Annotated in this window: 199 protein-coding genes, 1 tRNA gene, 2 pseudogenes and 2 riboswitches (1 of these 204 cut by a window edge); of the genes and pseudogenes, 129 read left to right on the top strand and 73 right to left on the bottom strand. The window is 72.4% G+C overall.

What is annotated here, in order from left to right; genetic code table 11:
- Positions 1–88: 88 nt before the first annotated feature.
- Complete coding sequence (locus ACZ60B_RS07590) at positions 89–877, bottom strand: adenosylcobinamide-GDP ribazoletransferase (RefSeq protein WP_469385094.1); 789 nt, start codon at positions 875–877, stop codon at positions 89–91.
- A 60-nt stretch (positions 878–937) separates the two neighbouring features.
- Between ACZ60B_RS07590 and ACZ60B_RS07595 the strand changes: the two genes are divergently transcribed.
- Complete coding sequence (locus ACZ60B_RS07595) at positions 938–1,708, top strand: hypothetical protein (protein ID WP_469385096.1); 771 nt, start codon at positions 938–940, stop codon at positions 1,706–1,708.
- Between the two features lie 60 nt (positions 1,709–1,768).
- Here the strand turns inward: ACZ60B_RS07595 and ACZ60B_RS07600 are convergent, their stop codons facing one another.
- The 3 genes from ACZ60B_RS07600 to cobT form a co-directional block, all read right to left on the bottom strand.
- Entirely contained in the window at positions 1,769–2,479 is a 711-nt protein-coding gene (locus ACZ60B_RS07600; RefSeq protein ID WP_469385098.1) for a hypothetical protein, read from the bottom strand.
- 24 nt (positions 2,480–2,503) lie between these two features.
- A complete protein-coding gene (locus ACZ60B_RS07605; protein WP_469385100.1) occupies positions 2,504–4,270 on the bottom strand; it encodes a phosphatidylglycerol lysyltransferase domain-containing protein in 1,767 nt (588 codons plus the stop codon).
- A gap of 319 nt (positions 4,271–4,589) precedes the next feature.
- The gene (gene cobT, locus ACZ60B_RS07610) at positions 4,590–5,747 is read right to left on the bottom strand and encodes a nicotinate-nucleotide--dimethylbenzimidazole phosphoribosyltransferase (protein WP_469385102.1); all 1,158 of its coding nucleotides are present in this window, start codon (positions 5,745–5,747) and stop codon (positions 4,590–4,592) included.
- 169 nt (positions 5,748–5,916) lie between these two features.
- Between cobT and ACZ60B_RS07615 the strand changes: the two genes are divergently transcribed.
- Positions 5,917–7,017: a class I SAM-dependent methyltransferase gene (locus ACZ60B_RS07615; protein WP_469385104.1), complete on the top strand. Its 1,101-nt coding sequence runs from the start codon at positions 5,917–5,919 to the stop codon at positions 7,015–7,017.
- Between the two features lie 151 nt (positions 7,018–7,168).
- On the opposite strand, the gene ACZ60B_RS07620 is transcribed toward ACZ60B_RS07615, so the two are convergent.
- Entirely contained in the window at positions 7,169–8,377 is a 1,209-nt protein-coding gene (locus ACZ60B_RS07620; protein ID WP_469385106.1) for a bifunctional adenosylcobinamide kinase/adenosylcobinamide-phosphate guanylyltransferase, read from the bottom strand.
- Between the two features lie 245 nt (positions 8,378–8,622).
- Here ACZ60B_RS07620 and ACZ60B_RS07625 point away from each other — a divergent pair, with 245 nt between their 5' ends.
- On the top strand, positions 8,623–8,835 hold the full coding sequence (locus tag ACZ60B_RS07625; RefSeq protein ID WP_152886531.1) for a hypothetical protein: 213 nt from the start codon (positions 8,623–8,625) through the stop codon (positions 8,833–8,835).
- 82 nt (positions 8,836–8,917) lie between these two features.
- On the opposite strand, the gene ACZ60B_RS07630 is transcribed toward ACZ60B_RS07625, so the two are convergent.
- On the bottom strand, positions 8,918–9,619 hold the full coding sequence (locus ACZ60B_RS07630) for a class I SAM-dependent methyltransferase (RefSeq protein WP_469385108.1): 702 nt from the start codon (positions 9,617–9,619) through the stop codon (positions 8,918–8,920).
- An 83-nt stretch (positions 9,620–9,702) separates the two neighbouring features.
- Positions 9,703–10,329 (bottom strand): DUF3043 domain-containing protein, encoded by a 627-nt coding sequence (locus ACZ60B_RS07635; RefSeq protein ID WP_469385110.1) that lies wholly within the window; start codon positions 10,327–10,329, stop codon positions 9,703–9,705.
- A gap of 278 nt (positions 10,330–10,607) precedes the next feature.
- On the opposite strand from ACZ60B_RS07635, the gene ACZ60B_RS07640 reads away from it, so the two are divergent.
- From ACZ60B_RS07640 to ACZ60B_RS07665, 6 genes are all read left to right on the top strand, one after another.
- Entirely contained in the window at positions 10,608–11,402 is a 795-nt protein-coding gene (locus ACZ60B_RS07640; protein ID WP_469385111.1) for a PspA/IM30 family protein, read from the top strand.
- Positions 11,403–11,442: 40 nt separating this feature from the next.
- On the top strand, positions 11,443–11,721 hold the full coding sequence (gene pspAA / locus ACZ60B_RS07645) for a PspA-associated protein PspAA (protein WP_469385323.1): 279 nt from the start codon (positions 11,443–11,445) through the stop codon (positions 11,719–11,721).
- A gap of 318 nt (positions 11,722–12,039) precedes the next feature.
- Positions 12,040–13,272, top strand: coding sequence for a sensor histidine kinase (locus tag ACZ60B_RS07650; RefSeq protein ID WP_469385112.1), 1,233 nt, complete (start codon positions 12,040–12,042; stop codon positions 13,270–13,272).
- Complete coding sequence (locus tag ACZ60B_RS07655) at positions 13,269–13,952, top strand: response regulator transcription factor (RefSeq protein ID WP_469385113.1); 684 nt, start codon at positions 13,269–13,271, stop codon at positions 13,950–13,952. Before ACZ60B_RS07650 ends, ACZ60B_RS07655 begins: the two co-directional genes overlap by 4 nt.
- 165 nt (positions 13,953–14,117) lie before the next feature.
- Positions 14,118–17,222, top strand: coding sequence for an efflux RND transporter permease subunit (locus tag ACZ60B_RS07660; protein WP_469385114.1), 3,105 nt, complete (start codon positions 14,118–14,120; stop codon positions 17,220–17,222).
- Positions 17,223–17,309: 87 nt separating this feature from the next.
- Positions 17,310–19,565, top strand: a complete 2,256-nt coding sequence (locus ACZ60B_RS07665; protein WP_469385115.1) for a serine/threonine-protein kinase — start codon at positions 17,310–17,312, stop codon at positions 19,563–19,565.
- Between the two features lie 22 nt (positions 19,566–19,587).
- On the opposite strand, the gene nadA is transcribed toward ACZ60B_RS07665, so the two are convergent.
- A complete protein-coding gene (gene nadA / locus ACZ60B_RS07670) occupies positions 19,588–20,772 on the bottom strand; it encodes a quinolinate synthase NadA (protein ID WP_469385116.1) in 1,185 nt (394 codons plus the stop codon).
- A 306-nt stretch (positions 20,773–21,078) separates the two neighbouring features.
- On the opposite strand from nadA, the gene erpA reads away from it, so the two are divergent.
- Positions 21,079–21,435 (top strand): iron-sulfur cluster insertion protein ErpA, encoded by a 357-nt coding sequence (erpA, locus tag ACZ60B_RS07675; RefSeq protein ID WP_152886524.1) that lies wholly within the window; start codon positions 21,079–21,081, stop codon positions 21,433–21,435.
- A gap of 90 nt (positions 21,436–21,525) precedes the next feature.
- On the opposite strand, the gene ACZ60B_RS07680 is transcribed toward erpA, so the two are convergent.
- Complete coding sequence (locus tag ACZ60B_RS07680) at positions 21,526–23,493, bottom strand: hypothetical protein (protein WP_469385117.1); 1,968 nt, start codon at positions 23,491–23,493, stop codon at positions 21,526–21,528.
- 168 nt (positions 23,494–23,661) lie between these two features.
- Positions 23,662–23,871, bottom strand: a complete 210-nt coding sequence (locus tag ACZ60B_RS07685; protein ID WP_469385118.1) for a hypothetical protein — start codon at positions 23,869–23,871, stop codon at positions 23,662–23,664.
- 131 nt (positions 23,872–24,002) lie between these two features.
- Here ACZ60B_RS07685 and ACZ60B_RS07690 point away from each other — a divergent pair, with 131 nt between their 5' ends.
- A complete protein-coding gene (locus ACZ60B_RS07690; protein WP_469385119.1) occupies positions 24,003–24,977 on the top strand; it encodes a carbohydrate kinase family protein in 975 nt (324 codons plus the stop codon).
- A gap of 71 nt (positions 24,978–25,048) precedes the next feature.
- On the opposite strand, the gene ACZ60B_RS07695 is transcribed toward ACZ60B_RS07690, so the two are convergent.
- Positions 25,049–26,440: an aminotransferase class V-fold PLP-dependent enzyme gene (locus ACZ60B_RS07695; protein ID WP_469385120.1), complete on the bottom strand. Its 1,392-nt coding sequence runs from the start codon at positions 26,438–26,440 to the stop codon at positions 25,049–25,051.
- Positions 26,441–26,758: 318 nt separating this feature from the next.
- On the opposite strand from ACZ60B_RS07695, the gene ctaC reads away from it, so the two are divergent.
- The 4 genes from ctaC (at position 26,759) to ACZ60B_RS07715 (ending at position 31,270) form a co-directional block, all read left to right on the top strand.
- Complete coding sequence (ctaC, locus tag ACZ60B_RS07700) at positions 26,759–27,724, top strand: aa3-type cytochrome oxidase subunit II (protein WP_469385121.1); 966 nt, start codon at positions 26,759–26,761, stop codon at positions 27,722–27,724.
- A complete protein-coding gene (gene ctaD, locus ACZ60B_RS07705) occupies positions 27,721–29,454 on the top strand; it encodes an aa3-type cytochrome oxidase subunit I (protein WP_469385122.1) in 1,734 nt (577 codons plus the stop codon). Before ctaC ends, ctaD begins: the two co-directional genes overlap by 4 nt.
- Positions 29,451–29,849 carry a cytochrome c oxidase subunit 4 gene (locus tag ACZ60B_RS07710; protein ID WP_351599995.1) on the top strand — a complete coding sequence of 133 codons (399 nt, stop codon included), beginning with the start codon at positions 29,451–29,453 and terminating at the stop codon, positions 29,847–29,849. Before ctaD ends, ACZ60B_RS07710 begins: the two co-directional genes overlap by 4 nt.
- 149 nt (positions 29,850–29,998) lie before the next feature.
- Complete coding sequence (locus ACZ60B_RS07715; protein WP_469385123.1) at positions 29,999–31,270, top strand: L,D-transpeptidase; 1,272 nt, start codon at positions 29,999–30,001, stop codon at positions 31,268–31,270.
- A 129-nt stretch (positions 31,271–31,399) separates the two neighbouring features.
- On the opposite strand, the gene ACZ60B_RS07720 is transcribed toward ACZ60B_RS07715, so the two are convergent.
- Positions 31,400–31,801, bottom strand: coding sequence for a response regulator (locus ACZ60B_RS07720; protein ID WP_469385124.1), 402 nt, complete (start codon positions 31,799–31,801; stop codon positions 31,400–31,402).
- A 178-nt stretch (positions 31,802–31,979) separates the two neighbouring features.
- On the opposite strand from ACZ60B_RS07720, the gene ctaE reads away from it, so the two are divergent.
- From ctaE to ACZ60B_RS07750, 6 genes are all read left to right on the top strand, one after another.
- Positions 31,980–32,600 carry an aa3-type cytochrome oxidase subunit III gene (gene ctaE, locus ACZ60B_RS07725; RefSeq protein WP_152886520.1) on the top strand — a complete coding sequence of 207 codons (621 nt, stop codon included), beginning with the start codon at positions 31,980–31,982 and terminating at the stop codon, positions 32,598–32,600.
- Between the two features lie 65 nt (positions 32,601–32,665).
- Entirely contained in the window at positions 32,666–33,478 is an 813-nt protein-coding gene (gene qcrC / locus ACZ60B_RS07730) for a cytochrome bc1 complex diheme cytochrome c subunit (protein ID WP_351600003.1), read from the top strand.
- Positions 33,475–34,533, top strand: a complete 1,059-nt coding sequence (gene qcrA / locus ACZ60B_RS07735) for a cytochrome bc1 complex Rieske iron-sulfur subunit (protein ID WP_469385125.1) — start codon at positions 33,475–33,477, stop codon at positions 34,531–34,533. Before qcrC ends, qcrA begins: the two co-directional genes overlap by 4 nt.
- On the top strand, positions 34,530–36,167 hold the full coding sequence (gene qcrB, locus ACZ60B_RS07740; RefSeq protein ID WP_469385126.1) for a cytochrome bc1 complex cytochrome b subunit: 1,638 nt from the start codon (positions 34,530–34,532) through the stop codon (positions 36,165–36,167). Before qcrA ends, qcrB (ACZ60B_RS07740) begins: the two co-directional genes overlap by 4 nt.
- Before the next feature lie 122 nt (positions 36,168–36,289).
- Positions 36,290–37,354 carry an anthranilate phosphoribosyltransferase gene (gene trpD, locus ACZ60B_RS07745; protein WP_469385127.1) on the top strand — a complete coding sequence of 355 codons (1,065 nt, stop codon included), beginning with the start codon at positions 36,290–36,292 and terminating at the stop codon, positions 37,352–37,354.
- Between the two features lie 134 nt (positions 37,355–37,488).
- Positions 37,489–37,605: riboswitch (SAM riboswitch) on the top strand.
- 180 nt (positions 37,606–37,785) lie between these two features.
- On the top strand, positions 37,786–39,147 hold the full coding sequence (locus tag ACZ60B_RS07750; RefSeq protein ID WP_469385128.1) for an aminotransferase class V-fold PLP-dependent enzyme: 1,362 nt from the start codon (positions 37,786–37,788) through the stop codon (positions 39,145–39,147).
- A gap of 132 nt (positions 39,148–39,279) precedes the next feature.
- On the opposite strand, the gene ACZ60B_RS07755 is transcribed toward ACZ60B_RS07750, so the two are convergent.
- Together ACZ60B_RS07755 and ACZ60B_RS07760 are read right to left on the bottom strand one after the other, a co-directional pair.
- The gene (locus tag ACZ60B_RS07755) at positions 39,280–39,561 is read right to left on the bottom strand and encodes an Lrp/AsnC family transcriptional regulator (protein ID WP_469385129.1); all 282 of its coding nucleotides are present in this window, start codon (positions 39,559–39,561) and stop codon (positions 39,280–39,282) included.
- Positions 39,562–39,644: 83 nt separating this feature from the next.
- Positions 39,645–40,373 (bottom strand): rhomboid family intramembrane serine protease, encoded by a 729-nt coding sequence (locus ACZ60B_RS07760; RefSeq protein ID WP_469385130.1) that lies wholly within the window; start codon positions 40,371–40,373, stop codon positions 39,645–39,647.
- Positions 40,374–40,536: 163 nt separating this feature from the next.
- On the opposite strand from ACZ60B_RS07760, the gene ACZ60B_RS07765 reads away from it, so the two are divergent.
- From ACZ60B_RS07765 to ACZ60B_RS07785, 5 genes are all read left to right on the top strand, one after another.
- On the top strand, positions 40,537–40,776 hold the full coding sequence (locus tag ACZ60B_RS07765; RefSeq protein ID WP_351600017.1) for a hypothetical protein: 240 nt from the start codon (positions 40,537–40,539) through the stop codon (positions 40,774–40,776).
- Positions 40,777–40,812: 36 nt separating this feature from the next.
- Positions 40,813–42,156 (top strand): NYN domain-containing protein, encoded by a 1,344-nt coding sequence (locus ACZ60B_RS07770; protein ID WP_469385131.1) that lies wholly within the window; start codon positions 40,813–40,815, stop codon positions 42,154–42,156.
- 210 nt (positions 42,157–42,366) lie between these two features.
- Positions 42,367–43,401 (top strand): C40 family peptidase, encoded by a 1,035-nt coding sequence (locus tag ACZ60B_RS07775; protein WP_469385132.1) that lies wholly within the window; start codon positions 42,367–42,369, stop codon positions 43,399–43,401.
- A 270-nt stretch (positions 43,402–43,671) separates the two neighbouring features.
- On the top strand, positions 43,672–44,694 hold the full coding sequence (locus ACZ60B_RS07780; protein ID WP_469385133.1) for a C40 family peptidase: 1,023 nt from the start codon (positions 43,672–43,674) through the stop codon (positions 44,692–44,694).
- A gap of 29 nt (positions 44,695–44,723) precedes the next feature.
- Positions 44,724–45,914 (top strand): hypothetical protein, encoded by a 1,191-nt coding sequence (locus tag ACZ60B_RS07785; RefSeq protein ID WP_469385134.1) that lies wholly within the window; start codon positions 44,724–44,726, stop codon positions 45,912–45,914.
- Here the strand turns inward: ACZ60B_RS07785 and ACZ60B_RS07790 are convergent.
- Positions 45,871–46,437 carry a PadR family transcriptional regulator gene (locus ACZ60B_RS07790; protein WP_469385135.1) on the bottom strand — a complete coding sequence of 189 codons (567 nt, stop codon included), beginning with the start codon at positions 46,435–46,437 and terminating at the stop codon, positions 45,871–45,873. The genes ACZ60B_RS07785 and ACZ60B_RS07790 overlap by 44 nt on opposite strands.
- A gap of 175 nt (positions 46,438–46,612) precedes the next feature.
- Here ACZ60B_RS07790 and ACZ60B_RS07795 point away from each other — a divergent pair, with 175 nt between their 5' ends.
- Positions 46,613–47,938, top strand: a complete 1,326-nt coding sequence (locus ACZ60B_RS07795; protein ID WP_469385136.1) for an MATE family efflux transporter — start codon at positions 46,613–46,615, stop codon at positions 47,936–47,938.
- Here ACZ60B_RS07795 and ACZ60B_RS07800 read toward each other — a convergent pair.
- Complete coding sequence (locus ACZ60B_RS07800; RefSeq protein ID WP_469385137.1) at positions 47,899–49,173, bottom strand: glycosyltransferase 87 family protein; 1,275 nt, start codon at positions 49,171–49,173, stop codon at positions 47,899–47,901. The genes ACZ60B_RS07795 and ACZ60B_RS07800 overlap by 40 nt on opposite strands.
- An 80-nt stretch (positions 49,174–49,253) precedes the next feature.
- On the opposite strand from ACZ60B_RS07800, the gene ACZ60B_RS07805 reads away from it, so the two are divergent.
- Both ACZ60B_RS07805 and ACZ60B_RS07810 read left to right on the top strand, forming a co-directional pair.
- The gene (locus ACZ60B_RS07805) at positions 49,254–50,396 is read left to right on the top strand and encodes a glycosyltransferase family 4 protein (RefSeq protein ID WP_469385138.1); all 1,143 of its coding nucleotides are present in this window, start codon (positions 49,254–49,256) and stop codon (positions 50,394–50,396) included.
- A gap of 153 nt (positions 50,397–50,549) precedes the next feature.
- On the top strand, positions 50,550–52,169 hold the full coding sequence (locus ACZ60B_RS07810) for a GMC oxidoreductase (protein ID WP_469385324.1): 1,620 nt from the start codon (positions 50,550–50,552) through the stop codon (positions 52,167–52,169).
- A gap of 13 nt (positions 52,170–52,182) precedes the next feature.
- Here ACZ60B_RS07810 and ACZ60B_RS07815 read toward each other — a convergent pair whose 3' ends face one another.
- Positions 52,183–53,979, bottom strand: a complete 1,797-nt coding sequence (locus ACZ60B_RS07815) for an AMP-dependent synthetase/ligase (protein WP_469385139.1) — start codon at positions 53,977–53,979, stop codon at positions 52,183–52,185.
- Positions 53,980–54,293: 314 nt separating this feature from the next.
- On the opposite strand from ACZ60B_RS07815, the gene ACZ60B_RS07820 reads away from it, so the two are divergent.
- From ACZ60B_RS07820 to ACZ60B_RS07845, 6 genes are all read left to right on the top strand, one after another.
- Positions 54,294–55,091, top strand: a complete 798-nt coding sequence (locus ACZ60B_RS07820) for a metallophosphoesterase family protein (protein WP_469385140.1) — start codon at positions 54,294–54,296, stop codon at positions 55,089–55,091.
- Between the two features lie 121 nt (positions 55,092–55,212).
- Positions 55,213–55,656: an SRPBCC family protein gene (locus ACZ60B_RS07825; protein WP_469385141.1), complete on the top strand. Its 444-nt coding sequence runs from the start codon at positions 55,213–55,215 to the stop codon at positions 55,654–55,656.
- A 43-nt stretch (positions 55,657–55,699) separates the two neighbouring features.
- A complete protein-coding gene (locus ACZ60B_RS07830; protein WP_469385142.1) occupies positions 55,700–56,869 on the top strand; it encodes an ArsA family ATPase in 1,170 nt (389 codons plus the stop codon).
- A gap of 57 nt (positions 56,870–56,926) precedes the next feature.
- Positions 56,927–57,403 (top strand): DUF5304 domain-containing protein, encoded by a 477-nt coding sequence (locus ACZ60B_RS07835; RefSeq protein WP_469385143.1) that lies wholly within the window; start codon positions 56,927–56,929, stop codon positions 57,401–57,403.
- A gap of 55 nt (positions 57,404–57,458) precedes the next feature.
- Positions 57,459–58,412: an ROK family glucokinase gene (locus ACZ60B_RS07840; protein WP_152886501.1), complete on the top strand. Its 954-nt coding sequence runs from the start codon at positions 57,459–57,461 to the stop codon at positions 58,410–58,412.
- 168 nt (positions 58,413–58,580) lie between these two features.
- On the top strand, positions 58,581–59,339 hold the full coding sequence (locus tag ACZ60B_RS07845) for an endonuclease/exonuclease/phosphatase family protein (protein ID WP_469385144.1): 759 nt from the start codon (positions 58,581–58,583) through the stop codon (positions 59,337–59,339).
- A gap of 15 nt (positions 59,340–59,354) precedes the next feature.
- Here ACZ60B_RS07845 and ACZ60B_RS07850 read toward each other — a convergent pair whose 3' ends face one another.
- Both ACZ60B_RS07850 and ACZ60B_RS07855 read right to left on the bottom strand, forming a co-directional pair.
- Complete coding sequence (locus ACZ60B_RS07850; RefSeq protein WP_469385145.1) at positions 59,355–60,008, bottom strand: hypothetical protein; 654 nt, start codon at positions 60,006–60,008, stop codon at positions 59,355–59,357.
- Positions 60,001–60,780: an alpha/beta hydrolase gene (locus ACZ60B_RS07855; protein ID WP_469385146.1), complete on the bottom strand. Its 780-nt coding sequence runs from the start codon at positions 60,778–60,780 to the stop codon at positions 60,001–60,003. Before ACZ60B_RS07855 ends, ACZ60B_RS07850 begins: the two co-directional genes overlap by 8 nt.
- 160 nt (positions 60,781–60,940) lie before the next feature.
- Here ACZ60B_RS07855 and ACZ60B_RS07860 point away from each other — a divergent pair, with 160 nt between their 5' ends.
- From ACZ60B_RS07860 to ACZ60B_RS07880, 5 genes are all read left to right on the top strand, one after another.
- Complete coding sequence (locus tag ACZ60B_RS07860; protein ID WP_469385147.1) at positions 60,941–61,693, top strand: lysophospholipid acyltransferase family protein; 753 nt, start codon at positions 60,941–60,943, stop codon at positions 61,691–61,693.
- Between the two features lie 47 nt (positions 61,694–61,740).
- On the top strand, positions 61,741–63,021 hold the full coding sequence (gene macS / locus ACZ60B_RS07865) for a MacS family sensor histidine kinase (RefSeq protein ID WP_469385148.1): 1,281 nt from the start codon (positions 61,741–61,743) through the stop codon (positions 63,019–63,021).
- A complete protein-coding gene (locus ACZ60B_RS07870) occupies positions 63,014–63,691 on the top strand; it encodes a response regulator (RefSeq protein ID WP_469385149.1) in 678 nt (225 codons plus the stop codon). The genes macS and ACZ60B_RS07870 overlap by 8 nt, the downstream gene beginning before the upstream one ends.
- Before the next feature lie 180 nt (positions 63,692–63,871).
- Positions 63,872–64,900, top strand: a complete 1,029-nt coding sequence (locus ACZ60B_RS07875; RefSeq protein ID WP_469385150.1) for a 6-phosphofructokinase — start codon at positions 63,872–63,874, stop codon at positions 64,898–64,900.
- 82 nt (positions 64,901–64,982) lie between these two features.
- Entirely contained in the window at positions 64,983–65,978 is a 996-nt protein-coding gene (locus ACZ60B_RS07880) for a 2-hydroxyacid dehydrogenase (RefSeq protein ID WP_469385325.1), read from the top strand.
- Here ACZ60B_RS07880 and ACZ60B_RS07885 read toward each other — a convergent pair.
- Positions 65,930–67,843, bottom strand: a complete 1,914-nt coding sequence (locus ACZ60B_RS07885) for an anthranilate synthase family protein (RefSeq protein WP_469385151.1) — start codon at positions 67,841–67,843, stop codon at positions 65,930–65,932. The two genes, ACZ60B_RS07880 and ACZ60B_RS07885, sit on opposite strands and share 49 nt — an antisense overlap.
- A 98-nt stretch (positions 67,844–67,941) precedes the next feature.
- Positions 67,942–67,998 (bottom strand): trp operon leader peptide, encoded by a 57-nt coding sequence (locus ACZ60B_RS07890; protein ID WP_152890175.1) that lies wholly within the window; start codon positions 67,996–67,998, stop codon positions 67,942–67,944.
- A gap of 111 nt (positions 67,999–68,109) precedes the next feature.
- Here ACZ60B_RS07890 and ACZ60B_RS07895 point away from each other — a divergent pair, with 111 nt between their 5' ends.
- Positions 68,110–69,465 carry a class II 3-deoxy-7-phosphoheptulonate synthase gene (locus ACZ60B_RS07895; protein ID WP_469385152.1) on the top strand — a complete coding sequence of 452 codons (1,356 nt, stop codon included), beginning with the start codon at positions 68,110–68,112 and terminating at the stop codon, positions 69,463–69,465.
- A gap of 149 nt (positions 69,466–69,614) precedes the next feature.
- Positions 69,615–69,839, top strand: a complete 225-nt coding sequence (locus ACZ60B_RS07900; protein ID WP_469385153.1) for a (2Fe-2S)-binding protein — start codon at positions 69,615–69,617, stop codon at positions 69,837–69,839.
- A 27-nt stretch (positions 69,840–69,866) separates the two neighbouring features.
- Here the strand turns inward: ACZ60B_RS07900 and bfr are convergent, their stop codons facing one another.
- Positions 69,867–70,346, bottom strand: coding sequence for a bacterioferritin (gene bfr, locus ACZ60B_RS07905; RefSeq protein ID WP_327314471.1), 480 nt, complete (start codon positions 70,344–70,346; stop codon positions 69,867–69,869).
- A 174-nt stretch (positions 70,347–70,520) separates the two neighbouring features.
- Between bfr and ACZ60B_RS07910 the strand changes: the two genes are divergently transcribed.
- Entirely contained in the window at positions 70,521–71,153 is a 633-nt protein-coding gene (locus ACZ60B_RS07910; RefSeq protein WP_469385154.1) for a sulfite oxidase-like oxidoreductase, read from the top strand.
- A 43-nt stretch (positions 71,154–71,196) separates the two neighbouring features.
- On the opposite strand, the gene ACZ60B_RS07915 is transcribed toward ACZ60B_RS07910, so the two are convergent.
- Entirely contained in the window at positions 71,197–72,075 is an 879-nt protein-coding gene (locus ACZ60B_RS07915; RefSeq protein ID WP_469385155.1) for a deoxyribonuclease IV, read from the bottom strand.
- Between the two features lie 172 nt (positions 72,076–72,247).
- Between ACZ60B_RS07915 and pknB the strand changes: the two genes are divergently transcribed.
- Positions 72,248–74,176: a Stk1 family PASTA domain-containing Ser/Thr kinase gene (gene pknB / locus ACZ60B_RS07920; RefSeq protein ID WP_469385156.1), complete on the top strand. Its 1,929-nt coding sequence runs from the start codon at positions 72,248–72,250 to the stop codon at positions 74,174–74,176.
- Between the two features lie 318 nt (positions 74,177–74,494).
- Here the strand turns inward: pknB and ACZ60B_RS07925 are convergent, their stop codons facing one another.
- From ACZ60B_RS07925 to thiO, 3 genes are all read right to left on the bottom strand, one after another.
- On the bottom strand, positions 74,495–75,289 hold the full coding sequence (locus tag ACZ60B_RS07925; protein WP_469385157.1) for a thiazole synthase: 795 nt from the start codon (positions 75,287–75,289) through the stop codon (positions 74,495–74,497).
- A 3-nt stretch (positions 75,290–75,292) separates the two neighbouring features.
- The gene (gene thiS, locus ACZ60B_RS07930) at positions 75,293–75,523 is read right to left on the bottom strand and encodes a sulfur carrier protein ThiS (RefSeq protein ID WP_469385158.1); all 231 of its coding nucleotides are present in this window, start codon (positions 75,521–75,523) and stop codon (positions 75,293–75,295) included.
- Positions 75,520–76,686: a glycine oxidase ThiO gene (gene thiO / locus ACZ60B_RS07935; protein WP_469385159.1), complete on the bottom strand. Its 1,167-nt coding sequence runs from the start codon at positions 76,684–76,686 to the stop codon at positions 75,520–75,522. Before thiO ends, thiS begins: the two co-directional genes overlap by 4 nt.
- Positions 76,684–76,795: riboswitch (TPP riboswitch) on the bottom strand. Its footprint overlaps the gene before it by 3 nt.
- A 52-nt stretch (positions 76,796–76,847) precedes the next feature.
- Between thiO and ACZ60B_RS07940 the strand changes: the two genes are divergently transcribed.
- The 6 genes from ACZ60B_RS07940 to ACZ60B_RS07965 all read left to right on the top strand — a co-directional run bounded on the left by ACZ60B_RS07940 (position 76,848) and on the right by ACZ60B_RS07965 (position 81,804).
- Positions 76,848–77,189, top strand: coding sequence for an avidin-fold protein (locus ACZ60B_RS07940; protein ID WP_469385160.1), 342 nt, complete (start codon positions 76,848–76,850; stop codon positions 77,187–77,189).
- A 61-nt stretch (positions 77,190–77,250) separates the two neighbouring features.
- The gene (locus ACZ60B_RS07945) at positions 77,251–78,528 is read left to right on the top strand and encodes an NAD(P)/FAD-dependent oxidoreductase (protein WP_469385161.1); all 1,278 of its coding nucleotides are present in this window, start codon (positions 77,251–77,253) and stop codon (positions 78,526–78,528) included.
- Between the two features lie 56 nt (positions 78,529–78,584).
- On the top strand, positions 78,585–78,950 hold the full coding sequence (locus tag ACZ60B_RS07950) for an Rv2175c family DNA-binding protein (RefSeq protein WP_005478255.1): 366 nt from the start codon (positions 78,585–78,587) through the stop codon (positions 78,948–78,950).
- Positions 78,951–79,061: 111 nt separating this feature from the next.
- Positions 79,062–79,718, top strand: coding sequence for a thiamine phosphate synthase (gene thiE, locus ACZ60B_RS07955; RefSeq protein WP_469385162.1), 657 nt, complete (start codon positions 79,062–79,064; stop codon positions 79,716–79,718).
- A gap of 125 nt (positions 79,719–79,843) precedes the next feature.
- Positions 79,844–80,767, top strand: a complete 924-nt coding sequence (gene metF, locus ACZ60B_RS07960; RefSeq protein WP_469385163.1) for a methylenetetrahydrofolate reductase [NAD(P)H] — start codon at positions 79,844–79,846, stop codon at positions 80,765–80,767.
- Between the two features lie 56 nt (positions 80,768–80,823).
- Complete coding sequence (locus ACZ60B_RS07965) at positions 80,824–81,804, top strand: SCO2102 family sporulation regulator (RefSeq protein WP_469385164.1); 981 nt, start codon at positions 80,824–80,826, stop codon at positions 81,802–81,804.
- 52 nt (positions 81,805–81,856) lie between these two features.
- Here ACZ60B_RS07965 and ACZ60B_RS07970 read toward each other — a convergent pair whose 3' ends face one another.
- From ACZ60B_RS07970 to ACZ60B_RS07985, 4 genes are all read right to left on the bottom strand, one after another.
- Positions 81,857–83,368 (bottom strand): phytoene desaturase family protein, encoded by a 1,512-nt coding sequence (locus ACZ60B_RS07970; protein WP_469385165.1) that lies wholly within the window; start codon positions 83,366–83,368, stop codon positions 81,857–81,859.
- 509 nt (positions 83,369–83,877) lie between these two features.
- Positions 83,878–84,525: a TetR/AcrR family transcriptional regulator gene (locus tag ACZ60B_RS07975; RefSeq protein WP_469385166.1), complete on the bottom strand. Its 648-nt coding sequence runs from the start codon at positions 84,523–84,525 to the stop codon at positions 83,878–83,880.
- Between the two features lie 47 nt (positions 84,526–84,572).
- Complete coding sequence (locus ACZ60B_RS07980; protein WP_469385167.1) at positions 84,573–86,657, bottom strand: YhgE/Pip family protein; 2,085 nt, start codon at positions 86,655–86,657, stop codon at positions 84,573–84,575.
- The gene (locus ACZ60B_RS07985) at positions 86,629–87,615 is read right to left on the bottom strand and encodes an ATP-binding cassette domain-containing protein (RefSeq protein ID WP_469385168.1); all 987 of its coding nucleotides are present in this window, start codon (positions 87,613–87,615) and stop codon (positions 86,629–86,631) included. The genes ACZ60B_RS07980 and ACZ60B_RS07985 overlap by 29 nt, the downstream gene beginning before the upstream one ends.
- 164 nt (positions 87,616–87,779) lie before the next feature.
- Here ACZ60B_RS07985 and ACZ60B_RS07990 point away from each other — a divergent pair, with 164 nt between their 5' ends.
- From ACZ60B_RS07990 to ACZ60B_RS08000, 3 genes are all read left to right on the top strand, one after another.
- The gene (locus tag ACZ60B_RS07990) at positions 87,780–88,412 is read left to right on the top strand and encodes an SAV_6107 family HEPN domain-containing protein (protein ID WP_469385169.1); all 633 of its coding nucleotides are present in this window, start codon (positions 87,780–87,782) and stop codon (positions 88,410–88,412) included.
- A 239-nt stretch (positions 88,413–88,651) separates the two neighbouring features.
- Complete coding sequence (locus tag ACZ60B_RS07995; RefSeq protein WP_469385170.1) at positions 88,652–89,422, top strand: methyltransferase; 771 nt, start codon at positions 88,652–88,654, stop codon at positions 89,420–89,422.
- A gap of 267 nt (positions 89,423–89,689) precedes the next feature.
- Positions 89,690–90,082: a DUF3040 domain-containing protein gene (locus ACZ60B_RS08000; protein ID WP_450661287.1), complete on the top strand. Its 393-nt coding sequence runs from the start codon at positions 89,690–89,692 to the stop codon at positions 90,080–90,082.
- A gap of 215 nt (positions 90,083–90,297) precedes the next feature.
- Here ACZ60B_RS08000 and ACZ60B_RS08005 read toward each other — a convergent pair whose 3' ends face one another.
- The 4 genes from ACZ60B_RS08005 to ACZ60B_RS08020 all read right to left on the bottom strand — a co-directional run bounded on the left by ACZ60B_RS08005 (position 90,298) and on the right by ACZ60B_RS08020 (position 95,962).
- Complete coding sequence (locus ACZ60B_RS08005) at positions 90,298–92,808, bottom strand: transglutaminase TgpA family protein (protein WP_469385171.1); 2,511 nt, start codon at positions 92,806–92,808, stop codon at positions 90,298–90,300.
- Positions 92,805–94,187, bottom strand: a complete 1,383-nt coding sequence (locus tag ACZ60B_RS08010; protein WP_469385172.1) for a DUF58 domain-containing protein — start codon at positions 94,185–94,187, stop codon at positions 92,805–92,807. The genes ACZ60B_RS08005 and ACZ60B_RS08010 overlap by 4 nt, the downstream gene beginning before the upstream one ends.
- Positions 94,187–95,224, bottom strand: a complete 1,038-nt coding sequence (locus ACZ60B_RS08015) for an AAA family ATPase (RefSeq protein WP_469385173.1) — start codon at positions 95,222–95,224, stop codon at positions 94,187–94,189. The genes ACZ60B_RS08010 and ACZ60B_RS08015 overlap by 1 nt, the downstream gene beginning before the upstream one ends.
- Before the next feature lie 192 nt (positions 95,225–95,416).
- Positions 95,417–95,962 (bottom strand): beta-class carbonic anhydrase, encoded by a 546-nt coding sequence (locus tag ACZ60B_RS08020; protein ID WP_375972787.1) that lies wholly within the window; start codon positions 95,960–95,962, stop codon positions 95,417–95,419.
- A gap of 387 nt (positions 95,963–96,349) precedes the next feature.
- On the opposite strand from ACZ60B_RS08020, the gene rsmH reads away from it, so the two are divergent.
- From rsmH to ACZ60B_RS08100, 16 genes are all read left to right on the top strand, one after another.
- Positions 96,350–97,306 carry a 16S rRNA (cytosine(1402)-N(4))-methyltransferase RsmH gene (gene rsmH / locus ACZ60B_RS08025; protein ID WP_469385174.1) on the top strand — a complete coding sequence of 319 codons (957 nt, stop codon included), beginning with the start codon at positions 96,350–96,352 and terminating at the stop codon, positions 97,304–97,306.
- A 71-nt stretch (positions 97,307–97,377) separates the two neighbouring features.
- Positions 97,378–97,932 carry a cell division protein FtsL gene (ftsL, locus tag ACZ60B_RS08030; protein WP_469385175.1) on the top strand — a complete coding sequence of 185 codons (555 nt, stop codon included), beginning with the start codon at positions 97,378–97,380 and terminating at the stop codon, positions 97,930–97,932.
- A gap of 5 nt (positions 97,933–97,937) precedes the next feature.
- On the top strand, positions 97,938–99,899 hold the full coding sequence (locus tag ACZ60B_RS08035; RefSeq protein WP_469385176.1) for a peptidoglycan D,D-transpeptidase FtsI family protein: 1,962 nt from the start codon (positions 97,938–97,940) through the stop codon (positions 99,897–99,899).
- A 69-nt stretch (positions 99,900–99,968) separates the two neighbouring features.
- Positions 99,969–101,624: a UDP-N-acetylmuramoyl-L-alanyl-D-glutamate--2,6-diaminopimelate ligase gene (locus tag ACZ60B_RS08040; RefSeq protein WP_469385177.1), complete on the top strand. Its 1,656-nt coding sequence runs from the start codon at positions 99,969–99,971 to the stop codon at positions 101,622–101,624.
- 4 nt (positions 101,625–101,628) lie between these two features.
- Positions 101,629–103,059, top strand: coding sequence for a UDP-N-acetylmuramoyl-tripeptide--D-alanyl-D-alanine ligase (locus ACZ60B_RS08045; protein WP_469385178.1), 1,431 nt, complete (start codon positions 101,629–101,631; stop codon positions 103,057–103,059).
- Positions 103,059–104,129: a phospho-N-acetylmuramoyl-pentapeptide-transferase gene (mraY, locus tag ACZ60B_RS08050; RefSeq protein ID WP_202919825.1), complete on the top strand. Its 1,071-nt coding sequence runs from the start codon at positions 103,059–103,061 to the stop codon at positions 104,127–104,129. Before ACZ60B_RS08045 ends, mraY begins: the two co-directional genes overlap by 1 nt.
- Positions 104,111–105,529 carry a UDP-N-acetylmuramoyl-L-alanine--D-glutamate ligase gene (gene murD / locus ACZ60B_RS08055; protein WP_469385179.1) on the top strand — a complete coding sequence of 473 codons (1,419 nt, stop codon included), beginning with the start codon at positions 104,111–104,113 and terminating at the stop codon, positions 105,527–105,529. The genes mraY and murD overlap by 19 nt, the downstream gene beginning before the upstream one ends.
- Before the next feature lie 72 nt (positions 105,530–105,601).
- Positions 105,602–106,963, top strand: a complete 1,362-nt coding sequence (gene ftsW, locus ACZ60B_RS08060) for a putative lipid II flippase FtsW (protein WP_469385180.1) — start codon at positions 105,602–105,604, stop codon at positions 106,961–106,963.
- A gap of 6 nt (positions 106,964–106,969) precedes the next feature.
- Positions 106,970–108,058 (top strand): undecaprenyldiphospho-muramoylpentapeptide beta-N-acetylglucosaminyltransferase, encoded by a 1,089-nt coding sequence (murG, locus tag ACZ60B_RS08065; protein ID WP_469385181.1) that lies wholly within the window; start codon positions 106,970–106,972, stop codon positions 108,056–108,058.
- 26 nt (positions 108,059–108,084) lie between these two features.
- Positions 108,085–108,879 carry a cell division protein FtsQ/DivIB gene (locus ACZ60B_RS08070; protein WP_469385182.1) on the top strand — a complete coding sequence of 265 codons (795 nt, stop codon included), beginning with the start codon at positions 108,085–108,087 and terminating at the stop codon, positions 108,877–108,879.
- Between the two features lie 277 nt (positions 108,880–109,156).
- Positions 109,157–110,353, top strand: a complete 1,197-nt coding sequence (gene ftsZ, locus ACZ60B_RS08075; RefSeq protein WP_162469577.1) for a cell division protein FtsZ — start codon at positions 109,157–109,159, stop codon at positions 110,351–110,353.
- Complete coding sequence (gene pgeF, locus ACZ60B_RS08080; protein WP_469385183.1) at positions 110,350–111,087, top strand: peptidoglycan editing factor PgeF; 738 nt, start codon at positions 110,350–110,352, stop codon at positions 111,085–111,087. The genes ftsZ and pgeF overlap by 4 nt, the downstream gene beginning before the upstream one ends.
- A 6-nt stretch (positions 111,088–111,093) precedes the next feature.
- Positions 111,094–111,813 carry a YggS family pyridoxal phosphate-dependent enzyme gene (locus ACZ60B_RS08085; protein WP_469385184.1) on the top strand — a complete coding sequence of 240 codons (720 nt, stop codon included), beginning with the start codon at positions 111,094–111,096 and terminating at the stop codon, positions 111,811–111,813.
- Between the two features lie 128 nt (positions 111,814–111,941).
- Positions 111,942–112,583 carry a cell division protein SepF gene (locus tag ACZ60B_RS08090; protein WP_469385185.1) on the top strand — a complete coding sequence of 214 codons (642 nt, stop codon included), beginning with the start codon at positions 111,942–111,944 and terminating at the stop codon, positions 112,581–112,583.
- 50 nt (positions 112,584–112,633) lie between these two features.
- Positions 112,634–112,924, top strand: coding sequence for a YggT family protein (locus tag ACZ60B_RS08095; protein ID WP_351616792.1), 291 nt, complete (start codon positions 112,634–112,636; stop codon positions 112,922–112,924).
- Positions 112,925–112,976: 52 nt separating this feature from the next.
- The gene (locus ACZ60B_RS08100) at positions 112,977–114,305 is read left to right on the top strand and encodes a DivIVA domain-containing protein (protein ID WP_469385186.1); all 1,329 of its coding nucleotides are present in this window, start codon (positions 112,977–112,979) and stop codon (positions 114,303–114,305) included.
- A gap of 472 nt (positions 114,306–114,777) precedes the next feature.
- Here ACZ60B_RS08100 and ileS read toward each other — a convergent pair whose 3' ends face one another.
- Complete coding sequence (gene ileS, locus ACZ60B_RS08105) at positions 114,778–117,942, bottom strand: isoleucine--tRNA ligase (RefSeq protein ID WP_469385187.1); 3,165 nt, start codon at positions 117,940–117,942, stop codon at positions 114,778–114,780.
- A gap of 600 nt (positions 117,943–118,542) precedes the next feature.
- Between ileS and ACZ60B_RS08110 the strand changes: the two genes are divergently transcribed.
- From ACZ60B_RS08110 to ACZ60B_RS08130, 5 genes are all read left to right on the top strand, one after another.
- A complete protein-coding gene (locus tag ACZ60B_RS08110) occupies positions 118,543–119,658 on the top strand; it encodes a TraR/DksA family transcriptional regulator (protein WP_469385188.1) in 1,116 nt (371 codons plus the stop codon).
- Between the two features lie 100 nt (positions 119,659–119,758).
- Positions 119,759–120,454 (top strand): signal peptidase II, encoded by a 696-nt coding sequence (lspA, locus tag ACZ60B_RS08115; RefSeq protein ID WP_469385189.1) that lies wholly within the window; start codon positions 119,759–119,761, stop codon positions 120,452–120,454.
- A gap of 43 nt (positions 120,455–120,497) precedes the next feature.
- Complete coding sequence (locus ACZ60B_RS08120) at positions 120,498–121,442, top strand: RluA family pseudouridine synthase (RefSeq protein WP_450663569.1); 945 nt, start codon at positions 120,498–120,500, stop codon at positions 121,440–121,442.
- Positions 121,439–121,915, top strand: coding sequence for a GNAT family N-acetyltransferase (locus ACZ60B_RS08125; protein WP_469385190.1), 477 nt, complete (start codon positions 121,439–121,441; stop codon positions 121,913–121,915). The genes ACZ60B_RS08120 and ACZ60B_RS08125 overlap by 4 nt, the downstream gene beginning before the upstream one ends.
- An 85-nt stretch (positions 121,916–122,000) precedes the next feature.
- Complete coding sequence (locus tag ACZ60B_RS08130) at positions 122,001–123,587, top strand: Na+/H+ antiporter (RefSeq protein ID WP_469385191.1); 1,587 nt, start codon at positions 122,001–122,003, stop codon at positions 123,585–123,587.
- A 140-nt stretch (positions 123,588–123,727) separates the two neighbouring features.
- On the opposite strand, the gene ACZ60B_RS08135 is transcribed toward ACZ60B_RS08130, so the two are convergent.
- Positions 123,728–124,933 (bottom strand): mechanosensitive ion channel family protein, encoded by a 1,206-nt coding sequence (locus ACZ60B_RS08135; protein ID WP_469385192.1) that lies wholly within the window; start codon positions 124,931–124,933, stop codon positions 123,728–123,730.
- Between the two features lie 105 nt (positions 124,934–125,038).
- On the opposite strand from ACZ60B_RS08135, the gene ACZ60B_RS08140 reads away from it, so the two are divergent.
- Positions 125,039–125,608, top strand: a complete 570-nt coding sequence (locus ACZ60B_RS08140) for a dienelactone hydrolase family protein (protein WP_450663565.1) — start codon at positions 125,039–125,041, stop codon at positions 125,606–125,608.
- A gap of 15 nt (positions 125,609–125,623) precedes the next feature.
- On the opposite strand, the gene ACZ60B_RS08145 is transcribed toward ACZ60B_RS08140, so the two are convergent.
- The 4 genes from ACZ60B_RS08145 to ACZ60B_RS08160 all read right to left on the bottom strand — a co-directional run bounded on the left by ACZ60B_RS08145 (position 125,624) and on the right by ACZ60B_RS08160 (position 130,393).
- Positions 125,624–127,285 (bottom strand): alkaline phosphatase D family protein, encoded by a 1,662-nt coding sequence (locus tag ACZ60B_RS08145; RefSeq protein ID WP_469385193.1) that lies wholly within the window; start codon positions 127,283–127,285, stop codon positions 125,624–125,626.
- Between the two features lie 112 nt (positions 127,286–127,397).
- On the bottom strand, positions 127,398–128,246 hold the full coding sequence (locus tag ACZ60B_RS08150; RefSeq protein WP_469385194.1) for a thioredoxin domain-containing protein: 849 nt from the start codon (positions 128,244–128,246) through the stop codon (positions 127,398–127,400).
- A 63-nt stretch (positions 128,247–128,309) separates the two neighbouring features.
- Complete coding sequence (locus tag ACZ60B_RS08155) at positions 128,310–128,999, bottom strand: hypothetical protein (protein WP_469385195.1); 690 nt, start codon at positions 128,997–128,999, stop codon at positions 128,310–128,312.
- A 68-nt stretch (positions 129,000–129,067) separates the two neighbouring features.
- Entirely contained in the window at positions 129,068–130,393 is a 1,326-nt protein-coding gene (locus ACZ60B_RS08160; protein ID WP_469385196.1) for a DUF2252 domain-containing protein, read from the bottom strand.
- 247 nt (positions 130,394–130,640) lie between these two features.
- Between ACZ60B_RS08160 and dnaE the strand changes: the two genes are divergently transcribed.
- On the top strand, positions 130,641–134,180 hold the full coding sequence (gene dnaE / locus ACZ60B_RS08165) for a DNA polymerase III subunit alpha (protein ID WP_469385197.1): 3,540 nt from the start codon (positions 130,641–130,643) through the stop codon (positions 134,178–134,180).
- A 133-nt stretch (positions 134,181–134,313) separates the two neighbouring features.
- Here dnaE and ACZ60B_RS08170 read toward each other — a convergent pair whose 3' ends face one another.
- The gene (locus ACZ60B_RS08170; protein ID WP_392619490.1) at positions 134,314–134,481 is read right to left on the bottom strand and encodes a hypothetical protein; all 168 of its coding nucleotides are present in this window, start codon (positions 134,479–134,481) and stop codon (positions 134,314–134,316) included.
- Positions 134,482–134,718: 237 nt separating this feature from the next.
- Here ACZ60B_RS08170 and ACZ60B_RS08175 point away from each other — a divergent pair, with 237 nt between their 5' ends.
- From ACZ60B_RS08175 to ACZ60B_RS08190, 4 genes are all read left to right on the top strand, one after another.
- Positions 134,719–135,939 carry an NYN domain-containing protein gene (locus tag ACZ60B_RS08175; protein WP_469385198.1) on the top strand — a complete coding sequence of 407 codons (1,221 nt, stop codon included), beginning with the start codon at positions 134,719–134,721 and terminating at the stop codon, positions 135,937–135,939.
- 108 nt (positions 135,940–136,047) lie between these two features.
- Positions 136,048–137,022: an ABC transporter ATP-binding protein gene (locus tag ACZ60B_RS08180; RefSeq protein WP_469385199.1), complete on the top strand. Its 975-nt coding sequence runs from the start codon at positions 136,048–136,050 to the stop codon at positions 137,020–137,022.
- 74 nt (positions 137,023–137,096) lie between these two features.
- On the top strand, positions 137,097–137,921 hold the full coding sequence (locus ACZ60B_RS08185; RefSeq protein WP_469385200.1) for an ABC transporter permease: 825 nt from the start codon (positions 137,097–137,099) through the stop codon (positions 137,919–137,921).
- 34 nt (positions 137,922–137,955) lie between these two features.
- Complete coding sequence (locus tag ACZ60B_RS08190) at positions 137,956–138,636, top strand: AAA family ATPase (protein ID WP_469385201.1); 681 nt, start codon at positions 137,956–137,958, stop codon at positions 138,634–138,636.
- Between the two features lie 218 nt (positions 138,637–138,854).
- Here the strand turns inward: ACZ60B_RS08190 and ybaK are convergent, their stop codons facing one another.
- The 4 genes from ybaK to ACZ60B_RS08210 all read right to left on the bottom strand — a co-directional run bounded on the left by ybaK (position 138,855) and on the right by ACZ60B_RS08210 (position 142,968).
- Positions 138,855–139,355: a Cys-tRNA(Pro) deacylase gene (gene ybaK / locus ACZ60B_RS08195; protein ID WP_469385202.1), complete on the bottom strand. Its 501-nt coding sequence runs from the start codon at positions 139,353–139,355 to the stop codon at positions 138,855–138,857.
- A gap of 31 nt (positions 139,356–139,386) precedes the next feature.
- Positions 139,387–140,127, bottom strand: coding sequence for an LON peptidase substrate-binding domain-containing protein (locus ACZ60B_RS08200; protein WP_469385203.1), 741 nt, complete (start codon positions 140,125–140,127; stop codon positions 139,387–139,389).
- Between the two features lie 11 nt (positions 140,128–140,138).
- A complete protein-coding gene (locus tag ACZ60B_RS08205; RefSeq protein ID WP_469385204.1) occupies positions 140,139–141,170 on the bottom strand; it encodes a hypothetical protein in 1,032 nt (343 codons plus the stop codon).
- A gap of 220 nt (positions 141,171–141,390) precedes the next feature.
- Entirely contained in the window at positions 141,391–142,968 is a 1,578-nt protein-coding gene (locus ACZ60B_RS08210; protein WP_469385205.1) for an oxidoreductase, read from the bottom strand.
- Between the two features lie 201 nt (positions 142,969–143,169).
- Between ACZ60B_RS08210 and hisD the strand changes: the two genes are divergently transcribed.
- The 18 genes from hisD (at position 143,170) to ACZ60B_RS08300 (ending at position 162,507) form a co-directional block, all read left to right on the top strand.
- Complete coding sequence (gene hisD / locus ACZ60B_RS08215) at positions 143,170–144,492, top strand: histidinol dehydrogenase (protein WP_469385206.1); 1,323 nt, start codon at positions 143,170–143,172, stop codon at positions 144,490–144,492.
- Complete coding sequence (locus ACZ60B_RS08220; RefSeq protein ID WP_469385207.1) at positions 144,489–145,598, top strand: histidinol-phosphate transaminase; 1,110 nt, start codon at positions 144,489–144,491, stop codon at positions 145,596–145,598. Before hisD ends, ACZ60B_RS08220 begins: the two co-directional genes overlap by 4 nt.
- The gene (gene hisB / locus ACZ60B_RS08225) at positions 145,595–146,188 is read left to right on the top strand and encodes an imidazoleglycerol-phosphate dehydratase HisB (RefSeq protein WP_152893722.1); all 594 of its coding nucleotides are present in this window, start codon (positions 145,595–145,597) and stop codon (positions 146,186–146,188) included. The genes ACZ60B_RS08220 and hisB overlap by 4 nt, the downstream gene beginning before the upstream one ends.
- A 3-nt stretch (positions 146,189–146,191) precedes the next feature.
- On the top strand, positions 146,192–146,356 hold the full coding sequence (locus tag ACZ60B_RS08230) for a hypothetical protein (RefSeq protein ID WP_450663548.1): 165 nt from the start codon (positions 146,192–146,194) through the stop codon (positions 146,354–146,356).
- A complete protein-coding gene (gene hisH / locus ACZ60B_RS08235; protein ID WP_469385208.1) occupies positions 146,347–146,994 on the top strand; it encodes an imidazole glycerol phosphate synthase subunit HisH in 648 nt (215 codons plus the stop codon). Before ACZ60B_RS08230 ends, hisH begins: the two co-directional genes overlap by 10 nt.
- Positions 146,994–147,719 (top strand): bifunctional 1-(5-phosphoribosyl)-5-((5-phosphoribosylamino)methylideneamino)imidazole-4-carboxamide isomerase/phosphoribosylanthranilate isomerase PriA, encoded by a 726-nt coding sequence (priA, locus tag ACZ60B_RS08240; protein ID WP_469385209.1) that lies wholly within the window; start codon positions 146,994–146,996, stop codon positions 147,717–147,719. Before hisH ends, priA begins: the two co-directional genes overlap by 1 nt.
- Before the next feature lie 16 nt (positions 147,720–147,735).
- The gene (locus ACZ60B_RS08245; RefSeq protein ID WP_469385210.1) at positions 147,736–148,140 is read left to right on the top strand and encodes a RidA family protein; all 405 of its coding nucleotides are present in this window, start codon (positions 147,736–147,738) and stop codon (positions 148,138–148,140) included.
- Positions 148,137–148,892 carry an imidazole glycerol phosphate synthase subunit HisF gene (gene hisF, locus ACZ60B_RS08250; RefSeq protein ID WP_469385211.1) on the top strand — a complete coding sequence of 252 codons (756 nt, stop codon included), beginning with the start codon at positions 148,137–148,139 and terminating at the stop codon, positions 148,890–148,892. The genes ACZ60B_RS08245 and hisF overlap by 4 nt, the downstream gene beginning before the upstream one ends.
- 198 nt (positions 148,893–149,090) lie before the next feature.
- Positions 149,091–150,482: an MFS transporter gene (locus ACZ60B_RS08255; protein WP_469385212.1), complete on the top strand. Its 1,392-nt coding sequence runs from the start codon at positions 149,091–149,093 to the stop codon at positions 150,480–150,482.
- A 178-nt stretch (positions 150,483–150,660) separates the two neighbouring features.
- Positions 150,661–153,828, top strand: coding sequence for a LuxR C-terminal-related transcriptional regulator (locus ACZ60B_RS08260; protein ID WP_469385213.1), 3,168 nt, complete (start codon positions 150,661–150,663; stop codon positions 153,826–153,828).
- Between the two features lie 249 nt (positions 153,829–154,077).
- A complete protein-coding gene (locus ACZ60B_RS08265; RefSeq protein ID WP_469385214.1) occupies positions 154,078–155,334 on the top strand; it encodes a PucR family transcriptional regulator in 1,257 nt (418 codons plus the stop codon).
- A gap of 171 nt (positions 155,335–155,505) precedes the next feature.
- Positions 155,506–155,706, top strand: a complete 201-nt coding sequence (locus tag ACZ60B_RS08270) for a hypothetical protein (protein WP_469385215.1) — start codon at positions 155,506–155,508, stop codon at positions 155,704–155,706.
- Entirely contained in the window at positions 155,703–157,343 is a 1,641-nt protein-coding gene (locus ACZ60B_RS08275; RefSeq protein WP_469385216.1) for a sodium/solute symporter, read from the top strand. Before ACZ60B_RS08270 ends, ACZ60B_RS08275 begins: the two co-directional genes overlap by 4 nt.
- A 93-nt stretch (positions 157,344–157,436) precedes the next feature.
- Positions 157,437–158,417: an ABC transporter ATP-binding protein gene (locus ACZ60B_RS08280; protein ID WP_469385217.1), complete on the top strand. Its 981-nt coding sequence runs from the start codon at positions 157,437–157,439 to the stop codon at positions 158,415–158,417.
- Positions 158,414–159,208 (top strand): ABC transporter ATP-binding protein, encoded by a 795-nt coding sequence (locus ACZ60B_RS08285; protein WP_469385218.1) that lies wholly within the window; start codon positions 158,414–158,416, stop codon positions 159,206–159,208. Before ACZ60B_RS08280 ends, ACZ60B_RS08285 begins: the two co-directional genes overlap by 4 nt.
- On the top strand, positions 159,205–160,095 hold the full coding sequence (locus ACZ60B_RS08290) for a branched-chain amino acid ABC transporter permease (protein ID WP_469385219.1): 891 nt from the start codon (positions 159,205–159,207) through the stop codon (positions 160,093–160,095). Before ACZ60B_RS08285 ends, ACZ60B_RS08290 begins: the two co-directional genes overlap by 4 nt.
- The gene (locus ACZ60B_RS08295; protein WP_469385220.1) at positions 160,088–161,248 is read left to right on the top strand and encodes a branched-chain amino acid ABC transporter permease; all 1,161 of its coding nucleotides are present in this window, start codon (positions 160,088–160,090) and stop codon (positions 161,246–161,248) included. The genes ACZ60B_RS08290 and ACZ60B_RS08295 overlap by 8 nt, the downstream gene beginning before the upstream one ends.
- Entirely contained in the window at positions 161,245–162,507 is a 1,263-nt protein-coding gene (locus tag ACZ60B_RS08300; RefSeq protein ID WP_469385221.1) for an ABC transporter substrate-binding protein, read from the top strand. Before ACZ60B_RS08295 ends, ACZ60B_RS08300 begins: the two co-directional genes overlap by 4 nt.
- Before the next feature lie 73 nt (positions 162,508–162,580).
- Here the strand turns inward: ACZ60B_RS08300 and ACZ60B_RS08305 are convergent, their stop codons facing one another.
- Entirely contained in the window at positions 162,581–163,216 is a 636-nt protein-coding gene (locus tag ACZ60B_RS08305; protein WP_469385222.1) for a TIGR03085 family metal-binding protein, read from the bottom strand.
- 83 nt (positions 163,217–163,299) lie between these two features.
- Here ACZ60B_RS08305 and hisI point away from each other — a divergent pair, with 83 nt between their 5' ends.
- The 11 genes from hisI to lgt all read left to right on the top strand — a co-directional run bounded on the left by hisI (position 163,300) and on the right by lgt (position 172,347).
- A complete protein-coding gene (gene hisI / locus ACZ60B_RS08310) occupies positions 163,300–163,692 on the top strand; it encodes a phosphoribosyl-AMP cyclohydrolase (RefSeq protein WP_469385223.1) in 393 nt (130 codons plus the stop codon).
- Positions 163,693–163,703: 11 nt separating this feature from the next.
- Positions 163,704–165,194 (top strand): anthranilate synthase component I, encoded by a 1,491-nt coding sequence (locus ACZ60B_RS08315; protein ID WP_469385224.1) that lies wholly within the window; start codon positions 163,704–163,706, stop codon positions 165,192–165,194.
- Positions 165,195–165,245: 51 nt separating this feature from the next.
- Entirely contained in the window at positions 165,246–165,902 is a 657-nt protein-coding gene (locus ACZ60B_RS08320; RefSeq protein ID WP_469385225.1) for a TIGR02234 family membrane protein, read from the top strand.
- A 188-nt stretch (positions 165,903–166,090) separates the two neighbouring features.
- Positions 166,091–166,342: an HGxxPAAW family protein gene (locus ACZ60B_RS08325; protein ID WP_469385226.1), complete on the top strand. Its 252-nt coding sequence runs from the start codon at positions 166,091–166,093 to the stop codon at positions 166,340–166,342.
- A gap of 97 nt (positions 166,343–166,439) precedes the next feature.
- Complete coding sequence (locus ACZ60B_RS08330) at positions 166,440–166,886, top strand: DUF2752 domain-containing protein (RefSeq protein WP_469385227.1); 447 nt, start codon at positions 166,440–166,442, stop codon at positions 166,884–166,886.
- 177 nt (positions 166,887–167,063) lie between these two features.
- Positions 167,064–167,873, top strand: coding sequence for an indole-3-glycerol phosphate synthase TrpC (gene trpC / locus ACZ60B_RS08335; RefSeq protein WP_162469813.1), 810 nt, complete (start codon positions 167,064–167,066; stop codon positions 167,871–167,873).
- A 22-nt stretch (positions 167,874–167,895) separates the two neighbouring features.
- Complete coding sequence (trpM, locus tag ACZ60B_RS08340; protein ID WP_469385228.1) at positions 167,896–168,126, top strand: tryptophan biosynthesis modulator TrpM; 231 nt, start codon at positions 167,896–167,898, stop codon at positions 168,124–168,126.
- A gap of 80 nt (positions 168,127–168,206) precedes the next feature.
- Positions 168,207–169,490, top strand: coding sequence for a tryptophan synthase subunit beta (gene trpB, locus ACZ60B_RS08345; protein WP_469385229.1), 1,284 nt, complete (start codon positions 168,207–168,209; stop codon positions 169,488–169,490).
- Positions 169,487–170,323: a tryptophan synthase subunit alpha gene (trpA, locus tag ACZ60B_RS08350; RefSeq protein WP_469385230.1), complete on the top strand. Its 837-nt coding sequence runs from the start codon at positions 169,487–169,489 to the stop codon at positions 170,321–170,323. Before trpB ends, trpA begins: the two co-directional genes overlap by 4 nt.
- Positions 170,324–170,411: 88 nt before the next feature.
- Positions 170,412–171,188 (top strand): DsbA family protein, encoded by a 777-nt coding sequence (locus tag ACZ60B_RS08355; protein ID WP_469385231.1) that lies wholly within the window; start codon positions 170,412–170,414, stop codon positions 171,186–171,188.
- Between the two features lie 82 nt (positions 171,189–171,270).
- Positions 171,271–172,347, top strand: a complete 1,077-nt coding sequence (gene lgt, locus ACZ60B_RS08360) for a prolipoprotein diacylglyceryl transferase (RefSeq protein WP_469385232.1) — start codon at positions 171,271–171,273, stop codon at positions 172,345–172,347.
- Between the two features lie 83 nt (positions 172,348–172,430).
- Here lgt and ACZ60B_RS08365 read toward each other — a convergent pair whose 3' ends face one another.
- From ACZ60B_RS08365 to ACZ60B_RS08395, 7 genes and pseudogenes are all read right to left on the bottom strand, one after another.
- Entirely contained in the window at positions 172,431–173,261 is an 831-nt protein-coding gene (locus tag ACZ60B_RS08365) for an HpcH/HpaI aldolase/citrate lyase family protein (RefSeq protein WP_469385233.1), read from the bottom strand.
- Positions 173,258–174,583 carry a CaiB/BaiF CoA transferase family protein gene (locus ACZ60B_RS08370; protein WP_469385234.1) on the bottom strand — a complete coding sequence of 442 codons (1,326 nt, stop codon included), beginning with the start codon at positions 174,581–174,583 and terminating at the stop codon, positions 173,258–173,260. Before ACZ60B_RS08370 ends, ACZ60B_RS08365 begins: the two co-directional genes overlap by 4 nt.
- Entirely contained in the window at positions 174,580–175,473 is an 894-nt protein-coding gene (gene rbsK / locus ACZ60B_RS08375; protein WP_469385235.1) for a ribokinase, read from the bottom strand. Before rbsK ends, ACZ60B_RS08370 begins: the two co-directional genes overlap by 4 nt.
- Positions 175,470–176,867 carry an ADP-ribosylglycohydrolase family protein gene (locus ACZ60B_RS08380; RefSeq protein WP_469385236.1) on the bottom strand — a complete coding sequence of 466 codons (1,398 nt, stop codon included), beginning with the start codon at positions 176,865–176,867 and terminating at the stop codon, positions 175,470–175,472. The genes rbsK and ACZ60B_RS08380 overlap by 4 nt, the downstream gene beginning before the upstream one ends.
- Positions 176,855–178,030, bottom strand: a complete 1,176-nt coding sequence (locus ACZ60B_RS08385; protein WP_469385237.1) for an ADP-ribosylglycohydrolase family protein — start codon at positions 178,028–178,030, stop codon at positions 176,855–176,857. Before ACZ60B_RS08385 ends, ACZ60B_RS08380 begins: the two co-directional genes overlap by 13 nt.
- Positions 178,031–178,038: 8 nt before the next feature.
- Entirely contained in the window at positions 178,039–179,271 is a 1,233-nt protein-coding gene (locus ACZ60B_RS08390; protein ID WP_469385238.1) for an ADP-ribosylglycohydrolase family protein, read from the bottom strand.
- Positions 179,272–179,810: 539 nt separating this feature from the next.
- Positions 179,811–180,818: pseudogene (locus tag ACZ60B_RS08395) on the bottom strand (ADP-ribosylglycohydrolase family protein); the annotation flags it as partial.
- A gap of 271 nt (positions 180,819–181,089) precedes the next feature.
- On the opposite strand from ACZ60B_RS08395, the gene ACZ60B_RS08400 reads away from it, so the two are divergent.
- From ACZ60B_RS08400 to ACZ60B_RS08410, 3 genes are all read left to right on the top strand, one after another.
- Complete coding sequence (locus tag ACZ60B_RS08400) at positions 181,090–181,821, top strand: VIT1/CCC1 transporter family protein (RefSeq protein ID WP_469385239.1); 732 nt, start codon at positions 181,090–181,092, stop codon at positions 181,819–181,821.
- Between the two features lie 374 nt (positions 181,822–182,195).
- The gene (gltB, locus tag ACZ60B_RS08405) at positions 182,196–186,791 is read left to right on the top strand and encodes a glutamate synthase large subunit (RefSeq protein WP_469385240.1); all 4,596 of its coding nucleotides are present in this window, start codon (positions 182,196–182,198) and stop codon (positions 186,789–186,791) included.
- The gene (locus ACZ60B_RS08410) at positions 186,784–188,247 is read left to right on the top strand and encodes a glutamate synthase subunit beta (protein WP_469385241.1); all 1,464 of its coding nucleotides are present in this window, start codon (positions 186,784–186,786) and stop codon (positions 188,245–188,247) included. Before gltB ends, ACZ60B_RS08410 begins: the two co-directional genes overlap by 8 nt.
- Before the next feature lie 111 nt (positions 188,248–188,358).
- On the opposite strand, the gene ACZ60B_RS08415 is transcribed toward ACZ60B_RS08410, so the two are convergent.
- Positions 188,359–189,273 (bottom strand): rhomboid family intramembrane serine protease, encoded by a 915-nt coding sequence (locus ACZ60B_RS08415; RefSeq protein ID WP_469385242.1) that lies wholly within the window; start codon positions 189,271–189,273, stop codon positions 188,359–188,361.
- A 145-nt stretch (positions 189,274–189,418) separates the two neighbouring features.
- Between ACZ60B_RS08415 and ACZ60B_RS08420 the strand changes: the two genes are divergently transcribed.
- Both ACZ60B_RS08420 and qcrB (ACZ60B_RS08425) read left to right on the top strand, forming a co-directional pair.
- Positions 189,419–190,138 (top strand): vWA domain-containing protein, encoded by a 720-nt coding sequence (locus ACZ60B_RS08420; RefSeq protein WP_469385243.1) that lies wholly within the window; start codon positions 189,419–189,421, stop codon positions 190,136–190,138.
- Between the two features lie 139 nt (positions 190,139–190,277).
- On the top strand, positions 190,278–191,936 hold the full coding sequence (gene qcrB, locus ACZ60B_RS08425) for a cytochrome bc1 complex cytochrome b subunit (protein WP_469385244.1): 1,659 nt from the start codon (positions 190,278–190,280) through the stop codon (positions 191,934–191,936).
- Here qcrB (ACZ60B_RS08425) and ACZ60B_RS08430 read toward each other — a convergent pair.
- Both ACZ60B_RS08430 and ACZ60B_RS08435 read right to left on the bottom strand, forming a co-directional pair.
- Positions 191,911–192,882 (bottom strand): acyl-CoA dehydrogenase family protein, encoded by a 972-nt coding sequence (locus tag ACZ60B_RS08430; RefSeq protein ID WP_469385245.1) that lies wholly within the window; start codon positions 192,880–192,882, stop codon positions 191,911–191,913. The genes qcrB (ACZ60B_RS08425) and ACZ60B_RS08430 overlap by 26 nt on opposite strands.
- The gene (locus ACZ60B_RS08435) at positions 192,882–194,021 is read right to left on the bottom strand and encodes an acyl-CoA dehydrogenase family protein (RefSeq protein ID WP_469385246.1); all 1,140 of its coding nucleotides are present in this window, start codon (positions 194,019–194,021) and stop codon (positions 192,882–192,884) included. Before ACZ60B_RS08435 ends, ACZ60B_RS08430 begins: the two co-directional genes overlap by 1 nt.
- A 60-nt stretch (positions 194,022–194,081) precedes the next feature.
- Between ACZ60B_RS08435 and ACZ60B_RS08440 the strand changes: the two genes are divergently transcribed.
- The 3 genes from ACZ60B_RS08440 to ACZ60B_RS08450 all read left to right on the top strand — a co-directional run bounded on the left by ACZ60B_RS08440 (position 194,082) and on the right by ACZ60B_RS08450 (position 196,794).
- Positions 194,082–194,903 carry an SDR family oxidoreductase gene (locus tag ACZ60B_RS08440; RefSeq protein WP_469385247.1) on the top strand — a complete coding sequence of 274 codons (822 nt, stop codon included), beginning with the start codon at positions 194,082–194,084 and terminating at the stop codon, positions 194,901–194,903.
- A 22-nt stretch (positions 194,904–194,925) separates the two neighbouring features.
- On the top strand, positions 194,926–195,537 hold the full coding sequence (locus ACZ60B_RS08445) for a TetR/AcrR family transcriptional regulator (protein WP_469385248.1): 612 nt from the start codon (positions 194,926–194,928) through the stop codon (positions 195,535–195,537).
- Positions 195,538–195,636: 99 nt separating this feature from the next.
- On the top strand, positions 195,637–196,794 hold the full coding sequence (locus ACZ60B_RS08450) for an acetyl-CoA C-acetyltransferase (RefSeq protein WP_469385249.1): 1,158 nt from the start codon (positions 195,637–195,639) through the stop codon (positions 196,792–196,794).
- Between the two features lie 70 nt (positions 196,795–196,864).
- Here the strand turns inward: ACZ60B_RS08450 and ACZ60B_RS08455 are convergent, their stop codons facing one another.
- The 4 genes from ACZ60B_RS08455 to ACZ60B_RS08470 are packed head-to-tail and all read right to left on the bottom strand — an operon-like array spanning position 196,865 to position 200,304.
- Positions 196,865–197,914: an NAD(P)H-dependent flavin oxidoreductase gene (locus tag ACZ60B_RS08455; RefSeq protein WP_469385250.1), complete on the bottom strand. Its 1,050-nt coding sequence runs from the start codon at positions 197,912–197,914 to the stop codon at positions 196,865–196,867.
- A complete protein-coding gene (locus ACZ60B_RS08460; RefSeq protein ID WP_469385251.1) occupies positions 197,914–198,681 on the bottom strand; it encodes a CoA-transferase subunit beta in 768 nt (255 codons plus the stop codon). The genes ACZ60B_RS08455 and ACZ60B_RS08460 overlap by 1 nt, the downstream gene beginning before the upstream one ends.
- On the bottom strand, positions 198,678–199,559 hold the full coding sequence (locus ACZ60B_RS08465) for a CoA transferase subunit A (RefSeq protein ID WP_469385252.1): 882 nt from the start codon (positions 199,557–199,559) through the stop codon (positions 198,678–198,680). Before ACZ60B_RS08465 ends, ACZ60B_RS08460 begins: the two co-directional genes overlap by 4 nt.
- Entirely contained in the window at positions 199,552–200,304 is a 753-nt protein-coding gene (locus ACZ60B_RS08470) for an enoyl-CoA hydratase family protein (protein ID WP_469385253.1), read from the bottom strand. Before ACZ60B_RS08470 ends, ACZ60B_RS08465 begins: the two co-directional genes overlap by 8 nt.
- A gap of 179 nt (positions 200,305–200,483) precedes the next feature.
- Between ACZ60B_RS08470 and ACZ60B_RS08475 the strand changes: the two genes are divergently transcribed.
- Positions 200,484–201,239 carry an SDR family oxidoreductase gene (locus tag ACZ60B_RS08475; protein ID WP_469385326.1) on the top strand — a complete coding sequence of 252 codons (756 nt, stop codon included), beginning with the start codon at positions 200,484–200,486 and terminating at the stop codon, positions 201,237–201,239.
- Positions 201,236–202,144, top strand: a complete 909-nt coding sequence (locus tag ACZ60B_RS08480; RefSeq protein WP_469385254.1) for an SDR family oxidoreductase — start codon at positions 201,236–201,238, stop codon at positions 202,142–202,144. The genes ACZ60B_RS08475 and ACZ60B_RS08480 overlap by 4 nt, the downstream gene beginning before the upstream one ends.
- A gap of 124 nt (positions 202,145–202,268) precedes the next feature.
- Here ACZ60B_RS08480 and ACZ60B_RS08485 read toward each other — a convergent pair whose 3' ends face one another.
- Positions 202,269–203,162, bottom strand: a complete 894-nt coding sequence (locus tag ACZ60B_RS08485) for a hypothetical protein (protein WP_469385255.1) — start codon at positions 203,160–203,162, stop codon at positions 202,269–202,271.
- A gap of 144 nt (positions 203,163–203,306) precedes the next feature.
- Between ACZ60B_RS08485 and ACZ60B_RS08490 the strand changes: the two are divergent.
- The 5 genes and pseudogenes from ACZ60B_RS08490 to ACZ60B_RS08510 form a co-directional block, all read left to right on the top strand.
- Positions 203,307–203,639 (top strand): annotated as a pseudogene (locus ACZ60B_RS08490) (chorismate mutase); the annotation flags it as partial.
- A gap of 219 nt (positions 203,640–203,858) precedes the next feature.
- The gene (locus ACZ60B_RS08495; RefSeq protein ID WP_469385256.1) at positions 203,859–204,404 is read left to right on the top strand and encodes a response regulator; all 546 of its coding nucleotides are present in this window, start codon (positions 203,859–203,861) and stop codon (positions 204,402–204,404) included.
- Between the two features lie 56 nt (positions 204,405–204,460).
- Positions 204,461–206,956 (top strand): aminopeptidase N, encoded by a 2,496-nt coding sequence (gene pepN, locus ACZ60B_RS08500; RefSeq protein ID WP_469385257.1) that lies wholly within the window; start codon positions 204,461–204,463, stop codon positions 206,954–206,956.
- Positions 206,957–207,178: 222 nt separating this feature from the next.
- On the top strand, positions 207,179–208,537 hold the full coding sequence (locus ACZ60B_RS08505) for a pyridoxal phosphate-dependent decarboxylase family protein (RefSeq protein ID WP_469385258.1): 1,359 nt from the start codon (positions 207,179–207,181) through the stop codon (positions 208,535–208,537).
- Positions 208,534–209,949, top strand: coding sequence for a lysine N(6)-hydroxylase/L-ornithine N(5)-oxygenase family protein (locus ACZ60B_RS08510; RefSeq protein ID WP_469385259.1), 1,416 nt, complete (start codon positions 208,534–208,536; stop codon positions 209,947–209,949). Before ACZ60B_RS08505 ends, ACZ60B_RS08510 begins: the two co-directional genes overlap by 4 nt.
- Positions 209,950–210,060: 111 nt before the next feature.
- Here the strand turns inward: ACZ60B_RS08510 and ACZ60B_RS08515 are convergent, their stop codons facing one another.
- On the bottom strand, positions 210,061–211,899 hold the full coding sequence (locus ACZ60B_RS08515) for a bifunctional metallophosphatase/5'-nucleotidase (RefSeq protein WP_469385260.1): 1,839 nt from the start codon (positions 211,897–211,899) through the stop codon (positions 210,061–210,063).
- A 165-nt stretch (positions 211,900–212,064) separates the two neighbouring features.
- Here ACZ60B_RS08515 and ACZ60B_RS08520 point away from each other — a divergent pair, with 165 nt between their 5' ends.
- The gene (locus ACZ60B_RS08520) at positions 212,065–212,805 is read left to right on the top strand and encodes an SIMPL domain-containing protein (protein WP_469385261.1); all 741 of its coding nucleotides are present in this window, start codon (positions 212,065–212,067) and stop codon (positions 212,803–212,805) included.
- 129 nt (positions 212,806–212,934) lie between these two features.
- Positions 212,935–214,371: a pyruvate kinase gene (gene pyk / locus ACZ60B_RS08525; protein WP_469385262.1), complete on the top strand. Its 1,437-nt coding sequence runs from the start codon at positions 212,935–212,937 to the stop codon at positions 214,369–214,371.
- A gap of 10 nt (positions 214,372–214,381) precedes the next feature.
- Here pyk and ACZ60B_RS08530 read toward each other — a convergent pair whose 3' ends face one another.
- Both ACZ60B_RS08530 and ACZ60B_RS08535 read right to left on the bottom strand, forming a co-directional pair.
- The gene (locus ACZ60B_RS08530) at positions 214,382–215,170 is read right to left on the bottom strand and encodes a helix-turn-helix domain-containing protein (RefSeq protein ID WP_469385263.1); all 789 of its coding nucleotides are present in this window, start codon (positions 215,168–215,170) and stop codon (positions 214,382–214,384) included.
- Positions 215,171–215,276: 106 nt separating this feature from the next.
- Positions 215,277–215,351: transfer RNA gene (locus ACZ60B_RS08535), tRNA-Leu, on the bottom strand.
- 98 nt (positions 215,352–215,449) lie between these two features.
- On the opposite strand from ACZ60B_RS08535, the gene ACZ60B_RS08540 reads away from it, so the two are divergent.
- Positions 215,450–216,106 (top strand): ANTAR domain-containing response regulator, encoded by a 657-nt coding sequence (locus ACZ60B_RS08540; RefSeq protein WP_469385264.1) that lies wholly within the window; start codon positions 215,450–215,452, stop codon positions 216,104–216,106.
- Between the two features lie 85 nt (positions 216,107–216,191).
- Here ACZ60B_RS08540 and ACZ60B_RS08545 read toward each other — a convergent pair whose 3' ends face one another.
- The 8 genes from ACZ60B_RS08545 to ACZ60B_RS08580 form a co-directional block, all read right to left on the bottom strand.
- Positions 216,192–216,908: an ABC transporter ATP-binding protein gene (locus ACZ60B_RS08545; protein WP_351603047.1), complete on the bottom strand. Its 717-nt coding sequence runs from the start codon at positions 216,906–216,908 to the stop codon at positions 216,192–216,194.
- Positions 216,905–217,948 (bottom strand): ABC transporter ATP-binding protein, encoded by a 1,044-nt coding sequence (locus ACZ60B_RS08550; RefSeq protein ID WP_469385265.1) that lies wholly within the window; start codon positions 217,946–217,948, stop codon positions 216,905–216,907. Before ACZ60B_RS08550 ends, ACZ60B_RS08545 begins: the two co-directional genes overlap by 4 nt.
- Before the next feature lie 5 nt (positions 217,949–217,953).
- Positions 217,954–219,774 (bottom strand): branched-chain amino acid ABC transporter permease, encoded by a 1,821-nt coding sequence (locus ACZ60B_RS08555; RefSeq protein ID WP_469385266.1) that lies wholly within the window; start codon positions 219,772–219,774, stop codon positions 217,954–217,956.
- A gap of 5 nt (positions 219,775–219,779) precedes the next feature.
- Positions 219,780–220,712: a branched-chain amino acid ABC transporter permease gene (locus tag ACZ60B_RS08560; protein ID WP_469385267.1), complete on the bottom strand. Its 933-nt coding sequence runs from the start codon at positions 220,710–220,712 to the stop codon at positions 219,780–219,782.
- A 109-nt stretch (positions 220,713–220,821) separates the two neighbouring features.
- The gene (locus tag ACZ60B_RS08565) at positions 220,822–222,048 is read right to left on the bottom strand and encodes a branched-chain amino acid ABC transporter substrate-binding protein (RefSeq protein ID WP_469385268.1); all 1,227 of its coding nucleotides are present in this window, start codon (positions 222,046–222,048) and stop codon (positions 220,822–220,824) included.
- Between the two features lie 963 nt (positions 222,049–223,011).
- Positions 223,012–223,521, bottom strand: coding sequence for a hypothetical protein (locus ACZ60B_RS08570; protein ID WP_469385269.1), 510 nt, complete (start codon positions 223,519–223,521; stop codon positions 223,012–223,014).
- 137 nt (positions 223,522–223,658) lie between these two features.
- Positions 223,659–224,147, bottom strand: a complete 489-nt coding sequence (locus ACZ60B_RS08575; protein WP_469385270.1) for a hotdog fold thioesterase — start codon at positions 224,145–224,147, stop codon at positions 223,659–223,661.
- Positions 224,148–224,248: 101 nt separating this feature from the next.
- Positions 224,249–226,528: an FdhF/YdeP family oxidoreductase gene (locus ACZ60B_RS08580; RefSeq protein ID WP_469385271.1), complete on the bottom strand. Its 2,280-nt coding sequence runs from the start codon at positions 226,526–226,528 to the stop codon at positions 224,249–224,251.
- Positions 226,529–227,228: 700 nt separating this feature from the next.
- Here ACZ60B_RS08580 and polA point away from each other — a divergent pair.
- Both polA and ACZ60B_RS08590 read left to right on the top strand, forming a co-directional pair.
- Positions 227,229–229,955 carry a DNA polymerase I gene (gene polA / locus ACZ60B_RS08585; RefSeq protein ID WP_469385272.1) on the top strand — a complete coding sequence of 909 codons (2,727 nt, stop codon included), beginning with the start codon at positions 227,229–227,231 and terminating at the stop codon, positions 229,953–229,955.
- A gap of 218 nt (positions 229,956–230,173) precedes the next feature.
- Positions 230,174–230,581, top strand: coding sequence for a hypothetical protein (locus ACZ60B_RS08590; protein ID WP_469385273.1), 408 nt, complete (start codon positions 230,174–230,176; stop codon positions 230,579–230,581).
- On the opposite strand, the gene ACZ60B_RS08595 is transcribed toward ACZ60B_RS08590, so the two are convergent.
- Positions 230,541–230,686 carry the 3' end of a DUF4184 family protein gene (locus ACZ60B_RS08595; protein ID WP_469385274.1) on the bottom strand. Its footprint extends 802 nt past the window's final position, so 146 of the gene's 948 nt are visible here — the last part of the coding sequence; its start codon lies beyond the right edge, outside the window — the gene reads right to left on this strand; its stop codon occupies positions 230,541–230,543. The genes ACZ60B_RS08590 and ACZ60B_RS08595 overlap by 41 nt on opposite strands.

Below are 230,686 nucleotides of genomic sequence, written 5' to 3' on the forward strand. Positions count from 1 at the left end.
GTCCGACAGCGTCAACTCGGCCTTCGGCCGCCCCATCCGTGCCATAGGGCAAGCCTACACATCTGAATGGAATTCCCGACTCGGAACACTAGCGGCCGAGGGACAGCAGTACGAGCGCGGCCGTCGCGGCCGTCTCGGCCAGGGCGCCGAACACGTCGCCGGTGACCCCGCCGAAGCGGCGGGTGCAGTGGCGCAGCAGGAGTTCGGCGACGGCGAGCGCGGCGAGCACCGACAGGGCCGTGCGGACGACGTCGTACGTCCCCAGGAGCGCGCCGGCGGCAGCGGCGGCGAGCACCGTGACGCCCACCGCCCCGGCCGCGGCCCGCGCCGGGACCACCCCGGCGACCGCGGCCCCGAGGCCCTCGGGCCGGGCGGCCGGCACCCCGTCGCGGGCGGCCAGGGTCAGGGCCAGCCGTGCGACGGTCGCCGAGACGACGGCGGCGAGCGCCCCGCGGACCCAGGAAGCGCCGTACAACTGGGAGAGAGCGGCCGTCTGGGCGAGCAGCCCGAGGACGAGCGTGATCACCCCGAACGGGCCGATGTCCGACTGCTTCATGATCCGCAACGCGTCCTCGGCGGGCTTGTTGCTGCCCAGCCCGTCGGCGGTGTCGGCCAGTCCGTCGAGGTGCAGCCCACGGGTGAGCGCGGCCGGTACGGCGACGGCGGCGACGGCGGCGAGCGGCGGGCCGGCCCCCAGGAACAGCAGGAGCGCGCCGAGCGCGGCGGCGCCGGCGCCGACCGTCAGTCCGGCCAGCGGAGCGCACAGCATTCCGGCGCGCGCGGCCTGCCGGTCCCACCGGGTCACCCGCACCGGAAGCACGGTCAGGGTGCCGAAGGCGAAGCGGAGGCCGTCCGGCCAGGCGGGGGTCTGGGGCATCGGCGCAGATTACCCGGCGGGCGGGACGGCTCCCACGGCCGCCGTCGATAAAGTGCGCATATGGGACATTGGTTGTATCGGAACATCGCCGAGCCGGGCAAACTGCCCCTGCTCCTCGCCCTCATGTCCTTCGTCGTCACCTTCGCGGTCACCCGGGTCATCACCCGCATGATCCGGGCGGGCAGGGGCCCCTTCGGCAACGTCAGGGCCGGCGGCCTGCACATCCATCACGTGGTCCCCGGCATCGTGCTCACCGTCGCCGGTGGTTTCGGGGCGGTCGCCAGCGGGCGGCAGGGCTTTCCCGCGGGGTTGTCCGCGGTCGTCTTCGGGGTCGGCGCGGGCCTGGTCCTGGACGAGTTCGCGCTGATCCTGCACCTCGACGACGTCTACTGGAGCGAGGAGGGGCGCAAGAGCGTGGAGGCCGTGGTGCTCACCGCCGCCCTGGTCGGGCTGCTGCTGTCCGGCTTCGCCCCGTTCGGTGTCAACGACCTCTCCCAGGACGAGATCGCGGACCGCGGCACCGTCATCGCGACCGTCGCCGTCAACTTCCTCTTCTCCCTGGTCGCGCTGACCAAGGGCAAGGCGCGGACCGCGGTCTTCGGCGTCGTCGTGCCCGTCGTCGCCCTGGTCGGCGCGATCCGGCTGGCCCGCCCCGGATCCCTCTGGGCGAAGCGCTGCTACCGCCACCGCCCGCGCGCCCGCGCCCGGTCCCGGCTGCGGGCCTACCGCCACGACCGCCGGTGGGCCGGACCCCGCCGCGCCCTGGAGGACTGGATCGGCGGCAAGCCCGACCCGACACCGGCCCGACTGCCTGGCCCCGACGGCCGGTAGGACCTGCGGGGCCGCTCCGGACCGGACCGTTCCGTTCCGGTCCGGGAACGGTCGGGCGGGTCAGGGCGGGTCGGACGACAGGTCCACCGGGGTGCCGAACCGCCTTGCCGGTCCCCGGTACGGCATCCGGTGCCGCAGCGTCGTGGCACCGCACAGCGCCACCGTCGCCGCGAGCGCCGCCAGATGTTCCTTGCCGGCCAGGTTCTCCTTCAGCAGCACCTCGACGACCATCGCCAGGGCCACCGCGCCCGCGGTCGCGTACGCGCCGTAGCGCCAGCCCAGGCAGATCGCCAGCCCCACCACGGCCGCCGACGGCCCGGTGTCCACGACCTGGGCGTCCGAGGCGGGCAGCCCCAGCGGCCGGCCGGGGCCGAGCGCGATGCCCAGCCGGGCGTAGAGCGTCCCGGCCAGCGTGGCGGTGTACGCGACGAGCAGGGTCCGCCACCGGCCCAGACAGATCTCCGCGATCCCGAACACGAACAGGATCTGGGCGAGCGCGCCCCACACCGGCAGGTCCAGCGCCGGTACGAACAGCGACAGGGGCGTACGCAGCAGGGCGGCCCACAGCGGATCCTCGGCGCGCACCGCGCCGACGCCCTGCACGAACCCGTAGCCCCACGACTGGTTCTGCACGACCTGTATCACCGCCGTCAGACACACCGCCCCCAGGCTCATGGGGGCCGCCCGCCAGCGCCGCTTCGGCAGCGGCTCGCGCACCGTGACGTACAGCAGACCCCATTCGGCGCGGGCCCAGCGGGCGATCCTGTTCATCCGGCGTCCCTCATCCCCGTGGTCTCATCTGTGCGTGTCCAGGTGCCTGCGGTGCAGCCACTTGGGCAGCCCCGGCGCCTCCAGGAACCCCTCCGCCCGTGCCGCCGCGACACCGATGCGCAGCAGGTCCCCGCTCTTCTCGAAGAGCAGGAACCGCGGTTCCCAGATGGGCCGGTACTTGGCGTTGGCCCGGTACAGCGACTCGATCTGCCACCAGCGCGAGAAGAAGCTGAGCAGCGAACGCCACAGCCGCAGCACCGGTCCGGCGCCGAGACGCGCACCACGTTCGAAGACCGAACGGAACATCGCGAAGTTGAGCGAGACCTGAGTGATCCCGATCTCGTGCGCCCGCCGGAGCAGTTCGATGACCATGAACTCCATCAGCCCGTTGTCGGAGCCGCGGTCACGCCGCATCAGGTCGAGGGACAGCCCCTGCGGCCCCCACGGGACGAAGGACAGCAGCGCCCGCAACCGGCCGTCCCCGTCGAGGCATTCGAGCATCACGCAGCGCCCGTCCTCCGGGTCGGCGAGCCGCCCCAGCGCCATGCTGAACCCGCGCTCGGTCGCCCCGTCGCGCCAGTCGTCGGCCCGCGCGACGAGATCCGCCATCTCCTGCGCGGAGATGTCCTCGTGCCGCCGGATCCGGACCGTGCAGCCCGACCTGCGCACCCGGTTGCAGGCCTGCCGCACGGTCCGCATGGCCCGCCCCTCCAGGGTGAACTCGGCGACCTCCACGATCGCCTCGTCGCCGAGTTCGAGCGCGTCCAGGCCGTGCCGCGCGTACACCGTGCCGGCCTCCTCGCCCGCCCCCATCACGGCCGGGATCCAGCCGTGCGCACGCGCCTCCGCGAGCCACGGCTCGATCGCCCCCGGCCAGGCCTCCGGGTCCCCGATCGGGTCCCCGGAGGCCAGCGACACCCCGCCGACGACCCGGTAGGCGACCGCCGCCTTGCCCGTCGGCGACCAGACGACGCTCTTCTCGCGGCGCAGCGCGAAGTACCCCAGCGAGTCCCGCTCGCCCTGCTGTTCGAGCAGGACGCGCAGTCGTTTCTCGTCGTCCTCGGTGAGCGGGTCGACGGCGCGCCGGGAGCGGAAGGCGGCGTAGAAAACGGCCAGCACCAGCGCCGTGCTCAGGACGTTGACGGCGACGTCGGCCCAGTTCGGCGTCGAGATGCCCGGGTAGCGGGACTCGTCGGCCGCCACCGAGACCAGCCGCAGCGTCCCGTACCGCCAGCGCTCGGTGAACGTCGAGAGGCCGGCGTCCGCGGCCTGATTGGTGACCGTCACCAGCAGCGCGGCCAGCAGCGAGGACAGCAGCAGGCCGCCGGCCGCGACCACCGCGGCGAGCCGGGGGTTGGCGCGGTCGCCCTTGGCGTAGAACTCGCGCCGCCCGACAAGCAGGGCGCCGACGAAGACCGCGGTGAGGCCGACCGAGATCCAGTTCTGCGTGTACTGCCGGACCTCCGGGAACGCCATCGCGAGGGCGAACAGCACCAGGAACGGGCCGCTCAGTCCGAGGTTCAGGATCCACGCGGCCCGCTTGCGGCGGCGCATGGTGACGGCCAGGAACGCGGTGAACACACCCGACGCGAACCCGGCCGTCAGCAGGTACGGCGTGAAGAGGTTCTCCTGGTTGTGCCGGCGCACGTCCTGCCCCAGGGAGACCCACACCGCGCTGAGGAAGTTGACGAAGGCGATCGCCCGCAGATACCAGACGGCGACGCTCGCGGCCCGCCGCGAGGCTCCGGTGCTACGGCGGTCCCGGACAGGCGCGATACGGACATCTCCCATGAAGGGTGATCATATGGGGGAGCCTCCCGCGAACCGCTCTTTCGTCACCGCCCTGTCTGACGGCCGCGCGTCTCGGCCGACGGCCGTGCGCCGTGCGCCGTGCGCGACGGTCGTGCGCCGTGCCCGACGGCCGTGCGCCGTGCCCGACGGCCGTGCGGCCAGTCGCACGGCCGCGCGTCTCGGCTCACGGGCCGTCAGCCCGCAGGCTCGTCAGCCCGTCAGCCCGCCGGACGGCCGGGTGGCCGGGCGGTCGGGTGGCCGCCCGCCATCCGCCACCTTCCACCCGTCGGCCCGCCGACCGGTCCCAGCCGGGTGCCGTTCAGACCCCGTCGGGCCCTTCCGGCGCCTCGGGCCCCTCCGGCTTCTCCTGCTCGTCCGCCTGCTCGCCCTGTTCGGTCTGCCCGGCGTCCGACTCCTCCGTCTTCTCGGCCTCCGGTCGCTCCGGGAGTTCCGCGGCCAGGGCCGCCGCGGCCTGCACCAGGGGCAGGGCCAGCAGTGCGCCCGCTCCCTCGCCGACGGTCATCCCCTGCTCCAGCAGCGGCTCCAGGGCCATCCGGTCCAGCGCCTTGGCCTGCCCCGGTTCGCCGCTGCCGTGCCCGGCCAGCCACCAGTCCGGCGCCCGGAACGCGATCCGCTGGCCGACCAGCGCGCACGCCGCCGTCACGACCCCGTCCAGGACCACGGGAAGCTTGCGCACCGCGCTCTGCAGCAGGAAACCGGTCATCGCGGCGAGGTCGGCACCGCCCACCGTCGCCAGCAGCCGCAACTGGTCGCCGAGCACCGGCCGGGCCCGGCGCAGCGCGTCCCGGATCGCCGCGCACTTGCGCATCCACGCCAGGTCGTCGATCGCGAGCCCGCCCCGCCCGGTCACCACGGACGCGTCGGTCCCGCACAGCGCGGCGACCAGCACCCCCGCCGCCGTGGTCCCGCCCACGCTCACATCGCCGAGCACCACCAGATCCGTACCGGAGTCGGCCTCCTCGTCGGCCACCGCGACCCCGGCGAGGAACGCGGCCTCCGCCTCCTCGAGCGTCAGCGCGTCCTCGACGTCGATGGACCCGCTGCCGCGTCGCACCCGATGCCGTACGACGTCCGCGGGCAGTTCGTCCGGCTCGCAGTCCAGCGCCATGTCCACGACCCGCACCGGTACGCCCAGCCGCCGGGCCAGCACGGAGACGGGCCGGTCGCCCTCCAGCACCGCGCGCACCAGCTCCGCGGCGCTGCCCGCGGGCCGGGCCGAGACACCGCGCCCGGCGATGCCGTGATCGCCGGCGAAGAGGATCACGCGGGGCCGTTCGACCGGCCGCACCGGCACCGCCGACTGCGCCGCGGCCAGCCACTCACCCAGGTCGTCGAGGCGCCCCAGCGATCCGGGCGGCACGATCTGACGCTCCCGGCGCGCCTCGGCGTCGCGGCGCACCCCGCCGTCGGGACGCTCGATCAGATCGGTGAAGTCGTCGAGATTAAGCGAGCTCATTCGCCGAACAGTACCGGCACCGATCGAACGTGACGGCGCCACATCGCCACCCCGCGCGCACGGCGTCGTTGCACCCAAGATCGGGATCCCATACGTTCCACTTTGCGGCGAAATGGTCGGACCTCGACCCTGCCCTGCCGTCGCCCTCTCGCCCCACCGGGAGCCGCCCATGTCCTCGAAGCCCGTCCCGCCCCCCGCCGCCCTCGCCGCTCCCCACGCCGAACGGCGCCGCGCCCGCTACGCCGCCGAACTCGCCCGGGGCACCGCCCACTTCCACGAACCGCGCCGCACGGACTGCCCCTGGTGCGGCTCGGTCCGGCTGCGCACCCGGCTGCGCGCCCCCGACCTGGTCCAGGGCAAGCCGGGCACCTTCGTCGTCGACGAGTGCCGGGACTGCGCGCACGCCTTCCAGAACCCCCGCCTGACCGCCGAGGGCATCGCCTTCTACCAGCGGGACCTGCACGAGACGCACCCCGACGAGCTCGCCGTCCGTACGACGGGCGCCCTCGGCGCGCGCGCCCGCCGCGGACGGCTGCACGCCACCGCCCGCGCGATGCTGCCGTTCCCCGAGCCGGAGAGCTGGCTGGACGTGGGCACGGGACACGCCCACTTCCCGGAGAGCGCCAAGCAGGTGTTCGCCTACACCTCCTTTGACGGCCTCGACCCCACCCCCCGGGTGGCCCGCGCCCGCGCGGCCGGGCGGGTCGAGGAGGCCCACGTGGGCCTGCTGACCACCCCGGAGATCGCCGCCCGGCTGCGCGCCCGCTACGACGTGGTGAGCATGCTCCGACACCTGGAACACACGACCGACCCCCGCGCGGAACTCCACGCAGCCCTCGCGGTGCTCCGGCCCGGCGGCCATCTGCTGCTCGAACTCCGCGATCCGGGCAGCGCGTTCGCGACCCTGCTCGGCAAGTGGTGGCTGCCGTACGGCCAGCCCCGCCACCTCCAGCTGATCCCGCTGCCCAACCTGTGCGCGGAACTGGAGTCCCGGGGCTGCACGATCGTCACCGTCGACCGGCGGGCAGGACATGTCCCGTACGACCTGGCCGGCGCCCTGTCCCTGGCCGTCACCCGCGCCCTCCCCGCGCCGGACGCCCCCTGGCGGGCGGCCCCGCCCGGCGCGCTGCGGCGGCGGCTGCGCACCGCACTGCTCGGCGCGAGCACACCGCTCGTCGCGGCGGCCGCGACGCTGGACCACGTCCTGGCCCCGCTGCTGCGCCGCACCCGCTTCTCCAACACCTACCGCGTCATCGCCCGCCGCGACTGACCTCCCCGGCCGGCCGGAACCTGGCCCCGCACCCGCCGGAACCGAGTTCCGCAGTCGGCCGGAACCGCTCCCCACGCCCGGCCCGAACCGCTTCCGCGGCTGCCGGGGGCCGGGGGCCGCGCGGACCGGTGTTCTGCCGGCGAGCCGGAGTTCAGCCGCGCAGCGTCAGCACCTGGCCCGCCACCACCAGCAGCACCTGCTCGCACTCCCCGGCGAACGCGGCGTTGAGACGGCCGAGTTCGTCCCGGTAGCGCCGGCCCGAGGCGGTGGCCGGCACGATCCCCGACCCCACCTCGTTCGACACGGCGACGACGGTACGCCGGGCGGCGCGCACCGCCGCGGTCAGCTCCCGCACCCGCTTGCGCAGCGCCTTCTCGCCCCCGTCCGCCCACACCGCGTCGTCCCACGCGCCGACGGAGTCCATCGCGTCGGTGAGCCACAGCGACAGACAGTCGATCAGCAGCGGCGGCCCGTCCTCCGCCAGCAGCGGCACCAGGTCGCACGTCTCCACCGTCCGCCAGGACCCCGGGCGCCGCTCCCGGTGCGCCGCGACCCGCCCGGCCCACTCCTGGTCGCCGCGGCGCGTACCCCCCGTGGCGACGTAGAGCACGTCGGGGAACGACTCCAGCCGGCGTTCGGCCTCCACCGACTTGCCCGAGCGGGCACCGCCGAGCACCAGCGTGCGCCGGGGTACGTCGGGCACGTCCTCGTACACCCCCACCGCCAGCGTCGTCCCGTCCGGCACCGCCCGCGCCCCGGCCGCCGCGAGCCGCCGCCGCAGTTCGGGTCCCGGCGGCACGTCGTGATCGAGGTGGACGGCGACGACGTCCGTCGTCGGCCCCGCCGCCCCCGCCGCCCGGAGCCTCGCGAGCGCGTCCGGCCGCCCCACGACATCGGCGAGCACCATGTCGTACGGCGCCGCCGCGTCGTTGCCCTCCGCCAGTCCGGCCGGCGCGCACCCCGGCGGCAGGTACAGCAGCCGCTGGCCGTCCGGTCCGGTCACCGCGTACCCCGTGCCCGGCGCGTCCATCGCCACCGCCCGCACCCGATGCCCCGTCAGCAGCGCCAACTCCCGTCCGTCCGGGACCCGGCCGGGCTGCGGCAGCCCGGCCGGCACCTCCAGCGCGGGCCCGTCGTGCGGATGCGACAGCAGCACCTGACGTACGCCGGCCAGCGAACGCCCGGCCCGCGCCGCGGCGAAGGCGGCGCCGGGCGTCAGGTCCAGCAGCAGGGTGCCGTCCACGAGCAGCGATGTGGCCGCCCGCGCGTCCGCGGCCAGCGCACACGCGCAGGCCGCGCAAGGACAGTCGGGGCGGGGGAGGCCCTCGGGGGCACCGGTGCCGAGCAGAGTCAGATCCACACCGACGATTTTCGCCTGTCCCGGCCGGTCCCGCGTGATCAGGACCTCCGCGGAGCCCGTGTCCCGCTCCCCGGGCCCGTCCGGCGGACCCTGCCGCGGACGCGCGGCCGGTCCGGACGACCGGGCCGGCCGATCTTCCTCCGCAGCCTGCTCACGGCCGACCCGGCCCAGCGCATAGGCTGCGAGCAGGGGCCGGACGGTGATCCGGCTTCCGCTCCACATGTGCTCACATCTGGGAGGCGTACATGGCGACATGGCTGTGGCGGTTCGAGAAGGCCGACGGGACGGAAGTCCAGCCCGCGGTGCAGCCCGAGGAGTTCACGACGCAGGGGGACGCCGAGTCCTGGATCGGAGAGGTCTGGAAGGACCTGCTCGCAGGGGGCGCCGACCAGGTGCGGCTGTTCGAGGACTCCACCGAGATCTACGGGCCGATGAGCCTGCACGCCGAGGAGTCCTGAGCTCCGGGCGAGGGCCGTCGCCCCGGCCCTCGCCCCTCACCGCGCGACCGGCGCCCGCGACAGCGAAGCGACCGGGGCGGGTTCAGCCGCGCACGCCGCACAGGTGCAGCAGTGCCGCCGTGGCCCGGTAGGGGTCCGTCCGGCCGGCCCGTTCCTCGGCCGCCAGCAGGGTGTCGAGGTCGTCGGGCGGCTGCGCGCCGTCCACCGCGGTGTCCGTGAAGACCCGCACCCCGTACCAGGTGTGCAGCGGGGCCCCGATGCCGGCCAGCGTGGCGGTCAGGGCGGCGAGCCGGTCCGCGCGCACGTCGAGGCCGAGCCGGTTGCGGTAGGCCGTGCTGTCGAAGGCGTCCAGCGCCTGGGCCCAGTCCCCGGACAGCCCCGGCCGCATCGCCAGCGCGTCCGCGTTGCGCACCAGCAGCGAGAGCAGGCCGCCCGGCGCGAGCATCCGCGCGAGCCCCGCCACCAGCGGGTCGGGCTCCTCGACGTACATGAGGACGCCGTGGCACAGCACGACGTCGAAGCTGCCCGGCAGGAAGTGCACCCCGGTGTCCCGGCCGTCGCCCTCGACGATCCGCATCCGGTCGCGGATCCCCTCCGGCTCCGACGCCAGTGCCTCCCGCGCCGTCGCGGCCATCGTCGCGTCCCGTTCGAGGCCGGTCACCTGGTGACCGGCCCGGGCCAGCCGCAGCGCCTGCGTGCCCTGGCCCATCCCGACGTCCAGCACCCGCAGCCGCTGCCCGACGGCGAACCGCCCGGCTATCTGCTCGTCGAGCTGGCGAGCCACCAGCTCCTGTCGTACGACATTCCGCAACCCGCCCAGCTTGCTCAGCCAGGCATCGGCCGCGCCCCCGGTGAACGACGTCGTACTCAGGGCCGCTCTCCGCGCTTGACCTGCGGCTTGGGCAGCCGGAGCCGGCGCATCTGGAGCGAGCGCATCAGCCCGTAGGCGACCGCGCCCTTGCGTCGATGGTCGGGGAAGCGCTCGTTGAGCTGCTTGCGCAGCCGGAAGCCGGACACGGCGGAGTCCAGCACGATCAGCACGATCACGACCATCCACAGCAGCAGCGCGATGCTCTGCACCGACGGCACCCGCACCACGCTCAGCACGAGGATGACCACGGCCATCGGCAGGAAGAACTCGGCGATGTTGAAGCGCGAGTCGACGAAGTCGCGGGCGTACTTGCGGACCGGTCCCTTGTCGCGGACCGGTAGGTACCGCTCGTCCCCACTGGCCAGCGCCTGGCGCTGTCGGTCCATGGCCTGGCGCCGCTCCTCGCGCTGACGCTTGGCGGCGTCCTTGCGCGACAGCGAGGTGTTGGCGACGCTGCGGCGCTGGGACTGGGCCTCACTGCGCTTGGGCGTGGGCCGGCCCTTCGGGGCCTGCGGGTGGCGGGTCTGCTTGGAGTCGGTCACCGGCGCCTTGTCGGCGGGGGCCTTCTCTTCCTTGGCACGGCTACGGAACACAAAACCCAAGGGTACGGGGTGCGGCGGCATGGACCCCAGCCCGGCCGGGAACGATCCGGCAACACCGGGCGTCTGTACGGGGCAGGGAGGACGTCGCGGACGGTTCACCGGGCGCACACCCGGAGGGCCACCGCGGGCAATCCCCGGGGAACACCTACTCCTCACGCCGGAGCGGGCGGGCCCGCAGTCGTCCTTGGGGATGAGCGCATCCGTCCCCGAACAGTGCGGTAATGGATGCAGGGCCCGTACTGTGGGTTCTGTTGCAGTGGCTGGAGCCGGAGTCCGTCAGAAGGGGGCGCGCGAAGCCCATGAGCGGTGTCATGAAGCGTATGGGGATGATCTTCCGCGCGAAGGCGAACAAGGCCCTTGACCGGGCCGAGGACCCGCGCGAGACCCTCGACTACTCGTACCAGAAGCAGCTGGAGCTGCTTCAGAAGGTGCGCCGGGGCGTCGCCGACGTGGCGACCTCGCGCAAGCGCCTGGAACTCCAGCTCAACCAGCTCCAGCAGCAGTCCTCCAAGCTGGAGGACCAGGGCCGCAAGGCGCTCGCGCTGGGCCGTGAGGACCTGGCCCGCGAGGCGCTCTCCCGCCGTGCCGCGCTCCAGCAGCAGGTGACGGACCTGGAGACGCAGCACGCGACGCTCCAGGGCGAGGAGGAGAAGCTCACGCTGGCCGCGCAGCGGCTCCAGGCCAAGGTCGACGCCTTCCGCACCAAGAAGGAGACGATCAAGGCGACCTACACGGCGGCCCAGGCCCAGACCCGGATCGGCGAGGCCTTCTCCGGCATCTCGGAGGAGATGGGCGACGTCGGCCTGGCCATCCAGCGGGCCGAGGACAAGACGGCCCAGCTCCAGGCCCGCGCCGGCGCCCTCGACGAACTCCTCGCCTCGGGCGCGCTGGACGACCCCACCGGCATGGCCAAGGACGACCTCCAGGCCGAGCTGGACCGGATCTCCGGCGGTACGGACGTGGAGCTGGAGCTCCAGCGCATGAAGGCGGAACTGGCCGGGGGCACCTCCTCGGGCCAGCAGGCCATCGAGGGCGGCACCGGCCAGTCGCAGTCCCAGCAGCCGCAGGACACCCCGCGCTTCGACAAGCAGTGATCACCGGACCGTGACCGAGGCCCACGCCGAGGAGGGCGACATGATCGTACGGATCATGGGGGAGGGACAGGTGAGGCTGGCCGACGGCCACCTCACCGAGCTCGACAAGCTCGACGACGAACTTCTGGCCGAGGTGGAGAAGGGTGACGGCCCCGGCTTCCGCCGCACGCTCCAGGCGCTGCTCGACAAGGTCCACGAGCTGGGCGAACCGCTCCCGGACGACGCCCTGGAGCCTTCCCAGCTCATCCTCCCCGCCGCGGACGCGACCCTGGAGGAGGTCCGGGCCCTGCTCGGCGACGAGGGCCTGATCCCGGGCTGACCCACCCGCCCGCCCCCGGGCCGGCCGCCGGCCGCCGCCCGGGGTGCCCCGCCGCGTACGCGGTGACGCGCGTCCGTACTCTGACGCGTGTCCCTACGTCGTGATGCCTGTCCCGTCGCCGCGACGGGTGTCCGTACGCCGTGACGCGCGTCCGTGCGCCGTGACACCCGGCCGGGTCCGGGAGGGCCCACGGTGTGCGCCCGTGACGCGGCGCCGTGCGCCGTGCCGCGTCCCCCACGCGCCCACGACCGGACCTGTTCCGGCACCGGCGACTGCCCGTACTGTTTCCACCGTGAGCCCCCTGGAACCGTCCCGACCGTGAGCACCCTCGAACGCGCCCGATGCCGACTCCAGGCCCATCCCCTGGCGCTGGACGCGGCGCTCGCCGCGGGGGCGCTGGTGTGCATGGTGGCCGGTTCCTTCGTGCGGCCGCACGGGGAACGCGGCGTCAGCTGGATCCTGCGCGCGCCGGACCTCTTCAGTCTCCTGCTGATCGTCCTCGGCGCCCTGGCCCTGGTCTTCCGCCGCAGCGCCCCGATGGCCGTCCTCGCGGTCACCGGCGGCCTCGCCCTCGTCGAGAGCGTCACCGGCGACCCTCGCGCCCCGGTCGCGATGTGCGCCGTGATAGCCCTCTTCACCGTCGCCGCCACCACCGACCGTCCCACCACCTGGCGGGTGGGACTGCTCACCATGACCGTCCTGACCGGCGCGTCCATGCTCGCCGGCCCACTGCCCTGGTACGCCCAGGAGAACCTCGCGATCTTCGCCTGGACCGGCATCGGCGCCACCGCCGGGGACGCCGTGCGCAGCCGCCGCGCCGTGGTCCAGGCCATCCGCGACCGCGCCGACCGCGCCGAACGCACCCGTGAGGAGGAGGCCCGCCGCCGGGTCGCCGAGGAGCGCCTGCGCATCGCCCGCGACCTGCACGACGTCGTCGCCCACCACATCGCCCTGGTCAACGTGCAGGCCGGAGTCGCCGCCCACGTCATGGACAAGCGCCCCGACCAGGCCAAGGAAGCCCTCGCCCACGTCCGCGAGGCCAGCCGCTCGGCGCTCAACGAACTGCGGGCCACCGTCGGGCTGCTGCGCCAGTCCGGCGACCCCGAGGCCCCCACCGAGCCGGCCCCCGGCCTCGACCGCCTGGACGAGCTCGCCGGGACCTTCCGCAACGCCGGTCTCCAGGTCGAGGTGGCCCGCGCCGACCAGGACACCGCCCTGCCGGCCGCCGTCGACCTCGCCGCCTACCGCGTCATCCAGGAGGCCCTCACCAACGTGCAGAAGCACGCGGGCTCCGCCGCGAAGGCCGAGGTCAGCGTCGTACGCGTGGGACCCCATATCGAGGTCACCGTGCTCGACGACGGCCGCCCGGCCCAGGACGGCGTCCCGGGGGCCGGCGGCGGCCACGGGCTGCTCGGCATGCGCGAGCGCGTCACCGCGCTGCGCGGCACCCTCACCACCGGCCCCCGCTACGGGGGCGGCTTCCGCGTCCATGCGATCCTGCCGGTCAAGACCCGCACCGTCGCCGCGGGGGAGCGGGGGGAGCCCGTATGACCATCCGCGTGCTGCTCGCCGACGACCAGGCGCTGCTGCGCAGTGCCTTCCGCGTCCTCGTCGACTCCGAGCCCGACATGGAGGTGGTGGGGGAGGCCGCCGACGGCGCCGAGGCGGTCCGGCTGGCCGGGGAGCAGCGCGCCGACGTCGTCCTCATGGACATCCGGATGCCCGGCACCGACGGTCTCACCGCCACCCGGCTGATCAGCGCCGACCCGGCCCTGGCCCGGGTCCGCGTGGTCATCCTCACCACCTTCGAGGTCGACGACTACGTCGTCCAGTCGCTGCGCGCGGGCGCCTCCGGCTTCCTCGGCAAGGGCAGCGAACCGGAGGAACTCCTCGCCGCCATCCGGATCGCCGCCGCGGGGGAGGCCCTGCTGTCCCCGGCCGCCACCAAGGGACTGATCGCCCGCTTCCTCGCCCAGGGCGACGCCTCCGAGGGCGCGGCGGACCCGGCCCGCTCCGAGCGCCTGGCCACCCTCACCGTGCGTGAGCGCGAGGTCCTCGTCCAGGTCGCGGGCGGCCACTCCAACGACGAGATCGCCGAGCGGCTGGAGGTCAGCCCGCTGACGGTGAAGACGCACGTCAACCGGTCCATGTCCAAGCTGGGCGCCCGCGACCGGGCCCAGCTCGTGGTGATCGCCTACGAGTCGGGCCTGGTACGCCCGAGGGTGGAGTGACCCCGCCCCGGCCGTACTGCGCCGGGAGTACACGTCCGACGAGGAAATGGACCTGGAGCCTACGGATCACGGTCCGGTGGTGGACCAGGGTGTAGTTGTGGGCGCTCACCTGTCCGTGTGTACGCTCCGTGACTTCTGCCGCTCCCAGAAGAGAGACCCCGATCCATGTCCTGGCTGTCCAGGTTCAGCCTCGCGCAAAGGGCCCTGATAGGCCTGATGTCCATCATCGCGATCGCGTTCGGCGCGATCGCGATCCCGCAGCTCAAGCAGCAGCTCCTGCCCACCATCGAACTGCCCATGGTGTCGGTGCTCGCGCCGTACCAGGGCGCGTCGCCGGACGTCGTCGAGAAGCAGGTCGTCGAGCCGATCGAGAACTCCCTCGACGGGGTCGACGGCATCACCGGCGTCACCTCGACGGCCAGCGAGGGCAACGCCGTGATCATGGCGTCCTTCGACTACGGCAACGACACCAAGCAGCTCGTCGCCGACGTCCAGCTCGCCGTCAACCGGGCCCGCGCCCAGCTGCCCGACTCCGTGGACCCGCAGGTCATCGCCGGTTCGACGGACGACATGCCGACCGTCGTCCTCGCCGTCACCTCGGGGATGGACCAGCAGGCGCTGGCCGACCGGATCGACCGGTCGGTGGTGCCGGTCCTGAAGAACGTCGACGGCGTCGGCCGGGTCATGGTCAACGGCGTACGCGACCTCCAGATCACCGTCACCCCCGACGACGCGAAGCTGAAGAAGGCGGGCCTGAACACGGCCGCCCTGGCCCAGGCCCTCCAGGCGGGCGGCGCGACCATGCCGGCCGGCTCCTTCGACGAGGACGGCAAGAGCCGTACCGTCCGGGTCGGCGGCGGCTACACCTCGGTGGCCCAGATCCAGGACCTGAGGGTGACCGGGCAGCCCGGCGGCAAGCCGGTGCGCCTCGGTGACGTGGCCGAGGTGCGCCAGCAGGAGGCCCCGGCCGACTCCATCACCCGCACGAACGGCAGGCCGAGCCTCGCCGTGATGGTCACCATGGACCACGACGGCAGCGCGGTCGCGATCTCCGAGGCCGTCGAGGACAAGCTGCCGGACCTGCGCAAGGACCTCGGCTCCGGCACGACGATCACGGTCGTCAGCGACCAGGGTCCCGCCGTGTCGAAGGCCATCGAGGGCCTGACCACCGAGGGCGGCCTCGGCCTGCTCTTCGCGGTCCTGGTGATCCTGGTCTTCCTGGCGTCGGTCCGCTCGACGCTGGTGACGGCGGTCTCCATCCCGCTGTCCGTGGTCCTGGCGCTGATCGTGCTGTGGACGCGCGACCTCTCCCTGAACATGCTGACGCTGGGCGCGCTGACCATCGCGATCGGCCGGGTCGTGGACGACTCGATCGTCGTCCTGGAGAACATCAAGCGCCACCTCGGCTACGGCGAGGAGCGCCAGGCCGCGATCCTCGGCGCGGTCCGCGAGGTGGCCGGCGCGGTCACCTCCTCCACCCTGACCACGGTCGCCGTCTTCCTGCCGATCGGCCTGGTCGGCGGCATGGTGGGCGCGCTGTTCGGCTCGTTCAGCATCACGGTGACCGCGGCCCTGCTGGCCTCCCTCCTGGTCTCCCTCACCGTCGTCCCGGTGCTGTCGTACTGGTTCCTGCGCGCCCCCAAGGGCACCCCGGCCGACGCGGCCCAGGCCCGTCGCGAGGCCGAGGAGAAGGAGGCGGCCAGCCGCCTCCAGCGCTTCTACGTGCCGGTCCTGCGCTTCGCGACCCGCCGCAGGCTGACCAGCGTCTCCATCGCGGTGGTGGTCCTGATCGGGACCTTCGCCATGGCGCCGCTGCTGAAGACCAACTTCTTCGACCAGGGCGAGCAGGAAGTCCTCACCGTCAAGCAGGAGCTGGCGCCGGGCACGAGCCTGGCGGCCACCGACGAGCAGGCGCAGAAGGTCGAGAAGCTGCTCGCCGGGGTGAAGGGAGTCAAGGACTACCAGGTCACCATCGGCTCGTCCGGCTTCATGGCGGCCTTCGGCGGCGGCACCGACACCAACCAGGCCTCGTACCAGGTCATGCTGGAGGACTCGGCGTCGGCCGACGACGTGCAGGACCGCATCGAGAAGGGTCTGGCCGGGCTGAAGGGCGCCGGTACGACCACGGTCGCCGCCGGTGACGGCTTCGGCAGCCAGGACCTCAGCGTGGTCGTCAAGGCGGCCGACGCGGACGTGCTGCGCAAGGCGGCCGACGAGGTCCGCGACGCGGTGGCCGGTCTCGACGACGTCACGGACGTCACCAGCGACCTGTCCCAGAGCGTGCCGCGCATCTCGGTCAAGGCGAACGACAAGGCCGCCGCCGCGGGCTTCGACGACCAGACGCTGGGTCTGGCGGTCGCCCAGGCGGTGCGCGGTACGACGGCCGCGAAGGCGATCGTCGACGACACCGAGCGCGACGTCGTCATCAAGTCGGCGGAGCCGGCCGAGACGCTGGCGCAGCTGCGCGGCCTGCGGCTGGGCGCGGTGAAGCTGGGCGACATCGCCACGGTGGAGCTGGCCGACGGCCCGGTGTCGATGACCCGCATCGACGGCCGCCGCGCGGCGACCGTCACCGCGCGGCCGACCGGCGACAACACCGGCGCGGTGAGCGCCGACCTCACCGCGAAGCTGAACTCCCTGAAGCTCCCGGCGGGCGCGACGGCGGAGATCGGCGGTGTCTCGCAGGACCAGGACGACGCGTTCAAGAACCTCGCCCTGGCGATGCTCGCGGCCATCGCGATCGTCTTCATGCTGCTGGTGGCGACGTTCCGCTCGCTGGCGCAGCCGCTGATCCTGCTGGTCTCCATCCCCTTCGCGGCGACCGGCGCGATCGGTCTGCTGCTGGTCACCGGCACCCCGATGGGCGTTCCCGCGATGATCGGCATGCTGATGCTGATCGGCATCGTGGTGACGAACGCGATCGTGCTGATCGACCTGATCAACCAGTACCGCGCCCAGGGCCACGGCGTGGTCGAGGCGGTCGTCGAGGGCGGCCGGCACCGGCTGCGGCCGATCCTGATGACGGCCCTGGCGACGATCTTCGCGCTGCTGCCGATGGCGCTGGGCGTCACCGGCGAGGGCGGTTTCATCGCCCAGCCGCTGGCGGTCGTGGTGATCGGCGGTCTGATCACGTCCACGCTGCTGACGCTGCTGCTGGTGCCGACGCTGTACGCGATGCTGGAGCTGCGCAAGGAGCGCCGCGCCGCCAAGCGCGCGGCGAAGCGGCAGGCGGCGGAGCCCGAGAAGGCCCTGGAGCCCGCCGGGGTCTGACCGCTCGCCGCTCCGATGTCCCTTCCCCCGCACGGGTTTCATATCCTGTGAACTCGAACTGCTTTGCGGGGGAAGGGAATCGGGGCGTTGCGGCTGTACAGGGACGATCCGAGGACGCTCGGCGGATACCGGATCGTCGACCGCCTCGGGTCCGGGGGCATGGGCGTCGTCTATCTGGGCCGGTCCCGGTCGGGGCGTGAGGTCGCGGTCAAGGTGGTCCACGCCCAGTACGCGCAGGACGACGTCTTCCGGGTCCGCTTCCGTCAGGAGATCGAGGCCGTCCGCAGGGTGAGCGGCGCCTTCACCGCCCCGGTCGTGGGCGCCGACCCGGAGGCCTCCCGGCCCTGGATGGCCACCCAGTTCGTGCCCGGCCCGGCGCTCTCCGCGCTGATCCGCGACACCGGCCCGCTGAAGGGGGCGCAACTGCGCCTGCTGGCACTGGGGTTGGTGGAGGCCCTGCGGGACATCCACCGGGCCGGGGTGGTCCACCGCGACCTGAAGCCCGCCAACGTCCTGATGGCCGAGGACGGCCCGCGGGTCATCGACTTCGGCATCTCCCGCGCGGCCGACAACCAGACCCTCACCGAGACCGGTCATGTGATCGGCACCCCGCCGTTCATGTCGCCGGAGCAGCTCACGGACGCCCGCTCGGCCGGGCCCGCCTCCGATGTCTTCTCCCTCGGCGCGCTGCTGGTGTTCGCCGCGACCGGCAGCGGCCCCTTCGACGCCGACAGCCCCTATCTGACGGCGTACCGCGTCATGCACGAGGAGCCGTCGGTGGACGCGGTCGCCGAGCCGCTGCGTTCGGTGCTGACCCGCTGCCTGGCCAAGAAGGCCGGCGACCGGCCCGGACTGGAGGAACTGGGACGGGAGTTCGCCGAGGCGCTGCCCGAGCAGGCGGCCGGCGACCCGGAGACGGTGACCCTGCGTCCGCCGCTCCCCGGCCCGGCACCCGACGAACCCGCCCGGCCCACCGCCGCACCTCCTCAGGACCGCCGTTCCCGGCTGCGCCGGTGGCCCGTCCTGGCGGGAGCCGCGGGGGTCCTGGCCGTGGCGGTCACCGGTTACGTCCTGTTCGAGCCGTTCCAGCGGCCGGACGGGAGCACGGCGTCGACGGGGAGCACCCCGTCGCACGGCGCCGCCACCGGGACCTCCTCCCGCTGGGCCCCGCTGCCCGCCGGCTGGAAGCCGTGGCGGACCTCGGTCCACGGGGCCGCGCTCTCCGGCGTGACCCGGCCGATGGACGAGGAGGAGGGCTACGCCGGCAAGACCCTGTCCTGCGCGATGGGTGAGGACGCCCTGTACTGCGGGGGCTCCGGTGTCTTCCCCGTCCGGATCGACGGGGCGACGGGCCGGCTCGCCTGGCGTGCGGACTCCGTGCCCCCGGGGGTGGCACGGGAGAACTACGACAGCACGGTCCTCGGGGAGCGCGACGGTGTGCTGCTGGTCCGCCAGTCGGTCGTGAGCAGCACGGGCGCCGACCGGGCGGCCAAGGTCATGGCCCTCGACTCCGGCACCGGCGCACTGCTCTGGTCACGTCCGATGGACGACGACACCGTGCAGCCCGCCCTCGTCGGCGATCTGCTGCTGGTGCCGGACGGCAGGCGCGTGACGGCCCGCGATCCGCGGCGGGGCACCGCGCGCTGGACCATGGACCTGCCCGCCGGGCCGTCCTACTACTGCGGGTTCCACGGGATCGGCGGCCGTCCGTACGCCGACTGCTCCGACTCGGACCCGTCGCCGCGCACCGTGTTCTACGCCCTGGACCCGGCCGACGGCACGACCCGGAAGGTGGGCGTGCCGGACGGCGACCTCGCGTACGTCGGCGACGTCGACGGGGATCTGGTCTTCCTGGAGTCCGGCGGCGGACAGGACGAATCGGCGGCCGCGGACCCGGCGTACACCGAGGTCCTGCTGGTCGACCCGGAGACCGGGACCGTGCGCAGGAAGAGCCTGCCGGGCGGCGCGCGCGGAGAGGCCGCGCTGGTGGGCGGCGTGCTCTGCTTCGCCTCCTCCAGCGGCCGGGTCACCGCGCACGAGCCCGGGACGGGCAAGCGGCTGTGGGCGACCACGACCACGCTCCAGCAGCCCGGCACGCCCGTCGCCGACGAGCGGGGCCGTACCCTCTACGCGGCCAGCGCCTCCGGGCGGGTGGCCGCGCTGGACACGGCGAGCGGCCACCTGCTGTGGGAGTCCCCGGCGCGGGCCGATCAGGTCATCCGGACGAGCTTCCACCCGGCGCGGGTGTATCCCGACGGGGGCTCCCTGGTGGTGCTCAGTCCCGACGGGACCGTCTTCGCGCTGGACCCGGTCCACCCCGCTCAGGAGCCGCAGGCGGGGTGATCCGGGTCCACGGGCGGGCCGGCTACGGCAGCGCCAGCATCCGCTCCAGCGCCAGCTTCGCGAACGCCTCGGTCTCCTTGTCGACCTCGATGCGGTTGACGAGGTTGCCCTCGGCCAGCGACTCCAGGGTCCACACCAGATGGGGGAGGTCGATGCGGTTCATGGTCGAGCAGAAGCAGACCGTCTTGTCGAGGAAGACGATCTCCTTGCCCTCGGGCGCGAAACGATTCGCCAGTCGGCGGACCAGGTTCAGCTCCGTGCCGATGGCCCACTTGGAGCCGGCCGGGGCGGCCTCCAGGGCCTTGATGATGTACTCCGTCGAGCCGACGTAGTCCGCCGCGGCCACGACCTCGTGCTTGCACTCGGGGTGCACCAGGACGTTCACGCCCGGGATGCGCTCGCGCACGTCGTTCACCGAGTCCAGCGAGAAACGGCCGTGGACCGAGCAGTGGCCGCGCCACAGGATCATCCTCGCGTCGCGCAGCTGCTCGGCGGTCAGGCCGCCGCCCGGCTTGTGCGGGTTGTAGACCACGCAGTCGTCGAGGGACATGCCCAGGTCCCGCACCGCGGTGTTGCGGCCGAGGTGCTGGTCGGGCAGGAAGAGGACCTTCTCGCCCTGCTCGAACGCCCAGTCCAGCGCCTTCTTCGCGTTGGACGAGGTGCAGATGGTGCCCCCGTGCTTGCCCGTGAACGCCTTGATGTCGGCGGACGAGTTCATGTACGAGACGGGCACGACCTGCTCGGCTATGCCGGCCTCGGTCAGCACGTCCCAGCACTCCGCGACCTGCTCGGCGGTGGCCATGTCGGCCATCGAGCAGCCGGCGGCGAGGTCCGGGAGGACGACCTTCTGGTCGTCGCCGGTCAGGATGTCCGCGGACTCCGCCATGAAGTGCACACCGCAGAACACGATGTACTCGGCCTCCGGGCGCGCGGCCGCGTCCCGGGCCAGCTTGAAGGAGTCACCCGTGACGTCCGCGAACTGGATGACCTCGTCGCGCTGGTAGTGGTGGCCGAGCACGAAGACCTTGTCGCCGAGCTTCTCCTTGGCCGCGCGGGCGCGCTCGACCAGGTCCGGGTCGGACGGCGAGGGGAGGTCGCCCGGGCACTCGACGCCACGCTCGCTCTTCGGGTCGGCCTCGCGGCCGAGCAGCAGGAGGGCGAGGGGCGTCGGCTGTACGTCGAGCTCCGGGGTCTGGGCGGTGGTCACGACACGCACCCTTTCTGTTCTGCGGCTCGTCGGTCCGTGCATCGGGCCGACGCTAGTTTTCGTCTAAATGACGCTATCTATCATAACTGCTTCACGTCACTTTGACGACGGCCATAGTGTCGGTGTGACATGAATCCCGATGGGCCGTTTTCCGCTCCCCCCGTCATGTGCGAGCATGAAGAAGGATCCGAAGGACGAACGAACCGGCGGATCCGAAAAGACACGCGCCCGGCCCGGAATGAATCCGCGGCCCCGTCGGTTGCAACCGTCGGCAAGCAGTCTCCGTACAACCCGGGAGAGATGTAGATGTCCGTATCGGACGAGACCAGCACCGTCACCGACGGCATCATCCTGACCGACGCCGCCGCGTCCAAGGTCAAGGCCCTGCTCGACCAGGAAGGCCGCGAGGACCTCGCCCTGCGTGTCGCCGTTCAGCCCGGCGGCTGCTCCGGCCTGCGCTACCAGCTCTTCTTCGACGAGCGTTCGCTCGACGGTGACGTCGTCAAGGACTTCGACGGCGTCAAGGTCGTCACCGACCGCATGAGCGCCCCGTACCTGGGCGGCGCCTCGATCGACTTCGTGGACACGATCGAGAAGCAGGGCTTCACGATCGACAACCCGAACGCGACCGGCTCCTGCGCCTGCGGCGACTCCTTCAGCTGAGCCGCCCGGGACGCCCTCGGGCGGACCCGGACGACACGAAAGGCGGCGGCCCCCTACGACGGGGCCGCCGCCTTTCGCCGTCGCGGCGTCCTACTGCGGCTGCGCCGACGCCTTCGGCAGCCGCGCCCCCGCCTTCACGTACGGGATCTCCTTGCCGTCCGAGCCGACGACCTTCCGGTCGCCCAGCGGCTCGTCCAGCCGCACGCTCTGCTGGAAGGTCATGGCGATCTTGATGCAGACCTTGTCCGGCCACGGCTTCTCGGTCACCGTCACCGTCACCCGGTCCGCGCTCTCGGCCGCCTTCGCCTTGTAGTCGGCGCACACCCCGCCGGTGTAGCGCACGGTGAGCTCCGTGCCGTCGGCGCTGTAGCCCTCCACCCGCACGTCGTGCGACTCCGGCGTCGCGCTCGGGTCGGCCGACACGGACGGGGTCAGATAGTCCGGCTCCACCGCCGGATAGGTCACCGTGAAGGCGTTCCGCGCGTCCTGCCCGCGGGTCGTGAACAGCCAGGACGGCACCAGCGCCAGCCGCTCGTCCGCCCGGTGCACCGCCAGCCCGAACACCGCGTCCTCGACCGTGACCGTGGTGCGCGCGCCGGCGTCCGGGACGGTCGACGACCCGCACGGCTCCTCCAGCCGGTCCTTCAGCGGTACGGGGCTCGCGCAGCCGCCGATGCCCATCCGGTGGTCCGTGCCGGGTGCCTTGTTCAGCAGGTCCAGCGCCTCCCGCGCGCTCAGCGCGGGGTACACGTCCCCCTTCAGCGGCGTCGTCAGCTGCCCGTTGCCGCCGATCAGCTCGCCCTGCGCGTCGACGGTCAGTCCGGTGGTCAGGCCGTACGTGGGCAGCCCGCCGACCACCGGGTCGGCGTTCACCGTCCGGTGGGCGCCCATGACCTGACTCGCGTCCACCTTGGCGTCGTCCTGGCCCAGGGCCTTCAGCACCGGCGCCGCCGCCTTCTTCGCCGCCGCCTCGCTCACCGGGTCGGCGACCGGGCCGGCAGGGTCCCGTATGCACAGGGTCCGGTTCCTGCAGTCGTCGGTGCCGGGCGCGTAACGGCTGAAGGTCCAGGTGCCCGGCGCCGCCTTGTCCACCCGGAGGACGGGGCCCGCGCCGTCCTTGTCCGTGCCGACCTTCCAGACCGTGCCCTGGGCCACGGGTGTCCCGTCGATCCCCAACGCCCCGGCCAGACGGGCCACCTCGTCCCGGGTGACCTCGCCCGTGGCCCAGTACACCGGCGCCGAGCCGGGGCCGTCGGGCAGCGTTCCGGCGGCCCGGTACGTCACTCCGTACGGATTCGGCTCACCCGGCGCGATGCCGTTCGTGGCGCCGCCGGCGCCGGACGTACCCGCGGTGGAGTAGCCGTCGAGGGCCAGCGGCGCGGGGGAGCCGGCACCCGAACGGCCGCCGGAGCCGCCGGACGCGCTCGCGGCGAGGTACGCGCCACCGCCCCCGACGAGCAGCACGGCGGCCGCGACCGAGGCGACGACCACGGGCGAGCGCCGCCGGGAGGCCGGGCGCTCCTCGTGACTCCCGGCGTCGTCCTCGGCCCCGGACCGAACCTCGGGGACGCTCCCGGCGGCAGCGCTCTCGACGGAGGCGGTTTCGGCGGAGGTGGCCTTGACGGGGGTGTCCTCGGCGGGGACGGCCGTGACGGAGGCGGCTTCGGCGGAGGTGGCCTTGACGGGGGCGCCCTCGGTGGAGGCTGCCTCTACAGGGCTGTCCTCGGCGGGGGCCGTCCCGCCCGCGCCGTCCTCGGCGGGGGCCGCCTCGGCTGCGGTGCCGTCCTCGGCAGGGGGCGCCTCGGCCGTGGCGCCGACCTCGGTACGGTCCTCCTCGGCACCGGGCTCGACGTCCTCGGCGTCGGCGCGGGCCCCGGCATCCGCCCCGGCCCCAGCCTCGGCCACCGTCTCCGCTTCGGTCTCAGTACCAGTCCCGGCCTCGGCCTCGGCCCCGGTGTCGGCCCCGGTCCCGGCCCGGACCTCTTCCTCCTCACCGGCGGTCTCGGCGGCGCCCGGCTCGCGTGCGGCGTCGTCGTTGTCGGGTCGCTCGGTGTTCACCGCATCGCTCCTTCGGCTGCTGCCCTCATGGCCGACCCTGACCCGGCCCTGTCAAAATGGGCGGTGGAGGGGTCGTATCCCACATCCCCTTTCCGGGGGACGCCGATGGGACGCAGCGGGGGAGCGCACGGTTCCCTGGAACGCGCCGACGCGGAATCCGGGCGCCGCTCAGTCCCCGTAGTCCGACATGGCGTCCAGCAGCCGCGCCGACGCCGACGGCACGGTCACGCCGTGGATGAGCGACGGGGACACCGGGTGGGGGGTGAACCGGTCGGGGGCCGCCCAGTGCGGCACCATCCGGGCACAGTCACCGCGCAGCGACGCAAGACCGCCCTCCAGGTCCGCCGGGGCAGGGGCACAGCGCTTGAGGTTCGTCATAGTGGCACCGTATGCACGGCTCGGGCCGCGAAGAAAGATCTACTATCGGGTAGTTTCGTATGCTTCAAGGTGGGCCCGTCGACCGGGTAGCGTGAACTGTCAATGCCCCTCCCCCCAGGAGAGTCCACGCCGTGCGCATCGCAGTCACCGGCTCCATCGCCACCGACCACCTCATGACCTTCCCCGGCCGCTTCGCCGACCAGCTCGTCGCGGACCAGCTGCACACGGTCTCGCTCTCCTTCCTGGTCGACAACCTCGACGTACGCCGTGGCGGCGTCGGCGCGAACATCGCCTTCGGCATGGGGCAGCTCGGCACGGAGCCGATCCTGGTCGGCGCCGCGGGCTCGGACTTCGACGACTACCGGGCCTGGCTCGACCGGCACGGCGTCGACACCGACTCGGTGCGCATCTCCGAGACGCTGCACACCGCCCGCTTCGTGTGCACCACCGACGCCGACCACAACCAGATCGGCTCCTTCTACACCGGCGCGATGAGCGAGGCCCGCCTCATCGAGCTGAAGACCGTCGCCGACCGCGTGGGCGGTCTCGACCTGGTCCTGATCGGCGCCGACGACCCGGAGGCGATGCTCCGGCACACCGAGGAGTGCCGCACCCGGTCCATCGCGTTCGCCGCCGACTTCTCCCAGCAGATCGCCCGGATGAACGGCGACGAGATCCGGACCCTGCTGGAGGGCGCCACGTACCTCTTCTCCAACGAGTACGAGAAGGGGCTCATCGAGTCCAAGACCGGCTGGAGCGACGAGGAGATCCTCGCCAGGGTCGGCCACCGCGTCACCACCCTCGGCTCGCGCGGCGTGCGCGTCGAGCGGGCCGGCCAGGACCCGATCGAGGTCGGCTGCCCCGACGAGGAGCGCAAGGCCGACCCCACCGGCGTCGGCGACGCCTTCCGGGCCGGCTTCCTCTCCGGTCTGGCCTGGGGCGTCGGCATGGAGCGCGCCGCCCAGGTCGGCTGCATGCTCGCCACGCTGGTCATCGAGACGGTCGGCACCCAGGAGTACCAGCTGCGCCGCGGCCACTTCATGGAGCGCTTCACCAAGGCCTACGGCGAGGAGGCCGCCACCGAGGTCCGCGAGCACCTCTCCTAGGACCCGCCCCGGTCCCCGACCGGCCGCTCCTCCGCGGCCGGTCCCGGGATCCCTTCCGGGACCCGTCCCGGTCAGGACACCCGGCGGACCACATACGCCGAGCCGCGGTCCGCCGGCTCCTCACCGACGTACTCCTGCCCCCGCATCTCGCACCACGCCGGGATGTCGAGCCGGGCCGCCTCGTCGTCGGAGAGCACCCGGACCGTGCCGCCCACCGGCACGTCGCCGAAGACCTTCGCCAGCTCGATCACGGGGATCGGGCACCGCCTGCCCAGCGCGTCGACCACCAGCGCGTCGACCTCCGGCGCCGCCGCCTTCACGACCGCCGGCGCGGCGGGTGCGCCGAGCTTCTCGCGCATCGCCGCCACCGTGCCCGGCAGCACCGACAGGAACCGCTCGACCTCCTCGGCCGGCGTGCCGTACGGCAGCGACACCCGGATGTTGCCCTCGCTCAGCACCCCCATCGCCCTGAGCACATGGCTCGGCGTCAGCGTGCTGCTCGTGCAGGACGATCCGGACGACACGGAGAAACCCTCCCGGTCCAACGCGTGCAGCAGGCTCTCCCCGTCGACATAGAGACACGAGAACGTGACGATCCCGGGCAGCCGCCGCACCGGATCGCCGACCACCTCCACATCCGGGACGGCCGACACCACCCGCGTCCGGATCCGGTCCGTCAGCTCCCGCAGCCGTGCCGCCTCCTGCTCCGCCTCGGCGCGCACCGCCCGCAGCGAGGCGGCCGCCGCCACGATCGCCGGGATGTTCTCGAAGCCGGCCGCCCGCCCCGACTCGCGCTCGTCGACCGGGCCTTGGGCGGCGAACCGCACCCCCTTGCGGACCGCCAGCAGCCCGACCCCGGACGGACCGCCCCACTTGTGCGCACTGCCCGTCAGCACCGACCAGCCGCCCGGCACCCGGCCCCAGGCCAGCGACTGCGCGCCGTCCACCAGCAGCGGGACCCCCGCCTCCCGGCACAGCTCGGCCACCGCCGCCACCGGCTGCTCGGTGCCCACCTCGTGGTTGGCCGACTGGAGGCAGGCCAGCGCGGTGTCCGGCCGCAGGGCCTCCTCGTACGAAAGGGCGGTCGCCTCGCCGGTCCGCAGCACCGGCACCCGGGTCACCGAGCCGCCCGCCGCCTCGTGCGCCTCGGCCGAATGGAGTACCGAAGAATGTTCGACCTCCGACACGATCAGGTGGTTTCCCACGCGGCGTCGGCCCGTCAGCACCCCCGCGATCCCCGCGTGCACCGCCCGGGTGCCGGAGGAGGTGAACGTCAGCTCGTCCGGCCGGCAGCCGACTGCGTCGGCCGCCGCCTCCCGCGCCGCGTCCAGCAGCAGCCGCGCCCGCCGCCCCTCCCGGTACAGCCGCGCGGGATCGGCCCACCCCTCGTCGAGGGAGGCCGCCAGGGCCTGGCGGGCAACGGGATGCAGGGGAGCGGCCGATGCGGCGTCGAAGTAGGACACACCGCAACGCTAAGCGCCCCGGCCGCGCGCACCGACACCACCCGCGCGACCGGGTCACACCGCCGGCCGTCGCGCCCGGGACCCACTCGACCTGCGCAACCCCCCGAACCCCCGTCAGAAAACAGCCGCAGCAGGACAACCCACCCCCTTCGGGGGGACCGGCGGCGCGTTGGCCACCCTCCCCGCGCGACCCCAAAACGCGTCCAGTAGGGTTTGGTCCGCATAAACATCCAAACCCCTGCCCGACGCAGGGCGGCGACCGACCAGCGAGAAGGCCGCAGCCGAACAGCGCGGGCGAGACTCTCGGGAAGGCGCTACGTGAGTCCCAACGGCTCCGACCGCTCGCCGCGGCGCCCGATGCGGCGGAAGCTGCTGCAGGCAATGACTGCGGGCCTGGTCCTGGCGACAGCCACTGGTTGCTCGTACAACTGGGAAGACTTCCCCCGCCTTGGTATGCCCACCCCGGTCACAGACGAGGCTCCGCGGATCCTCTCCCTCTGGCAGGGCTCGTGGGCGGCCGCGCTCGCCACCGGCGTGCTGGTCTGGGGCCTCATCCTGTGGGCCACCATGTTCCACCGGCGCACCCGGACCAAGGTCGAGGTTCCTCCGCAGACCCGGTACAACATGCCGATCGAGGCCCTGTACACAGTGGTCCCGATCATCATCGTCTCGGTGCTGTTCTACTTCACCGCCCGTGACGAGTCGAAGCTCCTCAGCCTCGAGAAGAAGCCCGACGTCACGGTGAACGTCGTCGGCTTCCAGTGGAGCTGGGGCTTCAACTACATCGAGAGCGTCGACGGTTCCACCGGTGACGCGAAGACCGACAAGAACCTGGCCGCCATCCCGGACCGGTTCAAGGCGGAGTTCCCGGCGAACGCCGGCGGCGTCTACGACGTCGGCACGCCCGGCACGCGCAACCCGCAGACGGGCAACCCCGGTCCGACGCTGTGGCTGCCGAAGGGCGAGACCGTCCGCTTCGTCCTCACCTCGCGTGACGTCATCCACTCCTTCTGGGTGGTGCCGTTCCTGATGAAGATGGACGTCATCCCCGGCCACACGAACTCCTTCCAGGTGACGCCCAACCAAGAGGGCACCTTCATGGGCAAGTGTGCCGAGCTCTGCGGCGTCGACCACTCCCGGATGCTGTTCAACGTGAAGGTCGTCTCCCCCGAGCGTTACCAGCAGCACCTCAAGGACCTCGCCAAGAAGGGGCAGACCGGTTACGTTCCCGCCGGCATCGCGCAGACGAGCCACGAGAAGAACCGGGAGACGAACAACCTGTGAGCATCGTCAACGAACCTCAGGGCGCCGCGGCGGCCGGAGCCTCGTACTACGAGGACGAACTGCCCGTACGGCGCAAGCAGCCCGGAAACGTCGTGATCAAGTGGCTCACCACCACTGACCACAAGACGATCGGAACGCTCTACCTCGCCACGTCCTTCGCGTTCTTCTGCATCGGTGGCGTCATGGCGCTGCTCATGCGTGCGGAGCTGGCCCGGCCTGGTCTGCAGATCATGTCGAACGAGCAGTTCAACCAGGCGTTCACGATGCACGGCACGATCATGCTGCTGATGTTCGCGACGCCGCTGTTCGCCGGCTTCACGAACTGGATCATGCCGCTCCAGATCGGTGCACCGGACGTCGCGTTCCCGCGGCTGAACATGTTCGCCTACTGGCTCTACCTGTTCGGCTCGCTGATCGCGGTGGGCGGCTTCCTCACCCCGCAGGGTGCGGCCGACTTCGGCTGGTTCGCCTACTCCCCGCTGTCGGACGCGGTCCGCAGCCCGGGCATCGGCGCCGACATGTGGATCATGGGTCTGGCCTTCTCCGGCTTCGGCACCATCCTCGGCGCGGTCAACTTCATCACCACGATCATCTGCATGCGTGCGCCCGGCATGACCATGTTCCGCATGCCGATCTTCGTGTGGAACGTGCTGCTGACGGCCGTTCTGGTCCTGCTGGCCTTCCCGGTGCTGGCCGCGGCCCTGTTCGCGCTGGAGGCCGACCGTAAATTCGGCGCCCACGTCTTCGACGCGGCCAACGGCGGAGCCTTGCTCTGGCAACACCTCTTCTGGTTCTTCGGCCATCCAGAGGTGTACATCATCGCGCTGCCGTTCTTCGGCATCATCAGTGAGATCATCCCGGTGTTCTCGCGCAAGCCGATGTTCGGCTACATGGGCCTGATCGCCGCGACCATCTCGATCGCCGGTCTGTCCGTGACGGTGTGGGCCCACCACATGTACGTCACCGGTGGAGTGCTGCTGCCGTTCTTCTCCTTCATGACGTTCCTCATCGCCGTTCCGACCGGCGTGAAGTTCTTCAACTGGATCGGCACGATGTGGAAGGGGTCGCTGAGTTTCGAGACCCCGATGCTGTGGGCGGTCGGCTTCCTGATCACCTTCACCTTCGGTGGTCTGACCGGTGTCATCCTGGCCTCGCCGCCGATGGACTTCCACGTCTCGGACTCGTACTTCGTGGTGGCGCACTTCCACTACGTCGTGTTCGGCACGGTCGTCTTCGCGATGTTCGCCGGCTTCCACTTCTGGTGGCCGAAGTTCACCGGCAAGATGCTCGACGAGCGCCTCGGCAAGATCACCTTCTGGACGCTGTTCGTCGGCTTCCACGGCACCTTCCTGGTCCAGCACTGGCTGGGCGCCGAGGGCATGCCCCGTCGTTACGCCGACTACCTGGCGGCCGACGGCTTCACCGCCCTGAACACGGTCTCCACGATCAGCTCGTTCGTCCTCGGTCTGTCGATCCTTCCGTTCTTCTACAACGTGTGGAAGACCGCCAAGTACGGCAAGCCGGTCGGCGTGGACGACCCGTGGGGCTACGGCCGCTCGCTGGAGTGGGCGACGTCCTGCCCGCCGCCGCGCCACAACTTCCTCACCCTGCCGCGGATCCGCAGCGAATCCCCGGCGTTCGACCTGCACCACCCTGAGATCGCCGCTCTGGAGCTGGAGCACGCCGCCCACGGTGGCGCCATCACGGACGGCAAGGAGGCCGGCAAGTGAAGATCCAGGGCAAGATGTTCATGTGGCTGAGCGTCTTCGTCCTCGCCATTGCGATCGTCTATGGCGTGTGGTCGAAGGAGCCGGCCGGTACCACGGCGCTCTTCCTGGCCTTCGGCCTGTGCATCATGATCGGCTTCTACCTGGGCTTCACCGCCCGGCGGGTCGACGCGGGTGCGCAGGACAACAAGGAGGCGGACGTCGCGGACGACGCCGGCGAGCTGGGCTTCTTCAGCCCGCACAGCTGGCAGCCGCTGTCCCTGGCCGTCGGTGGCGCCCTGGCCTTCCTGGGCGTCGCGATGGGCTGGTGGCTGCTGTACTTCTCGGCCCCGCTGATCCTGCTGGGCCTGTGGGGCTGGGTCTTCGAGTACTACCGCGGTGAGAACCGCACCCAGTGACACGCGCCGACCCCAGGTCGGCCGCCGCACCACCCGGGAGCCCGGATCCCCCGCCAGGGGGACCCGGGCTCCTGTGTTTGCCGCAGGTCCGGTCGCTCTTAAGGGCTACTCAACGCGCCGGTGCCGACGAAGCTTCCTAGCGTGATGGCATGAGCCACTCACCCCGCCCCCGCACCACCGTCGGCTGCGCGCTGCTGGTGATCGCCCTCTGCGCGGGCGTCACCGCCTGCGGCGCGGACGGAGACCCGCTCTCCGCCCGGCCCTACGACGCGGACCCGGAGATCGCCTTCAACGCCCCGACGGACACCGGGAAGAAGGCCGACCCGGCCAAGCCCCTGGAGGTCACCGCCGAGGACTCCGACGGGCGCCTCACGGACGTCACGGCCGTCGACGCGTCGGGCCGCTACGTGGCGGGCGAGCTGGCCGCGGACGGCAGCCGCTGGCACAGCACCGCGCCGCTCGCCGCCGACACCCGCTACACGGTGCGGGTGAGCACCGAGGACGACGACGGGGCGCCCGGCCGCAAGGTCCTCACCTTCGACACCGGCCGGCCCGCCACCAAGGCCGGACAGAACGTCGACGTCCTCTTCACCCCCAGGTCGGGCCTGTACGGCGTCGGCCAGCCGGTCGTCGCCCAACTCAGCGTGCCCGTCAAGGACAAGGGTCAACGGGCCGTCGTGGAGCGGGCCCTGAAGGTGGACACCACGCCCGCGGTGGAGGGCTCCTGGTTCTGGGTGAACGACAAGGAGCTGCACTACCGCCCCAAGGACTACTGGCCCGCCCACGCGACCGTCCAGGTGCACAGCAACCTGGCGGGCATGCGCATCAACGACCGGCTGTGGGGAGGCAAGGCGGCCGCGCCCCTGAAGCTCACCACGGGCGACCGCGTCGTCGCCGTCACGGACTCGGCGGCGCACCAGCTGACGGTCTACAAGAACGACCGGCCGATCAACCGGATCCCCGTCACCACCGGCAGGCCCGGCTTCGAGACCCGCAACGGCGTCAAGGTCATCCTGGAGAAGCAGCGCCAAGTACGCATGCGCGGCACCACGATCGGCATCGAGGAGGGCACCTCGGACTCCTACGACCTGCCCGTTTACTATGCTTCGCGGATCACCTGGAGCGGCGAGTACGTGCACGCCGCCCCCTGGTCGGTGGGCTCCCAGGGCTCGGAGAACGTCAGTCACGGCTGCGTCGGCATGAGCACCAGCAACGCGGAGTGGTTCTTCAACACCGTCCGCGAGGGTGACGTCGTCCAGGTCGTCAACTCCAACGGCCACGAGATGGAGCCGTTCGGCAACGGCTTCGGCGACTGGAACGTGACCTGGGACAAGTGGCGCAGCGGCAGCGCACTCCAGGGCGGCACCCCTCAGAGCTCCCGGCCCGAGGACACGGCGAGGCTGCGCCCGACGCCGGTGTGACCCCGCCGGGGGCGACCGGGGCCGGCCGTCACCCGGCCGGGTGAACGAGGGGGCGTGAGGGGCCGTCAGGGACCGGCCGTCACCGGCCGACCGGATCTCGCCCCTGCGGGAACCCCGCGCCCCGTCCGGCTAGGCGCTCAGCAGCCGCTTCCGGCGCAGCAGAGCGGCCAGCGACCCCGCGAACTCCACCGGATCCACCGGGAGCGTCACAGCGGCGTCGGCGCGGCTCCAGGTGGCCAGCCAGGCGTCCTGCGGCCGCGCGATGAGCAGCAGCACCGGCGGGCACTCGAAGACCTCGTCCTTGATCTGCCGGCACAGGCCCATGCCGCCCATCGGCACGGCCTCACCGTCGAACACGCAGACGTCGATGCCGCCCCGGTCCATCTCGGCCAGTACCGCTGCCGGGGTGGCGCACTCCAGGAACTCGACCGCGGGCACGTCCGGGGCGGGCCGGCGTCCGGCCGCGAGCCGCACCTGTTCGCGGGTGTTGGAATCGTCGCTGTAGACCAGCACCGTGGCGGTCGGCTGCATGTTTCCTCCGAGACGTCAGCGTCGTACGGACAGAACCGGTGCGGCGGATGCTACTCCCTTGAACAGGCTGTCAACACCTGTTGGAACACCGCTTCGATGGGCCATACGGGCACTGCACACGCTGGGAACACTCCGAACGGCACCCCCCGGAGTGAGGGCGGGATAAGGGACCGACATAATGTCGGTCGTGGCGACAGCAACGACAGTAGAAACCGGGCACGCGCACCCGTCGGTCAACCGGCCGAACCTCGTCAGCGTAGGAACCATCATCTGGTTGAGTTCCGAGCTGATGTTCTTCGCGGCCCTCTTCGCGATGTACTTCACCCTGCGATCGGTGACGGGTCCCGACCACTGGAAGGAAATGGCGTCCGCCCTGAACTTCCCGTTCTCGGCGACGAACACCACGATCCTGGTGCTCTCCTCCCTCACCTGCCAGCTCGGTGTCTTCGCCGCCGAGCGAGGTGACGTGAAGAAGCTCCGGGGCTGGTTCATCATCACCTTCATCATGGGTGCGATCTTCATCGGCGGTCAGATCTACGAGTACACCGAGCTGGTGAAGAAGGACGGGCTCTCGCTCTCCTCGGACCCGTACGGCTCGGTGTTCTACCTGACCACCGGCTTCCACGGCATGCACGTGACGGGCGGCCTGATCGCTTTCCTGTTCGTCCTCGGCAGGACGTACGCGGCCAAGAGGTTCACCCATGAACAGGCGACCGCGGCCATCGTCGTGTCCTACTACTGGCACTTCGTCGATGTCGTCTGGATCGGCCTCTTCGCCACGATCTACATGATCAAGTAGCCGGGCCCGATCCCGCGCACCTTCCAGAAGCATCGACGCAGAAGATCCTGACACCGGGGTAATCCGTGAAAAAGCTCTCCGCACGACGACGCCATCCGCTGGCGGCGGTCGTCGTCCTACTCCTCGCGCTGGCGGCCACTGGGGGGCTGTACGCCGCGTTCGCGCCCGCGAGCAAGGCGCAGGCCGATGAAACCTCCCAGTCCCTCGCCATCGACGAGGGCAAGAAGCTCTACGCCGTCGGCTGCGCCAGCTGCCACGGCACCGGCGGTCAGGGCACCTCCGACGGTCCGAGCCTGGTCGGCGTGGGCGCCGCGGCCGTCGACTTCCAGGTCGGCACCGGCCGTATGCCCGCGGCGACCTCCCAGGGCCCGCAGGTGGTGAAGAAGAAGAACATCTACAGCCAGGCCCAGATCGACCAGCTCGCGACCTACATCGCGTCGCTGGGCGCCGGCCCGAACGTCCCCACCTCGGCCCAGTACGGCCCCGAGGGCGCGGACATCGCCAAGGGCGGCGAGCTCTTCCGCACCAACTGCGCGCAGTGCCACAACTTCACCGGCAAGGGCGGTGCCCTCACGGAGGGCAAGTTCGCGCCGGACCTGGAGGGTGTGGACCCGAAGCACATCTACGAGGCCATGCAGACCGGCCCGCAGAACATGCCTTCGTTCCCCGACACCACCCTGTCGGAGCAGAACAAGAAGGACATCATCGCGTACCTGAACGCGGTCAACAGCGATGAGACGGTGAACCCCGGCGGTCTCGAACTGGGCGGCCTCGGGCCGGTCAGCGAGGGTCTGTTCGCGTGGATCTTCGGTCTCGGCGCCCTGGTCGCGGTCGCCGTCTGGGTCGCCGCTCGGACCGCAAAGGCCAAGAAGTCATGAGTAGCCAAGACATTCCAGAAGAGAACCTGCCCGCTGAGCAGGCCCACGCGCACGGCGCCGTGGACGTCGCGGACGAGCAGAACCCGTTCGCCGACCCGGGGCTGCCGCCCCACGAGCACCGGATCCAGGACATCGACGAGCGGGCCGCGAAGCGGTCCGAGCGTGCGGTCGCCTTCCTGTTCACGCTGTCGATGCTGGCCACCGTCGGCTTCATCGCGTCGTACGTGACGATCCCGCCGGACAAGTCGATCTTCGTGTTCCCGATCGGTCACATCAGCGCGCTGAACTTCGCGCTGGGTCTGACCCTGGGCGCGGCGCTGTTCTGCATCGGCGCGGGCGCGGTCCACTGGGCCCGCACCCTGATGTCCGACGTGGAGGTCGCCGACGAGCGTCACCCGATCGAGGCGTCCCCCGAGGTCCGCGCGAAGGTCTTCGCGGACTTCAAGGAAGGCGCCACGGAGTCCGCGCTCGGCCGTCGCAAGCTGATCCGCAACACGATGTTCGGTGCGCTGGCGCTGTTCCCGCTCTCCGGCGTCGTCCTCCTGCGCGACCTCGGTCCGCTGCCCGAGGACAAGATGCGCCACACCATGTGGTCCAAGGGCAAGCTCCTCGTCAACATGAACACGAACCAGCCGCTGCGCGCTTCGGACGTGGCCGTCGGTTCGCTCACCTTCGTCAAGCCCGAGGGCCTGGAGGAGACGGACGAGGAGTTCCAGAACGAGATCGCCAAGGCGGCCGTGATGATCGTCCGGCTCCAGCCGGACGACATCAAGGACAAGCAAGAGCTCGAGTGGTCGCACGACGGCATCGTCGCGTACTCGAAGATCTGCACCCACGTCGGTTGCCCGATCTCCCTGTACGAGCAGCAGACGCACCACGTGCTGTGCCCCTGCCACCAGTCCACCTTCGACCTGTCCGACGGCGCCCGGGTGATCTTCGGTCCCGCCGGTCACGCCCTGCCGCAGCTGCGCATCGGCGTGAACCCCGAGGGCTACCTCGAGGCGCTCGGCGACTTCGCAGAGCCCGTCGGTCCTGCATTCTGGGAGCGCGGATGAGCACTACGACCACCACCGAGTCCCGCTCGCGCGGGAAGGCGCCGGCCGGCGAGCGGATCGCCGACTGGGCCGACGGCCGGCTGGGGATCTACTCCCTGGCCAAGGCCAACATGCGCAAGATCTTCCCCGACCACTGGTCGTTCATGCTGGGTGAGGTCTGCCTCTACAGCTTCCTGATCATCATCCTCACGGGTGTGTATCTGACGCTGTTCTTCCACCCCTCGATGAACGAGGTGGTGTACCACGGCAGCTACGTCCCGCTCCAGGGACAGCTGATGTCCGAGGCGTTCAGCTCGACCCTGCACATCTCCTTCGAGGTGCGCGGTGGTCTGCTCATCCGGCAGATCCACCACTGGGCGGCGCTGATCTTCCTCGCCGGCATGTTCGTGCACATGATGCGCGTGTTCTTCACCGGCGCGTTCCGCAAGCCGCGTGAGATCAACTGGCTGTTCGGCTTCCTGCTGTTCGTCCTGGGCATGTTCACCGGCTTCACCGGTTACTCGCTCCCGGACGACCTGCTCTCCGGCACCGGTGTCCGCTTCACCGAGGGCGCGATCCTGTCCATGCCGATCGTCGGCACGTACATCTCGTTCTTCCTCTTCGGCGGGGAGTTCCCGGGCCACGACTTCGTGGCGCGGTTCTACTCGATCCACATCCTGTTGCTGCCGGGCATCATGCTCGGCCTGGTCGTGGGCCACCTGATCCTGGTCTTCTACCACAAGCACACGCAGTTCGCGGGCCCCGGCAAGAGCAACAAGAACGTCGTCGGCATGCCGCTGCTGCCGGTCTACATGGCCAAGGCCGGAGGCTTCTTCTTCCTGGTCTTCGGTGCCATCGCGGCCATCGCGGCGATCGCGCAGATCAACCCGATCTGGGCCATCGGCCCCTACCGTCCGGACCAGGTGTCGACCGGCGCCCAGCCCGACTGGTACATGGGCTTCGCCGAGGGTCTGATCCGCTACATGCCGGGCTGGGAGATCAACATCTGGGGCCACACGCTGGTCCTGGGCGTGTTCATCCCGCTGGTCCTCTTCGGTGTCGTGCTCGCCGCGCTCGCGCTGTACCCGTTCATCGAGTCCTGGATCACCGGCGACAAGCGCGAGCACCACATCCTGGACCGCCCGCGCAACGCGCCGACCCGTACGGCCCTGGGCACCGCCTGGGTCACGATGTACATGATCACGCTGGTCGGCGGTGGCAACGACCTGTGGGCCACCCACTTCCACCTGTCGATCAACTCGATCACCTGGTTCGTCCGGATCTTCTTCTTCGTCGGACCGGTCATCGCGTTCATCGTCACCAAGCGGATCTGCCTCGGCCTCCAGCGCCGGGACCGGGACAAGGTGCTGCACGGTCGCGAGACCGGCACCATCAAGCGCCTGCCGCACGGTGAGTTCATCGAGATCCACGAGCCGCTCAGCCAGGAGCAGCTGCACACCCTCACCGCGCACGAGCAGTACCAGCCGCTCGAACTCGGCCCGACGGTCGACGAGAACGGTGTCGAGCGCAAGCTGAAGGGCTCGCAGAAGCTGCGCGCCAAGATCAGCAAGGCGTACTTCGACGAGGACAGCCAGATCGAGAAGCCGACTGTCGACGAGTACAAGGAGATCACGAGCGGCCACGGCCACCACTGATCGCTGCGCTCGCCACGCGCACACAAGGACCCCGTCCGGTCTTCGGACGGGGTCCTTCGCCGTGTCCGGCGCTGGATAGGCTGTAGTCGAGTCTGTACGTGTCTACGAACCAGGAGCGGCTGATGAGCGCTGTGACCCCCGCTGGAGGCGACACCGCGGCGGGCCGTTCCTGGCCCGCGGTACTGAACGGTCTGCTGGAGGGCCGCGACCAGAGCGCCGCGAGCACCGCCTGGGCGATGGACCGGATCATGCGCGGCGAGGCCACCGACGCGCAGATCGCCGGGTTCGCGGTGGCACTGCGGGCCAAGGGCGAGACCGTCCAGGAGATCACGGGTCTGGTCGAGGCGATGTACGCGCACGCCAATGTGATCCAGGTGCCGGGCGACACCGTCGACATCGTGGGCACCGGCGGCGACGGCGCGAAGACGGTGAACATCTCCACGATGTCCTCGATCGTCATCGCGGGCACCGGCGCCAAGGTCGTCAAGCACGGCAACCGGGCCGCCTCGTCGGCGTCGGGCGCCTCGGACGTCCTGGAGAAGCTCGGGGTCAACCTCGAACTGACCCCGAAGCGGGTGGCGGAGGTCGCCGAGGAGGCCGGGATCACCTTCTGCTTCGCGGTGAAGTTCCACCCGGCCCTGCGCCATGTGGCGGCCGCCCGTGGCCAGTTGGGCATCCGGACGGTGTTCAACTTCCTGGGCCCGCTGACCAATCCGGCGAAGGTGCGCGCGCAGGCGGTCGGCGTCGCCGACGCCCGGGTGGCGCCGATCATCGCGGGTGTCTTCGCCGAGCGCGGCAACTCCTCGCTGGTGTTCCGCGGCGACGACGGCCTGGACGAGCTGACCACGACCGCCACCTCGCGGGTGTGGGTCGTACGGGGGGGCCGGGTGACGGAGGAGGCCTTCGACCCGAGGGACGTCGGCATCGAACCGGTGCCGGTGGAGGCGCTGCGCGGTGCCGACGCCTCGTACAACGCGGATGTGGCGCGGCGGCTGCTGAACGGCGAGGGCGGCCCGGTGCGGGACGCCGTGCTGCTGAACTCCGCGGCGGCGCTGGTGGCGCTGCGGCCGGGCTCCGGGACGCTGGCCGAGCAGCTGCGCGCCGGCATGGACCGGGCGGCGGAGTCGATCGACTCCGGCGCGGCCCGGCGGACGCTGGAGCGCTGGGTGGCCGTCAGCAACGCCTGATCCTCCCTCCCCGGCCGCGTGCGGCGCGGCCGGGCGAGGCGGCGCGGGGCCCGGCCCGGGGAGCGGGGCGAGGCGCGGTCCAGGATGCGGACCGCGCCTTGCGCTTCACAGGCCGTGTGGCAGGATGACGAACAGGTCATGAGTGACAGTCATGAGGCCCCGGCCGACTGTCCGGCAACCCTCCGTCCGTGGCGGGGTGCCCCGGGTGAGGACCAGGTCGTAGGCAGCGAGGTCTACGGCAAGCGCGGACCCCTCGACGGCTCCTGAACGAGCCCAGCACCAGGGGTCCTGGTCATCGAGGGAGCCACCCGTGAGCAAGCGAATGCGCTAGGGCGTAGAGCCCCGCCTCCGCACACCCCATTCTCCTTTCTCCGCGCTCGAGCCCGTGTGCTCGCGTGGTGATTCCGCCTTGCCGCTCACGGGAGTTCCCCATGTCCGTCTCCACCGCTGCCTCCGCCCAGACCGTTTGTGCCCCGCTGGCCGTTCTGGGCCGTGATGTCACCGTTCCGCTCGTCACGGGCGGCGAAGTCACCTATGCCGCGCTCGACTACGCGGCCAGCGCCCCCGCCCTCCAGCGCGTCTGGGACGACGTGGCGGCGTACGCCCCGTACTACGGCAGCGTCCACCGCGGCGCCGGCTACCTCTCGCAGCTGTCCACGGACCTCTTCGAGAACGCCCGCCGGACGGTCGCGGAGTTCCTCGACTGCCGCACCGGCGACCAGGTGGTCTTCACCCGGTCCACCACCGACTCCCTCAACCTGCTGGCGGCCGCGCTCCCGGCCGGCTGCGAGGTCTTCGTGTTCGAGACCGAGCACCACGCCTCGCTGCTGCCCTGGCAGGACGCCCGGGTCACCTACCTCGACGCCCCGCGCACCCCGCAACAGGCCGTCGAGACCCTGGAACGCGCCCTGGCCGACCGCGACCCGTACGGCCCGGCCCTGGTCTGCGTCACCGGTGCCTCGAACGTCACGGGCGAGCTGTGGCCGGTCCGCGAGCTGGCGGCGGCGGCCCACGCGCACGGCGCCCGGATCGTCCTGGACGCCGCCCAGCTGGCCCCGCACCACCCGGTCTCGGTCCGCGACCTCGACGTCGACTGGGTCGCCTTCTCCGGCCACAAGCTGTACGCGCCGTTCGGCTCCGGGGTCCTGGCCGGCCGCGCCGACTGGCTGCGCGAGGCCGAGCCGTACCTGGCCGGCGGCGGCGCGAGCCGACGGGTCACCCGGCGCGCGGACGGGGGAGTGGACGTGGAGTGGCACGACAGCGCCGCCCGTCACGAGGCCGGCTCGCCGAACGTGATCGGCGCCTACTCCATCGCCTCCGCCTGCAAGGCCCTCACCGAGGCGGGCTTCGACACGCTCGTCGCCCGTGAGCTGCACCTGATCGACACCGTCCGGGCGGGCCTCGCCGAGGTGCCCGAGGTGCGGGTCCTCTCCCTCTTCGGCGACGACGCCCCGCGGGTCGGGGTGATCTCCTTCGTGGTGGAGGGCTGGAACAGCTCCCACTTCGCGGCCGCCCTCTCCGCCGAGTACGGGATCGGCGTCCGCGACGGCCTCTTCTGCGCCCACCCGCTGGTGCGCACCCTGCTGGGCAGCGACCCGGGCAGCCAGGGCGAGTGCGGCGCGCCCGAGGCGGCGCCGGGCGAGAAGTCCCTCAACGCCATCCGGGTGAGCTTCGGCGCGGGCACGCCGGACGAGCACGTGGAGCGCTTCGTGACCGCGGTGCGGGAACTGGTCAGGGACGGCGCGAAGTGGCGCTACCGGACCGAGGACGGCCGCTGCGTGCCCGCGGTCTGACCGGGCCCGTTGCGCGGCGCCGTCGTGGCCGGTCGCGCGGTCCCCGCGCCCCTGAGGCCGCCTGCGGGCAGGCGCGATCGAGGGGCGCGGGGAACCGCGCGCCCGGCCCTCACCGGTCCGCGGGGGAGGGGCTCAGCTGTCGAGACCGATCGCGAACGCCGCCTCCAGGTCGTGCTGGGAGTAGGTGCGGAACGCGACGTGCGTGTCCGTGCCCTCGACGCCGGGGATCTTGCTGATCCGGCCCGGGATGACCTCCGCCAGGTCCTCGTGGCGGACCACCCGCACCATCGCGATCAGGTCGTAGGTGCCCGTGACGGAGAAGACCTCGCTGACGGAGTCCAGCGCGGCGATCGATTCCGCGATCTCGGGGATCCGGTCCACGCTGGTCTTGATAAGGACGATCGCGGTGATCACGGTTGGTTCTCTCTCTCGGCCGGGGCCCTCACTCTATGACGTGATCCCGGACCCACCAAGGCCGCGGCGGCCGGTCGGGCCGGTCAGCCGCCGTCGCCCGTGGCGGGCCTGACCTGCCGGGCCGGGCCGCGGCTGCGGCCGAACCGCAGCCACGCGTATGCGAAGCCCGCGCCGAAGCCCACCAGGTGGGCGAGGTAGGCCACGCCGGGGCCCTGGGTGGCCCGGCCCGCCGCCACCCACTGCAGGGCCGCCCAGAAGGGCAGCACGACCCATGCCGGGAAGCGCAGCGGCAGGAAGAACAGGAACGGCAGGAGGCTGGTCACCCGCGCCCGGGGGAACAGGTACAGGAACGCGCCGAGGACCGCGGAGATCGCCCCGGAGGCGCCGACCAGCGACTGTTCGGAGCCGGCGTTGGCGGCCGCGTAGCCGAGCAGCGCCAGGTAGCCGCAGCCGACGTAGAAGAGGGTGAACTCCACTCGGCCCATCCGTTCCTCGGTCATCGCCCCGAAGACGTAGAGGAAGAGCATGTTGCCGAGGAGGTGGACCCAGCTGCCGTGGACGAACAGGGCGCTGGCCGGGGTCAGGACCTGCCCCGTGGCGTCCCGGAACAGTTCGGCGGGGACCACGCCCCAGTGGCGGAAGTAGGCCCGCTGGGCGGCCGACAGCGCGGCGCCGGTGCCGTACCCGGGATTGAAGCCGGAGGCCGGGCCGATCAGGAAGACCAGACAGCACAGGGCGATCAGCCCGTACGTCACGGGCGCCGACGGCTTCCGGATCGTGCCGCCCGTGGTTCCGTTCCAGTCGCTGATCATGAACACAGAGCATGACGTACGGGGACGCATCGGCACAGACCGCCTCGCCGCCGTGGATGGGTGGGCGGCGAGTACCCGCCAGGCCGTAGGGTTACGAGCCACATGTTCCGGGGAGAGCCCGGTGCATCACGGACAATGGACAGAAGGAAGGCGAACAGCCCTGATGACGGTTCCCCTGCCGACCGCCTCGACGCGGTGGCGCTGCACCCTCTGCGGCAACCTCACGCGTTTCGACGTGACCCGTTCGTCGAAGGTGGTGGAGTACGTCCATCTCGACCTCGCCGGTCAGCCCAGCGTGGAGGAGCGCGAGGTGGTCAGTGAGACGATCGAGTCGGTGCGTTGCCGCTGGTGCAACGCCGTCGACCAGGTGGAACTCGTGGACAGGCCGGGCGCCGGCTCCTGACGGGAGCGGCCCCGCACGGATATTGGGGTGTGACGGATGGTGGAGACCGCAGGCGGGGGGCCGGGCGACGGCGCCGCCGAGGTGCTCGACCGTCCGCTGCCCGACGGGGTGCGGCGCCGGGTCGTGCAGATCGTCTCGGACGGCTTCGGCGGGCTGGTCCTGGCCGAACTGCCCGCTCAGTTGCGGCAGTACGCCCGGTTCGCCCCGAATCGTCGGGCCAAGTTCGCGGGCAACGCCATGGCCGCGGCGCTGGAGACCGACGCGCTCTTCCGGCAGCGCATCGGCGAGAAGCTCAGGGAGGCGCAGCCCGAACTGGCCGGTGCCCTCGAGTCCGGTTCGCCGCCCCCGGCCGCGGACCCCTTGGACGTGGCCGCGGCGGCCTATGTGCTGCGGCCGGCCGGCTGGGTGAAGCTGGTGGCCGCGGCCGGCGAGGAGGCGCTGCGCGCGGACGCCGAGCGGGCCGACGAGGAGAGCCGGGCCGAGCTGGAACGGCTGCGCGAGGAGCTCGACCGGGCCCGTGAGCAGGGCCGGACCGAGACCGAGCGGCTGCGGGCCGAGCTGGACGCCTCGAAGCGGGAGGCGGAGTCGCTGCACCGCAAGCTGCGTTCGGCCCTCAGCGACGTCAAGCGCGGCGAGGCGGCGCTGCGCAAGGTGCACGGCGAGACCGAGACCGCGCGGGCCGAGGCGCAGGCGCAGGTGTCCGCCGCCGAGAGCGAGTCCCGGCGGCTGAAGGCGCGCCTGGGCGAGGCGGAGGCGGCCCTGGAGGCCACCCGCAAGGCGGCCCGCGAGGGGCGCAGCGTCGAGGACATGCGGGTGCGGCTGCTGCTGGACACCGTGCTCGACGCGGCCCAGGGGCTGCGCCGGGAGCTGGCGCTGCCGCCGGTGTCGGTGCGGCCCGCGGAGACCGTGGACGCGGTCGAGCCCGGCCGGATGACCCCGAAGGACATCGCCAACCGCGCGCTGTCCGAGAACGACCCGGCGATCCTCGACCAGTTGCTCGCGCTGCCGCAGGCGCACCTGGTCGTCGACGGCTACAACGTCACCAAGACCGGCTATCCCCAGATGCCGCTGGAGAAGCAGCGGCTGCGGCTGCTCGGGCAGCTCTCGCAGCTCGCCGCGCAGACCGGCGCCGAGGTCACCTGTGTCTTCGACGGCGCCGAACTGGTCGCGCCGGTGCTGCTCGCGCCGCCCCGCGGGGTGCGAGTGCTGTTCTCCAAGCCGGGTGTCACCGCCGACGAGCTGATCCGTCAGCTGGTGCGGGCCGAGCCTCCGGGCCGGCCGGTCATCGTCGCCTCGACCGACCGCGAGGTGGCCGACGGGGTGGCCCGGGCGGGGGCGCGGCCGGTGGCTTCGGCGGTCCTTCTCAAGCGCCTGTCCTGAACGTCAAGTTCCGGAAGTAATGCCCGAATTGACGGAGTCGTCACGCAACGTAGCGTCAGTCGGGCATCACTGCACGTGAGTTGCCGGCAAAGAATGCGGTGCGTAACCGGGATTTTTCGCCGGAGGATTTGAACTGATCACAAGAACATCACTAAGGTCAGGCTTCGAATCTCCGTACGGCTTCTCACCCAGAAGAAGGAGCTCGTCTCCGTGGCGTCCCACCGTCGACCGAAGCAGCCGAGTCGTGCACGCGTGACCGTGCTGACCACCGCAGCCGCAGCCGCCGTGGTGCTGAGCGCCCAGGGCGCCAACGCCGCGCCGAGCGAGAAGCCGACCAAGGACGAGGTCAAGTCCAAGGTCGACAAGCTCTACGACGAGGCGGAGCAGGCCACCGAGAAGTACAACGGGGCCAAGGAGAAGCAGGAGAAGCTCCAGAAGGAGATCTCCACCATCCAGGACAACGTCGCGCGCGGCCAGGCCGACCTGAACGAACTGCGCGACAGCATGGGCCTGGCGGCCGCGGCCCAGTACCGCACCGGGTCCATCGACTCCTCGCTCCAGCTCTTCCTCTCGGCCGACCCGGACGACTACCTCGACAAGGCGTCCACGCTCGACCAGTTGAGCGGCCAGCAGGTCGAGGCGCTGAAGAAGATCCAGGACAAGCAGCGCGAGCTCGCCCAGGAGCGCGCCGAGGCCTCCGACAAGCTCAAGGACCTGGCCTCCACCCGTACGGAGCTGGGCAAGAAGAAGAAGGAAGTCCAGGCCAAGCTGGCCGAGGCGCAGAAGCTCCTCAACACGCTGACGGCCAAGGAGAAGGCGGCCCTCGCCGCGGCCGACGCCCGCGCCAGCCGCTCCGCCAGCAGCCGCGTGGACCTGGGCAACGGCACCAGCGCCACCGGCCGCGCCGCCGCCGCGTTCTCCGCCGCGCAGAGCAGGATCGGCTCGCCCTACGTCTACGGCGCCACCGGCCCGTCCTCCTTCGACTGCTCGGGCCTGACCTCCTGGGCCTACGCCCAGGCCGGCGTCTCCATCCCGCGCACCTCGCAGGCCCAGGCCAACGCCGGAACGCGCATCTACTCGCAGAGCGACCTCCAGGTCGGCGACCTCGTCATCTTCTACGGCGACCAGCACCACGTCGGTCTGTACGCGGGCAACGGCCAGGTGCTGCACGCCCCCCGCACCGGCACCGTCGTGCGCTACGAGTCGATAGGCAACATGCCCTTCCAGTTCGGCGTCCGCATCTGACCCGAAGCCCCGAGCCCCTTCGGGGGCGGTCGGCGCGGTGCCGACCGGGACCGCCCGATCGGGCGAATTGCGACACCGCCAAGTGAACCCACGCCCCGCCGGTGACCTGCGTCAGCGGCGGGGCGTCACGTTGTGTGCCCGCCGACGTCTTTGGCCGCCGCCCCGCGACGGGGTTACTGTCTGGCGCGTTTCCCCACACCGCCGTGGCACGTCCGCCCCCCGGGTCGGGGGAGCGGTCCTCGTCCGCCAGCGGAAGGAGTGCGGTTTCCCGTGGGGTCCCATCGTCGCCTTGCACCGTCCGGGTTCGACCGGGGTGCCTGCGCAGCCCTCAGTGTCCTGTCGGCCGCCACGGCCGCCACGGCGGCCATCGGCGCCGTACCGGCGACGGCCGCACCGCGCGACGGCACCCGGGCCGAGGTGGACCGCCTCTACGAGGAGGCCGAGCGGGCGACCGAGGCCTTCGACAGGGCCGACGAGCGCGCCGACCACCTGCGCACCCAGGTGGGCCACGCCCGGGACCGGATCGCCCGGCAGCAGGACCGGGTCAACTCCCTGCGCCGGACGCTCGGTTCGCTGGCCGGGGCGCAGTACCGTTCCGGCGGTCTCGACCCGTCCCTGGCCCTGCTGCTCTCCGACGACCCGGACGACTACCTCGACCGGGCCTCCGTACTGGACCGCATCACCACCCGTCAGGCCGGCGAGCTGACCGAACTGCGCTCGGCCCTGCGCGAGCTCGCCCAGGAGCGCGCGGACGCGACCTCGAAGCTGGGCGAGCTGGAAGACAGCCGCCGGGCGGTGGCCACGCACAAGCGGACCGTCGAGAAGAAGCTCGCCCGGGCGCGGCGGCTTCTCAACTCCCTGCCCCTCCAGGAGCGTCTGGCCTTCGGCCGGGCCTCCCACTTTGACCGGGCGGACCCGGCCGGCCCCGGCCGGGCCGAGCCGGCCACCGGCCGCGCGGCGTTCGCCGTTGCCGCCGCCCGCTCCGCGCTGGGCCGCCCCTATGTCTGGGGCGCCAACGGACCCGGCGGCTTCGACTGCTCGGGCCTGATGCAGTGGGCGTACGCGCGGGCGGGGGTGCAGCTCCCGCGCACCTCGCAGGCCCAGCGGTTCGCCGGGCGGCAGATCCCGCTCTCCCAGGCCCGGCCCGGGGACCTGGTCGTCTACCGGTCCGACGCCAGCCACGTCGGGATGTACGTGGGCAACGGCCAGGTGATCCACGCCCCCTATCCGGGCGCCCCGGTGCGCTACGACCCGGTGGGCATGATGCCGGTCTCGTCGGTCACCCGGGTCTGACGTCCCCGGAGCCCCGTACGATCGGTGGAATGGCTGGTCGAAGGCGGGCGATGGGATCCGCGGCCGCGGGGCTGTGTCTGCTGCTCGTCTCCCTGACGGGGTGCGGCGGGCGACCCGCGGCCGACGGCGTGCGTGCCGACGCGCAGCGGCTGCTGGACGCGCGGGCGGCCGCGGTCCTGCACCACGACGAGTCCGCCTACCGCGCCACCGGCACCCGGGCCGGATTCGCCGCCGTGCGGGCGGTGCCGCTGGCGGCCTGGTCCTACCGGGTCACCGCCGTGCGCCGCAGCGGGAACACGGCCGTCGTGGACGCCCGGCTCGGCTATCGCGTCCGCGGGTACGACGCGGCGCCGGTCACCACCTCCCGCGTCGTCGGGCTGGCCCGCGACGCCCGGGGGCGGTGGCGGGTGACCTCGGACCGTCCCGCGCAGCGGACCGCGCAGCAGCTGTGGGACCAGGGCGCGGTGAGCGTGGTGCGCGGCGCCCACAGCCTGGTGCTGGGCGCCGGGCAGTCCGAGGGCACGCTGCGCTCCTTCGCCGGGCTCGCCGACCGCGCGGTGCCGGCCGCGTCGCGGGCGTGGGGCGCCGACTGGAGCGGGCACGTCGTGGTGCTCGTACCGAAGTCGCTGGAGGGCATGGCGGGGCTGCTCGCCTCGCCCGCCTCGTCCTACCGCGGGATCGCGGCGGTCACCACGGGCGAGACCGGCGGGTCGGGCCGGGCGCCCGCGGACCGCATCATCGTCAACCCCGAGGCGTACGGGATGCTGGGCTCGCTGGGCCGGCAGGTGGTGCTCACCCACGAGACCACCCATGTCGCCACCCGGGCCCACACCGGCGCCGCCACCCCGCTGTGGCTGTCCGAGGGGTACGCCGACTGGGTCGGCTACCGCGGCACCGGGCGCAGCGCGGCCCGGATCGCGCCGGAGCTGGCCCGCGCGGTGGCCGACGGACAGGTCCCGACGGCGCTGCCCACCGACAAGGACTTCGGCTTCACCGGGGACGCGGACGCGCTGGCGCGGGCGTACGAGGGCGGCTGGCTGGCCTGCCGGATGATCGCCGACCGCTGGGGCGAGGCCCGGCTCGGCGCGTTCTACCGGGCCGTGGGCGCGCACCGGCAGCGGGCGGGAGCGGTCGAGGACGCGATGGCGAAGGTGCTCGGGACGACCCCGCAGCGGTTCACCGAGCTGTGGCGGGAGGCTCTGCGGACGCGTCTGGGCTGAGCCCGTCGAGGTGGGCGACGGCCTCGGCGAGCCACCCGCGCTCCGCCTCGCCCGTGGCCCGCGCCACCCGCAGGATGCCCTGCCGGAACAGGTCGTCCGTCTGTTCCGCCCGCACCGGCTGCCCGTCGCGGTAGAAGAAGCTCGCGGGCGTGTTCAGGAAGTCCAGCCGCCTGCGCAGCACCGCGGCCTGTTCCGCGGGGTCGGGCAGGTGCCGCAGGAACGCCAGGACCGTGTTGAAGCGCACCTGGTCGGTGATCTCCGCCTGCCGGGGGTGCCGCAGCCGCTCCAGCAGGTCCTCGCGGCCGTGCTCGGTGAGGGACAGCATCCGGCGCGGGGCCGCGCCCGTGCCCTCGGCCGTGTGCTGGTCGAGCTTGCCCGCGCTCACCAGGCGGGTGATCGCGGGGTAGAGCGCGCCGTCGCTGACCGGGCGGACGTGGCCGCTGAGGGCGGTGATGCGCTCCTTCAGCTCATAGCCGTGCAGGGGCTCCTCGGCCAGGAATCCGAGGATCGACAGCTCCAGCATCAGGTGCGGTCCCTTCTCCGGTCTCGTCGTGCGGGTCCCGTTCCGCCGGTCCCGTCGTGCGGGTCCCGTCTTGCGGGCACCGGACCGTCATGGTACCTCTTATCGAGTTACCTCGTTTCGAGGTAACTCGATAAGAGGTACCGGCAGGTGACTCGACATCAGGGGGAAGCACGTCGTGAACGAACACCGCGGACAGCTCGTCCGGCTCGCCCGGCCCGTCTACCTCTCCCTGCTGGCCTCCGTCGCCGCCGGGATCATCAACACCGTCTGGGTCTCCCGGCTCGGCGGCCCGGCCGTGGCCGCCGTCGCCGTGGCCACCAACACCGAGAACGTGCTCCTCGGCGTGGCGCTGGTCTTCGGCTCCGGTACGACCGTGCTGGTCGCGCACGCCAGGGGAGCCCGCGACCCGGCCGCGCTGCGGGCCGCCGTACGCGGTGGCTGGGCCCTGTGCGCGTTGGTCACGCCCACCGTCCTGACCTGCTGTTTCCTGCTGCGTGAACCGCTGGCCCGGCTGGTCCTGGGGGGCGCCGACAGCGCCGCGGCGCCGCTCGCCGTGGCCTACTTCGCCATCTCGCTGCCGGGCATGGCCGTCTTCTTCGCCCAGAACCTCGTCGACGGCATCCTCAAGGGCGCCGGCGACACCAGGACCCCGATGCGCCTGGCCCTGCTCGCCAACGGCCTGATCCTGCTCTGCGACCCGCTGCTCATCCACCTCTACGGGGTCCGGGGCGCCGCCGCCTGCACCGTGCTGTGCCGGGCCGCGGCCCTCGCGGCGGGAGTGCGGGCGCTGCGCCGCGACGCGCTGCTGCGGAGCGCGGCACGGGTGCGTCCCGCGGAGCCGACCGCCGCCGCGCTGCGCCGCACCCTGGCCACCGGACTGCCGATGTCGGCGGACTTCACCGTGCGCCAAGGGGGTGCGCTGGTGCTGGTCGCGATCGTGGCCCGGCTCGGCGTGACCGCCGTGGCCGCGTACGCGATCGCCTACAAGGTCATGTACGTAGCGACCATGGCCTTCTACGCGGTACGCCAGGCCGCCTCGATCCACACCGCGCACACCCGCGGCGCGGGCCGGGACGCCCGGCGGGCCATCGGCCGGCAGGCCGTGCTGGTCTCCGGGGCGGTGGCCCTGGCCGCGGCCGTCCTGCTGGGCCTGGCCGCCCCCTGGGTCATGGCCGCCTTCGGCGCCGGGCCCGAGGTCGCCCGTGCCGGTGTGCTGTTCCTGCGCCGCGTGGGGCCCTATCTGCTGCTGATGGGCTGCTTCATCGCGCTCGGCGGGGTCTTCGAGGGCAGCGGGGGAGCACCGGCCCTGCTGCGGGTGACCGTGCTCGGCACGGCGGTCCAACTGCCGCTCGCGCTCGCCCTGTCAGGCCTCGGACTGCCCGGCATCTGCCTGGCGCTGGCGCTGTCCATGGCCGTGCAGTGCGCGGCGCTGGCGGTGACGGCCGCCCGCGCGGCCCGCCGTCAGGAGGAGACCGGGGTCCCGTTGGCGCGGGCCGCCTGAGCCGGGAAGGACGCCCCGCCCCCGCGGGGCACCGTCGAGCGCCACAGCCGCACGGCCGCGACGACCGTCGCGGCCGCCAGCAGCCCGTTGCGCACGAACAGCAGGGTGACGCCCAGCCGGTCGCTCGACACGACGTGGTCGAACCAGAGGGGGAACTCCAGCACCGTCACGGGCGTCGCCGCCAGGACCAGGGCGGCCGGCGGCCGCATCCTGGTGTCGCGGTGGCACAGGCAGACCGCCGCGACGCCGACCAGCCACACCAGGTACTGCGGGCTGATCACCCGGCTGGTGACCACGAACAGCAGCACCGCCACCAGCGCCGCGTCGGGGAGCGTGTGCGGCCGGAAGCGGGTGGCCATCAGGCGCCACAGCAGCAGCCAGCCGAAGGCCGCCCCGGTCAGGGCCAGCGCCGCGGTGCTGACGACGTCCACGTACGGGCCGAGGAATTCCACCGAGCCGTAGTTCAGCAGCACCCGGCCGCTCCAGCCGAAGTGCCGGGCCACATGGAAGACCAGCGAGCCCAGCGACTCCACCTCGGTCCCGCGGTCGCGCTGGAAGGTCAGGAACGCGAACGCCCCGGGCATGGCCAGGGCGGCCACCAGCGCCACCCCGGCCGCCGTCACCGCCGCCGCCACCCACGCCCGGCACCGCACGGCACCGACCAGCAGCAGCGCCGGCCACACCTTCACCAGCGCCCCGAAGCCCGCCAGCGCGCCCATCACCCGGGGATGCCGGGTCCCCGCGAGCAGCGAGGCCACCGCCACCGCGGTCACCATCACGTCGTAACGGGCGTACAGCGTCGGCCCGAGCAGCGCAGCGCCCGCCACCCACGCCCAGGCGCCGAGCGGCGAGCGGCCGGTGCGCGGCCCGGCGTACCGCAGCAGCAGCAGGACCAGCAGGTCGGCCAGGACGGCGAGGACGAAGAAGGCGGTCGGGTAGGGCAGGAACGGCAGCAGCCCGGGGGAGAGGACCGCCAGCGCGGCGGCGGGCGGGTACTGCCAGGTGACGTCGTGGAGCGGGAACGTGCCGTGCCGCAGCACCTCGTACCAGCCCTGGTAGATCACGGACACGTCGCTGGTGACGTCCGGTCCGGGGAAGACGAACACCTTGAGCACGAACAGCAGCAGCGGCAGCCTGGTCACCGCCCAGGCGACCGGTAGCCACACCGGGGACCGACCCGCGTCAGTGTCCACCCGATCCCCTGTCCCGTGCGTGCGCCGTGCCGACAGCCACATGATGACCCGCCGTGCTGTGCGAGGGCCATGAAGCACGGCCGCGACCGGCCGCCCGGACCTGTTGGGTAAGGTCGGCGGCGATGGACAAGACCCTCATCGTGACGAACGACTTCCCGCCCCGCCCCGGTGGCATCCAGGCGTTCCTGCACAACATGGCGCTGCGGCTCGACCCCGAACGGCTGGTCGTCTACGCCTCCACCTGGAAGCACGGCCGGGAGGGCGCCGAGGCGACGGCCGCCTTCGACGCCGAGCAGCCCTTCACGGTCGTACGGGACCGTACGACGATGCTGCTGCCGACGCCGGGGGCGACCCGGCGGGCGGTCGGACTGCTGCGCGAGCACGGCTGCACCTCGGTGTGGTTCGGCGCGGCGGCGCCGCTCGGGCTGATGGCCCCGGCACTGCGCAGGGCCGGAGCCGAGCGGCTGGTGGCCACCACCCACGGTCACGAGGCCGGCTGGGCCCAGCTGCCCGCCGCGCGGCAGCTGCTGCGCCGGATCGGGGAGTCCACGGACACCGTCACCTACCTCGGCGAGTACACCCGCTCCCGGATAGCGCCCGCGCTCACCCCGCGTGCGGCCGGGCGGATGGTCCAGCTGCCGCCGGGCGTCGACGAGAAGACCTTCCACCCCGGATCGGGCGGCGACGCGGTACGGGCCCGGCTCGGGCTCACCGACCGCCCGGTCGTGGTGTGCGTGTCCCGGCTGGTGCCGCGCAAGGGACAGGACACGCTGATCCTGGCCATGCCCCGGATCCTGGCGGCCGAGCCGGAAGCGGTGCTGCTCGTCGTCGGGGGCGGCCCGTACGAGAAGGACCTGCGCAGGCTCGCCCACGAGACCGGGGTGGCCGCCTCGGTGCGTTTCACCGGGGCCGTGCCCTGGGGCGAACTGCCCGCCCACTTCGGCGCCGGGGACGTCTTCGCGATGCCGTGCCGGACCCGTCGGGGCGGGCTCGACGTCGAGGGGCTCGGCATCGTCTACCTGGAGGCGTCCGCGACCGGGCTGCCCGTGGTGGCCGGCGACTCCGGCGGGGCGCCCGACGCCGTGCTCGACGGCGAGACCGGCTGGGTGGTGCGCGGCGGTGTCGCCGAGGAGGCCGCCGAACGGATCGTGGCGCTCCTCGGGGACGCGGAGCTGCGCCGCCGGATGGGCGAGCGGGGCCGGCGGTGGGTCGAGGAGAAGTGGCGCTGGGACCTGCTGGCGGAGAAGCTGCGCGCGCTGCTGTAGCCGAGAAGCTGCTGCACCGCGGCGGAGAACCTGCGCGCACCGCGGCGGAGAACCTGCGCGCACCGCGGCGGAGAACCTGCGGTGCCTCCTCGGGTGGGAGCACTAGGCGGAGGGAAATAATCCGCCGATGCTGCGCTCATGACAGCAGAACTGATGCAGCGTCAGCTGACGAGACGTCACATCCTGGGCTTGATCGCCCTCCAGACCGCCGCCGCGGCCGGTCTCACCCGGATCGGGCTCCGCTCGGCGCAGGCCGCCGAGGAGGCCGCCCCCGTCGACAACGCGCCCGCCATCGTGGTCGGTTCCGGGTACGGCGGCGCCGTGGCCGCGCTCCGGCTCGGACAGGCCGGGATACGCACCCTCATGATCGAGATGGGGCAGCTCTGGAACACGGCCGGCTCCGACGGCAAGGTCTTCTGTTCCACCGCCGCCCCGGACAGGCGGTCCATGTGGTTCAGGACCCGGACCGAGGCGCCGCTCGCCACCTTCCTCTGGCTGGACCTCGTCAACAAGGACATCACCGCCTATCCCGGCGTCCTGGACCGGGTGCACTACGACAACATGTCCGTGTACGTCGGGCGCGGAGTCGGCGGCGGTTCACTGGTCAACGGGGGGATGGCGGTCACGCCCCTCCAGTCGTACTTCGCCGAGCAGTTCCCGACCGTGGACGCGAGCGCGATGTACAGCACCTACTACCCGCGCGCCCGCGCCATGCTCGGCGTCAACACCGTCGACCCCGCCTGGTTCGAGTCGACCGAGTGGTACCGGTTCACCCGGACCTCCAGGAAGGCCGCCGCCAACGCCGGACTCAGGACCACCTTCGTGCCCAACGTCTACGACTTCGGGTACATGCAGCGGGAGGCCGCCGGCACCGCCACGAAGTCCGCGCTCGCCCAGGAGGTCATCTACGGCAACAACCAGGGCAAGAGGAGCCTCGACAAGACCTACCTCGCCGCCGCGCTCGGCACCGGCAACCTCACCATCCACACCATGGAGAAGGTCAGGGCGATCACGCGGGCGGCCGACGGGTCGTACGTGCTGGGCGTGGACCGGATCGACACGACCGGGGCCGTGGTCGAGAGCAAGCAGTACGGCTGCGCCCGTCTCTTCCTCGGCGGCGGCAGTCTGGGGACCACGGAGTTGCTCGTCCGGGCCAGGGACACCGGCGCGCTGCCCGCGCTCGACTCCAGTGTGGGCGCGGGCTGGAGCACCAACGGCAACACCATGCTCGGGCGCGCCAACCACATCTGGGACACCACCGGCGCCAACCAGTCGACCATGCCGGTGATGGGCATCGACGACTGGGCCAACACCGACAACCCGGTCTTCGCGGAGATCGCCCCGCTGCCCATCGGGTTCGAGACCTGGGTGAGCCTGTACCTGGCGATCACCAAGAACCCGCAACGGGCGTCCTTCACCTACGACTCGGCGAGCGACGCGGTGAAGCTCGGCTGGACCGCGGCCCAGAGCGCGGTCTCGGTCGCCATGGCGAAGAAACTGTTCGACCGGATCAACGCGGCCAACGCGACGATCTACCGGTACGACCTGTTCGGGTCGGGCGGCAAGGTGTTCGCCGACGACTTCTGCTACCACCCGCTCGGCGGCTGCGTGCTGGGCAGGGCCACCGACGACTACGGCCGGGTGAAGGGGTATCCGGGGCTGTACGTCACGGACGGCTCACTGGTCCCCGGGAACATCGGCGTGAACCCGTTCGTGACCATCACCGCGCTCGCCGAGCGGACGATGGAACGGGTCCTCGCCGAGGACGTGTGAGCCAAGGGCCTCACTACTTCGCGTAGATGGCCTCGATCTCGTCCGCGTAGTCCTTCGCCACCACGTTGCGCTTGAGCTTCAGCGACGGCGTCAGGTGGCCCGACTCCTCCGAGAACTGGGAGGACAGAATGCGGAACTTCCGCACCGATTCCGCCTTCGACACCGCGGCGTTGCCGTCGTCGACCGCCGTCTGGATCGCCGCGAGCAGATCCGGGTCGTCGCGCAGCGACGTCGCGGTGGAACCCGCCGGCTTGCCGTGGTCGGCCGCCCAGCGGTCCAGGAACTCGTTGTCGAGGGTGACCAGCGCACCGACGAACGGCCGTCCGTCGCCCACCACCATGCACTCCGCGACCAGCGCGTGCGCGCGGATGCGGTCCTCGATCACGGCCGGGGCGACGTTCTTGCCGCCCGCGGTGACGATGATCTCCTTCTTGCGGCCGGTGATCCTGAGGTAGCCGTCCTCGTCGAGGGTGCCGACGTCGCCGGTGTGGAACCAGCCGTCGGCCAGCGCCTCCGCGGTCGCGGCCTCGTTGTTCCAGTAGCCCTTGAACAGGTGCTCGCCGTGCAGCAGCACCTCGCCGTCGTCGGCGATGCGCACCACCGAGCCGGGCAGCGGCTGGCCGACCGTGCCGATCTTCTGCCGGTCCCAGGGGTTGAACGCGGTGGCGGCACAGGACTCGGTCAGGCCGTAGCCCTCCAGGACCGTGAAGCCGATGCCGCGGAAGAAGTGGCCGAGGCGCTCGCCCAGCGGGGCGCCGCCGGAGATCGCGTACTCGCCGCGGCCGCCGAGGACCGCGCGCAGCTTGCTGTAGACGAGCTTGTCGAACGCCTTGTGCTTGATCCGCAGGCCGAGCGACGGGCCCGACGGGGTGTCCTGCGCCTTGCTGTAGGCGATGGCGGTGTCCGCGGCCTTGTCGAAGATCTTGCCCTTGCCGTCCGCCTGGGCCTTGGCGCGCGCCGAGTTGTAGACCTTCTCGAAGACCCGCGGGACGCCGAGGATCAGCGTCGGGCGGAAGGCGGCCAGCTCGTCGGTGAGGTTCTTGATGTCCGGGACGCAGCCCAGCTTGATCGGCGCCATCATCGGCGCGATCTGCACGAGCCGGCCGAAGACGTGCGCCAGCGGCAGGAAGAGCAGCACCGAGCACTCGCCCGTGCGGAACAGCGGGCGCAGCCGCTCCACGATGTTCCCGCACTCGGCGAAGAAGCTGCGGTGGGTCAGCACGCAGCCCTTGGGCCGGCCGGTGGTGCCGGAGGTGTAGACGATGGTGGCCGGGTCGTCGGCGCCGGCGATCGAGCTGCGCTCCTCGACGGCCGAGTCCGGGAGGTCCCGCCCGGCCCGCTCCAGCTCGGCGACGCCGCCGGCCTCGATCTGCCAGACGTGCTGCAGCGCGGGCAGCGTCGCCCGCACCGACTCGACCGCCTCCGCGTGGGCGGGGAGCTCCACCACGCAGGCGGTGGCGCCCGAGTCGGAGAGGATCCACTGCACCTGCTCCGGCGAGCTGGTCTCGTACACCGGCACGGTGACCGCGCCGGCGCTCCAGATCGCGAAGTCCAGCAGCGTCCACTCGTAGCGGGTGCGGGACATCAGGGCGACCCGGTCGCCCGGCCGGACGCCGGAGGCGATCAGGCCCTTGGCCGCGGCGCGCACCTCGGCCTGGAAGGCGGTGGCCGTCACGTCCTGCCAGGCACCGCCCACCTTGCGGGCGATGACGGCGACGTCGGGGTGCTGCGCGGCGTTTCGCCGGACGATGTCGGTGAGATTGCCGTCCGCAGGGACCTCGTACAAAGCCGGAAGGCTGAACTCGCGCAAGACTGCTGCTCCTCATAGGGCGCCGGCGCCACGACGTTGTGCGATGCGACGGTGCGGTCCACGGCTCGGGCAGGTACCCAGGGGTCACCCGCGAGCTCGGAACCCGCTGGTTGAATTTCTGAGTACGACTGGACTGCCCGGACGTTACCCGCCGGTATGCCTTCTTCGACAGGGGGGTCCGGCGAGATGTTCGCTGCGTCACACAGATTGCTTTTGCTTGACGCACAGTAGTCCACGCATGAACTGGCGAGCCAGTAAGGGCAGGTCCGACCGCCACTGTTCACGTATGCCCCGCACGCCTACTCTTGATCGTCATGGCACCCACACCAGCCGGCAGCCGCAGGACACGTGTCCATGTGGTCAGCGACGTGCACGGCAACGCCCGTGACCTGGCCAGGGCCGGCGACGGCGCCGACGCGCTGATCTGCCTGGGCGACCTGGTGCTGTTCCTGGACTACGCCGACCACTCGCGCGGGATCTTCCCCGACCTGTTCGGCGTCGAGAACGCCGACCGGCTCGTCGAGCTGCGCACCGCCCGGCGCTTCACGGAGGCGCGCGAGCTCGGGGCCCGGCTGTGGGCGGGCGTCGGCGCCGACCGGGCGACCGTGATCGAGGCGGCGGTGCGCAAGCAGTACGCCGAGATGTTCGCCGCGTTCCCCACGCCGACGTACGCGACCTACGGCAATGTCGACCTGCCGCCCCTGTGGCGGGAGTACGCCGGACCGGGCACCACGGTCCTCGACGGCGAGCGGGTGGAGATCGGCGGCCGGGTCTTCGGCTTCGTGGGCGGCGGACTGCGCACCCCCATGCGGACCCCCTACGAGATCGGCGACGAGGAGTACGCCGCGAAGATCGAGGCCGTGGGCGAGGTCGACGTGCTGTGCACCCACATCCCGCCGGAGGTGCCCGAGCTGGTCTACGACACGGTCGCGCGCCGCTTCGAGCGCGGCAGTCGCGCCCTGCTGGACGCGATCCGGCGCACGCGCCCCCGGTACGCGCTGTTCGGGCACGTCCACCAGCCGCTGGTGCGCCGGATGCGGATCGGGGCGACGGAGTGCGTGAACGTCGGGCACTTCGCCGGGTCCGGACGGCCCTGGGCCCTGGAGTGGTGAGCGGTCGCAGGTGGGGTGACGGCGGCCCCGTCCGTGCGCGGTAGCCTTCACGCTGCACACACTTGCGCAGCAGGGCGCGGCACGACGCCCTTACCGGCCCGCATCTGGAGGAGCCACGGCGATGGCGGAACACACCAGTTCGAGCATCACGATCGAGGCGGCACCGGCCGACGTGATGGGGGTGATCGCCGACTTCGCCCGGTACCCGGACTGGACCGGCGAGGTGAAGGAGGCGGAGGTCCTCAAGACCGACGACCAGGGCCGCGCCGAGCAGGTCCGACTCGTCATGGACGCCGGAGCGATCAAGGACGACCAGACCCTGGCGTACACCTGGACCGGCGCCCACGAGGTCTCCTGGACCCTGGTCAAGTCGCAGATGCTGCGCTCCCTCGACGGCTCCTACGTCCTGAAGCCGGCCGTCGGCGGCGCGACCGAGGTGACCTACCTGCTCACCGTCGACGTCAAGATCCCGATGCTCGGCATGATCAAGCGCAAGGCGGAGAAGGTCATCATCGACCGGGCGCTGGCGGGGCTGAAGAAGCGCGTCGAGTCGGGCGAGAAGTAGCGGGAGACGGGACGGGCGGCGCGCGGCGGTAGCGTTCACCCCCATGCGCACCATCCTGATCACGGGTCCGGGCGGCAGCGGTCGGACGACCGTCGCCGCCGCCACCGCCCTGCGCGCCGCGCGCGCCGGCACCCGGACCCTGCTGCTGGGTGCCGACCGCACCGACACCCTCGGCGCCGCCCTGGGCACGGCGACCGGCACGGCCCCGAAGCAGGTCGCCCCCCGCCTCACCGCCTGGCGCCCCGACGCGGTCACCCGCTTCCACGAGGACCTCGTCTCCTTCCAGGACCGCGCCTCCTCCCTCCTGGACCTGCTCGGCGCCTCCCGGCTGGAACCCGAGGAGCTCACCCCGCTGCCCGGCGCCGAGGAGCTCGGCCTGCTGCGCGCGCTGCGCGACGCCGCGCTCTCGGACGCGCACGACCTGCTCGTGGTCGACCTGCCCCCCGTCCCGCAGGCGCTCGCCCTGCTCGCCCTGCCCGAGGAGCTGCGCCGCTACCTGCGCCGGCTGCTCCCGCCGGAGCGGCAGGCCGCCCGCGCCCTGCGCCCGGTCCTCGGCCGGCTCGCCGGCGTCCCGATGCCCACCGACGCGCTCTACGAGACCACCGCCCGGTGGGACGTGGAACTCGCCGCGGTGGAGGCGGTCCTCGCCGACCGGGGCACCGCCGTACGCCTGGTCGCCGAGCCGGGACCGGCCGGCGCGGACGCCGTGCGCGGCGCCGCACTGGGCCTCGCCCTGCGCGGCCTGCCCGTCGAGTGCCTCGTCGCCAACCGGGTCCTGCCCGACACCGTCGAGGACCCCTGGACGGCCGGCCTGGCCGCCCAGCAGCGCAAGGCGCTCGCCGACTGGCGGGAGTCGTACACCGTCCACCCCGTCACCCATCTGGGCCGCGACCCCCAGGGCGCCGACGACCTCGAAGGCCTCGCCGCGCCCGACGTCAATACGGCACCCGCCCCGGTCGAGTGGCCGGTCACCGACCGGCTCGCCGAGGACGGGGTGCTGGTCTGGCACATCCCGCTGCCCGGCGCGATACGCGAGTCCCTCGACCTCGTCCGGCGCGGCGACGAACTCGTCGTCACCGCCGGGCAGTTCCGCCGGATCGTCGCCCTGCCCTCGGCGCTGCGCCGCTGCACCGTCGACGGCGCCGCCCTGCGCGACGGCGAGCTGCGCGTCCGGTTCGCCCCCGACCCCGATCTGTGGCCGCGGGCCAGGTGAGCCACGTACCGCCGTTCGGGTAACGTCGTAGAGGCGAACCGTAGTCAGGAGTCCGTCATGAGCGAAGCCGAGAACCCGGGGCCCCGGGCGACCGACGACGACGCCTGGGCCAAGGCCTGTGCCGAGGACCTCGAAGCCGAGCGGGCCCGCCGCCGCACCGACTCCGGCCGGCCTCCCGGCTCCGCCGCCGAGGAGCTGCGCAAGCTCGTCGACGCCGTCGCCGACAAGCTGTCCACCGTGCGGTCACCGCTGCTCGGGGCGGTCGCCGGACCGGCGGCGCAGCAGGTGGTGCGCCAGGTCGTGCAGCAGGCGAAGGCCGCCGTGGAGCCCGTACTGGAGCGCAATCCGGACGTCTTCGACCATCTCGCCGCGGCCGGGGAGGAACTGCTCGCCGCCTACCGCTCCGCCGTCCAGGGCCAGGAAACTCGCTGGACGGCCCGCGCCGACGACCTCCGCGGCGGCCCGAAGGACGACGGCGAGCGCCGCGACCGGGGTGACGACGCCGGTCCGGGTGAGCGCATCGACTTGGACTGACGGTCCCCTCGGGTACGGTTGGCCTTAGCGGGGCTCGACCGAAACTGAGGGATTCATGGGACTCACCATCGGCGTCGACATCGGCGGCACGAAGATCGCGGCCGGCGTGGTCGACGAGGAAGGCAACATCCTCTCGACCTTCAAGGTGCCGACCCCCACCACGTCCGAGGCCATCGTGGACGCCATCGCCTCGGCGGTGGAGGGCGCGCGTGCCGGGCACGACATCGTCGGCGTGGGTATCGGGGCGGCCGGTTACGTCAACCGGCAGCGTTCCACCGTGTACTTCGCGCCCAACATCGACTGGCGTCAGGAACCGCTGAAGGACGAGGTCGAGGCCCGCGTGGGCCTCCCCGTGGTGGTCGAGAACGACGCCAACGCGGCGGCCTGGGGCGAGTACAAGTTCGGCGCCGGCAAGGGCCACCGCAACGTCATCTGCATCACCCTCGGCACCGGCCTCGGCGGCGGCATCATCATCGGCAACAAGCTGCGCCGCGGCCACTTCGGCGTGGCCGCCGAGTTCGGCCACATCCGGATGGTGCCGGACGGTCTGCTGTGCGGCTGCGGCTCGCAGGGCTGCTGGGAGCAGTACGCCTCCGGCCGCGCCCTCGTCAGGTACGCCAAGCAGCGCGCCAACGCCACCCCCGAGCACGCCGAGGTGCTGCTCGCCCTGGGTGACGGCACCCCCGACGGCATCGAGGGCAAGCACATCTCCATGGCCGCCCGGCAGGGCGACCCGGTCGCCGTCGACTCCTACCGCGAGCTGGCCCGCTGGGCCGGTGCCGGCCTCGCCGACCTGGCCTCGCTCTTCGACCCCTCGGCGTTCATCGTCGGCGGCGGCCTCTCGGACGAGGGCGAGCTGGTCCTCGACCCGATCCGCAAGTCGTACAAGCGCTGGCTGGTCGGCGGCAACTGGCGTCCGGTCGCCGATGTGATCGCGGCCCAGCTCGGCAACAAGGCCGGCCTGGTCGGCGCGGCCGACCTGGCCCGGGAGCCCGACCCCATCATGTGACGGCCCCACCCGCGACACGCTGACGCCCCGCACCCCGACCCGGGGCGCGGGGCGTCAGCGTGTCCCGGGGTGGGTCCGCGCGGGCCGGTGACGGTCGGTGCGGGACGGGTGACCGGGAACCGTCGGCAACGGCGTTCGCCGGGGACGGCCACGGCGTATCTTGCGTGCATGGCGACGTCGCTCCCGCTGCTTCCGGCCTCCCGTACCGAGCCCGACGGTTCGGCCGTCATCCGCGTCCTCTCCTACAACATCCGCTCGATGCGCGACGACACCGCCGCGCTCGCCCGGGTGATCGGCGCCTGCGCCCCCGACCTGGTCCTGATCCAGGAGGCGCCGCGGTTCTTCCGCTGGCGCAAGAAACTGGCCCGGCTGGCCGCCGCGTCCGGACAGGTGATCCTCTCCGGCGGCGCCACGGCCGCGGGGCCCGCGCTCCTCGCCTCGCTGCGCGCCACCGTGGAGAGCACCGAGGACGTGCTGCTGCCGCTGACCCCCGGGCTGCACCGACGCGGCTTCGCGACGGCCGTGGTCCGGTTCGGCTCGGCCCGGCTCGGCGTGCTGAGCTGCCATCTCAGCCTTCAGCGCGAGGAGCGCCAGGCGCAGGGCGGGATGCTCCTCGACCGGCTCGCCGCGCTGGGCGTGCAGCACGCGGTCGCCGGCGGCGACCTCAACGAACACCCCACCGGCCGCACCTTCCGGCGGCTCGCCGAGGGGCTCCAGGACTGCCGGGCCACCGCGCCCTGGGGCGGCGAGTACACCTCCACCTCCACCGACCCCCACCAGCGCATCGACGCGCTCTTCGCCACCGCGGGCGTGGAGGTGCTGGGCTGCGGGGTGCCGCTCGGCCAGCCCGGAGTGACGGAGACCGACCTGAGGGCGGCCACGGACCACCTTCCGGTGCTGGCCGCCCTCAGGGTTCCCGCGTCGTAGTTCCGCGACCGGGGTTCAGACCACCGCGCCCCGGCCCGGATCGCCGTCGTCCTCGTCGTCCGTCCTCATCCGCACCACGAGCGTGGCGAAGCCGCCCAGGAAGCCGCCGACGCCGAGCGTCGTCAGCCACCAGGTCATGTCCCAGCCGAGCACGACCGCGACCAGGAGCAGTATCGGGCCGCCGACCACCCCCAGCCACGCGAACCGGGAGGTGGTGTCCGCGTCGGGCAGCGGCGGCGGCTCGGGCGGCACGAAGTGGCCCTCGTCGTCCTCGCCGAAGTCGTCCTCGGACGCCTCGGGCGCGGTGTAGTCGCGCGGCCCGAGACCGGGCGCGAAGGAGACCGAGCTGCCCAGCGGTCTGACCGGCTGCTTCTCCTCCGGCTTGTCGTCGTTCGGCTCGGCCTCCAGCAGCGCCAGGTCCTCGACCGTCTTGAACGGCTTCGCGCCCGGCGGGTCCGGCGGCTCCTCGCCGTAGCCCGCGACGATCGCCGCCCACGCGGCGTCCTCGTCGAAGGACACCCCGGCGTCCTGCGGCTCGTGCTCCCGGTGACCGTCGCGCTCCCGGTGACCGTCACGTTCCCCGTGGTCGTCGCGCTGTCCGCGGGCGTCGGGCGCCCCGCGGTTCTCCCGCTCCTCGCGGTCCTCGCGCTCCGAGTCGTGCTCAGCCACCTGCGGCCGTCCCTTCCTTGCCGACACTGGGTGCGAGCCGGCCGATGAAGGCGTAGCTCTCCTCGAAGACCCGGTTCGCGTCGTGGTCCAACGTCGCCACGTGGTAGCTCTGTTCCAGCATGACCTCCGTTACGTCCGTCGACGACACCCGACTCAGGACGCGGGCGGAGTCGGCCGGCGGCACGACGTGGTCCTGCGGGCTGCGCAGGAGCAGCAGCGGCTGGGTGACCTGCGGCAGTTCGCGGTCGACGAGCCGGAAGAAGTTCCGCAGGGAGTGCGCCGCGTCCAGCGGCACCCGGTCGTAGCCGACCTCCACCACGCCCTCCCTGGCGATGTCGCTCACGATGCCCCGGGTCGTACGCACGAGGTGGCGGGCGACCGGGAGGGTGTACGCGGACAGCCCGTGGACCTTGTTCGCAGGGTTGACGACGATGACGCCGTCGACCGCGTCCCCGTGCCTGGCGGCGAGCCGCAGGGCCAGCGCGCCGCCCATGGACAGGCCGGCCACGAACACCCGGGCACAGCGGTCGCGCAGGGCGCGCAGCTCGCGGTCGACCTCCGCGTACCAGTCCTGCCAGCCGGTGATCCAGAGGTCCTCCCAGCGGGTGCCGTGCCCCGGCAGCAGCGGCAGCGACACGGTCAGCGACCGGTGGGCGAGGAACTGGGCCCAGGGGCGCAGCGACTGCGGGGAGCCGGTGAAACCATGGCAGAGGAGGACACCCACCTCCCCGCCCTCGTGGCGGTACGGCTCGGCTCCAGGAAGGACCGGCACCTTCGGTCTCCTGTTCATATCAGGGGCGAGAACACTTCCGAGTGTGGTTCACCGTACGCGACCGCACTGACACCGACCAGGGCCGTCGGGCCCATTGGCGGCACTCCGGGTTAAGGTCTGACCGACACATACAGGAGGCACTCGGTTGTTGTACGGCGCGATGAAGCTTTCCATCGGCGGGCCGCTGAAGATGATCTTCAGGCCCTGGGTGGAGGGCCTGGAGAACGTACCGGCCGAGGGCCCGGCGATCCTTGCGAGCAATCACCTGTCCTTCTCGGACTCGTTCTTCCTGCCCGCGGTCCTCGACCGCAAGGTCACCTTCATCGCGAAGGCCGAGTACTTCACCACGCCGGGGGTGAAGGGACGGCTGACGGCCGCCTTCTTCAAGGGCGTCGGCCAGCTCCCGGTGGACCGCTCCGGAGCGCGGGGCGCGGGCGAGGCCGCGATCAAGAGCGGCATAGAGGTGCTCAGGCGCGGTGAGCTGTTCGGCATCTACCCGGAGGGCACGCGGTCGCCCGACGGCCGTCTCTACCGGGGCAAGCCCGGCGGCCTCGCGCGCGTGGCGCTCGCCACCGGAGCGCCCGTGATCCCGGTCGCCATGATCGACACGGAGAAGGTCCAGCCGCCGGGGCAGGTCGTGCCGCAGATGGTGCGGCCCGGCATCCGGATCGGCAAGCCGCTGGACTTCAGCCGCTACCACGGCATGGAGCACGACCGTTTCGTGCTCCGCGCGGTGACCGACGAGGTCATGTACGAGATCATGCGGCTGTCCGGCCAGGAGTACGTGGACATCTACGCGACCGCGGCCAAGCGGCAGATCGCGGACGCCGCGAAGGCGGAGAAGGAAGCGGGGAAGGCCGCGCTCGCGCAGGCGGCCGGGGGACAGCGCGAGAAGGACGAGTCGCAGACGTAGAGCGCCCGGGGCACGACGGTCCGGGGCGGGGCGGGGGGCGTGGGGGATTGGCCAGGCGCGTCAGAGTCATGAGCATGTCCGTGGAGCTGCCGCTGTGGCGCGCGCTCACCGGTTACCGGGTGCTGACCATGCTGTACGCGGTCGGCCTGTTCGCCACCGCCTACGACGGCTTCGCCCGTCCCTGGGTGGCGGTCTGCTACTTCCTCGTGCTGGCCGGGTGGACCCTGGCCACCCTGCCGAAGGTGGCGAACGCGGCGAGCTGCACGAGGGGGTTCCTCGCCGCGGACCTCACCGTCGCGCTCACCGGCATCCTCCTCACCCCGGTCGCCGACTCCCATCAGCGCATCCTCGACGGGGGCCCGACCCTGCCGTCGATATGGACCGCGGGGTCCGTGCTGGCCTTCGCCATCAAGGGCGGCTGGCGCTGGGCGGCCGGCGCCTCCAGCCTGGTGGCCGTGGCGAACCTCGTGGAGCGCGGCGCCCCGACCCGCGACACCGTCCACAACGTGGTCCTGGTCTGGGTCGCCTCCATCGCCATCGGCTACGTCGTCGAGGTCGCCCGCGCCTCGGAGCGGACCCTCGCCCGTGCCCTGGAGATCGAGGCGACGACCCGGGAGCGGGAGCGGCTCGCCCGGGACATCCACGACGGCGTGCTCCAGGTGCTGGCGATGGTCCAGCGGCGCGGCGCGGTCCTCGGCGGCGAGGCGGCCGAGCTCGGCCGGATGGCGGGCGAGCAGGAGGTGGCGCTGCGCAACCTGGTCTCCGGCGGCCTGGTCCCGGTGTCCCGGGAGTCGCGGGACGCCGCCGACGGGGCGGTCGTCGTCGTGGTCGACGAGCCGGAGGACGACGGTCCGGTGGATCTGCGTACGCTGCTCGTCCCCCATGCCGCCGCCCGGGTCAGCCTGGCCGAGCCCGGCGCCCCGGTGCTGCTGGCGCCGGCCGCCGCGCGGGAGCTGGCCGCGGCCGTCGGGGCGGCCCTGGACAATGTGCGCCGGCATGCGGGAGCGGACGCCCGGGCCTGGATCCTGGTCGAGGACGAGCCGGACTCGGTCGTGGTGACCGTGCGCGACGACGGGCCCGGCATCCCCGAGGGACGGCTCGCGCAGGCCGAGGGCGAGGGGCGGCTGGGGGTGGCCCTGTCGATCCGGGGGCGGCTGCGCGACCTGGGAGGCAGCGCCGAACTGTGCTCGACCCCGGGACAGGGCACGGAGGTCGAGCTGACGGTGCCGAAGGACGCGGTGCGGCCCGTGGGGCAGGGCGCGGCGGGGCGAGCAGGGAAGCGGGACGGGTACGGACGTGGGGGAAGGCGGAGCGGCGGCGATGAGTGAGCAGCGGGAACCGATCAGGGTCATGGTCGTCGACGACCACCCCATGTGGCGCGACGCGGTCGCCCGCGATCTGGCCGAGTCGGGCTTCGACGTGGTCGCCACGGCCGGCGACGGGGAGCAGGCGGTGCGCCGGGCGAAGGCGGCCGGGCCCGACGTCCTGGTCCTCGACCTGAACCTGCCGGCCAAGCCCGGCGTCCAGGTGTGCAAGGAGGTCGTCGCCGCCGACCCGTCCCTGCGGGTGCTGGTGCTGTCGGCGAGCGGTGAGCACGCCGACGTCCTGGAGGCGGTGAAGTCCGGCGCGACCGGCTATCTGCTGAAGTCGGCGTCGACGCAGGAGCTGCTGGACGCCGTGCGCCGGACGGCCGTGGGCGACCCGGTCTTCACCCCCGGTCTCGCCGGTCTGGTCCTCGGCGAGTACCGCCGCCTGGCCGCCGAGCCGGCGCCCGCGGCCGAGGCCGGCGCGGTGGACGCGCCCCGGCTCACCGACCGCGAGACCGAGGTGCTGCGGCTGGTCGCCAAGGGTCTGAGCTACAAGCAGATCGCCGAACGTCTGGTCATCTCCCACCGCACGGTGCAGAACCACGTCCAGAACACCCTGGGCAAACTCCAGCTGCACAACCGGGTGGAACTGGTCCGGTACGCGATAGAGCGCGGACTCGACGAGGAGTGAGCCGACCGGCGGGCCCCGCCGGTCACCGCCCGGTGCCGCAGGACAACCCGATGAGCAGACCCGGTACGTAAACCGACGGCCTCGCAATTCACCGGAAATGCCCTTCCCGCCCATGCCTAAGTGACCTGGGTCACTATTACCGTGACCCTCACCAGGCAACCGTGGCGAAGGGACATTTCCATGCGGGTCGGAGTACTGACCGGAGGCGGCGACTGCCCCGGACTCAACGCCGTCATCCGGGGCATCGTCCGCAAGGGCGTGCAGGAGTACGGCTATGCCTTCGTCGGCTTCAAGGACGGCTGGCGAGGGCCGCTCGAAGGGGACACCGTCCGCCTCGACATCCCGGCGGTGCGCGGCATCCTGCCCCGGGGCGGCACCATCCTCGGCTCCTCGCGGACCAACCCCCTGAACGAGGACGACGGCATCCGCCGGATCAAGGACAACCTCGCCAAGCACGAGGTCGAAGCCCTGATCACGATCGGCGGCGAGGACACCCTCGGCGTCGCGGCCCGGCTGTCCGACGACTACGGCGTGCCCTGCGTCGGCGTGCCGAAGACCATCGACAACGACCTCTCCGCCACCGACTACACCTTCGGCTTCGACACCGCCGTGGGCATCGCGACCGAGGCGATCGACCGCCTGCACACCACCGCCGAGTCGCACATGCGCGTCCTCGTCTGCGAGGTCATGGGCCGCCACGCGGGCTGGATCGCCGTCCACTCGGGTCTGGCCGGCGGCGCCAACGTCATCCTCATCCCCGAACAGCGCTTCGACGTCGACCAGGTGTGCGCCTGGATCACCTCCCGCTTCAAGGCGTCGTACGCGCCGATCGTCGTCGTCGCGGAGGGCGCCATGCCCAAGGACGGCGAGATGGTCCTGAAGGACGAGTCGCTGGACTCCTTCGGGCACGTCCGGCTGTCCGGCGTCGGCGAGTGGCTGGCCAAGGAGATCGAGAGGCGCACCGGCAAGGAGGCCCGTACCACCGTGCTCGGGCACATCCAGCGCGGCGGCACCCCCAGCGCCTTCGACCGCTGGCTCGCCACCCGCTTCGGACTGCACGCCATCGACGCCGTCCACGAGGGCGACTTCGGCAAGATGGTCGCCCTGCGCGGCACCGACATCGTCCGCGTCCCGATCGCGGAGGCCACCGCCAGGCTGAAGACGGTGGACCCGAAGCTGTACCAGGAGGTCGGGGTCTTCTTCGGCTGAACCCGCGCCACCGGCCGCAGCGGGTCGTGGGCCGTAGGATCGGCCCATGGCCCAGCGGCTCGGGAACGGAACGGGAGCGGTCGTGGAGATCCTCGCCTTCGGTGTCCAGGCGGACGAGAAGCCCCTGCTGGAGAAGGCGTTCGCCGGTCACCACGAGATCCGCTGCCTGGACGTCTTCCTCAACGAGGACACCGCTCCCATCGCGGTGGGCCACGAGGTCGTCTGCACCAGCGTCAACTGCGACCTCGGCTCCGGCGTGCTGGAGATCCTCGCGGCCGGCGGGACCCGGATGGTCGCCCAGCGCTCCACCGGCTTCAACAACATCGACCTCCAGGTCGCCGAGCGGCTCGGCCTGAGGGTCGCCCGGGTGTCGTCCTACTCGCCCTACTCGGTGGCCGAGTTCGCCTGGACCCTCGCCATGGCGGTCAACCGCCGGGTCGTCCGCGCGGCCACCCGCACCCGGGACTTCGACTTCCGCCTCGACGGTCTGATGGGCCGTGACATGCACGGCCGTACCGCGGGGATCGTCGGCACCGGCAAGATCGGGGAGGCGTTCGCCAGGATCGCCCACGGCTTCGGCATGCGGCTGCTCGGCTGGGACGTCGCCGAGAACCCGGCCTGCCTGGAGCTCGGCATGACCTATGTGCCCAAGGACCGCCTCCTCGCCGAGTCCGACCTGGTCAGCCTGCACGTCCCGCTGCTGCCGGGGACCCAGGACCTGATCGACGCCGCCGCCCTGAAACTGATGAAGGACGACGTGATCCTGGTCAACTCCAGCCGCGGCGGTCTGGTCGACACCGCGGCCCTCGTCGCCGAACTGCGCGAGGGCCGCTTCACCGGCGTCGGCCTCGACGTCTACGAGGCGGAGGCGGGCCTGTTCTTCCTCGACAGGTCCATGGAGGCCATCGAGGACGACACCCTGGCCCGCCTGGTCACCTTCCCGAACGTCCTGGTCACCTCCCACCAGGCGTACTACACCGTGGACGCGGTGGGCCAGATCGTCGAGGCCACCGTGCAGAACGTCCTCGACTACACGGCCGGCCTGCGCTCCGCGAACGTACTGGTGCCGCGCAGCTGACCGACCAGCTCCCGTACGACGGCGGCGCCGTTCAGCGTCAGCACCGACTCCGGGTGGAACTGGATCCCGGCGAACGCGTCGCCGTGCGCGCCGCCCGGCCCGCGCAGCGCGTGCACCTCCCCGCCCGCACCGCGGCTGACCTCGATGCCGCGCCCGGCCAGCTCCGCGAACGCCGTCTCGTCGCAGCGCGCCACGAAGCTGTTGTAGAAGCCGACGGTCTCGGTCCGCCCGAACAGGTCGATCTCCGTCTGCGCCCCCTGGTACGGCACCTCCTTGCGGACGATCGGCAGCCCCAGCTCGGCCGCGATCAGCTCGTGCCCGAGGCAGACGCCGAGGACGCCGTGCCGGTGCTCCCCGAGCACCCGGGCGGTCAGGTCGCGCAGCAGCCGCATCCTGGGGTCGGCGAGGTCCGAGGGATCGCCGGGGCCGGGACCGAGGACGACCGGCCCCTCGTGCGCGAGCACCGCCTCCCGCAGTCCCGGCTCGTCATGGCGCCGCACGGTCACGTCCAGCCCGCCGGAGCGCAGCACGTGCGCGAGCATCGCGGTGAAGGTGTCCTCCGCGTCGACGACCAGGGCGTGCCCGTCGAGCTGCGCGGTCCGCTCCTGCATCCGCAGCCAGAACGGCGCCAGGGACGCCCGCCGCCCGTCCAGCGCGGCCCGCACCCGCGGGTCGTCCGCCAGCCGGGGCAGCGCCCGCCGCGCGCCGGACCGCGGCGGACGCACCCCGAGCGCCGCCAGCACCCCCGCCGCCTTGGCGTGCGTCTCCGCGACCTCGCCCGCCGGATCCGACCCGCGCACCAGCGTGGCGCCCACCGGCACCCGCAGCCGGCCGGCCGCGTCGACGTCGGCGGTGCGGATGAGGATGGGGGAGTCGAGGGTCTGGGCGCCGCCCGCGTCCCGGCCGAGCAGCGCCAGCGCGCCCGCGTAGTAGCCGCGCCCGGCACCGTCCGGCCCGACCGGCTCGTACCGCTCGATGACCCGGCAGGCGTTCTGCACGGGCGAGCCGGTGACGGTGGCCGCGAACATGGTCTCCTTCAGCACCTCGCGCACGTCCAGCGAGGAACGGCCGCGCAGCTCGTACTCGGTGTGCGCGAGGTGGGCCATCTCCTTCAGCCGCGGACCGACGACGACCCCGCCCATGTCGCCGACGGTGCACATCATCTTGAGCTCCTCGTCGACGACCATCGACAGCTCCTCGATCTCCTTGCCGTCGGCCAGGAAACCGAGCAGGTGCTCAGGCGTCGGCCCCGCGTCGGGATAGCGGTACGTCCCGCTGATCGGGTTCATCACGACCGTGCCGCCGGACATCCGCACGTGCACCTCGGGGCTGGCGCCCACCAGGGTGCGCTCCCCGGTGTGCACGACGAACGTCCAGTAGGCGCCCCGCTCGCCCGCCAGCAGCCGGCGGAACAGCGCGAGCGCGTCGGCGCGCCCGAAGCCGGGGATCTCGCCCGTGTAGGTCCGCCGGATCACGAAGTTCGCGCCCTCGCCCCGCCCGATCTCCTCGCGCAGCACCCGCCCGACGATGTCGGCGTACTCCTCGTCGCCGACGTCGAAGCCGCCGCCCTCCACCCGCACCTCGTGGTCCGGAAGCTGGTCCAGGGCGTCGGCGAGCGGGACGGCGTACGTCTCCTCGGGGGTGAGGAACACCAGCGGGGTGCCGTCGTCCCGCACGTCGAACCCGCGTTCGCGGATCTGGCGGAAGGGGACCAGCGCGAGCCCCTCGTCGGGCAGGTCGGCGAGCCGGTCGTAGGCGGTCACCGGACCGAGGAGCACCTCCACGACCGTGTCGTCGTGGCCGGGGGCGCGGCGGCGCAGCAGGGCGAACGGGCGGGGGTCGTCGAGCAGGTCGAGCAACTGCATGGGTCCGTGTCCTTCTCGTGGAGAGGGACGGCCCGCGCCTCGGAAAACACCGAAGGCCGCCCCTCGGGCGGCCTTCGCGAAGTCGTGCGTACGCGCAGTCAGTGGGCCGCCGGATGAGCGGTCCACCACCAGTTCTGGGTCGAAAGCGCGTACATGCGACGCACCCTACCCCAACCCTGCCCCGGCGGTGCACATGTGAGTGAGACGCCGTCTCACCTGTCGAGCCGGGCGAAAAGGACTCGACGCGACCCCGTAGTGTTGAGTGCGTGACCGTGAACGCTGATTCCCGAAGTGTCGCCGCTCAGGCGACTTGGCGAGACCTGCCCGCGGCGCAGCAGCCCGAGTACCCGGATGCCGAGGCTCTGCGCGATGTGATCGCCGAGCTCGAGTCGTATCCGCCCCTGGTGTTCGCCGGCGAGTGCGACCAACTGCGTGCCCGGATGGCCGCCGTCGCCCGCGGTGACGCGTTCCTGCTCCAGGGCGGTGACTGCGCCGAGTCCTTCGACGCGGTGTCCGCCGAGCACATCAGGGCCAAGCTCAAGACGCTCCTCCAGATGGGCGCCGTGCTCACGTACGCCGCGTCCGTGCCCGTGGTCAAGGTGGGCCGGATCGCCGGCCAGTACTCCAAGCCGCGCTCCAAGGGCACCGAGACCCGCGACGGGGTGACCCTGCCCACCTACCGGGGCGACTCCGTCAACGGCTTCGACTTCACCGAGGCGGCCCGGGTCCCGGACCCCGCGCGGCTGAAGCGCATGTACAACGCCTCCGCCTCCACGCTCAACCTGGTGCGCGCCTTCGCCACCGGTGGTTACGCCGACCTGCGCCAGGTGCACGCCTGGAACCAGGACTTCGTGAAGTCGTCCCCGTCCGGGCAGCGCTACGAGCAGCTCGCGCGCGAGATCGACAACGCGCTGAACTTCATGCGGGCCTGCGGCACGGACCCGGAGGAGTTCAAGACCGTCGAGTTCTACTCCTCGCACGAGGCGCTGCTGCTCGACTACGAGTCCGCCCTGACCCGGGTCGACTCGCGCACCGGTCAGCTCTACGACGTCTCGGCGCACATGGTGTGGATCGGCGAGCGCACCAGGCAGCTGGACCACGCGCACGTCGAGTTCGCCTCGAAGATCCGCAACCCGATCGGCATCAAGCTCGGCCCGACGACCACGGCCGAGGAGGCGCTGCGGTACATCGACCGCCTGGACCCCGACCGTGAGCCGGGCCGTCTCACCTTCATCGTGCGGATGGGCGCGGACAAGGTCCGCGACAAGCTGCCCGAGCTGGTCGAGAAGGTCACCGCCTCCGGCGCCACCGTGGCCTGGGTGACCGACCCGATGCACGGCAACACCTTCGAGGCTGCCTCCGGCCACAAGACCCGCCGCTTCGACGACGTGCTCGACGAGGTCAAGGGCTTCTTCGAGGTCCACAAGGGCCTGGGCACGCACCCGGGCGGCATCCACGTGGAGCTCACCGGCGACGACGTCACGGAGTGCGTGGGCGGCGGCGACGAGATCTTCGTCGACGACCTGCACCAGCGCTACGAGACGGCCTGCGACCCGCGTCTGAACCGCAGCCAGTCGCTCGACCTGGCGTTCCTGGTCGCGGAGATGTACCGGGACCAGTGACCGGGGCTGTGTCGGCAGTGGGGCGCGGATCACATGCGATCCGCGCCCCCTCGCACTTTTGCGGGTTCCGCGCGACGGGTAAGGTTAGGTAAGCCTCACCGATCTTCGGGACGGCAAGACTGATCGATCCCGTCGGGAGGTGAATCCGCGTGTACGTGTGCAGCTGCTTCGGGGTGACCGAGGCGCAGGTCAAGAAGCACGCGGCGGACGGCGCGTGCACTCCGCGCCAGATCGCCTCGGCCTGCAAGGCGGGCACCGACTGCGGTTCCTGCGTACGGCGGATCCAGGCGATCCTCGGCCGGGGGGCGTGTCCGCGCCGCGAGATGGCCGACCAGGGCGAGCCGGTCCTGTCCGCCCTGGACGAGGCCGCCTAGAGCCGGACGGGCCTCGGTGCCGCGGCCCTAGCTCTCCGGCTGCTCGATCAGCTGCGCGAGGTAGAGCGCCTCGCCGAGCTTCTCCAGCAGCTCCAGCTGGGTGTCGAGGTAGTCGATGTGGTGCTCCTCGTCCTCCAGGATCGACTCGAAGATGTTCGCCGACGTGATGTCGCCCTTCTCGCGCATCACCTTGATGCCGCGCTTGAGGCGGTCGATCGCCTCCACCTCGATCTGCCGGTCGGCCTCGAACATCTCCTTGACGGTCTGTCCCACCCGCACGTGGAACAGACGCTGGTAGTTCGGCAGCCCGTCGAGGAACAGGATCCGGTCGGTGAGCACCTCGGCGTGCTTCATCTCGTCGAACGACTCGTGCCGCGTGTACTTCGCGAGCTTCGTCCAGCCGAAGTTCTCCTGCATCTTGGCGTGCAGGAAGTACTGGTTGATCGCGGTGAGCTCACCGGTGAGCTGCTCGTTCAGGAACTCGATGACCTCGGGGTCGCCCTGCATCGCGTCAGGCTCCTTCCACGTGGGGAACTGCGGTGGTTGCGGCCGCATGATTGCACCGCCGTAGAAGATCGTCCAGTAAGTGCGTACTTAGTAAGTAAGTGCATGCTCAGTACGGTTTGGGTGACTTTGTTCCCTTGGTCATGGGCACTGCCCGGGGTCTGTCAGGATGGAGGCATGGGTCATCCGGTGGAGCGCGAATCAGGCGAAGCGGCACGGTCCGAGCTTCCGCCGGGACAGCGAATCCAGCGCGGCTGGCCCGTCACGCACTACGGACCGGTACCCAAGTTCCGACCCGAGCGCTGGGAGTTCAGGGTCTTCGGGGCCACCGCCGACGGTGACAAGAGCTGCTGGAACCACGAGGAGCTGACGGCCCTGCCGTACACCACCGTGGTGGCCGATCTGCACTGTGTGACGAAGTTCAGCATGCTCGGCGCCGAGTGGGGCGGGATCCCGGCCCGCGCCGTCCTGGAGCTCGCCCCGCCCGCCCCGGCCGTCACCCATGTGATGGTGTGGGCGGAGTACGGCTTCAGCTCCAACCTCAGGCTGGCGGACTTCGCCGCCGAGCGCACCATCTTCGCCACCCACAAGGACGGCGAGCTGCTCACGGCGGAACACGGCTTCCCGCTCCGCCTGGTCGTCCCGCACCTGTACGCCTGGAAGGGCCCCAAATGGGTCCGCGGCGTGGAGTACATGACCGCCGACCGCCGCGGCTTCTGGGAGGAGCGGGGCTACCACAACATCGGCGACCCCTGGCGGGAGCAGCGCTACTCGTACCAGGAGAAGCCCGGGGACGGCCCCGAGCTCTGAGCCCCGAGCCCCGGGCCGGCAGTCGCGGGTCAGCGGCCCCGGGTCAGCAGTCGCGGAGCTTCTTCAGCCGCTCCACGTCGGCCGCGTGCCCTTCCTTGCCGCCCGGCGTCTCGATGATCAGCGGGACGCCCGCCGTCGCGGGGTGGGTCATCAGCGCCCGGAACGGGTCCTCGCCTATGTGACCGGCGCCGATGTTCTCGTGCCGGTCCTTGTGGGCGCCCGCCACGTCCTTGGAGTCGTTGGCGTGGATCAGCCTCAGCCGGCCCTCGCCGACCGTGTCCACCAGCAGGTCCAGGGTCTGATGCATCCCGTCCGGACCGGTCAGGTCGTGGCCGGCCGCGAAGATGTGGCAGGTGTCCAGGCACACGCCCAGCCTCGGATGGGCGTCCAGCGCCTCGAAGTACGGCCCGAAGTCCCAGGTCCGGGAGCACAGCGAGGAACCCTGGCCCGCGGTCGACTCCAGCAGGAGGTACGGGTCGTCGTCGTGGGTGAGCTCCTCCAGCAGCGGCAGCAGCCGCTCCCGCACCTGCCGCAGGGCCACGGACCGCTCCCGGCCGCCGGTCGCGCTCCCGGTGTGCACGACCACGCCGAGCGCGCCGATCTCCCGCCCGCGCCGCAACGAGTGCCGCAGGGACTCCACGGACCGCTCCACGGTCGCCTCGGTGTGCGAGCCGAAGTTGATCAGGTACGGGGCGTGCACGTACGCGGGGACCGACCCGTCCGCGCAGGACGCGCGGAACGCCTCGTCCTGCCGCGGGTCGCCGGGCGGGGTGGCCCAGCCGCGCGGGTTGGCGACGAAGACCTGCACGGCCTCAGCCCCCAGGTCGCGGGCGTACGTCATCCCCACCGAATTCAGGCCGCCGGCGACGGGGACGTGACCGCCGACGGGGTTGCGGGAGGGGCCGGACTGCTCGTGTCTCACCTGTTCAGGGTGTCATGGCGCCCGGCGCGTCCCGGCACCGGCCGCCGGGACGCCCGGGAACGGGAGCGGCCTCCGGCTACGCGAGCGTGGGAAGCGTCACAGGTCAGCTGCAGTATCACCCGATACCGGCTTCAGCGGGAGGTCCGTCCGCCCTGGCTCGTACACTCAGCCCGTGGATACGACCCTTCAGGACCCCCTCGTCGGGCAGGTGCTCGACGGCCGGTATCGCGTCGACGCGCGGATCGCCGTCGGCGGGATGGCCACGGTCTACCGGGCCGTGGACACCCGCCTGGACCGCGTTCTCGCGCTCAAGGTGATGCACCCGACGCTCGCGGTGGACGGCTCCTTCGTCGAACGGTTCATCCGGGAGGCGAAGTCCGTGGCACGGCTCGCGCACCCCAACGTCGTCCAGGTCTTCGACCAGGGCAACGACGGGTCGTACGTGTACCTCGCCATGGAGTACGTGGCCGGCTGCACCCTGCGTGACGTGCTGCGCGAGCGCGGGGCGCTGCAACCGCGGGCCGCCCTGGACATCCTGGAACCGGTGCTGGCCGCGCTGGGCGCCGCCCACCGGGCCGGGTTCGTGCACCGGGACATGAAGCCCGAGAACGTCCTCATAGGGGACGACGGACGGGTCAAGGTCGCCGACTTCGGGCTGGTACGGGCCGTGGACACGGTCACCAACACCACGGGGACGGTGCTGGGCACCGTCTCTTATCTCGCGCCCGAGCAGATAGAGAACGGCACCGCCGATCCGCGTGTGGACGTGTACGCGTGCGGTGTCGTCCTGTACGAGATGCTGACCGGCGACCGGCCGCACGAGGGCGACTCCCCCGCCGTGGTGCTCTACAAGCACCTCCACGACGACGTGCCGCCGCCCTCGGCCGTCGTGCCGGGGCTGCCGTACCCGCTGGACGAACTGGTCGCGACGGCCACCGCGCGCACCCCGGACGTCCGGCCCCACGACGCCGTGGAACTGCTGGCGCAGGTGCGCCTGACGCGGGAGGCGCTGAGCGAGGACCAGCTGGACGCGATGCCGCCGCAGGCGGTGGCGCCGTCGCACGACAACGCCGAGGACCGTACGAGCGTCATCCCGCGGGCACTGACCATGCCGCGGCCGCTGCCCGTCAACGAGGACGACGAGCCCCGGGCGGGGGTCCGGCGCACCAGCAGGCTCCAGAGCCCGCCGCCGCTCCCGCCGCGGCGGGAGGCGACCGGGTCCCGGCGGCTCGCCCTGGTCGTCGCGGCCGTCCTGGTGGTGTTCGGAGTCGGCACCGGAGTCTGGTACATCAACTCCGGCCAGTTCACCAAGGTCCCGCCGCTGCTGGCGAAGACCGAGGCCCAGGCCAGGGACCGGCTCCAGGCGGCCGGGCTGAAGGTCGGCACGGTCAAGCAGGCCTACAGCGACACCGTCGAGCGCGGCACGGTCATCGGCACGGACCCCGCGCCGGGCGAGCGCATCCGCGACCACGACGCCGTCACGATCACGCTGTCCAAGGGCCCGGAGACGGTGAAGGTGCCGGACCTCGCGGGATACCGGCTGGACAAGGCGCGGGCGGTGCTGAAGGACAGCGGGCTGGAGCCGGGCCTGGTCTCCCGCGAGTTCAGCGACGACGTGCCCCGGGGCTTCGTGATCGCCACCGACCCGCAGCCGGGCGCGACGCGGCACTCCGGCGCGGCGGTCGCCCTCACGGTCAGCAAGGGCAGCCCGGTGGACGTGCCGGACGTGACCGGCCAGGACCTGGCGGACGCCAAGGCCACGCTCACGCAGGCGGGCCTGAAGGTGGAGGTCGGCACCGCCCGGGTCAACTCGGAGTACGACGCCGGGCAGGTCGCGGCGCAGACCCCGGCCGCCGACGGCCAGGCAGCCGAGGGCGACACGGTGACGCTGACGCTGTCCAGGGGCCCGGAGATGGTCGCGGTCCCGGACGTGGTCGGCGCCGGTGTCGACGACGCCAGGAGCCGGCTGGAGGCCGCCGGTTTCCAGGTCGAGGAGGACCGGGGCCTGCTCGGTCTGTTCGGCGACACGGTCAAGAAGCAGTCGGTGAAGGCCGGCGACAAGGCGCCCAAGGGATCGACGGTCACGATCACCATCCGGTGACCGCGGCCGCCGGACCGGCGTGCGGGGCCGCCGGTCCGATGCCCTCGGGGCGCCGGCGCGCAGGAGGCGGGGGGCGACCCTCGCCCGCCGCGGCGCCGGGGGCGTCTCGGGAAAGCCCCGTCCGCCGCGGCACCTCGGGCGGGTCCCGCATGTCCCGCCCGCCGCGGCGGCTCCCGGGCGGACGCGGAAGTCCGCTCGGCGCGCCACCCGGGGCGTGCCCCGGCAGTCCGCCTGCCGCGTGGCCCTGGGCGTGCCTCGTACGTCCGTCCGGCGCGCGTGCCAGACGCCGCCGGGCAGACGGGACTTTCGAAACACGCCCTAGAAGGCCGGACGCTCGGGATCGAGCGCGGCCAGTCCGGCCACCGGTGACGACGCCTGGGCGAAGTGCCGCCGGGGGATCCGGCCGGCCAGCCGGGCCAGCCGCCCCGCCTCCACCCCGTACCGCATGGCGGCGGCCATCCGCACCGGCTCCTGCGCCCGGGTCACCGCCGAGGCGAGCATCACCCCGGCGCACCCCAGCTCCATCGCCAGCGCCACGTCCGACGCCGTACCGGCGCCCGCGTCGAGGATCACCGGCACCTGCGCCTGCTCGACGATCAGCTGGAAGTTGTGCGGGTTGCGGATCCCGAGCCCCGACCCGATCGGCGACCCCAGCGGCATGACCGCGGCGCACCCCACGTCCTGGAGCCTGCGCGCCAGCACCGGATCGTCGTTCGTGTACGGCAGCACCGTGAACCCGTCGTCCACCAGCGTCTCCGCCGCGTCCAGCAGCTCGACCGGGTCGGGCAGCAGGGTCCGCTCGTCGGCGACGACCTCCAGCTTGACCAGGTCGGTGCCGAGCGCCTCCCGGGCCAGCCGCGCGGTCAGCACGGCCTCGCCCGCGGTGAAGCAGCCGGCCGTGTTCGGCAGCACCCGGATGCCGAGCCGCTCCAGCACCGACAGCACGGACCCGTGCACCGAGGCGTCCACCCGGCGCATCGCGACCGTCGTCAGCTCGGTGCCGGAGGCGACCAGCGCGCGTTCCAGCACGTCGAGGCTGGGCGCGCCGCCCGTACCCATGATCAGCCGGGACGAGTAGGACGTACCGCCGAGGACGAGGGGATCGTCGGCCATGGGTCAGCCTCCCTGGACGGCGGTGAGGACCTCGACGCGGTCGCCCTCGGACAGGGCCGTGGCGGGCCACTGCCCGCGCGGGACGACGGTCTCGTTGACCGCGGCGGCCACGCCGGACGGCGCCGCGGTGAGCGTGCGAACCAGGACGTCGAGGGCCGTGCCGGCCGCGATCAGCCGGGGCTCGCCGTTGACGGAGACGCTGACGGCGGGGGCGGGAGTGGCCGGGACGCTCATACGGGCTGCTCCGTGAGTGCGGCGGCGGCGAACCGCCGGGGGGTGAAGGGACGGGCTTCGTCCGGCAGCGAACCGGTGGCCAGCGTGTGCGCGAGCACGTCGCCGGTGACCGGGGTGAGCAGCACACCGTTGCGGTGGTGCCCGGTGGCCAGCAGCAGGCCGTCCAGTCCGGTCGGGCCGAGCAGCGGCGCGTTGTCCGGGGAGGCGGGGCGCAGCCCGGCCCGGGTCTCGGTGAGGGGCAGCTCGGTCAGGCCCGGCACCAGCTCGTGCGCGTCGCGCAGCAGCTCGTACACGCCCCCGGCGGTCACCGTGGTGTCCCAGCCCAGTTCCTCGCTCGTCGCGCCGACGACCAGCTCGCCGTTCTCCCGCGGCACCAGGTAGACGTGCCCGCCGCGCACCACGGCCCGTACGGTCCGGTTCAGGAAGGGCGCGTACCGCGGCGGCACGGCCAGCCGGATCACCTGCCCCTTCACGGGCCGCACCGGCGGCCGCAGGTCCGGCGGGAGCCCCGCGAGCCGCCCGCTGAGGCTGCCCGCCGCGAGCACCACCTGCTCCGCGGCCGACGTCGTGCCCTCGCGGGTGACGATCCCCGTCGCCCGCCCCCGGGCGACCTCCAGCCGTTCGGCCCACTCCCGGTGGAACACCACCCCCGACCGCTCGCACGCGGCCACCAGGGCGGCCGCGAGGCGTCGTGGATCGACCTGGTGGTCGCCGTCGACCCGCAGCCCGCCGCGCACGCTCGGCGCGAGCATCGGTTCCAGCCGTCGGCACTCCCGCCCGGACAGCCACTCGGACTCCAGCCCCGACTGCCGCTGGAAGGCGTGCAGTTCGCGCAGTTCGGCCCGGTCGTCGGCGTCCAGCGCCACGGCGAGCGTGCCGCAGCGGCGGTAGCCGAGGTCGTGGCCGGTGCAGTCGGTGAGCTCCGCCGCGAAGTCCGGCCAGCGGCGGGCCGAGGCGAGGTTCAGGCCGAGCAGGGTCTGCTCGCCGAAGTGCAGTTCCGTGACGGCGGCCAGCATCCCGGCCGCCACCTGCGCGGCCCCGCCGCCGGGCTCGGGATCCACCACGGCCGTGGCGAACCCGCGTTGCGCGGCCCGCCAGGCCGTCACGAGTCCGATGATCCCGCCCCCCACGACGAGGACGTCTGACGTACGCGTAGGCGACATGGGCGTCCAGCCCCTCCCTTCGCCGGCATGACCCGGATCAGGTTCGTACGGTCGGAGGCCGCCAGCCTCCCTCTCAGCCCGGTGCGTCCGGGCTCCCGCGAGTGCTTTACGTTGACCACCCTAGCCCGATGCCGTAAGTCTCAGTAAGGGAGCCTTCGCCCATGGCCCGTTCGCTCGACGGTCTCGTCCTCGCCCCGGTGGCCGACCAGGCCGCAGGTCAGGTCGGCACCCGCACCCGGTTCACGTACCACGAGGAGGACGGCGCGATCTGGGCCGAGTACGCGGGTGGCGATGTCGTGCGCGGGCGGCTGGTGGGTACCCGGTCGGGTGACCGGCTGGACTTCCGGTACGTGCAGCTGGTCCAGGACGGCACCACGGCGAGCGGCCGCTGTGTGTCGACGGTCGTCGAACTCCCCGACGGCCGGGTGCGGCTGGAGGAGACCTGGGAGTGGGAGTCGCGGCCGGGCAGCGGCACCAGCGTGGTCGAGGAACCGGCCGGGTAGCCGGAGCCGGTGAGGGAGCCGACCTCCGAACGTCGGACGGCCGGTTGTCTATGGTGATCGAGTGAGCGAGCAGACGCAGCAACGAGTGACCTCGGGACAGCGGCGCGTGGTCGTCGTCGGCGCGGGCATGGCCGGGGTGCAGACCGCGGTCGCCCTCCGGGAGCAGGATTTCACCGGCCCGGTGACCGTGCTCGGCGCCGAGCCCCACCAGCCCTACGACCGGCCCCCGCTGTCCAAGGCCGTGCTGCTCGGCAAGGCCGAGGACTCCGCCTTCGACGTCGACTTCGAGGCGCTCGGCATCGAACTGCGCCTGGGCTGCGAGGTGTTGGGCGTCCGCCCGGACGACCGGGAGGTGGACACCGCAGGCGGTACCTCCGAGGCTCCCGGCTCCGGCGTGGGGCCGGTCGCGGTGCCCTACGACGTTTTGGTCCTCGCCACCGGCGCCGAGCCGATCCGGCTGCCCGGCACGGAGGGGGTGCCCGGCGTGCACCTGCTGCGCACCCTCGACGACACCGCGCGGCTGCGGCCGGTACTGGCCCGGCAGCACGACATCGTGGTCGTCGGCGCGGGCTGGATCGGCGCGGAGTTCGCGACGGCCGCCCGGGAGGCGGGCTGCGCGGTGACGGTCGTCGAGGCGGCGGACCGCCCGCTGGCCGGCGCGCTGCCCGCCGAGGTGGCCGCCCCGATGACCGGCTGGTACGCCGACAGCGGCGCCGAACTGCGCACCCACGCGCGCGTGACACACGTCGAGCCCGGCGAGGTGGTGCTCGACGACGGCACCCGGCTGCCCGCGGGCGCGGTCGTGGTCGGTATCGGGGCCCGCCCCGCCACGGACCTGCTGGCCGGCTCCGGCATCGCCCTCGGCCCGCACGGCGAGATCCTGGCCGACGCCTGCCTGCGCACCTCCGTCCCCGACGTCTACGCGGTCGGCGACTGCGCCTCCTTCCCCTCGGGCAGGTACGGCGAGCGCCTGCTGGTCCACCACTGGGACAACGCCCTCCAGGGGCCGCGCACGGTCGCGGCGAACATCGTCGGCGAGGCCACCGACGAGCCCCCGGTGTTCTACGACCCGGTGCCCTACTTCTGGTCCGAGCAGTTCGGGCGCTTCGTGCAGTACGCGGGCCACCACACCGGCGCCGACGCGACCGTGTGGCGCGGCGACCCGTCCGGTCCCGCGTGGACCGTGTGCTGGCTGCGCGAGAACCGCCTGGTCGCGCTGCTCGCCGTGGGGCGCCCCCGGGACCTGGCCCAGGGCCGGCGGCTGATCGAGGCCGGGGCGGCGATGGACCCCGTGCTGCTGGAGGACCCCGCGCGACCGCTGAAGGCGGCGACGGCGTAGCCCGCCGGGGGCAGCCCGGCTGTGCACGGCCGGTCCGGGATGGCAGTCTTGAAGGCGTGACCGAGATTGACGCAAAGATTGATGCTCTCGTCCCCGCCTGGCTCACCCTTCCCGACATCGCCGAGATGCTCGACGTCGAGGTGACCCGGGTGCGGCAGTTGGTCAAGGAGGGCCAGCTCATCGCCGTACGCCGGGGCGAGAACCGGGCGCTGCACGTCCCCGCCGCCTTCATCGACGAGGACAAGGTCGTCAAGGGCCTGACCGGGACCCTGACGCTGCTGCGGGACGACGGCTTCTCCGACGAGGAGATGCTGGAGTGGCTGTTCACTCCCGACCCGAGCCTGCCCGGCACCCCCGCGCAGGCCCTGAGCGAGAATCGCGGCACGGAGGTGAAGCGCCGCGCCCAGGCGCTCGCCGTCTGACCTGCTGATCCGAACAACCGTCCGACGTACGGCCGCGGCCCACGGCAGTGGCGCACCGCGGCCGTACGTCATCGCACACCGCCCCGCCAGGGGCTCCGGGGGGACCCACGCATGCCCGACACCGCCGCCACCGCACGCGCCGCGCTCGCCGACGCCCGGCTCTACCTCTGCACGGACGCCCGGAAGGAGCAGGGCGACCTCGCGGAGTTCCTGGACGCGGTCCTGGCCGGCGGGGTCGACATCGTGCAGCTGCGCGACAAGGGCATGGAGGCGGCCGAGGAGCTGGACCATCTGGCGGTCCTCGTCGAGGCCTGCGCCCGGCACGGCAAGCTGCTCGCGGTCAACGACCGCGCGGACGTGGCGCACGCCGCCGGGGCCCGGGTGCTCCACCTCGGCCAGGGCGACCTCCCGGTCCCCGCCGCCCGCGCGATCCTCGGCGACGACGTCCTCGTGGGCCGCTCCACGCACTCCGCGGCCGAGGCGGAGGCCGCCGCCGTCCAGGACGGCGTGGACTACTTCTGCACCGGCCCCTGCTGGCCGACGCCCACCAAGCCCGGACGCCACGCGCCCGGCCTCGACCTGGTGCGCCACACCGCGGCCCTCGCCACCGGCCGTCCCTGGTTCGCGATCGGCGGCATCGACCTCGGCAACCTCGACGAGGTGCTCGACGCGGGCGCCCGCCGGGTCGTCGTCGTACGGGCGATCACCGGGGCGGACGATCCGGGCGCGGCGGCGGCGGAGTTCGCCGAGCGGCTGCGGAACGCGTGACGTCCCGGGCGTCGCCAGGTGTCGCAGGGCGACGCCCTGTCCAAGGGGTGGACAACAAGTCGACAATTCGGGCAAATTTCCCGCATTCGGTTGGGTGTCCGCCGCCCCCTGGCTAACCTGCGGGTATGGCCCTTGGAACCGCGTCCACCCGGACCGACCGCGCGCGTACCGTGCGCGACATGCTCGCCACCGGCAAGACGGTCCACTCCTTCGAGTTCTGGGCCCCGAAGACGGAGAAGGGCGAGCGCAACCTGTGGAACGCGCTGCGCCGGGTCGAGGCGGTCGCCCCGGACTTCGTCTCCGTGACGTACGGCGCGGGCGGCTCCACCCGTTCCGGCACCGTGCGGGCGACCGAGCAGATCGCCTCGGACACCACCCTCACCCCGGTCGCCCACCTCACCGCGGTCGACCACTCCGTCGCCGAGCTGCGCAACATCATCGGGCAGTACGCCGACGCCGGGATCCGCAACATGCTCGCGGTGCGCGGCGACCCGCCCGGCGACCCCATGGCCGACTGGGTGCCGCACCCGCAGGGTCTGACCTACGCCGCCGAACTCGTCCAACTCATCAAGGAGTCCGGCGACTTCTGCGTGGGCGTGGCCGCCTTTCCGGAGATGCACCCGCGCTCCGCGGACTGGGAGTCCGACGTCGCGCACTTCGTCGACAAGTGCCGGGCCGGCGCCGACTACGCCATCACGCAGATGTTCTTCGAACCGGAGTCGTACCTGCGGCTGCGCGACCGGGTGGAGGCGGCCGGCTGCGAGACCCCGGTGATCCCCGAGGTCATGCCGGTCACCAGCGTCAAGATGCTGGAACGACTGCCACAATTGAGCAACGCCGCGATCCCGGAAGGCCTGAAAGAGCGGATCCTCACAGCGAAAGAGGATCCGGCCGCTGTACGCTCCATTGGCATCGAGTACGCCACGGAGTTCTGCGCGCGGCTGCAGGCCGAGGGAGTGCCCGGACTGCACTTCATCACGCTCAACAACTCCACGGCTACGCTGGAGATCTACGAGAATCTGGGCCTGCACCAACCGCCGCAGGCCTAGACCGGCCGTACCCAGATACGACACACTGCGTAGCGGCCACTGGGAGAGGGGCGTACATGGGCTGGACGGTCCTCTACATCGCGTTCGGCATCGTCGCACTGTGGCTGCTCGGCGAGGTGCTGCTGCAGTACAAGGCGCGGTTGCGCTGGCGACTGCTCGCCTTCGGCGGCTTCCTCGGCGTCGTGCTCGGCGTGCTCATCCCGTCCGTGATCGTCATCGGACTGGGTGCCGCCGCCTTCGCGGTCGGCCAGACCTACGTCACCCTGTCGTTCCGGCGCGGCTTCGCGGCCGGCTGGGCGGTCAAGCGCCCGGACGAGGACGACGAGGGCATCGGTGGCGTCGCGGGCTTCGCGCGCCGTCGCGGCAGGGCGGAGGACGACTCGGACCTGGAGGTCTCCGGCCAGGAGGCCCGCACGGACGGTTACGACGACGGCGACCACGCCGACGACAAGGCGGCGTACGCGGCGGAGAAGGCGGCCTACCTCCAGGACGACGGCTACGAGCGCGACGACGTGTTCACCGCGGACCGCTCCGGCGAGCCCGCGGCCGCCGAGTCCACCGCGGTGTACGAGCCGCAGCCGATGCCCGACGACACCGGCTCCTACGGCGTCTACGGCAACAACTCCTACGCCGCCGAGGGCCAGCCCCAGGACCAGTACGCGACGGCCGCCCAGGGCGCCGACCAGTCGTACTCCTACGACGGCTACTCCGGCTACCAGCAGTACGGCTACGACACCACCGGCCAGCAGCAGTACGCGGCCTACTCCGACCCGTACATCGGCACCCAGACCTACGGCGGCGGCACCTCGTACGACACCTCCGGTTACGGGAACCAGTACGGCCAGCAGAACTACGGCCAGGACCAGTACGCCGGCGGCTACGGCGGCGAGACCCCGGCCGGCGGGGTGTGGGTGCCGCAGCAGCGCAGCACCGACGGCCAGTACGGCGGCGAACACGGCCAGGAGCAGCAGCAGTACCCGTACCAGGGCGACGGACAGCAGCAGGGCAACGGTTACGACGAGCAGTACCGTTTCTGACGGTCCGGGTTCCGCCGGTCCGGAGGCCGTCGTGCCCCCGGGGCCGGGGCCCTCACTGCGAGCCCCGGAAGTCCGGCCCCTCCACGATCAGTCCGGCGACCAGCGCGCCCGACATCCCGGCGTGCGGGAGACCGCCGCCGGGATGCGACCGGCCGCCCACCCGGTACAGCCCCGGCAGCGCGGTCACGTTGGACGGCCGCAGGAAGCGGCCGGCACCGGCGGCGAGCGCGGGGGCGGCGAGCGCGCCGGACGCTGAGTCCGTCCCCTCGTCCCCGGCGCCCGGGGCCCGGACCTCGCGCCACAGCAGTCGCTCGCGCAGCCCGGGTACGGCCTGCTCGGCGGCCTCGACGAGCAGGTCCGCGAACCGCTCCTCGGCACCCTTCGCACCGGGCGGCGACACGGCCGACAGCACCACGGACTCGTGCTCCGCGTCGGGGCGCAGGGCGGGGTCGTCCGGCCGCAGCACCGTCACGGTGGGCCGCACCGGCTCGTCCGTGGCGCGGTGGAGGCGGTCCAGCTCGGCCGTGCGGTCGGGGGTGTGCACCACCGTCCGGTGGACGGCACCGGGCCCGGGGCGTCCGCGCAGCGCCAGGAACACCGTGAACCGGCCGGGAGCGGTCCCTGCCCCGGATCCGGACCCGGCCGCGGGCCGCAGGTCCTCGGGTCCGTACAGCTCGTGCCCGGTCATGGCGCTCAGCCGCTCGGGCGCCACCCCCGCCACCACATGGTCCGCCTCCGCCACCGACCCGTCGGCCAGCTCCACCCCCGCGGCCCGCCCGTCCTTGTCCAGGATCCGGCTGACCTCGGCCTCGAACACGAACTCGACCCGGCGGGCCAGGCACCGTTCGTACACCGCGCGCGCCAGCTCGCGCAGGCCGCCGCGGACGTACCAGACGCCGAAGGCGTGCTCCATGTACGGCAGCACGGCCGCGCTCGCCGGGGTGTCCCGCGGGTCCAGGCCGTGGGCGAGGGCGTGGCTCTCCAGGAGCGCGGTGAGCCGGGGGTCGCGCAGTTCCCACGCGCCGACCTCGGCGAGCGTGCCGGCCCGCCGGGTGCGCAGCAGCCGCTTGTGCGGGACCGCCGGGTAGGGCTCACGCTCGGCCAGCACCCGCCAGTCGGCCCACAGGGGCTCCTCCAGCAGCGGCCGGCGGGTGCGGTCCCAGGCCTCGCGGGCCCGCACCAGGAAGTCGCCCCAGCGCTGCCCGGCACCCGCCCCGAGGGCCTGGTCCAGGGCGGAGACGACGCCCGCGCGGGAGGCGTTGGGCAGCGCGACCTCCGACCCGTCCGCGAAGACGTGCCGCGCGGACGGGTCGACCTGGACCAGTTCGACGCACTCCTCCAGCGGCTGTCTGCCGGTCTTGACGAACAGGTCCCGGTAGACCGCGGGCACCGGCAGCAGACCGGGACCGGTGTCGAAGCCGAAGCCGTCCCGCTCGAAGCGGCGCACCGCACCGCCGTACGTCCGCGTCCGCTCGTACACCGCCACCCGGTGGCCCGCGACGGCCAGCCGGGCAGCGGCCGCCATCGCGCCCATCCCGGCGCCGATCACCGCAATCCGTGCCATGACCGCGACTTTATCGACCGCCACCGACAGTCCGGGCCGCGGCCGGTCGGTCCGGCGCCACCGGTGGCCACCTGAGGGAGTACGGACACGTCCGCGCTCGGCACCACGCGGCGACGGCGCGGCCTGGGCCTGGGTGCGCAGGACTGAGTACCCGTACCTAGCGGGGGAGATGAGTACGCGCGCGGATGGGGCGCGACCTGCGGGAACGAGAGAGTGGAGGCACGGGAAGGGGCACGGGTCCGGCACCGCCGACACGGGGCGGCGGAACGGTCCGGCCCTCGACCGCTCCTTCCGCCGACCCGGTCGGCGGGAGCGAGGCACGGGGGATCCCGGGGGAACGACCGAACGGGGAACCGACGGGGGAGCACGGCAAGCACGGGGAACCACGGGGGTACGGCGAAGTGCCGGTCCGGAACGGCCGCGGGGGGACGCGACCGGGAGGGACCGGCACTTTCGTGTGCGGCGCGCGGCCGCGTGGGACGGGCGCGACGCCGGAGCGCTGGAGCGGTCTAGTGACCCCGGCAGCCTTGGTGGTCGCCGCTGACCCGGCCCTGGAGCAGCCGGGACAGCGCCGCGTGCACGTCGTCCAGCGACCGCTCCGGCTGGAACGCCTGCCAGTCCAGGGCGGCCACCAGCACCATGCCGACCAGCGCGGCCGCGGTCAGCTGCACGTCGACCTCGTCGCTGAACTCACCGTTCTCGATGCCGTCGCGCAGCACCCCCTCGACGACCGCCACCGCCTGCTGCCGCACCACCATGAGCGTCGACTGCCAGGCCCGGTTGGTCCGCCACAGCTCCGCCACGTACAGCTGGGTGAAGGCCGGGTAGCGGTCGATGAAGACGAGCCCGGCGCGGATCATCGCGTCCAGGGCGTCGACCTTCGTGCCGCCCTCGCGCTCGGTGTGCGCGGCGGCGTCCCGCAGGGACGCGGTCAGCAGTCCCACGCCGTGCCGCAGCAACTCCTCGAAGAGGACCGACTTGCTCGCGAAGTTGTAGTAGACCGTGCCTTTGGCGACCCCGGCACGCTCGGCGATCTCGTCCACCGTCGTGGCGGAGAAGCCCTGCTCGGCGATGAGCGTGACGGCGGCCTCGTAGAGCTTCTGCCGGGTGGCCTCGCGGCGCGTGCTGCCGCCCGACGTGGCGCTGCTGCTTTCCATGGCGTCGATTCTCACAGCAACCGTGTCCCGGTCCGGCCCCCGGGGGATCACAGGGTGAGCTCCGGGTGCAGCCGGTCGAGCGTCCACATCTGGCGGCGGCGCGCCGACAGCGCGGTCAGCGCGAGGGCGCCCGCGGTGAACGCGACGAGCACGGCACACGCCTGCCACACCGGGCCCAGACCGCCGCCCGTGATGAGCCGCCTGAGCGCCGCGACGACGTAACTCATCGGCAGGTACGGGTGGATCGCGTCGAAGAAGCGGGGACTGGTCTGTACGGGGTACGTGCCGCCCGCCGACGTCAGCTGGAGCATCAGCAGGGCCAGCACGAGGATCCGGCCCGCCGCTCCGAAGCGCGCGTTGAGCCACTGCACGAGCGCCGCGAAGCACGCCGCCACCAGGAACAGGAAGCCGACGGTCCCGGCCGCCCGGGTCATCTCCAGCCCGATCGCCCAGTGCAGCACGGCCATCAGGGCCGTCGTCTGGAGCACCCCGACCGCGACCACGGGCAGCCAGCCGGCCAGCGCGATCCGCCAGGCCGGGGCGCCCGCCGCGAGCGCGCGCCGGTTCATCGGCGGGATCAGCATGTACGCCACCATCGCGCCGACCCACAGGGACAGCGGGATGAAGTACGGGGCGAACCCGGTGCCGTAGTTGGGCGCCTTGTGCAGGTTCTGCGAGGCCAGCTTGACCGGGTCGGCCATGACGCCGGTGCGCCGGTCGCGGTCCTGCTCGTCGTAGTCGGGGATCCGCGCGGCGCCGTCGTGCAGCCCGCCGACCAGGGTGCCGGAGCCGTCGACGAGCTTGTACATGCCGCCGGTCAGGTCGTCGGCGCCCGAGCTGAGCCGGCCGACGCCCGTGTCCAGGTCGCCCGCGCCGGTCCGGGCCGTGCCGAGTCCGGTGTGCAGCCGCTTCGCCCCGGCGGCCACCCGGGCGGCGCCGGCGTTCAGCTTGTCGATCTTGGAGACGGCGTCGTCGAGGTCCTCGGAGAGGTGCGGCGCGCGGTCGGCGAGCGCCCGGGCCTGCTTCTGGAGCAGAGCGAGGTGCGCGTCGAGCTTCTTCAGGTCGCCGTCCTGGTCGGCGATCAGGGTGTTGAGGTCGTCGGCGATCGACGCCACGTCGGCGGCGGCCTCCTGGGCCTTCTTCAGATCGGCGCAGGCGGTGTCGGGCAGCACCGGGGCGGCGCAGCGCCGCTCGTAGACGTCGTGCAGGGTGTCCGAGGCGGCGTGGGCGCCGTCGGCGGCGGCCGGGGCCGTCTTCACCAGGATGCCGAGGTTGCGGCGGATCGCGCCGGCCGAGTCGGCGACCAGCCGGGCGGTGTCCCCGATGGTCTTCTCGTTGTCCGCGACGAACGGGCCCACCGTGTCCGCGATGCCGCCGACCCGGTCGGCGAGCGCCTGGGTGCCCTCGGCAACCTGCCGCGAGCCGTCCGCGAGGTCGCCCGCGCCCGAGTCGAGCTTCTTCAGGCCCCGGGCCAGCTCGGTGCTGCCGGTGCGGGCGTCCGCCAGCCCGTCGGCGAGGTCCTTCGAGCCCTGCTCGGCCTTGCCGATGCCGTGCTTGAGCCGGTCGGCGCCGTCGGCCGCCTTCACCGTCTGCCCGTGGATGTCGGAGAACGAGACGAAGATCCGGTCCAGGAAGGACCGCGACGCCTTCGTCGACGCCGCCGTGCGCACCTCGCCGAACACCGTCCGCGAGATCTGTCCGACGATGTAGTTGTTCGCGTCGTTCGTGCGCACCTGGAGCGCGCCCGTCTCGGGGGAGTCGCCCGAACTGGACGCGATCCGGCGGCTGAGGTCGGCGGGCATGGTCAGCGACAGGTAGTACGTGCCGTCCTCCACGCCCGCGCGCGCCTCGGCCGCGCTCACCTCGTGCCATTCGAACGTCTCGCTGTCGCGCAGCCCCTCGGTGAGGTCGTGGCCCGCGTCGATCCGCTTCCCGCCGACCCGCGCCCCCTGGTCCTCGTTCACCAGGGCCACGGGGATGCGGTCGAGCCGGCTGTACGGGTCCCAGAAAGACCACAGGTAGAGCGCGCCGTACAGCAGCGGCAGCAGCAGAAGCGCGACCAGGGCGGCCCGGGGGAGCCGGCCCCGGCCGAAGCGGCGGAGCTCAAGAGCGGCGAGCCTCGGCGAGCGCATCGGCCGCCTCCTTCTTCGCGTCGGGGTCGGTTTCGGGGTCGGCTTCGGGATCTGTGCCGGGGTCTGTGCCCAGGGTGGTGCCGGGGCCGGTTTCGGGATCCGTGCCAGGGGTGGGGCCGGTGTCGGCGTCGGCATCCGTGGCGGGGGCGGGGTCCGTACCCGCACCCGGCTTCGCGCCGGGGCCGGGGCCGGATTCCGGTTCGGGTCCGGTCTCCGTGCCGGGGCCGGATTCCGCGGCGGGTCCGGTCTCCGCGGTGGAGGCCGGGCGGGCGGAGACGGCCGTCGTGCCCTCGGGGGCCTCGCTGCACACCGCGACGACCGTGGTCCCGGCGTCGGCGAGGGACCTCAACAGCGCCCACACGTCGGCCCGTTCGGCCGCGGAGAGCTTGAGGTCGACGTCGTCGACGCCCAGCAGGCGGGGCCGCCCGATCAGCGCCAGCGCGACGGACAGACGCAGCGCCTCCAGCCGCTCCAGGTCGCGCACGGCGGTGCGCGAGCCCTTGGGCAGGGTCGCCGGGTCCAGGCCCGCGGCGGCCAGCGCGGTGTCGACGCGCAGCCGCTCCTCGGCCGCCCGTTCCGCCCCGGGGCGCAGCAGCCCGCGCAGGGAGTCCCCGAACCGCCGCTGGAGCAGGGCCCGTTCGTGCAGATGCTCGCCGACGGTCAGGGCGGGGTCGAGGTCGGTGACACCGGCCACGTTGGCCAGTGCCCCGACCCGGCGCACGGCCGCCGACTGCTTCGGCAGCCGGGCCCCGCCCACGGTCGCCGTGCCCCGGGTGGCTCCCATCCGTCCGGTGAGCGCGAGCAGCAGGCAGGTGCGGCCCGACCCGGACGGTCCCTCGATCGCGATCAGCGCGCCCGGCTCCGTCTCGATCGAGACCCCGCGGAACGCCCACCCGCGAGGCCCCTCGAGCCCGAAGTCCCGGGCCGTGACGGCGGCGCCGTCCCCGGCTCCCCCCATGCCCATCCCGTCCATCCCCTATTTTTGAACTGACTGGTCAGTGCAAAAACTAGCCCGAACCTTCGATCGAAGCAAAGGCCCAGGTCAGAACGGATTGTCAGTGGCATACCGCACGATGAGCACATACGGCCACAGCGCCGTCACCAGACGACAGGAGGTTCGTCATGGCCAGCTCGAACGCAGCAGCCGCCCACCGGCGCCGCGCCACCGGCCCTGCCCCCTCACTGACCGGCCCGGCGAGCGACGTGCACCCCGTGCTGCGCCGGACCACCGCCCCGCCCGCCGCCCTCGACCTGCTCGCCCAGGCCCGTGCCGGACTCGACGAGGCCGCCGTCCTGGAAACACCGAACGAGCGCTATGCGACGGCCCACCTCGCCGCCCTGCGCACCGCCGCCGCCGTGCTCGCCGCGCGCGGCCGCCCGGAGTCCAACCCCCGGCGCCGGCCCAGGATCCGCAGCGCCTGGGAAGTGCTCCCCGAGATCGTGCCCGAACTCACCGAGTGGAGCGCGCTGTTCGCCTCCGGGGCCGCGCGGCGTGCCCGGGCCGAGGCGGGCATCCAGGGTGCCGCCAGCCGCCGGGACGCCGACGACCTGATACGCGACGTGGCGATGTTCGTCCGCATCGTCGAACGGCTGCTGGTGCTCCAGCCGGTGCTTCCGCAGGCCCGCCAGGACGCGGGCGGTGCGGCCGGTGCGGGGGACGCGTACGGCGCGAGCGCTGTGGATGGCCCCGGCGGTACGGGCGACCCGCGGCGCCCGGACGGCACCCGGCGCGCGGACCTGCCGGACGCCGGATGACCGGCGCCGTACCGGTGTGACGGGCCCGTGGTCCGGGCGCCGGACCTCCGGCGCGACGCGCTGCCGGCCGGGCCCGTGCGGGGGCCGACCGGCAGGCGGACGGATGACCGGGGGAGGGGCCCGAGGCAATAGGGTGGGCAACGCCTGAAGCCGTCCCGCCGCCCGTACACCGGACCGGGAGGGCGCCCCCGTTCGCTCCGCCGTACCAGAGGCGGTGCCGTGCCGAGGAGTCGACTGCCGTGCCGGACCCGATGCGCCCCCGTGCCTCCCTCCGTACCGCCGTGGTCTGGGAGGTTCTCCAGGACGCCCTCGACCGCAGGGTCAAGGCCACCGGGCGGGAGTCGCTGGACGTCCTCGACAGCGGAGGCGGCAGCGGCAACTTCGCCGTTCCCGTCGCCCGGCTCGGCCACCGGGTCACCGTCGTCGACCCCAGCCCCAACGCGCTGTTCGCGCTGGAGCGCCGTGCCGCCGAGGCCGGGGTCGCCGACCGGGTGCAGGGCGTCCAGGGCGACGTCCACGGCCTGTTCGACGTGGTCGAGCGCGGCGGGTACGACGCCGTGCTCTGCCACGGCGTCCTGGAGTACGTGGAGGACCCCGCCGAGGGCGTGCGCAACGTGGTCGCCGCGCTGCGGACCGAGGGCGTCCTCAGCCTGCTCGCGGCCGGGCTCGGCGGCGCCGTGCTCGCGCGGGCCCTCGCCGGTCACTTCACGGAGGCCCGCCAGGCCCTGGGCGACCCGAACGGCCGCTGGGGAGCGGGCGACCCGGTGCCGCACCGCTTCACCGCGGAGCAGCTCACCGGGCTGGTCGAGGGCGCCGGTCTCAGGGTCGGCGCCGTGCACGGCGTACGGATCTTCGCCGACCTCGTCCCCGGCGTGCTCGTCGACACCGAGCCCGGAGCCCTGGAGGCGCTGCTGAAGCTGGAGGAGGCCGCGGCCGAACTTCCGGCCTTCCACTCCGTGGCCACCCAGCTTCATGTGCTCGGTGAGACGCAGGAGGCCGCCGGGGCCTGAGCGGTGCGCCGCTGATCAGGGGCTTGGCCGCAGATGGAGTACGCCACAGGCCCCCCGTTCGGGCGCTGTCCGCCGTATGATCGAGGCAGACCACCCGGCATGACGGGGCGGCCGCCGGGGAATGGAAGCCTCAGCGAGCCCGAACGTTCATGCCGGATTCTGGTTGGCCAATTGGTGTAGAGGGGCGGGTTTCACGGGGGCGATTCCCTGCCTATCCTGAAGGGACCCCCCGGGTCGCCCCGGCGACTGCACGATGAGGAGGACTCCGTGCCGCTCTCGGAGCACGAGCAGCGCATGCTCGAGCAGATGGAGCGAGCGCTGTACGCCGAAGATCCCAAGTTCGCGTCGGCGCTTGAGGGAAGCGGGCTGCGTACGTACACCCGGCGGCGGGTCTACCAGGCGGTCGCGGGCTTCCTCGTAGGTATTGCGCTCCTCATGGCCGGAATGGTCGCCAAGCAGGTCTGGCTCAGTGTGGTGGGCTTCCTCGTCATGCTGGGGTGCGCGGTGCTCGCCGTGACCGGCTGGCGCAAGGCCCCCAAGCCCGGCGAACAGCCTGCCGGGGCCGGGCAGCAGCCCCGCCGTCAGGCGCGGGCCAAGCGGTCCATGATGGACCGCATCGAACAGCGCTGGCAGCGGCGCCGTGACGAGCAGGGCCACTGAGGCCTACGACAGTTCCCCGAGCATCATCGAGGGGGTGACCACCACACGGTGGTCACCCCCTCGGTCATGTCCCGCCCGCGTAGCTCCGGGCCGCCGTTCCTGTCGCCCCCCGTGCCCGCCGGGCCGCCGCCTGGCCGCCCCTGCCGCCCGGCCGCCGTCCTCGTGACCTGGGGAGGCCCGGCGCGGGCCGGCCGTCGTGCGGCCGGCCCACCCGGTCAGCCGCTCTGCTCCCCGGAGGGCCGGCGACGGCGCACCGCGTCCGTCCACCGCACGACCCAGCCCTCCCGCAGCTCCGCCCAGCGGTTGCGGAGGTCCCACACCACCCGCACGGCGGACCGGGGCGCGAGGAGCGCCCGCAGCCGGGCGGTCCGGCTCGCCCGCGACCGCAGCGCCGTCCGCAGCACCCGCACGTCCTCGGCCAGCCCGGGCTCGGCCCGCGGCTGCGGTGCGAACAGCACCTGCTCCACGGCCGACGCCACCCGGTGCACCGACCGGCCCGCGGGCTCCTCCAGATGCCCCAGCCGCACGATCCGGGCGGCCGCCCGGCGCGGTGTGAGCGCGTCGTCCGGCGCGATGCCGTAGTCCCAGGCCGTGTCGGTGAGCTCCCGCCAGGCGGCCAGGACCTGCCCGGTGGCGACAGCGCCGGCCTGCCGGGACACCGTCCCGTCCGGCGACAGCACCGTCATGTCCAGCTCGTCCGTGAACCGCGCACCGGTCCGCTCCCGGCCGCCGGACAGGGCCGCGCCCGCCGCGGACGGGGCGTGCCGGGCCGACCCCAGCCGCACCGACCGGCGTCTGAGCCGCCACAGCATGGGCAGCAGCGGCAGGGCCACCGCGGCCAGCCCCAGCAGGATCCAGCCGACGGACTCGTACCAGGAACCGCTGCCGCCGCCCTGCTGCGCCGAGTCCGCGGGCAGCGCTCCCGCACAGCCCTCCAGCTTCTTGTCCTGCGCCGAGCAGCTCGTGCCCACCACGGGCGCGTCGGACGCCGCCGAGCCCGCCGAACGGCTCGCCTGCGGCTCGTCGGGAACGCTGCTCCCGGACGACTCCGGCTGGGTGTACGACGGCGCCGAGCCCCGGGTGGGCGTCGGCTCGAAGCGGGTCCAGCCCACGCCCTGGAAGTACAGCTCGGGCCAGGCGTGCGCGTCCTTCAGCCCCACCGACACCGAGCCGTCCGGCTGGAGGGTGCCCGGCGCGAAGCCCACCGCGACCCGGGCCGGAATCCCCAGCGTGCGGGCCATCGCGGCCATCGCGAAGGAGAAGTGGACGCAGAAGCCCTCCTTGTCCTCCAGGAAGCGGGCTATCGCGTTGGGGCCGGTACCGACCTTGACCTCGGTGTTGTACTGGAAGCCGCCGTCTACGGCGAAGTAGTCCTGGAGCTTGACCGCCTTCGCGTAGTCGGTCACCGCGCCGTCGGTGATCGTGCGGGCGGTGCTCGCCACCACCGACGGCAGCGAGTCCGGCACCTTCGTGTACTCGTCGCGCAGACCCTCGGGCGCCAGCGGTGCCGCGGCGAGCTGGTCGGCCGTCGGCAGCACCTCCAGGCTCTTCACCTCGTAGGTCACGCCACGGGTGGTCTGGCCGCGGTTGCCGACGAGCGTCATGCCCTCGGGCTCGTAGCGCCAGTCGCCCTTGACGGCCACGGCGCTCGGCGGGTACGGCATCGGCAGCCAGTCCTGGGCGTACCAGTCGGCGGCCGAGATACGGGTCGTGATCTGCGCCCGTATGACGTCGGCGCCCAGCCCGACCGGCGTGGGCAGCTCGTCCGGCACGGCGACGATGTGCCGCTTCGCGGGCTTCCAGGTGGTGCCGTCGAACTCGTCCAGGGACACGATCCGCAGATACATGTCGGAGAGGGTCGGGGTGTTGGTGCGCAGCACCAGCACCGTGTGGTCCTCCTGCACGTTCAGGCTGTCCTTCAGCGACACCAGCGGGTTCACCGCCGAGACCCCGTTGCCGTTCCCGGTGCCGGTGCCCACCCCGGTCCTGGCGCCGTCCAGCAGGCCGCCCTGTATCGCGGGCAGCGGCAGCAGCGGTACCGCCAGGGCGATGCCGAGCGAGACGGCGCCGATCCGCCGGCCGGTGCGCACCGGCGCCGACGGGCCGGACTCGCCGCCCGGGGTGCGCGGTGACCCGCCGAAGACCCGGCCCCACTGGGACAGACGCTCCCGGCTCTCGGACAGCAGCAGCACCAGATAGCCGGCCGCCGCGAGCAGGAAGAAGAACCAGTCGGCGGCGCCGTCCGAGATGCCCGCGGCCACCGAGTACAGCGCCAGCAGCGGCAGACCGGCCGGGGCCGCGCTGCGGAAGGTCACCGCGATGGTGTCCACCAGCAGCCCGATCACCAGCACCCCGCCGACGAGCATCAGCCGGATGCCGTCGGACAGCGGAGCCGGGATCGCGTACCGCCCCACGTCCTCGATGCCCGCCCGGAACAGCGCGCCGAAGGTGCGGAAGGTGTCCGGGCCGGGCAGCAGTCCGCCCAGGGAGTGCTGCCGGGCGAAGAGCAGGGTCAGCAGCACCAGCGAGACCAGGAACTGGGCCAGCACGGTCAGCGTCCGGGGCAGCGGTATCCGGCGGGCGGCCGCGCCCACGCCCGACTGGATCGCCAGCAGGACGGCGGCCTCCAGCATCCAGCCGACCGAGTCGACCAGGGGCAGCAGGGCGCTCGCCGCGAGCAGCGTGGCCGCCCATGCCCACAGTGTCAGTCGGGCCCGCCCGCTCATGAACCGCTCTCCCCACCGGTCGTCGCGCCCGTCGCGCCCGTGGCGGCGAGATCGGCGCTGTCCCGGTCCGCCTGACGCCACAGGTCGTCCAGCAGGACGCCCCGCGGCACGCTCAGGGCCGTCCAGCCCGCCTCGCGCAGTGTCCGCAGCCGCTCCTGCCGCCCGTCCGCCGGGCCGGGCACGTCAGGCGTCCCGGGTCCCCAGGTGTCGCCGTCCACCAGGAAGGCGAGCGCGCCGCCGCTGCGTCGGCGCATCTTGGCGGCCACCGCCGCCTGCTCCTCGTCGAGGTCGCCGAAGAACGCCACCAGCAGGCCCTCGTTCCCGCCGCGCAGCAGGTCGTACGCCCGGGACAGGTCCGTGCCGTCCGAGTGGTCGATCACCGCGAGCGTGTCCATCATCAGCCCGGCCGCGTCCGCCGACTCATGGCTGGCGCCCGCGAAGCCGTCCGCGCCCTCGCCCGGCACCGCGCTGCCGTCGTCCGTGACCAGCCGCACGGAGAAACCCCGCTCCAGCATGTGGACCAGGACGGACGCGGCGCCCGCGACGGCCCACTCGAAGGCCGAGTCGGGACCGGCGCCGTGGAAGGCGAGGCCCCGGGTGTCGAGGAGCACCGTGCAGCGGGCGCGCTGCGGCTGCTCCTCGCGGCGCACCATCAGCTCGCCGTAGCGCGCGGTCGAGCGCCAGTGCACGCGGCGCAGGTCGTCGCCGTGCCGGTAGCCGCGGGGGATCACGTCGTCCTCGCCGGCCAGTGCCAGTGACCGCTGGCGTCCGTCGCCGTACCCCTTCGCCTCACCGGTCAGCCGGACCGGCGGCAGCGGCGTCACGCGCGGGATGACGGTCAGGGTGTCGTGCGCCGAGAAGGACCGGGTGAGCTCGCACATCCCGAACGGGTCGGTCAGCCGCAGTTGCAGGGGGCCCAGCGGATAGCGGCCGCGCAGGTCGGAGCGGACCCGGTAGGACACCTCGCGGCGGCCGCCCGCCTCCACCCGGTCCAGGACGAAGCGGGGACGCGGGCCGAGCACGTACGGCACCCGGTCCTGGAGCATGAGCAGACCGGTGGGCAGTCTGGAGACGTTGTCCATCCGCAGATGGACCCGGGCCTCGCTGCTCGCGGGCACCCGCGAGGGCGCGAGCCGGCGGCTGCCGGCCACCCGGTAGCGCGTACGGTGCAGCACGGCCGTGCAGACCAGCGGCAGCACCGCGAGGAGCAGGCCGACCCGCAACAGGTCGGCCTGTCCCAGCACATAGGCGCAGACGGCGGCCGCGACCCCGGCGGCCAGGAACGAGCGGCCGCGGGTGGTCAGCCCCGCCAGGGCCGCGCGGACCCCGCCGAGCTGCCCCCGGTCGCCGTCCGCGTGGCCCGTCCCCCCGGAGGCCATCACAGCCTCCGCGGCGGCCGCTGCGGGTAGCCCGGAGCGCCCTGCGCCAGGCCGTAGCCGCTCTGCTGCTGGGGTGCGGACGGCACCGGGGTGTGCTGGAGGATCTCCTCGACGACCTGTTCCGACGTACGCCGGTTGATCTGGGCCTGCGCGGTGGGCAGCAGCCGGTGGGCCAGGACCGGGACGGCGAGCGCCTGTACGTCGTCCGGCAGGGCGTAGTCCCGGCCGGCGAGGGCCGCGGACGCCTTCGCCGCGCGCAGCAGATGCAGCGTCGCGCGCGGGGAGGCACCGAGTCTGAGGTCGGGGTGGGTGCGCGTGGCCGAGACCAGTTCCACCGCGTATCTGCGGACCGCCTCGGCGACGTGGACGCCCCGGACGGCCTCCACCAGCTTCACGATGTCGTGCGCGTGCGCCACCGGCTGGAGGTCGTCCAGCGGGCTCACCCCGCCGTGGACGTCGAGCATCCGCAACTCGGCCTCCGAGCTGGGGTAGCCCATGGACACGCGGGCCATGAAGCGGTCGCGCTGGGCCTCGGGCAGCGGGTAGGTGCCCTCCATCTCGACCGGGTTCTGCGTGGCCACCACCATGAAGGGGCTGGGCAGTTCGTACGTCTGCCCGTCGATGGTGACCTGGCGCTCCTCCATCGACTCCAGCAGCGCGGACTGGGTCTTGGGCGAGGCCCGGTTGATCTCGTCGCCGATCACGATCTGCGCGAAGATCGCCCCCGGTTTGAACTCGAAGTCCCGCTGCTGCTGGTCCCAGATGGACACGCCGGTGATGTCCGACGGCAGCAGGTCGGGAGTGAACTGGATTCGCCGCACAGAACAGTCGACGGACCGCGCCAGAGCCTTCGCCAGCATCGTCTTGCCGACGCCGGGGACATCCTCGATCAGAAGATGCCCCTCGGCGAGCAGCACGGTCAGCGAAAGCCGTACGACCTCGGGCTTGCCCTCGATCACCCCTTCCACCGAACTGCGGACACGCTCCACAGTGGCGGTCAGATCAGTGAGGCTCGCTCGATCGTCATAGGTCGTCACCCGGCCCTCCTCGGCCCGTACCTTCCGGGCCGGCGCACCGTGACGCGGACCGGCCCACCCCGAAAACGGACACCGCGCGGAAGGGTTCCACGCGACATCACCCCTGCATTCTTGCCGCCGTTACCGTTTCGTGTCACTCGCCTGTGGACAACTGGCCGCGATATGTCGGGGCTTACGGGGGTTGATACGGGGCTAGGCCGGGTCCGTCTCACGCAGCAGGCCGGTCTTCACGTCGAAGACGAAGCCGCGCACGTCGTCGGTGTGCAGCAGGAACGGCGAGGTGCGCACGCGCTGCATCGACTGGCGCACGTCCTGTTCGACGTCCCGGAACGCCTCCACCGCCCAGGCGGGGCGCTGGCCGACCTCCATCTCCAGATCGTGGCGGAACTCCTCGGTGAGGGTCTCCAGACCGCAGCCGGTGTGGTGGATGAGCACGACGCTGCGGGTGCCCAGCGCGCGCTGACTGATGGTGAGGGAGCGGATCACGTCGTCGGTGACCACACCGCCGGCGTTGCGGATGGTGTGACAGTCGCCCAGGTTCAGGCCGAGCGCCGCGTGCAGGTCGAGACGGGCGTCCATGCAGGCCACGACGGCGACGCGCAGGACCGGGCGGGCGTCCATGCCGGGGTCGGTGAACGCGGCGGCGTACTGGCCGTTCGCCTCGACCAGGCGGTCGGTCACGGTACCGCCGGATATGGCCGGCCCGGAGCCGGTGGGAACCGATGCAGAAGGCGTCATGGTTATGACCGTACTGGTCACAGCAGGTCCCGTCGCGGTGCGAGAGGGGGAAATGAGGTTCATTGCGTCCTCTTGTGAGCTAACCCACACAGGTGGTGCCTGTGCCTCCGCCGGGGTGATTTTCCCCGGTTCGCCGCTTCGTACGCACACCGGCACGCGACGCGCAGGCCGGTTGATTGACCGGACCACCCGGTGGACTAAAGTGACGCGAAGCGGGAGGCGAGAGCCTCCCTGCTGCACTGGATACCCCCGAAGACCCCGGCGCGCTGTCCGGAGATCTCCCCACGTGCGCGGTGCGTACGTACGGCTCGGCCTCCTCCCGCTCCCGGCTGGGGGGAGGGTGGGGACCCGGCGGTGCGTGGGCCGCGCCGGACCTGAGAGGGCCCCTTGAGCCAGAGTCGACACGTCCCGGTGATGCTCCAGCGGTGCCTGGACCTGTTGGCCCCCGCGCTCGGGCGCCCGGGAGCGGTGGTCGTCGACTGCACCCTCGGCCTCGGCGGACACAGCGAGGCCCTGCTGACGCAGTTCCCCGAGGCCCGGCTCGTCGCCCTCGACCGCGACAAGGAGGCCCTGCGCCTGTCCGGCGAGCGCCTCGCCCCCTTCGGCGAACGCGCCGCCCTCGTGCACGCGGTCTACGACGAACTCCCCGAAGTCCTCGACCGGCTCGGCATCCCGCGCGTCCAGGGCGTCCTGTTCGACCTCGGGGTCTCCTCCATGCAACTCGACGAGGCCGACCGCGGCTTCGCCTACGCCCAGGACGCCCCGCTCGACATGCGGATGGACCAGACGACCGGCATGAGCGCCGCCGAGGTCCTCAACACCTACCCGGCCGGTGAACTCGTCCGGATCCTGCGGGCCTACGGCGAGGAGAAGCAGGCCAAGCGGATCGTGAGCGCGATCGTGCGCGAGCGCGAGAAGGAGCCGTTCGGCAACAGCGCACGGCTGGTGGAGCTGATCCGGGACGCGCTGCCGCAGGCCGCCAAGCGCACCGGCGGCAACCCGGCCAAGCGCACCTTCCAGGCCCTGCGGATCGAGGTCAACGGCGAACTGTCCGTCCTGGAACGGGCGATCCCGGCGGCCGTGAAGTCGCTCGACGTCGGCGGCCGGATCGCCGTCCTGTCGTACCACTCGCTGGAGGACCGCCTGGTCAAGCAGGTGTTCGCGGCTGGTGCCGCGACCACCGCGCCGCCCGGGCTGCCGGTCGTGCCCGAGCGCTACCAGCCCCGGCTCAAGCTGCTGACGCGCGGCGCCGAACTTCCCACCGAGGCGGAGGTCGCCGAGAACCGTCGGGCCGCCCCGGCCCGTCTGCGCGGGGCCGAGCGCATCCGGGAGGACGTCGAGTGACGCCGGCGCAGAGGCGGCCCGGCCGGCCCGGCCGCGGACCCGGGTCCGCGATCCCACGGGGCGGAGGGCGTGTGGGCAGAAAGCCCGAGCTGAAGGGGCGGGCCGCCCGGCTCGCGCGGCTGTTTCCGGCGGGCCGGGCCCGGGCTGCCCGGACCCCGTTCGTCCTGCTCGTCGTCCTCCTGCTCGGCGGCGGCCTCATCGGTCTGCTCGTGCTGAACTCGGCGCTCAGCGAAGGCTCGTTCAGACTGGACGACCTCAAGACCGACACCAAGAACCTCACCGACGAGGAACAGGCGCTCCAGCGGGACGTGGACTCCTACTCCGCCCCCGACGCCCTCCAGCGCCGCGCCCGCGAACTCGGCATGGTCCCCGGCGGCGACCCGGCCTTCCTGAACCGGGACGGCACCGTGAAGGGCGTCCCGTCGGCCGCGCCGCGGCAGTCCTCCGCCCAGCTCCCCCTCGCGCTGCGCCCCCCGGAGGCGGCCGCCTCCGCGTCCGTCCCCTCGTCCGCGCCGGCCACGGCCACCGCGTCCCTCGCCTCGCCCGCCCCGGCCACGACCACCCCCTCCGGCGCGCCGACCGGCCCGAGCGCGACCCCCGCCCCGACCACATCCCCCGGCAGGTGACGGAAGTGTCCGACAGGGAACCGCCACGCCGCCGCGTGCCCGGCCCGGCCCGGCCCGTCCGGCCGGCCGCGGCCCGGCGGAGGCCCGGCCCCGGGGCCCGGCCGGCCCGCCGGCCCGCCGCTGCCCGGCCCGCCCAGCCGCAGGTGCTGCGGCTGGGCAGCCCCCGGCCACGGCTGCGCATGATCAGCCTCGCGCTGACCCTGGTGCTGATCGCGTTCGTCGTACGACTGCTCCAGGTGCAGGCCGTCGACGCCGACGCGTACGCCGCCAAGGCCGAGCAGAACCGCTACGTCGTGCACACCCTCGCCGCCGAGCGCGGCGGGATCACCGACCGCAACGGCGTGGCCCTGGCCACCAGCGTGGACGCGTACGACATCACCGCCGACCCCACGATGTTCACCCGCAAGCAGCTGAAGATCGGCGACGGGCCGGAGCAGGCGGCGGCGCTGCTCGCCCCGATCCTCGGGCTGGAACAGGCCGATCTCGTCAAGAAGCTCAGGCCCAAGGACACCAAGCTCCAGTACGTCAGGCTCGCCGGCCGGCAGACCCCGCAGGTCTGGACGCAGATCAAGGACCTGAAGGCGGCGCTCGCCAAGAAGGCGCAGACGGACGGCACCACGGTCAACGTGCTGGCCGGGGTCTTCGCCGATCCCACCACCAGGCGCGTCTACCCCAACGGCGACCTCGCCGCCGGGATACTGGGCTGGGTCAACGCCGACGGCAAGGGCGGCGGCGGCATCGAGCAGCAGCTGAACAAGGCGCTGACCGGCAAGGACGGCAAGATTCGCTACGCCCAGTCCGGCGGCCGTCAGGTGCCGACCGCGGGCTCCACCGAGACGCCCGCCGTGCCCGGCGGCGACATCGAGCTCACCATCGACCGCGACATCCAGTGGGCCGCGCAGAACGCCATCACCGAGCAGGTGAAGAAGTCCAAGGCGGACCGCGGCTACGTGATCGTGCAGGACACCCGGACCGGCGAGATCCTGGCCATGGCCGACTCGCCCGGCTTCGACCCCAACGACCTGTCCGAGGCCGACCCCGCGGCCCTCGGCAACGCGGCCGTCCAGGACGCCTACGAGCCCGGCTCCACCGCCAAGGTCATGTCGATGGCCGCCGTGCTGGAGGAGGACGCGGCCACCCCCCTGACCCATGTCACCGTGCCCAACCGGCTGCACCGCGGCGACCGGCTCTTCAAGGACGACATGGACCACGAGACCTGGTACCTCACGCTCAACGGCGTGCTCGCCAGATCCAGCAACATCGGCACGATCCTCGCCACCGGCCAGCTCGGCAAGTCGCAGTCCGAGGCCAACCGGGTCCTCTACTCCTATCTGCGCAAGTTCGGCATCGGCGCCTACACCGGACTCGACTTCCCCGGCGAGACCAAGGGCATCCTCGCCGCGCCGGACGACTGGTCGACATCGCAGCAGTACACGATTCCTTTCGGCCAGGGCGTGTCCGTCAACGCCATGCAGGCGGCCTCCGTCTACTCCACGATCGCCAACGGCGGCGTCCGGGTCGAGCCCACGCTGGTGCGCGGCACGAAGGGGGCGGACGGACGCTTCGCCCCCGCCGCCCAGCCGAAGAAGACCCGGGTCATCAGCGCCAAGACCGCCAAGAGCCTCGCCCAGATGCTGGAGTCGGTCGTGGACGACGAGCACGGCACCGGCGCCAAGGCGCGTATCCCGGGCTACCGTGTCGCGGGCAAGACCGGTACGGCCAACCGCGTGGATCCGGCCACCGGCAAGTACAAGGGATACACGTCGTCGTTCGCCGGATTCGCCCCCGCGGACAAGCCGCGCGTCACCGTCTACTGCGCGATCCAGAACGCCACCGAGGGCAACTACTTCGGCGGTCAGATCTGCGGCCCCATCTACAAGCAGGTGATGGAGTTCGCCCTGAAGACCCTTCAGGTCCCGCCCACCGGGGCGAAGGCCGCCAGCCTCCCCGTCGACTTCACACCCTGACCCGGCCGGCACCCTGACCGGCCCGGAAACCCGTACCGCCCAGCACCGAACCAGCCAGGAAACCAGCCCGTGACCATGATCACTCCCCAGCCGGGGAACCAGGGCGCGCCAGGCCCCTCGCTTCGCTCGCAAGCGGGTGCGCCCGGTACGCTCACCGCCGTGCCACACGCTGATCAGTCCCAAATCACCCAGAAGGGCGTTCCCGTGACATATCCGGGCCCGCCCCGGCCGGTCCAGGTCTCCGCAACACCCCTCGCGGAGCTCGCCGATCAGCTGGGCGCCACCGCTCCGAACGACGCCGCCGCGGTCACGGGCATCACCCATGACTCGCGCGCCGTCCGCCCCGGCGACCTCTACGCCGCCCTGCCCGGCGCCCGCGCCCACGGCGCCGACTTCGTCGTCCAGGCGGCCGGTCTCGGCGCGGTCGCCGTCCTGACCGATCCCGCCGGCGCCGAACGGGCCGCCGCCACCGGCCTGCCGGTGCTGGTCGCCGACGACCCGCGCGGCCGGATGGGCGAACTGGCCGCCACGATCTACGGCCGTCCCGGCCGGGACCTGCTCCAGATCGGCATCACCGGAACCTCCGGCAAGACCACCACGGCCTACTTGGTCGAGGGCGGTCTGAAGGCGGACCGCGCCACCGGGCTGATCGGCACCGTCGAGATGCGCATCGGCGACGAGCGCATCAAGTCCGAGCGCACCACCCCCGAGGCCACCGACCTCCAGGCCCTGTTCGCGGTCATGCGCGAACGCGGCGTCGAGGCGGTCGCCATGGAGGTCTCCAGCCACGCCCTGGTGCTCGGCCGCGTCGACGGCTGTGTCTTCGACATCGCCGTCTTCAACAACCTCAGCCCGGAGCACATGGAGTTCCACTCCGACATGGAGGACTACTTCCAGGCCAAGGCGCAGTTGTTCACCCCGCGGCGCAGCAGGCTGGGCGTGGTCAACTTCGACGACGCCTACGGGCGCAGGCTGGCGCGGGAGGCGACCGTCCCGGTCGTCACCTTCTCCGCCGAGGGCGACCCGGACGCGGACTGGCGCGCGGAGGACGTCCACGTCGGACCCATGGACTCGACGTTCACCGTGACCGGCCCCGAGGGGCAGCGGATCGCCGCCCGGTCCCCGCTGCCGGGTCCCTTCAACGTCGCCAACACCCTGGCCGCGATCGTCGCCCTCGCCGTCGCCGGGCTCGACCCGCAGACCGCGGCCGACGGCGTCGCGGCGGTGCCGGGGGTGCCGGGCCGCCTGGAGCGGGTGGACGCCGGACAGTCGTACCTCGCGGTCGTCGACTACGCCCACAAGACCGACGCCGTCGAATCGGTGCTGCGCGCCCTGCGCAAGGTCACCAAGGGCCGGCTGCACATCGTGCTCGGCTGCGGCGGCGACCGGGACACCACCAAACGGCGGCCGATGGGCGCCGCGGCCGCCCGGCTCGCCGACACGGCCGTACTGACCTCGGACAACCCCCGCTCCGAGGATCCCCTGGCGATCCTGGCGAGCATGCTCGAGGGCGCGGCCTCCGTGCCCGCGCACGAGAGAGGCGAGGTGCTCCTGTTCGAGGACCGGGCCGCCGCGATCGCCGCCGCCGTCTCCCGGGCCCGGCCCGGGGACACCCTGCTGGTCGCGGGCAAGGGCCATGAGCAGGGCCAGGACATCGCCGGAGTGGTCCGTCCCTTCGACGACCGCCAGGTGCTCCGCGAAGCTATCCAGAAGACCCAGGGATGAACTTGTGATCGCCCTCTCCCTCGCCGAGATCGCAGCAGTCGTCGGCGGGCAGACGTACGACATACCGGATCCGTCCGTCCAGGTGACCGGACCGGTCGTCCGGGACTCCCGAGAGGTGGTGCCAGGCAGCCTGTTCGTCGCCTTCGTCGGCGAACGCGTGGACGGCCACGACTTCGCGCAGGCGGTCGTCGGGGCCGGCGCCGCCGCCGTGCTGGCGACCCGGCCCGTCGGGGTCCCCGCCATCGTGGTCGAGGACGTCCAGGCGGCCATCGGCGCGCTCGCACGGCACGTCGTGCGCGAGCTCGGCGCCACCCTCGTCGCCCTCACCGGCTCGGCGGGCAAGACCAGTACCAAGGACCTGATCGCGCAGGTGCTCCAGCGGCACGCCCCCACGGTGTGGACGCCCGGCTCGCTCAACAACGAGATCGGTCTGCCGCTGACGGCGCTCGCCGCCACCGAGGAGACCAGGTTCCTGGTCCTGGAGATGGGCGCCCGCGGGATCGGCCACATCCGCTACCTGACCGGCCTGACGCCGCCGAGGATCGGCCTCGTGCTGAACGTCGGCACCGCCCACATCGGGGAGTTCGGCGGCCGTGAGCAGATCGCCCAGGCGAAGGGCGAACTCGTGGAGGCGCTGCCGCCGGCGCAGGACGGCGGCGTCGCGGTCCTCAACGCCGACGACCCCCTGGTGCGGGCCATGGCCTCCCGTACGAAGGCGAAGGTGGTCTATTTCGGAGAGTCCGACGAAGCGGACGTTCGCGCCGAGAACGTGCGACTCACGGACAGCGGACAGCCCGCCTTCAGCCTTCACACACCCTCCGGGTGCAGTGATGTGACCATGCGCCTGTACGGTGAGCATCACGTGTCGAACGCGCTCGCCGCGGCCGCCGTCGCCCATGAGCTGGGCATGTCCGTGGAAGAGATCGCCACCGCGCTCTCCGAGGCGGGCTCCCTCTCCCGTTGGCGCATGGAGGTCACGGAGCGCCCGGACGGCGTGACGGTCGTCAACGACGCCTACAACGCGAACCCCGAGTCCATGCGAGCCGCCTTGCGCGCGCTCGCGGCGATGGGCAAGGCCGCTCAGGCACAAGGGGGTCGTACGTGGGCGGTGCTCGGCAAGATGGCCGAGCTCGGGGACGAGGCTCTCGCCGAGCACGACGCGGTCGGACGGCTTGCCGTCCGGCTCAATGTCGGCAAGCTCGTCGCGGTCGGGGGCAGGGAAGCCGCCTGGCTGCAACTGGGCGCATATAACGAGGGTTCGTGGGGTGAGGAGTCGGTGCACGTGTCCGACGCACAGGCGGCGGTCGACCTGTTGCGCAGCGAGTTGCGCCCGGGAGACGTCGTACTCGTGAAGGCGTCCCGGTCGGTCGGTCTCGAGAGCGTGGCGCAGGCGCTGCTCGAGAGCGGTGCCGAGGGTGAGGTTGCCGCCCGATGATGAAGCAGATCCTGTTCTCGGGAGTCATTGGCCTCTTCCTGACCCTGATCGGCACCCCGCTGCTGATCAAGCTCCTCGCCCGCAAGGGCTACGGGCAGTACATCCGCGACGACGGCCCGCGGGAGCACGCGAGCAAGCGCGGCACGCCGACGATGGGCGGCATCGCCTTCATCTTCGCGACGATCGCCGCCTACTTCCTGTCCAAGGTCATCACCGGCTACGCGCCCACCTACTCGGGCCTGCTGGTGCTGGGTCTGATGGCGGGCATGGGCCTGGTGGGCTTCCTCGACGACTACATCAAGATCGTCAAGCGGCGTTCGCTCGGTCTGCGGGCCAAGGCGAAGATGGCCGGCCAGCTGATCGTCGGTATCGCCTTCGCGGTGCTCTCGCTCCAGTTCGCGGACGGCCGCAACCAGACCCCGGCCTCCACCAAGCTGTCGTTCATCACGGACTTCGGCTGGACGATCGGCCCGGTGCTGTTCGTCGTCTGGGCGCTGTTCATGATCCTGGCGATGTCCAACGGCGTGAACCTGACCGACGGTCTGGACGGCCTGGCCACCGGCGCCTCCGTCCTGGTCTTCGGCGCCTACACCTTCATCGGCGTCTGGCAGTTCCAGGAGTCCTGCGCCAACTCGATGACGCTGACGAACCCGAACGCCTGCTACGAGGTGCGCGACCCGCTGGACCTCGCGGTCATCGCCTCCGCGCTGATGGGTTCCTGCCTGGGCTTCCTGTGGTGGAACACGTCGCCCGCCAAGATCTTCATGGGTGACACCGGTTCGCTGGCGCTCGGCGGTGTGCTCGCGGGTCTCGCGATCTGCTCCCGCACCGAGCTGCTGATCGCCATCCTCGGCGGCCTGTTCGTCCTCATCACCATGTCGGTCGTCATCCAGGTCGGCTCCTTCCGGCTGACCGGCAAGCGCGTCTTCCGGATGGCGCCACTCCAGCATCACTTCGAACTCAAGGGCTGGTCCGAGGTACTTGTGGTGGTCCGGTTCTGGATCATCCAGGGCATCTGTGTGATCGTCGGACTCGGCCTCTTCTACGCGGGATGGGCAGCGGACAAGTGACCGACTGGCAGGGGAAGAACGTCACCGTCGCCGGACTGGGCGTCTCCGGCGTCCCGGCGGCCAAGGTGCTGCACGGCCTCGGCGCGAAGGTCACCGTCGTCAACGACGGCGACGACGAACGCGCCCGCGCCCAGGCGGCGGAACTGGAGGCGCTCGGCATCACCGTGCGGCTCGGTGACGGGGACACCCTGCCCGAAGGCGCCGAACTCGTCGTCACCGCGCCCGGCTGGAAGCCGGACAAGCCGCTGTTCGCCGCCGCCGCCCAGGCCGGCGTCCCCGTCTGGGGCGACGTCGAACTGGCGTGGCGGCTGCGGGGCCCGGACGCCGCGCCCTGGCTGGCCGTCACCGGCACCAACGGCAAGACCACGACCGTCCAGATGCTGGCCTCCATCCTGAAGGCGGCGGGCCTGCGCACGGCGGCGGTCGGCAACATCGGCGTCTCCCTCCTCGACGCGGTCCTCGGCGACGAGCAGTACGACGTCCTCGCGGTGGAGCTGTCGAGCTACCAGCTGCACTGGGCGCCCTCGCTGCGCGCGCACTCGGCCGCCGTCCTCAACCTCGCCCCCGACCACCTCGACTGGCACGGCTCCATGGAGGCGTACGCCGCCGACAAGGGCCGTATCTACGAAGGCAATCGGATCGCCTGCGTCTACAACGTGGCCGACGAGGCCACCGAGAACCTGGTGCGCGCGGCGGACGTCGAGGAGGGCTGCCGGGCCGTCGGCTTCACGCTCGGCACCCCGGGTCCCTCCCAACTCGGCGTGGTGGAAGGCATCCTGGTCGACCGCGCCTTCGTCGAGAACCGGCAGAAGAACGCCCAGGAACTGGCGGAGGTGACGGACGTCAACCCGCCCGCCCCGCACAACATCGCCAACGCCCTTGCCGCGGCGGCCCTCGCGCGCGCCTTCGGGGTGCCCGCCAAGGCCGTACGGGACGGCCTGCGGGCCTTCACCCCGGACGCCCACCGCATCGCGCACGTGGCGGACGTGGACGGTGTCGCCTACGTCGACGACTCCAAGGCGACCAACACCCATGCCGCGGAAGCCTCTTTGGCCGCCTACGAGTCGATCGTGTGGATCGCGGGCGGACTGGCGAAGGGCGCGACCTTCGACGAACTCGTCGCGAAGTCGGCGAAGCACCTTCGCGGCGTCGTGCTCATCGGCGCGGACCGCGCCCTGATCCGGGAAGCCCTGGCGCGACACGCCCCGGAAGTACCGGTCGTCGACCTCGACCGGACCGACACTGGGGCGATGCTCGCGGCCGTCCGGGAAGCGCGGCGGCTCGCCACCACCGGCGACACGGTGCTGCTGGCCCCGGCCTGCGCCTCGATGGACATGTTCGCCAACTACAACAAGCGCGGTGACGCGTTCGCGGAGGCGGTTCGCGAACTCGGCGCCTGACCCGGCCTGCTGCCGGGCGACCCTGGGAGGGACGCGTGCGACCGTCGAGGCCGACGTACAGCGGAGCCACGGATGCCCGGTAGCCGTACCGGGCGTCCGCCCGCGCAGCGGGCCGTACGGCTGCCGCCCGGCTCCAGGGGCTCGCGTGACAACCCGCTGCGCGTTCTGCACCTGCGCGCCCGCAAGGCCTGGGACCGACCGCTGACGGCGTACTACCTGATCCTCGGCGGCAGCCTGCTGATCACCGTCCTCGGCCTGGTGATGGTCTACTCGGCCTCCCAGATCACGGCGCTCCAGATGGCACTGCCCGGCTCGTTCTTCTTTCGCAAACAGTTCCTGGCCGCCTCCATCGGCGCCGGACTGCTGCTGCTCGCCTCCCGGATGCCGGTGAAACTGCACCGCGCGCTGGCCTACCCGATCCTCGCCGGAGCCGTCTTCCTGATGGCGTTGGTGCAGGTGCCGGGCATAGGAGTCGCGGTCAACGGCAACCAGAACTGGCTCTCCCTCGGCGGCTCCTTCCAGATCCAGCCCAGCGAGTTCGGCAAGCTCGCCCTGGTGCTGTGGGGCGCCGACCTCATCGCGCGCAAACACGACAAGAAGCTGCTGGCCCAGTGGAAGCACATGCTGGTGCCGCTGGTGCCGGTGGCCTTCCTGCTGCTCGGGCTGATCATGCTCGGCGGCGACATGGGCACCGCGATCATCCTGACGGCGATCCTGTTCGGGCTGCTGTGGCTGGCGGGCGCACCGACCCGGCTGTTCGTGGGCGTGCTGTCGATCGCGGCCATGATCGGGGTGATCCTCATCAAGACGAGCCCCAACCGGATGGCCCGGCTCTCCTGCATCGGCGCCACCGAGCCGCAGAGCGGACCCGTCGACTGCTGGCAGGCCGTGCACGGCATCTACGCCCTCGCCTCCGGCGGGATCTTCGGATCCGGACTGGGTGCAAGTGTGGAGAAATGGGGACAACTGCCCGAAGCGCACACAGACTTCATCTTCGCCGTCACCGGTGAGGAACTGGGCCTGGCGGGGACGCTGTCGGTGCTCGCCCTGTTCGCGGCTCTAGGCTATGCGGGTATCCGCGTGGCCGGACGCACGGAGGATCCCTTCGTCAGGTATGCCGCGGGAGGCGTGACCACCTGGATCGTCGCACAGGCGGTGATCAACATCGGTGCGGTGCTCGGCCTGCTGCCGATCGCCGGGGTTCCTCTCCCGCTGTTCTCCTACGGAGGATCCGCCCTGCTGCCGACCATGTTCGCCGTCGGGTTGCTGATCGCCTTCGCGCGTGACGAGCCCGCCGCGCGGGCGGCGCTTGCGATGCGACAGCCCCGCTTTGGTAGAAAGCGGGCTGGAGGCTCTGCGCCCGACCGGGGGCCTCGGAGATGGAACACGATGCGACGGCGTGCCTCGGCGGCGCGTACGTCCGGAGAGCGGTGAATTTCGGTGCATGTCGTACTCGCTGGTGGGGGGACCGCCGGCCACATCGAGCCCGCGCTCGCCCTCGCGGACGCCCTGCGCAGGCAGGACCCCACCGTGGGGATCACGGCGCTGGGCACGGAGCGGGGCCTGGAGACCCGGCTCGTCCCGGAGCGGGGCTATGACCTCGCGCTGATCCCCGCCGTGCCGCTGCCGCGCAAGCCGACCCCCGAGCTGATCACCGTCCCGGGCCGGCTGCGCGGGACGATCAAGGCGGCCGAGCAGATCCTGGAGCGCACCAAGGCCGACTGCGTCGTCGGCTTCGGCGGCTACGTCGCCCTGCCCGGCTACCTGGCCGCCAAGCGCCTCGGTGTGCCGATCGTGATCCACGAGGCCAACGCGCGCCCCGGTCTGGCCAACAAGATCGGCTCGCGGTACGCGGCCAGGGTCGCCGTCTCCACCCCGGACAGCAAGCTGCGCGACGCCCACTACATCGGCATCCCGCTGCGCCGCTCCATCGCCACCCTGGACCGGGCCGCCGTACGCCCGCAGGCCCGCGCGGCCTTCGGGCTCGACCCCAACCTGCCGACGCTGCTCGTCTCCGGCGGCTCGCAGGGCGCCCGCCGCCTCAACGAGGTGGTCCAGCAGGTCGCGCCCTGGCTCCAGCAGGCGGGCATCCAGATCCTGCACGCGGTCGGACCGAAGAACGAACTGCCGCAGGTGCAGCAGATGCCCGGGATGCCGCCCTATGTGCCGGTACCGTACGTGGACCGGATGGATCTCGCCTACGCCGCGGCCGACATGATGCTCTGCCGCGCGGGCGCGATGACCGTCGCCGAGCTCTCCGCCGTCGGGCTCCCGGCCGCCTACGTCCCGTTGCCCATCGGCAACGGCGAACAGCGGCTGAACGCCCAGCCGGTGGTCAAGGCGGGCGGCGGTCTCCTCGTCGACGACGCGGAGCTCACCCCGGAGTGGGTGCGCGAGCACGTGCTGCCCGTGCTCGCCGACCCGCACCGGCTGTACGAGATGTCCAGCATCGCCAGCGAGTTCGGCCGCCGGAACGCCGACGAACTGCTGGTCGGTCTGGTCTACGAGGCGATCGCCGCGGGCCGTTAGGCGCGGATGACGAAAGGACGGGGAGCGTGGCCGGACCCACCACCGCCGAACGCGGTGAACGTCAGCAGGAGCCGTCCGGCCCGCCCCTCGTCCGGAGGTTCGGGCGGCGCCGGCTTCGTGTGATCATCTTCATGCTGGTCGGTTCCGTGCTCCTCGGCGCGGGCTGCGTCTGGGTGTTGTACGGCTCGCAGTGGCTGCGGGTGGGACACGTCTCGGTCTCGGGCACCACCGTGCTCACGCCGGAGCAGGTGCGCGAAGCCGCGGACGTTCCCGTCGGAGCACCGCTTATTTCGGTCGATACCGACGCGATCGAGGCGCGACTTCGCCGGAAATTGCCCCGAATTGACTCGGTTGACGCGGTCCGTTCCTGGCCCCATGGAATCGGGTTGAAAGTGATTGAACGCTCTCCGGTCCTTCTGGTCCGAAAGGGCACTTCCTATGTCGAAGTGGACGACGACGGCGTCCGTTTCGCCACGGTTTCCGAGGCGCCGAAAGGCGTTCCGATGCTCGAATTGTCGCTTTCCCGGCCGGGTTCGGCGTCCGCGAGTCTGCGGCGCTTCGGCGGGGACCGGCTCGTGCGCGAGGCCGTGCGGGTCGCGGGGGACCTCCCGGCCGCCGTCGCGCACGAGACCCGGACCCTCAAGGTCCGTTCCTACGACGACATCTCGCTGGAGCTGACCGCCGGACGGTCGGTCGCGTGGGGCAGCGGTGAACACGGCGGCACCAAGGCCCGTACTCTCACTGCACTGATGAAAGCGGCACCCGGAGCGCGGCACTTCGATGTCAGCGTTCCCACCGCCCCCGCCTCAGTGGTGAGTTGACGTGCGTCGGCGCAGGCCAGCACCCTGGTTGGGCAGCGCTACGCCTGATCACATAGGGTGAAAAGAAAAACGGGAGGTTCGGCGTGTTCGTTGAACGCGCGCCACTTGTCGACTTAGTGTCCTGTTCAGAAGACTCCAGAGAACAGACACACTGGTAACCCTAAACTTCAACGTTAGGGTTCGGGTCGGCGCTACGGACCGTCCCTATTCGGCATCAGTCGTCGGATCGCGACACGGCGAGGCGGCGACACGTAACTCGAGGCGAGAGGCCTTCGACGTGGCAGCACCGCAGAACTACCTCGCAGTCATCAAAGTCATCGGTGTCGGCGGCGGTGGTGTCAATGCCATCAACCGGATGATCGAGGTCGGTCTCAAGGGCGTCGAGTTCATCGCCATCAACACCGACGCGCAGGCGTTGTTGATGAGCGACGCCGACGTCAAGCTCGACGTCGGCCGGGAACTCACGCGCGGCCTCGGGGCCGGAGCCAACCCGGCAGTCGGCCGCAAGGCCGCCGAGGACCACCGCGAGGAGATCGAGGAGGTCCTCAAGGGGGCCGACATGGTCTTCGTGACCGCCGGAGAGGGCGGCGGCACCGGCACCGGCGGCGCGCCCGTCGTGGCCAACATCGCCCGCTCGCTGGGCGCCCTCACCATCGGCGTGGTCACCCGCCCCTTCACCTTCGAGGGCCGGCGCCGCGCCAACCAGGCCGAGGACGGCATCGCGGAACTCCGCGAAGAGGTCGACACCCTCATCGTCATCCCGAACGACCGGCTGCTGTCCATCTCGGACCGCCAGGTCTCGGTCCTCGACGCCTTCAAGTCGGCGGACCAGGTCCTGCTCTCCGGCGTCCAGGGCATCACGGACCTCATCACCACCCCCGGTCTGATCAACCTCGACTTCGCCGACGTCAAGTCGGTCATGTCCGAGGCCGGCTCCGCCCTCATGGGCATCGGCTCGGCCCGCGGCGACGACCGCGCGGTGGCGGCGGCCGAGATGGCGATCTCCTCGCCGCTGCTGGAAGCCTCCATCGACGGCGCCCGGGGCGTCCTGCTGTCCATCTCCGGCGGTTCCGACCTCGGCCTGTTCGAGATCAACGAGGCGGCCCAGCTGGTCAGCGAGGCGGCCCACCCCGAGGCCAACATCATCTTCGGCGCGGTCATCGACGACGCCCTGGGCGACGAGGTGCGGGTCACCGTGATCGCGGCCGGCTTCGACGGCGGTCAGCCGCCCGCGCGCCGGGACAACGTCCTCGGCTCGTCCTCGGCCCCGGCCCGGCGCGAGGAGCCCGCTCCCGTCCGCCAGCCCGAGAGCCGCCCGTCCTTCGGCTCCCTGGGCAGTGTCACGCCCAAGGAGGAGCCGGAGCCCGCTCCGGAGCCCGTGAAGGAGATCCCGGTGGCCCCGCCGCTGCCGTCGTCGCGGAGCTACTCGGACAGCGCGGCCGAGGAGCTCGACGTGCCGGACTTTCTGAAGTGATAGGACAGCGCTCCGTAACGGGCACTGCGAACGGCGCGCACTTCGCCTTCACCGGCAGGTGGGGCGGGGTGAGCGCCGTTCCGTACGAGGAGCTCAACCTCGGCGGCGCGGTCGGTGACGACCCCGGCGCCGTCCGCGCCAACCGCGGGTCGGCGGCGCGGGAACTCGGGCTGGATCCGGACCGGGTGGTCTGGATGAACCAGGTGCACGGCAACGATGTCGCCGTGGTCGACCGGCCCTGGGGCGACGGAACCGTCCCGTCGGTCGACGCCCTGGTGACCGCCACCCGGGGGCTCGCCCTCGCGGTGCTCACCGCCGACTGCGTCCCGGTCCTGCTGGCCGACCCGGTGGCCGGGGTGGTCGCCGCCGCCCACGCGGGGCGACCCGGCATGGTCGCCGGGGTCGTGCCCGCCGCCGTCGACGCGATGAAGTCGCTCGGCGCCGACCCCGCCCGGATCGTCGCCCGGACCGGGCCCGCCGTCTGCGGCCGGTGCTACGAAGTGCCGGAGGACATGCGCGCCGAGGTCGCCGCCGTCGAACCGACGGCGCACTCGGAGACGAGCTGGGGCACGCCCGCGGTCGATGTGGCCGCCGGCGTGCACGCGCAGCTCGAAAGGCTCGGGGTGCGCGACCGGGCGCAGTCGCCGGTGTGCACGCTCGAGTCCGGCGACCACTTCTCGTACCGCCGCGACCGCACCACCGGGCGGCTCGCCGGCTATGTCTGGCTGGACTGATGGGGCATGACGGACCGTAACGACGAACTCGCCGCAAACCTGGCGAAGGTGGAGCGGCGCATCGCCGCCGCGTGCGCGGCGGCGGGCCGCGGGCGCGAAGAGGTGACCCTGATCGTGGTCACCAAGACCTATCCCGCGAGCGATGTGCGGCTGCTGTCCGGACTCGGGGTGCGGCACGTGGCCGAGAACCGGGACCAGGACGCGGCACCCAAAGCCGCCGAATGTTCCGATCTGCCCCTTAGTTGGCATTTCGTCGGTCAATTGCAGACCAACAAGGTGCGATCGGTGGTCGGTTATGCGGATGTCGTGCAATCCGTGGACCGTTCCCGGCTCGTGACGGCCCTGTCGAAGGAGGCCGAGCGCGCCGGGCGCGAACTGGGCTGTCTCCTCCAGGTCGCGCTCGACGCCGGGGAGCGCGAGCGGGGGGAGCGCGGTGGCGTGGCTCCCGCGGGAATCGAAGAGTTGGCCGATCTTGTCGCCCGGGCGCCCGGACTGCGCCTCGACGGGCTCATGACGGTCGCTCCGCTCACCGGGGAGTACGCGGGACGTCAACGAGCCGCCTTCGAGCGGTTGATGGATTTGTCGACCGACCTGCGCCGAGCCCATCCGGCTGCGAACATGGTCTCGGCAGGGATGAGTGCGGACCTTGAGGAGGCCGTGGCGGCAGGGGCGACACATGTGCGCGTCGGCACCGCGGTACTCGGAGTCCGTGCCGGGCTCGGGTAACGTCGCCAAGAAGTCGGACCACAGCAGAAAATATGGTCATTTCCGCCGAAAGGCGGGCATAAGGGCCACGTGGATCGCGGGACTTGGCAGTCGTCAGCCGATCCACCACAGAGCGGAGGACTCAGAGCATGGCCGGCGCGATGCGCAAGATGGCGGTCTACCTCGGCCTCGTGGAGGACGATGGGTACGACGGCCGGGGTTTCGACCCCGACGACGACTTCGAGCCCGAACTGGACCCGGAGCCCGAGCGGGATCACCGGCGGCACGAGCCGTCGCACCCGCTGCACGGAGTACATCAGTCACAAAGGGACGAACCGGTACGAGTGGTGCAGCCCTCCGCTCCGCGTGATCCGATGCCGCGCGCCGCTTCGCTCGCCGCGGAATCCGGGCGCCCGGCGCGGATCGCACCCGTGGCATCCATCACACAAGAGCGTCAGAGTCTGGAGAAGAACGTCCCGGTGATCATGCCCAAGGTCGTGTCGGAACGAGAGCCGTACCGGATCACCACGCTCCACCCCCGGACCTACAACGAGGCCCGTACCATCGGGGAACACTTCCGTGAGGGCACGCCGGTGATCATGAATCTCACGGAGATGGACGACACGGACGCGAAACGACTTGTCGACTTTGCGGCCGGTCTCGTGTTCGGTCTCCACGGCAGCATCGAGCGGGTGACGCAGAAGGTGTTCCTGTTGTCGCCTGCTAACGTCGATGTCACGGCGGAGGACAAGGCCCGCATCGCAGAGGGCGGGTTCTTCAACCAGAGCTGAGACGTGGGACCGGAACGAAGTACGGAACAGGGGAGAGGGAAGCACCAGTCATGAGCGTGTTCGCGCAGGTGGTGTACTACGCGCTGCTGCTTTTCCTCATCGTCCTGATCTTCCGGCTGGTCATGGACTACGTCTTCCAGTTCGCCCGCTCGTGGCAACCCGGCAAGGCGATGGTGGTCGTTCTGGAGGCCACTTACACTGTCACTGATCCACCGTTGAAGCTTCTGCGGCGGTTCATTCCGCCGTTGCGTCTCGGGGGCGTGGCGCTCGACCTGTCCTTCTTCGTACTGATGATCATCGTCTACATCTTGATCAGCGTCGTGGGGAGTCTCGCGAGGTGACAGTGGACGATACGGTCTTGCCGACTGCCGATGACTACGTTGAGGTGAAGAGATGCCGTTGACCCCCGAGGACGTGCGGAACAAGCAGTTCACGACCGTCCGCCTCCGAGAAGGCTATGACGAGGACGAGGTCGATGCCTTCCTCGACGAGGTCGAAGCCGAACTGACCCGACTGCTCCGCGAGAACGAGGACCTGCGCGCCAAACTGGCCGCGGCGACGCGCGCTGCTGCCCAGAACCAGCAGAACATGCGCAAGCCTCCGGAGCAGGACCAGCAGCAGGGCGGTATGCCCCAGCAGGGTATGCCCCAGCAGGGCATGCCTCCGCAGGGTATGCCCCAGCAGGGTATGCGCGGTCCCGGTGGTCCGGTGCCCGCCGGCATATCGGGCCCGCCGCAGCAGCAGATGGGTGGCCCCATGGGTGGTCCGCCCCAGCTGCCGAGCGGTGCACCGCAGCTGCCCGCCGGCCCCGGTGGCGGTCAGGGCGGTCCGCAGGGCCCCGGTCCGATGGGACAGGGTGGCCCGATGGGTCCCGGTCCGATGGGACAGGGCGGTCCGATGGGTCCCGGTCCGATGGGACAGGGCGGTCCGATGGGTCCCGGCCCCATGGGCCAGGGCGGCCCGATGGGTCAGGGTCCGATGGGCCAGGGCCCCATGGGCCAGGGTCCGATGGGCCAGGGTCCGATGGGCGGCCAGCCCCCCATGCAGCAGATGGGCGGCCCCATGGGCGGTCCGATGGGCGGCCCCATGGGTGGTCCGATGGGCGGCCCCGGTCAGGGCCCCGGCGGCGACAGCGCCGCCCGTGTCCTCTCGCTGGCCCAGCAGACCGCCGACCAGGCGATCGCCGAGGCCCGCTCCGAGGCCAACAAGATCGTCGGCGAGGCCCGCAGCCGCGCCGAGGGGCTTGAGCGTGACGCCCGTGCCAAGGCCGACGCCCTGGAGCGGGACGCGCAGGAGAAGCACCGCGTCGCGATGGGCTCCCTGGAGTCCGCCCGCGCCACGCTGGAGCGCAAGGTCGAGGACCTGCGCGGCTTCGAGCGCGAGTACCGTACGCGTCTGAAGTCCTACCTGGAGTCGCAGCTGCGCCAGCTGGAGACCCAGGCCGACGACTCGCTGGCTCCGCCGCGTACCCCGGCGGCCGCGTCCCTGCCGCCGTCCCCGGCGCCCTCCATGGCACCGGCCGGCGCGAGCGCCCCGTCCTACGGCACCGGACCGGGCATGGGTGGTGGGCCTTCGTCGGCTCCGCCGTCCTACGGCAGCCAGCAGCAGATGACGCCGGCCATGACCCAGCCCATGGCCCCGGTGCGACCGCAGGGTCCGTCCCCGATGGGTCAGGCGCCCTCGCCGATGCGTGGGTTCCTGATCGACGAGGACGACAACTGACGGCCGTCCGCACGCCTTAGGCGTCGGCAGCGTTCAAGGGCGAGGCCCCGGATTCCGATCCGGGGCCTCGCCCTTTTTACGCGGGTTGACGACGGTGCGCCGCCGGTCGCGCACGGCGAGCGACGGGCGCCGGGGGAGCGGGCCCCGGCCGCCACGGGGTGCCTTCGGCACGAGGTGGGGTGCCGAGGGCGTGAGGTGCGAGTGGCCGAGCCGGTGTGCCGAGGGCCGGCGCGGGGCGTCTTCGGCGTGAGGGGCCGAGGGCGCTGGGGTGATGCGCCGAGGGCCAGGTGGCGCGGGCCGAGGGGGCGGCTGTGGGGCGCTGTCGGGTCGGCGTGGGGGTGCGGGTGTGCGCCGGGGGGAGGGGCGCTGCGTGGGGCCTGCGGGCGGCGCGGGGGCGCGAGGCGGGGACCGGGGTGTGTACGGACGAGGGCCCGGCCTCCCCAGGGGAGACCGGGCCCTCGTCGTGGTGGACCTACGCCTTGCGCAGGCGGAACGTCAGGGACAGGCCCTCGTCCGTGAACGGCTCACCGTAGGTGTCGTCCGCCTCACCCTGGGCGAAGTCCGTGGCCAGGACCTCGTCGGAGATCAGGGCCGCGTGCTCGCCGAGCGCCGCGACGACCGCCGGGTCCGTGGCGGTCCAGCGCAGCGCGATCCGGTCGGCCACGTCGAGGCCGCTGTTCTTGCGGGCCTCCTGGATCAGCCGGATCGCGTCGCGGGCCAGGCCCGCCTGCCGCAGCTCCTCGGTGATCTCCAGGTCCAGCGCGACCGTGGCGCCCGCGTCGGAGGCCACCGACCAGCCCTCGCGCGGGGTCTCGGTGATGATCACCTCGTCCGGGGCGAGGGCGACCGTCTCACCGTCGACCTCCACCGACGCCGTGCCCTCGCGCAGGGCCAGGGACAGCGCGGCCGCGTCCGCGTTCGCGACGGCCTTCGCCACGTCCTGGACGCGCTTGCCGAACCGCTTGCCCAGGGCGCGGAAGTTGGCCTTCGCGGTGGTGTCCACCAGTGAGCCGCCGACCTCGGAGAGAGACGCGAGCGCGGTCACGTTCAGCTCCTCCGTGATCTGCGCGTGCAGTTCCCGGTCGAGCGTGTCGAAGCCCGTCACGGCCACCAGGGCGCGCGACAGCGGCTGACGGGTCTTGACGCCCGACTCCGCGCGCGTGGCGCGGCCCAGCTCCACCAGGCGCCGTACCAGGACCATCTGGCGCGACAGCTCCGGGTCGATCGCGGACAGGTCCGCCTCCGGCCAGGACGACAGGTGCACCGACTCCGGGGCGCCCGGGGTCACCGGCACCACCAGGTCCTGCCAGACCCGCTCGGTGATGAACGGGGTCAGCGGGGCCATCAGCCGGGTCACCGTCTCGACGACCTCGTGCAGGGTGCGCAGCGCCGCCTTGTCGCCCTGCCAGAAGCGGCGGCGGGAGCGGCGTACGTACCAGTTGGACAGGTCGTCGACGAACGCGGACAGCAGCTTGCCGGCCCGCTGGGTGTCGTAGGCCTCCAGAGCCTGCGTCACCTGGTCGGTGAGCGCGTGGAGTTCGGACAGCAGCCAGCGGTCGAGCACGGGACGGTCGGCCGGGGCCGGGTCGGCCGCGCTCGGCGCCCAGCCGGTCGTACGGGCGTACAGGGCCTGGAAGGCGACCGTGTTCCAGTAGGTCAGGAGCGTCTTGCGGACGACCTCCTGGATGGTGCCGTGGCCCACCCGGCGGGCCGCCCACGGGGAGCCGCCGGCCGCCATGAACCAGCGGACCGCGTCCGCGCCGTGCTGGTCCATCAGCGGGATCGGCTGGAGGATGTTGCCGAGGTGCTTGGACATCTTGCGGCCGTCCTCGGCGAGGATGTGGCCGAGGCAGACGACGTTCTCGTACGAGGACTTGTCGAAGACCAGCGTGCCGACCGCCATCAGCGTGTAGAACCAGCCGCGGGTCTGGTCGATGGCCTCGCTGATGAACTGCGCCGGGTAACGGGACTCGAACAGTTCCTTGTTCTTGTACGGGTAGCCCCACTGCGCGAACGGCATCGCACCCGAGTCGTACCAGGCGTCGATGACCTCCGGCACGCGCGCGGCCGTCTTCGCGCACTGCGGGCAGGCGAAGGTGACCTCGTCGATGAACGGGCGGTGCGGGTCCAGCTCCGACTGGTCGGTGCCGGTCAGCTCGCTCAGCTCGGCGCGGGAGCCGACGACGGTGAGGTGGTCGTCCTCGCAGCGCCAGATCGGCAGCGGGGTGCCCCAGTAACGGCTGCGGGACAGCGCCCAGTCGATGTTGTTGTTCAGCCAGTCGCCGAAGCGGCCGTGCTTGACCGTGTCGGGGAACCAGTTGGTCTTCTCGTTCTCCTGGAGGAGACGGTCCTTGATCGCCGTGGTGCGGATGTACCAGGACGGCTGCGCGTAGTACAGCAGCGCGGTGTGGCAGCGCCAGCAGTGCGGGTAGCTGTGCTCGTACGGCAGGTGGCGGAAGAGCAGACCGCGGTCCTTGAGGTCCTCGGTGAGCCGTTCGTCCGCCTTCTTGAAGAAGACGCCGCCCACCAAGGGGACGCTCTCCTCGAACGTGCCGTCCGGGCGGACCGGGTTGACGACCGGCAGGCCGTAGGAGCGGCAGACCTTGAGGTCGTCCTCGCCGAAGGCGGGGGACTGGTGGACCAGACCCGTGCCGTCCTCGGTGGTGACGTACTCGGCGTTGACCACGTAGTGGGCGGGCTCCGGACTGTGTCCGTCGGTTCCCTCGCTGACGCTCGGGAACTCCACGAGCTCGAACGGACGTTGATAGGTCCAGCGCTCCATCTCGGCGCCGGTGAAGGTCTGTCCCGTGGTCTCCCAGCCCTCGCCGAGCGCCTTGGCGACGAGCGGCTCGGCGACGACGATCTTCTCCTCGCCGTCGGTCGCGACGACGTACGTCACCTCGGGGTGCGCGGCGACGGCCGTGTTGGAGACCAGCGTCCAGGGGGTCGTCGTCCAGACGAGGAGCGCGGCCTCGCCGGCCAGCGGACCGGAGGTGAGCGGGAAACGGACGTACACGGACGGGTCGACGACCGTCTCGTAGCCCTGGGCCAGCTCGTGGTCGGACAGGCCCGTGCCGCAGCGCGGGCACCAGGGGGCGACGCGGTGGTCCTGGACCAGCAGGCCCTTGTCGAAGATCTGCTTGAGCGACCACCAGACCGACTCGACGTACTCCGGGTCCATGGTCCGGTACGCGTCGTCCAGGTCGACCCAGTACCCCATGCGGGTGGTGAGTTCGGTGAACGCGTCGGTGTGGCGGGTCACGGACTCGCGGCACCGGGCGTTGAACTCGGCGATGCCGAACGCCTCGATGTCCTGCTTGCCGCTGAAGCCCAGCTCCTTCTCCACCGCCAGCTCCACCGGCAGGCCGTGGCAGTCCCAGCCGGCCTTGCGGGCCACGTGGTAGCCGCGCATGGTGCGGAAGCGCGGGAAGACGTCCTTGAAGACGCGTGCCTCGATGTGGTGGGCGCCCGGCATGCCGTTGGCGGTGGGCGGGCCCTCGTAGAACACCCACTCGGGGCGGCCCTCGGACTGGTCCAGGCTCTTGGCGAAGATCTTCTGCTCGCGCCAGAAATCGAGCACCGCGTGCTCGAGGGCGGGCAGGTCTACCTGGGCGGGCACCTGGCGGTACGACGTCATCGAACTTCCTCCGGCGGACGTGCTGCCTTCCGTCGGAGGGACGAGAGCCTTCTTGGCTGTCTACGCCGTGTGCGGCGCGCTCCCGCGGTACCACCCTCCTTGGCCCTCCGGAGCGCCCTGTGCGCCGGTGAGCCCCCTCATTGGGGTCGCGAGCCGGTTCTACCGACCGCTGCGTGTGGGCTGCGGCTTTCTTCCGGCGGCTCCGGGGTGATCTTCGCGTCGCGCTCGCCCCCGGGCTTCCACCGTCCCCGGGTCGCTCTGGGCTGCGTACGCCGCTACTCGTCCCCATCCATGCTTTTCGCTGCGCCCAGTGTACGGCGCGACGCGGACGGCGGCCGACCGGTTTTCCGGGGCCCCGGGCGCCGTGTCGGCCGGTGTCCGGGATGACCCGAATAGCGAGGTGCGCGTGTTCGGATTCCGGGACGGCGGGCTCGGCGGATTACCCGGCGGGGAGCTGGGCACAACGCTTGCATGTCGGCCGCGCGGCACTCGCGGGGCGGGCGAATCGGGCGGCGTGCCCCGTTGCCGCGGGACTCGGGTCGATTTATCGTCCCAGCACGATTCGCGAGCAAGATCACAATATGTGAAGGGGCCGCGACCATGGTGGCGAAGAAGACCGCCGTACAGCAGCCGTCGTCCCGCAGGTCCACGAGCGCGACGGCCTCCGGCGCGGCCAAGGACGTGGACGGGAAGAAGAGCGTCCGGGCGAAGGAGAAGGTGACCAGGAAGGGGACGGTCTCGGTCGCGAAGGCGTCGTCGGGGACGGCGCCCGTGCCGCGGACCGTCTCGTCGAAGAAGGCGGGCGCCGAGCGGGCGGGGACCGGGAAGGCGGGCGCGGCGAAGGCCGGACCCGGCAAGGCGGGGGCCGGGAAGGCCGGCTCGAAGAAGGCCGGGACCGGGAAGCGGACGCCGGACGCCGCGACCGCCGCCGACGCGGGGGCCGCCGGGGTCGCCGGGGGCGCGGCCGGGGAGGCGAGGGCCGCCAGGAGCCGGGCCACCGCGCAGGGGGCGGCCGCCCGCAGGACCACGGCCGCCGCCAACAACACGGCCCGCAAGACGGCGTCGGCCGCGAACGACACGGCCCGGAAGACGGCGGCCGCGAACGGCGCGCAGGGCGGGGCCGCGGCCGCCACGAACAGCACGACCCGTAGGACCGCGGCCGCCGCGAAGGGCGCGGCCGGGAAGAGGACGGCCAAGAAGGCGGGCGCGGCGCAGGCCGCGGAGCAGACGGGAGCCACGACAGTGGTTGCGAAGAAGACTCCTGGCACGGCCACTGCGGCGACGACAGCCGTCCCCAAGGCGCGGTTCTCCGCGGTGCCCGGCGAGCTGGCCGTACGCCCCGGCGAGGACCCCTGGACGCCGGAGGAGGTCGAGGAGGCCCGCGCCGAGCTGCTCTCCGAGGCGGAGCGGCTGCGGGCCGAGATCCACTCGTCCGAGGAGTCGCTGGTGGGCCTGATGCGGGACTCCGGGGACGGCGCGGGCGACGACCAGGCGGACACCGGCACCAAGAACATCACGCGGGAGCACGAGATGGCGCTGGCCGCCAACGCGCGCGAGATGCTGGTGCAGACCGAGCGGGCCCTGCAACGGCTGGACACGGGCACGTACGGCCTGTGCGAGACCTGCGGCAACCCCATCGGAAAGGCCCGTATGCAGGCCTTTCCGCGGGCCACCCTGTGCGTGGAGTGCAAGCAGAAGCAGGAGCGCCGGTCCTGACCGGCGTCGGGTGACCCGTCGTACGCCTCCTGCGCACTGTGCTCCTACGAGGTGTGCCGTACCCTCGTGCTCAGTCAGGCACCTAGGTTGAGGGACTCACGTGGCAGAGGCGGAGCGGATCATCGGTACGCCGGACAACCCGGACGTGGCGCGGGCCGGGCGGGACGAGCCCGGCGAGCGCGCGGCGGCGGGCGGGAACTCCGGTCCCGAGGGGGCCACGGCCCCGGTCGGCGGGTCCGGCACCGAGGAGACGGCGCGGCCGGGGACGGCGGGGCCGGAGGCGGCACAGGCCTCCGGCGAGCGCCCCCGGGGCAAGCGGCGCATCGCCGTGCTGTTCGGGGTGGCCGCGTTCGCCTACCTCATCGACCTGGTCAGCAAGTTTTTCGTGGTGGCCAAGCTCGAACACCACGCCCCGATCGAGATCGTCGGTGACTGGCTGAAGTTCGAGGCCGTCCGCAACGCGGGCGCCGCCTTCGGTTTCGGCGAGGCCTTCACCGTGATCTTCACGGTGATCGCGGCGGCGGTGATCGTGGTGATCGCCCGGCTCGCCCGCAAGCTGTACAGCCTGCCGTGGGCGATCGCCCTCGGGCTGCTGCTCGGCGGCGCGCTCGGCAACCTCACCGACCGGATCTTCCGTTCGCCGGGCGTCTTCGAGGGGGCGGTCGTCGACTTCATCGCGCCCAAGCACTTCGCCGTCTTCAACCTCGCCGACTCGGCGATCGTGTGCGGCGGCATCCTGATCGTGCTGCTGTCCTTCCGCGGTCTCGATCCGGACGGGACCGTCCACAAGGACTGAGCACGCGTTCGGGACTGTCGCACCCGTCCGGCATACTCGACGGGTGAGCACGATTCCCGATATCCGTACCCTGCCCGTGCCCGACGGCCTGGAGGGCGAGCGCGTCGACGCCGCCATCTCCCGCATGTTCGGCTTCTCCCGCACCAAGGCCGCGGAGCTGGCCGCGGCGGGGAAGGTCTCGGTCGACGGCTCGGTGGTCGGCAAGTCCGAGCGCGTGCATGGCGGGGCCTGGCTGGAGGTCGAGATGCCGCAGGCGCCCGCGCCGGTGCAGATCGTCGCCGAGCCGGTCGAGGGCATGGAGATCGTGCACGACGACGACGACGTGGTCGTGATCGTCAAGCCGGTCGGTGTCGCCGCGCACCCGAGCCCCGGCTGGACCGGCCCGACGGTCATCGGCGGGCTTGCGGCCGCCGGGTACCGGATCTCGACCTCCGGCGCCGCCGAGCGCCAGGGCATCGTGCACCGCCTCGACGTCGGCACCTCCGGCCTGATGGTGGTCGCCAAGTCGGAGTACGCGTACACGTCGCTCAAGCGCCAGTTCAAGGAGCGCACCGTCGACAAGCGCTACCACACGCTGGTCCAGGGCCACCCGGACCCGACCAGCGGCACCATCGACGCGCCCATCGGCCGGCACCCGAACCACGACTACAAGTGGGCGGTCACGGCCGAGGGCAAGCCCTCCGTCACCCACTACGACCTCATCGAGGCGTTCCGCGCGGCCTCCCTGCTCGACGTGAAGCTGGAGACCGGGCGCACCCACCAGATCCGCGTGCACATGGCCGCCCACCGGCATCCGTGCGTGGGCGACCTGACGTACGGCGCCGACCCGACGCTCGCCAAGCGGCTGCGGCTGACCCGCCAGTGGCTGCACGCCGTGCGGCTCGGCTTCGAGCACCCCGGCGACGGGCAGTGGGTCGAGTTCGGCTGCGACTACCCCGAGGACCTCCAGCTCGCCCTGGACCAGGTGCGCGAGGAGACCTACGCATGAGTCTGTCGGTCGTCTCCTACGACGTGCGGGTGGCCGAGGACTCCGCCGACCGCGAGGCCTGCTTCACGGTGCGCAAGGAGGTCTTCGTCCGCGAGCAGGGCGTGCCCGAGGACATCGAGTACGACGCCTACGACGCCGTGGCGCTGCATGTGCTGGCGATCCGGGCGGACGGGGTGCCGCTCGGCACCGGCCGGCTGCTGTACGGCGAGGAGGCCGCGGCGAAGACCGGCGGCGACCTGTCGGTGGGATCGCTGGGGCGGCTCGCCGTCGCCCAGGCGGCGCGCGGGCTCGGCGTCGGGGCCGCGCTGGTGCGGGGCATCGAGGAGGCCGCACGCGCGCGCGGCCTGGCGGCGGTGGACCTGCACGCGCAGACGCACGCGCTGGGGTTCTACGAGCGGCTGGGGTACGAGGCGTACGGCCCGGAGTTCCCCGACGCCGGCATCCCGCACCGGGCGATGCGGCGCGTGCTGTAGCGGAAGGCCTCGAACGGGCCGGTGGGAGGGGCGCATGGCAGGCTGAAGCCCTGCTGTGTGAACGTCGACTCCCGGAGCGCTGACCGTGGATCAGTTGGCCCTGCTGTTCGTACTGCTGCTCGGGGCCGTGGTGAGCGTTCCCGTCGGGGACCGGTTCGGGCTGCCGGCTCCGGTGCTGATGACGCTCGTCGGGATCGTCCTCGCGGTGCTGCCCTTCGTGCCGAACGTCGACATCCAGCCCGATCTGATCCTGCCCGCGCTGCTGCCGCCGCTGTTGTACGCGGCGGTGCGGCGGACCTCGTGGCGGCAGTTCGCGGCGAACAAGCGGCCGATCTTCCTGCTGGCCGTGGCGCTGGTGTTCGTGACCACCGTGTGTGTCGCGGCCGTCGCCCACTCGATCGTCCCCGGGCTGCCGGTCGCCGCCGCCGTGGCGCTGGGCGCGCTGATCGCCCCGCCCGACCCGGTGGCCGCGACCGCGGTCGCCGGACAGCTCGGGCTGCCGCGCCGGCTGGTGTCGATCCTGGAGGGCGAGGGCCTGTTCAACGACGTCACGGCCATCGTGCTCTATCACGTGGCGATCGCCGCCGTCGTCAGCGGGACCTTCTCCCCGTGGAAGGCCGGGCTCGACCTGGTGCTGTCCGCGGTCGTCGCGGTCGCCGTGGGGCTCGTGCTCGGCTGGGGCGCCAACCGGCTGATGGACCTGCTGGAGGACCCGACCCTCCAGATCGGCATGACGCTGCTGGTGCCGTACGCCTCGTACGTGCTGGCGGAGGAGCTGCACGGGTCCGGGGTGCTGGCCGTGCTCACCACCGCGCTCTTCATCTCCGAGTACGCCGCCGACCCCGACGACGTGCTGACCCGGCTCGCCGGGCACACCTTCTGGGACATCGTCGACACCCTCGTCACCGGTGTCGCCTTCGGGCTCATCGGCCTCGAACTGCACAACGCGATCCGGACGGCGGCCGGGCGGTGGGGCGAGCTGCTCGGCTGGGCGGCGGCCGTCGTGGCCGTGGTGGTGCTGGTACGGCTGGTGTACCTGCTGCCCGCCACCTGGCTGACCAAGCGGCTGCACGCCAAGCGGGACTACGACGAGGAGATCCCGATGAGCTGGCGGGAGTCGGTCGTCATGTGGTGGGCGGGGATGCGCGGGGTGGCCTCGGTGGCGCTGGCGCTGGCCGTGCCGCTGCGCATCGAGGACGGGTCGCCGTTCCCCGACCGGGACGAGATCGTGTTCATCGCGTTCGGGGTGATCATGGCGACGCTGGTGCTCCAGGGGCTGACGCTGCCGTGGCTGGTGAGACGGCTCGGGGTGCGCGCCGACACGGACCGGGAGAAGGAGTTCGAACGGGATCTGGCGGTCCGCGCGGCGAAGGCGGCGAAGCGGCGGCTGCGGGAGATCGAGGAGGTCGAGGAGCTGCCGGAGGAACTGTCCGAGCAGATGCTGCGGCGGGCGTTCGACATCGGGGTGCGGATCAGCCCGGACCTGGGCGAGGAGGAACGACGCGAGGCGCACCTGCAGCGGGCGCGCCGGCTCAAGCGGGTGCGGCGGATCCAGGGCGAGATGCTGAGCGCCGCGCGGCACGAGGTGCTGGCGGCGCGCAGCGAGCCGGGCGCGGACCCGGAGGTGGTGGACCGGGTCCTGCGCCACCTGGACGTACGCAGCCTCCGATGACCACGCCAGGGACGCCTTCCGGCGCCCTCCGGCTTCGGCGCCCTTCGGGGTCCTCCGGCGCCCCGGCCCACCGGAACCGCCGGCCGGGCGCCTCGCCCGGGCCTTGGCAGCCGTCCGGTGGTCGCCGGGGCCGTCCGGTGTCAGCCGCGGCCCGTCCGGGGCGGTTCGGGAGTGTGTTGCAGCGACCTGTCCTCGGACGCGTCGTCGCGGGACGCGCCGTCGCGGGGATCGCCGGTGCGGGAGCCGTCGGCGAGCGGGTCGCTGCCGTGGCGCCGACCGTCGGCGGACTCCCGGTCCGGGGCACGGCGGCGCGGCGGCAGCAACGCGTCCGCCGTGTTGACCCGCGGCAGCGCGTACGGATGCTCCGCGCACAGCCAGCGGATCATCTCCTCGCGGACCGTGACCCGTACCGTCCAGATGTCGCTCGCGTCCTTGGCCGTGACCAGGGCGCGCACCTGGAGGGTGTTCGGGGTCGTGTCGGTGACCGCGACGCCGTAGTCACGGCCGTCCCAGGCCGGGCACTCCCGCAGGATGTCGCGGAGCTTGTCGCGCATCGCCTCGACGGGCGCCGTGTGGTCGAGGTGCCAGTAGACGATGCCGGTCATCTGCGGGGTGCCGCGCGACCAGTTCTCGAACGGCTTGGACGTGAAGTACGACACCGGCATGGTGATCCGGCGCTCGTCCCAGGTCCGTACGGTCAGGAAGGTGAGCGTGATCTCGTCGACCGTGCCCCACTCGCCGTCCACCACGACCGTGTCGCCGATGCGCACCATGTCGCCGAAGGCGATCTGGAGTCCGGCGAACAGGTTGCTGAGGGTGGACTGGGCGGCCACACCGGCGACGATGCCGAGGATGCCGGCCGAGGCCAGCAGGGAGGCGCCGGCCGCGCGCATCGCCGGGAAGGTCAGCAGCATCGAGGCGGCGGCGACCACGCCGACGACCGCCGCCACCACACGCATGATCAGCTCGACCTGGGTGCGGACCCGGCGCACCCGGGCGGGATCGCTCTGGGCGCGGGCGTAGCGGCTGTACGAGGTCTCGACGATCGCGGCCGCGATCCGGATGATCAGCCAGGCCGCGGACCCGATGAGCACCAGGGTCAGCGTCCGGCCGATCCCGACGCGGTGCTCCTCGAGCAGTTTCGCCGCGTCGTACGACCCTCTGAGCAGGGCGGCGCAGAGCACGAGTTGGTAGGGGACACGGCCGCGGCGCAGCAGACCCCACAGCGGGGTCTCACCGTGCCGTCCGTCGGCCTTGCGCAGCAGCCGGTCCGTCGCCCAGCCCAGGGCCAGGGTGAGGAAGACCGAGCCACCGATCACGATCAGCGGGCGGAGTACGTTCTCCATGCCTTCGAACCTAACCGGGGCCGGCCGACCATGAACATGTGTGTTCCAGGTCTTCCTGGGTACGGGTGCGCGGGCCCCGGTGGTCCCGGCTGGCACCATGGCCTCATGAACATCATGCTCTTTCACTCGACCTACGGGCCGCGCCCCGCGGTGCGTGCGGCGGCGGACCGGCTGCGCGCGGCCGGGCACGAGGTGTGGACGCCGGACCTCTTCGACGGACGTACCTTCGACACGGCCGAGGAGAGCATGGCCTTCAGCACGGAGCTCGGCAAGGACGAGCTGCTCAAGCGGGCCGTCCTGGCCGCCGCGCCCTACTCCGAGCGCGGGCTCGTGTACGCGGGCTTCTCGCTCGGCGCCTCCATCGCGCAGACGCTGGCCCTCGGCGACGAGAAGGCGCGCGGGCTGCTGCTCCTGCACGGCACGTCGGACATCGCGCCCAACGCGCACGTGGACGAGCTGCCCGTGCAGCTGCACGTGGCCGAGCCTGACCCGTTCGAGACGGACGACTGGCTGAGCGCCTGGTACCTCGGGATGCGCCGGGCGGGCGCCGACGTCGAGGTGTACCGGTACGCCGGGGCGGGCCACCTCTACACCGACCCCGACCTGCCGGACTACGACGAGGAGGCCGCCGAGGCCACCTGGCAGGTGGCGCTCGGCTTCCTCACGACGCTCTAGGAACCTGCTGCGGTCCTAGACGGGGTCGTACGTCCGCTCGACCTTCTGGGTGCCGGTGCGCGTGCGGTACGAACGGGTCCAGGACGACGTCGCGTTCGCGTTCGTGCGGTCGGACACGACGTAGTAGTCCATCTGCGCGCGCTCGGCGGTGATGTCCAGGACGCCGTAGCCGTGCCGGTCGGTGTCGACCCAGTGGACGTGCCGGTTGGCGGCGCGGATGACCGGCGCGGCGACCGCGGAGACGGTGCCCTCGGGGACCTTCACGATGTCGTCGAGGTTGTCGGAGGTCACCGAGGTGACGACGAACTCCGTGGCGGCGGACGCGGACAGCGGGTAGGTTCCGGCGTCCACCGGCACGTCGTTGGCCCACGCCATGTGGATGTCGCCGGTGAGGAAGACCGTGTTGCGGATCGCGTTCGTCCGCAGATGGGCCAGCAGTTCGCGGCGGTCGTCGGTGTAGCCGTCCCACTGGTCGGTGTTGAGGGCGATGCCCTCCTCCGGCAGGCCCAGCAGCTTGGCCAGCGGCTTGAACAGGTCCGCGGAGAGCGAGCCGACCGCGAAGGGCGAGATCATCACCGAGTTGCCGACCAGCCGCCAGGCGGTGTCGGACGCCTTCAGGCCCGCCTTCAGCCAGTCGAGCTGGGCGCGTCCGGTGATCGTACGGTCGGGGTCGTCCACCGAACCGCTGGCCGTGGACGCCTGCTGGGAGCGGAAGGACCGCAGGTCGAGCAGGGAGAGGTCGGCGAGCTTGCCGAAGCGCAGCCGGCGGTAGGTGGTGCCCGCCAGCGCGGGGCGGACCGGCATCCACTCGAAGTAGGCCTGCCGGGCGGCCGCCTGACGTGCCGCCCAGGCGCCCTCGGTGCCCTCGGTGTGGTTCTCGGCGCCGCCCGACCAGGCGTCGTTGGCGAACTCGTGGTCGTCCCAGATCGCGACGACCGGCGCCTTGAGGTGCAGGGCCTGGAGGTCCGGGTCGGTCTTGTACTTGCCGTGCCGGGTGCGGTAGTCGGCGAGGGTGAGGATCTCGTGCGTGGGCGAGGTCTGCCGTACGACGGTCCCGCGCGTGCCGTACTCGCCGGTGCCGTACTCGTAGATGTAGTCGCCCAGGTGCAGCCAGGCGTCGAGGTCGTTGCGCGCCGCGAGGTGGCGGTACGAGGAGAAGTAACCGGCCTCCCAGTTCGCGCAGGAGACCACGCCGAAGCGCAGGCCCGCGACCGCGGCGTCGGCGGCCGGGGCGGTGCGGGTGCGGGCCACGGGGGAGTCGGTGCCGCCGGCCGAGAACCGGAACCAGTAGTCGGTGGCGGGTTCCAGGCCGCGGATGTCGGCCTTGACGGTGTGGTCGGAGGCGGCGGTCGCGGTCAGGGAACCCTTGGCGACGATGTTCGTCAGCGCCCGGTCCTCGGCCACGATCCAGCCGACCTCGGTGTCCGGGCCGAGCCCGGATCCGGGTATCGCCTCGGCGGTCGGCGTCACGCGCGTCCACAGCAGGACGCCGTCGGGCAGCGGGTCGCCGGAGGCGACGCCGTGCAGGAAGGCGGGGGCCTCGTCGGCGGCGCGCGCGGGCAGCGCCGCGGCGAGCGGGGCGGCCAGGGCCGCGGCGGCCGCCGCGGCCTTGACGACCGTGCGGCGGCGGGGCGTAAGGGAGTTGACGCCCTCGGAAGGTCTGTATCGACTGGTCACGACCGATCAGGTTACTGATCGGTATGGGCAAGAGCGGGCGAACTCGCAAAGTTCGCCCGCTCTTCGCGTGCCGGTCGGATCGGACCCCGGGGGGAAGGACCCGCGCGGTGGGTCAGGCCTTGAGGGCCGCCTCGATCGCCGTGTTGAACTCGGCGACCGTCATGGGGGCGTTCTGGCCGTCCGAACCCGTCAGCTTCTTGCCGTTCATGATCAGGCTCGGCGTGCCGTTGACGCCGTCCTTGTTGGTGTTGAACGTCTGCGACATGGCCAGCGCCCACGCGTCGTACGTGCCGTTCTTGACGGCGTTCTGGAACTCGGTGTTGCCCTTCAGCGCGGAGACCGTGTCCGCCACCTTGATCAGGTAGTCGTCGCTCTTGAACTTGTCGTCGGACTCGTCCGGGTGGTACTTCGCCGAGTAGAGCGCCGTCTTGTACTCCAGGAACGCCTCGGGGCTCACGTTCAGCGCGGCGCCCAGGGCGCTCATCGCGTTCTTGGAACCCTCGCCGCGGGAGCCGATCTTCACCTGGCCGTCGCCGTCGGTGTCGCCGTCGAGGAAGGTGCCGCCGATGTACTCGATCTTGAACTTGCCGTCGTCGTAGTCCTTCTTGACCGTCGAGCCGACGGTCTGCTCGAACTGGGCGCAGACCGGGCAGCGCGGGTCCTCGTACAGCTTCAGCGTCTTCGTCGCCTTGCTGTCGCCGAGGACCACGGTCGTGCCGTCGGTGCCCGTGGTGTTGGCCGGTGCGACGACCTTCTCGTCCAGCACGGCCTCCCAGTGGCCGGGCTTGTTGGCCTGGACGACGGCGTAACCTATGCCGCCCGCCGCGGCCAGCACGCCGACCACCGTGCAGGCCACGATGACCTGCCGCTTGACCTTGGCCTTCTTGGCCTGGCGCTCTCGCTCCAGGCGGAGTCGCTCCCGGGCCGCCGTCTTCGCCGCCTGGCTGTTGCGCTTGCTCATGCTGATCTCCATGTGGAACGCGCACGTGTCGTACGCGGGATACGTGTGGGGGACGGGTTGTGCTCAGGCGAGAGCGGCCGAGCGCGGCGGTCCACGCCGTCCCAGGGAGTGCGCGAGGAGCAGGCCGCGGACGGCGGCCGTACGACGGACCGGGCGCGGCGGGCGGCCGGGCGCCGGGGCGCGCCGCACGGTCACCGCGGCGGCGGCCAGCAGCAGCGGCCGGAACGTGGTCGCGGCCACGGCCCGCAGCAGTTGTTCCAGGGCCCGCTCGCCGCGGCGCAGCCAGGCGGTCGCGAGCAGGCCGATGCCGATGTGCGTGCCGAGCAGCAGCCAGGCCGTGGCCGGGTCGGCGTGGGCGAGCAGCGCCGCCACCCGGTCGGGGTCCGTGCCGGAGGCGCCGGCCAGCGGGGCGCCGAGGCCGGAGCCGCCGCACAGCACGTCGAGGCCGACCGAGCGCAGCGGCCCGGCGACCGGGCCGCCCGCGCGGCCGTAGCAGACGTGCTGGCCGGTGGTGAAGACGGTGTCGGCGGTCAGTTCCAGCGGGACCAGCAGGGCGGCGATCCGCCCGAAGCCCCGCTCGCGGCCCGCCAGCGCGTACGCCAGGACGAACACGGCGACCGCGACCGCGGCCACCGTGTTCACCGGCAGCGGGACCCGCGACAGCAGCACGTGCGACGCGGTGCCGAGCGTCACGACGACTGCCGTGAACAGCGCCGCGCGCACGGTTCTGAGGTGGGTCCCGGATATGTCCATGGCGGAGGAGAGTGTGTCACGTGCTCCGGTAAGAGACCCCTAAAGATCCCCTGTGAGCGGCCGGCCGGTCACAGACCCGGGATCCGTCCGTTGCGGAAGAGGTCCACGAAGATCTGGTGGTCGCGCCGTGCGCGGGCGCCGTAGTCGTGCGCGAAGTCGACCAGCAGACCGGCGAAGCCGTCCTCGTCGGCCGCGATCGCCGCGTCGATGGCCCGCTCCGTGGAGAAGGGGACCAGCGACTCGCCGGACTGGTCGTCCGCCGCGCCGTGCATGGTCGCGGTCGCCCGGCCGAGGTCGGCCACGACCGCGGCGATCTCCTCGGGATCGTCGAGCTCGCTCCAGTCCAGGTCGACCGCGTACGGCGAGACCTCGGCGACCAGCTGTCCCGCGCCGTCCAGCTCGGTCCAGCCCAGCCACGGGTCGGCGTGCGCCTGGAGGGCACGCTGGGAGATCACCGTGCGGTGGCCCTCGTGCCGGAAGTAGTCGCGGATCCCGGGGTCCGTGATGTGGCGGGAGACGGCCGGGGTCTGGGCCTGCTTGATGTAGATCACCACATCGTTCTCCAGGGCGTCGCTGTTGCCCTCCAGAAGGATGTTGTACGACGGCAGGCCGGCCGAGCCGATGCCGATGCCGCGGCGGCCGACGACGTCCTTGACGCGGTAGGAGTCGGGGCGGGCCAGGGACGACTCCGGCAGGGTCTCCAGGTAGCCGTCGAAGGCCGCGAGCACCTTGTAGCGGGTGGCGGCGTCCAGCTCGATGGAGCCGCCGCCGGGCGCGAAGCGGCGCTCGAAGTCACGGATCTCGGTCATCGAGTCCAGCAGCTCGAAGCGGGTCAGCGAGCGGGCGTCGCGCAGCGCGTCCAGCAGCGGGCCCTGGGCGGTGTCCAGGGTGAACGGCGGCACCTCGTCGCGCTTGGCGCCGGTCGCCAGGGCGTGGATCCGCTCGCGGTACGCGCCGGCGTACACCTCCACCAGTTCGGTGATCTGGTCGTCGCTGAGCGCCTTCGCGTACCCGATCAGCGCCACGGAGGCGGCGAACCGCTTGACGTCCCAGGTGAAGGGGCCGACGTAGGCCTCGTCGAAGTCGTTGACGTTGAAGATCAGCCGGCCGTTGGCGTCCATGTACGTGCCGAAGTTCTCCGCGTGCAGGTCGCCGTGGATCCACACGCGCGAGGTGCGCTCGTCCAGGTACGGACCGCCGCGCCGCTCGGCGGCGAGGTCGTGGTAGAAGAGGCTCGCCGTGCCGCGGTAGAACGCGAAGGCCGAGGCCGCCATCTTCCGGAACTTCACGCGGAACGCGGCCGGGTCGGCGGCCAGGAGCCGGCCGAAGGCGGTGTCGAAGACGGCGAGGATCTCCTCGCCGCGTTGCTCGGCGCTGAGCTGCGGGACCGACATCGCTGGGTGCCTCCTGGTGCGGGTGATGCCTGACGTGTGGGACGGATCTCATCGCACGCGGGGCGCGGACCGTCCGCCCTGCCCAACGCGCGAGGGAACACGGGAGTGCCCGAGTTCCTCCGCCTGAAGGTACGCGCGGGAACCCCTCGGGTGTCAGTGCCGAGGCATAGACTTCGACGCTGTCCCCCAGACTGTCCGCAGCCTGTCGGACCCCCGTCCCTGTTTGTTCGCCCTGGAGGCCGCAGCCGTGTCAAAGCCGCCGTTCACGCACCTGCACGTCCACACCCAGTACTCGCTGCTGGACGGTGCCGCGCGGCTCAAGGACATGTTCGACGCGTGCAACGAGATGGGCATGACGCACATCGCCATGTCCGACCACGGCAACCTCCACGGGGCGTACGACTTCTTCCACAGCGCGAAGAAGGCCGGGGTCACCCCGATCATCGGCATCGAGGCGTACGTCGCGCCCGAGTCGCGGCGCAACAAGCGCAAGATCCAGTGGGGCCAGCCGCACCAGAAGCGCGACGACGTCTCCGGTTCGGGCGGTTACACGCACAAGACGATCTGGGCGGCGAACGCGACCGGTCTGCACAACCTCTTCCGGCTGTCCTCGGACGCCTACGCCGAGGGCTGGCTCCAGAAGTGGCCCCGGATGGACAAGGAGACCATCGCCCAGTGGTCCGAGGGGCTCATCGCCTCCACCGGCTGCCCCTCCGGCGAGCTCCAGACCCGGCTGCGCCTGGGTCAGTACGACGAGGCGCTGAAGGCGGCCGCCGACTACCAGGACATCTTCGGCAAGGACCGCTACTTCCTGGAGCTGATGGACCACGGCATCGAGATCGAGCACCGGGTCCGCGAGGGCCTGCTCGACATCGGCAAGAAGCTCGGCATCCCGCCGCTGGTCACCAACGACTCGCACTACACCTACGCGCACGAGGCGACCGCGCACGACGCCCTGCTGTGCATCCAGACCGGCAAGAACCTCTCCGACCCCGACCGCTTCAAGTTCGACGGCACCGGCTACTACCTGAAGTCCACGGACGAGATGTACGCCATCGACTCCTCGGACGCCTGGCAGGAGGGCTGCCGCAACACGCTCCTGGTCGCCGAGCAGATCGACACCTCCGGCATGTTCGAGGCGAAGAACCTCATGCCGAAGTTCGACATCCCCGAGGGCTACACCGAGGTCACCTGGTTCCGGGAAGAGACCATGCGGGGCATGGCGCGCCGCTTCCCCGGCGGCATCCCGGAAGACCGGATGAAGCAGGTCGAGTACGAGATGGACACCATCATCTCGATGGGGTTCCCGGGCTACTTCCTCGTGGTCGCCGACTTCATCATGTGGGCCAAGAAGCAGGGCATCGCGGTCGGCCCCGGCCGTGGTTCCGCCGCCGGTTCGATCGTCGCGTACGCCATGGGCATCACCGACCTCGACCCGATCCCGCACGGCCTGATCTTCGAGCGGTTCCTCAACCCCGAGCGCATCTCGATGCCCGACGTCGACATCGACTTCGACGAGCGCAGGCGCGTCGAGGTGATCCGGTACGTGACGGAGAAGTACGGCTCCGACAAGGTCGCCATGATCGGCACCTACGGCAAGATCAAGGCCAAGAACGCGATCAAGGACTCCGCGCGCGTGCTGGGCTACCCGTACGCGATGGGCGACCGCCTCACCAAGGCGATGCCCGCCGACGTCCTCGGCAAGGGCATCGACCTCAACGGCATCACCGACCCCTCGCACCCGCGCTACAGCGAGGCGGGCGAGATCCGCTCGATGTACGAGAACGAGCCGGACGTCAAGAAGGTCATCGACACCGCCAAGGGCGTCGAGGGCCTGGTCCGGCAGATGGGCGTGCACGCGGCCGGCGTGATCATGTCCAGCGAGCCCATCGTCGACCACGCCCCGATCTGGGTGCGGCACACCGACGGCGTGACCATCACCCAGTGGGACTACCCGCAGTGCGAGTCGCTCGGCCTGCTGAAGATGGACTTCCTCGGCCTGCGCAACCTCACGATCATGGACGACGCCGTCAAGATGGTGAAGTCCAACAAGGGGATCGACCTCGACCTGCTGGCCCTGCCGCTCGACGACCCGAAGACCTTCGAACTGCTCCAGCGCGGCGAGACCCTCGGCGTCTTCCAGTTCGACGGCGGCCCCATGCGCTCGCTGCTGCGCCTGATGAAGCCCGACAACTTCGAGGACATCTCCGCCGTCTCCGCGCTCTACCGTCCCGGCCCGATGGGCATGGACTCGCACACCAACTACGCGCTGCGCAAGAACAAGCTCCAGGACATCACCCCGATCCACAAGGAGCTGGAGGAGCCCCTCGAAGAGGTCCTCGCGGTCACCTACGGCCTGATCGTCTACCAGGAGCAGGTGCAGAAGGCCGCCCAGATCATCGCCGGGTACTCGCTCGGCGAGGCCGACATCCTGCGCCGCGTGATGGGCAAGAAGAAGCCCGAGGAACTGGCGAAGAACTTCACCATCTTCCAGGCCGGCGCCCAGAAGAACGGCTACAGCGACGAGGCCATCCAGGCCCTGTGGGACGTGCTGGTCCCGTTCGCCGGCTACGCCTTCAACAAGGCGCACTCGGCCGCGTACGGACTGGTCTCGTACTGGACCGCCTACCTCAAGGCGAACCACCCCGCCGAGTACATGGCCGGTCTGCTGACCTCCGTCAAGGACGACAAGGACAAGTCGGCCGTCTACCTCAACGAGTGCCGGCGCATGGGCATCAAGGTGCTCCCGCCGAACGTCAACGAGTCGGTGCACAACTTCGCCGCGCAGGGCGACGACGTGATCCTCTTCGGTCTGGAGGCCGTGCGCAACGTCGGCACCAACGTGGTCGAGTCGATCATCAGGAGCCGCAAGGCCAAGGGCAAATACGCCTCCTTCCCCGACTACCTCGACAAGGTCGAGGCGGTCGCGTGCAACAAGCGCACCACGGAGTCGCTGATCAAGGCGGGCGCCTTCGACACCATGGGGCACACCCGCAAGGGCCTCACCGCGCAGTACGAACCGATGATCGACAACGTGGTCGCGGTCAAGCGCAAGGAGGCCGAGGGCCAGTTCGACCTGTTCGGCGGGATGGGCGAGGACGACAGCAGCGAGCCGGGCTTCGGACTGGACGTCGAGTTCACCACCGACGAGTGGGACAAGACGTATCTGCTCGCCCAGGAGCGGGAGATGCTCGGCCTGTACGTCTCCGACCACCCGCTGTTCGGACTGGAGCACGTGCTGTCCGACAAGGCCGACGCGGGCATCGCCCAGCTCACCGGAGGCGAGCACGCGGACGGCGCGGTCGTCACCATCGGCGGCATCATCTCGGGCCTCCAGCGCAAGATGACCAAGCAGGGCAACGCCTGGGCCATCGCCACCGTGGAGGACCTCGCGGGCTCCATCGAGTGCATGTTCTTCCCGGCCACCTACCAGTTGGTGTCGACCCAACTCGTCGAGGACGCCGTGGTGTTCGTCAAGGGCCGGCTCGACAAGCGCGAGGACGTCCCCCGGCTGGTCGCGATGGAGCTCCAGGTCCCCGACCTGTCCAACGCGGGCACCAACGCGCCGGTGATCCTCACCATCCCGGCCACCCGGGTCACCCCGCCGATGGTCAGCAGGCTCGGCGAGATCCTCAGTCACCACAAGGGTGACAGCGAGGTCCGCATCAAGCTCCAGGGACCGACCAGGACCACGGTGCTGCGCCTCGACCGGCACCGGGTGAAGCCGGATCCGGCCCTGTTCGGCGATCTGAAGGTGCTGCTCGGCCCTGCCTGTCTGGCCGGCTGAGCAGAGGTCCGGTTCCCGGCGTCCGGCTGCCGGCTTCCGACGAACGAGGGGCGCATCCGTGCACGGATGCGCCCCTCGGTGTCGTGCCCGGGCCTCAGCGGCCCGATGGGCTCAACAGCCCTTTATGAAGATGTCAGTTGTGGCCGAATCGCTTCTGCTTGCCCTTGTGCGCCATGTCGCCGGGGGTGATCTGCTGCGAGGCCCGTTGTTCGGCCTGCGCCTCGATCGACGACTTCTGCGCGGCCTGCTGACTGCGTTCGGTCTGCGGCTGCTTTCGCTCACGGTTCTTGTTCTTGGCCATGGTGCTCTGCCTCCTGAGGGGGATCTAGGGGCCAGGGCCGGGACCAGATTCACATAAGCTGACATCGGGCGCATTTTGGATAATTACCGTGTGTGACGCGGGTGGTCGGAGAGCGACGGCGAGCCACGATGTCCCGAAACGCCACGCCGAAGATCGAGTTCGAGCCGTTAACCTCCGCGTGGTCGGGCAGACTCGAAGGAAGCCCGAAGCAAACCTCCCGGGAAGAGGGTGAGTCGCGTGGATCGCTGCATCGTCCTGGTGGACGCCGGGTATCTCCTGGGGGCCGCGGCCAGTCTGCTCGCCGGCGAACCCTCGCGATCCCGGATCACCGTCGACCACGCCGCCCTCATCCAGGGGCTGCGCGAGCGCGCCGAGTCCGACACGGAACGGCAGCTGCTGCGCATCTACTGGTTCGACGGCGCCCCCGACCGCGTCCCCCAGCCCGAACACCGCAGACTGCGGGTGATGCCCCGGGTCACGGTCCGGCTGGGCGCGCTGACCCGCAGCGACGGACGCTGGGCCCAGAAGGGCGTGGACGCCGCGATGCACGCCGAACTCACCGAGCTGGCCCGCAACCGCGCCTGCTCCGACATCGTCCTCGTCACCGGCGACGGCGATCTGCTGCCGGGCATGATGGCCGCCAAGGAGCACGGCGTCGCCGTCCACCTGTGGGCCGTGCAGGCCGCCGACGGCGACTACAACCAGTCCGAGGACCTGGTCGCCGAGGCCGACGAGCGCCGCGTCCTGGACCGCACCTGGATCACCAAGGCCGTACGCGCCAAGGACCTCGGCGGAGTCTGCGCGCCGCCGCCCGTGCCGCGCCCCGAGATCGCCGCGATCCTCTCCGCGCCGCTGCCCGACTCGGGCCTGACGGCGGCGTCCGAGCCGTCCGCCGAGGCCCCGGAGCACGCCTCGGCCGCCGCGCAGAACGGCGCCCAGGAACCGGTGACCGCGCCCAAGGGCGTACCCACCCCCAAGGACCTGGCCGCACTGCGCGCCCCCGGCGCCCACGCCGTCCAGCACCCCACGACCGCCACCCTGCGCTGGTCCTCCGACAAGGGCTGGGTCGACCGCCCCGGCGGCACCGCCGCCGAACCTCCCGAGGTCGCCTCGATGCCGACGCTCGCCCAGCTGACGACGGCCGAACAGCGCTGGGCCGACCGCGAGGAGGACATCACCACCGTCGGCGGGGACCCCTACGAGGTGGGGCAGGTCTTCGCCCGCCGGTGGATGGAGCGCCTCGGCGACCAGGGCGGCCACCGGCAGAAGCTGTCCGGGATGTACCCGCGGATCCCGCACCGCATCGACGGCGAGCTGCTGCGCTACGCGGCCCGGTTCGGACTGCTGGCCCACAAGGACGACCAGATCGACGAGCACGACCGGTACGCCATCCGGGCGGGTTTCTGGCGGGAGATCGATGTCCGCACCGGCGCGGAACACGCCCCGGCCGGGGAGTGAACGGGGTCGGCGAACCCGCCCCGAGCGCCGGTCGGCGCCCCGGACCCCGTAGTCTCGTCCCTTGTGAGTACGCGCGCGACACCGGACCTTCCAGACAGTGGTGGGGTCGTGTGCGCCGTGCGCGGGCTGACCAAGACCTATCCGGCGCTGCGGGGCAGACGCGGCACACCCGGCACACCCGAGGTACGGGCCACCGACGACGTGCACCTGGAGGTGCGGCGCGGTGAGGTCTTCGGCCTCCTCGGCCCCAACGGCGCCGGGAAGACCTCGCTCGTACGACAGCTGACGGGGCTGATGCGGCCCGACGGCGGCACCGTCGAGATCCTCGGCCACGACATCGTGCGCCACCCGGAGCGCGCCGCACGGCTGCTCGCCTACCTCGGCCAGGAGTCCACCGCCCTCGACGAGCTCACCGTCTCGCTCGCCGCCGAGACCACCGGACGGCTGCGCGGCCTCGCCGCGCCCCGGGCGCGGGCCGAACGCGACGCCGTGCTCGACGAACTCGGGCTCGGGCCGATCGCCGGGCGGCCGCTGAAGAAGCTGTCCGGCGGGCAGCGACGGCTCGCCTGCTTCGCCACCGCGCTCGTCGGGGAGCGGCCGCTGCTCGTGCTCGACGAGCCCACCACCGGCATGGACCCGGTGGCCCGGCGGGCCGTGTGGGGCGCCGTCGACCGGCGGCGGGCCGAACGCGGCACCACCGTCCTGCTGGTCACCCACAACGTCATCGAGGCCGAGACCGTCCTCGACCGGGTCGCCGTCCTCGACAAGGGACGGGTGATCGCCTGCGACAGCCCGGCCGGGCTCAAGGAGCAGGTCGCGGGCGAGGTACGGGTCGAGCTGGTGTGGCGGGAGAGCCCGCCCCTGGAGGTGCCCGAAGTGGCCGCGCTGCGCGACCGGGTCGCGGAGTCCGGGCGCCGCTGGACGCTCCGGCTGGCGCCCGAGGAGGCGCGCGCGGTCGTCGCCACCGTCACCGGCGGGGCCGCCTTCGCCGCCCTGGACGACTTCACCCTCGCCACGCCCAGCCTGGAGGACGTGTACCTGGCGCTGGGCGGCGCCGCGCGGCAGGGGCTGGTGAGGGCGTGAGCGCACGTACGGCCGCGTCCGTACCGAACGGGGCGAGCACCGCAGTGAACCAGAGTGAAGGGGAGCAGCGCGACGTGAGTGTCGTACCCGCCGAGGTTCTGCCGGGCGGCGCCCTGGCCGTGCAGGAGACGGCGCCGCAGGCGGCCGCCGAGCTCGGGCCGCGCGCGCGGCTGTGGCCGGCGCTGGCGGCCGTGTACCGGGCCCAGCTGTCCCGGGCCCGGGTGGCCAGGATCCCGCTGCTGTTCGTGGCGACCTTCCAGTCCATCGGCATCCTGATCATGATGCGGGGCGTCGTCGACGGCGGCAGCGAGGCCGAGTCCGTGGTGGCCGGCTCGTCGGTCCTCGTCCTCGCCTTCGTCGCGCTGAACCTGCTCGCCCAGTACTTCGGGCAGCTGCGCTCCAGCGGCGGCCTCGACCACTACGCGACCCTGCCGGTGCCGCCGGCCGCGGTCGTGCTCGGCGCGGCGGGCGCCTACGCGTCGTTCACCGTGCCCGGGACCGTGGTCACCGCCGTGTTCGGCTGTGTGCTGTTCGGGCTGCCCATGGCCAACCTCTGGATCCTCGCCGCGGTGATCCCGCTCGCCGGCGCCGCGCTCGCCGGGCTCGGCGCCGCGCTCGGACTGCTGGCGCCGCGGCCCGAGCTGGCCACCGTGCTCGGCCAGCTCGGCATGTCCGCGGCGCTGCTGCTCGGGGTGCTGCCGCCCGAGCGGATGCCCGAGGCCGTACGGTTCGCCCGGGACCTGCTGCCGTCGACGTACGGGGTGGAGGCCTGCGCGCGGACCTTCTCGGCGCACCCCGACTGGGCCCTCGTCCTCGGTGACCTGGCCGTGTGCGCGCTGGTCGGCGTCGTCTCGCTGGCCGTGGCGACCCGGGCGTACCGCCGGGCCGCGGTCCGGTGACGCGCCGCGCGGGCGGGCCTGGCACGATGTCAGGGTGACCGCACCACTGACGCCGCCTCCGCCGCCGCACGAACAGCCCTCGCACGACGCGTGGCCGCCTTCGCCCGGCGGGTACGGCGGGCCGGCTCCCGCGCCGCAGGACGGCCTGTACGGACAGGACGGCCCCGGTATGAAGGCCGAGGTGATCGAGGCGGTCGTCGTCGCCCTGGTGGTCGCGGTGGCCGGTGTGCTGCTCGGGGTGGTGTGGTGGTGGCTGGCGCCGCACGTGCCGCTCGTCGGGGTCGTGGTCGACGGCCGCTGGAACGTCTACCTCAAGGACACCGAGGGCGAGCAGGCGATCGGCGTCGACGGAACGTTCACGCTGCTGGCGCTGGCCTTCGGGGCCGTGAGCGCGCTCGGCGTGTTCCTGTGGCGCAGGCGCGGCGGGGTGCCGCTGGTCGTGGCGCTCGGCGTCGGCGGGCTGCTCGGGGCACTGCTGGCGTGGCGGGTCGGGGTGTGGCTGGGACCCACCTCGGACGTGCTCGCGCACGCGAAGGCCGTGGGCACGGGCGTGACGTTCTCCGCGCCGCTGAAGCTGGGGGCGAAGGGCGCGCTGCTGGCGTGGCCACTGGCGGGGCTGGTGGTCCACATGGGGCTGATGGGCCTGTTCGGACCGCGGGACCCCGATCCGTACGCGTATCCGCACCAGCAGCAGTACGGGGCGCCGAAGGAGTAGGCCGAGGTCGTGGGCGGCGGGTGCGGCGAGGTGTTCCCCTCGCCTCCGCCGCCCGTTGCCGTCACCGGGGGCTTCCGTCGCCCCTTGTCGGCGCCGCGGGCTCTATGCCGGGCGCCTGCCGTGGTTCGAGTGGCCCTTCCTGACGCGCCACTTGCGCTTGCGTGTTCGCTTCGACATGTCCCTCGTACTTAACCGAGGAAGCCGCCGCCGTCGAGAGGTCAGGCGCGTCCGATGGGCGCCAGGGTCGCGGCCGTGAGGCCGGCGAGGTCGGTGGGGGAGAGTTCCACCTCCAGGCCGCGGCGGCCCGCCGAGACGCAGATGGTGGCGTGGCCGGTCGCCGAGTCGTCCAGGACGGTACGGAGCCTCTTGCGCTGGCCGAGCGGGGAGATGCCGCCGCGGACGTAGCCCGTGGTGCGCTCCGCCAGGGCCGGGTCCGCCATGACCGCCCGCTTGCCGCCGACCGCCGACGCCAGGGCCTTCAGGTCGAGCTGGCCCGCCACCGGGACCACGGCCACCGTGAGCGCGCCGTCCACGTCCGCCACCAGCGTCTTGAAGACCCGCTCGGGGGAGACGCCCATGGCCTCGGCGGCCTCCTCGCCGTAGGACGGGTGGGCGGGGTCGTGCTCGTAGGCGTGGACCGTGTAGTCCACGCCGGCCGTGGTCAGCGCCACCGTCGCGGGCGTGCCGCCCGGCTGCTGCTTCTTCGCCTTCTTGGCCATGCCGGCCGGCTCCTCGGGGTGCGTTCGTACGTCAGTTCAGGCTGGTCGGGGTGCGCGTCAGCTCCGACGCGGGCAGCGACGGCAGGTTGCGGATGATGGCCGTCTCCGAGCGCAGCAGCTTCAGCTCGTCCCGGAGCCGGGACGCGGTGTCGGGGGCCTGGAGCAGACGCTGCTTGGTGGGCGTGTCGAGCATGATCGCGGCCGCCACCAGGTACGACACCACGGACGGTTCGTCGGGCAGCTCCGCGCCCGTCGTCAGGGACCGCTCCCGGGCGCCCGCCAGCCGCTTCTGGTACTGCTTGAACGCCCGCAGCACGCCCTCGGCCAGTGCCCCGGCCTCGTCGCCCGGCTCCTCCGGGAGCTCCTCCAGCTCGGCCGTCAGGAACGGCCCCGACGCGTCCACGGACACCAGGCGCACCCGGGTCGTGCCGGTCGCCAGCACCTCGAAGGTGCCGTTCTCCCGCTCCCGGATCGTCGCCGCGTCGGCGATGCAGCCGATGCCGTGGAACGCCTTCGCCGGGTCCGCGCCGAAGCCCGCGGCCGGCCCGCGCTCGGGCACGGCGGTCGGGTCCGGCATGCCCGGCGCGCTGGGCGCCACTTCATGGCCGTCGCGGATGGTCACGACGGCGAACCGGCGCGGCTCGTCCTCGGGGGTCTTCAGCAGCTCGCGCATCATGGCGCGATACCGCTCCTCGAAGACGCTGAGCGGTAGGACGAGACCCGGGAAGAGCACCGAGTTCAGGGGGAAGAGCGGAAGCCGGACGGTGGTCACGGCGCAGAAGCCTAATGGTCGACGGAGCGGGCGCGGTCGCCGCGCCCGTTCCGTGGACGCCGCCCGGGCTGCGCCTCGGGTGTCCGCCGGACGTTCTCGCGCACCTCCAGGAACCGCCCGAGCGGGTCGTCGGAGATCCGGTCCCAGGGGAAGGAGGTGACGTACGGGCCGGTCAGCCGGAGCTGTTCCCGGGCGTCCGCGTGGCGTCCGAGGCGGACCAGGACGTAGACCGCGAGGTTGCGGATCTCCGCGGGCCAGGGGTCGGCCGCCGGGTGTCCGGCGGACAGCTCGACCGCCCGGTCGGCCGCGGCGTCGAGCCGCTCGCGCGGCACCTCGGGGCCGCAGCCGTCGGTGAGGTAGGCGAAGGCCGCGCGCAGCGGCAGCGCCTGGACGAGCGAGCCGGACGGCGCGTCCTGGGCGGCCCGCTCGGCGAAGTCGAAGCACTCGCGGTGCGAGCCGTGCCAGGCGCCCGCGAGGTACTTCAGGGCCGCCACGTGGCAGCCGTGGTGGTGCGGTGAGCGGCGGACCGCCGCCTCCCACAGCTCCCCGAAGTAGCGGTGCCCGGCGCGCGCGCCGCGCGCGTGGTCCAGCGCCAGCCGCCACGGCACCGGGTCGCGGTCGTCGCTGCGCGCGGCGGCCGTGATCAGCGGGCTGGTGGCGCGCAGCAGCTCCGCCCGGGCCGGGGAGTCCCAGACGCGGCGCACCGCGAGCTGGGCCCCGACCAGCAGTACGTCCGGGTCGCCGGGGGCGGCGGCGCGCCAGTTCTCGAACCACTCGTCGCGGGAGCGGGCGAAGGACGCGAGGCGTATCACGTACCGGTCGCGGCTCTCCCAGTCGGCATGGCGGCGGGTGGCGGCGAGCAGCTCGGCGGCCGGCCCGTACTCGCCCCGCGCGGCGGCGACCAGCGCCGGGGCCACGCGTTCGTCGGGCGCGTCGAGGAACACCTCGTCGTCGGCGGGAGGTCCGGCGGCAGGGCGGGGGGCAGCGGTTCTCATCCGCGACGTCCGGATGAAGGGGGGCAGCAGAGCCATGGTGCCGCCCATTGAAAAGCCGCAGGTCGCAGCCGCGCCAGAGGCGCAGCAGAACAAATGGAAAGTTGTACGCCGGTTGGTCAAGGGCCGGTAAAACGTGGTGGTGAACCTCCTGTGGAGAAGCTGTGCACCTACCGCGGGTAAGGGCCGCCCGCCCGGCCGGTCCACCACGCACCGCCACGCCCCGGCGGACCGTATGGAGCACCCGGCGCCCGCCCCCCCACGGCGGGTTTCAGCTGCGTCGCAGCATCCGGGTGGCACCCGTCGCCACCGTCGTGGCCAGGATCCAGCCGAGCAGGACCATCGCCGCGGCCAGCCACTGCCGGGCGCCGTCGAGCTGCCACAGGCCGACCTGCCCCAGGTCGACGACCGGCAGCAGCAGGTCCAGGGCGAACAGGGCCGGGTCCCACTCCGGGTGGCCGTCGCCGTTGACCGGCGGGCGTCCGGCGCGGGCGAAGGCGAGCGTCCCGGCCGCCCACAGCACCGCCATCCACACCGCCGCCCGGCCCGGCCGGTAGCCGTAGGCGACCGTCCAGTCCTGCGCGTACCCCCAGAGCTTGGCGGCCGGCGGCAGGGTCTCCCGGCGGTGGCGCTGCTTGGCGAGCAGCACCTCGCGGGCGTCCTCGTCCTCGCCGCTCTCGCGCAGCACGGCCGCGAGCCGCTCGTACGGCTCCGGGTTGTACTCGGCGGTCGCCGCGGCCACCCACTCCAGGCGCTCGGTCAGCGGGAAGGGGCCGTGCGGCACGAGGTTCTCGTACGAGAAGCCGCCCATGTGCAGCCGCCCGGGGCCCGGCCAGCTGACCGCCCGGTCGACGAGGTTGACGATCCGCGCCCCGGACAGCACCACCGTCCCGCGCTGCGGCCGCTCCCCGAGGAAGCGCAGCTCCGGGGTCTGCACCCGCAGCAGCGACAGCGCCTGGTCGTCGGTGAGCAGGAACCGGGCCCGCTCCAGGTCGACCGCGTCCCCGAACCGCCCGTCGTCCAGCCGCATCCCGCCCCGGCACTCGAACCGCTGCACCCGCGTGCCCTGCGGCGGGGTCGCGCCGTCCGGCACCTGGGCGCCGACGCCCGCCGGGGTCAGGTACAGCGTGCGCCCGACGGTCAGCTGGGGCGCGTTCAGGGCGAACCGCGTGTACGGGTTGGCCAGCCGCGCGCCGCGCAGGCTCAGCGACACGCCCACCGTCGCGGCGCGCAGACTCAGCTCGCCGTGCGACTCCAGGAGCTCGGCCTGGAGGTCCTGCCCCACCGACATGCCGTCGGCCGCGATCGAGCGGCCGCTGCGGTCCCGGTCGACGACGGCCTGGTTGAGCAGCAGATCCGTGCCGATGTGCGCGTCGGTGAGCCGGACCCCCTGGTGGAAGCGGCAGCGCGGCAGGTGCAGGTCGCCCTCGGTGTGCACCCGGGCCGCCTCCAGCCGGGGCACCGCGCAGTTCACCAGGCGCACGGTCGTGAAGCGGGCCTCCGGCAGCAGCACCTCCCGCTCGAAGCGGCAGTTCTTCAGCTCCATGTACGGCACCACCGTGCCGCCGGCGAGATCCAGCACCCCGCTGATCTGCACCCCGGCCAGTTTCAGCGACGCGACCCGCCCGGCCAGCGCGGGCGGCCCGTCCAGCAGCAGCCAGGCCAGTATCCGGGCCCGCACGGTCCGCTCGGGTCCCCAGGGATGCCCCCCGTGCGGGTCGTCGACGACCGCGTCCCCGCTGCTGAGGTCGTACACGGTGCCGTTGCGGAACGACTGCCACATGCCGGCCTCCGCGGCGGTCAGATCGTCCGGCAGATCCCCGGTGCGGGTCTGGGTCCCCTCGGTCACGGTTCTTCACTCCCTCCCCGGCTACTCGCGGGTCGCTTCGCCGCACAGGCGTTGATGCCCGCTGAGTGACGCCCCGAACGCAAGACGTGAAGGGGATCTTCCGGGTTCGGGCGGAATGCGCCACCTGCCCCGGCCGCCGCTCTGTATCAGCCATTGATACGCGCGGACGGCCTCCGATCCGGGTCTGCGAGAATTGAGTCCGTGATCTCCCGAATCGATCTGCGCGGCGACGCCCTCCCCGAGGGCCCCGCCCTGCGCGACCTGCTGCCCCGAGCCGACTTCGACGTCTCGGCCGCCCTGGAGAAGGTGCGTCCGATCTGCGAGGCCGTGCATCATCGGGGCGACGCGGCACTGATCGACTTCGCCGAGAAGTTCGACGGCGTGCGCCTGGAGTCCGTACGGGTGCCGGCCCAGGCACTGGCCGACGCGCTGGAGCAGCTCGACCCGGCCGTGCGCGCGGCCCTGGAGGAGTCCGTCCGGCGCACCCGGCTCGTGCACCGCGCCCAGCGCCGTACGACGCACACGACCCAGGTGGTGCCCGGCGGCTCGGTGACCGAGAAGTGGGTGCCGGTCGACCGGGTCGGGCTGTACGCGCCCGGCGGCCGGTCCGTCTACCCCTCCTCCGTGATCATGAACGTGGTGCCCGCGCAGGAGGCCGGCGTCCCCTCGGTCGCGCTCGCCTCGCCGGCCCAGGCCGAGTTCGGCGGGCTGCCGCACCCCACGATCCTCGCCGCGTGCGCCCTGCTCGGTGTCGACGAGGTGTACGCGGCGGGCGGCGCCACCGCCGTCGCGATGTTCGCGTACGGCACCGAGTCCTGCCCGCCCGCCAACATGGTCACCGGCCCCGGCAACATCTGGGTGGCCGCGGCCAAGCGCTTCTTCACCGGCAGGATCGGCATCGACGCCGAGGCCGGACCGACCGAGATCGCGATCCTCGCGGACGCCACGGCCGACCCGGCGCACGTCGCCGCCGACCTGATCAGCCAGGCCGAGCACGACCCGCTCGCGGCCGCCGTCCTCGTCACCGACTCGGTCGAACTGGCGGACGCCGTGGAGCGGGAGCTCCAGCCGCAGGTCGAGGCCACCAAGCACATCGACGACCGGATCCTGCCCGCGCTCAAGGGCAGGCAGTCGGCGATCGTGCTCGTCGACGGAGTCGAGGAGGGCCTGCGGGTGGTCGACGCCTACGGCGCCGAGCACCTGGAGATCCAGACGGCCGACGCCGCCGCCGTCGCCGACCGCGTGCGCAACGCCGGCGCGGTCTTCGTCGGCCCCTGGGCGCCCGTGTCCCTGGGCGACTACGCGGCAGGCTCCAACCACGTGCTGCCGACCGGCGGCTGCGCCTGCCACTCCTCGGGCCTGTCGGTCCAGTCGTTCCTGCGCGGCATCCACATCGTCGACTACACGAAGGACGCGCTGGCCGAGGTCGCGCATCACGTGGTGACGCTGGCGGAGGCGGAGGACCTGCCCGCGCACGGCGCGGCGGTCAAGGCGAGGTTCGGTTGGAAGGTGCCCGGCAAGTGACGTTCGGAATCGACGATCTCCCCGTCCGCGACGAGCTGCGCGGTCAGTCCCCCTACGGCGCGCCCCAGCTCGACGTGCCCGTACGGCTGAACACCAACGAGAACCCCTACCCGCTGCCCGAGGTGCTGGTCGAGCGGATCACCGAGCGGGTGCGCGCGGCCGCCCGGGACCTCAACCGCTACCCGGACCGGGACGCCGTCGAACTGCGCACCAGGCTCGCCGAGTACCTGACGGACACGGCCGGGCACCCGGTCGGCCTCGCGAACGTCTGGGCCGCCAACGGCTCCAACGAGGTCATCCAGCAACTGCTCCAGACCTTCGGCGGGCCGGGCCGCACGGCGATCGGCTTCGAGCCGTCGTACTCGATGCACGCGCTCATCGCGCGCGGCACCGGCACCGGCTGGATCTCCGGCCCGCGGAGCGCCGACTTCACGATCGACCTGGCCGCCGCCGAACGGGCGATCGCCGAGAACCGGCCGGACGTCGTGTTCATCACCACCCCCAACAACCCCACCGGCAACGCGGTCCCGCCCGAGACGGTCCTCGCGCTGTACGAGGCCGCGCAGGCGGCCAAGCCGTCCGTCGTGGTCGTGGACGAGGCGTACGTCGAATTCAGCCACGGCGCCTCGCTGCTGCCGCTGCTCGAGGGGCGGCCGCACCTGGTCGTCTCGCGCACCATGTCGAAGGCCTTCGGCGCGGCGGGGCTGCGCCTGGGCTATCTCGCCGCGCACCCGGCGGTGGTCGACGCCGTGCAGCTGGTCCGGCTGCCCTACCACCTGTCGGCCGTCACCCAGGCGACCGCGCTGGCGGCCCTGGAGCACACCGGCACCCTGCTGAAGTACGTCGAGCGGCTGAAGGAGGAGCGGGACCGGCTGGTCCGCGAGCTCCGGTCGATCGGCTACGAGGTCACCGAGTCGGACGCGAACTTCGTGCAGTTCGGGCGGTTCGAGGACGCCCACGCCGTCTGGCGGAAGATCCTCGACCGGGGGGTCCTGGTCCGGGACAACGGCGTACCGGGGTGGCTTCGGGTCACCGCCGGGACCCCGCAGGAGAACGACGCGTTCCTCGACGCGGTCCGTGAACTGAAGAAGGAGCAGAGCGCATGAACCGCGTGGGACGCGTGGAGCGGACGACCAAGGAGACGGGTGTCCTGGTCGAGATCGACCTCGACGGCACCGGGAGGACGGACATCTCCACCGGTGTCGGCTTCTACGACCACATGCTCGACCAGCTCGGCCGGCACGGTCTGTTCGACCTGACCGTGAAGACCGAGGGCGACCTGCACATCGACTCGCACCACACCATCGAGGACACCGCCCTCGCGCTCGGCGCCGCCTTCAAGCAGGCGCTCGGCGACAAGGTGGGCATCTACCGCTTCGGCAACTGCACGGTCCCGCTGGACGAGTCCCTCGCCCAGGTCACCGTCGACCTCTCCGGCCGCCCGTACCTCGTGCACACCGAGCCCGAGAACATGGCGCCGATGATCGGCGCGTACGACACCACGATGACCCGGCACATCCTGGAGTCCTTCGTGGCCCAGGCGCAGATCGCGCTGCACGTGCACGTGCCGTACGGACGCAACGCCCACCACATCGTCGAGTGCCAGTTCAAGGCGCTCGCGCGGGCGCTGCGCTACGCGAGCGAGCGCGACCCGCGCGCCGCCGGCATTCTTCCCTCCACGAAGGGCGCGCTGTAACCCATGACCGGTCTGTCCGCCATCCTGATCGTCGTCGGGCTCTTCCTCGTCGGCGGTATCTACTCCTTCGTGAAGCAGGAGATGCCCAAGAGCCTCATCGTGCTGCTGTCCATCGGCGCCGCCATGTGCCTGGTGGCCGGTGTCGTACGGCTGGAGGTGTGGAATTGAGCAAGCCCAGCAAGGTCGTGGTCTTCGACTACGGCTTCGGGAACGTGCGGTCCGCCGAACGCGCCCTCGCGCGCACCGGTGCCGAGGTCGAGATCACGCGTGACTTCGACACCGCCATGAACGCCGACGGCCTGCTGGTGCCGGGCGTCGGCGCCTTCGCCGCCTGCATGAACGGCCTGCGGGCCGCCCGCGGCGACTGGATCATCGACCGCCGGCTGTCCGGCGGCCGCCCGGTGATGGGCATCTGCGTCGGCATGCAGATCCTGTTCGCGCGGGGCATCGAGCACGGGGTGGAGACCGAGGGCCTCGACGAGTGGCCCGGCTCGGTCGAGCCGCTCCAGGCCGAGATCGTGCCCCACATGGGCTGGAACACCGTCGACGCGCCGGCCGGCTCAGAGCTGTTCGCCGGCCTGGACCCGGACGCGCGCTTCTACTTCGTGCACTCCTACGCGGTCCACGACTGGGCCCTGGAGACGCACAACCCGGCCATGAACGCGCCCAAGGTGACCTGGTCGACGCACGGCGAGCCGTTCGTGGCCGCCGTGGAGAACGGGGCCCTGTGGGCCACGCAGTTCCACCCCGAGAAGTCCGGCGACGCCGGAGCCCAGCTGCTGAACAACTGGATCGGAACCCTCTGATGGCCTCGAAGCTCGAACTCCTCCCCGCCGTCGACGTCCGGGACGGCCAGGCCGTCCGTCTGGTGCACGGCGAGTCCGGGACGGAGACCTCGTACGGCTCTCCCCTGGAGGCCGCCCTCGCCTGGCAGCGCTCGGGTGCCGAGTGGCTGCACCTGGTCGACCTGGACGCCGCGTTCGGCACCGGCGACAACCGCGCCCTGATCGGCGAGGTCGCGCGCGCGATGGACATCAAGGTGGAGCTGTCCGGCGGCATCCGCGACGACGACACCCTCGCCGCCGCGCTCGCCACCGGCTGCACCCGGGTCAACCTGGGCACGGCCGCGCTGGAGACCCCCGAGTGGGTCGCCGAGGTCATCGCCCGGCACGGCGACAAGATCGCGGTGGGCCTCGACGTCCGCGGCACGACCCTGCGCGGCCGCGGCTGGACCCGCGACGGCGGCGACCTGTACGAGACGCTGGCCCGGCTCGACAAGGAGGGCTGCGCGCGCTACGTCGTCACCGACATCGCCAAGGACGGCACCCTCCAGGGTCCCAACCTGGAACTGCTGCGCAACGTCTGCGCCGCCACGGATCGCCCGGTCGTGGCGTCCGGCGGCGTGTCGTCGCTGGACGACCTGCGGGCCATCGCCGAGCTGGTACCCCTCGGAGTCGAGGGCGCCATCGTCGGCAAGGCCCTGTACGCCAAGGCGTTCACCTTGGAAGAGGCCCTGGAGGCCACATCGTGATTCCGGACACCGTGTCATGACGTCCGAGGCCGTGCGGCGGGTGCAGAGCGGGAGCCCCTGGGAGGAGTCCCTCGGGTTCGCGCGCGCCGTCGCGGCGGGCGACCGCGTCCTGGTGGCGGGCACGTCGTCCTTCAAAGGCCGCGTGCTGTACGGGGAGGGCGACCCGTACGAGCAGGCCAAGGTCGCCTTCACCGGTGCGGTCGAGGCGATCGGCGAGTTCGGGCTCGGCATCGACGCGGTGATCCGCACCCGGATGTACCTGAGCCACGCGCGGGACGTGGAGGCCGTGGGGCGCGCCCACAAGGAACTCTTCGACTCGGTGCGCCCGGTCTCGACCCTGCTGGTCGTGGAGGGCTTCGTCGACCCGCGCATCCTGGTCGAAGTGGAAATAGAAGCATTCAGAGGAGCCGTGGATTCATGACCCTGGCGGTCCGAGTCATCCCCTGCCTGGACGTGGACGACGGACGGGTCGTCAAGGGCGTCAACTTCCAGAACCTGCGCGACGCGGGCGACCCCGTCGAGATGGCGAAGGTGTACGACGCCGAGGGCGCCGACGAGCTGACGTTCCTGGACATCACCGCCTCGTCGGGCAACCGGGAGACCACGTACGACGTGGTGCGCCGCACCGCGGAGCAGGTGTTCATCCCGCTGACCGTCGGCGGCGGGGTGCGCGCCGCCGAGGACGTGGACAAACTGCTGCGGGCGGGCGCCGACAAGGTGGGCGTGAACACGGCCGCCATCGCCCGGCCCGACCTGATCCGGGAGATCGCCGAGCGCTTCGGCCGCCAGGTCCTGGTGCTGTCGGTCGACGCCCGGCGGACGCCGTCCGGGGGCTTCGAGGTCACCACGCACGGCGGCCGCCGGGGCACCGGCATCGACGCGGTCGAGTGGGCGCACCGGGCCGCCGAGCTGGGAGCCGGTGAGATCCTGCTCAACTCGATGGACGCGGACGGCACCAAGGACGGCTACGACCTGGAGATGATCGCGGCCGTCCGCAAGCATGTGACGGTCCCGGTGATCGCCTCCGGCGGCGCGGGCCGCCTCGGCGACTTCCCGCCGGCCGTCGAGGCGGGCGCGGACGCCGTACTGGCCGCCTCCGTCTTCCACTTCGGCGACCTGCGCATCGCCGAGGTCAAGCAGACCCTGCGAGAGGCGGGCCGCCCGGTGCGGTGACACCGCGTCCGGCGTGCGGCCGAGCCGTGGGCCCCGGTCACTTCGGTGACCGGGGCTTCCTTTCGGTCCGGGGGCCTTCGGTCCGGGGGCCTTCGGTCCGAGGGTCTTCGGTCCGGGGGTCTTGGGTCCGAGCGAAAAGAGAAGTCGCGCAGAATATGGTGCGCAGCTTTTCCTTCGTATCCCAGAGGACGGCCTCCTGTGACCGCCACGCTCACCGCCCCGGTCGATGTCACCGGCCGGCCGGCCCATCGCGACGGCAATGTGCTGCGCTGGCTCGGCGCCTACACCGCGTCGATGGTCGGGGACAACGTCTACTACCTCGCGCTGTCCTGGGCCGCCGTCCAGGCCGGGACGCCCTCGCAGGCCGGTCTCGTGATGGCCGTCAGCGCGGTGCCGCGGGCCCTGCTGATGCTCGGCGGGGGAGTGGTCGCCGACCGGTTCGGGCCGCACCGGGTCGTCATCGGCAGCGACGCCGTGCGCTGCGCGGCCGTGCTCGCGGTCGCCGCGCTGCTCCTCGTCTCCGGCCCCGGACTGTGGCCGCTGGTCGTGCTCGCCGTGGTCTTCGGCATCGTGGACGCCGTCTTCATGCCCGCGGTGGGGGCGCTGCCCGCCCGGCTGACCGGCCCGGACCAGCTCGCCCGGGTCCAGGGCCTGCGCGGTCTCGCCATCCGGTTCGCCGGTGTCGTGGGCGGCCCGCTCGGCGGTCTGGGGGTGGCCCTGGGCGGGGCCGCCGGCGCGTTCGGTCTGGCCGGAGCGCTGATCGCGCTCTCCGTCCCGCTGCTGGTGGCCGTACGGACCCGGGATCTCCCGGCGCCTGCCGCGGTGACGCCGGTGGCCGCGATACCGGAGGCGTCGGCGGCGAGTGGTGCGCCGGGTGCGGAGGGTGCGGAGCAGGGCGGTGGTCCGGTGGCCGGTCCGGCCGACGCCGTCGGCGCGGCGGACCCGGCCGGGGCTCCCGTCGTGGCGGAGGCCGCCGCGGGCAGCCCCTGGCGGGATCTGCGCGAGGGCCTGCGCTACATCCGCGGGCACCGGGTCCTCGCGCCGCTCCTGATCGCCATCGCCCTCGGCGACCTCGGCTTCGTCGGACCGCTCAACGTCGGACTGACCCTGCTGGCCGACCGGCGCGGCTGGGGCGCCGCCGGCATGGGCGGGGTGCTCGCCGGGTTCGGGGCCGGCGCGGGGATCGCCGCGCTCCTGCTGGCCGTACGCGGACGGCTGCCGCACGCGGCGCGGGTCGCGGCGGCCGCGATCATCACCGGCTCGGTCGCGGTCGGCGCGCTCGCCTTCGTACCCGACCTGACCGCGGCCATCGGCGTGGCCGTCCTCGTCGGCATGCTCACCGGACTCAGCGGCGCGCTGTGCGGCGCCCTGCTCCAGACCCAGTCCGAACCCGCCTACCTGGGCCGCGTCAGCTCCGTCGCGGGCATCGTCAGTCTCGGCTTCGCCCCGCTCAGCATGCCGCTGAGCGCGGCCGCCATCGGCTGGTGGGGCACCGGCCCCGTCTTCGTCACCAGCGCCGTGGTCTGCGGCCTCGGCGGTGTGGTCGTCCTGTGCAGCGGCCCGCTGCGCCGCGCCCGGCTGCCGCTCTGAATCCCGGGCGTGCGGGTGTGCGGGCGCACAAGGATGGCTCCGGCCCGGTAGGAGGGCGCCCAGCGTGCGGCGGCGCCCGGCAGGCGTGTTTCCCGAGGTCGCAGGGCCCTTGAAGGCCTCGCCGAGGGCCTGGGGCACCTGGTTCCGCCGCCGGTTACGCGGTCGTAACCTGACCGCCGTGACCGGACAGACGATCCCCCCACGTCCGCTCCGCCCGCCCAGGCTCCACGGCCGGAGCACGGAACTCGAAGCCGTAGAAGCGCTGTTGGCACGGCTGCGTGCCGACCGCGGCGGCGCCCTCGTCCTCACCGGGACTCCGGGACTCGGACGCACCGCACTGCTCGCGCAGGTCCGCCGCACCTTCGACGAGGGCACCGTGTGGCACGCCGGGGCCACCCGGGCCGAGAGCCGCATCCCGTACGGAGGCCTGCACGCCCTGCTCAGCTCGGCGGTCGTGGGCGCCCCGCTGCGGGCGCTGCGGGTGCTCGGGGCCGGGCTGGAGCCGGCCGCGCTGCTGGAACTGCTGGGCGAGCGGGCCTCGGGGCGGCCGCTGCTGGTGTGCGTGGACGACGTACATCTGTGGGACGGGCCGTCCCGCGCGGCCCTGGGGTTCGTCGCCCGGCGGCTGGACACCGCGCGCCCCGTCGGCCTGCTGCTGTCCGCGGCGGCCCGCGGCCACCCGGACGGCGAACTCGCCGGTCTGCCCCTGGTCCGCCTCGGTCCGCTCGACCCGGCCGCGGCCGAGGCCCTGGCGGACGACCTCGCCGCGCGCCCCCTCGACCCCGCCGTACGCCGCGAACTGGTCCGCGAGACGGTCGGCAACCCGCGGCTGCTGACCGACGTCCTGACCGGGCTCGGCCCGCGGCAGCTCGGCGGCGAACTGCCGCTGCCGAGACCGCTGGTCGCGCCCGACGTGCTGGTGCGGGCCTGCGGAGCGGGCCCCGGCGACCTGCCGGCCGGGTCCCGGCTGCTCCTGCTGCTGGCCGCGGCCGCGCAGGAGCAGGACCCGTACGGGCACGGAGCGGACCTCCTCCTCGTCCTGCGCGCGGCGGGCGCCGCCGGGGCGGGGCGCGCGGAACTGGCCGAGGCCGAGGACGCCGGGGTGCTGCGCGTCGCCGGGGAACGCGTGGTGTTCGCCGACGAACCGCTGCGCCGCGCGGTCCGTGACGAGGTGTCACCCGCCCGCCGCCGACACGCCCACACGCTGCTGGCGCTGGCCCTGGCCGGCGAGCGCCGGCGGCTGCCGCGCCTGGTGCACCGGGCCCTGGCCGCGCCGGGCCCCGACCCCCGGCTCGCCGCCGAGCTCGCGGCCGTCGCGGAGGACGACGTGAGCCGGACCCACGCCGAACGGTCCGTGGCCCTGGAGCGTGCGGCCGTCCTCACGGAGCACGACGGTGCCAGGGTCGCGCGGCTCGCCGCCGCCGCGGACCACGCCCGGCTGGCCGGCCGTCCCGCACGGGCCCGCGAACTGCTGGCCGCGGCCCGGCCCTGGCCGGCGCACGACGCGGTCCGCGGCCGGACGGAACTCGTCCGCGGGCTGCTCGAACTCCAGGACGGGCCCGTGGCCGACGCCTGCGAGGCGCTGCGGCTGGCGGCGGAGCTGATGGCTCCCTACGACGCGCAGCGCACCGATCTGGCGCTGCTCGCCGGGATGGAGGCGGCCTGGTCCGCGGGCGACGCGCAGTCCTACCTGCGGATCACCGGCGGCTCCGACCCGTCCGTCCCCCGCGAGGCGCCCGTGCCGCAGCCGACGTGCGCCCCGACCCCGACCGGGGCCTTGCGGGCCCTGCCCGGGGTTCTGCCGCGAGCCCTGCCCGAGGTCCTGCCCGGAGTCCCTCCCGAGGTCCTTGCCGGGACTCCGCCCGGAGTCCCTGCCCAGGCCCTTCCCGGGGCCCTTCCCCGAGCTTTCCCCGACGCCGTCTCCGACGCTCTCGCCGAGGATCTTTCGAGAGTCCTGCCCGGCGTGCCGTCCGCGGCCCCCGACGACGCCCTCCCGGCCGTGCGGGCGGCCGTCTCGGCCCGGTCGGCCCAGACCTTCGCGGCGGAGTACCGCGCCGGGATGACGGACCTGTTGAGCGGGCGGACCGTGCGGGGCAGGCAGGCTCTGCGGCGGCTCGTGGAGCGGGGCGAGCGCGCGGGGGAGCCCGAGATGCTGGTGTGCGCCGGTGCCGCGGCGCTGGTCGTGGGCGACCTCGCGGCCGCGTGCCGGGTGCACGCGCGGGCGCTGGCGGTCGCGCGCTCGCGCGGCCACGCCACCCTCGTACCCCTGGTGCTGGAGCGGCTGGCCTACGGCGAGCTGCGGGCCGGGCGGCACCTGCGGGCCCGGGTGCACGCCGAGGAGGGACTGCGCGCCGCCCTGCGCACCGGGCAGCGCAACATCGCCGCCCATCAGCACGCCGTCCTGGCCCTGGTCGCCTCCCTGGCGGGCGACGCCGACACCGTGGCCGAGCACGCCGCCGCCTGCTCGGCCGTCGCCGACGCGCACGGCCTCGCCCTGGCCGCGTCGCTCGCCCAGTGGGCTCTGGCCCGCACCGACCTGAGCCGGGGCCGGGCCCCCGAGGCGGCGGCCCGGCTCGGCCCCCTGGTGCGCCCCGGCCCCTGCGGCGGCCACTTCGCGGTACGGATGCTCGCCGTGCCGTGCTACGTCGAGGCCGCCGTGCTGGCCGGCGCACCGGAGGCCGCGCCCGCGGTCGTCGCGGAGTTCGCCGCCTGGGCGGAGCAGGGCATCGACGCCGCCGCCCCGGCCCTGCTCGCCCGCTGCCGCGCCCTGCTGGAGACCGTCGAGGGCAAGGGGGAGCCCGCGGCCCGCGACGGGACCCCGCCGCACGACGACCGCACCGGTCCCCACCCGGCGGAGGTCCACTACGCCGAGGCGCTGGCTCGCCACGACCTGGTGGGCGGCGACTTCGAACGCGCCCGTACCCAGCTCCTGTTCGGCAACTGGCTGCGGCGCAGACGGCGGCCGGGCGAGGCACGGGGACGGCTGCGCGACGCCCTGGTCGCGTTCGAACGCTGCGGAGCCGGTGCCTGGGCCCAGCAGGCACGGGCCGAACTGCGTGCCACCGGTGACGCCCCGGCGGCCGAACCCCGGGGACCGCTGGTCCGGCTGACACCGCAGCAGCTGCGGATCGCCCGGTTCGTCGCGGAGGGGGCCACCAACCGCGAGGTGGCGATGCGGCTGTCGGTGAGCCCGCGCACGGTCGACCACCATCTGCGCAATGTGTTCGCGCTGCTCGGCGTGCGCTCGCGGATCGAATTGGCGAGGTTCGTCGACCGGGAGGACGCGTCCGGCGGCCGCCCGGGGGAACCGGCCCCGGCACGGTACGGGTTCCCGCCGCGCGGGTGACCCGCCGGGGCGGGTGATCCGGCGGGGCGGGGCGGCCCGGTGGCCGCTTCCGGGGTCGTACGCCGCCCGCCACCTGCTGCCCGCGGTCGGAGGCGGGGATTCCCGGGGCGGCGGGGAATTTGGTCCGACACCCTGGGGACCGACCGGACGGTATGTCATCCTTCGGGACCAAGGACTGCTCCGGAGCCGCCGGCGGGGGACGAACGCCGCGCTGCGCACCGGTGCGAACCGACCCGGTGGAGGACTGCGATGCCGAACGCCGTACGAGCCCGTGTCCGGGTGGTGCCCGAGCTGCCGCCCCCCTCTCCGCCCCTGCGTTCCAGCGTCGACGCGGACGCCGTCGCCGTGCTGCACCGCGCGGCCGCCGTCCTGATGGACGACCTTCCCGAACTCACCGACCGGCTGCTCACCGTGCTGCGGGAACAGGAGCCCGCCTACCGGGCGGCCCTCGAAGCCGACCCCTCGGGCGTCTGGCAGGAGGCGCACCGCTCCCTGCGCCACAACGTCGGCTCGCTGCTGCGCCCCAGGGAGTCCCGGGACGCCGCCCGGCGCTGCTCGTGGCGGATCGGCGCCGAACGGGCCGAACAGGGACTGCCGCTGGACGCGTTGCTGCACGCCTTCCGGCTCGGCGGCGCCATGGTGTGGCGCGGTCTCGTCGAGGAGGCCGCGCGGCGCGACCCCGACGACGTACGCCTGCTCGTGCATGTGGCCGCCGACGTGTGGAACTTCGTCGACGAGCACTGCACCCTGGTCGCCGACGCCTACCGGCAGGTGGAACGGCAGCTCGCCTGGCGCCGGGAGAACCGGCTGCGGCTGATGACCACCGCCCTCCTCGACGGCACCACCCGCATCGCCGACCTGCCGGACGTCGCCGCCGCGCTGGAGCTGCCCGAGCACGGCAGGTACGCGGTGGTGAGCGTGGCCGCCGCGCACCCGGCCGCCCACACCGGCACCCCGCTGCTGTCGGTGCCGCCCGGGATGCGGGCGCACTGGCACGCCGGGGCGGACGCGGAACACGCCATCGTGCACCTCGGCGAGAGCGAGCCGGCCGACCTGGTCGACCGGGTGACCGCGCCCGTCGGGGCGCGGGTCGGCATCAGCCGTGCCGTGGAGGGCCTGGCGGCGGTCGGGGACGCGCGCCGGCTCTCCGAGACCGCGCTGCGCGCCTGCCCGGAGACCGGCGGCACGGTCCTGCTCGACGAGCATCTGCCGGCGGCCCTGCTGGTGTCCGCGCCCGCCCTGGGCGCCGCGCTGGTCCACCGGGTCCTGGGTCCGCTGCTGAGCCTCGACCCGGGCGACCGGGACCTGCTGCTGGACACCGTGTGCGTGTGGCTGGACAGTGACGGCTCCGCGCAGCGCGCGGCGACCCGGCTGTACTGCCACCGCAACACGGTCCTCAACCGGCTGCGCCGTTTCGAACAGCTCACCGGCCGCTCTCTCGCCCGGCCCGCGGACGTCGTCGACACCTCGCTCGCGCTGACCGCCCGACGACTCCTCGGAGACTGACCGCCCGTCCCTTCCGCGGGAGTCGACGGCCCGGCGGTCGTACGGGGCCGCCCGCGCCCGGGGCGACGGTGCTGTGGCCGTGCACAGTCCGGGCCCGGCGGGCCACGGCTCGCGCACACGTCGGGGGTGAGCGGGTGGGGTACCGGCCGCCCCCGTGGTGGCGTGACCGGCATGTCACTCGCCCTCCCGCACCGCCCCGCCGCGCCCCCGTCCGGTCACGCGGCCCCCGCCGCGCCCCCGACCGTCCCGCGTCCCGCCGCCCGCGCCACCGGCCGGGCGGCGGATCCCCGTACCGCCGACGCCGACGCCCGTACCGACAACGGCGCCCGCGCGTACGGCCGGTCGGCGGCGGGAACGGGGAGAACCCGGTGAGCCGCGGCGGCGCCCTCGACGGCGGCTCGCTCGCGATCGTGCTCTTCCTCGCCTTCGTCACCGTCTCGCTGCTCCTGTGCGGTCTCGCCGCGGCCGACCAGGACGAGCCGGAGCAGTTCTACACGGGCAGCTCCTCGCTCGGACCGGTGCAGAACGGGCTCGCCGTGGCCGGCGACTACCTCTCGGCGGCCACCCTGCTGAGCACCACCGGGTCCATCGCCCTCACCGGCGCCGACGGCGTCCTCTTCGCCTGCGCCACCGTGCTGGCCCTGCTGCTGTTCGGCCGGATCCTCGCCGAACCCCTGCGCGGACCAGGCCGCTACACCCTCGGCGACGTGCTGGCCGAGCGGCTGGGGCGGCCGGCCGTGCGCCGGGCCATGGGCCTGGTCACCCTCGTGGTGCTGATCCCGCTGCTCCTGGTCCAGCTCTCCGCCGCCGGACGGATCACCACCGTGATGCTGGGCCTGCCCGCGGGAGCGCTCACCGGCTGCACCGTCGCCACGGGAGCGCTCATGGTCTGCTACTCGGCGTTCGGCGGGATGCGGGGCACCGGGTTCGTCCAGATCCTGAAGACCCTCGTCGTCGTCCCCGTGGTGGTCCTGCTCGCCGTCCTCGTCCTGCACCGGTTCGACGGTGACCCGGGCCGTCTGCTGGACGCGGCCGCGCATCGCGGCGGGCCCGGCTTCACCCGCCCCGGACTCCAGTTCGGCGACTCCCTCGCGGGCCGGCTCGACCTGGTGGGCTTCTCGCTCACCCTGGTGCTGGGCGCCGCCTGTCTGCCGCACGTCACGATGCGCTTCCAGCCGGTGCGCAGCGCGCACGCCCTGCGCGTCTCGCTGCGCTGGGCCGTCGGGTCCGTCGTCCTGATCTGCGCCGCCCTCGCCGTCGTCGGCCTCGGCGCCTGCGCCCTCGTGGGACCGCGGGAGCTGCGCGCGGGGGACCCGTCCGGCGGCACCGCGCTGCTCATGGTGACCACCGCGCTGGACCCGGGGCCCGCCCTGGCCGGCGACAGCGTCCTGTTCGCGCTCGTGGCCTGTGCCGTCTTCGCCACCGCGCTCGCCGCCGTGGCCGGCATCACCCTGGCCGCGGCCGCCTCGCTGGCCCACGACCTCCCGTCGCCGGCCCGCGGCGCACGGCGCGGACGCGGCACGGCCGCCCACGAGGTGACACGGGCCCGGTGCGCGGTGGCCCTGGTCGGCGCCGTCTCGGTGCTGCTGTCGATACCCGCCCACGACCGCAACCCGCAGGTGCTCGTCTCCTTCACCTTCGCCACCGCCGCGTCCGCCCTGCTGCCCGTGGTGGTCTGCGCGTTCCTCGGGCCGTGGTGCACCGCGCGCGGCGCGCTGTGCGCCCTGTACGGGGCACCCGTGCTGACGGCCGTGCTCCTGTTCTTCTCACCGGCGGTCTCCGGCACTCCCGTGGCGCTCCTGCCGGAGTACGACTTCCATCGGTTCCCGCTCCAGACACCGGGTCTGGTCACCGTCCCGGCCGGGTTCCTGCTGTGCCTGCTCGGCTCCCGGGTGCGCCGCCGTACCGACGGCCCGGACGGCGCCCGGAGCGGACCGGACACCCCGGCCGGCGCGGCCCGCTGGGCAGCGGCACAACCCACCGCCGCCGACGCTGGGAGCGGGTCCTGAGCCGCCGCCGCACGCTGTACGCAGTCCGGCGCGCGTGCTCTCGTAGGGCCACTTCCCCCGTAGGTCCGCGTCGTGCGGAGCCGAGGAGTTGTGATGCCCTCTCTGTCATCGGACGGTACCCGGCAGGACGTGTCCCCGCCGGGCGGACCGTCCCCCGGCGACCCGCGCCCCGACGGGCCGTCGGTGCTGCGCGTGCGTGATCTCGACGTGGCCTACGGGCGTGCCCTGACCGCGTTGCGAGGTGTCAGCCTGGAGGTGCCCGCGGGCGGCGCCGTCGCCCTGCTCGGCGCCAACGGCGCGGGCAAGAGCACCCTGTTGCGCTCCCTGTCCGGCACCCTGCGCCTGCACCGCGGGGCGATCACCGCGGGCAGCGCCCACTACGGCGGTCTGCGCCTCGACGGGCAGGACCCGGTGGCCGCCGTGCGCGCCGGGGTCGTACAAGTCCCCGAAGGGCGCCGGGTGTTCGCCGGACTCACGGTGGACGAGAACCTGCGCTCCGGCGGACTCGGCCTCGGCCGCCGGGCCCCGGCGGTCGTCGAGGCCGCCAGGGAACGGGTCTTCGGGCTCTTCCCCCGGCTCGCGGAGCGCCGCAGGCAGCGCGCCGGACTGCTGTCCGGCGGCGAGCAGCAGATGCTCGCCATCGGGCGGGCGCTGATGGCCGCGCCCAGGCTGCTGCTCCTGGACGAACCCTCGCTCGGACTGGCACCGCTGATGGTCGAGCGCATCGCCGAGGTGATCCGCGAGATCAACGCCCAGGGCACCTCGGTCCTGCTCGTGGAGCAGAACGCGGCGATGGCGCTGGCATTGTGCGACCGGGCGTACGTCCTGGAGGTCGGCGAGGTGCGGCTGTCCGGCCCGGCCGCCGAACTGGCCGGGACCGACGCGGTACGCCGCCTCTACCTGGGCGAGGAGGCGACCCCCGCACCGGCCCCGGCACCGACACAGACCCCGGCACCGACACAGACCCCGGCACCGGCACCGACCCCGGCACCGACTTCGGTCGCCGCGGGCTCCGCCGCACCCGCCGACGGCTCCTCCGCCGCGTCCGCCGCCGAAGGGCAGGGTGCCCCATGAGCGGACCGCCCCCGCCCCTGCGCGTCGAGGACGTCACGGTCAGGTTCGCCGGGCTCACCGCGCTGGACTCGGTCGGCTTCACCGTGGCGCCCGGCAGCGTGCACGCGCTGATCGGACCCAACGGAGCCGGCAAGTCGACCTGCTTCAACGTCGTGTCCGGACTGTGCCGGCCCACCCGGGGCGGGGTCCGCCTCGGCGATCGGGAACTCACCCGGCTGCCCCCGCACCGGATCGCGCTGCTCGGCATCGCCCGCACCTTCCAGAACATCGTCACCACGGCCGGCACGGTCGGCGACAACCTGATGCTCGGCCGGCAGGCCCTGGGCCGCGCGGGATTCACCGCCACCGCCCTGCGGCTGCCGGGCACCGTGCGCGAGCAGCGCGAGCACCGCGCACGGGCCCGGGAGATCGCCGAACTCACCGGCCTCGGACCGCTGTTCGACACCCCGGTCGCCCTGCTCTCCTACGGCGACCGCAAGCGGGTCGAACTCGCCCGCGCCCTGTGCCTGGAACCCCGGGTGCTGCTGCTCGACGAACCGGTGGCCGGCATGAACTCCGGCGAACGCGCCCGCACCGTCGAGGTGGTGCGCACCGTCCGCGCCGAACTGGGCCTGTCCGTCCTGCTGGTGGAGCACGACATGGGCCTCGTCATGCGGCTGGCCGACGAGGTCACCGTCCTCGACTTCGGCCGCCGTATCGCCGCGGGCACCCCGGACCAGGTCCGCCAGGACCCCGAGGTGCGCCGCGCCTACCTCGGCACCCCGACCACCTCCCGGGAGCACATCGCATGAACACCGCCCTGGACACCGTGCTGAACGGGCTCGCCCTCGGCTCGGTCTACGCCCTGGTCGCCCTCGGCTTCGTCATCATCTTCAAGGCCTCGGCGGTGATGAACTTCGCGCACGGCTCGCTGCTGCTGCTCGGCGGCTACCTGACCGCCGTGCTGCACGACCGGCTGGGCTTCGCGGGCGCCCTCGCCCTGGCGGTGCTCGCCACCGCGGCGGCCGCCGGACTGATCGACGTACTGCTGCTGCGCCGCGTCGACCCGGCCGCCGCGCACGTGCTGACCATCGTCACCATCGGCGTCGACATCCTGCTGATGACCGACCTCACCCGCCGCATCGGCGGGGACCTGCTCACCCTCGGCGACCCCTGGGGCTCCGACGTGACCCGGCTCGGTTCGGTGACCGTCGCCGACAGCCGGATCGCCTCGATCCTGGTGTCGACGGTCGTCATCGCCGCGGTCTTCGCCGTGTTCCGGTTCACCCCCTGGGGCCTGTCGCTGCGCGCCGCCGCCGAGGACCAGGAGGCCGCCGCCCTGATGGGCATCCGGCTCGCCCGGATCCGTACCCTCGCCTGGTGCCTGGCCGGGGCGCTCGCCGCGCTCGCCGCCGTGTTCCTGGCCGCGTTCCCGGCGCCCGGCCTGGAGCGCACGACCGGACAGATCGCGCTGAAGGCGTTCCCCGCCGCCATCCTCGGCGGAATGGCCTCGCCGCCCGGCGCGCTCGCCGGCAGCCTGCTGATCGGCGTCACCGAGGCGCTGGCGGCCGGCTACCAGTCCGAACTCTCCGCGCTCGGCGAGGGTTTCGGCGACGTGGTGCCGTACGCCGTCATGGTGCTGGTGCTCCTCGTCCGGCCGGCCGGTCTCTTCGGCACCAAGGAGGCGGCCCGTGTCTAGGCGCCTCCTCGCGGCGGGCGCCGTGCTCGTCCTGTGCGCCCTGCCCTTCTACCTGGGCGCGTTCTGGCTCCAGGTCGGGCTGTTCTCGATGGCGGCCGCGCTCGGCGCCGTCGGACTCACCCTGCTCACCGGCACCGCCGGCCAACTCTCCCTGGGCCACGCCTTCTTCCTCGCGGTCGGCGCCTACGGATACGTGTGGCTGGCCGGGGAGCCCGGACCGGGCCTGCCGCCGCCGCTCGCCCTGGTGCTCGCGGTCTGCCTGAGCGGGGTGGCGGGCGGGCTGTTCAGCCCGGTGGCCGGCCGGGTGCGCGGTGTCTACCTGGGAGTGGCGACCCTCGCCCTGGTCTTCCTCGGCCGGCACGTGATGCTCAACGCCGACTCCCTCACCGGCGGCTTCAACGGACGGTCCGTGCCGCCGATGTCCCTGGGCGGCTTCGCCTTCACCGGGACCGACCCGCAACTGACCGTGCTGGGCGTGCCGTTCGGCGCCGAGGAACGCCTGTGGTACCTCGCGCTGGCCCTGCTGGGCGCCGGCTGGTTCGCCGCCCGCAACCTGCTCGCCGGCCGCCCCGGCCTGGCGCTGACCGCGCTGCGCGACAGCGAGACCGCCGCGGCCGTGATGGGCGTCCCGGTGGCCCGTAGGCGCTCGGCCGCCTTCGTGGTCTCCTCCATGTACGCGGGCCTGGCCGGGGTCCTGCTCGCGCTCGTCTTCCGCCGGATCGTGCCGGACTACTTCGGCCTCGCCCTGTCCATCGACTACCTCGCGATGATCGTCATCGGCGGACTCGGCTCGGTGGCGGGCGCCGTGGCGGGAGCCGTCTTCGTCACCGCGCTGCCCCTGCTCATGGCCCGCTACGCCGACCAGCTGCCCCTGGTCGCGGCGCCCGGCGCGCCCGGCCACGCGGTGGGTCCCACCGAGGCCTCGCGCTATCTGTACGGCGCCGCCGTCGTCCTCGTCCTGCTCTTCGCCCCCGACGGGCTGAGCGGCCTGGCCCGGCGGGCCACGGCCCTCGTCCGACGGCGCCGTACCCCGCCCGCCACGATGCCGCCCGCCGCCGGCCCCTCCGTCACCGACCCCTCCGCCGCCTCTCCGGCCTCCTCACCCGCGGCCGCGTCCGCACCGGATCAACGACCCAAGGAGCGCACCTCGTGAACACCACGGGACGCACAGCACTCGCCACGACCCTCGCCGTCCTGTTGCTGGCCGGCGTCGGATGCAGCACCAAGGCCGGGACATCGGACGGGGAGGCCGCCGCGGACGGGGTGAAGACCGGCCCCGGCGTCACCGCCGACACGATCTCGCTCGGCGCGCTCACCGACCTGAGCGGCCCCTACGCCACCCTCGGCAAGAGCATCGTCCAGGCCCAGCAGATGTGGGCGGACGAGACCAACAAGAGCGGCGGGATCTGCGGACGCAAGATCAAGATCGTCGTCCGGGACCACGGCTACGACGTCCAGAAGGCCGTCGCCGCCTACACCGAGATCTCCCCGAACGTCCTGGCGCTGCCCCAGGTCATCGGCTCGCCCGTGGTCGCCGCCCTGCTCGACGACATCGACCGCGACCGCCTCCTGACCTTCCCGCAGGCCTGGGCCGCCTCCCTGCTCGGCAAGGACGCCGTCCAGGTGCTCGGCACCACCTACGACCTCGACATGGTGCGCGCCGTCGACTTCCTCACCCGTACCCAGGGAGTGAAGAAGGGCGACCGGATCGGTCATGTGTACTTCGAGGGCGACTACGGCGGCAACGCCCTGGAGGGCTCCACCTGGGCGGCGCGCCAGGCGGGCCTCACGATCGTCGGACAGAAGATCAAGGCCACCGACACCGACCTCTCGGCGCAGGTCACCGCGTTGCGCAAGGCCGGGGTCAAGGCGATCCTGATCAGCGCGGGACCCGGCCAGACCGCCTCGCTGGTGGGCGTGGCCGCCGCGAGCGGGCTGAAGGTCCCGGTCGTCACCAGCGCGCCCGGTTACGCCCCGCAGCTCCTCAAGACACCGGCGGCGCCCGCGCTGCTCGCCATGCTGCACGTCGTCACCGCCGCCCCGCCGGTCAGCTCCGACCTGCCGGCCGTCACCAAGATGGTCGCGTCGTACCAGAAGAAGTACCCGGGCGAGCTGGTCGACGCGGGCACCCTGTCGGGCTACAACGCGGCCGAGCTGATGGGCCTGGACCTCAAGGCCGCCTGCGCGGCCAAGGACCTCAGCCGGGAAGGGCTGGTGAAGGCCCACCGCGCGCAGAAGTCGGTGGACAACGGCCTGGGCACCCCGGAGGACTTCTCCGACGCCTCGCGCCCGGCGGGCACGGCCGTCTACGTGACCAAGCCGGACGCGAAGGCCACCGGCGGCACGGTGCTGGTCGAGGACGCCCGCGCGCTGCCCGCGGAACAGCAGTACCTGGACTCACGCAAGCAGTGAGCCCCGGCGGGCCCCGGGTCCGGACCCGGGCGGGGCGACTCACGGCCCCTCCCGGGTCCGGACCCCGCCCGGATCAGAGGCCCAGCGACCTGGACTCGTGCAGCTGGGTGATGGCCGCCTTCTCGCCCTCCAGCTCCACCGCGGCCACGCCCTGCCGCCCGTACGCGAACAGCAGCAGTTCCGACGGTTCGCCGGTCACCGTCACGACCGGCGTGCCCTTGTGCGCCACCACCGTCCGGCCGTCCGGGCGGCGCAGCACCAGCCCGGTCGGCGCCCGGCGGCCCACCAGCCGGGCCGACCGCTCCAGCCGGGACCACAGCGAGTCCTGGAACACCGAGTCCAGCTCGCGCGGCGCCCAGTCCGGCTGCGCCCGGCGGACGTCCTCCGTGTGGACGTAGAACTCCACCGTGTTCGACGCCTCGTCGACCTGCTTGAGCTGGAACGGCGAGAAGCGCGGCGGCCCGGTGCGGATCAGCTGGACCAGCTCCTCGTACGGCTTGGCCGCGAACTCCTCCATCACCTTCTCCAGGCGGGACGCGAGCTGCTTGACCAGGATGCCGCCGGCGGCGTCCGGGCGGCGCTCCCGTACCACCACGTGCGCGGCGAGGTCACGGGTCTGCCAGCCCTCGCACAGCGTGGGGGCCTGCGGACCGGTGACCTCCAAGAGGTCGGCGAGAAGGAGCCGTTCACGCTTGGCGAAGGTCGACATGCCGTCAGCCTACGGCCACGCGCCGGGTCCGCCCAGTGGACACCGCGCCCGGAACGCCCGGACCGCGCGGCACAATGGCCACCATGACCAGCACGCCCCCGCCCAGCAGCCTGAACCCCGAGATCGCCGCCCGCCTCAAGCGCAGCGCCGACGGACTCCTGCCCGCCATCGCCCAGCAGTACGACACCGGCGAGGTGCTCATGCTCGGCTGGATGGACGACGAGGCGCTGCACCGCACGCTGACCACGGGCCGCTGCACGTACTGGTCCCGCAGCCGCCGGGAGTACTGGGTCAAGGGCGACACCTCCGGTCACTTCCAGTGGGTCAGGTCCGTCGCCCTCGACTGCGACGCCGACACGCTGCTGGTCAAGGTCGACCAGGTCGGCGCCGCCTGCCACACCGGGGCGCGCACCTGCTTCGACGAGGACGTGCTGCTCGCGGGCGCCGATTCCGGCGTACCCGCCGAGGGTCAGTAAGGTCAGCCGCCATGGACCTCGAGACGTTCCGCAAGCTGGCCACCGACCGGCGGGTCATCCCGGTCACCCGCAAGCTCCTCGCCGACGGCGACACCCCGGTCGCGCTCTACCGCAAGCTCGCCGCCGAGCGCCCCGGCACCTTCCTGCTGGAGTCCGCGGAGAACGGACGGTCCTGGTCCCGCTACTCCTTCGTCGGGGTCCGCAGCTCCGCCACGCTCACCGCGCGTGACGGCCAGGCGCACTGGCTCGGCGCCCCGCCCGTCGGCGTCCCCGTCGACGGCGACCCGCTCGCCGCGCTGCGCGCCACCATCGAGACCCTCCACACCCCCGGCCAGGACGACCTGCCGCCCTTCACCGGCGGCATGGTCGGCTACCTCGGCTACGACATCGTGCGCCGGCTGGAGAAGATCGGCCCCGGCGAGCGCGACGACCTCCGGCTGCCCGAGCTGACCATGCTCCTCACCAGCGACCTGGCCGTCATGGACCACTGGGAGGGCTCCGTCCTGCTGATCGCCAACGCGATCAACCACAACGACCTCGACACCGGCGTCGACGACGCCCACGCCGACGCCGTGGCCCGGCTGGACGCCATGGAGGCCGACCTCTCCCGCGCGGTCGCCCAGCCGCCCGCCGTGCTCCCGCCGTCCGAACTCCCCGAGTACAGCGCCCTGTGGGGCGGCGCGGACTTCCAGCGGGCCGTCGAGGACGTCAAGGAGCGCATCAGGGCGGGCGAGGCGTTCCAGGTCGTCCCCTCGCAGCGCTTCGAGACGCCGTGCACGGCGAGCGCGCTGGACGTCTACCGGGTGCTGCGGGCCACCAACCCCTCCCCGTACATGTACCTGTTCCGCTTCGAGGGCTTCGACGTCGTCGGCTCGTCCCCGGAGGCGCTGGTCAAGGTCGAGGACGGGCGGGCCATGGTGCACCCGATCGCCGGCACCCGGCACCGCGGGGCGACCCCGCAGGAGGACCAGGCCCTCGCCGACGAACTGCTCGCCGACCCCAAGGAGCGCGCCGAGCACCTCATGCTGGTCGACCTCGGGCGCAACGACCTCGGCCGGGTCTGCGAACCGGGCTCGGTCGAGGTGGTCGACTTCATGTCCGTCGAGCGGTACTCGCACGTGATGCACATCGTCTCGACGGTCACCGGGCGGGTCGCGGCGGGCCGCACCGCCTTCGACGTCCTGACCGCCTGCTTCCCGGCGGGCACCCTGTCCGGCGCGCCGAAGCCGCGCGCGATGCAGATCATCGACGAACTCGAACCGTCCCGGCGCGGGCTGTACGGCGGCTGCGTCGGCTATCTCGACTTCGCCGGCGACTCCGACACCGCCATCGCCATCCGTACGGCCCTGCTGCGCGACGGCACCGCCTACGTCCAGGCCGGGGCGGGCATCGTCGCCGACTCCGACCCGGTCGCCGAGGACACCGAGTGCCGCAACAAGGCGGCGGCGGTGCTGCGCGCGGTGCACACCGCCAACCGGCTCGGCCAAGCCCCGGGCAAGTAGGGCGAGTCTCACGTCGCCCCGGGTGCCGGTTCGCCCGGGGTTCAGGCGATAGTGGGGTACGTGACTGCTGTTCCTCACCCTCGTGCCCAAGCCGCCGCCCCGGTCCGGTCCGGCCGCCGGAGCCTCGCCGTCGCCCTGCCGAGCGGGGCGCTGGGCGCCGCCGTGGCCCTGCTGGCCACCCGCCAGCGCTGGTCGCAGGGCACCGCGACGGTGGCCGGCGGCGACTTCCCGCTGACCGCCAAGGGCAGCGACGTCACCGGCGTCCCCGCAGCCCTGGCGATAGTGGGTCTCGCCGCGCTGGTCGCCGTCTTCGCGGTCCGCCGCACCGGCCGCCAACTCGTCGCCGCGCTGCTCGCGCTCTCCGGTGCCGGGATCGTCGCCGCGGCGCTGTTCGGCGCCGCCGACACCTCCGCGCTCGACGAGAAGGCCGCGCAGGCCTCCGGCGACACCTCGGCCGTCGTGGCCGCCTTCACCCACACCGCCTGGCCCTACGTGGCCGCCGTGGGCGGTGCCCTGATCCTGCTGGCCGGGCTGCTGGCCCTGCGCTACGGCCCGCTGTGGCCGGCGATGTCGGGGCGCTACGAGCGCAACGGCAGCCCCAGGACGCGCCGCGCGGCGCCGGCCGTCGACCCCGACCGGCCGGAGGACATCTGGAAGGCCCTGGACCGGGGAGAGGACCCGACGGGCGCCGACCCCGACCCCGCCTAGCACCAGCGACGGGCCGGGCGCAGGGGCCCCGCCTCCGCCCCGGCCACGATCCGGCGCACTGCCCGCCGAGCGTGCCGTACGCGCGCGGGGAGCACCCCCGATCACGGGACGCGTCCGCGTACGGGACAATGGACGGTGAGCGTCCGGCTCAGACACGTACACACGTACACAGCAACGAGGAGCAAGTCATGGCGGGCAGCAGCCACGGTCACACCCCGGCCGCCTGGACCGGTGTCATCATCGCCTTCATCGGTTTCTGCGTCGCGGGCGCTTTCATGGTGATGGCGCAGCCCCTGGGCTTCTGGGGCGGCATGGTGATCGTCGCCCTCGGTGGTGTCGTCGGCGCCGCGATGAGCGCCGCGGGTCTGGGCCAGCCGAAGCAGGCCCCTCTCGTCGTCCAGTCCCCCGCGCGCCGCGAGCCGGCCGGCGTCGAGGGCTGAACACCCGCGTCACCGCGTACCCCGCAGGGGGCGTACCCGCGCCGACGAGCGCGCGGGTGCGCCCCCTGTCGCGCGCTCACGGCCCGCACGGGGCAGAATGCGAGGCGTGAACGCCGACAGCCAGGGGGCCCGGGGCATGCCCGCGGGGACCGTCGCGGGGCGGCTGGCCGTGCCCGCCGGACTGCTCGCGGCCGTCGTGGGCGCCTTCGCCTACGTCGGCGCCGTGGACCCCAACGAGCCGGGCCACTACCCCGTCTGCCCGCTGCTGCGCCTGACCGGCGTCTACTGCCCCGGCTGCGGCGGTCTGCGCAGTGCGCACGCCTTCGTCCACGGCGACCTCGTGACGGCCCTCCAGGACAACGCGGCGGCCGTGCTCGGCTATCTGGGCTTCGCCGTACTGTGGACCGTCTGGGTGGTCCGCGCGGCCCGCGGACGGTCGCTGCGGATCGACCTCGGACCGGCGCATCTGTGGACGCTGGGCGTGTCGCTGCTGGTCTTCACGGTGGTCCGGAACCTGCCGTTCGGCGGCTGGCTGCATCCTTGACCGGGGGACGGAGGTCCAGGTAGTGGGACCGGCGTCAACCGGATGCGAGGCCTACGCCTTCCTCCGGATACCATCGCAGTGGCCGTGAATCGCGCCCACCGGCAGTGCCCGAGCGGCAGCCCCGGGGCGCAGGCCCGATCGCTTGAAGAGTCAACCGTCTGGAAGGGGGCCGCTCGCGTGAGTGTGCTCGACGAGATCATCGACGGAGTCCGTGCCGACCTCGCGGAACGGCAGGCGCGCGTCAGCCTCGACGAGCTCAAGGAGCGCGCGGCCAAGGCTCGTGCCGCCAAGGACGGGGTGGCCGCGCTGCGCGGCGAGGGCGTCAAGGTGATCTGCGAGGTCAAGCGCTCCAGCCCGTCCAAGGGTGCGCTGGCCGCGATCGCCGACCCGGCGGCCCTGGCCGCCGACTACGAGGCGGGCGGCGCCGCCGTCATCTCCGTGCTGACCGAACAGCGCCGCTTCGGCGGCTCGCTGGCGGACCTCGAAGCGGTCCGCGCCCGCGTGGACATCCCCGTGCTGCGCAAGGACTTCATCGTCACCGCCTACCAGCTGTGGGAGGCGCGCGCGTACGGCGCCGACCTCGCGCTGCTGATCGTCGCGGCCCTGGAGCAGCCCGCCCTGGAGTCCCTCATCGAGCGCGCCGAGTCCATCGGGCTCACGCCGCTGGTCGAGGTGCACGACGAGGACGAGGTCGAGCGCGCGGTGGACGCGGGCGCCAAGGTCATCGGCGTCAACGCGCGAAACCTGAAGACCCTGGAGGTCGACCGCTCCACGTTCGAGCGGGTCGCCCCCGAGATCCCGGCCCACATCGTCAAGATCGCCGAGTCCGGCGTCCGCGGTCCGCACGACCTCATCGCCTACGCCAACGCCGGCGCCGACGCGGTCCTGGTCGGCGAGTCCCTGGTCACCGGCCGCGACCCGAAGGCCGCGGTGTCCGACCTGGTGGCGGCGGGCGAGCACCCGGCGCTGCGGCACGGGCGCGACTGACACTCCGCTAGGGTTGATCCCGATGACGCCCACGACGCTCTCGACGACCGTGGACCGGTACGCCCGCCTCGCGCGCGGCTGCCGGCCCCGCGGCTGCCGTGCCCCCGCGCGCCGGGTGCACGGCCGTCGGGTCCGTTACGTCATCGGTGACGAACCCGGGCAGGTCAACGGCAGGCGATGGCAGCGCCCCTTCAGGGGCGCGGGGCAGTACCGAACGCGCGGCCACCGCCGCGCGGGCGCGAGCGACCACTGACGGCTCGCGGCCATCGGACATATCTCCGCCCCCACGGCGAACAGTGTCTTTTCTCCGCACACTCACCGTGAGGTTTTCGCATGCCCAGCGATTTCTTCTTCCCCGACCCCACCGGTCAGGTGCCCAGCGCCGAGGGCTATTTCGGCGCGTTCGGCGGCAAGTTCATCCCGGAGGCGCTCGTCGCCGCCGTGGACGAGGTCGCCGTCGAGTACGACAAGGCGAAGTCCGACCCCGAGTTCGCCCGCGAGCTCGACGACCTGCTGGTCAACTACACCGGCCGGCCCAGCGCCCTCACCGAGGTGCCCCGGTTCGCCGAGCACGCCGGCGGCGCCCGGGTGTTCCTCAAGCGCGAGGACCTGAACCACACCGGCTCACACAAGATCAACAACGTGCTCGGCCAGGCCCTGCTCACCAAGCGGATGGGCAAGACCCGGGTCATCGCCGAGACCGGAGCCGGCCAGCACGGCGTCGCGACGGCCACCGCCTGCGCGCTGTTCGGCCTCGAATGCACCATCTACATGGGCGAGATCGACACCCAGCGCCAGGCCCTCAACGTGGCCCGGATGCGGATGCTCGGCGCCGAGGTCGTCGCCGTGAAGTCCGGCAGCCGGACCCTGAAGGACGCCATCAACGAGGCCTTCCGGGACTGGGTCGCCAACGTCGACCGCACCCACTACCTGTTCGGCACCGTCGCCGGGCCGCACCCCTTCCCCGCCATGGTCCGCGACTTCCACCGGGTCATCGGCGTCGAGACCCGGCGCCAGATCCTGGAGCGCGCGGGCCGGCTGCCCGACGCGGCCGTCGCCTGCGTCGGCGGCGGCTCCAACGCCATCGGCCTCTTCCACGCCTTCATCCCCGACACCGACGTCCGCCTGATCGGCTGCGAACCCGCCGGGCACGGCGTGGAGACCGGCGAGCACGCGGCCACCCTGACCGCGGGCGAGCCCGGCATCCTGCACGGTTCGCGCTCCTACGTCCTCCAGGACGACGAGGGCCAGATCACCGAGCCGTACTCGATCTCGGCCGGCCTGGACTACCCGGGCATCGGCCCCGAGCACTCCTACCTCAAGGACAGCGGGCGCGCCGAGTACCGCGCGGTCACCGACGACGCGGCCATGCAGGCCCTGCGCCTGCTGTCGCGCACCGAGGGCGTCATCCCCGCCATCGAGAGCGCCCACGCCCTCGCCGGCGCCCTGGAGGTCGGCCGTGAGCTCGGCCCCGACGGGCTGATCGTCATCAACCTGTCGGGCCGCGGCGACAAGGACATGGACACCGCCGCGCGCTACTTCGGCCTGTACGACACCGACGCCGAGGTCGCCGCCGACGCGGCCGACATCGCCGAGATCGAGGGGGACGCCAAGTGAGCGGGACCGCACCGACGGGCGGCCGGGGCCGGCTGCTGACCGACACCCTCGCCGCCGCGAAGGCCGAGGGCCGCGCCGCCCTCATCGCCTACCTCCCGGCCGGATTCCCGACCGTGGACGGCGGCATCGAGGCGATCAAGGCCGCCTTCGACGGCGGCGCCGACGTCGTCGAGGTGGGCCTGCCGCACAGCGACCCGGTCCTCGACGGCCCGGTCATCCAGACCGCCGACGACATCGCCCTGCGCGGCGGCGTCCGGATCGCCGACGTGATGCGCACGGTGCGCGAGGCGCACGAGGCGACGGGCAAGCCCGTCCTCGTGATGACGTACTGGAACCCGATCGACCGCTACGGCGTCGAGCGCTTCACCGCCGAGCTCGCCGAGGCCGGCGGGGCCGGGGCGATCCTGCCCGACCTGCCGGTGCAGGAGTCCGCGCTGTGGCGGGAGCACGCCGCGAAGCACGACCTCGCGACGGTCTTCGTGGTGGCGCCCAGCAGCAAGGACGAGCGGCTCGCCGAGATCACCGCGGCGGGCAGCGGTTTCGTCTACGCCGCCTCGCTGATGGGGGTCACCGGCACCCGCGCCTCGGTGGGCGCGCAGGCCGAGGACCTGGTCCGGCGCACCCGGGTCACCGGCACCCGCCTGCCGGTCTGTGTCGGCCTCGGCGTGTCGAACGCCGAGCAGGCCGCCGAGGTGGCCGGCTTCGCCGACGGGGTGATCGTCGGCTCGGCCTTCGTCAAGCGGATGCTGGACGCCCCGGACGAGGCGGCCGGCGTCGAGGCGGTCCGCGCGCTCGCGGGCGACCTCGCGAAGGGCGTGCGCCGACAGGTGTGACGTAAGGGACATTCCGTACGAGTCACTCGAACGGGTGGACCTGGGGCCGGGGAGGCGCGCTGCGCCTCCCCGGTTCGTTCCTGCGTGTGTGAGCGAGAAGAACCACCATGACGGAAAGCGCGCCGCACGCGAGCGGCTGGCGGTCGAACGTGAGAAGCAGAAGGCCGGGGAGAGGCGTCGACGGACGCTGATCGTGGGCGCGAGCGTCGTCTGCGTACTGGGACTGGCGGCGGTGATCGGCATCGTCGCCGCGAACGCCGGCAAGGACAAGAGCAGCAACGCGGGCCCGGTCGCCGCGCCCTCGGGAGCACAGGGCAAGGACGGCCTCGCCATCCCGGTCGGCCAGGAGGGCGCGAAGTCGACGCTCACCGTCTGGGAGGACTTCCGCTGCCCGGCCTGCAAGGCCTTCGAGGCGGCGTACCGCCCGACCGTCCACGAGCTGACGGACGCCGGGCAGCTCAAGGTGGAGTACCACCTGGCCACCCTCATCGACGGCAACATGGGCGGCAGCGGCTCCCGCAAGGCCGCCAACGCCGCGGCCTGCGCCCAGGACGCCGGCAAGTTCACCGCGTACCACGACGTGCTCTACGAGAACCAGCCGCCGGAGACCCAGGACGCCTACGCGGACAACGCCAGGCTCATCGAGCTCGCGGGCAAGGTCGACGGTCTCGACACGCCCGAGTTCCGCAAGTGCGTCGAGGAGGGCACGCACGACAGCTGGGTCGTGAAGTCGAACGAGGCCTTCAAGGCCGGGAAATTCGGCGGCACCCCGACCGTGCTGCTCGACGGCAAGAACATCTACCAGGACCCGACGATGACCCCGCAGAAGCTGAAGGAGATGGTGCAGGAGGCGGCCAAGGGGTGAGTGTTCCCCGTCTCCCTGTTATGGAGCCGTAGCCGGGCTGCCTGCCGTGGGCCCGGTCCGGCACGGTAGCGTCGACCTTGCCATGGAACTTGCCTACATTCCCAGCCCGTCGCGCGGGGTGCTGCACCTCGGTCCCATCCCGCTGCGCGGCTACGCGTTCTGCATCATCATCGGCGTCTTCGTAGCCGTCTGGCTCGGCAACAAACGCTGGATCGCCCGCGGCGGGCGGGCCGGCACGGTGGCCGACATCGCGGTCTGGGCCGTGCCCTTCGGCCTGGTCGGCGGTCGGCTCTACCACGTGATCACGGACTACGAGCTGTACTTCAGCGAGGGCCGTGACTGGGTGGACGCCTTCAAGGTCTGGGAGGGCGGCCTCGGCATCTGGGGCGCCATCGCGCTCGGTGCGGTGGGCGCGTGGATCGGCTGCCGCCGCCGCGGTATCCCGCTGCCCGCCTACGCCGACGCCATCGCCCCCGGCATCGCCCTCGCCCAGGCGATCGGACGCTGGGGCAACTGGTTCAACCAGGAGCTCTACGGGCGGCCCACCGACCTGCCGTGGGCGCTGAAGATCACGTCCTCGACGGACGGCCGGATCCCGGGCACCTACCACCCGACGTTCCTGTACGAGTCCCTGTGGTGCGTCGGCGTCGCCTTCCTGGTCATCTGGGCCGACCGCCGCTTCAAGCTCGGACACGGCCGGGCGTTCGCGCTGTACGTCGCGGCGTACTGCGTGGGCCGCGGCTGGATCGAGTACATGCGGGTCGACGACGCCCACCACATCCTGGGGCTCCGTCTGAACGACTGGACCGCGCTCGTCGTCTTCCTGCTCGCGGTGGTGTACATCGTGGTGTCGGCGAAGAAGCGGCCCGGCCGGGAGGCCGAGGTCGAGCCCGGCGCCGGAGCCGAGGGCGACGGCGGGACCGAGGCGCAGGCCGAGGAGAAGACCGAGGACAAGGCCGACGGCGAGGCCGGGGAGAAGGCGGACGGCGAGGCCGGGGACAAGGCGGACGCCGTGACGGACCGCGAGGCCGACGCGGCCGAGGGCACGCCGGCCGGCCGGCCCGAGGACGGGACGGCGGTCGAGGCCGACACCGAGGCCGAGGACGCCTCGGACGCGAAGGCGAAGGACCGGACCGAGTCGGCGGGCAAGAAGAGCTGACGTCGGACCGTACGACGACAGGGCGCCCCGGGCCGCACGGCCCGGGGCGCCCTGTCGTGTTCCGGCCCTTCCCGCGGCGGGGCTCAGCGGCGCAGGGCCAGTGACAGCGTCCGCTGGGCCGTCGCCACCACCGCCGTGTCGACGAACGTCCCGTCCGGCAGCGCCTGGGCGCCCTGCTCCCGGGCCGCCGCCTTCACCACCGCCTCCGCCTGCTCGATCTCCTCGGCGGTGGGCAGGTAGGCGCGTTCGATGACCGGGAGCTGGCGGGGGTGGACGGCCGCGCGCCCCAGGAAGCCGAGCGCCCGGCCGTGGGCGCAGGTCGCGGCCAGGCCGTGCAGGTCCCGGATGTCCGGGTACACCGACTGGGCCGGGGGCGGCAGGCCCGCCGCCCGCGCGGCGACGACCACCCGGCAGCGGGACCAGTCGAGGCCGGTGTCACCGGGCACGCCCAGATCGGCCCGTAGATCCGACTCGCCCAGGGAGATGCCCCGCAGCGCCGGGTGGGCGCGGGCGATGGCGTGGGCGTGCTCGATGCCCAGGGCCGTCTCCAGGAGGGCGTGCAGGGGCGGGGTGCCGGTGCCCGCGCCGGCCGTGCGGCCGGCGATGCCGGTGATCTGCTCCGGCGAGGTCACCTTCGGCAGGCGCAGCCCGGACACCCCCGGCAGGGCGGCCACGGCGTGCAGGTCGGCCGCGACCAGCGGCCCGTCCAGGGCGTTGACCCGGACGTGGACGGGAACCGGCTGGGGCTGCGAGAGCAGGTCGGCGGTGGCCGCGCGCGCGTACTCCTTGCGGTCCGGGGCGACCGCGTCCTCCAGGTCGACCACGACGACGTCGGCGCCGCAGACGAGTGCCTTGGCGACCACCGCGGGGCGGTCACCGGGGACGTACAGCCAGGTCAGCGGGGTCTCTGTCATACGGCGCCCTCCGCCCGCAGATCGGCCAGCCGGGCCGGGGACAGACCCAGCTCGGTCAGTACCGCGTCGGTGTCCGCGCCGTGCGGCCGGCCCGCCCAGCGGATCGCGCCGGGGGTGGCGGAGAGCCGGAAGAGGACGTTCTGCATGCGCAGCGGGCCCAGTTCGGGGTCGTCGACGGTGGTGATGGTGTCGAGGGCCGCGTACTGGGGGTCGGTCATCACCTCGCGCACGTCCTGGACGGGGGCGACCGCCGCCTCCGCCTTGTCGAAGGCCAGCAGCACCTCGTCCCGGGAACGCTCGGCGATCCAGGAGCCGACCGCCGCGTCGAGGACGTCGGTGTGCCGGGCCCGGTCGGCGCCGGTGGCGAACCACGGTTCGTCGATCAGCTCGGGACGGCCGACCAGGTGCATCAGCCGTTCCGCCACCGACTGGGCGGAGGTGGAGACGGCGACCCAGCCGCCGTCGGCCGTGCGGTAGGTGCCGCGCGGGGCGTTGTTCTGGGAGCGGTTGCCGGTGCGCGGCTGGACGTGACCGAGCTGGTCGTACCAGAGGGGCTGCGGGCCGAGGACGGTCAGGATCGGCTCGATGATCGCCATGTCGACGACCTGCCCCCGGCCCGTACGGTCCCGGGCGGCCAGCGCCGTCATCACGGCGTACGCGGTGGCCAGACCGGCGATGGAGTCGGCCAGGCCGAACGGGGGCAGGGTCGGGGGCGCGTCCGGTTCGCCGGTGATCGCGGCGAAGCCGCTCATCGCCTCGGCGAGGGTGCCGAAGCCGGGCCGGTGCGCGTACGGGCCGAACTGGCCGAAGGCGGTGACCCGGGTGAGGACCAGACGGGGGTTGGCCGCGGACAGCTCCTCCCAGCCCAGGTCCCACTTCTCCAGGGTTCCGGGGCGGAAGTTCTCGATGATCACGTCGGCCGTGGCGGCGAGCCGGAGCAGGGTGGCGCGGCCGCCGGGCTTCGACAGGTCGAGGGTGATCGTGCGCTTGTTGCGGGCGAGCAGCTTCCACCACAGCCCCACGCCGTCCTTCGACGGGCCGTGCCCCCGGGACGGGTCGGGTCTGGTCGGGTGCTCGACCTTGACGACCTCGGCGCCGAAGTCGCCGAGCATGGTGGCGGCCAGCGGACCGGCGAAGAGGGTCGCGAGGTCGAGGACGCGCAGACCGGCCAGCGGGGGGTCGGTGCGCGGCACGTCCGGACGCGGGGTGCCGGTGGGCGGGGCGTCGTCGCGTGCGGTGCCGGGGGAGGGGGGGTCCGTACGCGGGGTACCGGGGCCCGGGGTGTCGGTCTGCGGGCTGTCGGGGGTCGGGGCGTCGGTCATGCGGCGTACCGTGCCTCGATCTCGGAGCGGTACGGCATCGACGCCGACGCCCCTTCCCGCTGCACGGACAGCGCGGCCGCCGCGGCGGCCCAGGCCAGGGCCGCCCGCACGGGCCGGCCCTCGCCGAGGGCCACCGCCAGCGCCCCGACGAAGGTGTCGCCCGCGCCGGTGGAGTCCACGGCACTGACCCGGGGCGCCGGGACGGTGAGCGGTTCGGCGCCCCGGGCCGCGTACAGACTGCCCGCCGCGCCGAGGGTGACGACCACCTCCGGCACCTGGTCGAGCAGGGCGAGCGCCGCTTCGCGCGGGTCGGTGCGGCCGGTGAGGGCGGCGGCCTCGTGCTCGTTGGGGACCAGCAGGTCGACGGCGGTGAGCAGGTCGGGCGGGAGCGGCTGGGCGGGGGCGGGCGTGAGGATCGTACGGACGCCGTGGGCGCGGGCGGCGCGTGCTCCGGCGACGACGGCCCGCAGCGGGATCTCCAGCTGGAGCAGCAGGGCGTGGGCGGAGGCGACGAGGCCGTCGTCGGCCGGGGTGAGGTGGTCCACGGTGCCGTTCGCGCCGGGCACCACGACGATCGCGTTGCCGCCCTCGTCGTCCACGACGATGTGCGCGGTGCCGGAGGGGCCCTCGGCGGTGCGCAGCAGGCCGGTGTCGACGCCGGAGTCCTCCAGGGTGGCGCGCAGCCGGGTGCCGAAGGAGTCGTTGCCGACCGCGCCGATCATCGCCACCTCGGCGCCGGCGCGGGCGGCGGCGATCGCCTGGTTGGCGCCCTTGCCGCCGGGGATCGTACGGAACTCCCGTCCCGTCACGGTCTCCCCGCGCTGCGGGGCCTTCTCGACATAGGCGACGAGGTCCATGTTCGTGCTGCCGAGCACGACGATTCGGGTCATGGGCGAGATGCCTCCACGAGGGTGAGGTGGGCCAGGGTGTCGAAGCCGGTGCCGTCGAAGTCGCCGACGGAGGTGGAGAGGCGGTTCTTCAGGGGGGTGGTCCAGCGGTCGGGGAGCGCGGCGGGCGTGCCGGCGAGGAGACCGGCGATGCTGCCGACGGTCGCCCCGTTGGAGTCGGTGTCCCAACCGCCCGAGACCGCACGGCAGATGGAGCCGGCGAAGTCGCCGTCCGCGTGGGTGAGGGCGGCGGCGACGAGCGCGGTGTTGGGGATCGCGTGGACCCAGTGGTGGGTGGCCGAGTAACGGGCGTGGAGTTCGTCGACGACCGTGTCGAAGTCCGGCTGTTCCCGGGCCAGTTCGATGGCGTGGGTGACGGCGCGGGCCAGCCGGGAGCGAGGCGGGACGACCGCCAGCCCCTTGCGCAGGCAGGCGTGGACGTCACCCCTGCTCGTACCGCCACCCACGCAGGCGTCGCCGAACGCGGCCGCGATGACGGCCGCCGTGAACATCGCCGCGTAGACGCCGTTGGCGGTGTGGGTGAGGGTGGCGTCGCGGTGGGCCTGTTCGGCGGCCGCCCCGGGGTCGCCGGGGTTGGTCCAGCCGTGGACGTCCGCGCGGATCAGGGCGCCGATCCATTCGCGGAAGGGATTGCGGTGCCGGGCGGTGTGCGGCGGGACGAGACCGGCCAGGAGGTTGCGGTAGGCCAGCCGCTCGGCCGTGAAGGTGCGGCCCGCGGGGAGCTCGTCCAGCCAGACGGTGGCGACGTCGACGGTGGTGAAGGACCTGCCGTGGCGTTGCAGCAGCAGGAGGTTGAGCAACGGGTAGTTGAGGTCGTCGTCCTCGGGCATGCCGTCGATGTTCTCGGCGAGCGAGGTGGGGGCCGAGCGGCGGTTCCAGGGATGGGCGCGCAGCAGTTCACCGGGGACGCCCTTGGCCGTGAACCAGCTGTCGAGCGGCCAGTTGCCGGCGGACCTGGCGAGGGCGCGGATGGCGGCCAGGGGGAGTTTCTCGACGGGCTTGCCCAGCAGACAGCCGGCCGCCCGGCCCAGCCAGGCGGCCTCCAGCGGGAGCGGGCCGTCCGGGGCCGGGCGGCGGCCGCGCGGGGGCGGCGCGGGCCAGTCGGGGCAGCTCGCCCTGATCCCGGCCAGGTCCGTCGGCTCCTCGTCGGTCAACCTGCCGGGCAGGTCGGCGAGTTCGTCCAGCAGGTCCTCCGCGAGCTGGCGCAGCCAGCGCGAGGCGGGATCCGCCGACGCCCCCGCCCGCAGCGGCGCGGGGTGGCCGCCCGCCGCCCGCCAGCGGGCCGCGATCGCCGACGCCTCCCGTCCGTCCTGGGCCGCCTGCCGGAGTTCGTGCCCCACCAGGTCCTCCGGCTGGACCCAGGTCAGCCGGAGCACCTCGGGCCCCCGATCTCGCAGAAGGCGGCCTCGTGGGCGCGGCGCCGGCGGACGTCCCGCTCGAAGATCTCCCGGGTCACCCCGGTGAGGGTACGGCCGGGTTCCCACAGGTCCAGCCGGCTGGCCTCCGCGACCGTCTTCGCCCAGTCCTCCGGCACCGGTGAGCCCAGCGCGCCCGCCAGCGCGCCCGCCATCGTCGCGATCGAGTCGCAGTCGCGTCCGTAGTTCACCGAACCGAGCACCGCCGTCCGGTAGTCGCCGGCCGACAGCACCACCATGCCCAGGGCGACGGGGAGTTCCTCGATCGCGTGCAGCCGGGACGGGCGGCGGGCGGCCAGCGAGGGGGCGCGGTAGTCGGGGCCCACGGTGTCGAACGGGGCCACCGCCTCGCGCAGCGGGCCGAGCGCCGACTCGAACTCCGTGTACCGGGCGGCCGTTTCGCAGACCGCCTCGATCGCCGCGCGCGTGCCGTCCTTCGCCAGGGACAGACAGGCGGCCACGACCGAGTCGGGTGTCGCGCCGGGCGCGGCCGCCGCGGCGACGGCGGCCGCGAAGACACCCGCCGCCTCGCGGCCGTACGACGACTGGTGCGCGCCGGCGATGTCCAGTGCCTCCTGGTACGCGGCCGCCGGGTTGGCCGCGTTGACCAGGCCGGCGGGGGCCATGTACATCGCGGCACCGCAGTTGACGATGTTGCCGACACCCGCCTCGCGCGGGTCGACATGGCCGTAGTGGAGGCGGGCCACCAGCCACTTCTCCGCCAGGAACACCCGTTGCAGGGGGAGGGCCTCCGCCTCCAGCTCCGGGATCCACCGGGGCTGTGTCATCAGGTCCGGCACCAGCCGGTCCGTGATCGCGTACGCGTCCAGGTGGTCGCGGACCGAGGCGTAGACCCGGACCAGCGCATGGGTCATCAGGGTGTCGTCGGTGACGTGCCCGTCGCCCTTGTGGTACGGGGCGATGGGGCGGGCGGTGCGCCAGGCGTCGCCGTTCCAGGGGCCGACGATGCCGTGCACGCGGCCGCCGTGGCGTTCGAGGATCTGGTCGGGGGAGTAGCCCTCGACGGGGCCGCCGAGGGCGTCGCCGACGGCCGCCCCGACGAGGGCTCCGGTGATCCGCTCGTCGAGGGGCGCCGCGTGACTTTCTTCTCCTTTGGGCGTCATGCCCCGAATCATCCTCCTGGTGGGGCCGGTTGCGTGGCTTCCAGGAGTTCGGCGAGTTCCACCAGGTCCGTGTCGGTGAGCCGGGGCAGCGCGCAGCCGGAGAGGGTGCGGCAGGTGGCGCGCCAGGACGCGGGGATCGCGGCGCCGCCGCTCAGGGCCCCGGTCAGGGCGCCGGCCAGGGCCGGGGCCGAGTCCGCGACCCGGGACAGACAGGCCGCGGCGGGGACGGCCTCCGCGATCCGGCCGTGCGCCGCGACGGCCAGGGCCAGGGCGACCGGGACGGTCTCCGCGGCGGCGATGCCGTAGCTGTACACGTGATCGACGATCTGGTGTTCCAGCAGGGGGACCGCGGCGAAGGCGCTGTCGGCGTCGCGTGCGAGCCGGAGCGCGTGCCGGGCGTTGCGGCCGATCTCCGTCTCCTCGGGCAGTTCGGCCAGCGCCGCGGCCACGCACGTCTCCACCCCCGCGCCGGCGAGGGCCAGGGAGAGGGCCGCCGCCATCGCGCGGGCGCCGCGCACGCCGTCGCCGTCCTGGGTGTAGCGGGCGTCGAACTCGGCCAGTTCGGCGGCGAGCCGGGCATCGCCGGGATGGGCCACGGCGAGCACGCAGGCCCGTACGCAGGCCGCGTCGTCGAAGTAGTGCGGGTTGTCGTGGCCGGTGGCGGGCGGGCGCAGCCCGGCGGCGAGGTTGCCGAGTCCGGCCCGTACGGAGATACGGGCGCGCAGCGGGAGGACCGCCGACTCGATCTCCGGGGCCCGGTCGGCCGCCGCCGCGACCTCGCTGGCCACGGCGTTCCAGGTCAGGTCGATGGCGGCCCGGGTACGGCGCTCCCGGCTGAGGTCGCCGAGGACGCTGTCGTCGCCGGCCCGCAGGAGGGCCTCGGCCGCGAACGCCGCCCACTCGGCGTCGTCGGAGGGGCCGAGGCGCAGCGGTTCGGGGGGCTGGTTGAGGGCGATGGGGACGGGGAGCGTGGTCGTCGCGTTCTGCTCCGCGAAGGTGTCCAGCTCGCGGGTGAGCCGACGGGTCCACTCCGGCATCCGGGCCGCGCGGTGCCGGGCGGCGGGCCAGCCGGCCGCGTCCCCGGCGGCGAGACCGAGCAGCAGGCCCTCGACGCGGCGGGGGCGGGGGTCGGGAAGGGGTGCGCAGGCGGGGGCCGGGGCGGGGGCGAGGCCCACGCCGGCGGTGTGCGCGGCGGCGGCCCCCGCGTCGGCGCCGTCGTCCCAGGGTCCCGGCGGTGTCATGAGCGCACCTGCGGGGTGTCGGCGCCCGGCGCGGGGGTGCGGGTACCGGACACCACGGGGGCGCCCGGCGCGGGGGTGCGGGTGCCGGACGCCGTGGGGGCGCCCGGCGCGGGGGTGCGGGTGCCGGACGCCGTGGGGGCGCCCGGCGCGCCGGCGGGCAGCCGCCGCCCCGCCTCCGCCGCCCGCCGCAGCCGCGGCCGCACCCGCTCCGGCCGCCGCACGGGGTCGGGCGTCCGCGCGAGGTCGGACGTCCGTACGGGTTCCGACGTCCGACCGAGGTCCGGTTTCCACCCGGGTCCGGGCTGCCGCCCGGGCTCCGGCTGCCCGGCGGGGCCTGCCTGTCGCGCGGGCTCGGGTCCGCGTACGGGATCCGGCCGCCGTGCGGGTTCCGTCCGGTCCGCGAGGTCCGGTCCGTGGGCGGGCACGCTCTGTCGTACCGCGTCCGCCCCGGGACCCGTGCCGGGCTCCCGCCGTCCCGCGGGTTCCGTCGCGCGGGCGGGGCGGACGGCGTGGTGTGCGGGGACCGGGCCGGTCGGGGCCCATTTGCCGCCCTCGCCCGGGGTCAGCAGTTCCGCCACGTCGAGGACGTGGTGGCCGGCCATGGACGGCAGGCAGCTTCCGCGGGCCGGGCCGATCGCGGCCGCCCACTCCGCCGGGACGGCGCGCTCCCCCTGGGTCGCGCCCGCCAGCGCGCCCGCGACCGCGGCCGTGGTGTCGGCGTCGCGCCCCATGTTGACCGCGGTCAGCACCGCGTCCCGGAAGTCGCCGTCGGCCGCCGCGTACGCGCCGAAGGCGAGGGCGACCGCCTCGGGTGCCAGGTCGGTCCAGGGGTAGCCGCCGATGACGACGGCGGAGCGGACCGCGCGTTCGCCGCGGTGGGCCACGGTCATGGCGCGGCGCAGGGAGCGGGCCGTCCAGGAGTCGTCGGGGACGACCGCGAGGGCGGCGGCGACCACCGCGATCGTCGGGGCGCCCGCCATGGCGGCAGCGACCCCGGCGGCCACCGCCTGGCCGCCGTAGATGCCCTCGCCCTCGTGGCTGACGGAGCCGTCGATCGCCACCAGCCGGGCCGCCTCGGCGGGGCGGCCCGCGGCGAACACCCCGAAGGGGGCCGCGCGCATGGCGAGGCCGTCGCTCCAGGCGTGGCGGTGCTGGGCGGAGATGGGGGCGGCGAGGCCGCGGCGCAGGTTCTCCAGCGTGCCGCGCTCGCTGAACCCGGCGCCCCGGAAGGGGCCCTCCGCCCGGTCCGCGATCCACTCGTGCCAGGCCGCCTCCACATGGGCCGGGGTGAGCGCGCAGCCGTGCCGGGCCAGCAGCAGTCCGGAGAAGATCGCGTACTCGGTGTCGTCGGTACCGGCCGGTCTCTCGGCGACGTAACCCGTGATGCGTCCCCAGCGGGCGCGGATCTCGGACGGTTTCATGTTCTCGGCCGGTGCGCCGAGCGCGTCGCCGACGGCCAGGCCCAGCAGTGCGCCACGGGCCCGGTCGCGGAGTCCGGGGGCGTCGCCGGGCGCCGGGACCGGGGGAATGCAGGCGGTGGATGGCATGCGCGGCCTCTCCTCCGGGGGCTCCGACCAGGGCGCGGAACCCTTTGCGGATGTGTCCCACCGCAGGGGCCCGGCAGAGCCTCGGTGAACCCAGCATCACCCGGTCGACATCTGTGCAGAGGTCAACACGGATGAGCGTACGACGGTAAAACCGCAGGTTAGCCCAGCCTTCCCTTGCTGGTGGCGGGGAATTTCACGGCGTAGTGTCGGTGTTGTCGAAAAGTAGATTCAATCTAAAGTTAGCTTTGCCTAAGCTTCCTGGGGGACCTTCATGGCGATCATCGACACCGAGGCGACGCTGCACGAGGCGCACCGCGACAACCACACGCACCGCGATGTGAACGGCGGCTGGCTGCGCCCCGCCGTGTTCGGCGCGATGGACGGCCTGGTCTCGAACCTGGCGCTGATGACCGGTGTCGCGGGCGGGGCCGTCGGCCAGGACACCATCGTGCTGACCGGGCTCGCGGGGCTCGCCGCCGGTGCCTTCTCCATGGCGGCGGGGGAATACACCTCCGTCGCCTCGCAGCGTGAACTCGTCGAGGCCGAACTGGACGTGGAGCGGCGGGAGTTGAAAAAGCACCCGCAGGACGAGGAGGCCGAGCTCGCGGCGCTCTACGAGGCGCGGGGCGTCGAGCCCGGACTGGCCCGGGAGGTGGCACGGCAGCTCTCGCGCGACCCCGAGCAGGCGCTGGAGATACACGCCCGCGAGGAGCTGGGCGTCGACCCGGGCGATCTGCCCTCGCCGCTGGTCGCCGCGGTGTCGAGCTTCGGCTCCTTCGCGCTGGGCGCCCTGCTGCCGCTCCTGCCGTACCTGCTCGGCGCCACCGTGCTCTGGCCGGCGGTGCTGCTCGCCCTGCTCGGGCTCTTCGGCTGCGGCGCCGTGGTGGCCAGGGTGACGGCGCGGTCCTGGTGGTACAGCGGTCTGCGGCAGCTCGCGCTGGGCGGCGCGGCGGCCGGTGTGACGTACGCCCTCGGCAGTCTGTTCGGAACGGCCGTAGGATAGTCAGGATGGAACTTATGCGGTGGGACGCATAAGTAACCGTTACTCGCTGGTTTCGAATGCTTAACCACTGGGCATGAGCCGTAAGCGCTCGAGCAACGAGGCTCGCGGCGTGCAGGTGGAGTGGGCGAAGACGTTCCCTCCACCCCCTTTTGGGCCGACGGACATCGAAGTGTTCCGCTCGGTCACCACATACTTCTCGCCACCGTGCGCGTACCCCGCCGCGACACCGTGGCGTCCGCATGTTGGAACGGAGTATCCGGTTCCCGGGAATCGCTCCATCATGTAACCTGCACGAAATTTCGCACACACTCAGCAGAGGGCCAACGTCGTCCCTCGGCACCCTCACATGCCACTTGACGACGACGGGAGAGCCGATGCGTACGCCGCGCCAGCCGTCCCAGCATTCCACGAATGGCCAGAACTGGTCTTTCATGGATGCTCGCCCTGCTGCGCAGGGTATGTACGACCCCCGCAACGAAAAGGACGCCTGTGGCGTCGGTTTCGTGGCCACCCTCACCGGCGAGGCGAGCCATGCGCTGGTCGAGCAGGCCCTCACGGTGCTGCGCAACCTCGAACACCGAGGCGCCACCGGCTCCGAGCCCGACTCCGGCGACGGCGCGGGCATCCTCTCGCAGGTCCCGGACGCCTTCTTCCGCGAGGTGGCCGGCTTCGAGCTCCCCGAGGCCGGCGGATACGCCGTCGGCATCGCCTTCCTCCCCGAGGACGGCACCGACGACGTCGTCGCGCAGATCGAGACGATCGCCGCCGAGGAGGGCCTCACGGTCCTCGGCTGGCGCGAGGTCCCCGTCGCCCCCGCGCTGCTGGGCGCCACCGCCCGCTCGACGATGCCCGCCTTCCGGCAGATCTTCGTCTCCGGCGGGGACGACCGGAAGGGCATCGAGCTCGACCGCACGGCCTTCGTGCTGCGCAAGCGCGCCGAGCGCGAGGCCGGGGTCTACTTCCCCTCCCTCTCCGCCCGCACGATCGTCTACAAGGGCATGCTGACCACCGGTCAGCTGGAGCCCTTCTTCCCGGACCTGTCCGACCGCCGCTTCGCCTCCGCGATCGCGCTCGTCCACTCGCGCTTCTCCACGAACACCTTCCCCTCGTGGCCGCTGGCGCACCCGTACCGCTTCGTCGCGCACAACGGTGAGATCAACACCGTCAAGGGCAACCGCAACTGGATGCAGGCCCGCGAGTCGCAGCTCGTCTCCGACCTGTTCGGCGACCGCGAGCTCGACCGGATCTTCCCGGTGTGCACCCCGGACGCCTCCGACTCCGCGTCCTTCGACGAGGTCCTCGAACTGCTGCACCTCGGCGGCCGTTCGCTGCCGCACTCCGTGCTGATGATGATCCCGGAGGCGTGGGAGAACCACGACTCCATGGACCCGGCCCGGCGTGCCTTCTACCAGTTCCACTCCACGATGATGGAGCCCTGGGACGGCCCGGCCTGCGTCACCTTCACCGACGGCACCCAGGTCGGCGCCGTGCTCGACCGCAACGGTCTGCGCCCCGGCCGCTACTGGGTCACCGACGACGGCCTCGTCGTCCTCGGCTCCGAGGTCGGCGTCCTCGACATCGACCCCGCGAAGGTCGTCCGCAAGGGCCGCCTCCAGCCCGGCAAGATGTTCCTCGTCGACACCGTCGAGCACCGCATCATCGAGGACGACGAGATCAAGGCCGCCCTCGCCGCCGAGCAGCCGTACGCCGAGTGGCTGGAGGCCGGTGAGATCGAGCTGGGCGACCTGCCCGAGCGCGAGCACATCGTCCACACCCACGCCTCGGTCACCCGCCGCCAGCAGACCTTCGGCTACACCGAGGAAGAGCTGCGCGTCATCCTCGCGCCCATGGCCAAGGCCGGCGCCGAGCCGATCGGCTCGATGGGCACCGACTCGCCGATCGCCGCGCTGAGCGAGCGCCCGCGCCTGCTCTTCGACTACTTCACCCAGCTGTTCGCGCAGGTCACCAACCCGCCGCTGGACGCCATCCGCGAGGAGCTCGTCACCTCGCTGCGCTCCTCCCTCGGCCCCTCCGGCAACCTGCTCGACCCGGTCGCCGCGTCCTGCCGCAGCGTCCTGCTGCCCTTCCCGGTCATCGACAACGACGAGCTGGCCAAGCTCATCCACATCAACGCCGACGGCGACCTGCCCGGCTTCAAGGCCGCGACGCTGTCCGGCCTGTACCGGGTCTCCGGCGGCGGCGACGCCCTCGCCGCGCGCATCGACGAGATCTGCGCCGAGACCGACGCCGCCATCGAGAACGGCGCCGGCCTGATCGTCCTGTCCGACCGGCACTCCGACGCCGAGCACGCGCCGATCCCGTCGCTGCTGCTCACCGCGGCCGTCCACCACCACCTCATCCGCACCAAGCAGCGCACCCGCGTGGGCCTGCTGGTCGAGGCCGGCGACGTCCGCGAGGTCCACCACGTCGCCCTGCTCATCGGCTTCGGCGCCGCCGCGGTCAACCCCTACCTGGCGATGGAGTCCGTCGAGGACCTCGTCCGCGCGGGCACCTTCCTGTCGGACATCGAGCCCGAGCAGGCCATCCGCAACCTGATCTACGCGCTCGGCAAGGGCGTCCTGAAGGTCATGTCCAAGATGGGCATCTCCACCGTCGCCTCCTACCGCGGCGCCCAGGTCTTCGAGGCCGTCGGTCTCGACAGCGCCTTCGTGGAGAAGTACTTCAACGGCACCGCCACCAAGATCGGCGGCGTCGGCATCGACGTCGTCGCCAAGGAGGTCGCCGCCCGCCACGCCAAGGCCTACCCGGCCAGCGGCATCGCGCCCGCCCACCGCGCCCTGGAGATCGGCGGCGAGTACCAGTGGCGGCGCGAGGGCGAACCGCACCTGTTCGACCCGGAGACGGTCTTCCGCCTCCAGCACTCCACGCGCACCGCGCGCTACGACATCTTCAAGAAGTACACGGACCGCGTGAACGAGCAGTCCGAGCGGCTGATGACGCTGCGCGGCCTGTTCGGCTTCACCTCGGACCGCCCGTCGATCCCCGTCGACGAGGTCGAGCCGGTCTCCGAGATCGTCAAGCGCTTCTCCACCGGCGCCATGTCGTACGGCTCCATCTCCAAGGAGGCGCACGAGACCCTCGCCATCGCCATGAACCAGCTGGGCGGCAAGTCCAACACCGGTGAGGGCGGCGAGGACCCGGACCGCCTGTACGACCCGGCGCGCCGCTCGTCGATCAAGCAGGTCGCCTCCGGCCGCTTCGGCGTCACCTCCGAGTACCTGGTCAACGCCGACGACATCCAGATCAAGATGGCCCAGGGCGCCAAGCCCGGCGAGGGCGGCCAGCTGCCCGGCCACAAGGTCTACCCGTGGGTGGCCAAGACCCGGCACAGCACCCCCGGTGTCGGCCTGATCTCCCCGCCGCCGCACCACGACATCTACTCCATCGAGGACCTGGCGCAGCTCATCCACGACCTGAAGAACGCGAATCCGCAGGCGCGGATCCACGTGAAGCTGGTCTCGGAGGTCGGCGTCGGCACGGTCGCCGCGGGTGTCTCCAAGGCACACGCGGACGTCGTCCTCATCTCCGGCCACGACGGCGGCACCGGCGCCTCCCCGCTGACCTCGCTCAAGCACGCGGGCGGCCCCTGGGAGCTCGGCCTCGCCGAGACCCAGCAGACCCTGCTGCTCAACGGCCTGCGCGACCGGATCGTCGTGCAGACCGACGGCCAGCTCAAGACCGGCCGCGACGTCGTCATCGCCGCGCTGCTGGGCGCCGAGGAGTTCGGTTTCGCGACCGCGCCGCTCGTCGTCTCCGGCTGCGTCATGATGCGCGTCTGCCACCTGGACACCTGCCCGGTCGGCATCGCCACCCAGAACCCGGTGCTGCGCGACCGGTTCGCCGGCAAGGCCGAGTACATCGTGAACTTCTTCAAGTTCATCGCCGAAGAGGTCCGCGAGATCCTCGCCGAGCTGGGCTTCCGCTCCATCCAGGAGGCCGTCGGCCACGCCGAGACGCTCGACGTCACCCGTGCCGTCGACCACTGGAAGGCCCAGGGCCTGGACCTGGCCCCGCTCTTCCACGTGCCCGAGCTGCCCGAGGGCGCGGTGCGCCACCAGGTCGTCGAGCAGGACCACGGCCTGGCGAAGGCGCTCGACAACGAGCTGGTCAAGCTGGCCGCCGACGCGCTGGCCGCGAACTCCGCGACCGACGCCCAGCCGGTCCGCGCCCAGGTCGCGATCCGCAACATCAACCGCACGGTCGGCACCATGCTCGGCCACGAGGTGACGAAGAAGTTCGGTGGCGCGGGTCTGCCCGACGACACCATCGACATCACCTTCACCGGCTCGGCGGGTCAGTCCTTCGGCGCCTTCCTGCCGCGCGGCGTCACGCTGCGCCTGGAGGGCGACGCCAACGACTACGTCGGCAAGGGCCTGTCCGGCGGCCGTGTGATCGTCCGCCCGGACCGGGGCGCCGACCACCTCGCCGAGTACTCGACGATCGCGGGCAACACCATCGCCTACGGTGCCACCGGCGGCGAACTGTTCCTGCGCGGTCGCACCGGCGAGCGGTTCTGCGTCCGCAACTCCGGCGCGCTGGTGGTCTCCGAGGGCGTGGGCGACCACGGCTGCGAGTACATGACCGGCGGTCACGCGGTGGTCCTCGGCGAGACGGGCCGCAACTTCGCGGCCGGCATGTCCGGCGGCATCGCCTACGTGATCGACCTCGACCGCGACAACGTCAACGTCGCCAGCGCGAGCGCCGTCGAGGCGCTCGACGACACCGACCGCCAGTGGCTGCACGACGTCGTGCGCCGCCACCAGGAGGAGACCGGCTCCACGGTCGCCGAGAAGCTGCTCGCCGAGTGGGACACCGCGGTGAACCGCTTCAGCAAGATCATCCCCAGCACCTACAAGGCAGTGCTCGCCGCCAAGGACGCCGCCGAGCGAGACGGTCTGTCCGAGACCGAGATCACCGAGAAGATGATGGAGGCGGCGATCAATGGCTGATCCGAAGGGCTTTCTCAACCACGGCCGCGAGGTCGCCGAGTCCCGTCCCGTCGAGGTGCGCCTGAAGGACTGGAACGAGGTCTACGTCCCCGGCTCCCTGCTGCCGATCATCAGCAAGCAGGCCGGCCGCTGCATGGACTGCGGCATCCCGTTCTGTCACAACGGCTGTCCGCTGGGGAACCTGATCCCCGAGTGGAACGACTACGCCTACCGCGAGGACTGGGCCGCGGCCTCCGAGCGCCTGCACGCCACCAACAACTTCCCGGAGTTCACGGGCCGCCTGTGCCCCGCTCCGTGCGAGTCGGCGTGTGTGCTCGGCATCAACCAGCCGGCCGTCACCATCAAGAACGTCGAGGTCTCGATCATCGACAAGGCGTGGGAGACCGGTGACGTCGCCGCGCGGGCCCCTGAGCGCCTGTCCGGCAAGACCGTCGCGGTCATCGGCTCGGGCCCGGCGGGCCTGGCCGCCGCCCAGCAGCTCACCCGGGCCGGCCACACCGTCGCCGTGTACGAGCGCGCCGACCGCGTCGGCGGCCTGCTGCGCTACGGCATCCCCGAGTTCAAGATGGAGAAGCGGCACATCAACCGCCGTATCGAGCAGATGCGCGCGGAGGGCACCCGCTTCCGTACCGGTGTCGAGATCGGCGTCGACCTCAAGGCGACCGACCTGAAGAAGCGGTACGACGCGGTCGTCATCGCCGCCGGCGCCACCACCGCCCGCGACCTGCCGGTCCCGGGCCGTGACCTCAAGGGCGTGCACCAGGCGATGGAGTACCTGCCCCTGGCCAACAAGGTCCAGGAGGGCGACTTCGTGGCGCCGCCGATCTCCGCCGAGGGCAAGCACGTCGTGGTCATCGGCGGTGGCGACACCGGCGCCGACTGCGTGGGCACCGCCCACCGCCAGGGCGCGGCCTCCGTCACCCAGCTGGAGATCATGCCCCGCCCGAACGACGAGCGGCACCCGCTGGCCCAGCCCTGGCCGACCTTCCCCATGCTGTACAAGGTCACCTCCGCGCACGAGGAGGGCGGCGAGCGCGTCTACTCCGTCTCGACCACCCACTTCGAGGGCGACGAGGACGGCAACGTCCAGTGGCTGCACCTGACCGAGGTGGAGTTCGTCGACGGCAAGCTGACCTCCAAGCCGGGCACGGAGCGCAAGATCCCCGCCCAGCTGGTGACGCTGGCGATGGGCTTCACCGGCACCGACCGGGAGAACGGCCTGGTGGAGCAGTTCGGCCTGGAGCTCGACGAGCGCGGCAACGTCGCCCGCGACGCCGACTTCCAGACCAACGTGCCGGGAGTGTTCGTCGCCGGTGACGCCGGCCGCGGCCAGTCCCTCATCGTGTGGGCGATCGCCGAGGGCCGTTCGGCGGCCAGGGGCGTCGACCGCTTCCTGACGGGCGCCAGCGACCTGCCGGCCCCGATCCGTCCGACGGACCGCTCGCTCATGGTCTGACGGATCCGACGGATCCCGTAAAAGACGTCCCGTACAAAGGCGTACGGAACACAGACGGCGCCTGCCCGCCTCCCCGACCGGAACTGGGCAGGCGCCGTCGCATGTCCGCGCTCAGATCGCGGTGAACTGCGCGACCTTCGCGGCGGCGCACACCGCCAGCAGGAGCAGCAGCGCCCCGCACGCCACGGCCTGCACCAGCGCGCGCCGCCCGTCGCGGGGCACGTACGCGTAGGCCATGGCCACCACCGCGCCCGTCAGCAGACCGCCGAGGTGCCCCTGCCAGGAGGTGAGTCCGGCGGAGAGGACCATCCACAACACCAGGCCGATCATGAACCGGTTGACGGACTCCATGTCGGCGCCCAGCCGGCGGGCCATGACGTAGTAGGCGGCGCCCAGGCCGAAGACGGCGCCGGACGCGCCGACGGTGAGCTCGTCCGGCGCGATCAGCAGCACCAGGACCGAACTGCCGAGCGCCGACAGCAGGTACAGGGCGAGATAGCGGACGCGGCCGAGCTGGCCCTCCACCGTCCGGCCCAGGTTCCACAGGCACGCCATGTTCATCACGATGTGCAGGATGCCGAACGAGCCCTGGGTGACCGGCATATGGAGGAAGGCGCCGGTCAGCAGCCGGTACCACTCCCCGTTCGCGAGCCCCTCCGCGGTGAGGTCCGGCGGGTACGGGTACTCCCACAGCCAGTGCCCGCCGTCCGCGTCCACCAGCCCCGAGCCCAGCATCCCGAACCGGTCCACGATCTCGGGGCGTATCAACTCGGCCAGGTAGGCCAGCACGTTGAGCCCGATCAGGACGTACGTCACCAGCGGCACGGCCGTGATCCGGCCGCCGAAGGCCGTGCGGGCCTGGCGCACCGAACGCGCGCCCTCCTTCACGCACTCCACGCACTGATGGCCGACGGCGGCCTCCCGCATGCAGTTCGGGCAGATGTAGCGGTCGCAGCGGGTGCAGCGGACGTGGGACTCCACCTTGGGATGGCGGTAGCAGGTGGTGACGGTGGACTCGGACTCCACGTCGGCTCCTCGGAAAAAGGGTGGGCAGGTCAGCGAGCCGGTGGGGACGGCGGGGAACAAACTATCGAACGGCTGTGGGCCGAAACGGAGCCGGGGCGGCGGTGCCGTAACCTCGCACGGAGCGGTTCGAACGGAGGGGGTCCGTATGTCGGCGATCAGTCTCGGCAAGGTGCAGCAGAGCGCTCCCGCACTGGTCGACCTGTACAAACGGGCCGGGACGTCCCTCGACCGGCACGGACTGGGCGGCCTGCGGGCCGCGGTCTACCTAGTCGTCGACCACTCCGGCTCGATGAAGCCGTACTACAAGGACGGCAGCGTGCAGGCGCTCGCCGACCGGGTGCTCGGGCTGTCCGCGCACCTCGACGACGACGGCCGGGTCCCGGTGGTCTTCTTCTCCACGGACATCGACGCCGTCACCGACATCGCGCTCGCCGACCACCAGGGGCGTATCGAGCGGATCGTGGCCGGACTGGGCCACATGGGCAGGACCAGTTACCACCTGGCGATGGACGCCGTGATCGACCACTACCTCGACAGCGGCTCCACCGCGCCCGCCCTGGTGGTCTTCCAGACCGACGGCGGACCGATCAACAAGCTCGCCGCCGAACGCTATCTGTGCAAGGCGGCGAAGCTGCCGCTGTTCTGGCAGTTCGTCGGCTTCGGCGACCCGGACAGCCGCCAGTTCGACTATCTGCGCAAGCTCGACGAACTCGCCGTGCCGGACAAGCGGGTGGTCGACAACGCCGGCTTCTTCCACGCGGGCGCGGACCCCCGGAAGGTCCCGGACGCGGAGCTGTACGACCGGCTGCTGGGCGACTTCCCCAAGTGGCTCGTGGCGGCCCGGGCCGCGGGGATCGTCCGCTGACCTTCGGGCCGGCCGCCGCTCGTACGGACCCACGGCCGTGGGCGGTCTCACACCGCGGCCAACCGACCGCGGCGGCCCGCCTGTTGGCTTGGGCGCACCGCCGTGCCACCCTGAGGTTGATCCGAGGGGGAGGCCGCACATGGACGGCGCACGATCGGTGAACGAAGCCACGGGGACAGTGAGTTCGGCCCGCCGGGGCGAACCCGGCAAGGGCGAGAGACTCGCCGACTGGGCCGACGGACGGCTCGGCCTCTACGCGCTGGCCAAGGCCAACATGCGCAAGGTGTTCCCGGACCACTGGTCCTTCATGCTGGGCGAGGTCTGCCTCTACAGCTTCCTGATCCTGATCCTCACCGGCGTCTACCTCACCCTGTTCTTCGAACCGAGCGGTGCCGAGGTCGCCTACCACGGCCCGTACGCCCCGCTCAACGGCGTCCTGATGACCAAGGCCTACGCGTCCACCCTCGACATCAGCTTCGAGGTGCGCGGCGGGCTGCTGATCCGGCAGATCCACCACTGGGCGGCGCTGGTCTTCGTCACCGGCATGCTCGTGCACATGATGCGGGTGTTCTTCACCGGCGCCTTCCGCAAGCCGCGCGAGGTCAACTGGCTGTTCGGCTGGACCCTGTTGATGCTCGGCATCCTCACCGGCCTGACCGGCTACTCGCTCCCCGACGACCTGCTCTCCGGCACCGGCATCCGCTTCGCCGACGGCGCGATCCTGTCCATCCCGGTCGTGGGGACGTACATCTCGTTCTTCCTCTTCGGCGGCGAGTTCCCCGGGCACGACATCATCTCCCGGCTGTTCCCGGTCCATGTCCTGCTGCTGCCCGGGATCATGCTCGGCCTGGTGGTGGCCCACCTGATCCTGGTCTTCTACCACAAGCACACCCAGTACCCGGGCCCCGGCCGCGACCAGAAGTCGGTCGTCGGGATGCCCTTCCTGCCGGTCTACATGGCCAAGGCGGGCGGCTTCTTCTTCCTCACCTTCGGCGTGCTGGCCGTCATGGGCGGCATCGCCAGCATCAACCCCGTCTGGGCCTTCGGACCCTACCGGCCCGACCTGGTCACCACCGGCGCCCAGCCCGACTGGTACCTCGGCTTCTCCGAAGGGCTGATCCGGGTGATGCCGGGATGGGAGATCAGCGCCTGGGGACACACCCTGGTGCCGGGCGTCCTCATCCCGTTCTCGCTCTTCCCGCTGATCCTGCTCGCCCTCGGCGTCTACCCCTTCGTGGAGGCGTGGATCACCGGCGACCGGCGCGAGCACCACATCCTGGACCGGCCGCGCAACATGCCCGTGCGCACCGGCCTGGGCGCGGCCTGGCTCAGCCTGTACGGCGTGCTGCTGATCGGCGGCGGCAACGACATCGTCGCCACCCATCTGCACCTGTCCATCAACGCGATCACCTGGTTCGTGCGGATCGGCGTCTTCGTCCTGCCCGTCATCACCTTCATCGTCACCAAGCGGATCTGCCTGGGCCTCCAGCGCCGCGACCGGGACAGCGTGCTGCACGGCAGGGAGACCGGCACCATCAAGCGACTGCCGCACGGCGAGTACGTCGAGGTCCACGAACCCCTCCCGCAGGGACGGCTGTTCACCCTCACCCAGCACGAGCAGAACCCGCCCTACGAGATCGGGGCACGCGTCGACGCGGGCGGGGTGCGCCGGCCGGTCACGGTCTCCCAACGGGTCCGGGAACGGCTGGCCCGCGCGATGTTCGGGCCCGGGACACACATACCGAAGCCCACCCCCGAGGAGCACCGGGAACTCACCGGGGGCGACCACCACCACTGAGCACCACGTCCCGGCACTCGTCCGGGCCGCCCCAGGCGGCGAGCAGGACCCGGGCCCTGGCCAGCCACAGGGACAGGTCGAACTCCGCGGTGTAGCCGATCGCGCCGTGCAACTGCAACGCCGTACGGGCCGTGGCGTACGCCGCCTCGCAGGCGCTCACCTTCGCCGCGGCCACGTCCGCCGGGTCCATCGTCAGCGCCGCGCCCAGCACCAGGGGGCGGGCGAACTCCAGGGCGATCCTGGCGTCGGCCAGCCGGTGCTTGACCGCCTGGAACGAGCCCACCGGCACACCGAACTGCACGCGCCGCCCCACATGGGCCACGGTCCGCTCCAGCAGCGCCAGGCCGACCCCGAGGGCCTGCGCGGCGGTGGCCAGCCGGGCCCACAGCAGGGCCCGTGCCCACGGCGGCTCCGGGTCGAGCAGTTCCCCACCCGGCAGCAGGGGAGTGAGCCGGCGGACCGGGTCCAGGGACGGGCGCACCGACCCGTGGCCGGGGGCCAGGCGCAGGCCCTCGGCAGTGAGCGCGAGCAGCAGGTCCGCCGTGTCGCCGTCCAGCGCACAGCCGTCCGGTCCGGCCGCCAGCGTCGCCGACAGGGTGCCGTCTGCCAGTGACGGCAGGAAGCGCTTCGCCGGACCCGGCCGCTCCGCCCCGCCCAGCAGCACCGCGGCCGTGACCGTCTCCACCAACGGGCCCGGCGCCGCGTGCCTGCCCAGCTCCACGAAGGCGAGCGCGAGTTCCACCGGGCGCGGACCCAGCCCCGCGTACTCCTCCGGTACCGCCAGCGCGAACACCCCCGCCTGCGCGATCCGGGACCACAGCGCCCGGCCGCGCGCCGGCTCGCCGCGCCCCCAGGCCCGTGCCACCTCGGGCGGCCCGGCGGCCGTCAGCATCGCGTCGAGCGACCGCGTGAACTCCCGCTGCTCGGCGTCGAGGAGGAAACGCATCAGCGGCGTCCCTTCGGCAGGCCGAGCAGCCGCTCGGCGACGATGTCGCGCTGGATCTCGTTGGTGCCCGCGTAGATCGGGCCCGCGAGGGAGAAGACATAGCGCTCGCACCAGTCGGAGTCCGCCGCCTCGCCGTCGGGACCCAGCAGGTCCAGGGCCGTCTCGTGCAGCGCGATGTCGTACTCCGACCAGAAGACCTTGTTCACACTGGCCTCCGGGCCGATCCGGTCGCCGTCCAGGAACCGGGCCGCGGCCGCGTAGGTGTACAACTGGTGCGCGCGGGCGCCGATCAGCGCGTCGGCGACCCGGGCCCGCGCGTGCGCCGGGCAGCCCCGCTCCCGCCACAGCTCCAGCAGCCGGTCGGCGGAGGCGAGGAAACGGCCCGGGGAGCGCAGGGTGAGCCCGCGCTCGTCGGCGGCCGTCGACATCGCGACCCGCCAGCCCTGCCCCGCCTCCCCGACGACGTCCTCGTCCGGGACGAACACCTCGTCCAGGAACACCTCCGCGAACGCCGGTCTGCCGTCCAGCCGCCCGATGGGGCGCACCGTGACACCGGGCGCGCGCAGATCGAACATCAGGCACGTCAGGCCCTGATGGGGTCTCGGCAGGTCCGGCTCGCTGCGGAACAGGCCGAACGCCCGGTCCGCGAACGCGGCCCGCGACGACCACGTCTTCTGCCCGCTCAACAGCCAGCCGCCGTCCGCCCGTACGGCCTTCGAGCGCAACGACGCCAGGTCCGAGCCCGCCTCCGGCTCCGACCACGCCTGCGCCCAGACCACCTCGCCGCGGGCCATGGGCGGCAGCACCCGGGCGCGCTGCTCCTCGGTGCCGTGCTCGAAGAGGGTCGGGGCGAGCAGACCGATGCCGTTCTGGCCGACGCGGCCCGGCGCGCCCGCCGCGTAGTACTCCTCCTCGAACACCAGCCAGCGGACCAGCCCCGCGTCCCGGCCGCCGTACCGGGCCGGCCAGTCGACCACCGACCAGCGGTCCGCGGCCAGTTCGGCCTCCCAGGCGCGATGCGCCGCGAAGCCCTCCGCGGTCTCCAGGGACGGCAGCGGGGTGCGCGGCACATGCGCGCCGAGCCAGGCGCGGACCTCGGCGCGGAAGGCCTCGTCGGCCGGAGAGTGGGTGAGGTCCACGGGTCGCCGTCCCTCCCGTCGTTCTTCCCTAACAAGTGTTTGGTAGGTTAGCGTGGGCCCATGACAGACGTCGAGGGTCCGGCAGCCGACCGCCCGGCGGTCGACCGTCCGGCGTACGAACCCGGACACGGACTGCTGCGCGGACGCGGCGCCGTCATCACCGCGGCGGCCGGCACCGGCATCGGCGGCGCGACCGCACGCCGCTTCCTGGAGGAGGGCGCCCACGTCGTCATCAGCGACGCCCACCCCCGGCGGCTGAAGGAGCACGAGGCCGCGCTCGCCGCGGAGTTCGGCCCCGACGCGGTCACCGCACTGCCCTGCGACGTCACCGACGAGGCCCAGGTGCGCGCCCTCTTCGACACCGCCGCGGACCGGCACGGACGCCTGGACATCGTGGTCAACAACGCCGGACTCGGCGGCACCGCCGCCCTCGTCGACATGACCGACACCCAGTGGTCCCGCGTCCTGGACGTGACGCTGAACGGCACGTTCCGCTGCACCCGGGCGGCCCTGCGCGCGATGCGGGACACCGGCCGCGGCGGGGTGATCGTCAACAACGCCTCCGTCGTCGGCTGGCGCGCCCAGGCAGGACAGGCGCACTACGCCGCCGCGAAGGCCGGCGTCATGGCCCTCACCCGGTGCGCGGCCGTCGAGGCGGCGGAGTACGGCGTCAGGGTCAACGCCGTCGCGCCGAGTCTCGCCATGCACCCCCATCTGGCCAAGGTGACGACCCCCGAACTGCTCGCGCAGCTCACCGCCCGCGAGGCCTTCGGCCGGTACGCCGAGCCCTGGGAAGTGGCCAACGTGATCGTGTTCCTGGCGTCCGGCTACTCCTCGTACCTCACCGGAGAGGTCGTCTCCGTCAGCAGTCAGCACCCCTAGGAGCAGCGATCACAATGGACCCGTGCCGACCAAGAAGAAGCCCCAGGTGACCGCAGCCCCCGCCCGCCGCGGCGAACTCCTCAGCACCGCCGCCGAGGTCTTCGCCGAACAGGGCTACAACGCCACCACCGTGCGCAAGATCGCCGACCACGCGGGCATGCTCGCGGGCAGCCTCTACTACCACTTCGACTCCAAGGAGTCGATGCTCGAGGAGATCCTGCGCACCTTCCTCGACGAGCTCTGGGGCGGCTACGACGCGGTCCTGGCCGCGGAACTGGGCCCCCGGGAGACCCTGGAGGCCCTGGTCACCGAGTCGTTCCGGGAGATCGACCGGCACCGCGCCGCCGTCGCGATCTACCAGAAGGAGTCCCGGCAGCTCGTGGCGCAGGAACGGTTCGCGTTCCTCGCCGAGTCGCAGCGCAAGTTCGAGAAGGCGTGGCTGTCCACGCTGGAGCGCGGGGTCGCCGACCGGGCCTTCCGCGCCGACCTCGACGTCCGGCTCACCTACCGGTTCGTCCGCGACACGGTCTGGGTCGCCGCGTCCTGGTACCGGCCGGGCGGACAGCACAGCCCGGAGGAGATCGCCCGGCAGTACCTGTCGATGGTCCTCGACGGGATCGCCGTACGGGCATAGCCGGAAGCCGAGCCCGGCACAGCGCCACCGCACCCTGACCCAGCACGCAGCCCAGCAAGTGATCCGTCGTCACTCAACGCGAACCACTGGGGAGTCGCCATGGCCGAGGCCTACATCGTCGAAGCGGTCCGTACACCCGTAGGACGGCGCGGGGGAGGGCTCGGCGGCGTGCACCCGGCCGATCTGGGCGCCCATGTGCTCAAGGAGCTCGTCGCCCGCGCCGCGCTCGACCCGGCCGCCGTCGACGACGTCGTCTTCGGCTGCCTGGACGCGGTGGGCCCGCAGGCCGGGGACATCGCCCGCACCGCCTGGCTCGCGGCCGGACTGCCCCAGGAGGTGCCCGGCGTGACCGTGGACCGGCAGTGCGGCTCCTCGCAGCAGGCCGTGCACTTCGCGGCCCAGGCCGTGCTCTCCGGCACCCAGGACCTGGTGGTGGCCGGCGGCGTGCAGAACATGTCCCAGATCCCCATCGCCTTCGCCACCCGGCAGGCCGCCGAACCGCTCGGCTTCACCCAGGGCCCCTTCGCCGGCAGCGAGGGCTGGCGGGCCCGGTACGGCGACCGGCCGGTGAACCAGTTCGCCGGCGCCGAGATGATCGCCGCGAAGTGGGGGATCGACCGGGAGGAACAGGAGGAGTTCGCGCTGCGCTCCCACCGGCGCGCCCTGCGGGCCATCGACGAGGGCCGCTTCGAGCGGGAGATCGCCCCCCACGGTCACGTCGCCGTCGACGAGGGACCGCGCCGGGACACCTCGGCGGAGAAGATGGCCGCGCTGAAACCGGTGATCGACGGCGGCACCGTCACCGCGGCCTGCTCCTCCCAGGTCTCCGACGGCGCCGCGGCCCTGCTGCTGGCCTCGGAGCGGGCGGTGCGCGAACACGGACTGCGGCCCCGGGCGCGGGTGCACCACCTCTCCGCGCGCGGCGAGGACCCGATCCGCATGCTGACCGCGCCCATCCCGGCCACCGCCCACGCCCTGAAGAAGACCGGCCTGTCCATCCACGACATCGACCTCGTCGAGATCAACGAGGCCTTCGCCCCGGTCGTCCTGGCCTGGCTGAAGGAGACCGGCGCCGACCCGGCGAAGGTCAACGTCAACGGCGGCGCGATAGCCCTGGGACACCCGCTGGGCGCCACCGGCGCCAAACTGATGACCACCCTGCTGCACGAACTGGAACGCACCGGCACCCGCTACGGCCTGCAGACCATGTGCGAGGGCGGCGGCCAGGCCAACGTGACGATCGTCGAGAGGCTCTGAGCCGCGCCCGCACCGTGGCCGTGCCGGTCGGCGACCGGTCGTGAGCCGCCCCGCACCCCGGCCGTACCGGTCAGCGGGTGCCGGTCAGCCGCTCCCGCACCTCCTCGGCCTCCTTCATGATCCGCCCCACCAGCTCCGCGCACGACGGCAGGTCGTCGATCACCCCGGCGACCTGCCCGGACGCCATCACCCCCAGATCGGTCCTGCCGTCCACCATCGCGGCCCTCAGCAGCATCGGCGTGTTCGCCGCGAGCAGGACCTGACTCCAGGCCAGATCATGACCGCGCCTGAGGACGAGACCGTCGCGGACCATCCGCCGCCAGGTCAGCCCGGACAGCCTCCGGAACGCCGCCGCCCTGCGCAGCGCCTGCAACAGCGCCCGCGCCCGGCCCGCGTCCTCCAGCGACCCGACCAGCTCCGTGCGCAGCATGCGGTGCGGCAGCCCGTCCACCGCGCGCGTCACCGTCACGTCCCGCACCGTCGCCGCCAGATACCGCGCCTTCACCGCGTCCGGCACCGTCGAGTCCGAGGTCAGCAGGAACCGGGTGCCCATGGCGATGCCCGCCGCCCCGTACGCCAGCGCCGCGACCAGCCCCCGCCCGTCGAAGAACCCGCCCGCCGCCACCACCGGCAGGTCCACCGCGTCGACGACCTGCGGCAGCAGCACCGTCGTCGCCACCTCACCGGTGTGCCCGCCGCCCTCCCCGCCCTGCACCACCACCGCGTCCGCGCCCCACGCCGCCACCTTCTCGGCATGCCGGCGCGCGCCCACCGAGGGGATGACCACCACGCCCGCCGCCTTCAGTTCGGCGATCAGCTCACGGGACGGGGCCAGGGCGAACGACGCGACCCGCACACCCTCCTCGACGATGATCCGCACCCGGTCGCCCGCGTCGGCCGCGTCCGCGCGCAGGTTCACCCCGAACGGCGCGTCCGTACGCGAGGCGACCTCCCGTATCGCCGCCCGCAACTGGTCGAGGGTCATCGTCGCCGAGGCCAGGACGCCCAGCGCGCCCGCGTTCGCCGCCGCCGACACCAGCCGCGGACCCGCCACCCACCCCATCCCCGTCTGCATGACCGGGTGCCGGACCCCGACCAGCCGGGTGAACGCCGTCTCCATCAGACCCCCGCCCGGTCCGGGACCTCCCGGGAGCGGGCGTCCGCCGGGTCGATCACCTCCCGGATCAGCCGCAGTTCCCCGGCGGTGGGCTCACGTGTCCAGGGCACCTCCTCCGGGACCACGAGCGCGAACCCGGTCGCCTCCCGCACCTGCTCGACACTCACCCCCGGGTGCAGCGACGCCAGCCGCATGGCGTGGTCGGGCGTGGCGAAGTCGAAGACACCGAGATCGGAGACGACCCGCGGGATCCGGTGGAAGCGCGCCGTGCCGGGGTGCCGGGCCGCCCGGTCGTACCCCACCCCGCACACCATGTCGACCCGCTCCACGAAGACCCGCCGGGAGTGCCTGGGGATCCAGTAACTCGTCGGATTGTTCAACGTGTTGACCGGAGCGCCCCGGACCCCGAGAAGCTGCCGCCGGGGTGCGGCCCAGTCGCCGATGCAGGAGATGTTCTGGTTGCCGAACCGGTCTATCTGGCTCGCGCCCATCATCACGTGCCGTCGCCCGCCGCTGACCAGCTCCAGATGCTGACGGTAGGGCAGCCGGCCCTCGACCGTGCCGTCGGCGTCCACGAGGAGCGCCTCGCCGTCGGTCAGCAGCAGCTCCGGCGCGAAGGTGAGCCGGGCGAGCCGTGCGCCCACGGACGGGATCGCCCCGCCCATCGGGCTCGCCAGCACCTCGCCCGCGTCCCGCCAGACCTCGGCGCAGGCGATCACGCAGTACTCGGCACGGGTGGGCGCGACGCCCGGACCGTCCTGGGCGCTCACGGCTTCCCCTCCTCGCCCTGCCCCGGCTCCTGTTCCTTCCGCCAGGCCCGTACGGCGGACCGGTAGGCGTGCTCGTCCCCGCCCAGGAACCGGTCCGCGAACTCCGGCCAGGGCGTGCCCGCGTACAGCCGCTGAAAGGCCTCGTCCCGGCCGTGGTCGGGAGCGCAGGACGTGAAGTGCGCGCCGTTCGGGGCCTCGACCACGCCCGTCACCGTGTGCCGCTTGACCAGCAGCGACTGCGGACCGGCGTCGGCACCCTTCGTCAGCTCCGCGGTGTCCACGATCCGCTCGCACGAGACATAGGCCCGGTCCGCCGCCGCGCAGAACAGGTCGTCGAAGTACGGGTCCGGGCCCAGGCAGGTGCCGTTGCCCCGCCGGTCCGCGCGGTTGACGTGGACCAGCGCCGCGTCCAGCCGCAGGGCGGGCATCGCCACGAACGTCTCCCCGTCCTCGTAGGGGGAGACCACGGTCCGCAGGCCCGGGTTGACCCGCATCACGTCCGAGCCGATCCCCGCCCTGACCGGCAGGAACGGCAGCCGGTTCGCGGCCGCGCGCAGCCCCCACATGAACATCGCCTCGTCGACCTCCACCAGCTCGAAGGCCCCCCGCTCGCGGGCCGCGCGGTAGTGCGGTTCCAGCGGGATCGAGTCCAGGGTGGTGAACGCGGCGACCAGCTTCCGGATCCGCCCGGCTGCGGCCAGCATCCCGACGTCCGGGCCGCCGTACGAGACCACCGTGAGATCTCCGATGCCGGCCCGGAGCACCGCTCTGACCAGCGCCATCGGCTTGCGCCGGGAGCCCCAGCCGCCGATGCCGACGGTCATGCCGCTCGCCAGCCCCGAGACCGCCTCGTCGGCGGTCATCGTCTTGTCACCCACCCGACGTCCCCTCCCTCCCGAAGGTGTCCCGGATCCGGTCGGCCACCCCGCTGACGTCCGCCTCGAAGGTGAAACCCTGCTCGAAGCGGTAACTGCGGCGCACGTCGACCGGATCGATGCCGTTGATGGCGGCCTTGGCCAGCCGCAGCAGCTCACCGTCCTTGGCGGCGATCTCCCGGGCCAGCTCCAGGGCCGCGGCGTCCAGCCCCTGTCTCGGCACCACCCGCCACACCGAGCCGTGGGCGTGCAGCTCGGCCGCGGTCGCCGTGCGCGAGGTGTAGTACAGCGCGCGCATCAGATGCGGGGGGACCAGCCGGGACAGGTGCGTGGCCGCGCCGAGTGCCCCCCGGTCGAGTTCGGGCAGCCCGAAGACGGCGTCGTCACCGGCCACGATCACGTCCGCGTTCCCCGCCAGGCCTACGCCGCCGCCCAGACAGAAGCCCTGCACCGCCGCCACCACCGGGACCTCGCACTCGTACACCGCGGCGAAGGCCTCGAAACAGCCGCGGTTGGCGCCGACGAGCGCGGGGCGCCCCTGCGCCTGTATCTCCTTGATGTCCACGCCCGCGTTGAAGCCGCGCCCGCGCGCGCCCAGCACCACACACCGGACCTCAGGGTCGTGACCGGCCGCGCGCACCGCGTCGGCCAGCGCGAACCAGCCGGCCACCGGTATGGCGTTCACCGGCGGGAAGTCGACCGTGACCACGGAAATCCCCTTTTCCGGAGACGAGGTGGAGACACCCATCGGCGCATCAGCTACCTTTCCACCCAGCCGCTATTCCACCAAACATTTGTTAGGTGCGAGGCTTCGAAGCTAGCAGCCGACGGATCGCGGCGGGAGGCCCTGTGGACAACTCGCACCCTGCACCCCCCTCGCCCTCTCCGCACCCCGCGCACCCCTCCCACCCCGCGCCCTCTCCGCACCTGAGCGGCCGCACGGTCGTGGTGACCGGCGGCACCCGGGGCGTGGGAGCGGGCATCGCCCGGGCGTTCGCGGCGGCCGGGGCCCGGGTGGTGGCCTGCGCCCGCAGACCACCGCCCGAAGCGCCCGCGGCGGGCGTGGAGTTCGTCCCGCTGGACCTGCGCGACCCGCCCGCCGTACGGGCCTTCTTCGACGCGCTGCCCCGGCTCGACGTCCTCGTCAACAACGCGGGCGGGGCACCGTACCGGCTGCTGGCCGACGCGGACGCCGAGCGCCACGCGCGGGTCGTCGAACTGAACCTCCTCGCCCCGCTGACCGCGTCGCTCGCCGCGCACGAGCACCTCAGACGGGCCCGGGGCGCCGTCGTGATGGTCGGCAGCGTCAGCGGCAGCCGCCCCTCGCCGGGCACCGCGGCCTACGGGGCGGCCAAGGCGGGACTGGAACACCTCGCCCGGTCCATGGCGGTGGAATGGGCGCCGCACGTGCGCGTCAACACCCTCGTCGTCGGCATGGTCCGCACCGAGCTGTCCCACCTCCACTACGGCGGGGAGGACGGCGTCGAGGCGGTCGCGCGCACCGTCCCGCTCGGACGGCTGGCGGTGCCCGACGACATCGGCGCGGCCGCCGTCTTCCTCGCCTCCGACGCCGCCGCGTACATCAGCGGGGCGAGCCTGCTCGTGCACGGGGGCGGGGAGCGGCCCGCCTTCCTGGACGCCGCCACAGCCGACCGGGACAGCCGAGGAAAGGGAGAGGGATGAGCGGAATCTGCGCGGGACGGGTCGTCGTCGTCACCGGCGCCGGGCGAGGCCTCGGGCGGGCGCACGCGCTCGCGTTCGCCGCCGAAGGGGCCCGCGTCGTCGTCAACGACCTGGGGGTCGGCCTGGACGGCACACCGGGCTCCGGCAGCCCCGCGGCCGGCGTCGTGGACGAGATCCGGGCGGCCGGCGGACACGCCGTCGCGCACGCCGGCGACATCGCCACCACCGAGGGCGCCGCGTCACTGGTCCGGGTCGCGCTGGAGACGTACGGCAGGCTCGACACCCTCGTCAACAACGCCGGGTTCCTGCGGGACCGGATGCTGGTCAACCTGGACGAGGACGACTGGGACGCGGTCGTCCGCGTCCATCTCAAGGGACACTTCCTGCCCCTGCGGCACGCGGCCGCCCACTGGCGCCAGGAGACCCGGGCCGGGCGCACCCCCGAGGCCCGGATCGTCAACACCGGCAGCGGGGCCGGGCTGCTGGGATCGGTCGGACAGGGCAACTACAGCGCGGCGAAGGCCGCCGTCGTCGCCCTGACGCTGGTCGCGGCGGCCGAACTGAGCCGCTACGGCGTCCAGGTCAACGCGATCGCGCCCGCGGCCCGCACCAGGATGACCCAGGACACGTTCGCGCAGGCCATGGCGGCACCGGAAACGGGCTTCGACGCGATGGCCCCCGAGAACGTCTCACCCCTGGTCGTGTGGCTGGGCTCGGCCGCCAGCACCGGCGTCACCGGCCGGGTCTTCGAGGCCGAAGGGGGCCGGATCACCCTCATGGAGGGATGGCGGGCCGGCCCCACGGCGGCCGGGGAGCAGCGCCGGCGGCCGGAGGAGGCGGGGGAAGCCGTACGACGGCTGATGAAGGAGGCCCAGCCGCCGGGCGCGGTGTACGGCAGCCGGTGACAGCCACCACCCGGGCCGGGTACGCCGTGCCCCGCAGGTGCCGCGGCACCCGCCGCCCGGGCCGGGTGCGCCGCGCCCCCCGCGTGCCGTGGCGCCCGCCGCCCGGTCGGGCACGCCGCGAGCCCTACGTGTCGCACTCCAGCACCGTCCGGCACAACGCGCACCGCGCCCGCACCCGCCCCCGCACCGGCACCCGGATCCGCTGATGACAGGTCGGGCACGGGAACGACACCCGAAGCGGACCCCGGCCGTCCGGCGTGAACGCGTACGCGGTGCCGGACCCGGCGGCCGGCACCCGCTCCTGCGCGTGCCGGCGGTCCCGGGCGTAACGCCGCCGGCCCGCCCAGCCCGCCGCCGTCAGCGGCGGCTGCTGCCCGTCCCGGCGCGCCTGCGCCAGACCCCGCGCGTACGCCTCGTACGCCTGCGCGCTGGTGAACCACGTCGACGGGTCCTCGCCGAAGAGCAGCGCGCGCTTCGCCAGCACGTACCCGAACTCCTCCGGCGTGAGATAACCCAGCTTCTGCGAGGTCACCGCGTCCTCCCGGAACGCGTCCAGCAGCAGCCAGCCCGCGCCCAGGTACGTCGTCGCCGTGTCCGTGAGGATCTCGTTGTCCCGCGTGCCGGGGAAGGACAGGTCCAGCCGGTGCAGATACACGTGCATGATCTCGTGGGCCAGCGCCGCGCCGATGTCCCTGCGATGGGTACGGAACCGGTCGTTCAGCTCCACGAAGTACTCCGGACCCGCGGCGAGCTCGATGTGCGCCGCGTGCTCCATCTCCCGGAAGCCGACGATCATCCGGGCGTCCGGCAGCCGGTAGTGCCGCACCAGCTCACGCGCCACGCGCTGGGTGCCCAGATGAAGATCGTCGGTGTCGCAGAACGCCACGTCGACCGGCGCCACACTCGTCGCGAACGTCTGGATCGTGTCGTACGACAGCCGCCGGTACAGCGCGGTGACCGCGGCCCGCACCGTCTCCAGATGTGGGTAGCCGTGCTCGACCGGTCCGCCGTTCGCCACGCCCGCACCCCCAAGACGTCTGGTCCCGCTCCCACTCTACGAGCCCGCGCGCGGAATTCCCTCACCGCTGGTACCGGAGGAGGCCGTCCTGTACCGGAGAGGCCGTCGGACGCCCGTCGGCCGCGCCGCGTAGGGTGGACGCCCATGACCACCAGCCCCACCGGTGACGGCGGCATCGACCCCGTCGTCCGCGAGGAACTCGACCGGCTGCGCAACAGCATCGACAACATCGACGCCGCCGTCGTCCACATGCTCGCCGAACGCTTCAAGTGCACCCAGCAGGTGGGCCACCTCAAGGCCGCGCACCAGCTGCCCCCCGCCGACCCGGACCGCGAGGCCCGGCAGATCGCCCGGCTGCGCACCCTCGCCGAGAACGCCAAACTCGACCCCGCCTTCGCCGAGAAGTTCCTCAACTTCATCGTCGCCGAGGTCATCCGCCACCACGAGCGCATCGCGGACGCCACCGCCAACGGCACCACCGCCAACAGCACCACCGCCAACAGCACCACCGTCAACGGCACCCCCACGAACGGCACGGCCACGACGGCCGATTGACGCCGGTCCGCCCCGCCGGGAGGTGACACGGGCACCCGTCCGAGGCATGCTGCGCTGTGCACCGCTCGTCAACCGGCGGGCACAGCGCGTCAGCACCCCGGACGCCAGCTGGTGGTCCCACCGCGGGAGGGACGTCGGGCCATGCCGTCGGATGACGCGATCCTCATCGTCGACGACCACGAGGACACCCTCTACGCCCTGGAGAACACCCTCGCCCCGCTCGGCCACCGGATCAGCCGCGCCACCAGCGGCGACGCGGCACTCAAAGAGATCCTGCGCGGCCGCGTCGCACTGCTCCTGCTCGACGTGCGCATGTCCGGCGTCGAGGGCCTCGACGTCGTGCGCTACATGCGACGCGTCGAACAGAGCCAGCACATTCCCGTCGTCCTGCTCACCGGCTTCGGCCCCGACCCCGAACTGACCGCCGCCGCCTTCGCGCTCGGCGTCGCCGACCTGGTCGCCAAACCCGTCGACCCCTGGACCCTGCGCACCAAGATCCGCCACCTCTACGAAGCCCGCCGGCGCGAGCTGGCCCTGGAGCGGGAGATCCGCGACCTGCGCACTCTCCTCAAGGACCGAACCGACCCCCAGGACCGCCTTCCCCGGACCGGACCGACCCACCTGGACGCCCGCGTTCCACCCCAACGCGACACACCTCGGGCGGCTCCGGCGCGCGAAGGGACATAAGGGGCGTACCGAACCGCCACTGTGCCATCCGGTCGCCATCAGGCAGCATGTCGTTCATGTCCGTACTGACGCGCGACGAAGCGCAGACCCGTGCCCGGCTCCTCGACGTCCACCGCTACACGATCGAACTCGATCTGACCACCGGCGACGACACCTTCGGGTCCGTGACCGTCATCAGGTTCACCGCCCGCTCGGACGCGGACACCTTCCTCGAGCTCAAGCCCGCCGAACTGCGCTCCGCCACCCTCGACGGACAGCCCCTCGACCCCGCCGGCCTCCAGGGCAACCGCCTGCCCCTGGACAACCTCGCCGCGGGCGAGCACGAACTGCGCGTCGACGCCACCATGCGCTACTCCCGCACCGGCGAGGGCATGCACCGCTTCACCGACCCCACCGACGGCGAGACCTACCTCTACACCCAGCTGTTCATGGACGACGTGCAGCGCGTCTTCGCCGCCTTCGACCAACCCGACCTCAAGGCCGTCTTCGAGCTGACCGTCCAGGCCCCCGAAGGCTGGAGCGTCCTCGCCAACGGCGTCACCGACCACCTCGGCGAAGGCCGCTGGCGGGCCGCCCCCACCCCCCTCATCTCCACCTACCTCGTCGCCGTCGCCGCCGGCCCCTGGCACTCCGTACGCACCGAGCACCGCGGCCTGCCCTTCGGCATCCACTGCCGCCGCTCCCTCGCCCCCCACCTCGACGCCGACGCCGAGGAACTCCTCGACATCACCAAGCAGTGCTACGACCGCTACCACGAGAAGTTCGAGGAGCCCTACCCCTTCGACTCCTACGACCAGGCGTTCGTCCCCGAGTTCAACGCCGGCGCCATGGAGAACCCCGGCCTGGTCACCTTCCGCGACGACTTCGTCTACCGCTCCGCCGTCACCGACACCGAGCGGCAGACCCGCGCCATGGTCATCGCCCACGAGATGGCCCACATGTGGTTCGGCGACCTCGTCACCCTCCGCTGGTGGGACGACATCTGGCTGAACGAGTCCTTCGCCGAGTACATGGGCTACCAGACCCTCACCGAAGCCACCCGCTTCACCGGCACCTGGACCGAGTTCGGCGTCGCCCGCAAGGCCTGGGGCTACGAAGCCGACCAGCGCCCCTCCACCCACCCCGTCGCCCCCGAAGCCGTCGAGGACACCGCCTCCGCACTCCTCAACTTCGACGGCATCTCCTACGCCAAGGGCGCCTCCGCACTGCGCCAACTCGTCGCCTGGCTCGGCGAGAAGGACTTCCTGGCCGGCATCAACACCCACTTCGCCCGCCACCGCTTCGCCAACGCCACCCTCGCCGACTTCATCGACTCCCTCGCCGCCACCACCGACCGCGACGTCCACGCCTGGGCCGACGCCTGGCTGCGCACCACCGGAGTCGACACCCTCACCCCGGCCGTCACCGCCGACACCGACGGCACCCGCACCCTGACCGTCCGGCACACCGGCAGCCGCCCCCACCGCATCTCCGTCGGCCTCTACGACCACGACCACGGCGACGACCAGGGCTGCCTCACCCTGCGCGGACGCCTCGACCTCGACATCCCGCAGACCACCCCCCAGCCCATCGGCAAACGCCCCGCACTGCTGCTCCTCAACGACGGCGACCTCACCTACGCCAAGATCCGCTTCGACCCCGAGTCGTTCGAGACCGTCCGCGCCGGCCTGTCCGGCCTGCCCGACCCGCTCACCCGCGCGGTCGTCTGGAACGCCCTGCGCGACTGCGTACGCGACGGCGAACTCCCGCCCTCCGCCTACCTCGACACCGCGCACACCCACCTCCCGCGCGAGAACGACCTCGCCATCGTCCAAGGCGTCCTCGCCTTCGCCGCCGGCCAGATCGCCGACCGCTACCTCACCCCCGAGGACCGCCCCGCCGCCCTCGCCGCCCTCAGAAGCCTCTGCCGCGACCTCATCCGCCGCACCGAGGACGGCGACAGCCCCGGCCTGCGCCTGGTCGCCGTACGCCACTTCATCGACGCCGCCGCCCACCCGGACACCATCAGCGCCTGGCTCGCCGACGGAACCGTCCCCGGCGGCCCCGAACTCGACCCCGAACTGCGCTGGCGCATCCTCGCCCGGCTCGCCGTCCTCGGCGCGATCGACGACACCGCCATCGACGCCGAACTCCTCCAGGACCCCAGCGCCACCGGACAGGAAGGCGCCGCCCGCTGCCGCGCCGCCCTGCCCGACCCCCGCGCCAAACGCGCCGCCTGGGACGCGATGTTCGCCACCGACGACACCACCGACCTGTCGAACTACCTGTTCACCGCGACCGCCCAGGGCTTCTGGCAACCCGAACAGGCCGACCTCGTACGGGAGTACATCCCGCGCTACTACGAGGACGCCGTCGCCGTCGCCGCCCGCCGCGGCCCCGCCATCGCCGAGGCCGCGGGCCGCTGGGCGTTCCCCGCCGTCGCCGTCGACGCCGACACCCTCCGCCTGGGCGAGGAGTGCCTGCGCTACGCCGACCCCACCCCGGCCCTGCGCCGCAAACTCGTCGACCAGCTCGACGACCTCGCCCGGGCCCTGCGGGTCAGGCAGGCGTAACACCACCGACGCACCCCGGTACACCACCGGCGCACCACCGCCACATCACCCGGGCGGGCCCCACCGCACACACGGCGGGGCCCGCCCGGCCCCGTCCCGCCCCGACACGATTTCCCCACCGGGAGTACCCCCGGACGGGTTCCGATCGTTGGGCTCTTCGGACGCACCGCAGCATCCGCGCACAAGCCGATGCCCCCCTGCCCCGCGCCCCGGAGGAGCACCATGAGCACGCCGCCGCTCGCCTCAGGCCCCGAAGGACACCAAGCCCTGCGTCCGCTGCTCGACACCGTCCTGGACGCCCTGCGCGACGGCGGACGGGCCCGCGGCGGCCCCCTGCCAGCCGGCGGACCACCAGCGGTCGCCGCCCGCCTCACGGACGCCCTCGCAGACGTCCTGCCCGACCACGGCGACCCCGACGCCCTGCGCACCCTCGTACACGCCCTCGCCGAGGGCGCCGCCGACCCCGCCGACCCCCTGTGCGCCGCCCACCTGCACTGCCCGCCGCTCGCCGTCGCCACCGCCGCCGACCTCGCCGTCAGCGTCCTCAACCCCTCCCTCGACTCCTGGGACCAGGCACCCGCCGCCTCCGAACTCGAAGCCCGGGTCACCCGCGCACTCGCCCGCCTCGCCGGACTCACCGACGCCCTCGTCACCACCGGCGGCACCGAGGCCAACCAACTCGCCCTGCTCCTCGCCCGGGAGACCCACGGCGCCGGCCTGCGACTCGTCCACGCCGCAGGCGCCCACCACTCCCTGGCACGCGCCGCCTGGCTGCTCGGACTGCCCGACCCCGTCGTCGTCCCCGCCCCCGCAGGCACCCTCGACCCCGCAGCCCTCGACGAGGCCCTCACCGAACTCCACGGCCCCCTCCTCGTCGCCGCCACCGCCGGAACCACCGACGCCGGCCTCATCGACCCGCTGCCCGAGATCGCCGCCCGGTGCGCCGCCCACGACGCCCGGCTCCACATCGACGCCGCCTACGGCGGCGGCCTCCTCTTCAGCGACCGCCACCGCACCGCCCTCACCGGCCTCGACGCCGCCCACACCGTCACCCTCGACCTGCACAAACTCGGCTGGCAACCCGTCGCCGCCGGCCTCCTCGCCGTACGCGACCCCCACGACCTCACCGCACTGCACCAGCACGCCGACTACCTCAACGCCGACGACGACACCGAAGCAGGCCTCCCCGACCTGCTCGGACGCTCCCCCCGCACCACCCGCCGACCCGACATCCTCAAGATCGCCGTCACCCTCAAGACCCTCGGCCGAACCGGCCTCGGAGCCCTCGTCGACCAGGTCTGCGCCCACGCCGCCCACCTCGCCGAACTCCTCGACGCCCACCCCCGCTTCGAGCTCTACGACCGGCCCACCATCAGCACCGTCCTCTTCCGCCCCACCGACGCCACCGACGCCACCGTCGCCGACATCCGCCGACAACTGCTCCACCAGGGCCGCGCCGTCCTCGGCCGCGCCCACCTCGACGGCCGCCTCTGGCTCAAAGCCACCCTCCTCAACCCCCACACCCGACCCGACGACCTCACCGCACTCATCGACCTCGTGGAAGGAACCACCCCCAGATGACCCACCCCCCACGCCACGAGCCCGCAGCACCCCGCGACCTCGTCGGCATCGGCATCGGCCCCCTCAACCTCTCCCTCGCCGCCCTCGCCCACCCCCTGCCCGAACTCGACGCCGTCTTCTACGAACAACGCCCCGCCTTCGACTGGCACCCCGGCCTCCTCATCGACGGCGCCACCCTCCAGGTCCCCTTCCTCGCCGACCTCGTCACCCTCGCCGACCCCACCAGCCCCTGGACCTTCCTCAACTACCTCAAGACCCGCGAACGCCTCTTCCCCTTCTACTTCGCCGAACGCTTCCACATCCAGCGCGCCGAATACGACGCCTACTGCCGCTGGGCCGCCGACCACCTCCCCGGACTGCACTTCCGCCACCAGGTCGACAGCGTCCGCTGGAACCCCGCCCGCGACCTCTTCGAAGTCGACTACACCCGACTCGGCGACGACGGCACCGCCGCCGCCCCCGGCCGCACCCACGCCCACAACATCGTCCTCGGCATCGGCACCGAACCCCACGTACCCGAACCCCTCAGACCCCTCGCCGACGCCCCCGGCGTACCCGTCGTCCACGCCGCCGACTACCTCACCCACCGAGCGAGCCTCCTCGCCGCCGACCACATCACCGTCGTCGGCTCAGGACAGTCCGGCGCCGAGATCTTCCTCGACCAGCTACGCCACCGCGCACCCGGCCACGACCGCATCCACTGGATCGGCCGCACCGAGGCGTTCGCCCCCATGGAGTACTCCAAACTCGGCCTGGAGCACTTCACCCCCGACTACACCCGCTACTTCCACAGCCTCGACGAACCCACCCGCGACCGGCTCGTCACCAGCCAGTGGCAGCTCCACAAGGGCATCGACACCGCCACCATCGCCGCCATCCACGACGAGCTCTACCGCCGCACCCTCCACGGCGGCTGGCCCCACGCCGTCCTCACCCCCGGCGTCCGCGTCCGCACCGCAGGCCGCGTCGGCATCGGCATCACCCGGATCGAACTCCACCTGGAACACATCCAGCAGGGCAACCGCACCTGCCTCACCACCGACGCCGTCGTCCTCGCCACCGGCCACCGGCAACGCCCCCTGGAACCGATCCTCGCCGGGCTCGACCCCTACCTGCGCCGCGACAACCGCGAACGACCCCGCGTCGACGAAAACTTCCGCCTCGTCCTCGACCCGGCCGTCACCGGCCACGCCTACGTCCAGAACGCCGCACTGCACACCCACGGCGTCGGCACCCCCGACCTCGGACTCGCCGCCTGGCGCAGCGCCGCCATCCTCAACTCCCTCACCGGAAAAGAGACCTACCCCCTCCCGGCCCGCACCGCCTTCACCACCTTCGGACTCGAACCACACCCCCGCATCCCCCAGGCCCGCCGGTCCGAGACCCTCACCCACCTCGCCGAACACCGCTGACCCCACCACCGCCGAACCGGCCCGAAACACGACGACGGCGGCGCCCGAGAAGAACGCCGCCGTCGACCTACGACCACCCCGGAACACCCCCGGCGCCGCAAACCCCTGCCGTCAGAAGACCGGCGTGCCCTCACGGGTCAGCTTCCAGTCCACCGACGCGAAGTCCTTCGGATCCAGCACACCCTTCGCCGTCACCCACTCCGCGATCCGCGTCCGGATCTCCGTCGACTCCGACCACAGCTCCGGCGCCGACGCCACGAACGGGAACGCACCGCCACCATTGGCACGGTAGTTGTTCACCGCCAGCACGAACTGCTGCGCGTCGTCCAGCGCCGCACCGTTGTACGTCAGGTTCTTGATCCGCGAACCCGCAGGCTGCGCGATGTCGATGTCGTACACCAGACCCGACACATAGTCGTAGTTGTAGTCCGGCCGGCCGCCCGCGTTCGTCAGCGCCTCGACGTCGACCACGGCGCCCGCCGCCGTCTGCACGAAGTACTCCGCCGAGTACTCCAGGTACGCCCGCACCTGCGCACCCGTCAGCAACTTCGCGACCAGCGTGTTGTCGTACACGTACAGGCTCGACAGACCCCGGATCGTCACATCCCCGGCCGGTATCTCCGACGTCCGCGAGAACGGCGAAGCCTGCGCGATCACCGGCACCGACGCGTACGACGTACCCGCCAGCGCCGCCTTCACCACGTCCTCCTGGACCTTGGTGATCAGATCGATGATCGGCGCGTCCTTGTACCGGGCGTCGACCGTCGTCAACGTCTCGGTCGCCGTGCCGACCACCTGATTGACGTACGCCACGACCTTCGCGTGCTCGTCACCCAGCAGCTTCGTGATCTTCGGGTCGTCCGCGACCGTGTTCGAGTTCAGCAGCGACGCCGCCACCGACTCGACCTCCCACTTCCCCTTCGCGAACACCAGCTCGATGTCGAACAGGGTCAGCCGCTCCGCGTAGCACAGCGGCTCCGACAGCACGACCGTACGACCCGTCGCCTCGTTGACGACCTTCAGCTCCGGGACCTCCAGATGCGCGTGCCCCACCAGGATCGCGTCGATACCCGGCACCTGCCTGGCCACATTCGCGGCCGCGTTCTCCACGTACGGCAACTGGTCACCGTACGACGACGTACCCGAAGCACCCGAGTGCGCCGAGACGACCACCACGTCCGCACCCATCGACTTCAGCTTCGGCACCCACTTCGCCGCCTGCTCCTCCAGGCCCGGGAACGCCAACTTGCCCTGCACATAAGCCTTGTCCCAGATCGCGATACCCGGGTTCGTCAGACCCAGCACCGCCACCTTCACCGGCGGAGCACCCGGGACGTGGAACTCCTTGATGAAGTACGGCGGGAACGCCGGCTTCAGCGACTTCGCGTCCACCGCGTTCGCACCCAGCAACGGGAAACGCAGCTGGCTCTCGAACTTCCGCAGCGTCTCGATCCCGTAGTTGAACTCGTGGTTGCCCAGCGCCGCCGCGTCGTACCCGATCGCGTTCATCGCCTGCGCCATCGGGTGCACCGGACCACCCTTGGCGGTGATCGGGTCGACCTTCGCGTAGTAGTACGTCAACGGCGTGCCCTGGATCGTGTCACCCGCGTCCAGCAGCAGCGTGTTGCACCGGCCCCGCTCCGCACGGATCCTGTTCACCAGGGTCGAGATGCGCGCCAGGCCCATCGTGTTGCCCTTGGCGTCGGAGTACTCCCCGTCCTTGAAGTAGTCCCAGTTGAACACGTGACCGTGCAGATCGGTCGTGCCCATCACGGTCAACGCGTACCGCTTCGGCTGCCTGACCGGCTTCCCGGCCGGCTTCTTCGCCGCCGCCGACTCCGCGGCCGACTCCGCGGCCTGCGCCGCCGGAGCCGCCGCCGCGCCCCCGATCGCCACCCCCGCCCCGGTCACGGCGGACTTCTTCAGAAACTTCCGACGGTCCAACGGCATGTCTGGTTCTCCTCCAAGAACGGCCAACAACGCGCGTAGATTCTGACGCGCGTAGATTCTGACCCCTCCACGCCGGACCGCAACAGGTCCAACAGGTTGCGATCCGGTGACCTGAGCCATGACTTCCGCCCACGAAATCAGCCAACCAGTGACAGAGTTGGACGTATGGCCAACCCCCCGGACCCCGTCGGCCCCACCACCCCGGACCCACAACCCGCCGTCCCCTACGGCACCCCCGACGCACCGCGCATCGCCGTCCGCGGCGAAGCCCACCTCGAAGTCGACCCCGAGATCGCCTCCATCACCGTCACCGTCGGCGCACGCGGCAAGGACCGACGCACCGCCCTCGACGACCTCACCCGCCGCAACACAGCCGTCCTCGACCTCGTCAAGACCTACGGCAACGCCGTCGAACGCCTGGAGACCGGCGCCTTCTCCATCACCCCCGAACTCACCCGACACGGCCGCGGCGAACGCGTACGCACCTACCACGGAGCCGTCCGCACCACCGCCGAACTCACCGACTTCACCGCACTCGGCGAACTCGTCACCCGCCTCGCCGACCACGACCTCACCAGCGTCGACGGCCCCCGGTGGACCCTGCGCCCCGACTCACCCGCCCACCGCGAAGTCCGCCAGAAAGCCGTACGCGAAGCCGTCCAGCGCGCCCGCGAATACGCCGAAGCCCTCGGCAGCACACTCGACGCCCTCCTCGAACTCGCCGACATCGGCGCCGAGAACACCCAGCCCGCCCACCCCCGACCCCCAGCCGCCCGCATGCGCACCATGTCCTACGCCGGCGCCACCGAGGAAACCGCAGCCGCACCCCTCGACCTCGAACCCCAGCGCCAACACCTGCACGCCTCCGTCAACGCCCGCTTCACCATGCGACCACCCCGACTCTGACCCGATCACCTGCTCATCGGAGCACACCGCCGCCCATTCAACAGTTGTCAAGAGCCCTTCACGCAAGCGTTGTTGAGTAGACATCCGGCTCCTAAACCTCTACCGACCGGTAAGCCCTAGTCTCGAACCATGCGCCGAGCCAAAATCGTCTGCACCCTCGGGCCCGCCACCGACTCGTACGACCAGATCAAAGCCCTGGTCCAAGCCGGAATGGACGTCGCCCGCTTCAACCTCAGCCACGGCGGACACGCCGAACACGAGGAGCGATACCAGCGCGTACGCAGGGCCTCCGACGAGACCGGACGCAGCGTCGGCCTCCTCGCCGACCTTCAAGGCCCGAAGATCCGCCTCGGCCGGTTCACCGAAGGCCCCGTACTCCTTGAACGCGGCGACACCTTCACCATCACCGTCGAGGACGGCGCCCAAGGAGACCGCAACAGCTGCGGAACCACCTACCAGGGCCTCGCCGAAGACGTCACCACCGGCGAACGCATCCTCGTCGACGACGGCAAGGTCTGCCTCGAAGTCACCTCCGTCGACGGCCCCCGCGTCCACACCACCGTCGTCGAAGGCGGCCTCGTCTCCGACCACAAGGGCCTCAACCTCCCCGGCGTCGCCGTCTCCGTCCCCGCCCTCTCCAAGAAGGACGAGGCCGACCTGCGCTGGGCCCTGCACAACGGCTTCGACGTCATCGCCCTCTCCTTCGTCCGCAGCGGCAAGGACATCCTGGACGTCCACCGCATCATGGACGAGGAAGGCCACCGCCTCCCCGTCATCGCCAAGGTGGAGAAGCCCCAGGCCGTCGACAACATCGACGACATCGTCGCCGCCTTCGACGGCATCATGGTCGCCCGCGGCGACCTCGGCGTGGAAATGCCCCTGGAACAGGTCCCGATCGTCCAGAAGCGAGCCGTCAAACTCGCCAAGCGCAACGCCAAGCCGGTCATCGTCGCCACCCAGATGCTCGACTCCATGATCGACAACTCCCGCCCCACCCGCGCGGAGGCCAGCGACGTCGCCAACGCCGTCATCGACGGCACGGACGCCGTGATGCTCTCCGGCGAGACCAGCGTCGGCAAATACCCCATCGAGACCGTCCGCACCATGGCGAAGATCGTCGAAGCCGCCGAGGAGGACATCCTCGCGAAGGGCCTCCCGCCGCTGACCGACAGCAACAAACCCCGCACCCAGGGCGGCGCGGTCGCCCGAGCGGCCGCCGAGATCGGCGACTTCCTCGGCGCGAAGTTCCTGGTCGCCTTCACCCAGTCCGGCGACACCGCCCGCCGCCTCTCCCGCTACCGCTCCCCGATCCCCCTCCTCGCCTTCACCCCGGAACCGGCCACCCGCTCCCAACTGAACCTGAGCTGGGGCGTGGAGACGTTCCTCGGCCCCCGCGTCGACTCCACGGACGCGATGGTCGCCCAGGTCGACGAACTCCTGCTGCGCTACGGCCGCTGCCGGAAGGGCGACGTCGTGGTCATCACGGCCGGCTCCCCGCCCGGCGTCTCCGGCTCCACGAACCTGGTGAGGGTCCACCACGTGGGCGAGGACGACAGTCCCAAGTAGGTTGCGGGGCTCAGTACTTCGAACCCACGTGCAGGTCCATGAGGGCCACGGAGGCTTTGCGGGCTACGGAGATGTTGAACGGGTTTCCGCCCCGGGTGCAGTGCGTCCACTCGATGCCCAGTTTGTCGAGGGTGTCGGTGTAGAGCTGCCGGATGTCGTCGGAGACGTTGGCGAAGAAGTAGCGGGGGTATTCGTAGCGCTTGCGTTCCCCGGCGACCATGCGGGTCGTCCAGTTGGTGATGCGGCACCCGTCGGAGTGGATGAGCCCGCGGACGAAGTCCCAAGGGTGGACGTCGACGATCGCCTGCTGCCAGGCTTCGAGGGCGATGAGCCGTTCGTGCTTCTTGCCTGGGCCGTGCTGGGGGAACAGGCAGTGGAGGTGCTTCGAGTAGACCTTCACGTTGTGACAGCCCGTCCTGCGTACCCGGCAGACAGAGTTGTCGGGGAAGACCGTGCGCATGGCCCGCGCGCACTCGTCCATCAAGCCGGGCCATGAGTCGGCGCAGGTGATCATGAGGTTGGGCACGCGGTGCTCGGAGTAGTGGCTGATGTGGCCGTCACCGAGATAGAGGCCCAGCAGGTAACTGTATGCCGACTTGTCGAGCTCGCGACCGTCGCATAGCGGGCACTTGGGGTCGTGCTTGCCGGGACACTCGCCGCGTTTTGCTCGGTCCAGGTGCTTCCAGTAGCCGACCGTTCCCAGCGGAACATTGAGGCCTCGGGCCACGGTGGCGTTGCTCACGCCGTTGCGCAGGAGAGTGAGAGCCTTCTGTCGGACTTCAGTGCCGTGAAAGTTCATGCGAATACTCTGAGTCACCGCCTGCAGTCCAGTGCAGCAAAAAGCGGATGTTCACGAGAACGAGAACATCCGCTTTTTTAGGTGAACCTTGGAAGCGAAGGAAAAGTGCCCCAGGTGGGATTCGAACCCACACTGTCCGCTGTTTGAGAGCGGCCTCTCTAACCGATTGGAGTACTGGGGCCTTCGAAACAAAGGAGGATCACAACCCCTCGGAGCACCACCTTACCGCAGCTAGGTAGGCTCTTGTAAGCAGCACCCCGCCCCGAACAAGGAGCCCCCGTGACCGCCCCCGAGTCGCCCCAGCCCGTTGACGCGCCCGATGGCGAACAGTCGCACGTGCCTCCGCTGACGACCCGTGTCGTCATCGCCGAGGACGAGGCCCTGATCCGGCTCGACCTCAAAGAGATGCTGGAGGAGGAGGGCTACTCCGTCGTCGGTGAGGCGGGTGACGGCGAGCGGGCCGTCGAGCTCGCCCGCGAGCACCAGCCGGACCTGGTCATCCTCGATGTGAAGATGCCCAAGCTGGACGGTATCTCCGCCGCGGAGAAGATCGCCGAGGAGCGCATCGCGCCCGTGCTGATGCTGACCGCGTTCTCGCAGCGCGACCTCGTGGAGCGGGCCCGGGACGCCGGTGCGATGGCGTATCTGGTGAAGCCGTTCAGCAAGAGCGACGTCGTGCCGGCGATCGAGATGGCGGTGTCGCGTTTCACGGAGCTGAAGGAGCTGGAGCGGGAGGTCGCGGACCTCTCCCAGCGGCTGGAGACGCGCAAGCTGGTGGACCGGGCGAAGTCGGTGCTCCAGACCGAGTACGGGCTGAACGAGCCGGCCGCGTTCCGGTGGATCCAGAAGACGTCGATGGACCGGCGGATGTCGATGCAGCAGGTCGCCGAGGCCGTGATCGCGGATGCCGAGGAGAAGAAGGCCGCGAAGGGCTGAGCTCCACCGCCGCAGCAGCTACGACGAGGCCCGCGCCCCCTGGGAACAGGGGGCGCGGGCCTCGTCGTGCGGGGAGGACCGGGGCTCAGTCCTCGCCCAGGTACGCCTTGCGGACCGACTCGTCGTGCAGCAGGTCCCGGCCGGTGCCGGAGAGGACGATGTTGCCGACCTCCATGACGTGGCCGTGGTCGGCGAGCGAGAGGGCCGCCTGGGCGTTCTGCTCGATGAGCAGGATGGTCATGCCCTGGGACTTCAGCTCGGCGATGGTCGCCATGATCTTCTGCATCATGATCGGCGAGAGGCCCATGGAGGGCTCGTCGAGCATGAGCAGTTTGGGCTGGGACATGAGGGCGCGGCCCATGGCGAGCATCTGCTGCTCGCCGCCGGAGAGGGTGCCGGCGGCCTGCTTGCGACGTTCGCCCAGGATGGGGAAGAGGTCGTAGGCGCGCTGGATGTCCTTCTCGATGCCGGGCTTGTCGCTGCGCAGGAACGCGCCGAGGCGGAGGTTGTCCTCGATGGTCATGCGCGGGAAGATGTGCCGCCCCTCGGGGGAGTGGGCGAGTCCCAGGGAGACGACCTGGTGGGCGGGGATCTTCTTGAGCGATTTGCCGTTGAACTTGATCTGGCCGCCGACCGGCTTGAGGAGGCCGGAGAGGGTGCGCAGGGTGGTGGTCTTGCCGGCGCCGTTGGTGCCGATGAGGGTGACGACCTCGCCGGCCTCGACCTTGAACGAGATGCCCTTGACGGCTTCGATCTTGCCGTAGGCGACCCGGAGGTCCTCGACTTCGAGCAGTGCGGTCATCGGTCGTTCTCCTTGCCGGGCGCGGTGTCCGTCGTGTCGGCGTCCGCGGCGGTGTCTGCGTCCGTCGTGGTGGCGGCGGGTGCGTCGGCTTCGGCGTCGGCGGTTGCGGTGTCCTGGGCCTCGGTGTCCTCGGCCTCGGGGGTCTGCGCCTCGGGGGTTTCCGCCTCGGGCGCGGCCGTGGTCTCGGCCGCTGCGACCTCGGCGGCTTCGTCGGCGCCGGGGGCGCCTTCGAAGGGCTCTCCGAGGTAGGCGGCGACGACGCGCTCGTCGCCCTGCACGGTCGCGCTGTCGCCCTCGACGAGCTTCTCGCCCTGGACGAGGACGGCGACGCGGTCGCAGAGGTTGAAGATGAAGCGCATGTCGTGCTCGATGACGAGGATGGCGATGCCCATGTCGCGGATCGCGAAGACCAGTTCCTCGGTGGCGCGGGTCTCCTGCGGGTTCATGCCGGCGGTGGGCTCGTCGAGCAGGAGCAGGCCCGGGTCGCTGGCGAGGGCGCGGGCGATCTCCAGCTTGCGCTGCTCGCCGTAGGGGAGGTTGCGGGCCAGGTGTTCGGCCTTGTCGGCGAGGCCGACGAACTCCAGGAGTTCCATGGCGCGGGCGCGGGAGGCGGCTTCGGCCTTGTGGAATCCGGGGAGGCGCAGGACGGCCGACCAGAAACCTTCCTTCGTGCGGGTGTGGCGGCCGACCAGCACGTTCTCCAGGACCGTCATGTTGGCGAAGAGACGGATGTTCTGGAAGGTGCGTGCCACGCCGGCGGCGGTGACCTTGAAGGACTTGGGCGGCAGGACCGTGCCCTTGTAGCGGACTTCGCCCTCGGTGGGGATGTAGAGGCCCGTGAGGCAGTTGAAGAAGGTGGTCTTGCCGGCGCCGTTGGGGCCGATGAGGCCGACGATCTCGCCGCTGTTGACGGTGAGGTCGACGTTGCGGACGGCGGTGAGGCCGCCGAAGCGCATGGTGACGCCGCGGGCGTCGAGGACGGTCTCTCCGGTGGCGGGGGCGCCGGGGGTGGTGTCCTGGGTGGTGGTGTCGGTGGTCATGGTGGTCAGGCCCCTGCCTTGGTGAGGACGGTGGGCGCTTCCGCGTCTTCGTGGAACTCGAGCTGGCGGCGTCGGTTGGGGATGAGGCCCTCAGGACGGAAGCGCATCAGCAGGATGAGTGCGATGCCGAAGGCGAAGAGCTGGTAGTCGCCGAGGAACTGGAGCTTGTTGGGGATGAGGAAGAGCAGGGAGGCGCCGATGAGGGGGCCGCCGATGGTGCCCATGCCGCCGAGGACGACCGCGGCGAGCAGGAAGGCGGAGTTGGGCGGGATGGGGCCGGCGAACAGGTACTGCTCGGGGGTCACGGTGTAGGTGACGTGGGCCTGGACGGTGCCGGCGAGGCCGGCGAGGGAGGCGCCGACGGCGAAGGCGATGAGCTTGACGCGGAAGCCGTTGATGCCCATGGCGAGGGCGGCGGTCTCGTCCTCGCGGATGGCGACCCAGGCGCGGCCGATGCGGGAGTTGCCGCTGCGTCGGAAGACGAGCACGACGACGGCGGTGATGATCAGCATCAGGAAGAAGTAGTTGGCGAAGCGTCCGATGGCGAAGCCGGCGATGTCGTGGACGGCGCCGAAGTCGAACCCGAGGATCTCGAGGTTCGGGATGGACGAGATGCCGTTGGAGCCGTTGGTGACGTCGGGGCCGGAGGTGCCGTCGAGGTTGTTGGCGGTGATCCGGAAGATCTCTCCGAAGCCGAGGGTCACGATGGCGAGGTAGTCGCCGCGCAGTCGCAGGGTCGGGGCGCCGATGAGGACGCCGAAGACGAGCGAGGCTCCGGCGCCGACGAGGGCGGCGGCCCAGAACGGGAAGTGCACGTGGAACGGCGAGCTGGGGGAGCCGGAGACCATGGCCGCGGCGTAGGCGCCGACGCCGAGGAAGGCGACGTAGCCGAGGTCGAGGAGGCCGGCGAGGCCGACGACGATGTTCAGGCCGAGGGCGACGGTGGCGAAGATGAGGATGTAGACGCCGAGGGTCGCGTACTGGTCGTCGGTCTGGGTGAAGGGGAACGCGGCGGCGGCGACGAAGGCGCCGCAGACGGTGATGTTCTGGTGGCGGGCGGTGATCTGCGACGCCTGGGCGATCAGGCCGGACTTGTTGAGGGCGGCGAAGCCGAAGCCGGCGGTGATCAGGAAGCCGATGAACAGTTCGTCGTACTCGGTGCCGATGCCGTAGGTGAAGACCACGAGGGCGAGGGCGAGGACGGCGACGATGATCAGGATCTCGACGTACGAGGGGAGCGTGCCGACGGGGCGGGGCTTGCCGCCGGCGAACGCGGCCTTGACGGTGGTCCACCGGTGGGCGGCCTGGTGCTTGGAGTGCTCCCAGGCGGTGTCGTCGGGGTCGATCGGGTCGGCCTCGGGGTGCTCGAAGGGCAGGGCGAGGGCGCCGAGGAAGGCGGCCAGGCTGCCGACGGCGACGAGGTAGCCGCCGGGTTCGAGGTTGACGACGCCGCCGAGGTCGGAGCTGATCGCGATGACCGTGTACCAGGCGGTGGCGAAGGTGGCGAGGGCGGAGAACTTGATGGCGCCGTCGGCGCCGGCGGGGGTGAGCCAGCCCAGGCCCTTGACGCCGTAGGAGGCGAGGGCGAAGAGGGTGGTGAGGGCGCCGCCGATGAGGACGAGGACCTGGAGGCCGCCGGGGTAGCCGTAGACGGTGAGGTCGCCGGGGAAGGCGGAGGTCCAGGTCCAGGCGAGGAACGTGGAGATGACGGTGAGGACGGCGCCGCCGGTTGCCAGGGCGCGGCCGATCTGCGGCGGGATGCCGATGAGACCGGACGGCGCGGCGGCGGGGGTGCTGGTCTCGGGTGCGGTGGTCTGTGTGGTCATCGTTGTCACGCCCTGTCGGCGACGCGCTCGCCGAGCAGGCCCTGGGGCCGGAACAGCAGCACGAGGATGAGGAGTACGAAGGCCCAGACGTCGGCCCAGGCGTTGCTGCCGAACTGGCCCATGCCGGGGATGTCGGCGATGTAGGCGGTGGCGAGGGTCTCGGCGACGCCGAGGACGAGGCCGCCGATCATGGCTCCGTAGATGTTGCCGATGCCGCCGAGGACGGCCGCGGTGAACGCCTTCAGGCCGAGCAGGAAGCCCATCTTGAAGTCGATCTGGCCGTACTTCAGGCCGTAGGCGACGGCTCCGACGGCGGCGAAGGTGGCGCCGAGGGCGAACGCGATCACGATGATGCGGTCGGTGTTGACGCCCATGAGCTTCGCGGTGTCGGGGTCCTGGGCGGTGGCCTGCATGCCGCGTCCGGTGCGGGTCTTCATCACGAAGTAGCCGAGGATGGCCATGCTGATGGGGGCCGCGATCAGGAGGAAGACGTCACCAGTCTGGATGGTGACGCTGCCGATCTTGAAGGGCCCGCCGTCGATCTGCGGGAAGACGATGGCCGACTTGGCGTCGGGGTACCAGGCCCAGACGGCCTGCTGCAGGGCGAGCGAGAGGCCGATGGCGGTGATGAGGGGGGCGAGGCGTGGTGCGTTGCGGAGGGGGCGGTAGGCGAACCGTTCCGCGCCGACGGCGATGGTGACGGAGACCAGGACGGCGCCCACCAGCATCAGCGGCAGGGCGATCATCATGGAAGTGCCGTCAGGCAGTATGTACAGGTAGACCGTGAGAGCGCCGAACGCTCCGGTCATGAAGATCTCGCCGTGGGCGAAGTTGATGAGCTGGACAATGCCATAGACCATTGTGTAGCCGATGGCGACCAGGCCGTACATGGATCCCAGTAGCAGGCCGTTGACCAGCTGCTGCGGCAGTTCGTTCACCGCATGTCCTCCGAGACGGTTCGGATGTTTCGACGGGTGGGGCCGGATGCGAGTCCGCGCGGGGCGCCAGTGGAACAGCGCCCCGCGCGGCTCAGGGTTGCGAGGTGGGTCAGCCGGTGTAGGTGCCGGAGTTGACGGCCTTCCACGCGCCGTTCTCGACGGCGTAGACGGTGAGCTGCTTGTTGGTGGCGTCGCCGAACTCGTCGAAGGAGACCTTGCCGGTCACACCGTCGAACGAGACGTTCTGGGTGGCGGCGGTGATCTTCGCGCGGGCGTCGTCGGGCAGCTTGCCGCCGTTGTCGTCGACGACCTTCTTGACGGCCTCGATGATCGCCCAGGCGGAGTCGTAGGAGTAGCCGCCGTAGGCGCCGTACTCCTCCTTGTAGCCGCCGGCCTTGTAGTTGGCGACGAACTCCTTGGCGGAGTCGAGGGTCTCGACCGGGGCGCCGACGGAGGTGGCGAGGTCGCCGGTGGCGGAGGCGCCGCCGAGCTTGAGGAAGTCGTCGGCGTAGATGCCGTCGCCGCCGACCAGCGGGATCTTGGCGCCGGCGGACTTGATCTGCTTGCTGAGCGGGCCGGCCTGCGGGTACTCGCCGCCGTAGTAGACGACGTCGGCGCCGGAGTTCTTGACCTGGGTGGCGACCGCGGAGAAGTCCTTGGTGTCGGGGTTGATGTGCTGCGTGCCGACGACCTTGCCGCCGAGCTTCTTGAACTCGGTGGTGAAGGTACCGGCGAGGCCGGCGCCGTAGGTCTTCTTGTCGTCGATGACGAAGACCTTGGTCTTCTTCGCGGTGTTGAAGACGTACTGGGCGGCGAACGGGCCCTGGATGGCGTCCGTGGTCGCGGTGCGGAAGTACGACTTGTAGGTGCGGGCCTTGCTGGTCGCCCAGTTGGTGCCCTGGGTGAGCGCGGGGTTGGTGTTGGCCGGGGAGACCTCGACGAGCTTGGCGTCGTCGAAGACCTTCTGCATGGCCTCGGCCACGGAGGAGTTCAGCGGGCCGACCACGCCGACGACGCTCTTGTCGGCGACCAGGGCGGCGGCGTTCTGCTGGCCGGACGAGGGCTGCGCCTGGTCGTCCTTGGCGACGATCTTGAAGGTGACGCCGTCGACGTACTTCTTCTTGTTGGCCGTCTTGGCGGCGAGGTCGACGGAGTTCTTGATGCCGAGACCCAGCGCGGACAGGTCGCCGGTGAGCGGGGCGTCCACGCCGATGGTGACGACGGTGCCGCCGCTGTCGGAGCTCTTGTCGCCGCTGTCACGCGAACCGCAGGCGGTGAGGGTGAGTGCTCCCGCGGACAGCGCGGCGGTGATGGCGATGAGCGAACGTTGACGCACGTTCTTGTCCTTTCCCTGGGCGGCCCTCCCCCCTGGAAGAGGCCGAGTCGAGCGCTGGCCGGAGTGACTTTCCGGCCGCGGTGACTGGCCGTGACTCTAAGCGTGCGAAGGGAATGTCGAGGAGGGTCTGACGAAGGCTGTGACTCTCTTGTTATGACACGGGGTAATGCAGAGCGGTGCCGAGCGGGGGGAACAGTGGAATTCAGGCCGATTCGCCCTGTCCGCATAGTGAGAACCTGCAGGATGGCCCTCGAAGTAGCCAGGTGCTTCAGGCGTTTTGGTGATGACGTAAATCGTTGCCGCAGGCGACTTGCAGGGCTTTGGAGGAGCCGCGTGGATAGCGTCGGCCCCGTGCTAAACCTGGAACCTGTATTGCGCGCGCATTACGTAGAGTTACGGCGGGGAAAGGTGGACCGGCGTTTCTTGGCGCATTTCCGCATTCTGTGACATGCATGGTGATGGCGATCTTGCGAGCTGAACCGGTTCTTGTCCGGAAAAGTGCCTGTTGGGCCGGTGCCGGTGTGAGTCCTGCGGAGAGCCGGGCCGGCCGGGTCGCGGCGGCCGGCGGCCGGGACTCGACCTGCGGGAGCGGCTCCCGGCCGAGGCCGCGCGGCGGCGCGCCGGCCGGTGCGGCGCGCGGGTCGGGCCGGACGTCGCCGGAGCCGTCCGGGCGGGAACGGAAGTGCGGGGAACGGCCTTGCGGAGTACGGGTGTTGACGCTGTACGGGTACGAGTGTTGACGCTGCGTGGGCAGGGGTGCGCAGGGGCTCGCGGGGCGGTCGGTGTCGCCGGGCGGACAGGGGGGCGGCGGGTCGGCGGGTGCGGCGCGGTGGCGAGCCTGACGGCGACTCGGGTCGGCCGGGTGGCTCGGAAGGGATCGGCCGCGCTTGCCGACGGGGGGAGTTCGGGGTGTTCGTCCTGTGTCCGGGGTGCGCCCTCCGGGCTCGGCGGGGCCGACGCCGCTCACCGCCAGGGGTCCTCGCCCGGTCCGCCGGAGCGGTACCGGTCGGCGCAGCCCCTGCGTGCCTGACGGCCGATCAACTCGACCGCCGCGGAAACGCCTTGACGCTTCCTCTCGGCCCGCGCGGCGTCCACGACGGCGCGCAGGATCTCGTACTGGCCGTTGGACAGCCCCATCGACTGATAGTCACCGTAGGTAGGGGTGTCCAGGGCCTGACGGGCCCAGTGGGTGACGAGACGGGTGCACAGCTCCTCGGGCGACGTGGCCGAGGGCGTCGGGGAGCCGTGCCTCGCGGTGCCGGCGGACGTGCCGGATGTTCCGGGCGCGCCGGACGAGGAGGGCGGGCCGGACGGGTCGGGTGCGCGGGCGGTGGCGGGGGAGCCGCCGTCGCAGCCGGTGGCCGAGACGCCCGTCAGGAGCGCGAGACCGACGGCGAGAGCGAGCGCGGGGGTGAGGGCGGGACGGCACGGCGGGCGTGCTGTCGCGCCGCGGAGGGGCCCTCCCGTTGTCATGCCCCGACGCTAGGGCGCCCGGCGCCCAGGGGGCAACGGCCCCGCGCCGTGGCATGTGTCCCGCGCCGCCGGACGCGCCCCGCGCCGCGAGATCCGCGCCGCGGGGCCTGTGCCGTGGGGCCTGTGTCCGTGTGGGGTCAGTCCGCCGTCCGTGCCCGGGCCGCGTCGCCGGGGTTCACGTCCCGCAGCAGACAGGTCAGCCGGGCCGTGCACACGCGCCGGCCCTCCTCGTCGCTGATCACGATCTCGTACGTCGCCGTGGAGCGCCCGCGGTGCACCGGCGTGGCGACTCCGGTCACCAGACCGGAGCGGGCCCCGCGGTGATGGGTGCAGTTGAGGTCGACGCCGACGGCGATCTTGGTGCTGCCGCCGTGCAGCATGGAGCCGACCGAGCCGAGCGTCTCCGCGAGGACGGCCGAGGCGCCGCCGTGCAGCAGGCCGTAGGGCTGGGTGTTGCCCTCGACCGGCATGGTGCCGACGACGCGGTCCGCGGACGCCTCGAGGATCTGCACGCCCATCCGGGTGCCGAGGTGACCGGCGGAGAACAGGGCGGGCAGGTCGACACCGAGCGCGGCGTACTCGTCGATGACCTCCTGCGGGAACTTCACTTGCTGCTGCTCGCCCATGGGGCCGGCTCCGTTCGTCGGGATCGGTACGGCGCTCCGTCCGGTGTTCCTCCCGGTGTCCCGTTCGGTGTTCCGTACGGCGCTGTCGGCTGAGCAAACGCTCAGTCGGTCGCCGATTGTTCCAGACGCACCACGACGGACTTGCTGGCCGGGGTGTTGCTGGTGTCTGCGGTGGAGTCCAGCGGGACCAGCACGTTCGTCTCGGGGTAGTAGGCGGCCGCGCAGCCGCGCGCGGTCGGATAGAGCACCACCCGGAAGCCGGGCGCCCGGCGCTCCACGCCGTCCTTCCACTCGCTCACCAGGTCGACGTACGAGCCTTCGGCGACGCCCAGCGTGCGCGCGTCATCGGTGTTCACCAGCACCACCCGGCGGCCGTTGGTGATGCCCCGGTAGCGGTCGTCGAGACCGTAGATCGTGGTGTTGTACTGGTCGTGCGAGCGCAGGGTCTGGAGCAGCAGCCGGCCCTCGGGCAGGGCGGGGAACTCGACCGGCGCGGCGGTGAAGTTCGCCTTGCCGGTGGCCGTCGGGAAGCGGCGTTCGTCGCGCGGTGCGTGCGGCAGGGTGAAGCCCTCGGGGCGGGCCACGCGCGCGTTGAAGTCCTCGAAGCCGGGGATCACGCGCGCGATGCGGTCGCGGACGGTCGCGTAGTCCTTCTCGAAGTCCTCCCACGGGACCTTGCTGTCGGCGCCGAGCACCCGGCGGGCCAGCCGGCACACGATGGCCGGTTCGGACAGCAGGTGGGCGCCGGCGGGCGCCAGCCGGCCGCGGGAGGCGTGCACCATGCCCATGGAGTCCTCGACCGTCACGAACTGCTCGCCGCCGGCCTGGAGGTCGCGCTCGGTGCGGCCCAGCGTCGGCAGGATCAGGGCGCGCGCGCCGGTGACGACGTGCGAGCGGTTGAGCTTCGTCGAGACGTGCACGGTCAGCCGGGCGCGCCGCATGGCCGCCTCGGTGACGTCGGTGTCGGGCGAGGCGGAGACGAAGTTGCCGCCCATGGCGAAGAAGACCTTCGCCTCGCCGTCGCGCAGGGCGCGGATGGCCTGGACGACGTCGTAGCCGTGCTCGCGCGGCGGGGCGAAGCCGAACTCCTTCTCCAGCGCGTCCAGGAAGGCGGGGGCGGGCCGTTCGAAGATGCCCATGGTGCGGTCGCCCTGCACGTTGGAGTGGCCGCGCACCGGGCACACGCCCGCGCCGGGGCGGCCGATGTTGCCGCGCAGCAGCAGGAAGTTGACGACCTCGCGGATGGTCGGCACGGAGTGCTTGTGCTGGGTGAGGCCCATGGCCCAGCAGACGATGGTGCGCTTCGAGGCGAGCACCATGCGCAGGGCTTCGTCGATCTCCTCGCGGGTGAGACCGGTCGCGGTGAGGGTCTCGTCCCAGTCGGCGTCGCGGGCGGCCGCGGCGAACTCCTCGAAGCCGTGGGTGTGCTCGTCGACGAACTCCTGGTCGACGGCGCCCTCGGTCTCCAGGACGAGCCGGTTGAGGAGGCGGAAGAGGGCCTGGTCGCCGCCGATGCGGATCTGGAGGAAGAGGTCGTTGAGGGCGGCGCCCTTGAGCATGCCCTGCGGGGTCTGCGGGTTCTTGAAGCGCTCCAGGCCCGCTTCCGGCAGCGGGTTGACGCTGATGATCCGCGCGCCGTTCGCCTTGGCCTTCTCCAGCGCGGAGAGCATCCGCGGGTGGTTGGTGCCGGGGTTCTGGCCGGCGACGATGATCAGGTCGGCCTGGTAGAGGTCGTCCAGCAGGACGCTGCCCTTGCCGATGCCGATCGTCTCGGTCAGGGCCGAGCCCGACGACTCGTGGCACATGTTCGAGCAGTCGGGCAGGTTGTTGGTGCCCAGTTCGCGGGCGAAGAGCTGGTAGAGGAACGCGGCCTCGTTGCTGGTGCGGCCCGAGGTGTAGAAGAGGGCCTCGTCGGGCGAGTCGAGGGCGGTGATCTCGTCGGCGACGATGTCGAAGGCGCGCTCCCAGGTGACCGGCTCGTAGTGGTCGGCGCCCTCGGGGAGGTACATGGGGTGGGTGAGCCGACCCTGCTGGCCGAGCCAGTAGCCGCTGCGCGCGCCGAGGTCCTGGACGGAGTGGGCGGCGAAGAACTCGGGGGTGACCCGGCGCAGGGTGGCTTCCTCGGCGACCGCCTTGGCGCCGTTCTCGCAGAACTCCGCCGTGTGCCGGTGCTCCGGCTCGGGCCAGGCGCAGCCGGGACAGTCGAAGCCGTCCTTCTGGTTGACGCGCAGCAGGGTCAGCGCGGTGCGCTTGACGCCCATCTGCTGCTGGGCGATGCGCAGGGAGTGCCCGACGGCCGGCAGTCCGGCGGCCGCGTGCTTCGGCTCGGCGACCCGCGGCGCGTCCTGGACCGGATCGGCCTTCGGCGGCTTCGTTGCCATCGCGAGCTCTCCTTCTTCCGTGTGTGCTGCGTCTCCCGGATCGTGCCGTCGGCTGCCCTGCCACGGACCCGGGACCCTCGACAACCCCGATCCTCGCACGCGGCACCGACAACGACGGAGGCCGGTCGTGCGGGGAAGCGGGAGCAATGCTTGCGCGGGTGCTGCGGGTGCTGCGGGTGCTGCGGGTGCTGCGGGTGCTGCGGGTGCTGCGGGTGCTGCGGGTGCTGCGGGTGCTGCGGGTGCCGGGGGTGCGGCGGGTGCCGTGCCTGCCGTACCCCCGGCGCTCGCTGCGACCGTCGCGCCCGCGGCGACCATCGCGCCTGTCGCGTGCCGCGTTTGCCGCGCCCGCTGCGCGTGCCCATGCGCGCCGAGCGTGCCGCGACCGCTGTGCCCGCCGTGTCTGCCGCGCTCGCGCGGTCGGCCGCCGGCCCGGATGCCCATGGGCGCGCGTGCCGCGTGCCACCCGCGCACCCCCCACGTGCAGTCCCGCTGCCGTCGGCGGACGTACGCATGCAGTCCCGCTGCCGTCGGTGGCACCCCCGACTGCTCCCGCTGCCGCCCGCGAGGCGCCCGAGTGCCGTCCCTGGGCCGTCCCCTGGCCGTCCCCGGCCGGCCGTGGGAGCCCGGGGACGGCCGGGGACGGTCGTGTGAGTGCGCAGGGCGGAGCCGACTGTCGGTGCGGCGTGGCAGGATCGGGGACGTGGCAGACTCAGCAGCGAAGACGACCGACGACACCTCCGGCGAGAGCCGCCCGCGCCTGATGCTCATGGACGGGCACTCGCTGGCCTACCGCGCGTTCTTCGCGCTGCCCGCGGAGAATTTCACGACCGCGACGGGCCAGCCGACGAACGCGATCTACGGCTTCGCGTCGATGCTGGCGAACACGCTGCGCGACGAGGCGCCCACGCACTTCGCGGTGGCCTTCGACGTCTCCCGCAAGACCTGGCGCTCCGAGGAGTTCACGGAGTACAAGGCGAACCGTTCCAAGACCCCGGACGAGTTCAAGGGCCAGGTCGAGCTGATCGGCGAGCTTCTCGACTCGATGCACGTCTCCCGGTTCGCGGTCGACGGCTTCGAGGCCGACGACATCATCGCCACCCTCGCCACGCAGGCCGAGGCGGCGGGCTTCGAGGTGCTGATCGTCACCGGTGACCGCGACTCCTTCCAACTGGTCTCCGAGCACACGACGGTGCTGTACCCGACGAAGGGCGTCTCCGAGCTGACCCGGTTCACCCCGGAGAAGGTGTTCGAGAAGTACGGACTGACGCCCGCGCAGTACCCCGACTTCGCGGCCCTGCGCGGCGACCCGTCCGACAACCTGCCGGGCATCCCCGGTGTCGGGGAGAAGACGGCCGCGAAGTGGATCAACCAGTTCGGCTCGTTCGCGGACCTGGTCGAGCGGGTCGACGAGGTCAAGGGCAAGGCCGGGCAGAACCTGCGCGACCACCTGGAGGCGGTGAAGCTCAACCGCCGGCTGACCGAGATGGTGCGCGACGTCGAGCTGCCGAAGACGGTCGTCGACCTGGAGCGCGCGCCGTACGACCGCAAGACCATGGCGATGATCCTGGACACCCTGGAGATCCGTAACCCCTCGCTGCGCGAGCGGCTGCTCGCCGTCGACCCGGGCGCGGAGGAGGCCGAGCCGACCGCGGTGGTCGCGCAGGGCGTGGAACTGGACGGCACGGTGCTCGGCACCGGCGAGCTGACCGGCTGGCTGGCCGGGCACGCCGGTGAGGTCCTCGGCGTCGCCACGGTCGACACCTGGGCGCTGGGCAGCGGCTCGGTCTCCGAGGTCGCGCTCGCCGCGGGCGGCGGTGCGGCCGCCTGGTTCGACCCGTCCGGGCTGGACGAGGCCGACGAGAACGCCTTCGCGGCCTGGCTGTCCGACGCGGACGCGCCGAAGGTCCTGCACAACGCCAAGCGCGCCATGCGGGTCCTCGCCGAGCACGGCTGGAGCGTCGCCGGTGTGCGCATGGACACCGCGCTGGCCGCCTACCTCGTCAAGCCCGGCCGGCGCTCCTTCGACCTGGACGCGCTGTCCCTGGAGTACCTGGGCCGGGAGCTGGCCCCGGCCGCCGCGGCCGACGGGCAGCTGGCCTTCGGAGCGGACGACGGAGCCGAGGCCGAGGCCCTGATGGTGCAGGCCCGCGCGATCCTCGACCTGGGGGAGGCGTTCGAGAGCCGGCTGGCGGAGGCCGGCGCCGCGGACCTGCTGCGGGACATGGAACTGCCCACCTCGGCGCTGCTCGCGCGGATGGAGCGGCACGGCATCGCGGCGGACCGGGCCCATCTGGAGGCCATGGAGCAGATGTTCGCGGGCGCGGTGCAGCAGGCGGTGAAGGAGGCGCACGCGGCGGCCGGACACGAGTTCAACCTGGGCTCGCCCAAGCAGCTCCAGGAGGTCCTCTTCGGCGAGCTGGCCCTGCCCAGGACCAAGAAGACGAAGACGGGCTACACCACCGACGCCGACGCGCTCGCCTGGCTGGCCGGCCAGACCGACAACGAACTGCCGGTCATCATGCTCCGCCACCGCGAGCAGGCGAAGCTGCGCGTCACCGTCGAGGGCCTGATCAAGACGGTCGCGGGCGACGGCCGTATCCACACCACCTTCAACCAGACGGTGGCGGCGACCGGGCGGCTGTCGTCCACGGACCCGAACCTCCAGAACATCCCGGTCCGCACCGACGAGGGCCGGGCGATCCGGCGCGGCTTCGTCGTCGGCGAGGGCTTCGAGTCGCTGATGACGGCGGACTACAGCCAGATCGAACTGCGGGTGATGGCCCACCTGTCCGAGGACGAGGGCCTGATCGAGGCGTTCACCTCGGGCGAGGACCTGCACACCACGGTCGCCTCGCAGGTCTTCTCCGTCGAGCGCTCGGCCGTCGACGCGGAGATGCGCCGCAAGATCAAGGCGATGTCGTACGGCCTGGCGTACGGCCTGTCCGCGTTCGGCCTCTCGCAGCAGCTGAACATCGAGGCGGGCGAGGCCCGCGCGCTCATGGACACCTACTTCGAGCGCTTCGGCGGTGTGCGGGACTATCTGCGCCGGGTCGTGGACGAGGCGCGGTCGACGGGCTACACCGAGACCCTCTTCGGCCGCCGACGTCATCTGCCCGACCTCAACAGCGACAACCGGCAGCGCCGTGAGACGGCGGAGCGGATGGCACTCAACGCCCCGATCCAGGGCACGGCGGCGGACATCGTCAAGATCGCCATGCTCAACGTGGACCGGGCGCTGCGGGAGGCGGACCTCACGTCCCGGATGCTGCTCCAGGTCCATGACGAAATCGTCCTGGAGATCGCCCCCGGGGAGCGGGAGGCGACCGAGGAGATCGTCCGCCGTGAGATGGCGGGCGCGGTCGAGCTGCGCGCCCCGCTGGACGTGTCGGTGGGCGTGGGGCCGGACTGGGAGTCGGCCGCGCACTGAGTGCTCCGCCCGGGCCCGGCGGCCCGCCCCGCGGTCCCGCCCCGGCCCGTCGGTTCGCCGGCGGGCCCCGGTGGCCCCTCGCGTGGTGCCCCGCGCCCCCGGACGGGTGCGGGGTGCGGGCGGTCCGGCGGCGGGCGGTCCTGCGCGGGTGGCAACCCGTCACCCGCGTGGCCCCCGCGAGAACGCCCGCGGGGGCCCGCGACCGTAAGGATGCGGGCATGGGTATACGCATGCTCCACCGCCGGACGGGACCCGACCGGGCCCGTCCCCAGGGACGGTCGTCGGCGCGGTCCGGCGGCAAGGGCAGGGCTGTTACCGGCGCCGGGCTCCCGGTGGTCCCGGCCTTCGCGGCCGGGGCGGGGGCCGTCCGCGTCCCCGCCACGACGGCCATGGCCGCACGCCGTACGGCCGGTGCGCTCCGGCGCCGGCTCACCCGCCGGGGGCGGTACGCCGCGGCACCCCGTGAGACGCCCGCCTGGCGTCTGTGGGCCGACACCGGCCGGGCCTACCTGTACCTGCTCCTCGCCCGGCTTCCCCGAAGGCCCCGTGCCACGAGGACCGTCACCGTGTTCGTCGCGCCACCCGTCAGGCTCCGTCGCTCCCCGGACGGCCCCGACCGACGCTGACGCCCTCCACGCCCTCCGGGCGCCCGGAAGCGGCCACGGGCGCCGGACGCCACACGCGCACGCCGACGGCGTACAGCAGCAGTCCGGGCACGAGTCCCGCGCCCA

The organism is Streptomyces sp. NPDC104096 (genome assembly GCF_055584385.1).

Bases quoted from the DNA above. Each gene is read 5' to 3' on its own strand.
- ACZ60B_RS07590 (WP_469385094.1), bottom strand. From the start codon at position 877: ATGCCCCAGACCCCCGCCTGGCCGGACGGCCTCCGCTTCGCCTTCGGC.
- ACZ60B_RS07595 (WP_469385096.1), top strand. From the start codon at position 938: ATGGGACATTGGTTGTATCGGAACATCGCCGAGCCGGGCAAACTGCCC.
- ACZ60B_RS07600 (WP_469385098.1), bottom strand. From the start codon at position 2,479: ATGAACAGGATCGCCCGCTGGGCCCGCGCCGAATGGGGTCTGCTGTAC.
- ACZ60B_RS07605 (WP_469385100.1), bottom strand. From the start codon at position 4,270: ATGGGAGATGTCCGTATCGCGCCTGTCCGGGACCGCCGTAGCACCGGA.
- cobT (WP_469385102.1), bottom strand. From the start codon at position 5,747: ATGAGCTCGCTTAATCTCGACGACTTCACCGATCTGATCGAGCGTCCC.
- ACZ60B_RS07615 (WP_469385104.1), top strand. From the start codon at position 5,917: ATGTCCTCGAAGCCCGTCCCGCCCCCCGCCGCCCTCGCCGCTCCCCAC.
- ACZ60B_RS07625 (WP_152886531.1), top strand. From the start codon at position 8,623: ATGGCGACATGGCTGTGGCGGTTCGAGAAGGCCGACGGGACGGAAGTC.
- ACZ60B_RS07635 (WP_469385110.1), bottom strand. From the start codon at position 10,329: ATGCCGCCGCACCCCGTACCCTTGGGTTTTGTGTTCCGTAGCCGTGCC.
- ACZ60B_RS07640 (WP_469385111.1), top strand. From the start codon at position 10,608: ATGAGCGGTGTCATGAAGCGTATGGGGATGATCTTCCGCGCGAAGGCG.
- pspAA (WP_469385323.1), top strand. From the start codon at position 11,443: ATGATCGTACGGATCATGGGGGAGGGACAGGTGAGGCTGGCCGACGGC.
- ACZ60B_RS07655 (WP_469385113.1), top strand. From the start codon at position 13,269: ATGACCATCCGCGTGCTGCTCGCCGACGACCAGGCGCTGCTGCGCAGT.
- ACZ60B_RS07660 (WP_469385114.1), top strand. From the start codon at position 14,118: ATGTCCTGGCTGTCCAGGTTCAGCCTCGCGCAAAGGGCCCTGATAGGC.
- erpA (WP_152886524.1), top strand. From the start codon at position 21,079: ATGTCCGTATCGGACGAGACCAGCACCGTCACCGACGGCATCATCCTG.
- ACZ60B_RS07685 (WP_469385118.1), bottom strand. From the start codon at position 23,871: ATGACGAACCTCAAGCGCTGTGCCCCTGCCCCGGCGGACCTGGAGGGC.
- ACZ60B_RS07715 (WP_469385123.1), top strand. From the start codon at position 29,999: ATGAGCCACTCACCCCGCCCCCGCACCACCGTCGGCTGCGCGCTGCTG.
- ACZ60B_RS07720 (WP_469385124.1), bottom strand. From the start codon at position 31,801: ATGCAGCCGACCGCCACGGTGCTGGTCTACAGCGACGATTCCAACACC.
- ctaE (WP_152886520.1), top strand. From the start codon at position 31,980: ATGTCGGTCGTGGCGACAGCAACGACAGTAGAAACCGGGCACGCGCAC.
- qcrA (WP_469385125.1), top strand. From the start codon at position 33,475: ATGAGTAGCCAAGACATTCCAGAAGAGAACCTGCCCGCTGAGCAGGCC.
- qcrB (WP_469385126.1), top strand. From the start codon at position 34,530: ATGAGCACTACGACCACCACCGAGTCCCGCTCGCGCGGGAAGGCGCCG.
- trpD (WP_469385127.1), top strand. From the start codon at position 36,290: ATGAGCGCTGTGACCCCCGCTGGAGGCGACACCGCGGCGGGCCGTTCC.
- ACZ60B_RS07750 (WP_469385128.1), top strand. From the start codon at position 37,786: ATGTCCGTCTCCACCGCTGCCTCCGCCCAGACCGTTTGTGCCCCGCTG.
- ACZ60B_RS07760 (WP_469385130.1), bottom strand. From the start codon at position 40,373: ATGATCAGCGACTGGAACGGAACCACGGGCGGCACGATCCGGAAGCCG.
- ACZ60B_RS07765 (WP_351600017.1), top strand. From the start codon at position 40,537: ATGACGGTTCCCCTGCCGACCGCCTCGACGCGGTGGCGCTGCACCCTC.
- ACZ60B_RS07770 (WP_469385131.1), top strand. From the start codon at position 40,813: ATGGTGGAGACCGCAGGCGGGGGGCCGGGCGACGGCGCCGCCGAGGTG.
- ACZ60B_RS07785 (WP_469385134.1), top strand. From the start codon at position 44,724: ATGGCTGGTCGAAGGCGGGCGATGGGATCCGCGGCCGCGGGGCTGTGT.
- ACZ60B_RS07790 (WP_469385135.1), bottom strand. From the start codon at position 46,437: ATGCTGGAGCTGTCGATCCTCGGATTCCTGGCCGAGGAGCCCCTGCAC.
- ACZ60B_RS07800 (WP_469385137.1), bottom strand. From the start codon at position 49,173: ATGTGGCTGTCGGCACGGCGCACGCACGGGACAGGGGATCGGGTGGAC.
- ACZ60B_RS07805 (WP_469385138.1), top strand. From the start codon at position 49,254: ATGGACAAGACCCTCATCGTGACGAACGACTTCCCGCCCCGCCCCGGT.
- ACZ60B_RS07810 (WP_469385324.1), top strand. From the start codon at position 50,550: ATGCAGCGTCAGCTGACGAGACGTCACATCCTGGGCTTGATCGCCCTC.
- ACZ60B_RS07820 (WP_469385140.1), top strand. From the start codon at position 54,294: ATGGCACCCACACCAGCCGGCAGCCGCAGGACACGTGTCCATGTGGTC.
- ACZ60B_RS07825 (WP_469385141.1), top strand. From the start codon at position 55,213: ATGGCGGAACACACCAGTTCGAGCATCACGATCGAGGCGGCACCGGCC.
- ACZ60B_RS07830 (WP_469385142.1), top strand. From the start codon at position 55,700: ATGCGCACCATCCTGATCACGGGTCCGGGCGGCAGCGGTCGGACGACC.
- ACZ60B_RS07835 (WP_469385143.1), top strand. From the start codon at position 56,927: ATGAGCGAAGCCGAGAACCCGGGGCCCCGGGCGACCGACGACGACGCC.
- ACZ60B_RS07840 (WP_152886501.1), top strand. From the start codon at position 57,459: ATGGGACTCACCATCGGCGTCGACATCGGCGGCACGAAGATCGCGGCC.
- ACZ60B_RS07845 (WP_469385144.1), top strand. From the start codon at position 58,581: ATGGCGACGTCGCTCCCGCTGCTTCCGGCCTCCCGTACCGAGCCCGAC.
- ACZ60B_RS07860 (WP_469385147.1), top strand. From the start codon at position 60,941: ATGAAGCTTTCCATCGGCGGGCCGCTGAAGATGATCTTCAGGCCCTGG.
- ACZ60B_RS07870 (WP_469385149.1), top strand. From the start codon at position 63,014: ATGAGTGAGCAGCGGGAACCGATCAGGGTCATGGTCGTCGACGACCAC.
- ACZ60B_RS07875 (WP_469385150.1), top strand. From the start codon at position 63,872: ATGCGGGTCGGAGTACTGACCGGAGGCGGCGACTGCCCCGGACTCAAC.
- ACZ60B_RS07885 (WP_469385151.1), bottom strand. From the start codon at position 67,843: ATGCAGTTGCTCGACCTGCTCGACGACCCCCGCCCGTTCGCCCTGCTG.
- bfr (WP_327314471.1), bottom strand. From the start codon at position 70,346: ATGCAGGGCGACCCCGAGGTCATCGAGTTCCTGAACGAGCAGCTCACC.
- ACZ60B_RS07910 (WP_469385154.1), top strand. From the start codon at position 70,521: ATGGGTCATCCGGTGGAGCGCGAATCAGGCGAAGCGGCACGGTCCGAG.
- ACZ60B_RS07925 (WP_469385157.1), bottom strand. From the start codon at position 75,289: ATGGCCGACGATCCCCTCGTCCTCGGCGGTACGTCCTACTCGTCCCGG.
- thiS (WP_469385158.1), bottom strand. From the start codon at position 75,523: ATGAGCGTCCCGGCCACTCCCGCCCCCGCCGTCAGCGTCTCCGTCAAC.
- thiO (WP_469385159.1), bottom strand. From the start codon at position 76,686: ATGTCGCCTACGCGTACGTCAGACGTCCTCGTCGTGGGGGGCGGGATC.
- ACZ60B_RS07940 (WP_469385160.1), top strand. From the start codon at position 76,848: ATGGCCCGTTCGCTCGACGGTCTCGTCCTCGCCCCGGTGGCCGACCAG.
- thiE (WP_469385162.1), top strand. From the start codon at position 79,062: ATGCCCGACACCGCCGCCACCGCACGCGCCGCGCTCGCCGACGCCCGG.
- metF (WP_469385163.1), top strand. From the start codon at position 79,844: ATGGCCCTTGGAACCGCGTCCACCCGGACCGACCGCGCGCGTACCGTG.
- ACZ60B_RS07965 (WP_469385164.1), top strand. From the start codon at position 80,824: ATGGGCTGGACGGTCCTCTACATCGCGTTCGGCATCGTCGCACTGTGG.
- ACZ60B_RS07970 (WP_469385165.1), bottom strand. From the start codon at position 83,368: ATGGCACGGATTGCGGTGATCGGCGCCGGGATGGGCGCGATGGCGGCC.
- ACZ60B_RS07975 (WP_469385166.1), bottom strand. From the start codon at position 84,525: ATGGAAAGCAGCAGCGCCACGTCGGGCGGCAGCACGCGCCGCGAGGCC.
- ACZ60B_RS07980 (WP_469385167.1), bottom strand. From the start codon at position 86,657: ATGCGCTCGCCGAGGCTCGCCGCTCTTGAGCTCCGCCGCTTCGGCCGG.
- ACZ60B_RS07985 (WP_469385168.1), bottom strand. From the start codon at position 87,615: ATGGGGGGAGCCGGGGACGGCGCCGCCGTCACGGCCCGGGACTTCGGG.
- ACZ60B_RS07990 (WP_469385169.1), top strand. From the start codon at position 87,780: ATGGCCAGCTCGAACGCAGCAGCCGCCCACCGGCGCCGCGCCACCGGC.
- ACZ60B_RS08005 (WP_469385171.1), bottom strand. From the start codon at position 92,808: ATGAGCGGGCGGGCCCGACTGACACTGTGGGCATGGGCGGCCACGCTG.
- ACZ60B_RS08010 (WP_469385172.1), bottom strand. From the start codon at position 94,187: ATGGCCTCCGGGGGGACGGGCCACGCGGACGGCGACCGGGGGCAGCTC.
- ACZ60B_RS08020 (WP_375972787.1), bottom strand. From the start codon at position 95,962: ATGACGCCTTCTGCATCGGTTCCCACCGGCTCCGGGCCGGCCATATCC.
- mraY (WP_202919825.1), top strand. From the start codon at position 103,059: ATGAAGCAGATCCTGTTCTCGGGAGTCATTGGCCTCTTCCTGACCCTG.
- murD (WP_469385179.1), top strand. From the start codon at position 104,111: ATGGGCAGCGGACAAGTGACCGACTGGCAGGGGAAGAACGTCACCGTC.
- ftsW (WP_469385180.1), top strand. From the start codon at position 105,602: ATGCCCGGTAGCCGTACCGGGCGTCCGCCCGCGCAGCGGGCCGTACGG.
- ACZ60B_RS08085 (WP_469385184.1), top strand. From the start codon at position 111,094: ATGACGGACCGTAACGACGAACTCGCCGCAAACCTGGCGAAGGTGGAG.
- ACZ60B_RS08090 (WP_469385185.1), top strand. From the start codon at position 111,942: ATGGCCGGCGCGATGCGCAAGATGGCGGTCTACCTCGGCCTCGTGGAG.
- ACZ60B_RS08095 (WP_351616792.1), top strand. From the start codon at position 112,634: ATGAGCGTGTTCGCGCAGGTGGTGTACTACGCGCTGCTGCTTTTCCTC.
- ACZ60B_RS08100 (WP_469385186.1), top strand. From the start codon at position 112,977: ATGCCGTTGACCCCCGAGGACGTGCGGAACAAGCAGTTCACGACCGTC.
- ileS (WP_469385187.1), bottom strand. From the start codon at position 117,942: ATGACGTCGTACCGCCAGGTGCCCGCCCAGGTAGACCTGCCCGCCCTC.
- ACZ60B_RS08110 (WP_469385188.1), top strand. From the start codon at position 118,543: ATGGTGGCGAAGAAGACCGCCGTACAGCAGCCGTCGTCCCGCAGGTCC.
- ACZ60B_RS08125 (WP_469385190.1), top strand. From the start codon at position 121,439: ATGAGTCTGTCGGTCGTCTCCTACGACGTGCGGGTGGCCGAGGACTCC.
- ACZ60B_RS08135 (WP_469385192.1), bottom strand. From the start codon at position 124,933: ATGGAGAACGTACTCCGCCCGCTGATCGTGATCGGTGGCTCGGTCTTC.
- ACZ60B_RS08140 (WP_450663565.1), top strand. From the start codon at position 125,039: ATGAACATCATGCTCTTTCACTCGACCTACGGGCCGCGCCCCGCGGTG.
- ACZ60B_RS08150 (WP_469385194.1), bottom strand. From the start codon at position 128,246: ATGAGCAAGCGCAACAGCCAGGCGGCGAAGACGGCGGCCCGGGAGCGA.
- ACZ60B_RS08155 (WP_469385195.1), bottom strand. From the start codon at position 128,999: ATGGACATATCCGGGACCCACCTCAGAACCGTGCGCGCGGCGCTGTTC.
- ACZ60B_RS08160 (WP_469385196.1), bottom strand. From the start codon at position 130,393: ATGTCGGTCCCGCAGCTCAGCGCCGAGCAACGCGGCGAGGAGATCCTC.
- ACZ60B_RS08170 (WP_392619490.1), bottom strand. From the start codon at position 134,481: ATGGCCAAGAACAAGAACCGTGAGCGAAAGCAGCCGCAGACCGAACGC.
- ybaK (WP_469385202.1), bottom strand. From the start codon at position 139,355: ATGGCCAAGAAGGCGAAGAAGCAGCAGCCGGGCGGCACGCCCGCGACG.
- ACZ60B_RS08205 (WP_469385204.1), bottom strand. From the start codon at position 141,170: ATGGGCGGCACCATGGCTCTGCTGCCCCCCTTCATCCGGACGTCGCGG.
- hisB (WP_152893722.1), top strand. From the start codon at position 145,595: ATGAACCGCGTGGGACGCGTGGAGCGGACGACCAAGGAGACGGGTGTC.
- ACZ60B_RS08230 (WP_450663548.1), top strand. From the start codon at position 146,192: ATGACCGGTCTGTCCGCCATCCTGATCGTCGTCGGGCTCTTCCTCGTC.
- priA (WP_469385209.1), top strand. From the start codon at position 146,994: ATGGCCTCGAAGCTCGAACTCCTCCCCGCCGTCGACGTCCGGGACGGC.
- ACZ60B_RS08245 (WP_469385210.1), top strand. From the start codon at position 147,736: ATGACGTCCGAGGCCGTGCGGCGGGTGCAGAGCGGGAGCCCCTGGGAG.
- hisF (WP_469385211.1), top strand. From the start codon at position 148,137: ATGACCCTGGCGGTCCGAGTCATCCCCTGCCTGGACGTGGACGACGGA.
- ACZ60B_RS08265 (WP_469385214.1), top strand. From the start codon at position 154,078: ATGCCGAACGCCGTACGAGCCCGTGTCCGGGTGGTGCCCGAGCTGCCG.
- ACZ60B_RS08270 (WP_469385215.1), top strand. From the start codon at position 155,506: ATGTCACTCGCCCTCCCGCACCGCCCCGCCGCGCCCCCGTCCGGTCAC.
- ACZ60B_RS08280 (WP_469385217.1), top strand. From the start codon at position 157,437: ATGCCCTCTCTGTCATCGGACGGTACCCGGCAGGACGTGTCCCCGCCG.
- ACZ60B_RS08285 (WP_469385218.1), top strand. From the start codon at position 158,414: ATGAGCGGACCGCCCCCGCCCCTGCGCGTCGAGGACGTCACGGTCAGG.
- ACZ60B_RS08290 (WP_469385219.1), top strand. From the start codon at position 159,205: ATGAACACCGCCCTGGACACCGTGCTGAACGGGCTCGCCCTCGGCTCG.
- ACZ60B_RS08305 (WP_469385222.1), bottom strand. From the start codon at position 163,216: ATGTCGACCTTCGCCAAGCGTGAACGGCTCCTTCTCGCCGACCTCTTG.
- hisI (WP_469385223.1), top strand. From the start codon at position 163,300: ATGACCAGCACGCCCCCGCCCAGCAGCCTGAACCCCGAGATCGCCGCC.
- ACZ60B_RS08315 (WP_469385224.1), top strand. From the start codon at position 163,704: ATGGACCTCGAGACGTTCCGCAAGCTGGCCACCGACCGGCGGGTCATC.
- ACZ60B_RS08325 (WP_469385226.1), top strand. From the start codon at position 166,091: ATGGCGGGCAGCAGCCACGGTCACACCCCGGCCGCCTGGACCGGTGTC.
- ACZ60B_RS08330 (WP_469385227.1), top strand. From the start codon at position 166,440: ATGCGAGGCGTGAACGCCGACAGCCAGGGGGCCCGGGGCATGCCCGCG.
- trpM (WP_469385228.1), top strand. From the start codon at position 167,896: ATGACGCCCACGACGCTCTCGACGACCGTGGACCGGTACGCCCGCCTC.
- trpB (WP_469385229.1), top strand. From the start codon at position 168,207: ATGCCCAGCGATTTCTTCTTCCCCGACCCCACCGGTCAGGTGCCCAGC.
- lgt (WP_469385232.1), top strand. From the start codon at position 171,271: ATGGAACTTGCCTACATTCCCAGCCCGTCGCGCGGGGTGCTGCACCTC.
- ACZ60B_RS08365 (WP_469385233.1), bottom strand. From the start codon at position 173,261: ATGACAGAGACCCCGCTGACCTGGCTGTACGTCCCCGGTGACCGCCCC.
- ACZ60B_RS08370 (WP_469385234.1), bottom strand. From the start codon at position 174,583: ATGACCGACGCCCCGACCCCCGACAGCCCGCAGACCGACACCCCGGGC.
- rbsK (WP_469385235.1), bottom strand. From the start codon at position 175,473: ATGACCCGAATCGTCGTGCTCGGCAGCACGAACATGGACCTCGTCGCC.
- ACZ60B_RS08385 (WP_469385237.1), bottom strand. From the start codon at position 178,030: ATGACGCCCAAAGGAGAAGAAAGTCACGCGGCGCCCCTCGACGAGCGG.
- ACZ60B_RS08390 (WP_469385238.1), bottom strand. From the start codon at position 179,271: ATGACACCGCCGGGACCCTGGGACGACGGCGCCGACGCGGGGGCCGCC.
- ACZ60B_RS08400 (WP_469385239.1), top strand. From the start codon at position 181,090: ATGGCGATCATCGACACCGAGGCGACGCTGCACGAGGCGCACCGCGAC.
- gltB (WP_469385240.1), top strand. From the start codon at position 182,196: ATGCGTACGCCGCGCCAGCCGTCCCAGCATTCCACGAATGGCCAGAAC.
- ACZ60B_RS08410 (WP_469385241.1), top strand. From the start codon at position 186,784: ATGGCTGATCCGAAGGGCTTTCTCAACCACGGCCGCGAGGTCGCCGAG.
- ACZ60B_RS08420 (WP_469385243.1), top strand. From the start codon at position 189,419: ATGTCGGCGATCAGTCTCGGCAAGGTGCAGCAGAGCGCTCCCGCACTG.
- qcrB (WP_469385244.1), top strand. From the start codon at position 190,278: ATGGACGGCGCACGATCGGTGAACGAAGCCACGGGGACAGTGAGTTCG.
- ACZ60B_RS08430 (WP_469385245.1), bottom strand. From the start codon at position 192,882: ATGCGTTTCCTCCTCGACGCCGAGCAGCGGGAGTTCACGCGGTCGCTC.
- ACZ60B_RS08440 (WP_469385247.1), top strand. From the start codon at position 194,082: ATGACAGACGTCGAGGGTCCGGCAGCCGACCGCCCGGCGGTCGACCGT.
- ACZ60B_RS08450 (WP_469385249.1), top strand. From the start codon at position 195,637: ATGGCCGAGGCCTACATCGTCGAAGCGGTCCGTACACCCGTAGGACGG.
- ACZ60B_RS08455 (WP_469385250.1), bottom strand. From the start codon at position 197,914: ATGGAGACGGCGTTCACCCGGCTGGTCGGGGTCCGGCACCCGGTCATG.
- ACZ60B_RS08470 (WP_469385253.1), bottom strand. From the start codon at position 200,304: ATGGGTGTCTCCACCTCGTCTCCGGAAAAGGGGATTTCCGTGGTCACG.
- ACZ60B_RS08480 (WP_469385254.1), top strand. From the start codon at position 201,236: ATGAGCGGAATCTGCGCGGGACGGGTCGTCGTCGTCACCGGCGCCGGG.
- ACZ60B_RS08495 (WP_469385256.1), top strand. From the start codon at position 203,859: ATGCCGTCGGATGACGCGATCCTCATCGTCGACGACCACGAGGACACC.
- pepN (WP_469385257.1), top strand. From the start codon at position 204,461: ATGTCCGTACTGACGCGCGACGAAGCGCAGACCCGTGCCCGGCTCCTC.
- ACZ60B_RS08505 (WP_469385258.1), top strand. From the start codon at position 207,179: ATGAGCACGCCGCCGCTCGCCTCAGGCCCCGAAGGACACCAAGCCCTG.
- ACZ60B_RS08510 (WP_469385259.1), top strand. From the start codon at position 208,534: ATGACCCACCCCCCACGCCACGAGCCCGCAGCACCCCGCGACCTCGTC.
- ACZ60B_RS08515 (WP_469385260.1), bottom strand. From the start codon at position 211,899: ATGCCGTTGGACCGTCGGAAGTTTCTGAAGAAGTCCGCCGTGACCGGG.
- ACZ60B_RS08520 (WP_469385261.1), top strand. From the start codon at position 212,065: ATGGCCAACCCCCCGGACCCCGTCGGCCCCACCACCCCGGACCCACAA.
- pyk (WP_469385262.1), top strand. From the start codon at position 212,935: ATGCGCCGAGCCAAAATCGTCTGCACCCTCGGGCCCGCCACCGACTCG.
- ACZ60B_RS08530 (WP_469385263.1), bottom strand. From the start codon at position 215,170: ATGAACTTTCACGGCACTGAAGTCCGACAGAAGGCTCTCACTCTCCTG.
- ACZ60B_RS08545 (WP_351603047.1), bottom strand. From the start codon at position 216,908: ATGACCGCACTGCTCGAAGTCGAGGACCTCCGGGTCGCCTACGGCAAG.
- ACZ60B_RS08550 (WP_469385265.1), bottom strand. From the start codon at position 217,948: ATGACCACCGACACCACCACCCAGGACACCACCCCCGGCGCCCCCGCC.
- ACZ60B_RS08555 (WP_469385266.1), bottom strand. From the start codon at position 219,774: ATGACCACACAGACCACCGCACCCGAGACCAGCACCCCCGCCGCCGCG.
- ACZ60B_RS08570 (WP_469385269.1), bottom strand. From the start codon at position 223,521: ATGACAACGGGAGGGCCCCTCCGCGGCGCGACAGCACGCCCGCCGTGC.
- ACZ60B_RS08575 (WP_469385270.1), bottom strand. From the start codon at position 224,147: ATGGGCGAGCAGCAGCAAGTGAAGTTCCCGCAGGAGGTCATCGACGAG.
- ACZ60B_RS08580 (WP_469385271.1), bottom strand. From the start codon at position 226,528: ATGGCAACGAAGCCGCCGAAGGCCGATCCGGTCCAGGACGCGCCGCGG.
- ACZ60B_RS08590 (WP_469385273.1), top strand. From the start codon at position 230,174: ATGGGTATACGCATGCTCCACCGCCGGACGGGACCCGACCGGGCCCGT.